Genomic DNA, 223,171 nt, shown 5'->3' with positions numbered 1-223,171 from the left:
CGAGGTGTTGATCATGGCGCACTCGCCCGACACGAAGCTCGCTTCGGGCACGTTGCCGCGGCCCTTGTAGATGAAGAGTCCCTGCTTGGACATGCTCGCGAGGTTCTCGATATGGCGCAGGTGCAGCGGCGAGTTCACCTTCAGGCGGGCATCCGTGCCCGACAGACCGTTGTTCTTCGTCGCGAACTCGACGTTGTGCCAGGCCGAGAAGCTCTCGAGCTGGGTCCAGTTCTGCCACGCCGTCGTGAACGGGCACTTGTGGCCGCTCGCCTTCAGCTTGGCCGCCGCCGCGACCACCTCGGGCCAGGTCGACGGCGCCTTGTTGGGGTCCAGGCCGGCCGCCTTGAACGCATCCTTGTTGTAGTAGAAGACGGTGGTCGAGCTGTTGAACGGGAAGCTCAGCATCTGCCCATTCGGCGCGGTGTAGTAAGCGGCCACGGCGGGGATGTACACGCTCGGGTCGAACTTCTGCCCGGCGTCCTTCATGACCTGGGCCACGGGGACGATGGCCCCCTTGCTCGCCATCATCGTCGCGGTGCCCACTTCGAACACCTGCAGGATGTGCGGCGCGTTGCCGGCGCGGAACGCCGCGATGGCGGCGGTCATCGATTCGTCGTACTGGCCCTTGTAGGTGGGGACGACCTTGTATTCCTTCTGGCTCTCGTTGAACTGCCTGGCCAGATCGTTGACCCACTCGTTGTTGACGGCGGTCATGGAATGCCACCATTGGATCTCGGTCTGCGCCAACGCGGATGTGGAAAGCGTTGCGGCGAGCGCCGAGGCCAAGGCGAGCGTTTTGAATCGCATGAAGACTCCTCTGGGGGAAATGAAAGCGCGGATGCTAGGTCGTGCTTATGACACGACGGCGTCACAATTTTTGACAGGTCCCGGAGTGTGCACCAACCGGGGAAACCCTTTTTGGTGCAACAGCCCTCCCGTCTGCATGCTGCAGCGCACCATGCTAGGATCGCCCTCCCTTTTTCGGCTCTGCCTTTTTGGCTCTTGGGTTCCGGGCGGGCCTTCCCCGACACGCATGAGCAAGACTTCCCTCGAAAAAAGCAAGATCAAGTTCCTCCTGCTCGAAGGCATCCATCCTTCGGCGGTCGAGGTTCTGAAGGCGGCTGGCTACACCAACGTCGAATCCGTGTCGGGCGCCTTGCCGGACACCGAACTCAAGGCCCGCATCGCCGATGTGCACTTCCTCGGCATCCGATCGCGCACGCAGTTGACGGCCGAAGTGTTCGCGGCCGCCCAGAAGCTGGTGGCGGTCGGCGCCTTCTGTATCGGCACGAACCAGATCGACCTCGATGCGGCGCGCGAGCATGGCGTCGTCGTCTTCAACGCGCCGTTTTCGAATACCCGCTCCGTGGCCGAACTGGTCCTGGCCGAAGCCATCCTGCTTCTGCGCGGCGTGCCCGAGAAGAGCGCGGTGGCGCACCGCGGCGGCTGGCTCAAGTCGGCGGACAACGCCTTCGAGATTCGCGGCAAGACGCTGGGCATCGTGGGCTACGGCTCGATCGGCGCGCAGCTTTCGGTGCTGGCGGAGGCGCTGGGCATGCAGGTCGCCTTCTTCGACGTCGTGACCAAGCTGCCGCTGGGCAATGCGCGGCAGGTGCGGGATCTGAATGAACTGCTCGTCCAGAGCGACATCGTGAGCCTGCACGTTCCCGAGACGCAGGCGACGCAGTGGATGATCGGCGCCGCCGAAATCGCCGCGATGAAGCCCGGGGCGATCCTGATCAACGCCTCGCGCGGCACCGTGGTCGAGATCGAACCGCTGGCCGCGGCGCTGAGGGAGAAGAAGCTGCTGGGTGCCGCGATCGACGTCTTCCCGGTCGAGCCGCGGACCAACAAGGATGAGTTCCAGTCGCCGCTGCGTGGGCTGGACAACGTGATCCTCACGCCGCACATCGGCGGCTCCACGATGGAGGCGCAGGCCAACATCGGCCTCGAAGTGGCCGAGAAGCTGGTCAAGTACAGCGACAACGGCACCTCGACCTCGTCGGTCAACTTCCCGGAAGTGGCGCTGCCGGCGCACCCGGGCAAGCACCGGTTGCTGCACATCCATCGCAACGTGCCGGGGGTGCTGTCGGAGATCAACCGGATCTTCTCGGACAACAACATCAACATCGCGTCGCAGTACCTGCAGACCAACGAGAAGGTCGGCTACGTGGTGACCGACATCGATGCGGCCTCGTCGGACCTCGCGCTCGAGAAGCTCGCCAAGGTGCCGGGGACGATCCGGAGCCGAGTCTTGTTTTGATCACCCCCAGCCTTGCCCACTTCGCGTGGCTCTGACACCCCCTTCCAGGGGGCAACCGCGGCGGCCCGGCGGAGCCGGTTCCACGGGGTTCCTGGTCTCCGGCGCGCCGGTAACGGGCAGCAAGGCCCCAGCGAGGCGTGGCGTGGCGACTGGCTTTAAAATTCGCGCCCCTGGTTCGTGGGCGCGCAGTGCCCTACCAAGGCCAACTCCCCGATGAATGCTCCGACCGCGTTGACGGCGTTGTTGTCGCAGGCCGCAGAGCCCGCGCGATTGCGTGAGATCCCCTACAACTACACCAGCTTCTCCGATCGCGAGATCGTGATCCGCCTGCTCGGCGAACGAGGCTGGGAGCTGCTGCAGACCCTTCGATCCGAGCGCCGTACCGGCCGTTCGGCCCGTATGCTTTACGAAGTGCTGGGCGACATCTGGGTCGTGCAGCGCAATCCCTACCTGGTCGACGACCTGCTGGACAACCCGCGCCGGCGCGGCCAGCTGGTGGATGCGCTCGACCACCGCCTTTCGGAAGTGCAGAAGCGCCGCACGCCCGACAGCGACGCGCAGCGCGATGCGCTGGTCGGCGAGCTGGTCGATCTCGTCGCCGGGGCCATCGCCGCGTTCGACACCATGTTCCGCGATGTCGCGGCCCTGCGGCGCAAGGCGACGCGCACGCTGCGCCGGCTGACCGCCAAGGACAACATCAAGTTCGACGCGCTTTCGCGCGTTTCGCACGTGACCGATGCGACCGACTGGCGGGTCGAATATCCGTTCGTCGTGCTGACGCCCGATACCGAGGCCGAGATGGCCGGCCTGGTCAAGGGCTGCATCGAGCTCGGCCTGACGATCATTCCGCGTGGAGGCGGCACCGGCTACACGGGCGGCGCCATTCCGCTCGCGTGGAACAGCGCGGTCATCAACACCGAGAAGCTCGAGGCCATGACCGAGGTCGAGCTGATCTCGCTGCCGGGTCTGGAGGCGCCGGTGCCGACGATCTGGACCGAGGCCGGTGTCGTCACGCAGCGCGTGGCCGACGCGGCCGAGCGCGCGGGCTTCGTGTTTGCCGTCGACCCCACGTCCGCCGAAGCCTCGTGCGTGGGCGGCAATGTGGCCATGAACGCCGGCGGCAAGAAGGCCGTGCTCTGGGGCACGGCGCTCGACAACCTCGCCTCCTGGCGCATGGTGACGCCACAGGCCGAATGGCTCGAAGTCACGCGCGTCGGTCACAACCTCGGCAAGATCCACGACGCCGAAAGCGCGATCTTCGAGCTGCAGTACTTCGCAGCCGACGGCAAGACCGCATTGCGCGCCGAGCGGCTGGAGATCCCTGGCAAGACCTTCCGCAAGGAAGGCCTCGGCAAGGACGTGACGGACAAGTTCCTCTCGGGCCTGCCGGGCATCCAGAAGGAAGGCTGCGACGGCCTGATCACCAGCGCGCGCTGGGTGGTGCATCGCATGCCGGCGCACACCCGCACCGTCTGCCTCGAATTCTTCGGCAACGCGAAGGATGCGGTGCCGAGCATCGTCGAGATCAAGGACTTCATGTTCGCCGAGCAGAAGCGCTCTGGCGTGCTGCTGGCAGGGCTGGAGCACCTGGACGACCGCTATCTCAAGGCCGTCGGCTATGCGACGAAGTCCAAGCGCCATGGTGGCGGCCTGCCGAAGATGGTGCTCTTCGGCGACATCGCCGGCGACGACGCCGACGCGGTGGCGCGAGTGACCTCCGAAGTGGTGCGCATCGCCAACTCGCGCAGCGGCGAGGGCTTCATCGCCATCAGCCCGGAGGCGCGCAAGAAGTTCTGGCTCGACCGCAAGCGCACCGCGGCGATCAGCCGCCACACCAACGCCTTCAAGATCAACGAAGACGTGGTGATCCCGCTGCCGCGCATGGCCGAGTACACCGACGGCATCGAGCGCATCAACATCGAGCTGTCGCTGCGCAACAAGATCGCGCTCGCCGATGAGCTTGAAGCGTTCTTGGCGCGAGGCAACCTGCCGCTGGGCAAGAGCGACGACGCGAACGACATCCCCACGGCCGAGCTCCTGGAGGACCGCGTGGCGCAGGCCATCGCGCTGGTGGCCGAGGTGCGTGCGCTGTGGCAGGGCTGGCTCGACAACGTCGACTCGCTGTTCCCGCAGTTGCAGGACCACTCGTTGCGTGCGAGCTGGAAGACGCAGATTCGCGAGCCGCTGAGGTCGATCTTCACGGGGGCGGAATTCGCACCGATCCTGGCCGAGTGCAATGCCATCCATAAGCGCGTGCTGAAGGGCCGCGTGTGGGTCGCGCTGCACATGCACGCCGGCGACGGCAACGTGCACACGAACATCCCGGTCAACAGCGACAACTACGAGATGCTGCAGACCGCGCATGAGGCCGTCGCCCGCATCATGGTGCTGGCGCGCAGCCTCGACGGCGTGATCTCCGGCGAGCACGGCATCGGCATCACCAAGCTCGAATTCCTGAGTGAAGACGAACTGCAGCCCTTTGCGGACTACAAGCGACGCGTGGACCCGGAAGGCCGCTTCAACAAGGGCAAGCTGCTGCGCGACAACGCAGGCTTCGCGCAAGGCGGACGTGCGCTGCACGCCGACCTGACCAATGCCTACACGCCGAGCTTCGGCCTGATGGGGCACGAGTCGATCATCATGCAGCAGAGCGACATCGGCGCGATCGCCGACAGCGTGAAGGACTGCCTGCGCTGCGGCAAGTGCAAGCCGGTGTGCGCGACGCACGTGCCACGCGCCAACCTGCTCTATTCGCCGCGCAACAAGATCCTGGCGACATCGCTCCTGGTCGAGGCGTTCCTCTATGAAGAGCAGACGCGGCGCGGCGTGAGCATCAAGCACTGGGAAGAGTTCGAGGACGTGGCCGACCACTGCACGGTCTGCCACAAGTGCCTGACGCCCTGCCCGGTGAAGATCGACTTCGGCGACGTGTCGATGAACATGCGCAACCTGCTGCGCAAGATGAGGCAGAAGTCCTTCCGGCCCGGCAACGCGGCGGCGATGTTCTTCCTCAACGCCACGAATCCGCAGACCATCAAGGCGATGCGCACCGGCATGGTCGACATCGGCTTCAAGGCGCAGCGCCTCGCCAACGACGTGCTGCGCGGCCTCGCGAAGAAGCAGACCGCGGCGCCGCCGGCCACGCTCGGCCCGGCGCCGATCAAGGAGCAGGTGATCCACTTCATCAACAAGAAGATGCCTGGTGGATTGCCCAAGAAGACCGCTCGCGCGCTGCTCGACATCGAGGACGCCGACTACGTGCCGATCATCCGCGACCCGAAGGCGACCACGCCCGATACGGAGGCGGTGTTCTACTTCCCGGGCTGCGGCTCGGAGCGCCTGTTCTCGCAGGTCGGCCTCGCGACGCAGGCGATGCTGTGGCATGCCGGCGTGCAGACGGTGCTGCCCCCGGGTTATCTGTGCTGCGGCTATCCGCAGCGCGGCAGCGGACAGTACGACAAGGCCGAGAAGATGATCACCGACAACCGGGTGCTCTTCCACCGCGTCGCGAACACGCTCAACTACCTCGACATCAAGACGGTGGTGGTGAGCTGCGGCACCTGCTACGACCAACTCCAGGGCTACCAGTTCGACAAGATCTTCCCGGGATGCCGCATCGTCGACATCCACGAGTACCTGCTCGAAAAGGGCATCACCCTGGGCGATGCGGGCGGCGCAGGCTACCTCTATCACGACCCCTGCCACACGCCGATGAAGCTTCAGGAGCCGATGAAGACGGTGAAGGCGCTGGTCGGCGACAACGTGCTCAAGAGCGACCGCTGCTGCGGCGAGTCGGGCACGCTCGGCGTGACGCGGCCGGACATCTCGACGCAGATCCGCTTCCGCAAGGAAGAAGAGCTGCAGAAGGGCGAGTCGGCGTTGCGTGCGTCCGGCAAGGTCGCGCCTGAAGGCAACATCAAGATCCTGACCAGCTGCCCGAGCTGCCTGCAGGGCCTGAGCCGCTACGGCAACGACCTGAACAACGGCCTGCTCGAAGCCGACTACATCGTGGTCGAGATGGCGAACCGCATCCTCGGCGACAACTGGATGCCCGACTACGTGGCCGCCGCGAACCAGGGCGGCATCGAGCGCGTGCTGGTGTGATCATGACTCGCGTCCAAGGCTGTCCCCTGTGCGATGAAACCGGCGGTCGGCTGGTTCATGACGCGACGAAGTTCCGCGTGATCCATGCAGTGGAAGCGGGCTTTCCCGCCTTCTATCGCGTGGTGTGGAAGGAGCATGTCGCGGAATGGTCCGAACTCTCTTCCGCGGATCGCAGCCTGTGCATGGACGCCGTCGCGGTCGTCGAACAGAGCCTGCGCGACGCGCTGGCGCCGGCCAAGATCAATCTCGCGGCGCTCGGGAACATGGTTCCGCATCTTCACTGGCATGTGATCGCGCGCTTCGATTGGGACACACGCTTTCCGGCGCCGGTGTGGGCGCCCGCACAGCGCGAACGCGATGCCGCGCGCGAAGCCGCCGTCGAGGCAGCGCTGCCCGCAGTGGAGCGCGACATGGTCCAGCGTCTCTCGAGCAGGAGTTTCTGATGGCAGGTTTGCAAGCCGGCGCGCCGACGCCCCAATCGATCACCGTGCACAGCCGCTCGCGCGTGCTGGAGATCGGCTTCTCCGACGGCGCGGTCTTCAGGATTCCCTTCGAGCTGATGCGCATCTATTCGCCTTCGGCGGAAGTGCAGGGCCACGGTCCGGGACAGGAAATCCTCCAGACCGGCAAACGCGACGTCGACCTGTTGGACCTTCAGCCCGTCGGCAACTATGCAGTTCAGCCCTCCTTCAGCGACGGCCACGACAGCGGCATCTATTCGTGGGACCTGCTGTACGACCTCGGCGCCCGGCAGGACGCGCTGTGGGCCGAGTACGAGAAGCGCCTTGCCGCGGCCGGTGTCGATCGCGATGCGCCGATGCCGGAGAAGGGCGGACACGCCTGCGGCAGTCACTGAGAGAGTGAGAAATGCCCGGTGTCCCCACGGGGTCGTCGGCGCGAAGTGAACGCTTCCGGCCTAACATCGGGAGCATGAGCGCCGCGCCGGGCCGCCCCAAGCAAGCTCGCGCCGCAGTGCGCAGCACGAAGGCTATTGAATGAGTACCACCCATTTCGGATTCGAATCGGTCGACGAGAGCGACAAGGCACGCCGCGTGCGCGGCGTGTTCGACTCTGTTGCCTCGCGCTACGACCTCATGAACGACCTCATGTCCATGGGCCTTCACAGGGCATGGAAGGCCTACACCATCATGGTGGCCAACGTGGGCGAAGGCTCGAAGGTGCTCGACATCGCAGGCGGCACCGGCGACCTCGCCCTGGCCTTTGCCAAGAAGGTCGGCACCACCGGACAGGTGGTCCACACCGACATCAACGAGGCCATGCTGCGCACCGGCCGCGACCGTCTGCTGGATGCCGGCGTCGTGCTGCCCACCGCGGTCTGCGATGCCGAGAAGCTACCTTTCCCCGACAACCACTTCGACGTCGTCACGGTCGCGTTCGGCCTGCGCAACATGACCCACAAGGACGCCGCGCTGAAAGAGATGAACCGCGTGCTGAAGCCGCGCGGCAAGCTCCTCGTGCTCGAGTTCTCGAAGGTCGCCAAGCCGCTGCAGAAGGCCTATGACTGGTATTCGTTCAGCGTGTTGCCGCGCCTGGGCAAGGTCGTCGCGGGCGACGATGCCAGCTATCGCTACCTCGCCGAGTCGATCCGCATGCACCCCGACCAGGACGAACTCAAGACCCTCATGAAGGAGGGCGGTTTCGGGCATGTGGACTATCACAACATGACTGGCGGCGTCGTAGCCCTGCATGTTGGAATCAAGTGTTGAAACTGAGTTTTGTTTGCCGTAGAGGAGACGTCATGAAGAATTTGTGGTCCGTCATGCTGGTGTGTGCGCTGGCCGTTGTGAGCATCGATGCCGACGCCGCACGCATGGGTGGCGGCAAGTCGTTCGGCAAGCAGTCGAGCAACGTGACCCAGCGCCAGGCGACGCCGCCGGCGGCACCGGCACAGCCCGGTGCACCCGCCCAGAGCGCGACCAACACCGCGACCAACCCGGCACCGGCGGCGCCGCAGACCGCGCCCGCCGCGCCGAAGCGGCCGTGGGCCGGAATGCTGGGTGGCCTGGCCGCGGGGTTGGGTCTCGCGTGGCTTGCCCACTCCCTGGGCCTCGGCGCTGCGTTCGGCAACGTTCTGCTGATCATCGTGCTGGTGCTCGCTGCGGTGGCCGTGTGGCGTATCTTTGCCTCGCGTTCGCGAGGTGCGGCGACACCCCGCACCGGCGGCTTCGCATTCCAGGGCGCGGGTAGCCCGGCGGACGCCACGGCGCCCGCGCAATACAGCCCCAAGAACGTCGGCAACGATGCCTCGGCCCGGCCATGGGAGCGCAATCAACTGGCTTTCGATCCTTCGCCTGCGAAGCAGCCCGATCACCCGGTCGGTTCGTCCATGGCGGGCGCGGCGGCTGCCGGCGGCAGCATGATCGGCGCGGCTCTGGTCGGATCGCAGTCCTGGGGCATCCCTTCGGGCTTCGACGCTGACGGATTTCTGGCTGCCGCGAAGCGCAACTTCGTCACGCTGCAGGACGCCTGGGACCGCGCCGACATCGGCACGCTGCGTTCGATGATGACCGACGAGATGGTCGGCGAGATCCGCCAGCAGCTGGCCGAGCGCGAGAGCCACACTGGGGGCCAGCCGAACAAGACCGAGGTCGTGATGCTCGACGCGAAGCTGCTGGGCATCGAGGAGCTCCCGGACGCCTATCTGGCGAGCGTCGAGTTCTCCGGAATGATTCGCGAGGACATCTCCGCCGGCCCGAGCCCGTTCCGCGAAGTCTGGAACATGACCAAGCCCACCAATGGTGGCGGCTGGCTGGTGGCAGGCGTTCAAGCGCTGCAGTAGCCTTTTTCCGTGGGCTGCGAGCCCGATAATGGGGACATGGTTACACCATCGTCCCCTTTTTCTTTTCTTGACGATCTCTTCAATCGCGTCGGTAGCCGCATGCAGCCGCCGGATTGGGCGATTCGCGAAATCCAGCACCGGACGGTGCTCTTCCTGAACCACGTGCTCCAACAGGAGCCCGAGGCCCAGCAGCGGCTGATGCGCCAGCAGGGCAGGGTGGCGCTGTTCCAGTGGCGCTTCGTGACGATGAAGTTCGTCGCGACGCCCGCGGGCCTGCTCGATCTCGCGCCGGAAGGCGCCGAGCCGGAACTCACCTTGAGCGTCACCGAGGAATCGCCTTTCGGACTTGCCCGGGCCGCGTTCAGCGGTGAGAAGCCGGCCGTCCGCATCGAAGGCGACGTTCAATTGGCGGCGGAAGTCAACTGGCTCGTCGATCATGTGCGGTGGGACGTCGAGGACGATCTCGCCCGCGTCATCGGCGACGTGCCGGCGCACACGATCGCGACCGGTGCACGCCGGGTGGTGGACGCGCTGCGCCGCTTCGTCGGTGAGCGTTCCGGCAAGGCCGGCGGCTCCGCGGGCGCCGAATGAGGCGCATCTATCGCGGCGTATTCATCGTCTGGGTCGCGCTTCGCTACGGCCTCGACGAACTCGTCCTCACGAGCTTCCAGAAGCCCTGGCTTCGCGTGGTCGCCCGGATCGTCTCCGTCGGGCGCAATCTCGATGCCCCGCGCGGCCAGCGCCTGAGGGAGGCCCTGGAGCGGCTCGGGCCGATCTTCGTCAAGTTCGGGCAGGTGCTCTCCACCCGGCGCGACCTGCTTCCGCCCGACATTGCCGACGAACTCGCATGGCTGCAGGACCGGGTTCCGCCGTTTCCGTCGAAGGTGGCCATCGCGACCATCGAGCGCGCCTTCAGGCGTCCGGTGGGCGAGATCTTCGAGCAGTTCGACGAGACGCCCGTGGCCAGCGCCTCGATCGCGCAAGTGCATTTCGCGACCCTGCGCCTGCCCGACGGCACCTTGCGCGAAGTCGCGGTCAAAGTGCTTCGCCCGGGCATGCGCGACGTGATCGAAAAGGACCTCGCGCTCATGGCGGCGATGGCCGGGTGGGTCGAGAACCTCTCGGCCGACGGCAAGCGGCTGAAGCCGCGCGAGGTGGTCGGCGAATTCGACAAGTACCTGCACGACGAGCTCGATCTGGTGCGCGAGGCGGCCAATGCGGCCCAGCTTCGCCGCAACATGGACAAGCTCAACCTGGTGCTGATCCCGGAGATGTTCTGGGACTTCTGCCACCCGGAAGTGATCGTGATGGAGCGCATGAAGGGCGTGCCCATCGCGCAGCTCGACCGATTGCGCGCGGCCGGCGTCGACATTCCGAAGCTCGCACGAGACGGCGTCACGATCTTCTTCACGCAGGTCTTCCGCGACGGCTTCTTCCACGCCGACATGCACCCGGGCAACATCCAGGTGAGCCTGGAGCCCGAGACCTTCGGGCGCTATGTGTCGCTGGACTTCGGGATCATCGGCACGCTGACCGAGTCCGACAAGGAATACCTCGCGCAGAACTTCGTCGCCTTCTTCCGCCGCGACTACAAGCGCGTGGCAGAACTGCACCTGGAAAGCGGCTGGGTGCCGGTCGGCACCCGCATCGACGAGCTCGAAGCCGCGATCCGCACCGTCTGCGAGCCGTACTTCGACCGGCCGCTCAAGGAAATCTCCCTCGGCATGGTGCTGATGCGGCTCTTCCAGACCTCGCGCCGCTTCCATGTCGAGATCCAGCCGCAGCTCGTGCTGCTGCAGAAGACGCTGCTCAACATCGAGGGGCTGGGCCGGCAGCTCGACCCCGAACTGGACCTCTGGAACACCGCCAAGCCGTTCCTCGAAAAGTGGATGAGCGAGCAGATCGGCCCGCGCAAGCTGTTGGAGCAGCTGAAGGCCGAGGCACCGCGCTACGCAAAATTGCTGCCCCAGCTGCCGCGCCTGATGCACGATTTCCTGGAGAATCGCCCCGCCGACCACCGGCGCGAACTGCTGGAACTGCTGGCCGCCCAGAAGCGGACCAACCGCCTCCTGCAGGCGATCATCTACGGTGGCATAGGTTTTGTATTGGGATTGCTCGCGATGCAGGTGCTGGTGCGCGTGCGTCTTTTCTGATTTTTGGAGAACTTGCCGTGCTGTTGACCCTGGTCATCGCCTACCTGCTCGTCACCATCGCCATCGGCCTGTACGCGGCCAAGCGCGTGAAGAACACGACGGACTTCGCGATCGCGGGGCGCCACCTGCCGCTCTACATGATCGTGACCACCACCTTCGCGACGTGGTTCGGGTCGGAGACGGTGCTCGGCATTCCGGCCAAGTTCATCGAGGGTGGACTGAACGCGGTGGTCGAGGATCCCTTCGGCGCGGGCACCTGCCTGATCCTGGTCGGCCTCTTCTTCGCTGGCAAGCTGTACCGCATGACGCTGCTCACCATCAGCGACTACTACCGCGAGCGCTACGGCCGGTTCATCGAGATCGCCTGCTCGCTGATCATCATGCTGAGCTACCTGGGCTGGGTGTCCGCGCAGGTCACCGCGCTGGGGCTGGTGTTCAACGTGCTGTCGGGCGGTGCCATCGGGGTGTCGATGGGCATGGTGATCGGCGTGGTGTCGATCCTGGCCTACACCCTCTTCGGTGGCATGTGGTCGGTTGCCGTGACCGACTTCATCCAGATGATCATCTTGGTGCTGGGGCTGGCCGTGATCGCGACGTTCGCGGGCAACATGGCTGGTGGCGCAGACAAGGTGGTCGATTTCGCGCTCAGCAAGGACCTCTTCAAGTTCTGGCCCGAGCCGACGCTCAAGGACATGATCTTCTTCTTCGCGGCCGCGATCACGATGATGCTGGGCTCGATTCCCCAGCAGGACGTGTTCCAGCGCGTCATGTCGGCCAACAGCACCCGGGCGGCAACGCTCGGGCCGGTGATCGGCGGCGTGGCCTACATCCTGTTCGCGTTCGTGCCCATGTTCCTGGTGGCGAGCGCCCTGCTGATCATGCCGACCGAGACCGCTACGCTGCTGAAGGAAGATCCGCAGAAGGTCCTGCCCACGCTGGTGCTCGAGAAGATGCCCTTCGTCATGCAGGTGTTCTTCTTCGGCGCGCTGCTCTCGGCGATCAAGTCGACCGCTTCGGCGACCCTCCTGGCGCCCAGCGTGACCTTCACCGAGAACATCTGGCGCCAGTTCCGGCCGGCCGGCAGCGACCGCTCGAACCTCATGACGATGCGTCTCACGGTGCTGGTGTTCAGTGTCTGCGTGCTCGCCTATGCGATCCGCATGCAGGGGACGCCGATCTACGAACTGGTGTCCGGCGCCTATCAGGTGCCGCTCGTGGGGGCGTTCGTGCCGCTCGTGTGCGGGCTCTACTGGCAGCGTGCGTCCACGCAGGGCGCCGTTGCCGCGGTCGTGCTGGGCATCGGCGTGTGGCTGCTGTTCCTCGCGACGTCGTGGAGCGAGATGTTCCCGGCGCAACTGGCGGGGCTGCTGGCCTCGTTCACGGGCATGGTTGCGGGGTCGCTGGCGCCGCAATGGGTGGCCAATACGCGCACGCCGCACCGGCCTCTGGCGGCCGACCCCGCCTGATCCGCACTGCGCCCAGGCGGGGGTGGCGCCCCTATAATCGAGGGCTTTGCGAGCGGCCGCCGGCCGCCTCTTTCGTCCCCCACCCATGCCTATCTACGCATACAAGTGCAGCGCCTGTGGCTTTGCCAAGGATGTGCTGCAGAAAATGTCCGATGCTCCCCTGACGGAGTGCCCGACTTGCGGCGCTGATGCGTTCAGCAAGCAAGTGACCGCTGCCGGGTTCCAGCTCAAGGGCTCCGGCTGGTACGTCACCGATTTCCGCGACGGCGGCAAGTCCGGCGGCAGCAAGTCCGGCGGCGACAAGACCGCCGTCAGCTCTCCCTCCGACAACGCTTCCGCCAAGCCGGCCGAGGCTCCCGCAAGCGCACCGGCGCCGGCTGCTGCGCCCGCCGCGGCACCCACGTCCAGCGCGGACTGAGGCTGCACCCCGCCATGCTCGCCCTGCGCAAATGGCTGCTGTCCGGCTTGCTGGTCATCGTTCCGCTGGCCATCACGTTGGCCGTGCTGAACTGGATCATCGGCACGCTCGACCAGACGCTGTGGCTGTTGCCGGAGGAGTGGCAGAGGTACCTCAGCGAGCACAAGGTGCGCGGACTCGGCGTGCTGCTGACACTGACCATCCTGCTGAGCGTCGGCGCGGTCGCGAGCAATTTCGTCGGCAAGCGCCTGCTGGGCTGGGGTGACGCGGTGGTTCGCCGCATCCCCGTGGTGCGGTCGATCTATTCCAGCGTCAAGCAGGTTTCCGACACGCTGTTCTCCGAGAACGGCAACGCATTCCGCACCGCCGTGCTGGTCCAGTGGCCGCGCGAGGGTGTCTGGACGATCGCCTTCGTGACCGGCACCCCCGGCCAGGAGGTCGTCGAGCACCTGGGGGGCGGCGAGTATCTCGGCGTCTATGTGCCGACGACGCCCAATCCGACGGGCGGCTATTTCGTGATGCTCAAGCGCAGCGACTGCATCGAACTCAGGATGAGCGTGGACGACGCGCTCAAGTACATCGTCTCGATGGGGGTGGTCGTTCCTGGCGGCCCTGCAACGATCGCGATCAAATAAACGCGCCCAAGGGCGCCGGAATCCATCTATGGCCATGCGTACAAACTATTGCGGTCTCGTGACCGAAGCCCACCTGGGGCAAACCGTCACCATTTGCGGCTGGGTGAATCGCCGCCGCGACCATGGGGGCGTGATCTTCATCGACCTGCGCGACCGCGAGGGCTATGTGCAGGTGGTGTGCGACCCGGATCGGGCCGCCACCTTCGCCACCGCCGAGGGCCTGCGCAACGAGTACTGCCTGCAGATCACCGGCCTCGTTCGCGCGCGCCCCGAGGGCACGACCAACGACAACCTCAAGAGCGGCAAGATCGAAATCCTGTGCCACGACATGAAGGTGCTGAACCCTTCCGTGACGCCGCCGTTCCTGCTCGACGACGACAACCTCTCCGAAACCACCCGCCTCACGCACCGCGTGCTGGACCTGCGCCGCCCCGCGATGCAGCGCAACCTGATGCTGCGCTACAAGGTGACGATGGAGACGCGCAAGTTCCTCGACGCCAACGGCTTCATCGACATCGAGACGCCGATGCTCGGCAAGTCCACGCCCGAAGGCGCGCGCGACTACCTCGTGCCCAGCCGCGTGCATGACGGCAGCTTCTTCGCACTGCCACAGTCGCCGCAGCTCTTCAAGCAGCTGTTGATGGTGTCCGGATTCGACCGCTACTACCAGATCGTCAAGTGCTTCCGCGACGAAGACCTCCGCGCGGACCGCCAGCCCGAATTCACGCAGATCGACATCGAGACCTCGTTCATGGCCGAGGAAGAGATCCGCGAGATGTTCGAAGGCATGATCCGCAAGGTGTTCCGTGCGGCGGCCGAGGTCGAGTTGCCGCCGTTCCCCGTCATGAGCTATGGCGACGCCATGTTCAAGTACGGCTCCGACAAGCCCGACCTGCGGGTCAAGCTCGAATTCACCGAGCTGACCGACGTGATGCGCAATGTCGAATTCAAGGTGTTCGCGCAGGCTGCCAGCATGACCGGCGGCCGCGTCGTGGCACTGCGTGTACCGGGCGGTGGCGCCGAGGGCGGTCTCTCGCGCGGTGACATCGACGCCTACACCGAGTTCGTCAAGATCTACGGCGCCAAGGGTCTCGCCTACATCAAGGTCAACGACGCCGGGAACGGCCGCGAAGGCCTGCAGAGCCCGATCGTCAAGAACCTCGACGACGGCTCGTTGGCCGAAATCATTGCGCGCACCGGTGCGCGCAACGGCGACATCCTGTTCTTCGGCGCCGACAAGGCCAAGGTCGTCAACGACGCGATCGGCGCGCTGCGGGTCAAGATCGGCCACAGCGCCTTCGGCAAGAAGGCTGGTCTGTTCGACGACCGCTGGGCGCCGCTGTGGGTCGTCGACTTCCCGATGTTCGAGTTCGACGAGGAAGGTCAGCGCTGGTCGGCGGTGCACCATCCGTTCACCGCGCCCAAGGACGGCCACGAGGACCTCATGGATTCGGCACCCGAGAAGTGCATCGCCAAGGCCTACGACATGGTGCTCAACGGCATCGAGATGGGCGGCGGCTCGGTCCGTATCCACCGCGAGGAAGTGCAGAGCAAGGTCTTCCGCGCGCTCAAGATCAGCGCGGAGGATGCGCAGAACAAGTTCGGCTTCCTGCTGGACGCGCTGCAGTACGGCGCCCCGCCGCACGGCGGCATCGCCATCGGCCTGGACCGCCTCGTGATGCTCCTGAGTGGCGCCGAATCGATCCGCGACGTGATCGCCTTCCCGAAGACCCAGCGCGCTCAGGATCTGCTCACGCAGGCGCCGAGCCCGGTCGACGAGAAGCAGCTGCGCGAGCTGCACATCAAGCTGCGCAACCCACAACCCGCCAACTGATCGGGGCAGGGGCTGCAAGCATGAGCGAGCGCCCCTGGAAAATTCCGGAGTCGGTGCTGGTCGTGATCCACACGCCGGCGCTCGACGTGCTCCTGATCCGTCGTGCCGACGCCGAGGACTTCTGGCAGTCGGTCACCGGCAGCAGGAACTCCGAAGACGAGCCGCTGGTGCTCACCGCCGCCCGCGAGGTGGCTGAAGAAACGGGCATCGACTGCGGCGAAGGCTCCGAGCTCGCTGCACGGCTGGTCGACTGGGGCCTCGAGAACATCTACGAGATCTACCCGCGCTGGCGCGCCCGCTACGCGCCGGGCGTGACGCACAACACGGAGCACCTCTTCGGCCTGTGCGTCCCCGACCGCGTGACGCCGCGGCTCGACCCGCGCGAGCACACGGACTGGCGCTGGCTGCCCTACCGAGAGGCGGCCGATGCCTGTTTTTCGCCATCGAACGCCGAGGCGATCCTGCTCCTGCCACAATTTGCGCGATGAATCCGCAGGCGAACACCCTCCGCGTGGCCACCTACAACATCCACAAGGGTGTGCAAGGCATCGGGCCGGCGCGGCGCCTCGAAATCCACAATCTCGGCCACGCCATCGAGCAACTCGATGCGGACATCGTGTGCCTGCAGGAAGTTCGCAAGATGAATCGCCAGGCGGCGATGCGGTTCAGGCATTGGCCTGAGCTGCCGCAGGCCGACTTCCTGGCGCCCGAAGGCTATACCGCGGTCTACGAAACCAATGCGATCACCAGGCACGGCGAGCACGGCAACGCGCTGCTGACCCGCTGGCCGGTGTTGCGCAAGACGCACCAGGACATCTCGGACCATCGCTTCGAGCAGCGCGGACTGCTGCATGTCGTGATCGACATCGAGGGGCGGCCGGTGCACGCCATCGTGGTGCATCTGGGGCTGATCAAGGGCAGCCGGATCCGGCAGGTGGCCCAGCTGAGGGAGTTCGTCGACCGCGAGATCCCGCCGGACGAGGCACTGGTAGTGGCAGGCGACTTCAACGACTGGGGCGCGCGCATGCGCTACGCGATGAACGCCATGGGCATGCGGGATTCGAGCGACCTGCGCGGTCCACGCATCCTGACCTACCCGTCGCGGCTGCCTGTGACCCAGCTCGATTTCATCTACGGGCGGCGTCTCACACCGGTCGCCTGCTCGGTGCCTCGCGGTCCGATCTGGGCGCGGATGTCCGACCATCTCCCGCTGGTGACCGATTTTTTGCTATCGAAACAGTAGCAACAACCATAAGCGGGTAGGGCGCTGTAGGGCTAATCGGCCGGCGGCCATTCGCTGTTAGGATGCTTGAATGCTAAGGACCATCGACGCCGCACGGCGCCCCGTGGAAGGGGATGAAGACGAGGGCACACCCGTGTCCGTGAAGATTCGCGAGCGCCTGCTGGCCGCACGACGACGCTTCAACGCCAACGACAACATCGCCGAATTCATCGAGCCGGGCGAACTCGAGCATCTGCTCGACGAGGTCGAGGGCAAGATGAAGCACGTGCTGCAAAGCCTCGTGATCGACATCGAGAACGACCACAACACCGACAACACCGCCCGGCGCGTCGCGAAGATGTACCTCAACGAGGTGTTCAAGGGTCGCTACGTGGCACAGCCTTCGCTCACCGAGTTCCCCAATGCGGAGCATCTCAACGAGCTGATGATCGTCGGGCCGATCACGGTGCGCAGCGCCTGCTCGCACCATTTCTGCCCGATCATCGGCAAGCTGTGGATCGGCGTCATGCCCAACGAAAAGACGAACGTGATCGGCCTCTCGAAGTACGCGCGCCTTGCCGAATGGGTCATGGGCCGTCCGCAGATCCAGGAAGAGGCCGTCGTCCAGCTCGCGGATCTGATCCAGGAAAAGACACAGCCGGACGGACTCGCGCTGGTCGTGGAGGCGGAGCACTTCTGCATGCAGTGGCGCGGCGTCAAGGAGATGGACAGCAAGATGATCAACTCCGTGATGCGCGGCGTGTTCCTGAAGGACCCGAACCTGCGCCGCGAATTCCTTTCCCTCCTTCCGCGCCAGCGCTGAACATCATGCTCGTACGTCTTCTCTACGCCAGCCGCGCCGTGGACACCAGCCAGGAAGCCATTGACGCGATCCTGGCCCAATCGCGCTCGCACAACACGGCGTGCGGCATCACCGGCATCCTCTGCTATGGCGGCGGCGTGTTCCTGCAAGCGATCGAAGGCGGGCGAACGGCGATCAGCGAGCTCTACGGCCACATTCAGAGGGACCCCCGCCACAAGGACGTGGTGCTCCTGCATTACGAAGAGATCTCGGAGCGCCGTTTCGGCGGCTGGACCATGGGGCAGGTCAACCTGTCGAAGCTCAATGCGTCGACGCTGCTCAAGTATTCCGAGCGGCCGGAGCTCGATCCGTACTCCGTCTCGGGCAAGGTCTCGCTGGCGCTGCTCGAAGAACTGATGGCCACCGCCGCCATCGTCGGGCGGCACTGAATCCCGGGTGCACACCGCCGCGCGGGCCGCGGCGGATCCAGGGCGCTGCATGCTCCTGATCGGCTGCGATTTTTCGAGCGCACCCACTTCGCGCAAGCCGATCGTGGTCGCCCTGGGCGCATCGAGCGACGGGCGGGTCGCGCTCCATGGCTTCGAGTGCTTCACGTCGCTGGATGCATGGAGCCGCTGGCTGGCCGAGACGCCGCAGTGGGTCGGGGCGTTCGATTTTCCGTTCGGCCTGCCACGCGAACTGGTCGTCGATCTGGGCTGGCCTTCCGAGTGGAAGTTGCTCATCGAGCACTACGCCGCCCTCGATCGATCGACGATTCGCGACACCTTTGCCGCCTTCTGCGCCGCACGTTTGGTGGGCAGCAAGTTCGCGCATCGCGCGACGGATCGTCCCGCGGGTTCCAGCCCGTCGATGAAGTGGGTCAACCCGCCGGTGGCGTTCATGCTTCATGCCGGGGTGCCGCGCCTGATGGCCGCGGGCGCCTCGCTGCCCGGTCTGCATGTGGGGGTCGAAGGCGGTCACCGGATCGCGCTGGAAGGCTATCCGGGTCTGCTGGCGCGCGAACTGGTCGGCCGCCGCAGCTACAAGAGTGACCAGGCCGCAGCGCAGACGGCGGAACGCCGGCTCGCTCGCAATGACCTTCTCGCAGCCCTGGAGCGGGGATCTGCGCGGTTGGAACTTCGGCTGGTGGCGCACGGCGATTTGCGGGAACGGCTCCTGGCCGATGCCAAGGGTGACCACATCGATGCGGTGATGTGCCTCGTCCAAGCCGCCTGGGGCGCGGCTCGCCGAACGAGTGAAGGGCCGGGCTACGGGCTGCCATCCACCGTCGATCCACTCGAAGGCTGGATCGTCACGGCCTGAGGGCCGGCGTCCTACACCGGTTCGCGCTCATCCCGGCGCTCGGCCGGACTTCTGCTGCGTAGATTGGAGAACGTGGTTCGAATGAACCATCGGTGAACCTCCATCAACTCGCAAAGGAAATCTCATGAACAAGGATCAAGTTTCAGGCCGCGTGGAAGAAGCCAAGGGCAAGCTCAAGGAAGCGGCAGGCAAGGTGATCGGCAGCGACAAGCTGAAGGCGGAAGGCCAGGTGGACCAGGCCGCCGGCAAGGTGCAGAAGACCTACGGCGACACCAAGGAGCAGGTCAAGGACGCGCTACGCAGCGAGGCGGACAAGCCCTGAGCGACGCCCAGAAGAAAGCCCGGCATGCCGGGCTTTCTTGTGAGGTGCGGGAATCGCGGCTTCAGTGACCGAGCCAGTCCTTGAGCTCGTCCGCGTGTTCTTCCTCGTCGCTGAGGATTTCCTCGAGCATGCGGCGTGTGGTCGGGTCCTTGTCGCCAATCAGCGCGATCATCTGGCGGTAGGTTTCCACCGCGATGCGCTCGGCCACGAGGTTGGCGCGCACCATGGCCTGCAGGTCCAGCGATTCGTCGTAGTCCGCATGGCTGCGATCGAGAAGCGTCTTCGGTCCGAAATCCGGCTCGCCGCCGAGTTGCACGATGCGCTCGGCGATCTTGTCCGCATGCGCGGATTCCTCGTTCGCATGAACCAGGAACTCCTCGGCGATCTTCGGCGATGCCTCGCCATTGGCCGTGAAATAGTGGCGTTTGTAGCGCAGCACGCACACGAGCTCGGTGGCGAGGGCATCGTTGAGCAGCTTGACGATGTCGTCGCGCCAGGGCCCGTAGCTGGGCGTCACGGCGCCTTCGTCGAGGTCCTTCGAGGCCGCGGCGTCGATGGCTTTCTGATTCAGGACGAGGCGGTCGGGGCGTTCTTTGACGGCGGTGTTCATGGGGCATCCTTTCGTGGGTTGGCTGTTTTCTTCATCAGCGTGGTCACGAGGTCGGCCACGTCCGATGTCTTGAGCACGGCGGCCAGGATGGCGGTGATCGACAGCAGCCGCCATGGCCTGACCAGAACGACGAGCGCACCCGTGGCAGCGGCTGCGGCGACCAGCTTCGCGGGCTGCTCTCGCGCATAGCGCTCGAGCACCGGCCGGGCAAGCTGGCCCGCTGCGTTGGCAGGGTGGCGGCGCCACCAGCGCCGCACCACATGGTTCGCCACCTGGCTCCACGCAATGCCGTGTTGCCCGTCGACCTGTTGCGGCGACCCGTCGGGCGCCGCATCGAGCCAGTCTCCAGGCCGTTCGTCCTTGTCCCCTTGGAGTTGCGCGATCAACGCACGACGCGAGAGTGAGAGGCGCTGCTGCGGCGTGAGCTGTTCGCGCTCAGTGCTCATGGCCTTCTCCGGCGAGATGAAGCGCATGGATGTCGGCCTCAACCTGCGCCCGCAGTTCCGCGAAGCCATGGAGATCGCGCTGCCGCGCAGCGTAGAGCGCCGAGATCAGCGCGATCAGCATCGCGACCCCGGGGACGGCCACGAGCGTCCAGTGGAACCGGTCATGCATCGCTGCGAGCATGATCGCCACGCCGATGAGACCGAGCGCCAGCATGACGCTCACCACAGCCAGAACGCCCGCGACCATTCGGGCGACCAGGCTGCGACTGGCCTCCTGCGCTTCTTCGCGAAGGAGCGCGCCATAGTTGGCGAGGTGATCGGCGATCAGCTCGGGATGCCCGAGCACCGTGGAGTAGATGGGATGAAGCATGGTGCCGGGCAATTGAGGCTCGTCGCGAGCCGCCGATGAACGTCAGGGACTCAGATCAGTAGTCGTCCCGGCGGCGGCTTGCGAGCACGATGAGCGCGGTGATGGCTGCGCCGGCCGCGGCGGCAATGAGCACCGAGCGCACGGGTTGATCGGCGATGTACTTGCCCGTGACGTCGGCCGCCTGTTCCAGGCGGCGCTGCGCGCGGGCACTGGTGGTCGATGCCGCGTCCAGGCCGCGTTGCACGGCCTGCTGAACGCGGGCCGCGAGCTGTTCCACGGCGGGCTCTGCGTCGCGACGCAGGTCGCGCACCTTTTCCCCCGCCGCGTTCACGGCGTTCTGCGCATAGGCCCGCGTCGTGTCGATTGCATCGGCTGCGGTCTGACGCGCGTCTTCGGCCAGCTGCTGGGGAGTCTTGATGGTCGTGTTCATGAAAAAAATCCTTCCGGGAAATTGGTTGCGAGGACCTGCTCATCGTACCGACGCTACCCGCGTCGTATCAAGCCCGCGATGAAACTGGCCAGCGCGAGGACCAGGAAGATGATGAACAGGATCTTGGCGATGCCCACTGCACTTGCTGCGATGCCGCCGAATCCGAAGATGGCTGCGATCAGGGCAATGACCAGGAACACGACTGCGTAGTGCAACATGCTTGACTCCTTTGATGTGGCCGCGTTGATGTGAAAGCGCGCCTTTGGGAACACGCTTGGATCAACGTTAAGAGTCGCCCCGCGGCGACCCTGTCAGCAGCGGCGGCCGCGAGGCGTAGGAGAGGGCCGAATGCCTTTGGAGCCCCGGGTGAGCGGCAGGCCGCGGGCTCACGCCACGGCGGCAGATGGAACCGGGTTGGCTGGCAGTACCGCGCTCAATCGAGTGCCCTGGCCCGGCTTGGACGTGACGGTGAGCCGGCCCTTGGCGGCCTCCACGCGATGGCGCATGCCGGCCAGGCCGTGGCTCGAGGGCCGATGGTGCTGCGGGTCGAAGCCCTTGCCGTTGTCGGTCACTTCGACGACCACGTGATTGCCGTAGTTCTTCATGACGATGCTGGCCTCGGTCGCCTGCGCGTACTTGACGATGTTCGTCAGCCCCTCCTGCACCATCCGGTAGACCGTGAGCTGGTTGGCCTCGTTCAACATCACCGGCTCGAGCACCATCTCGATCTCGATGTTCGAGCGCTCCGCGAATTCGCGGCCGAGGATCTCCAATGACGCGACCAGCCCGAGGTTGGAAAGCGACGAAGGCCGCAGGTCCTCGATGATGCGGCGCTTGAGCGCAATGCCGCTGTTGAGGAGGTCGTTGAGGTGCTGCAGCCGCTGGATCGCATCCGGCAGTTCGGTCATCCGCGACTTCAGCCGCGCGACATCGAGCTTGGCGGCAGTGAGCAGCGAGCCCAGCTCGTCGTGCAGCTCGCGCGCGAGAAAGCCGCGTTCGGTCTCGCGCACCTGCTGCAGGTGAGTCGCGAGTTCGGCGAGCGTTGCGGTGCGTTCGCGCACTTCGTCCTCCAGCGCGTTGCGCTCGAGTTCGAGGGCCTGCTGCTGCCGTTCTCCGGCCTTGCGCAAGGCGTGGCTCTGCCTCAGGTAGAGGTAGAACGCGACGAGCGCGGCGAGCGCGACGATGGCGATGCCGATGCGCGCGAACCGCAGCGACTTCACGATCTGTAGCTGTCCGCGCGTGAGCTCGTCACTGCTGAGCGCAACCAGGTCCCCGACCTCGTTGCGGATGGCGTCCATCTCTTCGCGGCCCACATCGGTCGTGATGACGAACTTCCAGGCATCCTCGTTGCCGCGTTGGCGCAGCCGCACGCTCATGTCCATCTCGGCGAGCTTCTTCGAGACGTGCTTGGCGAGCTGGTTCAGCTGCGCGAGCTGGGTCGGCCGGTTCGCATAGAGCAGTTGCAGCGCGGCGAGATGGCCGTCGACCTGCTTGACCGCAGCGTCGTAAGGCTCGCGGTAGCGGGGCTCGCCTGTCAGCAGATAGCCGCGCTGGCCCGTTTCAGCATCGAGTATGTTCTGAAGCATGAGGTTCAGCACGACGCGCGCGCGCTGCGCATCGCTCACCTCCTCGAGGGCCTGGCGGGATTGGCGATAGCCGGCTTCGTTGATGCCCACGAGCACGAGGGCCGCGAGAGTCGCCAGCGTGAGGCTCAGCGCCATCTTCGGGAAAGCTAGCCAGCGCATGGGGTCTCCGAGCGATGCCGAGAAATCAAATTCGGGAATAATCGAAACAGGCCAGGGACCGGCATGTTGCGACGCAAAAAGCCGCGATTCAACAGTGAAGGTAACAGATGATCAAGATTGGAATTGTGGACGACCACGCCATCGTTCGCTCCGGTTTGCGGCAGTTCTTTTCCGAGCATGTCGACCTGCGCGTGGTGGGTGAAGCTGCGAGTGGGCGCGAGGCGATCGAACTCGTCCGCACCACTGAACTCGATGTGCTCGTGATGGACCTTTCCATGCCGGGACAAAGCGGCATCGACGCGCTTGCGATGATCCGCGCGAAGGCACCCGATGTCGGGATCCTCATCCTCAGCGGCTATCCCGAAGAGCACTACGCGATGAACCTCATCCGCCAGGGCGCGAGCGGGTATCTCAACAAGGAGTGCGATCCGATCGAGATCGTGAATGCGATTCGCACCATCTCGCTGGGGCGCCGCTACATCACGCCCGCCGTCGCGGAACTGCTCGCGCGCCAGCTCGATCGCAAGGATGACGCCGCGCCGCACGAGCAGCTCTCGGAACGCGAGTTCCAGGTGTTCCTCAAGCTCGCCAAGGGAGAGACCGCCGGGGACATCGCGAAGACCTTGTCCCTGTCGGTGAAGACCGTCAGCACGTATCGCACGCGGTTGATGGAGAAGATGAATCTCTCGTCCAACAGCGACCTCACCTACTACGCGCTGAAGAACAAGCTGATCGATTGAATCGGCTGCTTGCGGCGCGGTCAGTTTCGGCTGGCCGTCTGCCGTAGCGCGGCGGACTGGGCGATGCAGAAATCGATGAGTCCATCGATTTCGTTCGACTTGTCGAAGACTGCATCGACCCCGAATTGCGCACACCGCTTGCGTATGTCCGGCGTCGCGTAGTTGCTCAGCACCACCACTTTCTGGCCAGGGCGCCGCGACATGCAGGCCTGGAGAACGCCCAGGCCGCTCCCCTGTTTGAGGAAGAGGTCGATGATGGCGAGTTCCCATTCGTCTTTGTTTTCGCTCAGCCATTGAGTCGCCTCGGCTTCCGTCTCTGCGAAGCCGATCGTCGAAATGCACGTGAGCTCTTCCAGAGTGCCGACGAGATTCTCTCGGATCGTGACGTTGTCTTCGACGATGTAGGTTTTCAATCTGGGGTCCATGAGAACCGCTTGCCCCCTTGGCGAGCCTGGCTACGAACTGCTTGCCCCCAAGGAAAGCTGTCGTTGCAAATGCTACGGAATATTAGGCCCGATGATGCAGGGAAGCGCGTCCAGCCGCTGTAGGCTTGTTCTTACGAGTGTTGCTCGGAAGCCGCACTCGTAGGTCCGTCCCCACAGCGCATGCGGTGCGATGCCGACGCGGCGGTGGTGGCAGCCCTCGTACGCTCTCCGGACAGGGCACATGAAGCGGCCCGACTGAACCAGAGCTTGCCGAGGAGCCCTGAAATGCAGATTCTTTGGAGTTACGTCGCCTTCGGTGTGCTGACACTGATGGCTGCGCTCACTGTCGCCGGAGGAGCGCCGGCTGCCCTGACATCAGCGAGCGCCGCGGTGGGCATCGACTGAAGGTTCGTTCGGTGACTGCGGTCCTCCCTGTCTCGAACCATGGATCGGCGTGGATCCGGTTGGGCGCGATTCTGCTTGGGCTCGTGGTCGCGCTGGTCCTGGTTGTCATCTTCTTCCCGTGGGATGTGCTGCGCGAACCGGTCAATCGCTTTGTCAGCGAGCGGACTGGACGCAAGTTCGAGATCACGCGAAAGCTCGACGTGAAGCCGGGCCTGCACCTTGCCACCATTGAGCTCGACGGCGTCGAGTTCGCCAATCCCGGGTGGGCCCGCGATCGCTATCTGTTGCGCGCCGAGCGTGCCGAGTTCGAGATTGCCTACTGGCGGCTGTTGGCCGGGAGGCTCGTTCTTCCGCGACTGAAGCTCAGTTCGCCGGAGATCGGCCTCCAGCTCGAAGAGGACGGCCGGCGCACCTGGGCACTGAGCAAGGACAGCGCCGATACGGGCACCGTTCCGACCATCGGTCTGGTGCAGGTGGACGGCGGCAGCGTGGACTTCCTCGCAAGGCATCAGGAACTCGACCTGCGTGTCCAGTTCGACTACGACAGCAGCCGCGGCGACATGCCACTGCAGTACGCGATCAATGGGCTCCTTCATCGCCAGCCCCTGAAGGGCGAAGGCCGAACGGGCGATGTGCTCGAACTCAATTCGGGCGGGCACGCGCCTTTCCCGATCGAGATCGACCTGCGCGCCGGCACGGCCCACCTCAAGGCCAAAGGCACGGTGGCCGAGCTGGCCAGCCTCGACGGCCTGGATGCGCAGGTCGACATGCGAGGCCAGAACCTCGGCAACCTCTATCCGGTGCTCGGCGTGGCGTTGCCGCAGACGCCGCCGTACGCGATCAAGGGCAATCTCCGAAAAAACGGCGATCTGTGGGAGCTGCGGGCCTTGTCGGGCCGGCTGGGCCTCTCCGACATTGTCGGCGACATGCAGTTCGACAAGGCCCGGAAGGTGCCGCATCTGGGCGGCGCGCTCCGCTCGCGCGTGCTCGACATGGATGACCTTGGACCGCTCATCGGCCTGGCGCCGACCGCCCGTTCAGCCCACGCGGTGGAAGGCGTCGCGCCGCCGCCGACAATTTCGCAGACGAAGCAGGGGCGGCCGGATCCGAACCGGAAGGTGCTTCCCGACGCGCCGCTGGACTTCGAGCGACTTCGGGCCATGAACGCCGATGTGAAGTACGTGGCCGATCGCATCGACAATGTGCGCCAGTTGCCGCTGGACAAGGGCAGCGTGCAAGTGACGCTGAAAGATGGTGTGTTGACGCTCGATCCGCTCGACCTGGGCGTGGCAAGCGGCAAGGTCACCGGCAAGATCCGCATCGATGCCACGCAGAACCCGGCCGACGTCCGTGCGGCGCTGGACGTGCGTTCGATGCAGCTCGAGCGCCTCATCCCCAAGGTGGAAAAGCTCAAGAGCAGCTTCGGCAAACTGGACGGTCGCATCAACCTGTCGGGACGCGGCAATTCGGTGGCCGGATGGCTTGGGGGCGCGTCGGGCGACGTCGCCGCGATGACCGGCCGAGGTCAGATGAGCAACCTGCTGCTCGAGGTCTTCGGACTCGACGGCGGCGAGATCATCAAGTTCCTGCTCGAAGGCGACCGCGAGGTGACCCTGCGGTGCGCCGCGGTGGCCTTCGACGTCGGCAGGGGCGTGATGCGCGGCCGCAACCTGCTCCTGGACACGAGCGACACCGTTTTCAACGGAACGGGCGACATCAGCCTTGCCGACGAGAAGATGAACCTCGTCATCGAGCCTCGGCCCAAGGACAAGAGCATTCTCGCGATGCGGACACCGCTTCTGATCCGCGGCACTTTCGCGACGCCGAAAGTCGGTGTCGAAGCCGCGCCGCTGGCGGCCCGCGGTGCCGCTGCGTTGGCCCTGGGTGCCATCAACCCGCTGCTTGCGCTCGCGGCCACGATCGAGACGGGTCCTGGGCAGGATGCGGATTGCACGGAAGTTCTGACGCAGGCACGCAAGCCCGAGTCGGGTGAGGCCGCCGCCGGTGCGGCCAAGGCGAGGAAACAGCCCGCCCTCGCGGGAAGTCGCAGTTAGTTGACCGGTCAGGCGGCCGGGCGATGGCCGCACACGCTGCAACCCGGATCGCGCGCGACGCGCAGGCTGTCGAAAGCCGAACGCCGGCCATCGAACATCAGCAGGCTGCCGGCAAGAGAGGGGCCGATTCCCGCCAGAAGCTTGAGCGCTTCGTTGGCTTGCAAGGTCCCGATCGTGCCGACCACAGGCGCGAAAACGCCGAGCACCGCGCATCGCGTTTCCTCGAAGTCGGCGTCGGGCGGGAAGATGCAGGCATAGCAGGGGGAGGCCGCATCGCGTGTGTCGTAGACGCTGAGTTGCCCATCGAAGCGGATCGCCGCGCCGGCGACCAAGGGCTTGGCATGTGCCACGCATGCCCGATTGACCGCATGCCGGGTCTGGAAGTTGTCGCTGCAATCGACGACCACGTCCGCCTCGGCGACACGCCGGGAAAGAAGCCCGTCGTCGGCCCGCAGCCTGATGGCTTCGATCGATATGTCCGGATTGATGGCGCGCATCGCTTCCGCAGCCGAATCGACCTTGGACATGCCGACGCGCGCGGTGGTGTGCGCGATCTGCCGCTGGAGATTGGTCAGGTCGAGTTCGTCATCGTCGACGAGCGTGATCCGGCCGACACCCGCCGCGGCGAGATAGAGCGCGACCGGCGATCCCAGGCCGCCAGCGCCGATGATGAGCGCGTGCGCCGCACTGACGCGCGCCTGGCCGTCGATGCCGAACTCTTCCAGGAGGATGTGGCGCGAATAGCGCAGGAGGTGTTCGTCTTCCATGCGCCGTGCGAGACGCCCCAGGGTCTTGGCCCGATACCGGGCCGCCCCCCAAGGGTCAGTTTTCCTTCTTCTCTTCCTTGTTGTCGACGATCACCTGCGTCTTGCTCACGAGCACCGGCTGGCCCTTGAGGCGGTTGAACGCCTGGACCAGCGGGAAGTCCTGGTCGGAGCCGAACTCCGGAACCTTGCGGTCCTGAGGCGGCTTCTTGGCCTCTTCCTCGAGGCGTTTGCGGGCTTCGTCGCGTGCCTTCTCGCGCTCGGTGTCCTTGACCTCGGGGCCTTGGCCGCTGGCCAGATGCTTTTCGAGGTCGGCCTCGCGCATGCGCAGGGCGGCGTAGGGGCTGCCCTCGGCGCTTTCATCGACCAGCACATTGGGCACGATGCCCTTGGCCTGGATCGAGGTGCCGCTCGGCGTGTAGTAGCGGGCGGTCGTGATCTTCAGGCCGGTGTCGGGGCCGAGCGGACGGACCGTCTGCACGGAGCCCTTGCCGAAAGTCTGGCTGCCCATGACGGTCGCGCGCTTGTGGTCCTGCAGCGCACCGGCGACGATTTCGCTGGCGGAGGCGGAGCCTTCGTTGACGAGCACCACGAGCGGCACGGTCTTGAGTGCCGCCGGCAGACCACGCAGCGGGTCGCTGCCGGCGCGGCGCTGGTAGAACTCGGGCGCGGCCTTGTAGACGGCCTTGCTTTCCGCCAGCTGGCCATCGGTCGAAACGACGGTCACGTTCTCTGGCAGGAAGGCGGCGGAAATCGCGACGGCGGAATCGAGCAGGCCGCCCGGATCGTTGCGCAGATCGAGCACGAGCCCCTTGAGGTTGGGCTCCTGCTTGTAGATCTCCTCGACCTTCTTGACGAAGTCGTCGACTGTGCGTTCCTGGAACTGCGACAGGCGAATCCACGCATAGCCCGGCTCGAAGACCTTGCCGCGCACCGATTGGGTGCGGATTTCCTCGCGTGTGATCGTCACGGGGAAGGTGCGGTTCTCGTCCTTGCGGTAGATCGTCAGCAGGACCTTGGTGTTGGCCTCGCCGCGCATGCGCTTGACGGCTTCGTTGAGCGTCAGGCCGCGAACGGCGGTGTCGTCGATCTTGGTGATCAGGTCGTTCGGCTTCAGGCCGGCGCGGAAGGCCGGGGATCCTTCGATGGGCGAGACGACCTTGACCAGTCCGTCTTCCTGCGAGATCTCGATGCCGACGCCGACGAAGCGGCCGGTGGTGCCTTCGCGAAATTCCTTGAACGACTTCTTGTCGAAATACTGCGAATGCGGATCGAGCCCCGCGACCATGCCGGAGATGGCGTCGGAGATGAGCTTCTTCTCATCGACCGGCTCGACATAGTCGGTCTTGACCATGCCGAAGACCGCGGCGAGCTGCTGCAGTTCCTCCAGAGGCAGGGGGGCCAGCGAACCGCGCGCGACGGTTTGCAGTGACACCGTGGTCAGCGCGCCAGCAACGGCACCTGCGGCGATCCAGCCGCCAATTTTCAGTTTCTGGCCCATGTGTAAGAGTCCTTGTCGCCTGTCAAATCAATATACACAGCTTGGAAGCTACTTGTCTGTCCGGGTTCCGTGAATGACTCGAACTCTGGAGGATTTTGGTCAACCTTTGCCTTGCGCCGCGATCGCGGCGGCGGCCTTCTCGGCCGCATCCGCATCGCCGAGGTAGTAGTGGCGCAGCGGCTTGAGATCATCGTCCAGTTCGTAGACCAGAGGAATTCCGTTGGGAATGTTCAGGCCGACGATCGCATCGTCGGAAATCCCGTCCAGGTACTTGACCAGCGCGCGGATGGAGTTGCCGTGCGCCGCAACGACCAGCCTGCGGCCGGCGCGGATCGCGGGCGCCATGGATTCGTTCCAGAAGGGCAGCACGCGCGCGACGGTGTCTTTCAGGCACTCGGTCAGCGGAATCTGTTCCGGCGACAGCTTCGCGTAGCGGATGTCGGTCCGCTCGCTGCGCGGGTCGTTCGACTCCAGCGGCGGTGGCGGCGTGCCGTAGCTGCGACGCCAGACCAGGACCTGATCGTCGCCGTATTTCTTGGCGGTTTCCGCCTTGTTGAGGCCCTGGAGCGCGCCGTAGTGGCGTTCGTTGAGGCGCCAGGAATGCACAACCGGCAGCCAGGTGCGATCGAGCTCATCGAGCGTGTGCCACAGGGTACGGGTGGCACGCTTCAAGACGCTCGTGTAGGCCACGTCGAATTCGTAGCCCTCCGCCCTGAGCAGTCGGCCGGCCTGCTTGGCCTGTTCGACGCCGGTGGCCGTGAGATCGACATCGGTCCAGCCGGTGAAGCGGTTTTCGAGATTCCAGGTCGATTCGCCGTGGCGGATCAATACCAGTTTGTGCATGAGGGAAGCCTTTGGGAACGCGGTCGGAAACCCGACATTCTAAAATCCGGGGTTTGCCACTCAAGGAACACCGTGAAATTCATCGTCGACAACTGGATGCTCATCCTGATCGCACTGGCCTCGGGAGGCATGCTCTTCTGGCCGATGTTGCGTGGGGCCAGCAGCGGCTCGCTGACGGCGCAAGGGGCGGTGCAGTTGATCAATCGCGAGCGTGCCGTGGTGGTCGATGTCCGGGAGCCGGAGGAGTTTGCCGCGGGCCATGTGACCGGCGCCAAGAACGTACCGCTCAATGAACTCGAACAGAAGCTCCCCGGTGCGGTGAAGAACAAATCGTTGCCTTTGTTGCTGATTTGTGCCACTGGAGCGCGGGCGCAACGCGCGGTGGCGACCGCCAAGAAGCTGGGCTACGAGCAAGCCCAAGCGGTGTCGGGCGGACTCAAGTCCTGGAAAGAGGCTAACCTGCCGGTTGAAAAGGCCTGAATTTTCCAGACTTACGACTCATGCAATCCGTCAAGATGTACACCACCGCCGTTTGCCCTTACTGCATTCGCGCGAAGCAAATCCTCAAGTCCAAGGGCGTGGAGCAGATCGAAGAGATCCGCATCGACAGCGATCCCCAGGCGCGGGCCACGATGATGGACATCACCCAGCGTCGCACGGTGCCGCAGATCTTCATCGGCGACACGCATGTCGGCGGCTGCGACGACCTGATCGCGCTCGATGGCCGCGGCGGCCTGATGCCGCTGCTCCAAGGCGCCTGAGACGTCGTTTTCACGGGCGATAATCGCCCGCTACATCCAGAAGCCCGCTCTGGGAATATCCCGGGCGGGCGTTGTTTTGACCCTAGAAAGTTCAGCCATGGCCGACCAGCAAGCACAAGATCCCGTCTTTCAGATCCAGCGCGTCTATCTGAAGGATCTCTCGCTCGAGCAACCCAATTCGCCGGCCATCCTGCTCGAACAGCAGCAGCCGACCGTCGACATCCAGCTCGGCGTCGACGCGCAGCCCGTGACCGACGGCATCTTCGAGATCACCGTGTCGGCCACCGTGCAGACCAAGATCGGCGAGAAGACGGTGTTCCTGGTCGAGGCCAAGCAGGCCGGCATCTTCGAAATCCGCAACCTGCCCGAAGAGCAGATGGGCCCGATCCTCGGCATTGCCTGCCCGCAGATCGTCTACCCCTACCTGCGCGGCAATGTCGCCGACGTGATCCAGCGCGGTGGCTTCCCGCCGGTGCACCTCGCCGAAATCAACTTCCAGGCGATGTTCGAGCAGCAGCAGGCGCAGGCAGCCGCCAACCAGGCTTCGCCGATCATCACGCAGTAAGCCGCAACTGCGCTCCCGCCGCCGATGAAAGTCTGCGTGCTCGGCGCCGGTGCCTGGGGTACGGCGCTGGCGGTCAACGCTTCCGGCCGTCACGCGGTCACGCTCTGGGCCCGTGACGCCGCCCAGGTGCAAGCCATGTCGGCAGCGCGCGTGAACGCGCGCTACCTGCCGGGCGTTGCGCTTCCTCCATCCATCACCATCGCGTCCGGCGACGCGCTCGCCGCGGCGAAATCTGCCGAACTCGTCATCATCGCAACGCCGATGGCCGCGTTGCGCGAGCAGCTTGGCATGCTCGATGGGTTGCGCTGTCCTGTTGCCTGGCTCTCCAAGGGGGTCGAGCCCGCGCTCGCCGGGGTCGGTGGCGAAGGGCTGCTGGCCCACGAAATCCAGGCCCAGGTCGCGCCCCGGCTTGCCGCCGGCGTCCTGAGCGGGCCCAGCTTCGCGCAGGAAGTAGCCCAGGGCCGACCCACGGCACTTGTCGCCGCGAGCCCCCATGCCGATGTACGCAAGGCACTGGTGGAGGCTTTTCATGGGCCCGCCCTGCGGGTTTACGCCAACGACGACATCGTCGGCGTCGAGGTCGGCGGTGCGGTCAAGAACGTCCTCGCGATCGCGACCGGGCTGGCCGACGGGCTGTCGCTGGGGCTCAATGCCCGGGCGGCGCTCATCACCCGGGGCCTTGCCGAAATGACGCGCTTCGGCGTGGCGCTCGGCGCACGTCCCGAAACTTTCATGGGGCTTTCCGGTCTCGGCGATCTCGTCCTGACCGCCACCGGCGACCTGTCGCGCAACCGCAAGGTCGGCCTTCTGCTGGCGCAGGGCCAGACACTGTCCCAGGCGGTCGATTCGCTCGGGCATGTGGCTGAGGGCGTCTATTGCGCTCGTACCGTCGTGCAGCGTGCGCGGCACATGGGTGTCGAGATGCCGATTTCGGCCGGCGTGGTGGCGGTGCTCGACGGGCGCGTGCGGCCCGCGGAAGCAGTCGCCGAACTCATGGCGCGCGAGCCCGGCAGCGAATCCGCCTGAGCTTCGCCTCGTTTCGATCCGATGAACGTAGCAAGTCGCTGAACTGGCGCGGTCAATCGACCAGACTCAGCTCGCACTCGTCGCCCAGAGCATCGCGCCAGATGCGCACGCGCGCGGGCGGCGGCTGCATGTCGGCCAGTGCGTTGGCGATGTACAGACAGAGGTTCTCCAGCGTGGGAATGCCCAGGCCTGGCACCTCGTCGAGCAGGTGGTGGTCGAGCTTCGTGCGAAGGGCTTGCAGGCGTGCGCGCAGCACGCCGAGGTCGATGACCATGCCGGTGCGGGCGTCGCGCGGCCCGCGAACCGCGACCTCCGCGTGATAGGTATGGCCGTGGATGCGCCGGCTGCCCTCGGCTTCGATCTCGCGGTGCAGGGTATGCGCGGCGTCGAAGAAGAAGCGCTGGCTCAGGGTGAATTGCTGTGCGGACATGTTCGGTTTCGTGCCGGGCATCAGCGGATGCCGGTGAGTTTGTGCGTCTGCAGGCTGAGGCGCCAGCCGGGATGGCGCATGCAGGTGTCGATGCACAACGCGATGTTCTCGGCCTGCGTGGGGCCGTCCATCGGTTGCAGGAAATAGTGTGCGAAGCGGCCTTCGGCGCGGAGGATGTCCAGATCCAGTCCAGGCTGTGGCCATACGACCTTGAGCTCCTGCCCGCTGCGCTGCACCCACGGCGCGCCGGCCTTCGGACTGACGCAAAGCCAGTCAATGCCTTCGGGCGCGATCAGGGTGCCATTGCTTTCCGCTGCGATCCGAAAGTGGCGAGCATGCAGCTCGGCAATGAGCGGTGCATCCAGTTGCATCAGCGGTTCGCCGCCGGTGATCACGACCAGCCGGTGCGCCTCGTCGCCGGCCGGCCACTGCGCGGCGATGGTGTCGGCGAGCTGCGCCGGGCTGGTGAACTTGCCGCCCAGCGTGCCATCGGTGCCCACGAAGTCGGTATCGCAGAAGCGGCAGACGGCGCTGGCGCGGTCGCTTTCGCGGCCGTTCCACAGGTTGCAGCCGGCAAAGCGGCAGAACACCGCGGGCATGCCGGCCTGGCCGCCTTCGCCTTGCAGTGTGTAGAAGATTTCCTTGACGGTGTAAGTCATTGCGTCCCGGTTCAGGGATATGCGGAGGGTGTTCCGCGATGGGATTGGATCGGGTCGGCGACGGCCCGCCGATCGGGAGAGGTCAGGCCGGCGTATACGCCAGCCGCACGTAGATCGGCGCGAAGGCTTCGGCCTGCGTGATGTCGATCAGCGTTTCCTTGGCCAGTTCGAGCATGGCGATGAAGGTGACGATCAACACGGGCGTGCCGCGTGAGACGTCGAAGAGCTTCTCGAACTCGACGAACTGCCGACCCTGCAACTGCCGCAGCACGATGCTCATGTGCTCGCGAACGCTCAGTTCTTCGCGCGAGATCTTGTGGTGCTGCACCAGCTTCGCGCGCTTGAGGATGTCGGCCCAGGCCTCGCGCAGGTCGACGACGTTGACGTCGGGGAAGCGCGGCTTCAGCGATTGCTCGATGTAGACCTGGCCCTTCCAGAAATCGCGCCCGGCCTGTGGCAAGGCGCTCAGGGACGCGGCCTGGAGCTTGGTTTGCTCGTATTCGAGCAGCCGGCGCACCAGTTCCGCACGCGGATCCTCGGCTTCCTCGCCATCGGCCGTCTTCTTCGGCGGCAGCAGCATCCGCGACTTGATCTCGATCAGCATCGCCGCCATCAGCAGGTATTCGGCGGCCAGCTCGAGGTTGGTCTGGCGGATTTCGTCGACGTAGCTCAGGTATTGCCGCGTCAGCCCCGCCATCGGGATGTCGAGGATGTTGAAGTTCTGCTTGCGGATCAGGTAGAGCAGCAGGTCCAGCGGGCCCTCGAACGCCTCGAGAAAGACCTGCAGTGCCTCGGGTGGGATGTACAGGTCGTTCGGCAGCGCGAAGAGCGGCTCGCCGTACAAGCGGGCGAGTGCAACCTGGTCGACCACTTCGGGCATCGGCGGCACGGCGGCCGTGCCGTCGTCGGCGGTGACCGCGTCCGGCGCCGAAAGGGCGTGCTCGTCCGTTTCGGCGCCGTCGCCCTGGCGGCGGCTCCCGGTACCCGGTACGGCCCGGATGGTCACTTACTTGGCTTGGGTCTGGTAGACGTAGGGCTGCTGCGCTACCCGGCCTTCGCTGAATTCTTCCTGCAGGCTGGCGTCGAGGTGCTTGTCCCACAGCAGGGCACGGCCGGCGCGCTGCTCGGCTTCGAGCGTCGGCTTCTTTTCCTTCATCTCCTCGATGAAGTTGGTGATTTCGGACGTGTAGTGCGGGCGGGCGAAGATGGGCATGGCAATTGGACCTTTGGTGCAGGATTTTACCGGGTGGATTCCGCATTGAAGCCGGCGGTGGCATGCGCTAGCGTGGCGGCTCCCAACAACCAAGGAGCCTGTCGATGAAACGCCGATACACGCTATTCCTTGCTTCGACGATCGCCGCCGCGCTGGTGACTGCCTGCGCGACCGGCGGCTCGTCGGCGCCGCAGAACAAGATGAGCTTCTTCATCACGAGCGCGAACCCGGGCAAGGGTGGGGACTTCGGCGGACTCGCGGGCGCCGACCGCTACTGCCAGAGCCTGGCCGAAAGCGTCGGCGCGGGCGGGCGTAGCTGGCGGGCCTACCTGAGCACGACCGCGACGGCCGGCAGTCCAGCGGTGAACGCCCGTGATCGCATCGGCAAAGGGCCGTGGGTCAACGTGAAAGGCGTGACGATCGCCAACAACATTGACGAACTGCACGGCACCAACAATCTCGACAAGCAGACGGGGCTGACGGAAAAGGGCGAGATCGTCAGCGCGAGCGGCGACCCCGTCAACAACCACGACATCCTGACCGGCTCGATGCCGGACGGGCGCGCCTCCACCGACACCAGCAAGGACACCACCTGCGGCAACTGGACCAAGAGCGGCGAGGGCTCTGCCATCGTCGGCCATCACAACCGCATGGGCACGAACGCGCCTCCGGCGGCGATGTCCTGGAACTCCTCGCATGCGACGCAAGGCTGCAGCCTGGAAGCCTTCAGGAAGACGGGCGGGGCAGGTCTGATGTATTGCTTCGCGGCGAACTGACGGCGACGGCTAGACTGACCGCCCCGTGCAATTTCCTGGGACGGTATGGCGCCATCCACAATCCGCCGCGGCCTCGCGCCGCTTGTGCTGCTGACCACCATGTTCTGGCTTTTTGGCTGCGACCCGAAGCGCATCAGCGAACTGGAGGAGGGCGTCTCCACCGAGGCCGACGTCCGCGCGCGTTTCGGCGAGCCCGAGAACGTCTGGGACACGGCCGCGGGGCGCGTCTTTGAATACAACCGCCAGCCGCAGGGCCAGAAGAACTACATGATCACCATCGGTGCCGACGGCAAGATGAGCGCGCTGAGGCAGGTGCTCACGCCGGAGAACTTCGCCAAGGTGACGCCCGGCATGCCGGTGGAAGAGGTGCGCAGGATGCTCGGCAAGCCGGCGAAGCGCACGCCCTATCCGCTCAAGCAGCAGACCGAGTGGGACTGGCGCTGGGTCCAGCCGCCCAATTCGCCGATGGTGTTCAGCGTGACCGTCGACGAAGCCCAGCGCGTGGTGAGCGCCGGCTCTTCTCCCGACCGCAGCGTCGAGGCGAACTAGGTAGCGTCGACGCCTTCTCCCGCGAGATCCAGGTCGCGCAGCCAGCGCCACAGCGTGGACCGGCTGACCCCGAGCTGCCGTGCCGCGCGCTGGCGGTTGCCGCCCGCGAGCCGCATCGCTTCGAGCACGCGCTCCCGCACCGGCGGCGTGCCCGCGGGATGGCGTTCGAACAACTCGGGGCAGTCATGCCGCAGGTCCTCGTAGCGGATGTCCTCGACGCGGTCGAACTGCAGCAGGAACACCGCGACGCGCTCGCAGATGTTCTCCAGCTCGCGCACGTTGCCGGGCCATTCGCCAGCCAGAAAGTGCGGCAGCAGCGGTGCGAGTGCGCGGGCCGCGTCGAGCCCGGACCCGAGCCGCTGGAGGCAGCGCGTGGCGTGCGCCCGCGCAAGCAGCGCGATGTCCTCCCCGCGTTCGCGCAGCGGCGGCACCGTGAGGCGCAGTGTGTTCACGCGGTAGTACAGGTCCTGGCGAAAGCGCCGGGTAGCGATCATCTCTTCCAGCGGCTGATGGGTCGCCGCAATCACGCGCACGTCGACCGGCACCGGCGCGGTCGCGCCCAGGCGGGTGATCTCGCGCTCCTGCAGCACCCGCAGCAGGCGCGTCTGCAGCGACAGCGGCATGTCGCCGATCTCGTCGAGGAACAGCGTGCCCGTGTGCGCAGCTTCGAAGAGACCCCGTTTGCCGCCGCGCCGTGAGCCGGTGAACGCGCCTTCCTCGTAGCCGAACAGCTCGCTCTCCAGCAGCGTCTCGGGAAAGGACGCGCAGTTGACCGCGACGAAGGGGCGGTCCGCCCGCGTGCTGTCGTTGTGGATGGCCTGCGCGAAGAGCTCCTTGCCGACGCCGCTCTCGCCGGCGATCAGCACGCCGAGATCGGTTCTCGCGTAGCGGCGCGCCGTATCCATCGCGCGCACGAAGGCAGGGCTCTCGCCGATGAGGCTCGCGAACCCGTGCTTCGCGCTGTTCTGCTGGCGGCGCTGCTGCATGCGAAGGCTGGTGTCGGCTTCCTGGATCCGGCGCGCGTCGTACAGCGTGAGCGCGGCGCCCACCAGTTCGCCGTGCTCGCGGATCGGCATGCGGTTGGCGATCCAGTCGCGCCGGGCATAGCGCAGCACCACCGATCGCTCCTCGGCGCCGCTGTCGAGCGTGGCTTGCAGCGACAGCTCGGGCTCCACCCGTTCGAGGCGCTGGTCCAGCAGGCGCTGCGGCTTGTCGAGCACCCGCTGCATCGCCGGGTTGACCGCGATGATGCGGTGGTCGCGGTTCACGGCCAGCACGGCTTCCTGCAGGTTGTGCAGCACGCCGTTGAGCTGCTCGTACCGGCCGGCTTCCAGCCGTGCCACGCGCGCGAGTTCGATCGCGTCCTCGAAGCCCTTGCGGATGCTGTCGAGCGAGTAGGCCAGGAGCGCGTGCAGCCCGGCTTCCTCGGCCAGTTCGACCACGAGGCTGGAGCCGACGATCACCTCGAAGCCGTCGCGCCGCAGTTGCTCGAATTGCTGCCGCGCATCGTCCGGCGTCTGGTAGGCGTACTGCGTGATCTCGATGTTGAGCAGGTCTTTCACCGCATCGAGTTCGGGGATCGTCTGCCCGTACATCACGACGCCCACGCGGCTGGAGATGCGCCGTGCCTTGATGAGCGCCTGCAGCAGATCGAATCCGCCGAGTTGGATGGTCGCCACCGGCGCCTCCAGCCCCGCGCGCAGGATGCTCGCGTTCGACCCGGCGCTGACGAAGGCGTCGACCATGCCGCGCTCCAGCCGGTCGCGCGCGATGGCGAGCGCGCCGCCGAAGGTGCCGTCGACCACCTCGATCTCTGCGCGGCCGGTGTATTCGGCCACCACGGGCATCGCGAACTCGCGAATCTGCCGGTAGCTGAGGAAGCACAGACGCGGCAGGCGGACGCGGGTATTCTGGGAAATGGCCATGTCTCGATGAAACAGATATGTGTTTCATGAGTGTCTCACGAGACGTTTGAATGACCTGGCCGAGACAGAAAAGTCCTTGCAAATCAAGGGCTTGTGAGCGACCAGCCCAGCTGGCACGAGCGCTGCAATGCAGGAGTCGAACCGTTCTATGGAGACTCCGAACTTGGCACTCGAACACATCACCGTGCTGGACCTGACCCACATGCTCTCGGGTCCCTACGGCACCATGCTTCTGGCCGACCTCGGCGCGCGAACCATCAAGGTCGAGCCACCCGGCACTGGCGAGGGCACGCGCAGGTTGCTCGAAAACGACCCGGACTATGCGCGGGACGGCATGGGCGCCTACTACCTCACGCTCAACCGCAACAAGCAAAGCGTCTGCGTCGATCTCAAGAGCGATGCGGGCAAGGCGGTGTTCCTCGACCTCGTGCGCCATGCCGACGTGGTGTTCGACAACTTCAGCGTCGGCGTGACCGAGCGGCTGGGCATCGACCACGCATCGCTCGCACAGGTGAATCCACGCATCGTCACCTGCTCCGTCACCGGCTTCGGCCAGACCGGGCCGGAGACGCAGCGCCCCGCCTTCGACCAGGTGGTGCAGGCGATGGGCGGCGGCATGTCGATCACCGGCACGCCGGAGACCGGCCCTACGCGTAGCGGCATCCCGATCGGCGATCTAGGCGGCGGCATGTTCGGCGCGATGGGCGTGCTCGCGGCGCTCGCCGAGCGCGAGCGCACCGGGCGCGGCCAGCATGTGGACATCTCGATGCTCGACGCGCAGATCTCGCTGCTCAACTACATGGCGACCATGCACCTGATGTCCGGCCATGTGCCGGCGGGCATCGGCAACGGGCACTTCGTGCATGTGCCCTACAACAGCTATCCGACGGCGGACGGGCACATCATCATCGCCTGCATCGGCGATGCCTTCTTCGAGCGATTCGTCGACTTCATCGACCTGCCGGCGCTGCGCAAGCCCGAGTACCGGCAGCAGCCGGTGCGCTTCGCGGCGAAGGCGGAGATCGACGAGATCGTCGGCGCCGAATTGCGCAAGCACTCCACTGCCCATTGGCTCGAGCGCCTGCGGGCGGCGCGCATCCCGTGCGGGCCGGTCAACAATTTCGCGCAGGCGCTCGATGACGTGCAGGTGCGCGCGCGCGACATGGTGGTCGAAGTGCCGCTCCAGTCCGGCGAAAAGCTGCGCATGCCGGGCAACCCGATCAAGCTGTCCGCCGCACAGCCTGCGGCCTTCACCACACCGCCCGCGCTTGGCGAACACACGCGCAGGGTGCTGGCCGAGGTGGCCGGCTATTCGGCCGAACAAATCGACGCGCTCGGCCGCGACCGCGTGATCGCCTGAGGCCGGCCATGGAGCGAATCCACATCACCGACGTCGCACCGCGCGACGGGTTGCAGAACCAGCGGGTGCAGGTGCCGACCGAGGCCAAGCTGGAGCTCATCCGCCTCCTCGCCGAGGCAGGCGTGCAGAGCGTGGAAGCGACGAGCTTCGTGTCGCCCAAGGCCGTCCCCCAGATGGCCGACGCAGCGAAATTGGTGCCCCTCTTGACGGCGGCATTGCCCGATCTGCGTTGCTCGGTGCTCGTGCCCAACCTCAAGGGCCTGGAGCGCGCGCATGCGGCCGGCGCGCAGGAGATCGCGGTGGTGCTTTCGGCCACCGAGACCATGAATCGCAAGAACATCAACATGGGCCTCACGGAAGCCACCGAGGTCAGCGAGCAGACGCTGGCCGCCGCGCATCGCCTCGGCCTGCGCACCCGTGCCTACGTCGCGGTCGCTTTCGACTGCCCCTTCGAAGGCACGACTCCGCTCGCCGAGGTGGTGCGCCTCGCCGCGCGCATGCATCAGGCCGGCGCGGGCGAGATCGTGATTGCCGACACCATCGGTTCGGCGTCGCCGGCCCAGGTGAAGGAACGTCTCGCTGCGCTGCGCGATGCGGTGCCCGTGGCGCAACTCGCGGTGCACCTCCACGACACGCGGGGCATGGCGGTCGCCAACGCCTGGGCGGCGCTGGAAGCCGGCGTGCGTCGCTTCGATGCGAGCGTGGGCGGCATCGGTGGCTGCCCCTTCGCGCCAGGCGCGGCGGGCAACGTCGCCACCGAAGACCTCGTGCTGATGGCCGCGCAGAGCGGCTTCGAGACCGGGATCTCGACCGACCGCCTGATCGACGCGGTGGACTTCGCCGAAGCGCAGCTCCAGCGGCCGCTCGGCGGGCGCGCCATCAACTGGCTGCGACGGCAGCGCGAGAAAGCGCGCCAGCCGCAGGAAGCCTGAACGCGCACCTCATCCCATGAACAGAAAGAGACAAGCCAAGATGTACAGCCCCATGATCCCCGCCCGTCGCGCCATGCTCGCGGCGCTCGCCTCCTTCGTCGCTACCGCCGGATGGGCGCAGGGCGGCGATGCGAAGTTCCCGCACAAACCCGTCACGCTGGTCGTGCCCTATGCCGCGGGCGGCGGCACCGACATCGTCGGCCGGCTCATGGCGCAGAAGCTGACCGAGCTCTGGGGCCAGTCGGTGGTGGTCGAGAACCGCACCGGCGCCAACGGCGTCATCGGGTCGAGCTACGTCGCCAAGGCCGCGCCTGACGGCCATACGCTGCTGCTGGTGGTCGGCTCGCATGCGATCAATCCGGTGTTGATGAAGAGCATGCCCTACGACACCGCGCACGCCTTCACGCCCGTGACCAACATCGCAAGCTCGCCGATGGTGTTGGTTGCAGCGACGAACGGACCGTACAAGACGCTGAACGATGTCGTGAAGGCGGCTCGTTCGGAGGAGCTGGCGGTCGGCTATTCCGAAGGCCAGACGCGCCTGACCGGCGAGCTCATCCGGCAGTCCGGCCATCTGAAGCTGAGCGGCGTTCCGTACAAGGGCGGTGCGCCGATCATGGTGGACATCATCGGCGGCCATCTGCCGCTGGGTGTCACCAGTGTGCTGACCGCGCTGCCGCACGTGCGCTCAGGCGCGCTGCGCGTGGTCGGCGTGGCGGCGGACCAGCGCATGGCGATCTTTCCCGACGCGATGACCTTCAAGGAAGCTGGCCTGAAGGAGGTCGAGTCGCTCAACTGGTACGGCATGTTCGGCCCGGCGAACATGCCGGCGGCCATCGTCACCCGCATCAACGAGGACCTGCGCAAGGTCGCCGCCGACCCGGCCGTGGTCAAGCAGATGGACGCACAGGGCGCGCAACTGGTGCTCACGCCGCCGGCCGAGTTCCGCAAGTTCCTCGCGGGCGAGACCGAGAAATGGTCGCTGGTGGCGCAGCGCGGCGGCATCCAGCCCGAGTAGCGCGCCACCCACACGAATTTCACAACGACAACGGAGACAAGAACCATGGCAACGAACTTCCAACGGACGCCCTTGCGATTCGTCGCGCAGGCGCTCTTCGCGCTCGCGGCGGCCGCGGGCGCCGTCGTGCCCGCATCGGCGGATGACTATCCGACCAGGCCGATCCGTCTGATCGTCCCCTTCGCGCCCGGCGGCGTGACCGACACGGGCGCGCGCGTGGTCGCCGACCGCCTCGGACAGCGGCTGGGGCAGCAGGTGGTGGTCGACAACCGGCCCGGCGCATCCGGCAACATCGGCACGCAAATGGCCGCGGTCGCGCCGCCTGACGGCTACACGCTGGTGCTGGGCTTCGACGGCACCCTGGTCATCAATCCGCATGTCTACGGCAAGGTGCCCTTCGATCCGGTGAAGGACTTCGCGCCGGTCAGCAAGATCGGCGATGCGGCGCTCATCATCGTCACGCATCCCTCGGTGCCCGCGAAGACCTTCGAGGAGCTGGTGGCCTATTCGAAGTCGAACCCCGCCGGCGTGTCGTATGGCAGCGCCGGCACCGGCAGCACGCCGCATCTCGCAGGCGAACTCCTCAAGGTGCGCACCGGCGCCAACTTCGTTCACGTGCCTTACAAAGGCGGCGGCCAGGCGATGGCGGATGTGGTGGGCGGGTCGCTGCCGATGCTCTATACCGCAGTGGCCGGCGCCTATCCCTTCGTGCAGAAGGGGCAGGTCAATGCCATCGCGGTGTCGAGCACGCAGCGGCTCGCGTCGCTGCCCAAGGTGCCGACTGTCGCGGAGTCTGGCGTTCCCGGTTTTGAATCCAGCTCATGGATCGGCATCCTCGCGCCGGCGAAGACGCCCCAGCCGATCGTCGACAGGCTGCAGCGCGAGATCCACGCGGTCGTCCACACGCCTGAGGTCAAGGAACGGCTGGCGGCGCTCGGCATCACCGCCTCGGGCAACACCTCCGCCGAGTTCGGGCAGCAGATCCAGTCCGACCTGAAGCGCTACGCCGAGATCGTGAAGACGGCGAACATCAAGGTGGACTGAACACGTTCAGGTGCCGTGCTCGTCGCCCTGCGGCATGCCTGACGCGAGTTCGTCCGCGAAGCCGGAGCGGACGATCACCTCCAGCGGCTGCGGCTGCAGCGATTCGATGCTCATCGCGCCGCCGCGCGCGAGCACCGTCTTGTGCAGCTGCCGCAGCGCGTCGAGCCCGGTGGCGTCGAGCGAGATCAGGTGCATCGCGTCGAGCACCACCGTCATGCCGCGCGGTGCGCGCTCGACCGCCTGGATCGTCTCGTCCAGCTTCGCCGCCGCGCCGAAGAACAGCGCACCGAAGAGCCTGAAGGTGAGGACCGGCGGCTCCAGCGAGACCATCTCGACGTTGAACAGCCCGCTCATGCGCCGGATGAAGAGTGCACAGGCCAGCACGATTCCCGCTTGCACTGCGACGGAGAGATCGAACACCACCGTGAGGAAGAAGGTGCCGAGCATCAGCAGCCGGTAGTGGCGGCTGAAGCGCCGCAGCATGTAGGGCGAGAACTCGCGCCATTCGCCCATGTTCCAGCCCACGGAGACCAGGATGCCGGCCAGCACCGCGAGCGGCACATGCTGCGCGAGCGGTGCCGCAACGAGCACGACGACCATCAAGGTGATCGCATGCACGATGCCCGCGATCGGCGACGTGGCGCCCGCCCGCACATTGGTCACGGTGCGCGCGATGGTGCCTGTCGCCGGCATGCCGCCGAAGAAGGGCGCGATGGTGTTCGCGATGCCCTGGGCCATCAGTTCCTGGTTCGGATCGTGGCGCGGCAACCCGCTCACCTGGTCCGAGACGCGCGCGCACAGGAGCGACTCGATCGCGCCCAGCGCCGCGATGGTGAGCGTCGGCGTCACGAGCTGCTTGACCGTCTCCCACGAGAAATCGGGCAGCTCGAACGCCGGAAGGCCCTGCGGGATGCCGCCGAACCGGGTGCCGATGGTCTCGACATGCAGGCCGAATCCCCACGACACCAGCGTCAGCGTGATGAGCGCGACGATCGGCCCCGGCACGCGCGAACTCACCTGCGCCGTGCGCGTGTTGGCGAAGCGGCCCAGCACGATGCGCACCGTCTGGCCGACGCGCATCTTCTCGGCCAGCAGATGCGGCCATGCGAACAGGCCCGCGAGGCAGGCCAGCCCGAGCCCGAAGGCGTAGGGGTTGAAGGTGTCGAGGTTCGTCGCCAGCGTGTGAAGCTGCGAGAACATGTCCGCAGGCATCTTCTCGATCGATAGGCCGAGCCAGTCCTTGATCTGCGAGATGAGGATCAGCGCCGCGATGCCGTTGGTGAAGCCGATCACGATCGACACCGGCACGTAGCGCACCAGCGTGCCGAGCCGGAACAGGCCCAGCAGGAACAGCAGCACGCCGGCGCAGGCGGTGGCGATCAGCAGGTTCGCCACGCCGTAGCGCTCGACGATGCCGTAGACGATCACGATGAAGGCGCCTGCCGGTCCGCCGATCTGCACCGAGGATCCGCCGAACGCGGAGATGAGGAAGCCCGCGATGATCGCGGTCCAGATGCCGGCCTCGGGCTTCAGCCCGGAGGCGATCGCGAAGGCCATCGCCAGTGGCAGGGCCACGATGCCCACCGTCGCGCCCGCGCCGACGTCCTTGAAAAAGCGCTCCCGGTTGTAGCCCGCGAGCGCGTCGAGGAGCCGGGGGCGAAACGGAGCGAGCTTCGGGCGCGGGGTCATGGGCGCTATTGTGGACGCGCCCCTGTGACGAGAACGCTAATTCGAGTCGCCGGGCAGTACCGCATCGGCGGCGGCGCCCACCGCCTTGCCGGCGATGCGCGCGGTGCCGATCGCGGCATCGGCCGCGAGGCCGACCGCGCCGGCACCTACGCTTACCGCGGTGCTCGTGACGGTGACCGCCGCGCTCGCGACGGCACATCCGCCCAGCAGGACGGAACACGCGAGCGCAACAAGCAGGCCGATTCGCCGCTTCATCACCTGACTCGCATGCCGGGGATCGCGCCGGGCCAGGGCTCGAGCACGTAGATGCCCGGGGTCGCCTTCTCGTCCGCGTGGCTCGCGGCGAGCACCATGCCTTCGGAGATGCCGAACTTCATCTTGCGCGGCGCGAGATTGGCGACCAGCACGGTGAGCTTGCCGACCAACTGCTCGGGCTGGTAGACCGAGGCGATGCCCGAGAAGACGTTGCGCGTCTTTCCTTCGCCCGCGTCAAGCGTCAGGTGCAGCAGCTTGGTCGATCCTTCGACCTTCTGGCAGGCGACGATCTTCGCGATGCGCAGGTCGATCTTGGCGAAGTCGTCGATCGTGATGGTCGGCGCGATGCCTTCGCCGCCGGGCAGCTCTGTCGCTGCGGGGGCTTCTGCAGACGGTTCGGGCGGCTCGAAGAGCTGGTCGAGTTGCTTGGCATCGACACGCTGCATCAGGTGCTTGTAGTCGTTGATCGCATGGCCCGCGCCGAGCAGCCGGCCGGCGTCGGCGGACAGCAGGGGCGCGCTTCCGAGGAAGGCCTCGACCTGTGCGGCGAGCGCCGGCAGCACCGGCTTGAGGTAGATCGTCAGCAGGCGGAACGCCTCGATGCAGGCCGTGCACACGTCGTGCAGGCGGGCTTCCTGGCCTTCCTTCTTGGCGAGTTCCCAGGGCTTGTTCTGGTCGACGTATTCGTTGACCTTGTCGGCCAGCCCCATGATCTCGCGCAGTGCACGTGCGTAGTCGCGCGTGTCGTAGAGCGTCTGCATCTGCGCCGAGGCGGCCTGCAGCGCCGACAGCAACGCCGCGCCGTCGTCCGACACCGCACCCAGCTTGCCGCCGAAGCGCTTGGCGATGAAGCCCGCCGCGCGGCTCGCGATGTTGATGTACTTGCCGATCAGGTCCGCGTTCACGCGCGCGATGAAGTCGTCGGGGTTGAAGTCGACGTCCTCTACCTTGGCGTTGAGCTTGGCCGCGATGTAGTAGCGCAGCCATTCGGGATTCATGCCAATCGAGAGGTACTTGAGCGGATCGATGCCGGTGCCTCGGCTCTTGCTCATCTTCTCGCCCGACACCGTGATGAAGCCATGCACATTGACCTGGTTCGGCGTCTTGCGGCCGCTGAACTGCAGCATCGCGGGCCAGAACAGGGTGTGGAAGTAGACGATGTCCTTGCCGATGAAGTGCACCTGCTCCACCGACGGGTCGGCCACGAAGTCGTCGAAGCTCTGCGCGGTGCGCGACGGCTCGTGCCAGTGGTTCGCCGCCTGGCCCTTGTCGAAGTGGTTCTTCAGGCTCGCGAGGTAGCCCACCGGCGCATCGAGCCACACATAGAAGTACTTGCCCGGCGCATCGGGGATCTCGATGCCGAAATAGGGCGCCTCGCGCGAGATGTCCCAATCGGCCATGCCGGCCTCGAACCACTCGCTGGCCTTGCGCGCCATCTCGGGCTGCAGCTTGCCGTCCTGCGTCCAGGTCTTGAGGAAGTCCACGACCTTCGGATCGGACAGCTTGAAGAAGAAGTGCTCGGAACTGCGCAGTTCGGGCGTCGCGCCGGTCAGCGTCGAATAGGGGCTGATGAGCTCCGTCGGCGAATAGACGCTGCTGCACACCTCGCAGGCATCGCCGTACTGGTCCTTGGCGTGGCACACCGGGCATTCGCCCTTGATGTAGCGGTCGGGCAGGAACATGCCCTTGACCGGGTCGTAGAACTGCTCGATGGTGCGCGTGGCGATCATCCCGCCGGCCTTGAGCTTCTTGTAGATGCCTTGCGCGAGTTCGGTGTTCTCGGCGCTGTCGGTCGAGTGCCAGTTGTCGAAGCGGATGTGGAAGCCGTCGAGGTATTCTTTGCGGCCCGCGGCGATCTCGCCGACGAATTCCTGCGGCGTCTTGCCGGCCTTTTCGGCCGCGATCATGATCGGCGCGCCGTGCGCGTCGTCGGCACCCACGAAGTGCACCATGTGCCCCTGCATGCGCTGGAAGCGCACCCAGATGTCGGCCTGGATGTATTCCATGATGTGGCCGACGTGGAACTTGCCGTTGGCGTAGGGCAGGGCGGTGGTGACGAAGATTTTGCGCTGGGACATATCGCGAGGGCGCTTTCGGGGGAGATCAGAAACAGGCTGGCCTGGCGTGCGGCGGCGGCCGCCGGGCCGGCGGAAGGACACGCATTTTAGGTTGCGGGGCTATAGTCGTCCCGCCAACCCCAGTTCCACCGTGATCACCGCCTACGAAATCACCCTTGCCCAGACGGCAGACGCCCGGGGGATCGCGGAGCTGTCGCGGGACGCGATCGAGCGGGGACTTTCATGGCGCTGGACCGAGCGCCGCGTCCTGCGCGCGATCCGCAGCGAGGAAACCAACGTGGTGGTCGCCCACCGCGATGGTGTGCTGCTCGGCTTCGGGATCATGCAGTACGGGGACGACGAGGCGCATATCGCGCTCTTCGCGGTGCGTACCGAGCGGCGCCGTTCGGGCGTGGGGTCCGCGCTACTGGCGTGGCTCGAAGCCACCGCGGCGGTCGCAGGCATGCGTGCGATACGGCTCGAGGCGCGGGCAGGCAATGCGGCGGCCAAGGCGTTCTACCGGCGGCACGGCTTCGCGGAATATGCGTCGAGCCCAGGCTACTACGAGGACGTGGAAGACGCGGTGCGGATGGTCAAGCGTCTGGGTGACGCGCCTTGAACTGTGCCGGTGCGCGGGAGGCATCGCTGCGCTTCCAGCCGAAGAACTGCCGTATCGCGTCGCGCTGTGCCATGGTGTCCGACCGACCGAGTGCGATCAGCTCGCGCGTGAAGGCTTTCTCGAACAGCAGGTAGCTGGCCAGCGCCGCGCCCTTGAGCTCTTCCGCCGCGCGCGGCATCGACGGTTCGCCGAGCAGGCTGCGCACCGCTGGAGGCAGCGCGTGGGCATGCCGCGCTGCGATGACGTCCACGCGCTGCGAAGGCGCGATCAGCAGCAGCTCGACATGCCGCAGCGCGGTGTGGTGGCGTTCTTCGAGCGGAATCAGCGACAGCGTGGCATTGATGCGGCGCAGGCGTTCGACGTCGGCGGTCAGCGAATCCAGGAAGATGCTCGACAGCGTGTGTCCCGCGATTTGCGCGAGAGACGGATAGCCGCTGAGCGCATTCGGAGCGAGTAGATCCTGCGGCTCCTGAATGCGGCCGGAGCCGATCGCGAGGATGCGTCGCGCGCCCAGGTGGATTGCCGCCGACAGTGGCGCCGACTGCCGCATCGAGCCATCGCCGAAGTACTCGACATGGCCGCCCATGTCGAGCGCCGTGGCGGGAAACACAAACGGAATCGCCGACGACGCGAGCAGATGGTCGTAGGTGATGCGCACCGGCACCGCCATCCGCTTCGAGCGCACCCAAGGCTGCTGCTGCGGGCCGGCCTGGTAGAAGGTCACGTGCTCGCCCGACCCGTAGCTCGACGCGGTCACCGCCAAGGCGTCGAGGTGCCGCTTGGCCATCAGCTCATCCAGCCGCTCCAGCGGCACCATCTGTTCGAGCCGTTGGCGCAGCGGGGCGTTGTCGAGCAGCGAGCGCAGTCCGCTGCGCCGCCACTTGGCGATGAGCCAGCCGGCAGAGAGCAATCGCGCCCAGGGCGCATCGCTGCGCACCACGCTCAGCGCATCGGCGCGGTAGACCTGCCCGGGGCCGAGCCCGGACCACGCCCGCCCGATCATGCGCACCGTGGACTCGAAGTCGTCGGCCCCGCACGCGAGCGCGGCCGCGTTGATCGCGCCCGCCGATGTGCCGGTGATGATCTGGAAAGGGTTGAAGCGCGAGCGCTCGCCCGCGCTGCGCCGCAGCCGGCCGATCGCCTGCAGCACGCCGACCTGGTAGGCGGCACGCGCACCGCCACCGGTCAGGACCAGACCGGTCGGCGAGGATTCGGAGCTTGGCGGATCGTTCGGGACGGAGGGCATGCGCTGGGCGCAAGCGTACCTCGTCCCGGCGGATCAGGACTCGATCTCCTCCGCGGGATCGTCCGCCAGCGCCTTTTCGACCACCTCGCGCGGCAGCGTTGGCGCAAAGGATTCGATGAAGGCATGCACATAGCCGCGCAGGTAGCTTCCGCGCCGCACCGCGAGCTTGGTCAGGTGGATGCCGAAGAGCTCGCCCGCATCGAGCGCCCGAAGCTGCGTGTCGCGCTCGGCCTCGTAGGCGATGCCGGCGACGATGCCCACGCCCATGCCCAGTTGCGCGTAGGTCTTGATGACATCGGCATCCATCGCGGTCAGCACGATGTTGGGCGCGAGACCACGCTCCTCGAACGCCTTGTCGATGCGCGTGCGGCCGGTGAAGCCGGTGTCGTAGGTGATCAGCGGATGCTTCGCGAGCGCCTCCAGCGTCAGCGGCGCGTTCAGCAGCGGATGCTCCGGCGGCACCACCACCGAGTGCGTCCAGCGATAGCAGGGCAGCGCGACGAGCTGCGGATAGTCGCCGAGTGCCTCGGTCGCGATGCCGACGTCGACCTCGCCGTCGAGCAGCATCTGTGCGATCTGCTTGGGCGAACCCTGGTGCAGGTGCAGTTTCACGTCGGGGAACTGCGCGCGGAATTCCTGCACCGCCACCGGCAGCGCGTAGCGCGCCTGCGAGTGCGTGGCGGCGACCGAGAGCAGCCCGGTCTGCCGCGCGACGAACTCCTGGCCCGCGAGCCGCAGGTTCGAGCTCTCCATCAGCATGCGCTCGATGATCGGCAGCACATGGCCGCCGGGCTCCGTGAGCCCGGTCAGGCGCTTGCCGGCGCGCACGAAGAGCTCGATGCCGAGTTCTTCCTCGAGTTCGCGGATCTGCCGGCTGACGCCGGGCTGGGAGGTGTGAAGCTGATGGGCGACTTCGGTCAGGTTGAAGCCGCAGCGCACGGCCTCGCGCACCGAGCGCAGTTGTTGGAAGTTCATAGCGGGCTTCATTGTCCGGAGAGGCGCGCCGATCGCGAACGAACGATTCGTTGGTTCCAAATGGGGAAATGATCTTTGGCCGCGATGGGCAATCGCCGTGCCGCCGCGCCGTCTGCCGCCGCCGCACTAGACTAGCTGCCATTCAGGAGTTACCCAGATGGCAGTTACACAAGAGGCGCTCGCAAGCGCACTCCAGGCGGTCCAGGACCCCAATACCGGCAAGGATTTCGTCAGCACCAAGGCGTTGAAGAACGTCCAGATCCAAGGCGGCGACGTCGCGTTCGACATCGAGCTGGGCTATCCGGCCAAGAGCCAGGTGCCCGAGATCCGCAAGGCGCTCGTGGCGGCTGCGAAAGCGGTGGCGGGCGTCGAGAACGTCTCCGTCAACGTGACGACCAAGGTCGTCAGCCACGCGGTGCAGCGCGGCGTGCAGCTGATGCCCAACGTGAAGAACATCATCGCGGTCGCATCGGGCAAGGGCGGCGTCGGCAAGAGCACCACCGCGGCCAACCTCGCGCTGGCGCTCGCGGCCGAGGGCGCCAAGGTGGGGTTGCTCGACGCCGACATCTACGGCCCGAGCCAGCCGATGATGCTGGGCATCGACCGCCGTCCCGAGAGCGAGGACGGCAAGACGATGGAGCCGCTGGAGAACCACGGCGTGCAGGTCATGTCGATCGGCTTCCTCGTCGACCAGGACGAAGCCATGATCTGGCGCGGCCCGATGGCAACGCAGGCGCTGGAGCAGCTCCTGCGACAGACCAACTGGAAGGACCTCGACTACCTCATCGTCGACATGCCGCCGGGCACCGGCGACATCCAGCTCACGCTGTCGCAGCGCGTGCCGATGACCGGCGCGGTGATCGTCACCACGCCGCAGGACATCGCGCTGCTCGACGCGAAGAAGGGCATCAAGATGTTCGAGAAGGTCGGCGTGCCGATCCTCGGCATCGTCGAGAACATGGCGGTGCACGTGTGCTCGAACTGCGGCCATGTCGAACACATCTTCGGCGCCGAGGGTGGCAAGAAGATGGCCGAGCAGTACAAGATGGACTACCTCGGTGCGCTGCCGCTGGACATCAACATCCGCCTGCAGGCCGACAGCGGCAAGCCGACGGTGGTGGCCGACCCGGATGGCGAAGTGGCGGGCATCTACAAGGCGGTGGCGCGCCGCGTCGCGGTGGGAATCGCCGAGAAGGCGAAGGATTTCTCCTCGAAGTTTCCGACCATCACCGTCAGCAAGAACACCTGACATGGCATCCGCTTCACCAAGGCGAACCAAATCCGGGAAATACCGCGGAACCGGCTTCGCCGGGCCGCCGGTGTTGCCCCCGGTAGGGGGTTGGCGAAGCGACACGAAGTGCGCGCAGCCTGGGGGCGAGCTCTGAACCTCCTTGCCTCGATGCGCTACCTCGTCGCGCTGGACGAGCATCGGCACTTCGGGCGCGCCGCGGAGGCCTGCCACATCACCCAGCCGGCGCTGTCGAATGCGCTGCGCGCGCTGGAGGCCGAATACGGCGTGGTGATCGTGCGGCGGGGGCGCACCTACGTGGGCCTCACGCACGAAGGCGAGCGCGTGCTGGCGACCGCGCAGCGCATGCTGCGCGAAAGCGAGGTGCTGCAGCAGGAGCTGCGCAGCGAGGAGGGCAAGCCGTGCGGGCACCTGCGCATGGCGGCGGTGCCCACGGCCATTCCGATGCTGGCGCGCTTCGCGGCGATGCTGCAGCAGCGGCATCCGGGCATCGTTCCCTCGGTGCTGACGATGAGTTCGCAGCAGCTGGAGACGGGCCTCGAGACGCTGTCGCTGGATCTGGCGCTGGGCTACACCGAGCGGATGCATCTTCGGGATGTGAAGCTCGATGCCTGGCCGCAGAGCATCGAGCATTACTTCCTGCTGCGCCGCGCCGAGCGGCCGTCGGCGGACATGCTGCGTATCGGCAAGCCGATCACCTGGGCCGAGGCGGCCGAGCTGCCGCTGTGCCTGCTCACGCCGGACATGCACAACCGCTCGATCATCGACCAGGCGTTCCGTGCCAGCGGAAAGACGGTCCCCCCCGCGATCGAGACCAACTCGGTGCTGACGCTGGTGCTCGGCGTGGTCGCGGGCAGTGTCTGCAGCGTGCTGCCGGGCGCGATGGTCGCGGCGGTGCGCAGTCACCGCGACTTGGAAGCCTTGCCTCTGATCGAGCCCGACGTGAAAACGCCCATCGGCTTCATGACGCAACAGGGCGTGCGGCCTTCGCGGGCGCTGGAAGCCGCGCTGGCGATGCTGCAGACGCCGCAATGGCGCGAGCAGGTCGAGCAGCACAGCGGGGCGCTCGGCGCCTGATTCCCCCCTGATCCCTGCGGGGCCGGCCGTGCCAGGCCGGTCTTGTAACGTTCATTTATTTTTTGAATCGTTATATGTGACGAATCTATTTGACGATTTGTAACATTGCCATCAACACTGCGCGGGCCCCGCAGAGGGCGCTCAAGACCACAACAGGAGACAGATCGATGACAGGTTCAATTGCAGGCGTCCTCGACGGGGGCAGCATCGGCGTGGCCGGGCCGGCACCCGGTTTTCTCGACAAGGAACGCATCATCGCGGGGGCGGGCTTCAACCGCTGGCTGGTCCCGCCGGCCGCGCTGGCGATCCACCTTTGCATCGGCATGGCCTACGGCTTCTCGGTGTTCTGGCTACCGCTGTCGAAGTCGCTGTCCACGGCCGGTACCGGCGCCCAGGCCTGCCCGAACGACATGAGTTTCTTCGCCGAGCTCTTCGCCACCGGCTGCGATTGGCGCATTGCCACGCTGGGCTGGATGTACACGCTGTTCTTCGTCTTCCTCGGCTGCGCTGCGGCCCTCTGGGGCGGCTGGCTCGAACGCGCGGGTCCGCGCAAGGCGGGCGTGGTCTCGGCCGTCTGCTGGTGCGGCGGCATGCTGATCTCCGCGCTGGGCATTCACCTGCACCAGTTCTGGCTGATGATCGTCGGCTCCGGCGTGATCGGCGGCATCGGGCTGGGCCTCGGCTACATCTCGCCGGTGAGCACGCTCATCAAGTGGTTCCCCGACCGTCGCGGCATGGCGACCGGCATGGCGATCATGGGCTTCGGCGGCGGGGCGATGATCGGCTCGCCGCTCGCGGTCGACCTGATGAAGTCCTTCTCCAGCCCGACCGATGTCGGCGTGATGCAGACCTTCGTCGTGATGGCGCTGGTCTATTTCGTCTTCATGGTCGGCGGCGCGTTCGGCTACCGCGTGCCGGCGACCGGCTGGAAGCCCGAGGGCTGGACCCCGCCGCCCGCGCAGACGAACAACGCGATGATCACCCAGCGCCATGTGCACGTGAAGAAGGTGTGGGGCATCCCGCAGTTCTGGCTCGTGTGGATGGTGCTCACCATGAACGTGAGCGCCGGCATCGGCGTGATCGGCATGGCCAGCCCGATGCTGCAGGAGGTCTTCGGCGGCAACCTGATCGGCGTCGCCAAGAACTTCGGCGAGCTCGACAAGACGCAGCTGGCGTCCATCGCGGCGGTGGCGGGCGGCTTCGCGGCGCTCCTGTCGCTGTTCAACATCGGCGGCCGCTTCTTCTGGGCGAGCCTGTCGGACAAGCTGGGCCGCAAGCTCACCTACACCGTGTTCTTCGTGCTCGGCGGGCTGCTGTACTGGAGCATCCCTTCGTCCGCGGGCGCGGGCAGCAAGCTGCTGTTTGTCGGCGCGTTCTGCATCATCCTCTCGATGTACGGCGGCGGCTTCGCGACGGTGCCGGCGTATCTGGCCGACCTGTTCGGCACGCAGATGGTGGGCGCTATCCACGGCCGCCTGCTGACCGCCTGGGCGACCGCGGGCATCCTCGGCCCGGTGGTGGTGAACTACATGCGCGAATACCAGCTCGGGCTTGGCATTCCGCGTGAGCAGGTCTACAACCAGACCATGTACATCCTGGTTGGCATGCTCGTGATCGGGCTCGTCTGCAACCTGCTGGTGCGCCCGGTGGCGGACAAGCACTTCATGAGCGATCAAGAGCTCGCCCACGAGAAGAAGCTCGCGCACGAAAAGGCCCTCGCGGCCGAAGTGGGCGCGGCTTCGTCCGGCGGCAGCGATGCGGTGAGCCCTGTCGTGCTGGCACTGGCCTGGCTGGCGGTCGGCATTCCGCTGGCGTGGGGCGTCTATCGCACACTGGTGGCTGCCGCAAAATTCTTCAATTGACGTGAGAGACAGGCGCCCGGCCGAACGCCGGGCGCTCCGCCGAGGCAAATGAACTACCCAGGCACCGAAGACAAGATCAGGGAGGTCGCCGTCGCAACGCCCGACCAGTTGCGCGAGCGCATCCGCCAAAAGAGCAAGCTCAAGGGCCGCCAGCCGGAAGAGGCCTCGCTCGCGCAGGTGCGCGAGCTGATCGGCCTGCCCTCCGGCGATGGCTATCCGCGCGACCTGCTGATCGAGTACCTGCACAAGATCAACGACGCGCACGGTTGCCTGCATGACCATCATCTGGTCGCGCTTGCACGGCTCATGAACATCCCGATGGCGGAGGTGTTCGAGGTCGCGAGCTTCTATCACCACTTCGAAGTCGTGCGCGGCAACGACGAGGCGCCGGGCCTGACGGTGCGCGTGTGCGAAAGCCTTTCATGCGAGATGGCTGGCGCGAAGCACCTCCTGGCGCGGCTGCCCGAGATTCTGGGGCAGGCGGGGCGTGGCGACGTGCGCGTGATTCCCGCGCCTTGCATCGGCCGCTGCGAGCAGGCGCCCGCGGTCGCGGTGCACCAGCGCCTTGTGCCTTGCGCGACGGCGGAGAAGGTGCTCGCCACGGTGCTTTCCGGCGAATCGTTGCAGGCCCCATCGCCCGCCAGACGATCCGTTGCGCGCTTCGAGCCCTCCGAGCTGGCGCAGCAAAGCGTCTCGCCGCCGCCGGATGCGGTCAAGGTCCTGCCCGCGTACACCGATTACGCGACCTATCGGGCGCACGGCGGCTACCAGCTGGCCGCCGCCCTGGTCGGCAACGAGAAGGAAGCCGAGACCGTGATCCGCGCCATGGAAAACTCGGGCCTGCGCGGTTTGGGCGGCGCGGGCTTCCCGACCGGACGCAAGTGGCGCATCGTGCGCGACCAGCCGGCACCCAAGCTCATGGCGGTCAACATCGACGAGGGCGAACCCGGCACCTTCAAGGATCGCACCTACCTCGAACGCGATCCGCACCGATTTCTCGAAGGCGTTCTGATCGCCGCGCGCATCGTCGGCATCGATGCGTGCTACCTCTACCTCCGGGATGAATACCACGACTGCCGCGAGCTCCTGCAAGCCGAACTCGCCGCGCTGCAGGCCGATCCGCCGTGCCCGCTGCCGCGTATCGAGCTGCGGCGCGGCGCGGGCGCCTACATCTGCGGCGAAGAGTCCGCGATGATCGAAAGCATCGAGGGCAAGCGCGGCGAGCCGCGCATGCGGCCGCCCTACATCGCGCAGGTGGGCCTGTTCGGCAGGCCGACGCTGGAGCACAACTTCGAGACGCTCTACTGGGTGCGCGACATCGTGCAGAAGGGGCCGCAGTGGTTTAGCGCCTTCGGCCGCCACGGGCGCAAGGGGCTGCGCAGCTTCAGCGTGAGCGGCCGCGTGAAGTCGCCGGGCGTGAAGCTCGCGCCGGCGGGCATCACGGTGCAGGAGCTGATCGACGAGTACTGCGGCGGCATGCAGGACGGCCACACGCTGTATGCGTACCTTCCGGGCGGCGCATCGGGTGGCATCCTGCCGGCGCGCATGAATGACATCCCGCTCGACTTCGACACGCTGCAGCCGCACGGCTGCTTCATCGGCTCCGCCGCGGTGATGGTGCTGAGCCAGCATGACCGTGCACGCGACGCCGCACTCAATGTGATGCGCTTCTTCGAGCACGAAAGCTGCGGCCAGTGCACGCCATGCCGCGTCGGCACCGCGAAGGCGGCGGCGCTGATGGAAGCGCCCGTATGGGACAACGCCACGCTCGAGGATCTCGCGCAGGTCATGGGCGATGCATCCATCTGCGGATTGGGGCAGGCTGCGCCCAACCCCATTCGCTGCATCCAGAAGTATTTCCCGCAGGAGATCGCATGAACGCCCCTGCCAAGATGACCGAGCTGATGCCGCAGGCCATCGAGTTCCAGCTCGACGGCAAGACCGTCGAAGGCTTCGAGGGCGAGACCATCCTGACGGCCGCGAAGCGTCATGGCGTCGACATTCCGCACCTGTGCTTCAAGGAAGGCCTGCGGCCCGACGGCAACTGCCGCGCCTGCGTGGTCGAGGTCAAGGGTGAACGCACCCTCGCGCCGAGCTGCTGCCGCACCGTCGCGGCCGGCATGGAAGTGCAGGCCACCAGCGAGCGCGCGGTCAAGAGCCAGAAGATGGTCGTCGAGATGCTGCTCTCGGACATGCCGGACGCCGGCTACAAGTGGATCGGAGGCGACGCCACGCGGCAGCACGGCGAGCTCAGCGAATGGGCGGCGAAGCTCGACATCGCGGTGCGGCCGGAACTCAAGGCCTTGCGCCGCGAGCAGCCGGCGGCCGATGTGTCGCATCCGGCGATGGCGGTCAACCTCGACGCCTGCATCCAGTGCAACCGCTGCGTGCGCGCCTGCCGCGAGGAGCAGGTCAACGACGTGATCGGCTACGCGCTGCGCGGGCAGGACTCGAAGATCGTCTTCGACCTCGACGACCCGATGGGCGAGAGCACCTGTGTGGCCTGCGGCGAATGCGTGCAGGCCTGCCCGACCGGCGCGCTGATGCCCAAGAGCCACATCGGTTCGCAGCAGGTGGACCGCAAGGTCGATTCGGTGTGCCCGTTCTGCGGCGTGGGCTGCCTGATCACCTACAACGTGAAGGACGAGAAGATCGTCAGCGTCGATGGCCGCGACGGTCCGGCCAACCACAGCCGGCTGTGCGTCAAGGGCCGCTTCGGCTTCGACTACGCGCACCATCCGCAGCGCCTCACGAAACCGCTGATCCGCAAGCCCGGCGTGCCCAAGATCTCCGACGATGTACCGCGCCCCGGCGACTGGAGCGAGGCTTTCCGGGAGGCGAGCTGGGACGAAGCGCTGGCGCTCGCCGCCGGCAAGCTCAAGGATCTGCGCGACACGCACGGCCGCAAGGCGCTGGCGGGCTTCGGTTCGGCCAAGGGCAGCAACGAAGAGGCCTACCTGTTTCAGAAACTGGTGCGCACGGGGTTCGGCAGCAACAACGTCGACCACTGCACGCGGCTGTGTCATGCATCGAGCGTGGCGGCCTTGCTCGAAGGCGTGGGCTCCGGCGCGGTGAGCAACCAGGTCAACGATGTGGAGCACGCGGACCTGATCTTCGTGATCGGCTCCAACCCGACCGCGAACCATCCGGTGGCGGCCACGTGGATGAAGAACGCGGCCCGGCGCGGCACGAAGATCGTGCTCGCGGACCCGCGCCGCACCGACATCAGCAAGCATGCCTGGCGCACGCTGCAGTTCAAGGCCGACACCGACGTCGCGATGCTCAACGCGCTCATTCATGCGGTGATCGACCAGGGGCTGGTCGACGAGGCTTTCATCCGCGACCGCGCCAGCAACTTCGAGGCGCTGCGCGAGAACGTGAAGGGCTACAGCCCCGAGGCGATGGCGCCGATCTGCGGCATCCCGGCCGAAACGCTGCGCGAGGTCGCGCGCGCCTTCGCGACCGCCAAGGGGGCGATGATCCTCTGGGGCATGGGCGTGAGCCAGCATGTGCACGGCACCGACAACGCGCGCTGCCTGATCGCGCTGGCCACGGTCACCGGCCAGATCGGCAAGCCCGGTTCGGGCCTGCATCCGCTGCGCGGCCAGAACAACGTGCAGGGCGCGAGCGATGCGGGGCTGATCCCGATGATGTTTCCCAACTACCAGCGCGTCGACAACGCGGGCGCGCATGCGTGGTTCGAGAACTTCTGGGGCATGCCGCTGGACGACAAGCCGGGCTACACCGTGGTCGAGATCATGCACAAGGCGCTGGCGGCCGACGACGACCCGCACAAGGTGCGCGGCATGTACATCATGGGCGAGAACCCGGCCATGAGCGATCCGGACCTGAACCACGCGCGTCATGCGCTGGCGAGCCTGGAGCACCTGGTGGTGCAGGACATCTTCATGACCGAGACCGCGTGGCTCGCCGACGTGGTGCTGCCCGCGAGCGCGTGGCCCGAGAAGACCGGCACCGTGAGCAATACCGACCGGATGGTGCAGCTCGGCAAGCGGGCGCTGGATCCGCCCGGCGATGCGAAGCCCGATCTCTGGATCATCCAGCAAATCGCTGCGCGGATGGGCCTGGCGTGGAACTACGCTGGCCCCGAATCCGGCGTCGCGGCGGTCTACGAGGAAATGCGGCAGGCCATGCATGCGGCGATCAGCGGCATCAGCTGGGAGCGCCTGCAGCGCGAATCGAGCGTGACCTATCCGTGCCTGAGCGAGGACGATCCGGGCCAGCCGATCGTCTTCGTCGAGACGTTCCCCACCGCCGACGGCCGTGTGAGGCTGGTGCCGGCCGACATCATCCCGGCCGCCGAGCGGCCCGATGCCGACTACCCGTACGTGCTCATCACCGGCCGGCAGCTCGAGCATTGGCACACCGGCAGCATGACGCGCCGCGCCACGGTGCTCGATGCGCTGGAGCCGATGGCGACCGCGTCGATGAACCAGGCCGACCTCGAGGCGATGGGCCTCGCGCCGGGCGACGTGATCACCCTGCGCTCGCGGCGCGGCGAAGTCGCTATCCATGTCCGCCGCGACGACGGCACGCCGCACGGTGCGGTGTTCGTGCCCTTCGCCTACTACGAGGCGGCGGCGAATCTCATGACCAACGCGGCGCTCGACCCCTTCGGCAAGATCCCGGAGTTCAAGTACTGCGCGGTGAAGATCGAGCGCGGCGGGGTGCCGATGGCGGCGGCGGGTTACGGAACTGGCGCGACCGGGGACAATCCACCCCAGCCATGGACAGCCTCGACCTGATCAGAACCTTTCGCGAAGTTGCCTCCCACGGCAGTTTTTCCCGCGCCGCCAGCAAGCTCGACGTCTCCAAGGCGACCGTCAGCAAGTACATCGCCGAGCTCGAATCGCGGCTCGGCGTGCGCCTGCTCAACCGCTCCACGCGCGCGGTCAGCCTCACCGATGCCGGCTCGCTGCTGCTCGAGCGCAGCAAGCCGATGATGGAGATGTTCGAGGACACCCAGGCCGAAGTGCAGGAGCACGCCAGCCGGCCGACCGGCCGCCTGCGCATCTCGGCGCCGCTCGGTGCGGGGCAGGGCGACCTGCCGAAGATGATCGGCGAGTTCATGGGCCACTACCCCGACGTCAGCATCACCCTGCATCTGAGCAATCGCAGCATCGACATGGCGGAGGAGGGCATCGACCTGGCCTTCCACTTCGGCCCGATCGAGGACGAGAACCTCATCGTGCGCAAGCTGGCCCGGCGGAGCCTGGTGGTGTGCGCTTCGCCGGTGTACTGGAGAAAGCACGGCAAGCCGACGCATCCGAGCGAGCTGGCCAACCACGACGCGCTCACGCATTCGCGCCTGGGCCTGCATCCGCAATGGCGCTTCGAGGTCGACGGCAAGCCCTTCGACGTCCAGATGAGAACGCGCATGGACTCGAACGAATCCGCGCCGCTGATCCAGATCGCGATGCAGGGTTTCGGCGTGATCTACATGCCCGAGATGCTGGTGCAGCCGCATGTCGACCATGGTGAGCTGGTGCCGGTGCTGGAGCCCTACACGCGCAACGACATGTGGCTGTCGGCCGCCTATCTGCAACGGCGCCACAACAGCGCGGCGCTGCGCGCGCTGCTCGACTTTCTCGAAATGAGCTTCAAGCGGCAGGGCAAGGTCGCTCGCTGACCGGCAACGAGGCTGGACGCCTCGGGGCACCATGCGCGGGCGACGGGCGTATTGATCCGCCGGTTCGTGAAGGAATGCCTTTGACTGACCCGCGTGGCCCGAAATGCGCGGGATTAAGCCTTCTGTTTCTGTCTTTCGGTTTGGACTTGCCGGCCTAAGCTCCGATGCAAGTCAAACGAACTACAGGAACTGGCATGGCAAGACTGATCATCCTGGCCCGGCACGGCAGCGTGCGGCAGGTCAACCTCGCGGGTCCGATCACCACCATCGGGCGCTCGCATTCCAACAACGTGTGCATCGACAGCGACCGCGTAAGCCGCCACCACGCGGCCATCCAGTGGACCGGCGAGCACTACATCCTCACCGACATGGGCAGCCGCAACGGCACCTATGTGAATCGCGAGCGGGTCCGCGCGCACGAACTGGTCAACGGCGACGTGATCCTTGTCGGCGATTGCCAGCTTCGCTTCCTGTGCAACAGGCGTGTCGAGGTACCGGTCGATGCACTGCGGCTGATGCCCGCGCCGGACGAGTTCCTCCAACTCGTCCCTTCGCGCTGATCAGGCGGCATACCCTTCGGCGCGGTGCGGCGCCGGCGCTGCAGTGTTCTGCGCGACCGGCGCGGCGGTCCGCGGACGGCGCTCGCTGATCAGCCGTGCCGCCAGTTGCGCGGCCATTTCCAGCTTCTTGAGATCGCGCGCCTCCAAGGCCGGATCGGGGCTGAAGCTGAACGAATACAGCGTGCCGTAGATCCCGCCGTTCACCACCACAGGCGCGCTGAGATAGCAGCCGGCCGGCACGCGGGCATTGAGGACCTGGCGGCAGAAGGCCATTTCCAGCGGCTCCGCCTGCTCGTCGATGAACTGGGCGCGCAGCGTCATCTGCGAACGGTGCGTCACGCGCTGGCCGTCCACCACTTCGCAGGCAAATGCGGCGTCCATGCCCTGCTGCTCGCGCAGCAGCCTCAGCACCTGATGGACGCCCGTATCGATCAGCGGATCGCAGAAGTCCGGCGTGGCGATGAGCAGGTCCGACACCTTGACCTCGAGGGCACCGGGGGCGAAATCGCAGTCGTAGTAGCTCATGTGCAGGACCCTTTTGTTACTTTGTGTGAATGGCTCTATTGAAACGCACAACAGGGCGGTTTCAAAAAAATGAGAACTTAGGTTTCCGATTTAGTGACGACTTTGTCACAAAAGTACTACATGCGGTACTACTTGTTACCTTCGATCCGAACGATTTCCCGCGCTGGCCTGTCGCTCCGACGCATCGGCTATCGTCCGCCGCATGGCGCAATCTGAAATCCAAACCCCTGCGGGCCGTGCCTCTCCGCTCGACGTCGCGGTCGTGATGCGGCGCGAGCGCCTGCACGGGCCGTCGAGCCACTGGCAGCCGTGGCGCTGGACGCTCGGCGAAGTCGTGCCCGACGAACCCGGCTTTGGCCGCGAGCCGCGCCTCCTGCACGAAGACGACGAGGAGCAGCGCTGGCTGCACCCGGGATTCAAGGTCGAACTGTTCCGTGACGAGGCCGAGGGCTATCACCTGAACGTCTCGTCCCCGGCCCCTTGCTGGTTCGTGCTCTGGCGCATGGAGGAGGAAGCCACCGTCGCCGCCGAGCCGATCCCGAGGCCGGTGATCGTGACGCTCAGCTACTACGAGGCCGGGCGCTGGCTCGACGCGCAGGAAACCGTCGAACAGGTGCCGGCGCCGGCGGAGGTCGTGACGTGGCTGCGCGAGTTCGTCGACCAGCACTACGTGGTCGAACCCAAGCGCCGCAAGCGGCCCGAGAGCTTCCGACCGCTGACCGATCGCTTTGGCAATGCCGCCAGCGTTTCCACCGAAAAGCCGCGCGGCCGGGGAGCCGGCGATGTCTGAAGGCTTCTTCGACCGTTGGTCGCGCCGCAAGCAGCAGGTGCGAGCCGGGGAGCTCCTGGACGAACCCGCAAAGCCGCAGGACGCGCTGCCGGACCGGCCGGCAGCACCGCCGACGATCGAGCCGGAAATCCTCGCCGGGCAACCGTCCGCCGACGAGGTCGAAACGCAGCCGCTCACGCTGGACGATGTGAAGGCGCTGCAGATCGATTCGGATTTCCGGCCCTTCGTCGCGCAGAGCGTGGCGCCGGAGGTGCGCAATGCCGCCTTCAGGAAGCTCTTTTCCGATCCTCACTTCAACGTGATGGATGGCCTGGACACCTACATCGACGACTATTCCAAGCCTTCGCCGCTGCCCGAGGGCGCACTCCGCCAGATGGCCAGCGCGAAGTTCCTGAAGCTCTTCGACGAAGACCCCACGCACCCCGAAGAAACTCCCAAGGGTGGTGGATTGGACGCCGTGGCACAGTCCGAGCATTCCGGGGATCTTCCCAGCCCGCCGGTTGCCGATGCGCAGCCAGCCAGCCATAAGACTGATGACCACGACGCTGATCTGCGACTGCAACCAGACGATGCCCCTCGAGCCGAAGACGCTCGGGGTAGCGCTGACTGAATCACTGCCCCTGCACTCGGCGCTCTGCCGCCGCGAAGCGCCTTCCTTCCAACGAGCGATCCAGTCCGGCGACGACGTCGTGGTGGCGTGCACGCAGGAGAAAAGGCTCTTCGGAGAACTCGCGCAGCAGACGCCTGGGGCGACGTCCCCGATCCGCTTCGTCAACATCCGCGAGACCGGGGGCTGGAGCCGCGACGCGAAAAGCGCCATGCCGAAAATCGCCGCGCTGCTCGCTGCCGCTGGGCTGCCCGAGCCCGATCCGGTGTCGACCGTGGGCTACGCCAGCCAGGGCCGGTTGCTGATCGTCGGGCCGCTCGATGTAGCCGAGCAGGCCGCCGCACTGGTCGCCGACGCACTCGACGTCACCATTTTTTCGCGCGGGCCTGGCGCCGTCGGCGGTGCGCAGGAGCGACGCTGGCCGGTGATCGCCGGGCGCATCGATGCGCTGGCCGGATGGCTCGGCGCCTTCACGCTCCATTGGACGCGCGACAACCCGATCGACCTCGACCTGTGCACGCGCTGCAATGCGTGCGTGAGCGCTTGCCCCGAGCAGGCCATCGGCCTCGACTACCAGATCGACGCCGCGAAATGCACCTCGCACCGCGATTGCGAACGCGCCTGCACCGCGGCCGGGGCGATCCGCTTCGACCGGACGCCGGAGCAACTCGACAGTGCGTTCGATCTCGTCCTCGATCTCGGCGACGCGGCGCTCATCGACTGGCATGCGCCGCCGCAGGGCTACTTCCACCTGCCGGGCGGCCTGTCGAATCCCAAGGGGGCGCAGACCCTGCTGCGCCTGCGCGACATGGTCGGCGAGTTCGAAAAACCGAAGTTCTTCGACTACAAGCAGAAGCTCTGCGCGCACAGCCGCAACGAAGTGGTCGGCTGCAACGCCTGCATCGAGGTGTGCTCGGCCCACGCGGTGAGCAGCGACAAGGAGCGCCAACGCATCGTCGTGAATCCGAACCTCTGCGTCGGCTGCGGCGCCTGCACCACCGTGTGCCCGACCGGCGCACTCGGCTACACCTATCCGCGCACGCCGGACCAGGGTCGCAAGCTGCGCACGCTGCTGTCGACCTACGCGGATGCCGGCGGACGCGATGCGGCGCTTCTGCTGCACAGCGAGGAGGGCGGTCGCGCCCTCGTCGAACAACTCGGCCGGGAAGCGCAGCTTGGCAAGGCGCTGGGCGTTCCGGCAAATGTGATCCCGGTCGCGCTCTTCCATGCGGCGAGCACCGGCATCGACCTCTGGCTGAGCGCGGTGGCGTTCGGTGCGCAGCAGGTATGCGTGCTGCTGACCGGCGAGGAAGCGCCGCAGTACGTCGATGCGCTGAAGAAGCAGGCGGATATCGCGCAGGCGCTTCTGCACGGCCTCGGCTACACGGGCACGCATTTCAGGCTCATCGAGGTGGGCTCCTCGGCGGCGCTCGACAAGGCCCTCACGGGCTTGCGCGAGACGCGGCAAGTCGTGCCGTCCAAGGCCGCGCGCTTCGCGGTCGGTGCGGAAAAGCGCAGCACGCTCGAGCTGGCGCTCGATCACCTGATGGATGAGTCGCCTGCCTTGAAGACGCCGGCCGACGCGCCGTTGGCGATCCCGCTGCCGGCCGGCGCACCCTTCGGCGCCATCGCGGTGGACAAGGACAAGTGCACCCTGTGCCTGGCCTGCGTCAGCGCCTGCCCGGCCAGCGCGCTGCAGGACAACCGGGATTCGCCGCAGCTGAGGTTCATCGAGAAGAACTGCGTCCAGTGCGGCCTCTGCGAAACCACCTGCCCCGAAGACGCGATCGATCTCGTGCCGCGCCTCTTGGCCTCGCCCGAGCGCAGGCAGCCGGCGGTGCTCAACGAAGCCAAACCGTGGGCGTGCATCCGCTGTGCGAAACCCTTCGGCACGCAGAAGGCCATCGAGGCGATGCTCCTCAAGCTCGCCGGCCACGCGATGTTCCAGGGCGAGGCGCTGGAACGCCTCAAGATGTGCAGCGACTGCCGGGTCATCGATCTCTACAGCGCGCAGGACGAAACGAAGATCACACAGCAATGAGCCAGACCTTTTCAGCGACCGCGGCCCTCGACGAAGAAATCGCGCGCGCGGAACTCTACGGCTTGCTCGCGCGGCTCTGGTATGCCGCACCGGATGCGGCGTTGCACGAAGCCTTCCAGGTCGCGCCGACCGAAGCGCCCGCCGCAGGCGCCTTTCTGGAGGAGCCATGGCGGCACCTCGTCGGCGTCGGGCGTGAAATGGACGCTGCCGCGCTCGGCGACGAATACGACGCGCTCTTCGGCGGCATCGGCAGGCCGGAGGTCTTTCTCTTCGGCTCGCACTATCTCAGCGGGTTCCTCAACGACAAGCCGCTCGCCAAACTGCGGGGCGAGCTCGACCAGCTCGGTCTTGCGCGCGAAGAGGCCGTCCCCGAAACCGAGGATCACGTCGCGTTCCTCTTCGAGGTGATGCGCTACCTGATCGCGGGCGAGGACGTCGAGGTGGCCAACCTGACCCGTCAGCGGGCGTTCTTCGGGGCCCACATCCAGCCATGGCTGCCGGCCCTGTGCGATGCCGTGTCGCGGCATCCGAAGGCCCGTTTCTACGCCGCGCTGGCCGAGCTCACGCGCGCTTTCGGCGAGGTCGAGGCACAGGGTTTCGACATGCTCGGCTGAGAGCGGGGGAAGTCTCCGGGGGATTTTCAGACGACCGGCATTAGGGTCTCGACTACTATCCGAACTTATGTAACTGGTTTCATATCTGACTGGTGCGTCAGCCACTCCTGGAGTTCGTCATGCAGGACAGCCAAGCCTCCGGCGCAAAGCCGGCTTCCCGTCGGGGATTCTTTTTCGGCGCCGCCACGGTCGGCGCAGCCGCAGCGGCCGTCACGGCGCTGCCCAAGGTCGTTCAGGCACCCGATGCCTCTGCCGCCGCACCCGAGCCCAAGCCCGCTCCCGAAAAGGGCGGCGGCTATTCGCTGAGCGAGCACGTCAAGCGCTATTACAAGACCGCGTCCGCCTGAAGACGGAGGTGAACCCCATGCTGTTGACCAAGAAAGCAAGCGGCGCCTCGCGTGACGGCGCTGCATCTCCCTCGAATTCCGCGCTGCCGTTCGTGCACAGCCTCCGGCGCGGTCTTGCCAACGCCCTGCCGACCATGGACCGGCGCGCCTTCCTGCGGCGCTCCGGGCTGGGCGTCGGCGTCGGCCTCGCGGCGGGCCAGCTCACGCTGATCCGCAAGGCCAAGGCGGCCGATGGCCGGCCCACCGCGATCGGTGCAGGCAAGGTCGAAGTCCGACGCACGGTGTGTTCGCACTGCTCGGTCGGCTGCGCCTCCGATGCCGTGGTCGAAAACGGCGTGTGGGTGCGCCAGGAGCCCGTGTTCGATTCGCCGATCAACCTCGGTGCGCATTGCGCCAAGGGCGCGGCGCTTCGCGAGCACGGCCATGGCGAATACCGCCTGCGCTACCCGATGAAGCTGGTGAACGGCAAGTACCAGCGCATCAGCTGGGACACGGCGCTCGACGAGATCACCGCCAAGCTCAAGGAGCTCAGCAAGGCCAGCGGCCCGGACTCGATCTACTGGATCGGCTCCAGCAAGCACAGCAACGAGCAGTCGTACCTGCTGCGCAAGTTCGTGAGCTTCTTCGGCAGCAACAACTGCGACCACCAGGCGCGCATCTGCCACTCCACCACCGTTGCCGGTGTCGCGAACACATGGGGCTATGGCGCCATGACCAATTCGTACAACGACATGCGCAATGCCAAGGTCGCGATGTACATCGGCTCCAACGCGGCCGAGGCGCATCCGGTCAGCATGCTGCACATGCTCCATGCCAAGGAGCGCGGCTGCAAGATGATCGTGGTCGACCCGCGCTTCACCCGCACCGCAGCCAAGGCCGACGAGTACGTGCGCATCCGCTCCGGCTCCGACATTCCGTTCCTCTTCGGCATCCTGCATCACATCTTCAAGAACGGCTGGGAAGACAAGAAATACATCAACGACCGCGTCTTCGGCATGGACGAGGTCCGTGCCGAAGTGCTCGCCAAGTGGACGCCCGACAAGGTCGAGGAGGCCTGCGGCGTGAAGGAGGCGCAGGTCCTCAAGGTCGCGACCTGGCTCCATGAAAACCGACCCGGCACCGTCGTCTGGTGCATGGGCCAGACGCAGCACTCGATCGGCAATGCCATCGTGCGCGCCTCGTGCATCCTGCAGCTCGCGCTCGGCAACGTGGGCACCTCGGGCGGCGGCACCAACATCTTCCGCGGCCACGACAACGTCCAAGGCGCCACCGACGTGGGGCCGAATCCGGATTCGCTGCCCGGCTACTACGGCCTCACCGAAGGCTCGTGGAAGCACTTCGCGACGAGCTGGGGCGTGGACTACGAGTGGATCAAGAGCCGCTACGCCTCGCCCGCGATGATGAGCAAGCCCGGGATCACGGTCTCGCGCTGGATCGACGGCGTGCTCGAGAAGAACGAGCTGATCGACCAGGACTCGAACCTGCGCGGCGTCGTCTACTGGGGTCACGCGCCGAACTCGCAGACGCGGGGTCTCGAAATGAAGCGGGCCATGGACAAGCTCGACCTGCTGGTCGTGATCGATCCGTATCCGTCCGCCACCGCCGCCATGGCGGCCATGCCCGGCAAGCCCGAAGACCTCAACCCCAACCGCGCGGTCTACCTGCTGCCGGCCTGCACCCAGTTCGAGACGAGTGGCTCGTGCACGGCGTCGAACCGCTCTCTCCAGTGGCGCGAGAAGGTCATCGAGCCCCTGTGGGAAAGCCGCAGCGACCACATGATCATGCAGCAGTTCGCCGACCGCCTCGGCTTCGGCAAGGAACTGAGCAAGAACTACAAGATGCAGAAGGTCAAGGGCTTGGACGAGCCGGTGCCCGACGACATCCTGCGCGAGATCAACACGAACTGCTGGGCCATCGGCTACACCGGCCAGAGCCCCGAGCGCTTGCAGGCGCACATGCGCAACATGGCGGCCTTCGACGTGGCCACGCTCAGGGCCAAGGCCTCGGTCAAGGACAAGGTCAACGGCTACGACATCGCGGGCGACTACTTCGGCCTGCCGTGGCCCTGCTACGGCACGCCGGCGCTCAAGCACCCTGGCTCGCCGAACCTGTACGACACCTCCAGGCACGTGATGGACGGCGGCGGCAACTTCCGCGCTAACTTTGGCGTGGAGCGCAACGGCAAGAACCTGCTGGCCGAAGACGGTTCGCATTCGCTCGGTGCGGCCATCACCACCGGCTACCCCGAACTCGACCATCTGCTGCTGAAGCGGCTCGGATGGTGGGACGAACTCACCGAGGCCGAGAAGGCCAAGGCCGAAGGCAAGAACTGGAAGACGGACAACTCCGGCGGCATGATCCGCGTGTTCATGAAGAACCACGGCTGCCATCCCTTCGGCAACGCCAAGGCGCGTGCGACGGTGTGGAACTTCCCGGACTCGATTCCGCAGCATCGCGAGCCGCTCTACGGCACCCGGCCCGATCTGGCTGCCAAGTACCCGACGCACGACGACAAGATGGCCTTCTGGCGCATGCCGACGCTCTACAAGACCGTGCAGCAGCGCAACATCGCCGACAAGATCTCGGAGAAGTTCCCCTACATCATGACCTCCGGCCGCCTGGTCGAGTACGAGGGCGGCGGCGAGGAAACACGCTCCAACCCGTGGCTGGCCGAGTTGCAGCAGCAGATGTTCATCGAGATCAACCCGAAGGTCGCGGCCGAGAAGGGCATTCGCAACGGCGAGCGCGCCTGGGTGATGACGCCGACCGGCGCGCGCCTGAACGTGCAGGCCCTGGTGACGGAGCGCGTCGGGCCCGACACGGTGTTCCTGCCCTTCCACTTCTCGGGGCACTGGCAGGGGGCCGACATGCTGGCCTACTACCCGGACGGCGCGCACCCGATCGTGCGCGGCGAGGCGATCAACACCTCGACCACCTATGGCTACGACAGCGTGACCATGATGCAAGAGACGAAAACGACGATCTGCAACGTCGAGAGAGCCTGAGGAGAAAAACATGAACCCCCACGCTCATCATTTCATGTATTCGCTGCCCCCCGAGGGGGCGCATGCCTCCTTTGAGGCGGCTCGGCAGGAGGCATGACATGGCAAGAATGAAATTCATCTGCGACTCCGAGCGCTGCATCGAATGCAACGGCTGCGTCACCGCGTGCAAGAACGAGAACGAAGTGCCGTGGGGCGTGAACCGCCGCCGCGTCGTCACGCTGAATGACGGCGTGCCGGGCGAGCGCTCGATTTCCGTCGCCTGCATGCATTGCTCCGACGCGCCGTGCATGGCGGTGTGCCCGGTGCAGTGCTTCTATCGCACCGAGGAAGGCGTGGTGCTGCACGACAAGGATGTGTGCATCGGCTGCGGCTACTGCTCCTACGCCTGCCCGTTCGGCGCGCCACAGTTCCCGTCGCAAGGCACTTTCGGCGCACGCGGCAAGATGGACAAGTGCACCTTCTGCGCAGGCGGCCCCGAGGCCAATGGCTCGCAGGCCGAGTTCGAGAAGTACGGGCGCAACCGCCTCGCGGAAGGCAAGCTTCCCGCCTGCGCCGAAATGTGCTCGACCAAGGCACTGCTCGCGGGCGACGGCGACGTGGTCGCGGATATCTTCCGCACTCGTGTGGTCCAGCGCGGCAAGGGCGCCGAGGTCTGGGGCTGGGGCACGGCCTACGGCTCGCGCCAGGCGGGCACGCCGACGAATGGAGGCAGCAAGTGAAGCGCGCACTCTCCACCGCTCTTGTCATCGCCGCCGCGCTGCTGCTCGGCGCTTGCGGCGAGAAGCCTCAGACCAATGAGCACGGCGTGCGGCTGGACGCACCGCCTTGGACCGGCACCGGCGCGCAGCCCAATACTGGCACCGCCTTCACCGCCAGCGGCTGGCAGCCCGGCGACCGGAACTCCTGGGAACAGCATCTCAAGGCGCGCATGCAGTTCAGCCAGAACGAATACACGCGGATCAACTGAAGCGGAGGCCGTATGAGACACGTGCTAAACGCGCTGGTCGTCGCCGCGGCTCTGGGTTGTGGCCTGGCCGGCGCGCAGACGCAGGCGCCGGCCACGACAGCTGCGCCTGCAGCGGCGCCCGTCGCGCCGGCCCAGGCCGACAGCGGCATTCGCAGCCAGAACATCTTTGAGGTCAAGCCCGATGCGAGCCAGGACCCCGGCTACCTGGAGCAGACCAACGGCGAGCGCCAGCGTGTCCAGCCGGGCAACAACGCGCCGATGTGGCGGCAGGTGAGCGGGGGCGTCACCGGATTCAGCAGCCTGCCGGTCGAGCAGGCGCCGGAAGCCGGCAACCTGATCCAGCGCTTCGTGAAGTACCCCGGCTCGCACTACACCAACGCTGGCGAGGCCTGGCGGCAGACACGCAACAACCTGATCATTCCCTACGGCGCCGCGCTGCTCTTCGTGACGCTGCTGGCCTTGACGATCTACTACTTCACGCGCGGAACGATCGATCTGCACGAGAGGGAAACCGGCCGCAAGATCGAGCGCTTCACCCCGTTCGAGCGCGCGACCCACTGGTCGAACGCGATCGCGTTCATCGTGCTCGCGATCTCCGGCCTGGTGATGGCTTTCGGCAAGTTCTTCCTGCTGCCGGTCATCGGCGGCGCGCTGTTCGGCTGGCTGACCTACGCGCTCAAGACGATCCACAACTTCGTCGGTCCGCTGTTCGTCCTGACCACGCTCTTCATGATCGTCACCTTCTTCCGCGACAACCTGCCGCAAAAGGGCGACCTGAAATGGGTACGCAGCGGGGGTGGCCTCTTCGGTGGCGGGGAACCTCCCTCGCATCGCTTCAACGCAGGCGAGAAGGTCGTGTTCTGGGGCGGTGTGCTGCTGCTCGGCAGCTTCGTGATCGCATCCGGGCTCTTCCTCGACAAACTCCTGCCAGGCTTCGTCTACACGCGCGGCGAAATGCAGATCGCCCACATGATCCATGCGACGGCCACGCTGCTCATGATCGCGCTGATCATGGGCCACATCTACCTCGGCACGCTCGGCATGCGCGGCGCCTACTCGGCGATGCGCGAAGGCTACGTCGACGAAACCTGGGCCAAGGAACATCACGCGCTCTGGTACGACGACATCGCCGATGGCAAGATCCCGGCACAGCGCAGCGCCGAGGCCCGGGCTGCGGCCCACGCGCCGGTCGGCGGCGCCCGCGTCGAAGGAAGTCCCTCATGAAGAAGTCGTTGATCCTCTGCGGCCTGCTCGCCGGCGTGGTGGCCGCGCCGGCCGCCTTCGCCAAATTGCCCGCGCCGCCATCGACGCCCGAAGCCAAGCTCAAGGCAGCCGAGACAGCGCAAAAGGCGGCCTGGTCGGCCAAGATCGACACCTTCCAGCTTTGCCAGGCGCAGGAGCGGGTCGCGGCCCATGTGCGCGACGGCCTCGTCGCCGCAGGCAAACCGGTGCCCACGGCGACGCCGACGCCGCCATGCTCCGACCCCGGGCCGTTCGCCTTCGCGCCGCCCGAGGAGCCCAAGCCGATCGAGGCATCCGGCGCGCATTCGCCGGCCGCGACCGCTGTGAGTCCGCCGAGCTCGAACCAGACTTCGGCCGAGCAGAATCCCGCACCCAAGAAGTGACACTCCCGCGCCTGACGAAGGCCCGGGCGCCGCTCACGCGCGAGGTCGAAATCGTCGATGAGCACGGCGAACGCGGCATCGTTTCCATCCCCGCCGAACGGGACCTCACGGTCTATGTCGATCGGCGCGAGCTCGTCACGCTGATGACGCTCGGCGCCGAGCCCGAACTGCTCGTGCTGGGCTACCTGCTGAACCAGCGTCTCATCGAATCGGCGGCGGACGTCGAATCGATCACCGTCGACTGGGAGGTCGGCGGCGCTGCGGTGCGGACGCACACCGGCATCGACCGCATCGAGGAGCGCACCGCCAAGAAGGTCGTCACCACCGGCTGCGGACAGGGCAGCGTCTTCGGCGAACTGATGGCCGGTATCGAGCGGCTGCGCCTGCCGGACACGCGCATCACGCAGGCGCAACTCTATGCGCTGGTCAACACCTTCCGCGTCCAGGAGAGCACCTACAAGTCGGCAGGATCGGTGCATGGCTGCGCACTCTTCACGCTGGGCGATGACGGCGAGGCGGTGCGCATGCGCTGCTTCGTCGAGGATGTCGGCCGCCACAACGCGATCGACACCATCGCTGGCTGGATCGCCATGCAGCCAGCGCACGAACTCGGCGGCGCGCGCGTGTTCTACACCACCGGCCGGCTGACCAGCGAGATGATCATCAAGTCGGCGCAGATGGGTGTCGCGATCGTGGTTTCGCGCAGCGGCATCACACAGATGGGCCACGAGGTGGCGAACCGCGTCGGCCTGTGCGCCATTGGCCGCGCGACCAACCGGCGCTTCCTTTGCTTCGCAGGCGCCGGGCGGTTGCTGCTCCAGCCCGAACTGGCGGGCACGCGTCAGCCGGCGGCCGCCTGAGCGCCTAAGTCCTTCAGTTTGGCGGGCGTTGGCCGCTCGGCTATCGTCACACTCCATGAATGCTTCCCTCCGTCTCGGCTGGCGCACGCTATGGCGCGATCTTCGCGCGGGCGAACTCCGGCTGCTCATCGTGGCCGTGCTGCTCGCCGTTGCGGCGCTGACCGCCGTCGGGTTCTTCGCCGACCGTCTCAAGGGGGGCCTCCAGCGCGATGCGCGCCAGTTGCTTGGGGGCGACGCGGTGCTCGCCAGCGACAACCCGACCCCCGCCGCCTTCATCGATCGCGCGCGTGCGCTGGGGCTGCAGACCACCACGAACTACGGCTTCCCGACCATGGCGCGTGCGAGCGATGCCCAGGGCGGTGCGACCAAGCTGGTGGCCCTCAAGGCGGTCACCGCTGGCTATCCCCTGCGCGGCAGCCTGCTCGTCAGCGGCGACACCACGTCGCCGGGGCAGTCGACGCGGGACATACCGGCGCCGGGCGACACCTGGGTCGATGGATCGCTCCTCGAAGCGCTCGGCCTGCAGGTCGGCGACACGCTGCTGCTCGGCGATGCCGGCCTGCGTATCGCGCAGGTGATCACCCTGGAGCCCGACCGCGGCGCCGGCTTCATGAGCTTCGCGCCGCGCGTGATGATCAACCAGGCCGATGTGCCTCGCACCGCTCTCGTGCAGCCGGCGAGTCGCGTGAGCTACCGGTTCGCGGTGGCGGGCGAACCGGCCGCGGTCAAGCGCTTCAACGACTGGGCGGCCGAGATCCTCAAGCGTGGCGAGGTACGCGGCGCGCGGCTCGAGTCCTTCGAGAGTGGCCGGCCCGAGATGCGCCAGACGCTGGACCGCGCCGAGAAGTTCCTGAACCTCGTCGCGCTGCTGGCCGCGCTGCTGTCGGCGGTGGCGGTGGCCCTGGCGGCGCGGGGCTTCGCGGCGCGGCATCTCGACGACTGCGCGATGCTGCGCGTGCTCGGGCAGAGCCAGCGCACGATCGCTGGCGCCTATGCCTTCGAGTTCGCCGTCGTCGGTGTGATCGCCAGCGTGCTTGGCGTCGCAATCGGCTTCGGCGTGCACTACGCCTTCGTGATGCTGCTGGCGGGGCTGGTCGAGAACTCGCTGCCCGCGCCCACCCTGTGGCCGGTGGCCTTCGGTCTCGGCGTCGGGCTCACGCTGCTTTTCGCCTTCGGCTTGCCGCCTGTGCTTCAGCTGTCGCGCGTGCCGCCGCTGCGGGTCATCCGCCGCGACGTCGGCAACCTGAAGCCGGCGTCGGTCGCGGTGCTCGCGGTGGGCGTGGCCGGGTTTGCGGCCTTGCTGGTCGCAGCGAGCAGCGACCTCAAGCTGGGGTTGATCGCGGTGGGCGGGTTTGCGGGGGCGGTGGCGGTCTTCGCGCTGCTGAGCTGGCTCGCGGTGCTGGTGCTTCGCCGCAGCGTCAACGAGACGACCGCGCCGCGCTGGCTGGTGCTTGCCACGCGGCAGATTTCGGCGCGGCCCGCGTATGCGGTGGTGCAGGTCAGCGCGCTGGCGGTTGGATTGCTGGCGCTGATCCTCCTCGTCCTGCTGCGCACCGATCTCGTGTCGAGCTGGCGCAAGGCCACGCCGCCTGACGCGCCAAACCGCTTCGTTATCAACGTGATGCCGGACCAGAGCGACGTGTTCCAGAAGACCCTGCGCGACGCGGGCGTCAAGAAGTTCGACTGGTATCCGATGATTCGCGGCCGGCTGGTCTCGGTCAACGGCAAGCCGGTCTCGCCGGACGACTACGCCGACGACCGCGCGAAGCGGCTGGTGGACCGCGAGTTCAACCTCAGCAACAGTGCCGAGGCGCCGCCGCACAACATGATCACCGCCGGCACATGGACGCCGGGTGCGGCTGGCGAAGTCAGCGTGGAGGAGGGTCTGGCCGAAACGCTCGGCCTGAAGCTCGGCGACACGCTGCGCTTCGACATCGGCGGGCTTCAGAACGATGCACGCATCACCTCGCTGCGCAAGGTGGACTGGGGTTCGATGCACGCGAACTTCTTCGTGATGTACACCGTGCCCGCGCTGGCCGACGTGCCGGTGACCTACATGGGCGCGTTCCGCGCGCCCGACGTGAAGGGCTTCGACAACGCGCTCGTGCGGACCTACCCCAACATCACCAACGTCGACATGAGCGCGACCATCGGGCAGGTGCAGCGCGTGCTGGACCAGGTGATCCGCGCGGTGGAGTTTCTCTTCGGCTTCACGCTGGCGGCGGGGCTGGTCGTTCTGTTCGCATCGGTCACCGCCACGCGCGAGGAACGTGCGCGCGAGTTCGCGGTGATGCGCGCGGTCGGTGCGCGCGGGAGCCTGCTGCGGCAGGTGCAGCGCGCGGAGCTTGCGGGCGTCGGGCTGATGGCGGGCTTTCTCGCGAGCATCGTGGCCTCGGTCATCGGCTGGGCGCTCGCGCGCTATGTGTTCGACTTCAGCTGGACCGCATCGCCGTTGGTGCCGATTGCTGGCGCGCTGTCGGGCGCGGTCCTCGCGCTGGCCGCTGGCTGGTGGGGGCTGCGCGAAGTGCTGCGCCGGCCGGTGGTTGCCACCTTGCGGCAGGCGGCGGAATAGCGGGCCGGGCTTCGATGGTCGCGTGCATCGAATTCGAGACCGAGCGCCTGCGCGCCCGGCGGTGGCGCGACGGCGACCGCGAGCCCTTCGCGGCGCTGAACGCCGATCCGCGCGTGATGGCGTTCTTCCCGGCGCCGCTCTCGCGCGCCGAAAGCGATGCCTTGGTCGATCGCATCGAGGCCGGCTTCGATGAACGCGGATGGGACCTCTGGGCGATGGAGGAGCGCGCGAGCGGCGCCTTCATCGGCTTCGTCGGGCTGAGTGTTCCAAGGCCCGACCTGCCGTGCTCGCCGTGCGTCGAGGTCGGATGGCGGCTGGCGCGCGCGTTCTGGGGGCGCGGCTATGCGACCGAGGCCGCGCGCGGGGCCTTGAGAGTGGGCTTCGAGCGTCTTGCTCTCCCGGAGATCGTGTCGTTCACGGCTGCGCGGAACCTGCCCTCGGAGGCGGTCATGAAGCGCCTCGGGATGGCTGCGGACGGGACCTTTGAACACCCGCGCATTGCTGTGGGGCATCCGCTTCGCTTGCATACGCTCTATCGGCTGACGCGAGAGGCGTGGCTTGATGAGGCGTAGGGGCGGCGTCTCCGGCACCGGATGGCTTCGCTTGCGAATGCGGACTCGTCTGGTTGTTCCCTTTTCGGGATGAGTCCATAAAGTCTGCACTCCGGCTGGCGATTCGCGAGAGTCTTATCGGGTCTGAACCGGACATCACATGGGTGCTTCGGGCCGGACGAGAAGGCGCCCCTGAGTTCTTCGCCAAGCGGGGTTTCAGCGCGTCGACGACTGCAATGGAGCGCCCGAGGCGTTGAGGATCGGAGGGACGTTTGAGCCCGTTGGCGATGACCACCAAGACACCGCTACGGTGTACGTTTTTCACGATCGCTCGATCGGCGAGTGTCGGTTGGCGACGTTGCGTTACGATGAATCCGGACTTTGTTGTGAGAAAACGGACATGAAGCCCTCTGAAGCATTGGCCTCGAACCGGGCCGCAATTCGGCACGTGGTCGAGTCTCACCGCGCCAGCAACGCTCGGGTGTTTGGCTCTGTGCTGCGCGGCGAGGATATGGAGGGCAGCGACCTCGACATCCTTATCGACCCGACGCCGGAGACGACGCTGATGGACGTTGCCGCGATACAGGTGGAACTTCAACGCCTTCTCGGCGTGTCGGTTGATGTGCTAACGCCCAAGGCATTGCCTGACGCTTTTCGCAGTCGAGTTCTCTCTGAGGCGGTGCGGGTATGACCAAGGCTTTGCGCGTCCCGGATTATCTTGACCACATCCTGAGGGCCCTCGAGCGCATTAACCGCTACACGGCGAACATGGACGAGGCGGCCTTTCTGAACAGCGAATTGGTTCAGGACGCCGTGATCCGCAACATCGAAATCATCGGCGAGGCATCGAACAACATTCTCCGAGTGGCCCCGGCGTTCGCCGCGCAGCACCACGACGTTCCTTGGCAGGTCATGTACACCATGCGAAATCGGGTCTCGCACGGCTATGACAAAGTGGATCTGGAGATCGTGTGGAAGACCACTCAGCGCGACCTGCCAGAACTTCACGCGCAGGTCACGGGGGTGCGCGCAACCTTCAAGGTGAATTAGTGCGTACCGCCCACGGGCGATGCGTGTCCGACCGCTCGTGGCGAGAGAAGCGGCTCGAAATGCCGGCGCCGGCCGATTCCTGCATACAGAAGGCGCCGCCGAAAGCGCAGTCGGGTCTCGGTTGAGCGAAAAAGCTCGCGGCGGCACGCGCAATCACGGCGCGCCGCGCGCCGCCATCGCTCACTTGCCGAACAACTTGGCCACGTGCTGCCACGTGCGCAGCATCAGGCCCGAGCGTTCCACATCGGCCTGCGCGATCAGCGGCGTTTCTCCGACCGGCTTGCCGTTCGAGGTCGCGATCACCTTGCCGATCACCGCACCCTTGGCCACCGGCGCCTGCAGGTCGGGCTTGACTTCCACTGAGGTCTGCACTTGCTGGCCGCGCGGCACGGTCAACGTCCATGGCGAGCCCAGGCCCGCGGCGACGGTGTCGGCCTTGCCGAAGCTCACCTTGGCCGTCGTGACGACCGTGTTCGGCTGGATGGGGGTGGCCTTCTCGAAGTTGCTGTAGCCCCATCCGAGGAGCTGGCGCGTCTGGTCGGCACGCGCCTGCGCGCTGTTGGTGTTGAGGATCACCGTGATCAGGCGCATGCCGTTGCGCTTGGAAGAAGTGACGAGGCAGTAGCCCGCGTCCTGTGTGTGGCCGGTCTTCAGGCCGTCGACCGTCGGATCGGTGTAGAGCAGCGCATTGCGATTGCCCTGCTTGATGTTGTTGTACTTGAACTCGCGCTCTGCGTAGATCGGGTAGTAGTCGGAACTGTCGCGGATGATCGCGCGCGCCAGGATCGCGAGGTCCCGTGCAGACGCCTTGTGGGCCGGGTCGGGCAGGCCCGTCGCGTTCACGAAATTCGTGTTGGTCATCCCGAGGCGCTTGGCTTCGGCATTCATGAGCTTGGCGAAGCCCTCTTCGGAGCCGGCCATGTGCTCGGCGATCGCCTTGGACGCGTCGTTGCCCGACTGGATGATGATGCCGCGCAGGATGTCGATCACCGTGGCCTGGCTGTTCAGCGGCAGGTACATGCACGACTCGGTGCTCGAGCCGCGGCACCAGGCGTTCTGGCTGACCGTGACCAGGTCGTCCTTCTTGAGCTTGCCCGAGCGAAGTGCCTGTTCGACCAGGAAGCTGGTCATCATCTTGGTCAGCGACGCCGGCGGCAGCGGTTCGTCGGGGTTGGATGACGCGAGCACTTCGCCGGAGTCGAAGTCCATCAGCAGCCATGCCTTGGCGGCGAGCGCCGGCGCACCGCCTGCCACGGCGGTTTGCCCAGGGGCCGCCGCCGGGGCAGGCGCTTCGGCCGCCGCGGGCTTCTTGGGAGCTGCATGCTTGGCAGTGTGAGGGGGGGCCGCGAAGGATGCCGAACTGGGAACCAGGGCGCCGGCGGCGATGGCGAAGGCGAGGGGGAGGATGGAGAAAGTCTTGGATTGCATGGGAATTCAGGAGGCAGGACGCAGGAGGCAGAACGCGATTGTCGCGGATCGAATGCGAACGCCGACTTCGATCGCGCATGAAGGATCGAAGATTGGAGCGGGAGTTCAGTTCGACAGCACCTCGTCCCGAAGCTGCGGAAACACTTTCGAGACTTTTGCCAGCAGGTAGTCGCCGTACTTGCCGCTGAAGGCGTGCACGTTCGCGCGGTCCCAGCGCAGGGCGCTGTCGTCCAGCGCCTGCGCGCCGGCCAGGCCTTCGATGCGCTGCACGCGGGCCTCGAAGTTGGGGTCGAAGAACAGCGGGAACGAAAGCCGATCGCGCCCCGACGTGTTGCGCGTCACGCGGTGCGGCGTCGACTTGTAGAGCCCGCCGGTCATGCGGTCGAGCATGTCGCCGATGTTGCAGACGAAAGAGTTTGCGACAGGCGGCGCCTCGATCCAGCCTTCGGGCGTGCGCACCTGCAGGCCGCCGACGTCGTCCTGATGCAGGATCGTGAGCAGGCCGTAGTCGGTGTGCTCGCCGACGCCCCAGTGCACGTCCATGCCCTCCGGCACGGGCTGCGTCGGGTAGTTGAAGATGCGGAAGAGGATCAGCGGGTCCGCGGTATAGCGCCGGGCGAAGTAATCGGTGGGCAAACCCAGGCTCTGCGCGATGCCTTCCATGAGCCGGTGTCCGAGTTGCGTGACCGCGTCCATGTAGGCGAGGATGGTTTCGCGCATGCCCGCGATCTCGGGAAACAGGTTCGGCCCGTGCACCGGCGTGCGTGCGCGCACCAGCGGGTGGTCCTCGGGCAGTTCGGTGCCGAGGTACAGCCCTTCCTTCCAGTCCGGCCGGCCCGAGGTCAGTTCGCCCGCGAGGGGGAAGTAGCCGCGCCACGCCCGGCCGCCGAGCGCCATGCGCCAGCGCATCTTGGTCGCTTCGTCCTCGGCGAAGAAGCGGCGGCTCAGGTCTTCGAGGCGCCTCACCAGCGCTGCGTCCACGCCATGGCCGACGACGTAGAAGAAGCCATGGGCGCGGCACGCGGCGCCGATCCGTGCCGCCACGTCGTCGCGGGCCGCGCCACCGGTGGCGAGCCCGGACACGTCGATGACCGGCAGGGGGCTGCCGCCAGGGGAAAGGGTCAAATCACGCATCCCGCGATGGTGCCGCAAGTCCTTGGGACAATGTCGCCCATGCAAATTCAGGAAAAACCGCCCTTCGACACGCCCTTCGAATGGATCGGCGGCGAGGAAAAAGTCCACGCGCTGGTGGAGCGCTTCTACGATCTGATGGACCTGGAGCCTGCCTACGCCCGCCTGCGCGCGGTGCACGGCACCTCGCTGGACAACGCGCGCCAGCGGCTCTTCTGGTTCCTTTGCGGATGGCTCGGCGGCCCGCAGCACTACACCGATCGCTTCGGCCACCCGATGCTCCGGGCGCGGCATCTGCCACAGAGCATCGGCGGCCACACCATCGGCATCAAGGAGCGCGACGAGTGGCTCGCCTGCATGGACCAGGCGATGGGCGAGACCGGTGTGCCGGAGGCTTTGCGCGAGCGCCTGCGCGGGTCGTTCTTCCAGACCGCGGACTGGATGCGCAACCGCAACGGATAAGGGCTACGGCGCTAGGTATTCCGCCGCGACGGCGCCAGCAGCACCACCAGCGCGCCCGCGCCGCCTTCGGCCGGCTTGGCCTGCACGAAGGCCAGCGTCTCGTTCTTCTGGATCAGCCAGCGCTGCACCTTGGCCTTGAGCACCGGCTGGCGGCCCGGGGAGCCCAGGCCCTTGCCGTGCACCACGCGCACGCAGCGCAGACCCTGCTTGTAGGCATCGCGGATGAAGGCGCCGAGCGCCTCGCGCGCCTCGTCGCTGCGCATGCCGTGCAGGTCGATCTGGCGCTGGATGGTCCACTCGCCCGCGCGCAGCTTGCGCGTCACGTCGGTGTTGATGCCGGGGCGGCGGAAGCTCATCGCGTCGTCGGCGTCGAGCAGCGTGGTGACATCGAACTCGTCGGAAAGCGATTCGCGCAGCACGCGCTGTTCGTCGAGTTGCTGCTGCACCGGGATCGGCGCGGGTGGTTCGGGCGCGAGGTGCACCGCGGCCTTGCGCCGCAAAGGCTGGGTGGCGCCGACGGCGCGTGCGAAGAGGTCCTGCTCGGCGGCGCGCTTCTTCTCGGCTGCGGCGCGGGCGATCGCCTCGGCGGCTTCGCGTTCGCGCTGCTGGGCAAGCGAGCGCTGCACGTCCTTGAGGTCGGCGAGGCTCTTCAGGTTCCTGGGTTTGGCGGGCATGCGTGCGGGGCGGGAGAAATCACTCAGACGGCCATGCTGACATCGATCGGGCAGCGCAGCGTCACCGCGGTGCCCGTGGTGCCGGAATGGATCTCCAGCGTGCCGCCGAGCCGCGACGCACGCGCCTGCATGTTGCCGAGGCCCATGCCGGCGAGGGTGCCGGCGGGCGCAGCCGATTCGTACACAAAGCCTCGGCCATTGTCGCGGATCGACAAAACCAGTTCCCCCTGACGGGCTTCGATGTGCACGCTGACCTGCGTCGCGTTGCTGTGCTTGATGACGTTCGCGAGCCCCTCCTGCACCACGCGCAGGAAGTCGAGCCCGCGCTTGCCGCCCAGCCTGCAGCCCTGCAGTCCTTCGAGGATCCAGCGGCATTCGATGTCCGCCGCTTCCAGCAGTCGTGTGCAGCGGTGGCGCAGCGGCGCCAGGCGCTCCGCGAGGTCGTCGGTGTCGTCGAAGGTGGAGCTTTCGATGATCAGGCGCAGGTCGTCGTTGACCTCGCGCAGCGCCCAGAGCGCGATGCCGTCCCGCGCATCTCCTCGATTGCCGAGCGTATTGATGTGGCTGCTCAGGGTCATGCCCAGGCCGTCGTGCAGATCGCGCACCAGGCTCAGGCGCTCGGCGAGGCGTGTCTGCTCCAGCTCCGTCTCGTGCTGCCGACGCATGACGTCGCCGAGCTCGTGCTTGGCCTGCGCGACGCGCTGCTGGAGTTCGACGTTGAAGTGCTCGACCAGCCGCATGCCCTTGACCATGCGCCATGTCAGCGTGAAGGCGATGCCCAGCATCGTTGCGCTCGCCGACATCGGGGCGTAGTAGATGCCGGTGGGCAGCCATTCGAAGAACACCAGTGTGTCGTGCACGCCGGCGGCCACCGGGACCAGCAGGCACAGCGAGAGGACCGCCGCCTCCATGCGCCGCGACTCGATGGCGTTGCGCATGATCAGTGCGATGCCGACGAAGTAGGTGGCCAGCGTCACCAGCACCGTGGCATCGCGCAGCGGTTCCTGCACCGACGACGGCGAAAGCACGAGCGTCGCAAGCCCGGCGGTCATGAAGACGAACACCGCGCGATGCGCCTTCCTGTTCGCGATCTCGCTGTAGGTCAGCGCGAACATGAGGAAGCATCCCGCGCTCGCGAACATCGCCAGATGATTGAGCCGCTGGAAGGCTTCGGTGCTGTCGAACGGCCACGGGCCGAGCGCGACGTTGTTGTACGAATAGAGCACCCACAGCAGCGAGAACAGGCTGAACCAGCCATAGGGCACTTCCTTGCGCCGGAAGAGCCAGAACATGCCGTAGAGCACGCCCATGCCGAGCGTGAGGCCGATGCCGAGCATCTGCATCGTGCGGCGCGTGAAGTTGGCCTCGCGGTACAGCGCGCGCACCGCATGCGGCTCGCCGATCGTCACGGCGCCGAGCGACGGCTGGTAGGGCGCGAGGCCCGAGACGCGCACCAGCAGTTCGTTGGCGCCGGGGCGCAGCAGCGGGGCGTCAAGCGTCCAGTAGCGCGGCAGGTTCCACGAGCGCGAGAGCGGTTCGACGAGGCTGCTGTCGCTTCCGATGAGGCTGCCGTTGAGGTACACCGCGCCGGCCATGTTGATGTATTCGATCATCAGGCCGACCGGGTTCGGCGGAACCCCGATCGCGGATTCGTTCCATCGCAGGCGATACCAGACGACGCCGTCGAAGCCGGGCCAGCGGGTGGTCCAGCTGTCGGGCAGCGTGACCGGCGTCCAACCTTCGGCGGGCGGCGATCCGGCGTCCCATGCGGAGCGCGCGGCCTCGACCTGCAGCCGTGGCGCCTGCGCGGCGGCAGGCGAGGGCAGGAGGAAGAAAGTCAGGAGCGCGAGCCACGCGAAGAGCGCGCCCGCCCGGAAGATCAGGGCAGCAGGCCTTGCGCCCGTGCGCTGTACACCGCGCCGGAACGGGACCGCACGGCGAGCTTGCGGTAGATGTTCTTGGCGTGGCATTCGACGGTGTTGATCGACAGAGTCAGGCTTTGGGCGATCTCGCGATTGCTGTGGCCCTGTGCGACCAGTCGCAGCACATCCATCTCGCGCTCGCTCAGTTCAGCGGTTGCCGCCGGAACCGGCGCGTGGGCGATGGTAGCAAGTGCCGTTGATGTCGGCTTCGGCGCGGCCATGAGCTTGAGGATGCGGCGGGCGATCACCGGATCGATCGGTGCACCGCCGCGCTGCATGCTGCCGAGGGAGAGTTCGAGCTCGGTGTCGCTGCCGTTCTTCAGCAGGTAGCCCACCGCGCCGCCGCGGATCGCCTGCAGCACGGTGGCGTCGTCGCCCAGGCTGGAGACCACCACCGCATCGACCTCGGGGGTGTGGGCCTGCATCCACGGCAGCAGGTCGAGCCCGCTGCCGTCGGGCAGGCCGACGTCGAGGAGGGCGAGGTCGTACTTCGTGCTGGCGAGCCGCTCGCGCGCTTCGGCGAGCGACCCGGCCATCGCGCAACGCGCGCGGGGCGCGGCCGCGGCGGCCACGCGCTCCAGGCGCTCGCGGACGGCGTGGTCGTCGTCGACGATCAGGATGTCTTCCACAATCAGTCCCGGCTTGTCATGGTGAATCAGGCATTCTGTCGCAACCGCGCGGACCGTGTTCACCGCCTACTTCGAGCAGGCCGTGCCCTGCTCGACTTCGACGCCCCGACGCCGAGCAATGCAGAGCGGCAGGCTCGGGATCAGGTCGGGCGAACTTTTGCAGATTTCTGCGAGTTGCCATCCCGGAATCCTGTGAGCTTCGCGAAGAAGTTCTCGATCGACGGCTGGTCAGATCAGCCCGCGCTCGGCCATCGAGAGCGTGTGGCCGCGGCCGACGACCATGTGGTCGAGCACCCGCACGTCGACGATCGCGAGGGCGCTCCTGAGCGTCTGGGTCAACAACTCGTCGGCGCGCGAGGGTTCGGTGCAACCGCTCGGGTGGTTGTGGGCCAGCACCACCGCGGCGGCGCCATGGTGCAGCGATCGGACCACCACCTCGCGCGGGTAGACGCTGGTCTGCGTCAGCGTGCCGCGGAAAAGCTCCTCCATCGCAATCAGGCGATGCCGCGCGTCCAGGAAGAGCGCCGCCAAGACCTCGTGCGGCTTGGCCGAGAGATGAAGCTGCAGGTATTGCTTCACGGCTTCCGGGGTATCGAACACCGGGCTCTCCTTCAGGCCCTCGGCCATGGCGCGTCGAGCCAGTTCGAGAACGGCGGCGAGCTCCGCGCGCTTGGCCGTGCCGCCGAGGCCCTTGATTCGCTTGAGATCGTCGAGCCCCGCATGCAGCAGCCCGGAGATGCCGCCGAACGCTTCGAGGAGCTCCTGCGCCAGCTGCAGCACGTTCTTGCCCCGGATGCCGGTGCGCAGCAGCAGGGCCACCAGCTCCGCGTCGGCGAGCGCGCCGGCACCGAATTCCATGAGCTTCTCGCGCGGCCGCGATTCCTCGATCAGGTCCTTGAATGACATGGCTTGCACGGGGTCGTGGCCCCTCTCCCTAAAATACGCCCTTCAGTCTATAGCGGCCTCCCACCTTGTCTTCGAACACCCAGCCCGCCGTCGTCACGGCCGGTTCCTTCCTCACCCTGCACTACCGCCTTGCCGGTCCTGCGGGCGACATCATCAACACCTTCAACGACAAGCCCGCCACGCTGTCACTGGGCACCGGGGAGCTTTCGCCCGCGGTCGAGCAGCGGCTGATCGGCCTGGAGGAGGGCACGCACGCCACCTTCGAATTGCCGGCCGGTGCGGCCTTCGGCGAACGCAATCCCGACATGCAGCAGTGGGTCGCGCGCAAGCTGCTTGCGCAGATGGGCGATCCGGACGAGCAGTACGCGGTCGGCGACGTGGTGCAGTTCCCGACGCCGGACGGCACTGGCAGCTACGCCGGCGCGGTGATCGAGTCGAACGAGACCGCGGTGCGCTTCGATTTCAACCATCCGCTCGCAGGTCAGCCGGTGACCTTCGAGGTCAAGCTGATCGGCGTGCTGTGAGCCGGGTCGAAGAAGTCATCCTGGCAGAGCCGCGCGGCTTCTGCGCGGGCGTGGATCGCGCGATCGAGATCGTCGAACGCGCCATCGCGAAGTTCGGCGCGCCGATCTACGTGCGCCACGAGATCGTTCACAACACCTTCGTGGTCAACGAGCTCAAGGCCAAGGGCGCGGTCTTCATCGAGGACCTCGGCGAAGTGCCGCCGGGTGCGACGCTGGTGTTCAGCGCGCATGGCGTCAGCAAGGCGGTGCAGGCCGAAGCGCGTGCGCGCGGCTTCGAGATCTTCGATGCCACCTGCCCGCTGGTGACCAAGGTCCACGTCGAGGTGGCGAAGCTGGCCAAGGAAGGCTACGAGTTCATCATGATCGGCCACAAGGGACATCCGGAAGTCGAAGGCACGATGGGCCAGCTCTCCAGCGGCATCCATCTGGTGGAGGACGTGGAAGACGTCGCGCGCGTGGCGCCTTCGCAGACGGAGAAGCTGGCAGTTGTCACGCAGACCACGCTGTCGGTCGACGATGCAGCCGAGATTTCCGCCGCGGTGCGCGCGCGCTTCCCCAAGGTGCGCGAGCCCAAGCAGCAGGACATCTGCTATGCGACGCAGAACCGCCAGGACGCGGTGAAGCTGCTCAGTCCGCAAGTGGATCTCGTGATCGTCGTCGGCAGCCCCACCAGTTCCAACAGCAACCGCCTGCGCGAACTGGCGCAGCGTCTGGGGACCGAGAGCTACATGGTCGATTCGGCCTCGGAACTCCGGCCCGAGTGGTTCGAAGGCAAGTCCCGAGTCGGCCTGACGGCGGGCGCTTCGGCGCCGGAGGTGCTGGTGCGCGAGGTGATCGATCGGATCAAGGCGCTCGGTGCGGTGTCGGTGCGCAAGATGAACGGCATCCAGGAGACGCTCAAGTTCCCGCTGCCCAAGGGGCTCAAGCTCGAAGACATTCCTGCGCCGGGGCATATCTCGTGACAGGCGGCGCGGTCGACTGGCGCGGGGACATCGAGGCGGCGGCCAAGCGTGCGCGCGAACGCGCACCGGGATTCCTGCGCGAGACGCCGCTCTGGAAGCTTGAGGGCGCCGCGCTGGGTCTCGCGGCTCGCAATGCCGAGGTCTGGTTGAAGCTGGAGCAGCTTCAGATCAGCGGCAGCTTCAAGGCACGGGGCATGATGAACCGGCTGCTGGCCCATGACATTCCGGCCAGTGGCGTGATCGTCGCTTCGGGCGGCAATGCAGGCATCGCGACGGCGGCTGCGGCGCAGGCGCTCGGGGTGCATTGCGAAGTCTTCCTGCCGAATGTGTCTTCCGAGGCCAAGCGTGCGCGGCTTCGTTCGCTGGGTGCGCAGGTGGTGGTCGGCGGCGATGCGTACGCCGATGCATTGGCCGCGTGCCTCGAGCGACAGCGCGAGACGGGCGCGTTGCTGACGCACGCCTATGACCAGCCCGAAGTCGTTGCAGGTGCCGGCACGTTGGGGCTCGAGATCGAACAGCAGGGCGGCACGCCGGATTCGGTGCTTGTCAGCGTCGGCGGTGGCGGTCTGATCGGCGGCCTGGCCGCGTGGTTCGAGGCACGCGCCCGCGTGGTGGCGCTGGAGCCCGAGCGTGCGCCGACGTTGTTCGAGGCGCGCAGGGCCGGCGAGCCGGTGGATGTCGAAGTCGGCGGCATCGCGGCCGACTCGCTCGGCGCGCGGCGCATCGGGAGCATTGCGTGGGACATCGCCCAGCGCCATATGCCCGAAGCGCTGCTGCTGACGGACGAAGCGATCCGCTCGGCGCAGCTCTGGCTTTGGAAGGAACTGAAGCTCGCCGTCGAACCGGCTGCAGCGCTGCCGCTGGCGGCGCTGCAGAGCGGCACCTATGTTCCGCGCGACGGCGAGAAGCTTTGCCTCATCGTCTGCGGCGCGAACGTGGATCCCGCCACGCTCGCCTGAAGGGCTGGCCGATCAGGCCGGCGGATGATCCACGTTGATCATCCACGGCACGCCGAACTTGTCTTCGAGCATCCCGAAGCCCGGCGACCAGAAGGTCGCCGCATAGGGCATCGTGACCTTGCCGCCGGCGGAGAGCGCGCTGAACAGCTGTTCGCCTTCCTTCACGTCCTTGGCCTGCACCGACAGCGAGAAGCCCTTGTAGCCCTCGAACTTGTAGTCGGGCGGGGCGTCGGATGCCATCAGTTTCTGGCCGCGTGCGGTCAGCGTGGCGTGCATGATCTTGTCCTTGTAGTTGTCGGGCGTCTGCGCGCCCATGGGGCTCTCCGCGAAGGTCATGCTGAATTCGATCTTGCCGCCCAGGCACTTTGCGTAGAACGCCAGCGCCTCGGCCGCGTTGCCGTTGAAGGTCAGATAGGCTTCCATGTCGGCTCCTTGATGTATGTGTCAGGGGATCACGATGCACGCGCACCTAAAATCGCGCAATGCTCGATATCACACTGTTACGCAAGGACCTCGCCTCGGTCGTTGCGCGCCTTGAAACCCGCAAGAAGAACCAGCCCTACCTCGACGTCGCCAGGTTCAGTTCGCTCGAGGCCGAACGCAAGACCCTGCAGACCCGCACCGAGGAATTGCAGGCGCGCCGCAACGCGCTCAACAAGCAGATCGGGCCGCTGAAGGCCAAGGGTGAATCGGTCGACGCGCTGATGGCGGAAGTCAACGCGCTCAAGGCTGAGCAGGAATCGTCGGCCACCCGCCTCGATGCGCTCCAGCCCGAGTTGCACGCGCTGCTGCTGGCGGTGCCCAACCTGCCGCACGCGAGCGTGCCGGTCGGCGAGGACGAAGAGGCCAATGTCGAGATCCGCCGCTGGAGCCCGAAGGGCGGCGCGGGCGGCTCCGCCGAGCCGCTGGCATTCGCCGCCAAGGATCACGTCGATCTCGGCACGCCGCTCGGACTGGATTTCGAGACGGGCGCCAAGCTGTCGGGCTCGCGCTTCAATGTCATGAAGGGGCCGATCGCGCGCCTGCATCGTGCGCTGTCGCAATTCATGATCGACCTGCAGACGCAGCAGCACGGCTACACAGAGTGCTACGTGCCCTACATCGTCAACGCCGAGACGCTGCGCGGCACGGGCCAGTTGCCGAAGTTCGAAGGCGACCTGTTCGCCGCGAAGAAGGGCGGCCAGGAAGGCGAGGCCGTACCCGACCTGCAGGCGCTCTACCTCATCCCGACCAGCGAGGTGCCGCTCACGAATTTCGTGCGCGACGAAGTGGTGCCCGAGGCGCAACTGCCGATCCGGCTGACCGCGCACACGCCGTGCTTCCGTTCGGAAGCGGGCAGCGCCGGCCGAGACACGCGCGGCATGATCCGCCAGCACCAGTTCGACAAGGTCGAGATGGTGCAGATCACGCATCCCGAGAAGAGCTACGAAGCGCTCGAAGCGATGGTCGGCCACGCCGAAGCGGTGCTGCAGGCGCTCGAGCTGCCGTATCGCGTGGTGCTCCTCAGCACCGGCGACATGGGTTTCGGGTCGAGCAAGACCTATGACCTCGAAGTGTGGCTGCCGGCGCAGGATACCTATCGCGAGATCAGCTCGGTGTCGAACTGCGAGGCCTTCCAGGCGCGCCGGCTGCAGGCGCGCTTCAAGAATGCGCAGGGCAAGAACGAACTGGTCCACACGCTCAACGGCTCGGGATTGGCGGTGGGGCGGACGCTGGTCGCGGTCCTCGAGAACCACCAGAACGAAGACGGCTCGATCAAGGTGCCGACCGCCCTTCGGCCGTACCTCGGAGGCCTCGAAGTTTTGCGGGCCTGAGAAAAAACCGGTCGAAGCTCTGCTAGAATCGCGGGCTCGACCAACACCGGAGAGGTGGCAGAGTGGTCTAATGTACCTGACTCGAAATCAGGCGTGGGTTCATAGCCCACCGAGGGTTCGAATCCCTCCCTCTCCTCCAGCAACTTGGCGATCGCTCTGGTCCAGCCAAGATCAAACGGGCCCCAGTGGCCCGTTTTCTTTTGTCCGCGCGATTCCTTGCCGCCTGGCGGCACGTTGTGTGCATGCGACGCATCGGGGAAGAATCGAAGCAAGACATTTCGCACAGCGAATTAAGATCGAACGCTCGGCAGCCCGCTGCAGGTTGGCAGAGGCAGCCGCTTTCATGGCCCCGCGAGGGGCTTTTTTGTGCCTGACTGACAAGGGACCAGTATTGCCATGATGGGAAATTCGTCGTTTGCGGGCCTGGGCAACTCGTCCTTTGCCAGCCTCACGCCGGCTCCGGCGTCCGCCGACGAGGCCGAACCGTGGGTTCGCGGTGAGCTGATCCGAAGCCTGATGCGGGCCTCGCGCGGCTCGTACCTGCTGGCCGCAGCGCTGATGCCCGCGATGGTCGGCTTGAGTTGGGGGCATGTGCCCGTCTGGCAGCTCATGGTCTGGCTTTGCATCGGCATCGCGGCCACCGCCTGCCGTATCTGGGGCGAGCAGATCTATGCGCGCCACTATGCCGACCGTGATTCGGCGGCCCAGCAGTACTTCGTCGACCATTACCGCTTTCTCTGGAGTACCAGCGCGTTCGCCTGGGGCCTGTCGATCCTGATCTTCTTCGAGCGCACGCCGCTGGTGAACCAGTTCATGAGCTGGCTCATCGTTGCGGGGGTCGCGACGTTCCCGCTCAACGGGCTGGCGCTGCATCCGCCGCTGCTCAAGCGCTACGTGAACACGCTGTTCTTCACGATGCTCGCGGCGATCGCGCTGCGGATGATTGAGCTGAATTTCGAGAAGCCGCATTTCCACTACGGCTTCCTGATGCTGCCGGGCCTGCACTGGTGGCTGCTGCTGCGCGCGGGCCGGCGCATCCACGAGACGGCGCGCAACAGCTTCGAGCTGCTGTTCCACAACCACATCCTGATCAATTCGCTCACCCAGCAGCGCCAGGCGGCCGTGTCGGCGGTGGCGATGAAGAACCGCTTCCTCGCGAGCGCCGCGCACGACATGCGCCAGCCGGTGCTCGCCCTGTCGCTCTACGCCGACTGGCTGCGCAATGAGCCCGAGCTGGTGGCCGAGATCGCGCCGAAGATCGTGCGTGCCACGCACGCGGTGAATGCGCTCTTCGACTCGCTGTTCGACCTTGCGCGTATCGATTCGGGCCAGGTTCGGCTGCACATCGAGCGGGTCGATGTGGCCCAGCTGCTGCACGATCTCGAACTGCAATACCGCCCGGTCGCGGAAGCCAAGGGTCTGACCTTCCGCATGCACGTGACGCCGGGGACGGTGCTCACCGATCCGATCCGCGTGCGCCGCATGATCGGCAACCTGCTCGCCAACGCGATCAAGTACACCGCCGAGGGCGGCGTGCTGCTGGCGTCAAGGCAGACGCGCGACGGCTTGCGGGTGGAGGTCTGGGACACCGGCATCGGTATTGCCCGGGAACACCTGCGCGACGTGTTCCTGGAGTTCTACAAGGTGGCCGACCATGCCGGCACGTCGGACGGCTTCGGCCTTGGCCTCGCCATCGTCGCGCGCCTGTCGCACGCACTGGGTCATCCGGTCAGCGTGCGGTCACGCCTGGGCAAAGGCAGCGTGTTCCGCGTCGCGTTGCACGACGCGGATGAGAGCCAGGCCCAAACCCGAATCTCAGGCGCGGTAGGTTAAGAGGCCGAAATGCCAGGGCTCCCGCGGAACCGGCTTGGCCGGGCCGCCGGGAGCGCCCCCTGCAAGGGGGTGGAGAGCGACACGAAGTGCGCGAGCCTGGGGGTGTACCCGGCTAGCCGGACAGGAGGCCGTTCGTGCGGGCGTGGTGAAGGGCCTGCGTGCGGCTCTTCACACCCAGCCGGCGGAACAGGCGCCACAGGTGCACCTTCACGGTGTGCTCGCTGATGTCCAGCTCCGTCGCGATGTCGCGGTTGCTCATGCCCTGGTCGAGCATGGCGATCAGCTGGGTCTGGCGCTTCGACAGCTTGTTGCTGGTCGCCGTGACCGGTTCTTCGGCTTCGGTGTCGGCCATCAGCAGGCCGCGCAGCGCCGCGGTGAGCTCGGCCGAGCTGGCGGACTTCTCGATGTAGGTGTCCGCGCCGGCCTCGATGCAGGCCTCTTCCATGTCGGCCGACGGCGATGCCGAGTAGACCGCGATCGGCACTTCCGGATAGTCGTGCTTCACTGCGACCACGCCGGAAACGCCGGTGATGTCGGGGAGTTTCAGGTCAAGGCAGAAAAGGCCCGGTGCCCCGTATTGCTTGACCGCGGCGGAAAGCTTGTCGAGGCGTTCGAGCTCGACGATGGTCTCGGCCGGACGGAGGCGGCGCAGCACCATCACGATGGCGTCGCGCATCAGGGGGTGGTCGTCGATGACGTAGATACTCATGGGTTTTCTCACGGTGTGCGCGGTCCGGGTCGTGCCCCTCGCCGCGCGTTGCTTTCTCTCAAATCATCCTTCACTCGGCCGCTTCGGCGGCCAGTGCCTCCAGCGCGGCGGATGCCGCGCTCACTCCCTTGTCGTCCATGGGTTCGAGTTGCTCGGCAAGCAGAGCCAGCGCAGCGCCGCGCTCGTGCTTCAGCGTGGCGATGGCGCGGCCGGCCTCCTGCGGCGTTGCGAACCCTCGGCTTTGTACCAGTTGGGCGCCCGTCGCGTCGAGAAACTTGAAGTAGAAGAGACCATCGCTTTCCCTGTATTGCTTGAAGCTCGGACGCGCGACCTTCGCCGTCTTGCGCGCCGCGGGCTTGGCGCTCGAGGCCAGGTTCCGCAGGCCGACCGCGTGACGGAGCTCGGTGAGGAAGGGCTTCGACAGCGCGCGCGCCTTCTCGGCACCGGCATGCAGGATCGCCTCGATCCGGGCCGGGTCATTGATCAATTCGTCGTAATGCTGGCGCATCGGTGCGATCTCGCGGTCGATACGCTCGAAGAGGACCTGCTTGGCCTCGCCCCAGCCGATGCCGTCGGCGAAGGCCCGGCGCAAGGTCTCGGTCTCCTCGTTGTCGGCGAACGCCTGGTAGATCTGGAACAGGGCAGAGCCTTCGGTCTCCTTGGGCTCGCCGGGCGCGCGCGAATCGGTGACGATGCCTGCGATGAGCTTCTGCAGATTGGCACGGGGCGTGAAGAGCGGGATGGTGTTGTCGTAGCTCTTGCTCATCTTGCGGCCGTCCAGGCCCGGCAAGGTCGCCACCGCGTCGTCGATCTCGGCCTCGGGCAGCGTGAAGTGCTCGCCGTAGAGATGGTTGAAGCTCGCGCCCATGTCGCGCGCCATCTCGATGTGCTGGACCTGGTCGCGGCCCACCGGCACCTTGTGGGCGTTGAACATCAGGATGTCCGCCGCCATGAGCACCGGGTACATGAAGAGGCCGGCGCTCACGTCCGCGTCGGCGTCTTCGCCCCGGGCGATGTTCTTGTCCACCTGCGCCTTGTAAGCGTGGGCGCGGTTGAGCAGGCCCTTGCCGGCCACGCAGGTCAGGAACCAGGTGAGTTCGGGAATCTCGGGAATGTCGGACTGCCGGTAGAAGGTCACGCGCTCGGGATCGAGCCCGCAGGCCAGCCAGGTGGCGGCGATCTCCAGGGTCGAGCGCTGGATGCGCGCGGGGTCGTCGACCTTGATCAGCGCGTGGTAGTCCGCGAGGAAGTAGAAGCTCTGCACATCCGGGCGGCGGCTGAAGCGCACGGAGTGCCGCACCGAGCCCACGTAGTTGCCGAGATGCGGCGTCCCGCTGGTGGTGATGCCGGTGAGGAAGCGGACGATGTCGGGATTGGACGAAGCCATGTGAAGAGACTCAGCGGATCAGGGCGATGATGGGGGAGAGCAGCAGGTTGACGATTTCGTAGCCGATGGCCATCAGCGGCTGCAGCCAGTACGTGCTCACGACGCCGGCAAGGACGAGGCCCATCACGATGAAAAAGCCATAAGGCTCGATGCGCGCGAGGAACTCCTGCGCCCGGCCGCGCGGCAGGAGCCCGGCGAGCACCCGGCCGCCGTCGAGGGGCGGCAGCGGAAAGAGGTTGAACGCCCACATCACGAGGTTCACCAGCACGCCGCCCTGCGCCATCTTGAGGAAGAAGGGCTCGCTGACGCCGAAAGCGGCAAGCGCGACGTAGAACAGCGCCCACAGGATCGCCTGGATGAAGTTGGCCGCCGGCCCGGCCAGCGCGACCCAGATCATGTCGCGCTTGGGATGGCGCAGCCGGCCGAAGCTCACCGGGACGGGCTTCGCATAGCCGAAGAGGAAGCTGCCCGAAGTCGCGAAGAACAGCAGCAGCGGCATCAGGATGGTGCCGACAGGGTCGATGTGCTTCATCGGGTTGAGCGTCACGCGCCCGAGCACGTAGGCGGTGTTGTCGCCGAAATAGCGGGCGACGTAGCCGTGCGCGGCCTCGTGCACGGTGATCGCGAAGATCACCGGCAGCGCGTAGATGAGCACGGTCTGGATGGTGTTGGAAATGTCCACTGGCGAATTGTCTCAGACGGGGTGTGTGTCCCTTGGGCGACTCAGAGGCCGAGCAAGGCGAGCGGGCCGCGGCCCTCCCGCACCAGCACCGGCTCGCCGCCGGTGCCCATGGGCACGAGGTCGACCACGGTCGTGGGCTCCGACGGGCAGGCGCCGGAATCGATCACGGCGCCGATCTGTTTCTCGAAGCGTTCGCGGATCTGCGCAGCATCGTTCATCGCCCGGGTCTCGCCGGGGGGGATGAGCGTCGTGGCCAGCAGCGGCTCGCCATGCAGGGTGAGCAGCTCGCAGAGCACCTTGTGGTCGGGCACGCGCAGGCCGATGGTCTTGCGCTGCGGATGGCTCACGCGGCGCGGGACTTCCTTCGTCGCTTCGAGGATGAAGGTGTAGGGCCCCGGTGTCGCGGCCTTCAGCAGCCGGTACTGCTTGTTGTCCACGCGCGCGTAGTTCGCGAGCTCGCTCAGGTCGCGGCAGATCAGCGTGAGGTGGTGCTTCTCGTCGACCTGCCGGATGCGCCGCAACTGGTCGACGGCGTCCTTGTCGTCGAGGTGGCAGACCAGCGCATAGCTGGAGTCGGTCGGCACTGCCACGATCTCGCCGCGGGCGAGGAGGGCCGCAGCCTGCTTCAGAAGGCGTTGCTGGGGGTTGTCGGGATGGACTTCGAAGTACTGGGCCATGAAAACCTGACGGGGACGGGCGACGGGAACCCACCATTCTGCCGAAGTGAGCAAGCAACGGGGGGGTCAAGACTCCGCCGGCTCGATCGGTACGCGACGCTCGCGCACCGTGAGCCATGCGCCCGCCGCGCCGCAGACTGCGATCAAGGCCATGCCGGTCAGCGAGACGACGTCGGGCACCTGCGAGAACATGATCCAGCCGCCCAGCATCGCGAAAGCGATCTGTGCGTAGAGATAGGGCGTGAGCGTGGAGGCAGGTGTGCGCTGGTAGGCCAGGATCAGCAGGAAATGCCCGATCGTCCCCATAAGCCCCATCAGGCACAGGAGCGCCCACCATTGCCACGATGGCAGCGCGGTCCATGCGAAGGGCACCGCGACCGAGGCCAGCAGGGTGCCCACCCAGCCGGTGTAGAAGTGCATCGTGAGCGGGTTCTCGGTGCGCGCCAGCTTGCTCGTCAGCACCTGGAACCAGGCATTGGTCAGCACCAGCCCGATAGGCAGCAGCACGGCCCAGCTGAAGGCGCCGCCGCCCGGCCGCAGGATCACGAGCGTGCCGACGAAGCCGCCCGCCACCAGCGCCCAGCGCAGTGGCGAGACCTGTTCCTTGAGCGTGGTGGCGGCCAGCAGCGTGATCACGAGCGGCGCGATCAGCACGATCGAGGTGAACTCCGCCAGCGGCATGTAGCGCAGGCTCAAGAAGGCCAGCGTGCTCGATGCCAGCAGCAGTGCGCCGCGCAGCAGCTGGTAGCGCGGATGACGCGTGCGCAGCAGGGTGGTGCCGTGCCGCGGCAGCAGCACCAGCGTGGTGGCGACCGCCTGGAAGGCATAGCGCACCCAGACGCCCATGAGGATCGGCACCGCCGCGGTCGAGAGCTTGGTGGCGGTGTCGAGCGTGGCGAAGCAGGCCACGGCCAGCAGCACCAGACCGATCCCGGCGAGGATCCGCTCGGATTCGATGTCCCGGGTGATTCGGCTTGTGGCAGTGGCGCCGCCCGGCAGCGAGCTCACTGGATGCGGTGCTCCAGCAGCTCCCACACCGGCGTGAGGTTCCCGGGCAGCCACGGGAGCTTGCCCAGGTCGCAATGGCTTTCGTCGGGGCTGTGGAAATCGCTGCCGCGCGAGGCGGCAAAGCCGAACTCCAGCGCCTTGTCGGCGTATTCGACGTACTCGGCCGGAGTATGGCTGCCGGTCACCACCTCGATCGCCTTGCCGCCGTGCGCCTTGAATTCGAGGAACAGGGCGTATTCCTCGTTGGCGGTGAACTTGTAGCGGCCAGGGTGCGCGATCACCGCCAGCCCGTTGGCGGCAGTGATCCACGTCACCGCGTCCTTCAGCGTGGCCCAGCGGTGCGGCACATAGCCGGGCTTGCCTTCCGTCAGGTACTTGCGGAAGACTTCCGCGGTGTCGCGGCAATAGCCGCCTTCCACGAGAAACCGGGCGAAATGGGTGCGCGAGATCAGCTCCGGGTTGCCGACGAACCGGAGCGCGCCCTCGTAGGCGCCAAGGATGCCGACCTTGGCCAGTTGCTCGGCCATCTCCTGCGCGCGCTTGCCGCGTCCGCCGCGGGTGTCGTAGAGGCCTTCGCTCATGGCCGCGTCTTCGGGGTCGAAGCCCAGGCCGACGATGTGCACCGTCTCGCCCGCGAAAGTGACCGAAATCTCGGTGCCGGTGAGGTACTTGATGCCGTTCTGTCGGGCCGCCGCGGCCGCACGGTGCTGGCCGCCGATCTCGTCGTGGTCGGTCAACGCCCAGAGCTCGACGCCGTTGGCCGCGGCCCGCGCGGCGAGTTCCTCGGGTGTGAGCGTGCCGTCCGAGACCACGGAATGGCAGTGCAGGTCGGCATTAAGGATCGATGACACGTCACGAATCTTAACTTTCCCGCGCATTCAGCGCTTTTTGCGGAAAGCCAGCCATGCCGCCACCGCGGTGAACGTGACCACGATGCCCACCAGGATCCAGAAGCCGTGCTTGTGCTCGGCCAGCGGGATGCCGCCGACGTTCATGCCGAACAGGCCCGCCGTGATGTTGATCGGCAGCGCCAGCACCGTGACCACGGTCAGCACGAAGAGGCTGCGGTTGTTGTCCTCGTTCACGTTGGCCGCGATCTCTTCCTGCAGCAGCTTGATGCGTTCCTGCAGCGCGCCCATGTCGCGCAGCACCACCGAGAACTCTTCGGTCGCGGCGCGGAGCTGCTGGGCGTCGGATTCGGACATCCACAGCGGCGGGGTCTGCAGCAGGCGGAAGAGCGCGGCCGGCTCCGGTGCCAGCAGCCGCTGCAGGCGCACCAGCACCCGCCGCAGCGTGCCCAGCCGTGCCCGCTTGTGGTCGAGGCGGCCCGCCAGCAGCTCGTCCTCGATCGAGTCGATGCGCGCGGTTCCATCGCGCACGATCTTCACCAGCACGTCCGCCTGCGCCCGCATCAGGTGTTCGAGCAATTCGGTGGAAGACTTCGGCGCGTCGCCGGCTTTCACGGCCGTGCGCAGCGCGTCCACCGACCGCAGCGGCTGGCTGCGCGCGGTCACCACCAGCCGGGGCCCGACGCTGATCCAGAGGGTGGAGATGTCCGACGGCTCGAAGCTGAATTCGAAGTGCACGTCGTTGATGACTGCGATCAGCGAATCGTCCGCGCGCTCGATGCGGGTGGAGTGCAGCCCGTCCTTCAGCGTCTCGTAGAACACGTCGGACAGGCCCGCGTGGCGCATCAGCCAGCGCTCGGCCTGTGCATGGCTGAGGTTGAAGTGCAGCCACATATATGCGCGTTCCGCCCCCGCGCGCTCCTGCACGGGAGTCCGGGCCAGCCACTCTGCGGCCTGCGACGAGTCGACGGCGCGCACGGGCTGCGCCGCCCCGGCCTCGAACAGATAGCCGCAGATCAGTCCCGCCTCATCGCTGCCATAGGCACCGATCGTCCAATCCTGAAGTACCAAAGTCGATCCCAACACCCCGGGGCAGGCCCACGTGGCGCTGCGTCGCGGAATCGTCCTTCGGCCATGTGTCAGCCAGATGACGACGCACATTGGGCTCACTTTTCGTCACAAGACTGTCATCCGGCCGCCGCACGATGCCGAAATTCCCTTTCCCCAGAGACGGACCATGACGCTCCCCGACATCCTGAGTAACCAGGAAGAACTCATGCAGCGCATCGCGCGCGACCTGGTCGACAGTTACGACGAAGAGATCGAGCTCGAGATCGAAGACCGCAGCATCAAGGAACTCGAAACCGGCAAGATCGACGACAAGGCGGCGCGGCAGGCCTATTTCAAGGAGCTGTTCCGCCTCCAGGGCGAACTGGTGAAGCTGCAGGACTGGGTGCAGAACACCAAGCAGAAGGTGGTCATCCTGTTCGAAGGCCGCGATGCGGCGGGCAAGGGTGGCGTGATCAAGCGCATCACGCAGCGCCTCAACCCGCGCGTGGCGCGTGTGGCGGCACTGCCGGCGCCGAACGACCGTGAACGCACCCAGTGGTATTTCCAGCGCTACGTGGCGCATCTGCCCGCGGCCGGCGAGATGGTGCTCTTCGACCGCAGCTGGTACAACCGCGCCGGCGTCGAGCGCGTGATGGGCTTCTGCACCGACGACGAGTACGAGGAGTTCTTCCGCACGGTGCCCGACTTCGAGCGGATGCTGGTGCGCTCGGGCATCAAGCTGATCAAGTACTGGTTCTCCATCACCGACGACGAGCAGCACATGCGCTTCCTGAGCCGGATCCACGACCCGCTCAAGCAGTGGAAGCTCAGCCCCATGGACCTCGAATCGCGCCGCCGCTGGGAGGAATACACCAAGGCCAAGGAGATCATGCTCGACCGCACGCACATCCCCGAGGCGCCGTGGTGGGTGGTTCAGGCGGTCGACAAGAAGAAGGCCCGGCTCAACTGCATCAGCCACCTGCTGGGCCAGCTTCCCTACCAGGAGGTCGAGCATGCACCGGTGGTCCTGCCGGCCCGTGAGCGCCATGCGGACTACCTGCGCCATCCGGTGCCCGACAGCATGTACGTGCCCGAGCTGTACTGATCCGACGGCGCACCGGATGGACTGATCGGCCAATCGTCCGGGTAGCCTGCTTCGTTCGAAGCTGCTACCGTGCACGGACGACCCTTGCCGCATATTGATGGCCCGCCGTGCAATCTCTCCGCTCACCCGCGCATACCAGCGCAACCTGAAGGCGCTCACCAAGGCGACGCTGGGGAGCAGCAAGCGCATCGCCAACCAGGTGCAGCGGGCCGCCGCAAAGCAGCTCAAGCCACCGCCCGGGCGCGGCGACTGGCTGCCCGGCGTCGCGCTGGGACCGGCGGGCGCGCGGCGCTATCACCTTTACCGGCCGCCCGAGCTCCAGCTCAAGCTCGGCGAAAAGCTGCCGCTCGTGGTCATGCTCCATGGCTGCGGGCAGACCGGGCGCGACTTTGCCATCAGCACCCGCATGAACCGCATCGCCGCGCGCGAAGGCTTCATGGTGCTCTACCCCGAACAGGACCGCATCGCCAATGCGCAAGGCTGCTGGAACTGGTACGACCGCCGCTCCGGCAAGGCTGATGCGGAAGCCGCCACGCTCATGGCGGCGATCGACCAGGCGCTGATGCTGTATCCGCTCGACCGTGACCGCGTCGCGCTTGCCGGACTGTCGGCCGGCGCCAGCATGGCGGCGCTGCTGGCGACACGCTATCCGCTGCGCTTCAAGGCGGTGGCGATGCATTCGGGCGTCGCGCCGGGCGCGGCCAGGTCGCCAGCCACCGCGCTGGGTGCGATGCGCGGGCAGCACGTGCCCCCGATGCCCGCCACCGCCGTGGGCAAGGCGATGGGCGCCGCGGCGGTTTTCGCGACGCTGCCGCCGCTACTGGTGCTGCACGGCGATGCCGACACCGTCGTGTCCGCCAGCAACGCCAGCAGCACTGCGGCGGTTTGGGCGGTGGCCACCGGCGCGCGCGCCGGCGCCATGCGCACGGTGCAGCGCGGCAAGCGCCATCCGATGCGCATCACCGACTTCACGCGACGGGGACGTGTCGCGGTCACCCTGTGCGAGATCGCCGGCCTCGGCCATGCCTGGAGCGGCGGTGCCCCCAGCATGTTGTTCACGGATGCGGCCGGGCCCGACGCGAGCAAGCTGGTGTGGGCCTTCGCGGCACGCCAGTTTCGCCTCGGCGCCGGCGAGCGCACGCCTTGAATCGGGAGGGAAGAGTCCACCATGCCCACGATTGCCTACGACGCCAGCCGTGCCGCCCTCTACACGCCGGAACGCCAGGAGACGCTCTTCGAGCACGGCAGCCTTTACACGCCGACGCAGTGGGCTGTCGAGGCTTCGCGCCTCGCGTACTACCGCGCGGAGCAGTCGGAATCCGAGGAGCAGCGCCTGGCCGCGGCCTTCGCGCGGGCGGGCTTCGCCGCGCCCAGGCTCTTCTGCGATGCCGCGACTTTCGCCTTCGGGACGATCCATGGCGGCGACGGCACCGCGCTCATCGCGTTCCGCGGCACGCAGCCGGACGAGATCCGGCACCTCGTCACCAACCTGCAGGCCCAGCAGATCGAATGGCACGAAAGCGGCGGGCGCGTGCACGCCGGCTTTGCCAAGGCGACCCGCGGCGTGCTGCCACAACTGATGGACTGGCTCGCGGGCGAGGGGCAGTCGCGCAGCCGCCTCATCCTCACCGGCCACAGCCTCGGCGCTGCGCTTGCGACGCTGGCCGCGAGCGTCCTCAAGCCCGACATGCTCGTCACGCTCGGCTCGCCGCGCGTCGGCGACGCGGAGTTCGTCGCGACGCTCGCGCACATCAATGCCGTGCGACTGGTGGATGGGTGCGACGTGGTCACCCAGCTGCCACCTGCGCTGTCGTTCTATGCGCACGCGGGTGCGGTGACCTACATCACCTGCATCACCGGCGAATGCGTCGACGATCCGGCCCCGACCATGATCGAGGCCGACCGCGTCGAAGGCCGGGCGCGCTATGCGTCCGAGCATGCGTGGAAGCCGGGGGCGGTGCTCCTGCGCGAATTGGCGGACCACGCCCCCATCAACTACGCGCGAGGGTTTTTTTAGCTCGCCCCCAGCCTTGCCCACTTCGTGTGGCTCGGGCACCCCCGACCGGGGGCACAGCCGGCGGCCCGGCGAAGCCGGTTCCGCGGCTGTTCCCGGTTTCCCGGCCAGCAACACCCTGTACGCCACCCGGCGTATTTCCGCTGTGTGACCGTTTCCGCAGACTTCTCCCATCGTTCAAACCACAGGAGAAGGTCTCATCATGCAACGTCGTTTCACCCTCAAGGCGCTCACCGCCGCCGTCGCGCTGGCGGGTCTTTCGGTCGCCCCCGCGTTCGCGCAGGACACCATCAAGGTCGGCGTGCTGCACTCGCTCTCGGGCACGATGGCGATCTCGGAAACCGTGCTCAAGGACACGGTGCTCATGGCCATCGACGACATCAACGCCAAGGGCGGCGTGATGGGCAAGAAGCTCGAGCCCGTGGTGGTCGATCCGGCCTCCAACTGGCCGCTCTTCGCCGAGAAGACAAAGCAGTTGCTCGGCCAGGACAAGGTCGCCGTCATCTTCGGTTGCTGGACCTCGGTCTCGCGCAAGTCGGTGCTGCCGGTGGTCGAGGAGATGAACGGCCTCCTGTTCTACCCCGTGCAGTACGAGGGTGAAGAGCTCAGCAAGAACGTCTTCTACACTGGCGCCGCGCCGAACCAGCAAGCGATCCCGGCAGTCGACTACCTCATGAGCAAGGAAGGCGGCGGTGCGAAGCGCTGGGTGCTGCTGGGCACCGACTACGTGTACCCGCGCACCACCAACAAGATCCTGCGCGCCTACCTCAAGAGCAAGGGCGTGGCCGACAAGGACATCGACGAGAAGTACACCCCCTTCGGCCACAGCGATTACCAGACCATCGTGGCCGACATCAAGAAGTTCTCGGCCGGCGGCAAGACGGCGGTGGTCTCGACCATCAACGGCGACTCCAACGTGCCCTTCTACAAGGAACTCGGCAATGCCGGCCTGAAGGCCAAAGACGTGCCGGTCGTCGCCTTCTCGGTCGGCGAGGAAGAGCTGCGCGGCGTCGACACCAAGCCGCTCGTGGGCCACCTCGCGGCGTGGAACTACTTCATGAGCATCAAGAACCCGACCAACACGGCGTTCATCAAGCAGTGGAGCGACTACGCCAAGGCCAAGAACATCGCCGGCCACAAGGACAAGCCGCTGACCAACGACCCGATGGAAGCCACCTGGATCGGCATCCACATGTGGAAGCAGGCGGTCGAGAAGGCCAAGAGCACCGACACCGACAAGGTGATCGCCGCGATGGCCGGCCAAACCTTCACCGCACCGTCGGGCATCGTCTCGAAGATGGACGAGAAGAACCACCACCTGCACAAGAGCGTGTTCATCGGCGAGATCAAGGCCGACGGCCAGTTCAACGTGGTGTGGAAGACGCCGGGTCCGGTCAAGGCCAAGCCGTGGAGCCCGTACATCGAGGGCAACGACAAGAAGCCGGACTACCCTGCCGGGAAGTCGCTCTGACCCCCAGCCTCGCCCACTTCGTGTGGCTCTGACACCCCCTTTCAGGGGGCAACACCAGCGGACCGGCCAAGCCGGTTCCGCGGTGTTTCTGGAATAGGGAAGCTTGTGCACTTACTTTCGCGCTCTCATCTACTGGCGGCTGGTCTCGCGCTTCTGGCGGTTCTTCCCGCCCACGCGCTGACCGCCGACGAGGCGAAGGCCATTGCATCGGGTGACACGGAAGCCCGCGTCGAGGCGCTCAACAAGGCGGTTGCCACTGCCGACGAAAAGACCGCCGCCTTCATCCAGGCCATGTCCGACGACGCGGTGAAGTTCACCGAGGACAAGGTCTTCGTCATCAAGGACGACAAGGCCTACGACCCGGTGACCGGCGCAGAACTCAAGCTGCCGGACGACGCCGAGGATGTGGTCAACAACAACATGATGCGGGGCGCTTTCGAAGCCGCGCAGGCCGCGCTCAAGCTCACGAGCAAGGATGACGCAGTGCGGCTCGAAGCCGCGCAGGCTTTGTTCAAGGAGCCCGACGAATCGCGGCTTCCGATGGTCGAGAAGGCACTCGCTGCCGAAACCAATCCCAAGATCAAGGCGCAGCTCGAACTGGTGCGCGCGGCGAGCCTGCTCAGCAGCGCCGACAAGGGCAAGCGGCTCGATGCCGCCAAGGCGCTTGGCGACAGCCGCAGCCCCGACACCAAGCTGCTGCTCAACCAACGCCTCGCCGAAGAGACCGAGGCCGACGTGAAGGCGGCCATCACCGCGTCGATCATCAACATCGACGGCTCGCTCGTCTGGGGCGACCGCATCAATGCCGTGTTCAGCGGCATCAGCCTCGGTTCCGTGCTGCTGCTGGCTGCGCTGGGCCTCGCGATCACCTACGGGCTGATGGGCGTGATCAACATGGCGCACGGCGAGTTGATGATGATCGGCGCCTACGCGACCTACGTAATGCAGGGCCTCTTCCAGCGCTACATGCCGGAGTCGATGTTCGGCTGGTACCTGGTGGCGGCGATTCCGGTCGCCTTCCTCGCATCGGCCTTCGTCGGCGCGGTGCTCGAACGCGGCGTGATCCGATTCCTCTACGGCCGGCCGCTGGAGACGCTGCTCGCCACCTGGGGGATCAGCCTGATGCTGCAGCAGCTGGTGCGCTCGATCTTCGGCGCGCAGAACGTCGGCGTGGAAAACCCCGCCTGGATGAGCGGCGGGCTGAATCTGCTGAGCAACGTCACGCTGCCGTGGAACCGCATCTGCATCATCATCTTCGCGGGCCTCGTGCTGCTTGCGATGGGCTGGCTCATCGGCCGCACGCGGCTGGGCCTCTTCGTGCGCGGCGTGACGCAGAACCGGCCGATCGCCTCGTGCATGGGCGTGAACACCGCGCGCATCGACACCTACGCCTTCGCGCTGGGCTCCGGCATCGCCGGGCTGGCGGGCTGCGCGCTCTCGCAGATCGGCAACGTGGGCCCGGACCTCGGCCAGAGCTACATCGTCGATTCGTTCATGGTCGTCGTGATGGGCGGGGTCGGCCAGCTTGCCGGAACGGTGTACGCGGCGCTGGGCCTGGGCATCCTCAACAAGTTCATCGAAGGCTGGGCCGGCGCGGTGCTCGCGAAGATCGCGGTGCTGGTCTTCATCATCATCTTCAGCCAGAAGCGTCCGCAGGGCATCTTCGCAGTCAAGGGCCGGAGCGCCGAAGCATGAGCAGCAGCAAAGTCGTACTTCCCTCCAAGGGCCCGCTGCTGAGCGGCAAGGGCTGGACCGCCTTCTTCGTCGCGCTCATCGTGGTGTGCGCGCTGGCGCCGGTGCTCAACATGGCGGTCCCGGCCGGCAGCGCGCTGCACATGAGCGACTACGCAGTGGCGCTGGTCGGCAAGATCATGTGCTACGCGATCTGCGCGCTCGCGATGGATCTCATCTGGGGCTACACCGGCATCCTCTCGCTCGGGCACGGGCTCTTCTTCGCGCTCGGCGGCTACATGATGGGCATGTACCTCATGCGCCAGATCGGCCGCGACGGCAACTACAAGAGTGACCTGCCGGACTTCATGGTCTTCCTCGACTGGAAGACGCTGCCGTGGCACTGGGCGGTGAGCGACAGCTTCGTCGCCACGCTGGTCCTGATCGTCGCGGTGCCGGGGCTGATCGCCTTCGTGTTCGGCTTCTTCGCCTTCCGCTCGCGCATCAAGGGCGTGTACTTCTCGATCATCACGCAGGCGATGACCTTCGCTGCGATGCTGCTCTTCTTCCGCAACGAGACCGGCTTCGGCGGCAACAACGGCTTCACCGACTTCAAGCGCATCCTGGGCATTCCGATCCAGACGCAGGAAATGCGCATGACGCTGTTCGCGCTGACTGGCCTCACGCTGCTGGGCTTCTTCCTGTTCTCGAAGTGGCTCATCGGCAGCAAGTTCGGCCGGGTGCTGCAGGCCATCCGCGACGCCGAATCGCGCGTGATGTTCTCGGGCTACAACCCGCTGGGCTACAAGCTCACCATCTGGGTGATCTCGGCCGTGATGTGCGGCGTGGCCGGCGCGCTCTACGTGCCGCAGGTGGGCATCATCAACCCGAGCGAGATGAGCCCGGCCAACTCGATCGAGATCGCGATCTGGGCGGCGGTCGGCGGGCGCGCGACGCTGATCGGGCCGATCCTCGGCGCCTTCATCGTCAACGGCGCCAAGAGCTGGCTCACGGTGGCCTATCCGGAATACTGGCTGTACTTCCTCGGCGCGCTGTTCATCGCGGTCACGCTCTTTCTGCCGGACGGCATCGTGGGGCTGGTGAAGAAGTGGGCATCGCGCGCCAAGGAAAAGGCCACTGCGCCGCTCGAAGCGGAACCCACCGAAGCACGCCGCGAAGCGCAGCGCGCGGTGGCCGCGGAGCAGGGCGTCGAGCCCGCGTCACTCGCGCCGCCGCTCGCCGTCGAACCCAAGGGAGCACGCGCATGACACCCGACCTGATGGACGCCGGCGCCGAGCGCGTCGCCAGGCACATCGCCTTCGAACAGGCCCTGCACACCGAATCCGGCGGACGCACCGCAGGCTACGGCCGGCACATGACGGCGGGCGAAGTCGATGTGACGCACGGCCGCATCCTCTACCTCGAAGACGTGAGCGTGAGCTTCGACGGCTTCAAGGCGATCAACAAGCTCTCGCTGGACATCGCGCCCGGCGAGCTGCGCTGCATCATCGGCCCGAACGGCGCGGGCAAGACCACGATGATGGACATCATCACCGGCAAGACCCGTCCCGACGAAGGCACGGTGTTCTTCGGCAGCACCATCGACCTGCTGCGGCACAAGGAGGCCGAGATCGCGCAGCTCGGCATCGGGCGAAAGTTCCAGAAGCCGACGGTGTTCGAGCATCTCACCGTGTTCGAGAACCTCGAGCTGGCGCTCGCGACCGACAAGGGCGTGAAGTCCTCGATGCTCTTCAGGCTCGACTCGGAACAGTGCGACCGGCTCGCCGAGGTGCTGCACACCATTCATCTCGAAGGCAGCGTGCTGCGCCTCGCGGGCAACCTCAGCCACGGGCAGAAGCAGTGGCTGGAGATCGGCATGCTGCTCATGCAGGACCCGAAGCTGCTGCTGCTCGACGAGCCGGTGGCCGGCATGACGGACGAGGAAACCGCGCGCACCGCCGAACTCTTCCTGTCGCTCAAGGGCAAGCACTCGCTGATGGTGGTGGAGCACGACATGAGCTTCATCCGTACCATCTCCGAGATCGTGACCGTGCTGTGCGACGGCTCGGTGCTCGCGCAGGGCACCTTGGACGAGGTGCAGGCGGACGAGCGCGTCATCGAGGTGTATCTCGGTCGCTAGGAAGGCAAGCATGCTCACGGTCAAGAACATTCATCAGTACTACGGCGGCTCGCACATCCTGCGCGATGTCAGCTTCGAAGCTCGCCTCGGCAAGGTCACGGTGTTGCTCGGCCGCAATGGTGTCGGCAAGACCACGCTGCTCAAGTCGCTGATGGGGCTGGTGCCCATCAAGAGCGGCAGCATCGAGTTCGATGGCGCTCCCATCCACAAGCGAACACCCTACGAGCGAGCGCGCGCGGGCATGGGCTTCGTGCCGCAGGGTCGCGAGATCTTCGCGCGCCTCACGGTCGAGGAAAACCTGCGCATGGGGCTCGCGTACAAGTCCGGCAGCACGCCGGTGCCGCCTGAGCTGTACGAGCTCTTCCCGGTGCTCAAGCAGATGCTCAACCGGCGTGGCGGCGATCTCTCGGGCGGGCAGCAGCAACAGCTCGCGATCGCCCGTGCGCTGGCACCGAAGCCCAAGCTGCTGATTCTCGACGAGCCCACCGAAGGCATCCAGCCGAGCATCATCAAGGACATCGGCCGCGTGATCCGCATGCTGGCCGACCGCGGCGACATGGCGATCGTGCTGTGCGAGCAGTACTACGACTTTGCGCAGGAGCTGGCCGACGACTACCTCGTGATGGAGCGCGGCGAGGTGATTGCTCGTGGCTTGGGCAAGGACATGGAAGCGGAAGGTGTGCGCCAGCTGGTTGCGATCTGATCAGCTTGCGGGCGGCTGAGCGGCTCCCATCCGTTCGCGTACGAGTTTCGCGAAAGCCTGCAGTTCAGCCGCGTTCAAGTCGGAGACGGCCCAGACCTGCATTCCGCCTTCGGTCCAGCGAACCGTGTTGTAGCCGCGTCGGGCCAGCACTTGCGGGGCGGACGCGCCGTCCCGCGGATCCGGCCAGATGAAGAGGTTCACGACGTGCTGCCCCGACCGGTAGACCAGCGCCGCCACCGCGCGCCCTTCGATGTAGTCGAGCCGGGCGCCGATCAACGGATGGCCCTCGGCCGCCAGATCGACCACCGGCGGGGAGAAATCGAGCTTGCCGGCGAACCACGGCTTGACGGTGTGATGGTCTGAAGACACCACATCCGTCAGATGTCCGGCCATCAGGGATCGGATGTGGCTGTCGGTGACCGCATCGCCGAGCACGTTGCTCGCCGTGCCCAGCAGCAGCACGAACGAGAGGCCCCACGCCGTGGCGGCACCCGCGCCGAACAGTGCAAGCGCCTGCGGCCAGCGCGGGCGAACCTTCGGCCGCCGCGGCGGCACTCGCGCCTGTGCGTCATCCGCGCTTCGCAGTCCGGCGCGGATGCGCTCGGCCAGCGCCGGCGGCGGCGCATGGCGCGTCGCCTCCTGCCGGATCAGCCTGCCGAGTTCGTCCGTTTCAGTGGGTCGCATCGCGATGGGCTCCTGGTTTGTCGGGCGGCGCTTCCTCCTGGAGCGCATTGCGCAGCAGCGCGCGGGCGCGCGACAGGCGCGACATCACCGTCCCGACCGGGATGCCGGCGATGCGCGCGATCTCCTCGTATGACATGTCTTCCATCTCGCGAAGCACGATGACTTCGCGGAACGGCGGCGCGAGCGCTTCGATGGCCGCGTCGATGCGCCGGCCCAGGTCGCGCTGCTCCCACGCGGCAGCAGGGTCCCCGCCGTCGCGCGGGGCCGCGCCGATGCCGGCGTCCTCGGTGCCGACATCACGGAACTCGTCGAATTCCACCTGGTCTGCCAGATGGCGGGACTGGCGCATCGCGTCGTAGCAGGCATTGCGCACGATGCCGAGCAGCCACGGCCGCGCATCGCCGCCGCGAAGGTCGTCGAAGAATCGGAACGCGCGCAAAAAGGCCTCCTGCACCGCGTCCTCGGCCAGCCGGTCGTCGCGCAGCAGCCAGCGCGCCAGGTTGTAGGCGGCGTGCAGGTGCGGCAGGGCCGCGGTCTCGAATCGGCGGGTGCGGTCGTTCAACACAGTCTTCCCCTGCATGACGGGGCGCCTCGCGGATTTATTCCCGGACCACGGGAACAGGCGGCGCCCGGCCGCCGTCATGCACAGGGAGATTCTGTTCCTTCCCGACCCAATCCGCCCGCGCCCGGAAGGCGCTACGCTCTGGCCACTCCAACACCCAGAGCCGCCCGCCATGCCGATGCCTTCCGCCGTCCGACCGTTGCCGTTGCCCGCCGGGAGCCCCGCGTGGAGCAACTGAGCCTGCTGCTCGTGGAGCACGCCGTCGCGGTCGTGTTCGTGGCCACCTTCTGCGCGCGGGTTGGGCTCCCGGTGCCGGCATCGCCGCTGCTCGTGGTGGCGGGCGCGCTGGCGGCGATCGCGCAGCCCTTGCTGCTGGTGGCGATGGTGGCCGCCTCGTGGATCGCGAACCTGCTCGGCGATGCCGTCTGGTTCTATGCGGGGCGGCTCTACGGCTACCGGTTCATGCGGCTGCTCTGCAAGATCTCCATGTCGCCGGATTCCTGCGTACGCCGCAGCGAGACGCTGATCGGCCGGTGGGGCGGGATGTCGCTGGTCCTGGCGAAGTTCGTGCCGGGCGTGTCGGTGATCGCGCCGCCGATGGCGGGTGCGCTGGGCATGTCGTCGTGGCGTTTCGTGGCGTTCGACACGGCCGCGGCGCTGCTGTGGACAGGCATCTTTCTCGGGCTCGGCTGGATCTTCCGCGACCAGATCCAGGCGGTGCTCGATGCCATGTCGCAGGCCGGTGGCATCGCGATCGTGGCGCTCGTCGTCGTCCTTGCCGCGATGCTCGCGGTGCGCTACTGGCGGCGCCGCACCTTCATGCGCCTGACCGGCATGCCGCGCGTCACGGTCGGCGAACTGATGACGATGATGGACGGCGAGCCGCCGCCGATCGTCATCGACGTGCGCGGCGAAGCGGGTGTGCAGGTCGATCCGCGGCGCATTCCCGGCGCGCTGCCGATCGCGCTCAAGGACATCCAGCAGCGACGCGTTGAATTGCCGTTCGACGGCGCCGACCGCGAGATCGTGCTCTATTGCAGTTGCCCCAACGAGGTGTCGGCCGCGCTGGGCGCGCAGGCGCTGGCATCGCGCGGCATCAAGCGCGCGCGGCCGCTGGCGGGCGGGCTCGAGGCGTGGGTCGAGGCCGGGCACCCGACCCACACGGCCTGAATCACCGGCGCGGCCCCGATGTATCGCGCGGCGCCGAACCGAGCGGCGGCGCGATCTCCTCGAGCGGCTTGCGCTCTGCGTCCACCGCCCAGCGCCACGCGATCGATCCGGCCACGATGACCAGCACCGCGCCGATCGCATAGCCGATTGCCACCGCGCCTCGGCTGCCGGTCTCGATCAGCGCGCCGAACAGCACGGGCGCCACGAACCCGCCGGCGCCGGTGCCCACCGCATAGAAGATCGAGATCGCAACCGCGCGCATCTCCAGCGGGAAGACCTCGCTCACCGTGAGATAGGCCGAACTCGCCGCCGCCGAGGCCAGGAAGAACACCGCCGACCAGCACAGGGCCTGGCTGCGCGCGTCGAGGAGGCCGAGCATGAAGGCCCATCCCGTCAGCCCGAGCCCGATGCCCGAGCCCACGTAGGTCAGCGCGATCATCCGCCGCCGGCCCACATGGTCGAACAGCGGCCCGAGGATCAGCGGCCCGAGCACATTGCCCAGCGCAAACGGAAAGATGTAGAGCGCGACCCGGCCTTCGGGCACGCCATGGAACCGCGTGAGCACCAGCGCATAGGTGAAGAAGATCGCGTTGTAGAAGAAGGCCTGCGAAATCATCAACGCCAGCGCGACCAGGCTGCGTTGGGGATATCGCCGCAGCAGCACGTGAACCACTTCGCGCCAGCCGGGCTCCGCGCGGCCACCGAAGGCCACATGGCCGACTGCCGGCGGCAGCGGCCCGTGCCGTGCCGCCACGTGTTCCTCGATGCGGCGCACGATGCCTTCGGCTTCCTCCGCGCGGCCGTGCGCGATCAGCCAGCGCGGGCTTTCCGGCACGTCGCGCCGCACCAGCAGGATCGCCAGCGCGAGCACCGCGCCCAATGCGAAGCCGACGCGCCAGCCCGCCACCGGCCCCAGCACGCGCGGATCGAGCAGCCACAGGCTCACCCCTGCGCCGAGCGCCGCGCCCACCCAGAAGCTGCCGTTGATCGCGAGGTTGACCCGCCCGCGCACGCGCGCCGGAATCAGCTCGTCGATCGCGGAGTTGATGGCCGCGTACTCGCCGCCGATGCCCAGCCCGGTCGCGAACCGGCAGCAGGCGAAGAACGCGAAACCGGTCGAAAGCGAGGTCGCGAGCGTCGCGGCTGCATACACCGCGAGCGTCAGCAGGAAGAGCCGCTTGCGGCCCAGCCGGTCCGCCAGCCGGCCGAAGACCAGCGCGCCGACCACCGCCCCGGCGATATAGAGCGAGCCGGACCAGCCGATCTCCGTCGCGGTCAGGGCCAGCGTGTCGGGCCGCTCCAGCACGCCGCCGAGCGAGCCGACCAGCGTGACCTCCAGCCCGTCGAGCACCCAGGCCACGCCGAGCGCGATGACCACTCGCCAATGCCAGCGCGACCAGGGCAGGCGGTCGAGACGGGCCGGAATGTCGCTTCGTTCGATGCGCATGTCGGCTCCGCCCGATGCACGGCTACATCGCCCAGATGCGCGGTGGCTGGCCCGGGAGCTTCCAGAGTTCGCCGCGCCAGGCCATCCAGACCTGACGCAGCAGCTGCATCGCCGGCTCGACCACTGGCGCAAGTGCGCGCAGCACGATGACCTCGGCGTGCGGGCTGGTCACGCCCGCACTTTCCTGCAGCGAATGGCGCTCGATGAGCGAGCGCGCCGCATCGAGCGCGGCCTCGCACCGCTCGCGCGCGATCGGCGAGCCGGCGATGAAGAAGATCGATGCGATGCAGCGATGGCCGGCGAAGCCGAGCGGACTCTGCAGCAGCCGCAGGTCGCTCGCATCGATGCGCCCGCGCTCCAGCCACACGCCCGGCGCCTCGATGTGCTGCTGCAGCGTGCCGTTTTCGAAGGGCTTGCCTGCGTTGGGCAGGCCGAGCGCGGTCACGTCCCAGCCGATGAGCTCGGCACCCGGCGCGACGCGCAGGGTCAGCCGGTTCTCGGCGCGGCAGCCGCTGTAGCAGATGGCTTCGAGCGGCAGCCATTCGAGGCGAGCGCCAGGTTCGAGCGCGAGCTCGGTGCGCTGCCGCGCGAGTTCGCCCTCGGAGCGGTAGAAGCGGCTGGCGCCCGGCGTGGTGATCAGCCCATGGCTTCCCGACGCGGCGCGCACGCGGATGTCCAGCGTGTCGCCGCTCACCAGCCCGCCCGGCGGGTGGACCAGCACGTTGTGGCACACCGCGTCGCCCTCGGGATACAGGCTCTGGAGAATCCGCAGTGGCCCGTCGTGGCGGAATCGCGCAACGCTGCGTTGTTGTTCGAGACGGTAGTCGAGGTCGAGTTGCGCGTGCCAGGGCATGCGTCGAGTGTAGGGATTTCTCCGCGCTCAGCGCTGGCGGCACATGGCCGGAAAAGCGGATTCGCCGAGCGCGGCGTGCAAGGCCTACGCGGTGATCAAAGCGTCCAGCGTGATGGTCGGCACTGAGGCTCAGGCGGAGCTGCCGCGCCTAGCCGCCGTGGAGCAGGCGACGCAGCTTCCGGCGCTCGGGCGTTTCCTCGAGCCGCGCGGGCACGCCGAGCTTCTGCGTCATGAGCGAACGGCTGGTGCCGTCGCGCAGATTGACCTCCTGGGCCACCTGGCCGGCTTCATAGACGAAAGCGACGTCGGCCAGGTCGAGCACGTCGTCGACGTCGTGCGTGATCATCAGCACCGGAATGCCCCATTCGCGCTGCATCGCCGCGAGGTCCTGCCGCACGGCACTGCGCAGCATGGGGTTGAGCGCCGCGAAGGGCTCGTCCAGCAGCAGCACCTGCGGGCGGCACGCGAGGGCGCGGGCGAGCGCCACGCGCTGCTGCTGTCCCCCGGACAAGGTGCGCGGCCGGCTGTCGGCCATGGCGGTGAGATCGAAGCTGCGCAGCAGGGTGTCGACCTGCTCCGCGTCTTCGCGCGAAAGACGACGCTTGCGCCAGGAGGTGAGTCCGAACGCGACGTTCTCGCGCACCGAGAGATGCGGAAACAGCGCGTAGTTCTGGAACAGGTAGCCGATGCGCCGCTCGGCCGCGGGCACGTCGATGCGCTGCGCGGAGTCGAACAGGGTGCGGCCGTCGAGCCGCACATGCCCGCGCGAGGGATGCAGCAGCCCGGCGATGGCCTGGAAGGTCAGCGATTTGCCGGCGCCGGATGGTCCATAGAGTGCGGCAAAGGGAACATTCGTGGCGAAGCGCGCCGCGAGATCGAAGCGGCGCGTGCCGTCGGTGACCGTCAGTTGCAGGTCGACGTCGATCACGGCTTGCCGAAGCCGAAGCGCACCAGCACTGCCTGCGCCTGCTCCGTGGAAAGGAACGCGATGAAATCCTTCGCCAACGTCTTCTCCTTGCTCTCGGCGATCACGGCGATCGGATAGGACACGGGCGTGTGGCCGGTCGCCGTGAGCACCACGCGCACCTTGTCGCCCATGACGGCGGCATCGGTACGGTACACGAACCCGGCTTCCGCTTCACCCCGGCTCACGTAGTCGAGCACCTGGCGCACGCTGTCGGCCTGCACGAAGCGGGGCTCGAGCGGAGTCCAGAGCTTCGCGGCCTCCAGCGCCTCCCGCGTGTAGCGGCCCACCGGCACGGTCGCGGTCTTGCCGACAGCGATCTTCTTCACGCCGGGGCCGGTGAGGTCCTGCAGCGTCTTGATGCCGGCACCGCCCTGGGCGGGCTCGATCAGCACGAGGCTGTTGATCGCGAAGTCCTTGCGCGTCGCGGTGTCGATCAGCTTCTGGTTCGCGGCGCGGTCCATGGTTTCCTGGTCGGCACTGGCGAAGACGTCCACCGGTGCGCCCTGGCTGATCTGCTGCAGCAGCACGCCCGAGGCGGCGAAGTTGAAGCGCACGGTCGCGCCGGGCTTGCTCGCCTCGAACTTGGCGCCGATCTCCCTGAAGGCATCCGTCAGGCTCGCCGCCGCCGACACCGTGAGCTGTTGCGCCATCGCACCGACCGGAAGGGCAAGGGCGAGAACGATGGAGGCAAGGCGGGAAGCGAGGCGGCAAGCGAGACGGGATGTGCGCATGAAGTGGCTCCTTGGCCGTCAGCGGAGTGAGAAGAACCGGTTCGACAGAACCAGCACGGTGATCGAGAGCAGTGACGTGACGACCACCAGCACCAGCGCGAGGTCGTCGTTGCCGGCCTGCGCGGCGTCATAGATGGCCATCGACAGGGTCTGAGTCTGCTTGGGGATCGAGCCCGCGACCATCAGCGACGCGCCGAACTCGCCCATGGCACGCGCGAAGGCCAGGAGCGTGCCCGCGAGGATGCCCGGCCATGCGAGCGGCAGCGTCACACGCAGGAAGACGGACAGCGGCGACTGGCGCAGCGTGCTCGCCGCGGCTTCGAGGGAGCGGTCCACATGCTCGAAGGCGGCGCTGGCCGACTTGAGCACCAGCGGCAGCGCCACCACCGCCGAGGCCACCACCGCGCCGTGCCAGCTGAAGATGATCGTGTAGTCGAAATGCTCGCGCAGCCATCCGCCAAGCGGGCTGCGCCGGCCGGCCGCGACCAGGATCGCATAGCCGATCACCGTCGGGGGCAGCACCAGCGGCAGCATGAACAGCGATTCAAGCACCGGGGAGCCCGGAAACGGCCGGCGCGCGAAGAGCCAGCCCAGCATGACACCGGCCACCAGTGCGAGCAGCGTCGCAAAGGTCGCGACCTTGACCGAGAGCACCAGCGGTGACCAGTCCATCGAGGAAAGGAAGGCGGTCGTCATGCACTTGAGGGAACGACGGTATTGTTACACATGAAAAATATGGTGTGCTGAAGATCCTCCTTTCGCTGGTGAATAGAGGGCGAAGACGGTGATGGCGATCCCGGGAAGATCAATCTTCATATACTCGCCGATACAGCGATGAGGCAGGATGGCGGCACCGCAAAGAACGGAGCACCGCTGGCGGCGAGGCGCAATCGTTCCTGGTCGCGCTGGTGGATGCGCAGGACATCGGTGACGTCCTGAGCAGGAAAACGGGCGCCGCCTGCACCGCGGCGGATCAGGCCATGCGGTCGTCCGATCGCACCTTGGGCAGCATCGAGCCTGGCCGCGAACCAGCCCACCCGATCGGTCTCGCGCACGTCGAAGCGCGGCACCTAGAGCTTGATGTCGAGCACCGGCGTCTGGTCGAGCACGTCGTTGCCGGTGAAATGGAGCGTGCACCCCTCGATCGTCATGGTGCGAGCAGGCGCGTCAGCGCGGTGATGTCCGCTGCCGCCGCGACACGTGCGGTGCTCTCGATGGCGCGGTAGTGGCGCACGATCTGCTCGCCGACCGGCGTCAGCGCACTGCCGCCGCCGTGCGTGCCGCCGGTGGCGGTGCTGACTGCCGGTGCGCTGAGCGCGCGGTTCATCTCGTCGATCAGCATCCACGCGCGGCGGTACGACATGCCGAGCTGACGGCCGGCGGCGGAGATCGAGCCGGTTTCCGCAATGGCTTCGAGCAGCGCGATCTTCCCGGGTCCGATGGCAATGCTCTCGTCGCGGTAGATGCGCAGGCGGAACTGCACTTTGGATTTCATGGCGCGGAGGTTAAACGATCCGGCGACCGGGTCCAATCGCGCGCGATGGCGTCATGTCAGAATGAATACATCGAGGGATCCGGCAGCGCCGGCGCGCTGAGCGCTCAGGTCTTCCAGGCGCCGTCGTGCGCCGCAGCGGCTTCGTCGACCAGCGCGGGGCCGATGCACTCGATCGGATGCGGCGATGCGCGGAACACGTCGCGGCAGGACAGCTCCGCATCGCGCTGGTCGCCGCGTTCGCCCCGAAACACCCGCAGCCGCTCGGCGTCAATGCCGAACACCACGCGGCCGATGTTGGCCCAGAAGATCGCGCCTGCGCACATCACGCAGGGCTCGCCGGACGAATAGATCGTCGCGCCGGCGAGTACCTCGCGCGGGAGCCTGCGTTCGGCGAGCATGCGCACCGCGTTGGTCTCGGCATGGCCGGTGACGTCGCCCGTCTCGGCGGTGTTGCAGTAGGCCTCGGCCAGCACCTCGCCGGCGGCGGACACGATCACCGCACCGAACGGGCGGTTGCCGCGACGCCGGGCGGCATGCGACCACACGATGGCCTTGCGCAGGTAGCGCCCGTCGCGTTCGTCGAGCGCGGATTCGGCTGGAAAGAAGTCGGGCGGAAGGGCGGTCATGCCTTGATGCTACGTTCTGCGCGTGCCGGCAGCATCGAGCTGTTGAAAATGGCATCGGCCGACGGTTTGACTTTCAGGCCGAACACATCGGCCACTTCATCCACCTGCTGCTCGAGCGTGAGCTTGCGGATGTCGCCGAGGCCGTGCGCGCGGGTGTCCTCCGCGCCGACGTACTGGGCCGTGATCGCCCAGCGGTCGAGCTCCACCTTCGCATCGAGGATCGGCTCGCGCTGCCGCATGGCTGCAATGCTGGCCGACGGGTTCGCGAAGGTCAGGGCGATCGCCCGGTTGGTCGCGCGCAGGAAGGCGGCCACCGCCTTCGGGTTCTGCGCGATCAGGTTGCTGCTGGCGAGGATCGCGTTGCCGTACAGGTTCACGCCGGCGTCCGAATACTTGAGGACCGACAGTTCATCGATCTTCATGCGCGCGAACAGCGACACCGCCGAATCGTGGAAGTAGGTCGCGGCATCGACGTCGCCGCGCACCATCACGTTGTCGCGTGCGCTGAAGTCGGTGGTCTGCCACTGGAAGGCGTCGCCCTTCATGCCCTTCTTGCGCGCGACCATCGGCCATGCGCGGCGGGTGGACTCGACCGCGGCCGCGGCGACCTTCTTGCCCTGCAGGCTCTGGAAATCGCCGGTGATGCCGCGGTCCTTGCGGCCGATGATCACGAATGGTGCGCGGTTGTAGTACTGGTAGACCGCCTGCACCACCGGGGTGCCGGGGTTCTGTGCATTGAACTCGACGAGCGAGCTGATGTCGCCGAGGCCCAGTTGATAGACGCCGCTTGCGATGCGCGTGATCGAGGCGACCGAGCCCGCGCCGGTGTCGATGCTCACGTCGAGCCCTTCGTCCTTGTAGTAGCCCTTGCTCTCCGCAAGAAAGAAGGGCGCGGTCTGGCCGTTGACGCGGAAGTCGAGGGTGAACTTGAGCGGGGTGAGCTTCGGGCCCTGGGCGAAGACGCTGGGTGCGCCGAATGTGGCGGCACCGGCCGCGACGGAAACGATGAAGGAACGGCGTTGCATGAGGAGATCTCCGGAAAGTTCGTGGGTCCTGGGCGCCCGCCGCGTACGGGTCGGGGCGCCTCAAGAGCAATTTCCGGGCGGCGCACCACGGGGTGCGTGCGCTGCTGAACGCTTCTACTCTTCACCGGCGTGATGCAGGAGGCATGCCAGCATGCACAGGAACCGGGCGCGCAACTTGCATGACCTTCAACGCAGAGTAGAAGCGTTCAGCCCGGCCCGGTCCGCGGCGGGAAATTGCTCTTTCATGGTCGTCCCCACGCACACCCGAAGGAGTCTTTCTCATGCTCGTCACGCAGCAACCCGTCTTCCGCAAGTTCTGGCATGCCGTCATGCCGCTGGCCGATCTGCAGCAGGGGCCGAAGCCTTTCACCCTGCTCGGCGAAAACATCGTCCTGTTCCTCGATGCCGACGGCCAGCCGGCCGCGTTGCGCGACCGCTGCTGCCATCGCACCGCGAAGCTCTCGAAGGGCTGGTGCGTGGATGCCGAGGGCAAGGCGTGCAGCCAGGGCGCGATCCAATGCGGCTACCACGGCTGGACCTATGACCGCGGCGGGCAGGTGATCCGCATCCCGCAGTACGAGCCGGACCGCAAGATCTCGCCGGAATACAGGACCACGGCCTATCACTGCACCGCGCGCTACGGCTATGCGTGGGTTGCGCTGGAAGATCCGATCGCGGACATCCCGGCCGTTCCGGAATACGACGATCCGGCGTTCCGCACGATTCATCAGTTCTACGAGGAGTGGCAGACCAGCCCGATGCGCGCGCTGGAGAACTCGTTCGACAACTCGCACTTCAGCTTCGTGCACCGCGCGACCTTCGGCGTGGCCGCAAGTCCCAAGCCGAGCAAGTACGAGCTGATCGAGAACGAATCGGGCTTCCACGCCGAGACGGTCATCGACGCGGTGAACCCCGCCAAGTTCCATGCGATCAGCGGCGTGACGGATCCGATCACCACGCGGCACATGCGCAATGCCTACTTCCTGCCGTTTTCGCGCCGGCTCGACATCGAATATCCCTCGGGCATCCGCCACATCATCATCAACTGCTTCACGCCGATCGACGACGGCCGCATCCAGCTGTGCCAATGGCTGTTCCGCAACGACACCGAGGCCGATTGCGCGGCCCGGATGCTGATCGATTTCGACGAGGAGATCACGCGCGAGGACAAGGACATCCTCGAATCGACCGACCCCGATGCGCTGGTCGATACGCGCCGGCGCGGCGTGGAGTACTCGATGGAGTCCGACCGCCCCGGCATGCTGATCCGCAAGCACCTGATGCAGTTGCTCGCGAAGCACGGCGAGGCCGAGGTGCACCGCTGAACGCTACCATCGTGGTCCATTCCTTCAGGAGACCTCGATGACCATCACGGTTCGCCGCGACGACATCAGCGGCACGCGGCACACGGTCCGCATTCGCGCCCACGAGATTCCGGTCGACGCAGCCGTTGCGGCCGGTGGCGACGACGCCGGGCCGCAACCGCATGACCTCTACGACGCTTCGCTCGGCGCATGCAAGGCGCTCACCGTGCTGGTCTACGCCAGGCGCAAGGGCATCCCGGTGGAAGAGATCGAAGTCGTGGTGGACCGCGACGACAGCGAAGAGCGCAAGGGCACCTACCGCCTGGGCACGTCGCTGCGCGTGACCGGCAACCTCAGTGAAGAACAACGGGCGGAGCTCTTGCGCGTGGCGGGCAAGTGCCCGCTGCACCGCCTGATGACCGAGGTGAAGACCGAGATCGAGACCCGTCTCGTCTGAGCCCGCGCGGCACCGAAAGCAGATGAGCGTATCCGCGCTTTCGGTCGCGATCAAGCCGAACGGAAAGGTTTCCGCAGCTCGTTTACAAAATGCAATCATTGCCAGCAAACGTGCCGGCACAAGCGGAAATCGTTCCGAACGCCTCGCCCGTTTTGGGGAGCGGACATGGAACGTTCAGTCTTGTTCAAGGGCTGCATCACGCCGGCCGCGGCGTTGCTTCTGGCGGTGCCCTTCTTTCCTGATGCCATCGGCGGAACCATCAATTTCACCGGGAGGATCGTCGTTTCGACCTATCAGGTGAGCGCGCCCGCCACCTTGCCGGTGGTCGCCGAAGCCTCGCGTGCCGGATGGGCCGACATCGGCGTAACGGATGACACGCGCAATCTGCGGCAAGCGACTGCGCGTGTCGATGCAGTGGGTCGGGCGGATATCGCCGTTCGCTGCACCGACTCACGGACCGGCGCATCGGCAGCGGCGATCGACGGGAGATGCCTGATCGGACCCGATGGTCGGGGCCTGTCGATCGGCATGAAGTCAGCCGTCCCGGCGGACGTCCGCGGCGGCGCGATCGTGACGCTGCTCTACGACTGAGCTAGGGCCTGTTCACAGCCTTAGCCCACCACCACTTCACTGATCTGCATCACCGGCTTGATGTCGGTGTAGTTCGCGACGTCGCCGAGGATTTCCTTGGCGTGCGGCCCGAACGCGGCCTGGAAGGCTTCGACCGAATCGCAGAAGACGTGGCACATGCCGACGTACACCGGCGGCGCGCCGGGTGCGCCGCCGCCAAGGCCCTTGTCGATGGTGTAGGACTTGCACGCATCGCCCATCAGCCGCTTGAGCATGGGCATGTGCGAATCGCGGTAGTAGTCGTGGTCGAAGCGGGACCCGGGCGTGTGCGGGTACATCACGCTGACTTTGATCATGTTGCGTCTCCTGTTGGCAAGCGCCAGAGCATAGGAGAACGCGCGGCCGCGAACAAGGCGCGGCGGACTCAATGGCCGCGCGTTTCCCAGAAGCCGCGATGCGTCGCGATCATGTCTTCCACGACTTCAGCCACCGGGCCGATGACCTCGATGTTCTTCTGCCCACGCGCGAACACCTCGCGGCACGGCAGCGACAGCGTCGGGTTCTCGGGGTGGTCGCCCGTGAGCGCCAGTAGCGCGGCTTCTTCCGCACCGTAGACCACGCGCCCGATGTTGGCCCAGTAGATGGTGCCCGCGCACATCGCGCAGGGCTCGAAGGTGGTCACCAGGGTGCACTGCGCGAGATAGTCGGCCGGGTAGTTCAGCGATGCGGTGCGCGCGAGCGTGGCCTCGGCGTGATGCACCGTGTCGATGTTGCCCTGCTCGGCCAGCACGGTCTCGCCGTCCGGCGCGATCAGCACCGCGCCGAAGGGGTGCCGGCCCATCGCCATCGCACGCCGCGCGACTTCGTTGGCGCGGTGCAGGGCCTTCAGCCTCTGGGCGTCATTCACCTTGCGAACCCCGGTGCGCCCACGCGGTGGTGTGCTTCTCGACCGCGCTGAAGAGTTCGTACATCAGCATCGCCATCGCGCCGACCACCATCAGGCCCGCAAAGGCGAGGCCCATCTGCATCGACGAACCGGCGGAGATCAGCAGGTAGCCGATGCCTTCGTTGGCGGCGGTCATCTCCGACACCGTGGTGCCGACGAAGGCCAGCGTGATCGCGACCTTGAGCGAGCCATAGAAGTACGGCAGGGAACGCGGCAGGCCGATCTTCACCAGCACGTCCCAGCGCTTGGCGCCGAGCACGCGCAGCACGTCTTCCAGCTCGGGCTCGAGCGTCGCCAGGCCGGTTGCGATGTTGACCATGATCGGGAAGAAGCTGATGAGGAAGGCCGTGAGGATCGCCGGCCCTATGCCGATGCCGAACCACACCACGAGGATAGGCACGAAGGCCGCCTTGGGCAATGCGTTGAAGGCGGTCATCAGCGGATACACCGCCGCGTAGGCCACGCGCGAGCTGCCGATCACGAAGCCCAGCAAAACGCCCACCACGATCGCGATGCCGAAGCCCGCCATCGTGACCCAGAAGGTGCGCCAGGCATGGCCGGCGATGACGTCCTTGAATTCCCAGAACTGCGTCCAGATGCGCCACGGGCTCGGAAAGATGAATTCAGACACCTCGAAGGCCGAGCAGATGATCTGCCAGAGCATGATGACGGCGACCAGCAGCAGCCAGGGCGACCAGCGTTCGATGAGCTTCTTGTTCTTCATGGTCTTACTGCGGGATCGCGGTGGCAGTGGAAGCGGCGCCCTGGCTGCGAATGGCGCCGATGTGGCTGCGCAGTTCCAGCACGATGTCGGTGAACTCCTTGGTGTAGGTGATCTCCAGCTCGCGCGGGCGCGGCAGGTCGATCTCGCGCTTGACGACGAAGCGGCCGGGGCTCTTGCTCATGACGTACACCGTGTCGGCGAGGAACACCGACTCGCGCAGGTCGTGCGTGACCAGGATCACGTTGAACTGCTGCTCGGTCCACAGGTCGCGCAGGATGCACCAGAGCTCCTCGCGCGTGAAGGCGTCGAGCGCGCCGAAGGGCTCGTCGAGCAGCAGCATCTTCGGCTCGTGGATGAGCGCGCGACAGATGCTCGCGCGTTGCTGCATGCCACCTGAAAGCTGCCACGGGAACTTGTCCTCGTAGCCGCCGAGGCCGACCTTCTGCAAGAGCCTGCGTGCGCGTTCGACATACTCCTTGCGCTTGGCCTTGAAGGTCGAACGGTAGGGCTCCACGATCTCCAGCGGCAGCAGCACGTTGTCGACGGTGGTGCGCCACGGCAGCAGCGATGGCGCCTGGAAGGCCATCCCCGAGATCTTCAGCGGCCCGGTGACCGGCTCGCCGTCGATGCGGATCTTGCCCATCGACGGCATCCTGAGGCCCGTCGTGAGCTTCATGAAGGTCGACTTGCCGCAGCCCGAGGGCCCGACGATCGCGATGAACTCGCCGCGCTTCACCTGGAGGTCGATCGCCTCGACCGCGAAGTGATTCGCGCGCAGCAGTTCCTCGTTGTAGGCGAGCCAGACGTCCTGGAAATCGACGAAGGGCGTGTTGTCCTGCTCCTGCATTACTTGCGCAGGATGTTCAGCTCGGCGGAGGTCGGCAGCATGGAGCCGTTCCACACCGCGTCAGGATTCACGCGCGTCTTGGTTCCGAAGGCGTCGGACACCTGCGAGGCCATCAGCGCGAGGCGGCCGGCGTTGATCTGGCCGAAGCCCTCGGCGCGTGCGTCGGGCGTGTTCACCACGGTGTCGATCGCGAGCTTCAGGCGGCGGGTTTCGAGTTCGCTGTTCACGATGCCGTCGCGCGCCTTGATCGACTCGATCGCGACGGCCGGATTGGCGATGACTTCCTTCGCGCCCTTGGTGAAGGCCTGCAGGAACGCCTTCACGGCCGCCGGGTTCTCCTTGATGAGCTTTGGCGACGCGATGATCGCGTTGCCGTAGAGCTTCACGCCGTAGTCGGGGTAGGGAAGGATCACCACGTCCGCCGTCTTCGCGCCGCGCGCTTCGAGGTTGAGCAGCGATGTGAAGGTGAAACCGGTGATCGCGTCGATGTCGCCGCGCATCAGCATGGTTTCGCGCAGGGTCGGGTCCATCGCGGTCCAGTTCACGGCGCCGATGTTGTTGGCCTTGGCGAAGATCGGGAACGAGCGGCGGCCGGCGTCGAACACCGGCGCGCCCAGCTTCTTGCCGGTGAGGTCGGCGGGCTTGGTGATGCCGCTCTTCTTGAGCGCCATGACCGAGGCCGGCGTGTTGTTGTAGACCATCATCACCGCCACCGGCTTGTTCGGGCTGTCGGGGTTGTTGGCGTGGAATTCCATCAACGCCGCGAGGTCGGCGAAGCCCATGTCGTAAGCGCCCGACGCCACGCGCGTGACCGCGCCGCCGGAGCCGTTGCCGGCGTCGACCGTCACATCGAGGCCGGCCGCCTTGAAGTAGCCCTTGGCGGCGGGGTGGGTGAAGAAGGCGCCGGGTCCCTCGAAGCGCCAGTCGAGCTGAAACTTGATCGGCGTGGTCTGCGCGTAGGCCGTGCCGAGGCCGAAGCTGAGGGCCGATGCGGCGAGAAAGGACTGGATCAGTTGGCGCTTGTTCATTCGAATTCCGTTCAAAGGTGTAACGAATTCAAGCAAAAACGGTGCCCGCACGCACTTGGTGCGAACCCTTCCGATGTGCCAATGGGGTGCATGACGCCGCGTGCGGGTATCCCCGCGTCGGCAAGGCGAAAAATGAAAAACGCCCCGTCGCGTGCACCGCGGCGGGGCGTTCATTCCGGTGCGCGAAATCAGCGCGGCGAGTTCGCGTTGGCCACCGCGAGCGCGGTCATGTTGACCACGCGCCGCACCGTCGCCGAGGGGGTCAGGATGTGCGCCTGGCCGTTCGCGCCCATCAGGATCGGGCCGACCGTCACGCCGTTGCTGCCGGTCATTTTCAGCACGTTGAAGAGAATGTTGGCCGCGTCGAGGTTCGGGCAGATCAGCAGGTTGGCTTCGCCGGTCAGCGTCGAATCGGGCAGGGCCTTGCGACGGACTTCCTCGGACAGGGCGGCGTCGCCGTGCATTTCGCCGTCGCATTCGATGTCGGGTGCCATCTTGGCGAAGAGCTCGCGGGCCTGGCGCATCTTGCGGGCCGATCCGCGCTCCGACGTTCCGAAGTTCGAGTGCGACAGGAAGGCGACCTTGGGCGGCAGGCCGAAGCGGCGCACTTCCTCGGCGGCCATGACCGCGATCTTCGCGAGCGTTTCGGCGCTCGGGTCTTCATGCACGTTGGTGTCGGCGATGAAGAGGGTGTACTTCTCGAGCGTGAGCGCGTTGAGCGTTGCGAAGCCCGGCGCCTCGGGCTTCTGGCCGAGGATGTTCTGCAGGATGCGCAGGTGGCTGTCGAAGCGGCCGACCAGTCCGCAGAGCATTGCATCCGCGTCGCCCAGGTGGACCATCAGCGACGCGATCGTCGTGTTGGAGCGGCGCACCATGGCCTTCGAAGCCTCGGGCGTGATGCCGCGACGGCCCATGATCTTGTGGTACGCCTCCCAGTAGGTGCGGAAGCGCGGATCGTCCTCGGGGTCCACGCATTCGGCGTCGGTGCCCAGGCGCATGTGCAGGCCGGCTTTCTTGATGCGGGCCTCGATGACCGCCGGACGGCCGACGAGGATCGGCTTGGCGAGCCCTTCATCCACCGCGAGCTGGGCGGCGCGCAGCACGCGGTCGTCTTCGCCTTCGGCATAGGCGACACGCTTGGCGGTGGCGCACTTGGCGGCGGTGAACACCGGGCGCATGAACATGCCGGTCTGGTAGACGAAGCGCGTGAGGTGCTGGCGGTAGGCCTCGAGGTCCTCGATCGGCCGTGTGGCGACGCCCGAGTCCTGCGCCGCCTTGGCGACGGCCGGTGCGATGCGCAGGATGAGCCGCGAGTCGAAGGGCTTGGGAATGATGTAGTCGGGGCCGAAGGCCAGTTCCTGGCCGGCGTAGGCGGTGGCGACTTCCTCGCTGATGTCGGCCTTGGTGAGGTCGGCGATCTCGCGCACGCACGCGAGCTTCATTTCTTCCGTGATCTTGGTCGCGCCGCAGTCGAGCGCGCCGCGGAAGATGTACGGGAAGCACAGGACGTTGTTGACCTGGTTCGGGTAGTCGGAGCGGCCGGTGGCGACGATGCAATCCGGGCGCACGGCCTTGGCCAGCTCGGGGCGGATCTCGGGCTCGGGGTTGGCCAGCGCGAGGATGATCGGCTGGCTGGCCATGCTCTTGACCATGTCCTGCGTCACGACACCGGGCGCGGAGCAGCCGAGGAAGACGTCGGCGTCCTTCATGACGTCGGCGAGGGTGCGGGCGCCGGTGTCCTTCTGCGCGTAGCGGGTCTTCGAGTCGTCGAAGCCACCGGGGCGGCCGATGTAGATCAGGCCCTTGGAGTCGACGGCGTAGATGTTGGACGCCTTGGCGCCGAGGCCGACCATGACGTCGAGGCAGGCGATGGCGGCCGCGCCCGCGCCGGAGACGGCGATCTTGACGTCTTCGATCTTCTTGCCGACGAGTTCGAGGCCGTTGATGAGCGCGGAGGCCGAGATGATGGCGGTGCCGTGCTGGTCGTCATGGAAGACGGGGATGTTCATGCGCTCGCGCAGCTTCTTCTCGATGTAGAAGCACTCGGGCGCCTTGATGTCTTCGAGGTTGATGCCGCCGAGGGTGGGCTCGAGCGAAGCGATGATGTCGACGAGCTTGTCGGGGTCGTTCTCGGCGAGCTCGATGTCGAACACGTCGATGCCGGCGAACTTCTTGAACAGGCAGCCCTTGCCTTCCATCACCGGTTTGCTGGCGAGCGGGCCGATGTTGCCGAGCCCGAGGACAGCGGTGCCGTTGGTGACGACGCCGACGAGGTTGCCGCGCGAGGTGTATTCGGCGGCGAGGGCGGGGTCGGCCTCGATGTCGAGGCAGGGGTAGGCGACGCCCGGCGAGTAGGCGAGCGAGAGGTCGCGCTGGTTCAGGAGGGGCTTGGTGGGCGAGATGGAAATCTTGCCTTTGACCGGCGAGCGGTGGTATTCGCGAGCCGCGTCACGCAGTGCATGTTCGGCGGGGGAAAGTTCTTTGTTGGCCATCGGTGTCTCCTTGCTTACTGGCTCAGGAGAGAGGCTAACGCAAAGTCGGGGTGGGAACGAGGGTGATCGACTTGGATTGCTCTTTGAGTTGATGCGGGATGTTCATGAATGGAACTGTTGGCTTGCATGGGGTGATTTTTGTTTTTTCTGTGGGACGGCCGCACCGCAAACCGGGCTCAGGGGGGATCGGCGGCGGTGCTCGTCTGCGACCCCGCCCCGGGCCGGAAACTACCCTTGCGCGACTGGGTGGCCCGCCATCGCTTCCAGCGCTCGAACCAGCGCAGAGTGGTCTTCCTGCCCGTATCCCAATGCCGCGCACGCATTCATGAGCTGGGCCGCGCTGGCGGTCTGCGGCAACGCGACACCCAGCGACCGGGCACCCTGCAGCGCAAGATTCAGGTCCTTCTGGTGCAGCGCAATCCGGAATCCCGGCGCAAAGGTGCGCTTGATCATCCGTTCGCCATGCACCTCCAGGATGCGCGATGCAGCAAAGCCACCCATCAGCGCCTGCCGGACCTTGGCCGGATCGGCCCCGGCCTTGGAAGCGAACACCAGCGCCTCCCCCACCGCCGCGATGTTGAGTGCCACGATGATCTGGTTCGCCACCTTGCACACCTGCCCGTCGCCCACGTTGCCGACCAGCGTGATGTTCTTTCCCATCTTTTCGAGCAGCGGCCGCACGCGTCCGAAGGTGCCTTCGTCGCCGCCGCACATGATGGTGAGGGTTGCCGCCTTCGCGCCCACTTCGCCACCCGAAACCGGCGCGTCGACATAGCCGCAGCCCAGGTCGAGGATGCGCTTGGCGAATTCCTTCGTCGCGATCGGATCGATCGAGCTGCAGTCGACGACGACCTTGCCCTTTGTCAGCCCGGTTGCGACGCCGCCTTCGCCGAACAGTACTTTCTCCACGTCGGGCGTGTCCGGCACCATCACGAAGATCACGTCGGCCTGCCGGGCCACGTCGGCGGCCGTTGTGCAGACCATCGCCTTCGAAGCAAAAGGCTCCGGCACCGGACCGCGCGTGTTCACGTAGAGCTGATGGCCGGCCTCCAGCAGATGCCCCGCCATCGGCGCACCCATGATGCCGAGGCCGATGAAACCGATCTTCTGTGCGTTCGTGTTCGACATATCGCGAGACTTCCTTTTTTCCTGATGTGTGACTTCGTTATTGCGTGAGTGCGGTACGCCAGCCGAGGCCTTCGACCGTGGTGCCGCGCGGCTTGTATTCGCAGCCGATCCAGCCGTCGTAGCCGAGCGAATCGATGTGCTTGAAAAGCCACGGGTAATTGATCTCGCCCGTGCCCGGCTCGCCGCGGCCGGGGTTGTCCGCGAGCTGGATGTGGCCGATGCGCGTGATGTGCTTCGAGAGCGTGTTGCCGAGCTCGCCTTCCATGCGCTGCGCGTGATAGATGTCGTACTGCACCAGCAGGTTGGGCGAGCCGACCTCGTCGATGATCGACAGCGCCTGGTCGGTCCGGTTCAGGTAGAAGCCGGGGATGTCGAAGGTGTTGATCGGCTCGATCAGCAGCCGGATGCCGGCCTGCTGCAATTCACTGGCCGCATAGCGCAGGTTGTCGATCACCACCTTGCGTGCGTCGGCGGCGGTCACGCCTTCGGGCAGCTTGCCCAGCAGGCAGTTGACCTTGGGGCAGCCGAGCGCCGTCGCGTAGTCGATCGCGCGCGCCACGCCTTCGCGGAACTCGCCCACGCGATCCGGGTGGCAGCCGATGCCGCGTTCGCCGCCGTCCCAGTTGCCGGCGGGCAGGTTGTGCAGCACCTGGGCGAGTCCGTTGTCGCGTAGCGCGGCAGCGAGCTCCCTCTTCTCGTAGGCATACGGGAACAGGTACTCCACCGCCTTGAAGCCCGCCTTGGCGGCGGCTTCGAATCGCTGCATGAACGGCAGCTCGTTGAACAGCATCGTCAGATTGGCTGCGAACTTGGGCATGTTCCTGTCTCCTCGGGATCAGTCGAGCATCGAAACGGCGGTCGCCGTGGGCGCGTCCGCCAGGCTCTCGGCCAAGGGCTCGAACTCGTTGATGGCGTCGATCTCGGTTCCCATCGCGATGTTGGTCACGCGCTCGAGCATCACCTCGATCACCACCGGCACCTGGAACTGGGCCATGAGCTGTTCGGCGTGCTTGATGGCCGGCGTCATTTCTTCCTGCTTGTAGACGCGGATCGCCTTGCAGCCGAGACCTTCCACCACCTTGAGGTGGTCGACACCGTAGCTGCGCTCGACGCCGCTGTCCTCGCTGGCATTGACGTTCTCGAAGCCGAGCTGCACGCAGTAGTCCATCTCGAAGCCGCGCTGCGCCTGGCGGATCAGCCCGAGATAGGAGTTGTTGACCACGATGTGGATGTACGGCAGCTTGAACTGCGCGCCCACCGCGAGCTCCTCGATCATGAACTGGAAGTCGTAGTCGCCCGAAAGCGCGACGATCTTGCGGCCCGGGTCGGCCGCGCGCACGCCGAGCGCCGCGGGAATGGTCCAGCCCAGCGGGCCGGCCTGGCCGCAGTTGATCCAGTGGCGCGGGTTGTAAACGTGCAGGAACTGCGCCGCCGCGATCTGCGAGAGCCCGATGGTGCTCACGTAGCAGGTGTCGTGGCTGAAGTTGTTGTTCATGCACTGGTAGACGCGCTGCGGCTTCATCGGCACGTCCTCGAAGTTCGTCTTGCGCAGCATGGTCTTCTTGCGGTCGCGGCACTGGCCGGCCCACTCGCTGCGATCCGGCAGCTTGCCCTTGGCCTTCATCTCCTCGGCGACTTCCACGAAGAGCTTCAGTGCGGCCTTGGCGTCGGAGACGATGCCGAAGTCGGGGGTGAACACGCGGCCGATCTGCGTGGGCTCGATGTCGACGTGCACGAAGGTGCGGCCCTTGGTGTAGACGTCGACCGAGCCGGTGTGCCGGTTGGCCCAGCGGTTGCCGATGCCGAGCACGAAGTCGCTCGCGAGCATCGTCGCGTTGCCGTAGCGGTGGCTGGTCTGCAGGCCGCACATGCCGGCCATCAGCGGATGGTCGTCGGGAAGCACGCCCCAGCCCATGAGGGTGGGGATCACGGGCACGCCGGTCGCCTCGGCGAAGCGCACCAGCAGGTCGGCTGCATCGGCATTGATGATGCCGCCGCCGGCGACGATCAGCGGCCGCTCGGCCGCATTCAGCATGCCGATGGCCTTCTCGATCTGGGCACGCGTCGCTGCGGGCTTGTAGGGTTCGAGCGGCTGGTAGGTGTCGATGTCGAACTCGATCTGCGCCATCTGCACGTCGAAGGGCAGGTCGATCAGCACCGGGCCCGGCCGGCCCGAGCGCATCAGGTGGAAAGCCTGCTGGAAGACCTGCGGCACCTGTCCCGGCTCGCGCACCGTGACCGACCACTTGGTGACCGGCTTGGAGATCGATTCGATGTCCACCGCCTGGAAGTCTTCCTTGTAGAGCCGCGCGCGCGGCGCCTGGCCGGTGATGCAGAGGATCGGGATCGAATCGGCCCATGCCGAGTAGAGGCCGGTGATCATGTCCGTGCCGGCCGGGCCGGAGGTGCCGATGCACACGCCGATGTTGCCGGCCACCGCGCGGGTGTAGCCCTCGGCCATGTGCGAGGCGCCCTCGACGTGCCGCGCGAGGATGTGGGCGATGCTGCCCTGTTTGCGCAGCGCGGAATACAGTGGGTTGATGGCGGCGCCGGGAACGCCGAAAGCCTGCGTCACGCCTTCTTTTTCCATCACGAGCACGGCGGCCTGGGCCGCGGTCATCTTTGCCATTTTGAGTCTCCTTGGGATGGACTCGACTGTAGGAAGAGGGGGCTCTTCGCAGAAGACGGCCGGGGGCCATAAAGCCTATTCCATGACGGAATAAGTGGGGCTAGGATCAGGCTCATGGACCGACTGCTTGCAATGGAGATGTTCGTGCGCGTGGTGGAGACAGGCAGCTTCTCCAAGGCCGCCGGCGAGTTCAACACCACCCAGCCCACCGTGACCAAGCAGGTCGCGGCGACCGAGGCGCGGCTGAAGGCGCGGCTGCTCAACCGCAACACGCGCGGCGTGAGTCTCACCGAGGCGGGTGCGCTCTACTACGAGAAGTGCAAGTCCATCGTGCGCGACGCCGAGGAGGCCGACAGCATCGTCAAGCTGCAGCAGTCGCAGGCGCAGGGGTTGCTGCGCATCGGCACCTCGACCGCGTTCGGTCGCCGCGTCATCGTGCCGCTGGCGCTGGAATTCATGGCGCGGCACCCGCAGGTCCAGGTCGATCTCAGCTTCGAGGACCGCTACGTAGACCTGGTCGCGCAGGGCATCGACGTGGCGATCCGCATGGGCAAGCTCGCGGATTCGTCGCTCGGCGCGCGCTACCTCGGCATGAATCCGTGGGTGATGGTCGCCGCGCCGGACTATCTCAGGGAGCACGGCACGCCGAAGAAGGCGCAGGACCTGAGCGAGCATGTGGCGCTGATCTACAGCAGCGTGGTGGGCGACGACGTGTGGCACATGCACACGCCCAGGGGCGAGCCGGTGTCGGTGCCGGTATCGGGCCGGCTGCGCTCCAACAACGTCTCGGCGGTGCTGGCCGCTGCGCGCGCGGGGCTCGGCATCGCCCTGATGCCACGCTATGTGGCGAGCGATTCGCTCGCTTCAGCGCAGGTGGTCGAGGTGCTGGCCGACCACGCGTTGGCCGAGCAGGAAATCCATGCGGTGTTCCCATCGCCGAAGCTGGTACCGGGGAAGGTGTTGAGCTTCGTCGCCTTCCTGCAGGGCCGCTTCGGCGAGCAATGGTGGAAGAAATAGGCGCCCCCGGCAGGGGGTGGGCGGCTACACGAAGTGAGCCAACCTGGGGGCGAGCATCATCTAGTGCGCCTGCGACGCCACGGGCAGATCGGGTAGCACGTTCAGGATCCGCAAGGTCTGCTGCACCACCTGGCTGAACACCGGCGCGGCCACGAGACCGCCGAAGTACTTGCCCGCGCTCGGTTCGTCGATCATCACCGCGACGATGACGCGCGGCTTGTCGATCGGCGACATGCCGGTGTACCAGGCGCGGTACTTGTTGCCGGCGTAGCCCTTGCCGACCTGCTTATGGGCGGTGCCGGTCTTTCCGCCCACCGAATAGCCTTCGGTCTGCGCGAGCGGCGCGGTGCCGCCGGGCGCGGCGGCCATGTGCATCATCTTGCGAACTTCGCTCGCTACCGCGGAGGAGAACACCGGAACGCCCACCGGCGGCTCGCTCGATTTCAGCAGGGTGATCGGAATGACCTTGCCGCCGTTGGCGAACGCGGTGTACGCATGGGCAATCTGGAACAGCGAGGCAGACAGGCCGTAGCCGTAGGACATCGTGGCCTGCTCGATCGGGCGCCATGACTTGTACGGCCGCAGCCGCCCGGTCACGGCACCTGGGAACACCGTCTGCGGCTTCTGGCCGAAGCCGAGCGAGGTGAACGAATCCCACATCTCCTTGGCCGTCATGCGCTGCGAGATCCTGGTCGCGCCGACGTTGCTGGATTTCTGGATCACGCCTTCGACCGTCAGCACGCCGAAGTTCTCGTCGTCGTGGATGGTCGCACCGGACACGGTGATCCGGCCGGGGTTGGTGTCGATGATCGTCTGCGGCGTGACCCGGCCGAGCTCGAGCGCGGTGGCGACGGTGATGGGCTTCATCGTCGAGCCCGGCTCGAAGACATCGGTCATGGCGCGATTGCGCAGTTGCTCGCCGGTGAGGTTGTGCCGGTCGTTGGGGTCGAAGCTCGGGTAGTTGGCCATCGCGAGCAGCTCGCCGGTGTGGGCGTCGACCACGACCGCGCTGCCGGCCCGGGCCTTGTTCGCGACCACGGCGTCGCGCAGCTTCTCGTAGGTCACGGCCTGGATGCGGTCGTCCAGGCTGAGCTGGATGTCGTGGCCCTCGATCGGCGGGACCTGTTCGCCCACGTCCTCGACCACCGCGCCCAGGCGGTTCTTGATCACGCGGCGCGAACCCGTCTTGCCCGCGAGCTCCTTGTCGAACGCGAGCTCGATGCCTTCCTGGCCGACGTCCTCGACGTTGGTGAAGCCGGCCACATGCGCGGCGGCTTCGCCCTCGGGGTATTGGCGCTTGTATTCCCGTCGCTGGTAGATGCCCTTGATGTCGAGCGCGGCGATCTGCCTGGCGACCGCTTCGTCGACCTGCCGCTTGAGCCAGACGAAGCTCTTGTCGTCGGCGTCCAGCTTGCGCGTGAGCTCGGCCTGCGGGATCCCGAGCAATTCGGCCAGCTTCTTCAGCTTCGGCTGGATTGCCGGATCGGCGGGGTCCACGTCTTCCGGAATCGCCCAGATGCTGGGCGCTGGAATATCGGAGGCGAGGATGTCGCCATTGCGGTCGAGGATGCGCCCGCGGTTGGCGGGCAGCTCGAGCGTCCGGGCGAAGCGCACTTCACCCTGGTGCTGGAAGAACTGGTTGTCGAACACCTCGACATAGAAGGCGCGCACCGCCAGCACGAGAAAGCCGGCCGCGATCCCGGCGACGATGAGTTTGCTGCGCCAGACGGGTGTCTTGCTCGTGAGCAGGGGGCTGGTTGCGTATTGGACGCTGCGTCCGCTTCGATTCATTGGATCTGGATTCCGGAGGATTGCGCCGTGGCGCCGATGTCTTCAGGGCTGCGGAGGCGGGGCGACAGGGTCGTTTTCCGCGCTCGACGAAGCGAACAGATCCCAGGCCGCCATGAAAAGTGCCGCGATCACCGGCCCGATCACGAAGCCGTTGATGCCGAAGAGCGCGATGCCGCCGATGGTGGACATCAGCACGATGTAGTCGGGCATCTGCGTGTCCTTGCCGACGAGGATCGGGCGCAGGATGTTGTCGACCAGCCCGATCACGAAGACGCCGACGAAGATCAGCACCAGCCCCTTCACGACGGCGCCGGTGGCCAGGAAATAGATCGCCACCGGGATCCAGATCAGCGCCGCGCCGACGGCCGGCAGCAGCGAGAGGAAGGCCATCAGCGAGCCCCACAGCAGCGCGCCCTGCACCCCGAGGAACGAGAAGGTCACGCCGCCGATGAACCCTTGCACCACGGCCACCGCGACATTGCCCTTGATGGTGGCGCGGATCACCGTGGTGAACTTGCCGAACAGGTGGTTGGTGTGCGCCCTGGCGAGCGGCAGCGCCGCGCGGACCGTCTTCGACAGATCGCGGCCATCGCGCAGCAGGAAGTACAGCATGTACAGCATCAGGCCGAAGGCGATGATGAACTCGAAGGCGTTCTGGCCGATGGAAACCGCGCGCGTCGCAATGAGCTGGCTGCCCCGCAGGGCCGAGGCCGAGAAGCGGCTGATGAATCCCTCGATGTTGGTCAGGCCGAAGCGGTTGAGCTGCTCGGTCGCCCAGTTGGGCAGGGCGTTCACGATCTGCTGGAAGTAGGCGGCAAAGCTGATGTCGCCGGAGCGCACCTTCTGCGCGACGAAGGCCATCTCGTCGATCAGCGCCAGGGTGATCGCCACGAGCGGAATGATGACGAGGATCATCGCCAGCAGCAGCGTGGCCAGCGCCGCGACGTTGCGGCGGCCCTTCACCTTGATGACCATCCAGCGGTAGAACGGCGTGAAGAGGATCGCCAGCGCGACCGCCCACATGACGGCGCCGAAGAAGGGGAGGAGGATCCAGCCGAAGGCGAGCGTGACGGCCGCCAGCAGGAAGAGGAAGACGGCGCGCTGGAGGGCTGGGGAATTCATGAAGGACTGGATTCTCCCCTGAGACGGGGCTCTCCCCCAGCCTCGCCCACTTCGTGTGGCTCTGCACCCCCTCTCCGGGGGCAACCCCGACGGCCCGGCGGAGCCGGTTCCGTGGGGTTTCTGGCAGTGCCGGCGCTAACGCGCGGCGCGCGGGAGAGCTACGGGCGCCAGCGTCGCGCGCAATTTCTCGTTTTCGGTGGGGTCGATGGCGGCTTCGACTTCCAGGGCTTCCTCGACGTTGCCGATGTGGTCGAGCATGAGCTGGCGCGCGCGGGCGGTGTCGCCGTCCTCGAGCGCGGCGACGATGGCCGCGTGTTCGGCGCACGATTGGGCAGCCTCGTGCTTCGACTGGAAGAGCGTGGCCGCGAGGGTGGTCCGCGCGGTGAGGTCGCGCAGCACGTCGCAGAGCAGCCGGTGGCCCATCTGGTCGGCCAGGCACACATGGAAATCGGCAAGCAGGAAAGCTCGCGTGGCGGCATCGGCGCCGGCGATGGCGCGCTTCTCGTCGGCGATGTGCTCGCGCAGCTTGCGGATGACTTTCGACAGCGGCCGGCCGGCCTCGGCGAGGATGCCGGCCTCGACGATGCGCCGCGCGGCGAAGGCGTCGCGCGCATCCTCGGCCGAAGGCTCCACCACGAACCAGCCGCGCCGCGACTGCACTTCGACGAAGCCGCGCGCCTGGAGCTGCATCAGCGCCTCGCGCACCATGGTGCGGCTCACGCCGAAGTTCTCCGCCAGCGCCTGCTCGCCGAGCCGCTCGCCGGGCGCGAGCTTCTGCGCGAGGATGGCTTCGACCACGCGCTCGGCGATGGTGGTGGGCGTGACGTCGGTCATGGTGGTGTTCAGTTCGCGGGTTGGACGGCGGCTGGGGATTCTGCCGTTTCGCCGCCATGCGTTCCCGTTTCGCGCAGAGGCTCGTCCTCGGGCGAGTGCGTGCCATTGAGCACCGCGTGCGCGCGCTCGCGGTCGATGTCGCCTTCCCATGCCGCGATCGCGACGGTCGCCACGCAATTGCCGATCAGGTTGCCGAGCGCGCGGGCAATGCCCATGAACCAGTCGACCGAGAGCACCAGCACCAGGCCGATCGCGGGAATCGCCGGAATGGCATGCAGCGTCGCGGCGAGCACCACGATCGCCGAGCCCGGCACGCCGTGCGCGCCCTTGGAGGTGACCAGCGCGATCGCGAGGATGGTCAGCAGGTCGGTCATCGAGACCGGCGTGTTGGTCGCCTGCGCGATGAAGACCGCGGCCAGCGTGATGTAGATCGAGAACGCATCGAGGTTGAACGAATAGCCGGTCGGGATCACGAGGCCGACCGTCGAATCGCGGATGCCCATGTGGCGCAGCTTGCCCATGATCTGCGGCAGCACGCTGTCCGACGACGTGGTCGCGAAGACGATGGTGAGCTCCTCGCGCAGGTAGCGCAGCAGCTTGAGCAGGCTGAAGCCCGACAGCCGCATCACGATGCCGAGGACGACGAACACGAAGATGGCGACCGAGAGGTAGAACAGTCCGACCAGCGCGCCGAGCTGCTTGAGCGAGCCGATGCCGTACTGGCCCACGGTGAACGCGATCGCGCCCAGCACGCCGAGTGGCGCGAGCTTGATGATGATGCCCATGATCTTGAACATCACGAGCGCCGTGGCATCCACCACCGCCGCGACGGGCTTGCCGCGATCGCCGAGCAGCGTCAGCGCGCAGCCGAAGAGCACCGCGAAGAGCAGCACCTGCAGCACGTCGCCGGTCGCGAAGGCGTTGATCACCGTGGTCGGGATCAATTTCATGATGAACTCGACCGTGCCGCCGCCGGTGAGCTTGTCGGCGGTCGATGCATAGGCGCTCATGGCGTTGGCGTCGAGCTTCGACGGATCGACGTTCATGCCCACGCCGGGCTCGAACACGAAGGCGAGCAACAGGCCCAGCCCGAGCGCGACGGTGGTGAGCACCTCGAAGTAGATCAGTGCCTTGACGCCGACCCGGCCCACGCGCCGCAGGTCACCGGCGCCGGCGATGCCATGCACGACCACGCAGAACACGAGCACCGGGATGATCATCTTGATCAGCTTGATGAACCCGTCGCCCAGCGGCTTGAGCTTGACGGCGAACTCGGGGAAGAAGAGGCCGGCGATCACACCGAGCACCAGTGCGATGACGACCTGACCGAAAAGGGATTTGGCGAATCGGGGCATGGAGGCTCTCCGTGTTGGGGGTTTGCATGCAAGACACTCGCTTTCTTGCATACAAGCAATGTAGGCAAGATTTGGGGTTTTACTGTGCGGGTATTCCCGAGGACTGGTGAGTGCCTGGACGAACGGCGTGTCGCATTGGCGTTACGCGAGCCGGGTTTGCCGCGTGTTCCCGGTCACCCCGGCTGTAATATGGCGCCCGATCGAAAACGCCCGCCGCGCGGGCCTGAGGTGGAAATCCCTGATGAGTAAAACCGACCGTCATGCAGATGCGGATTCAACCGCGCTCGGGCGGCGGTATGTGGCACTGCTCTTCGCCGATCTTTCCCAATCGACCGAGCTGGCGGCGGCACTGGAAGCCGAGCACTATGCCCAGCTCCTCGCCGCGCTGCGGCGCGCCTACCAGGACATCATTCCCACGCACGGCGGCCTCGTGGTGCGCGTGCAGGGCGATGGCGTGCTCGCCATGTTCGGCTACCCCGCCACGCGCGAGGACGACGGCCGGCGCGCGGTGGAGGCGGCCCTTCAACTTCACGAGCGCGTGCGCGGCATGCACCTGGAACTCACCGGCGTCCCGCCGCTGAGCCTGCACACCGGCATCCATTCAGGGCTGGTGCTCCTCGGCGTCGGGGACATCGAGCGAGGTCGCTTCGAGTTGCTCGGGCCAGTGCCCAACGTGGCGGCACGCCTGTCGACGGCGGCCAGCGCCAACGAGATCCTCGTGAGCGAGGAGAGCCTCGGGCCGGCTCATCGCTTCTTCAGCACCGGTCCGGCGAGGTCGTTGGAAATCAAGGGCCAGGCGGTGCCCATGACGGTCTATGCCGTTGACGGCCGGGCCGGACTCGCGCAGCGCCTGGACAACCTGGAACGCTACCGGTACGCGCCGTTCGTCGGGCGCCGGGCGGAAAGCGATCTGCTCGAGGCGCGTCTGGCCGAAGCCATCGCCGGACGGGGCCATTGCCTGGCCGTGGCCGCGCCCGCCGGAATGGGCAAGACGCGGCTCATCGAACGGGTGCTGGCCAGCGCCGCGGCGCAGGGCTGCAGCGTGTTGCGCGGCTACTGTGAAAGCGATCTGGGCGCCGAACCCCTGCAGCCCTTCGTCCAGATCGTCGAATCGCTTTCGAAGGAGATGCCCGCCAGGGCCGCCGACGGGCTGTGCGAGCTGTTCAGGGACCTGGCGCAGCAGGCCCCGCTGGTGGTCTTCATCGACGACTGGCAATGGGCCGACGAGCTGTCGAAGCAGGTGCTCGCGGCGCTGCGCAGGCTCGGCGACTGCCGCCTGCTGATCGTGCTCGCGACACGCGATGCGAAGGCGGATGGCGTTTTCCCGGTCGCGAACGAAACCATCGCCCTGGCGCCGCTCGGCGACGCGGAGGCCGCGCAGGCGATCTCGGCACGTCTGCCCGCCGTCGACCCCTTCGTCGCCGCGGAGATCGCACGCCGTGCGGGCGGCAATCCGCTGTACGTCGAGGAACTGTGCCATTCGATGGCGCGCGGCGACGTCGGCGCCGCCGGGCGCCCGCGCGGCAGCGCCGGATGGTTGAGCCACCTGGTGGAGTCGCGCGTGCAGCACCTGCCGCCGGCGCAGACCGAACTGGTGCGGGTGGCCGCGGTCATCGGCAACGTCATCCCGGTGTGGCTGTTCGAAACGATCACCGGCGCGGCCGCGGACAGCGCCCTGGTGCGTGGCCTCGCGGAGCAGGATTTCATCTTCCCGGGCGAGCTCGCCGGCACCTTGCGCTTCAAGCATGGCGTGGCGCGCGACATCATCTACGAGTCGGTCGGGCTGCACGAGAGGCAGCAGCTGCACCTTCGCATCGCGCAGGCCATCCAGCGGCACAGCGCCGCGATGGACCAGGACGAAGCGCTGGAGGCGCTGGCCTATCACTTCGGCGCGGGCGGCGATGGCACGGGTGCCGCCCACTACGCGGAACTGGCAGGGGACAAGGCCCTCAAGGCCTCGGCCCTCGACCGTGCCCGCGCCCAGTACCGGGCCGCACTGGCCGCCCTCGACAAGCTGCCCGACTCATCGGAAGCCGCGCAGCGCTGGGTGTCGATCGTGCAGCGCCTGGGCATGGTGTGCGTGTTCGACCCCTCGCGCAGCGAACTGGCCCTCTCCACCCGCGCCGTCCACCTGGCCGAGCAGTTCGCCGACGCGGCCTCGGTCGCGCGGGCCCGCTACTGGCACAGCTACATCAGCTATTCGCTCGGCGATGCACGCTCGGCGATCGTGCATGGCGAACGCGCGCTCGCGGAAGCCGAAGCCATCGGCGACGAGCCGCTGGCCATCCAGATCGTGGCGACCCTGGGCGAGTCGCATGTGCTCGCGGCGCATTACGACGCCGGTCTTCAGCTTCTCGATCGCGCCATCGAGGTCAAGCGCCGGCACCGCAGCGGCCGGCGAACCAACGTCGGCCTGGTCTATTCGCTGGTGTGCAGGGCCTACGTGCTGGGTGATCGCGGGCTTTTCGAGCGGGCGTATGAATGCTTCGATGACGCGCTGGCCTGCATCGTCGACGAGACGCACGAGATCGCCGCGACGCTCCACGGCTGGCGCAGTGCCGTGCTGTTGTGGCAAGGCTGCTGGCGCGAGGCGCGTGAGACGGCCATCCGCTCCGGCCGCATTGCCGAGGCAACGCGAAGTCTGTCGCAGCTCTCCATCGCGCAGGCCATCGCGGGCTATGCGCAGTGGAAGCTCGAGCAGGCGCCGCAGGCCATCCAGGCCATCGTCGAGGCGACGGACTGGATCGCGCCGCGCGAGAGCGGGCTGTTCCGCTCCTTCAACCACGGCTGGCTGGCCGAGGGCTTCATGGGCCTGGGGCGCCGCGAGGAGGCCCGGCGCCACGCCGCATTGGCGCTCAGGCGTGCGCGCGAGCGCGACCTGATCGGCGTGGCGATGGCCTTGCGGGCCCTCGCGCGCGATGCCGCCGTGCACCGGCCCGAAGCCGCCGGGCGCTACATCGAGCAGGCGCTGCGCGTGGCACGCGAACGCGACTCGGCCCACGAGGTCGCCGTGACCCAGCTGTGCGCCGCCGAGATCGCCATCGACCAAGGGCACACCGGGCAGGCGATGGCGCTCATCGACGAAGCCACCGCCGCCTTCGACACGATGCGCATGGCGTGGCACCTGGACGAGGCTACCCGGCTGCGGGCGCTTGTGACGGGCGTTGCTGCGTAAGCATCAGCAGCACGGGCGAACCGGTCGGTCGTAGCGTGCCGGCTTCGAAGAGCCCCGCGATCAGCCCGAGCATCACGCCGACGCCCATGCCGTAGCCGGGGCAGGCGTGCTCGGTCGCCACGCTGCTCGACGGATCGCGGCTGCCGCCGAACATCATCTCGTCGGGGGCGGCCGCATCGGTCAATGCCGAGGCAATGCCGAGCACGACGCGCTGGTCTTCCCCGGGCTCGCCGTCCCTGGCACCCACCACCTGGCCGTTCACGACAGGGCAGCGCCAGAGCTGCTCCGGCACGGGGCGCTTGCGCATGGTGCTCATCACGCCGCCGCGCAGCGCCCGGCGCGCGCGTTCGTACGGATCCGACACCGTCGTCTTCAGGTCCGCCAGGCGCTGCTGGTATTCCCACAGCGACTTCTCCCGGGTCCATGTCTCCATGGTGCGCAGGTAGTTGCCATAGACCGTCGGAGGGAAGCCGAGCAGCACGCCCGAGATGCTCCTGGCGATCACCTTCTGCCGTTCCTCTGGCTTGATCGCTTCGACTTTCTGCAAGCCGTCCACGATGGACCGGGCCAACTTGCCGAGCGGCTTCTTCCGATCGAGCAGCTGCTTGACTGCGTCCAGCACCGCCTTGCCCTGCACCTTTCCGGTTTCCACCGTCTCGGGTCGCGGATGCGGATTGAAGATGAAGTGCGACGCGGAGAAGAAATTGCCGGGGCAGCGCGGCGGCTGCGGATTCCCCGGCTCGCGCCCGCCCACCTCCATGAGATTCCCGGGCTGCCCTGGGACTGCCGAGGGTTCGGGCAGCCCGATCCATTTCGTGCAAAGCGCGGCGAGCACCTTTTCGGCCAATGTGACGAGGTCGACTGGCGCACGCTTCGATCCGTCGGGATTGGGGACTGCGAATTCCATGATCCCCTTCAAGACCTTGTCGACGATGGCGAAGGTCAGGTCGAAGGCCTCCCTTTCCGTGATCGCCTCGATGGCCTTGTTGATCACCGGCCCCTGCACCGCATGGCCCGTGTCCGCGTCCATGCCGAGGTGGTTGTGGCCCAGCGAGGCCGCCATGCGATGGCCGTAGCCCTGCACGGAGTACTTCTCGCCCTTGTCCTGCAGGATGCGCAGCACATCCGCCTGCAGCCCTACCAGCAGGCCGTAGGGGCGGGCGTCCTTGTAGCCGCCTTCCTGACGCACCTGCATCCAGGTGTTCGCCGACACGGACCTTTCGGGGTCCGGGTCTTCCAGGCGCTGGCGCCAGTGATCGAGGGCAGTGGCGGGCGGCCAGATCGGCGGCAAGACCGTCGCGGCACTCGTCGCCGGCTGCCGGCGCAGCGCGGCCAGATGGCGCAGCGCGTCCATCGAGGGCACGAACAGGTACAGGCCCCATTGAAGCGTGGCGAAAGGCTTGTCACCCAGGTCGACACGCAGGATGTCGTTTGGCGAGCCGCTTTCCAGGCAACGGAAGGTGCGGCGGTCGCCGGGCTTGGGAACGGCCAGGAACGGGTCGGCCTGCGCCGAGGACACGCCCGAGCTGTTGCCGCCGGCAATCCAGCGCTGGATCACCTCGAACTGCTCGGAGATGCTCGCGCAATAGGCCATGAACACGATGCCGCGGTCGGCGTTCGGCGCGGCGCCTGGATTGGCCTTCGGATCCGCGTTTGCGTCGAGGCGTTCGCCGTAGGACATCCCCGCGCGCACGATGCGCGGCATCGGCTCGCGCCCGTCGCGCGGATTGGCGCGCCGCACATGGGCGTGGAAGGGGCATTGCCGGCCGTCGGCATCTTTGTCGTAGTCGAAGTCGTTGCCCGAGGCCGGGGCGACGAGCGGCGTGCCGTCCTGACGCCGGCCCATCATCTTTTCGAGAATGGCCTGCTTCCTTTTCGCTTTGGCGTCCTCGTCGCCCAGGCCCTTGTCCTTCAGGTGCGAGTCCAGCGCGGCGTGCAGGTGGTCGAGGTGCTGGCGCAGCTTTCTCACGACGAGGAAGGTGCCGTCCTGCAGGAGCGCGGGCGGAGCGGATTTCGGGTCGGGCCTGTCGCCGAGGCTGTTGTCGCGGCCCAGGAAGAGATCTCCAGGGGGAACCGTGTCGCGTGGCAGCGGGGGGGGCTCGACTTTCTTGAGGCCCGGTTGGCTGAAGCCGTCGAGGAAGCCGAAGTGCTCGCGACCGTTCGCGTTCGATCCTTCGCGCCAGCTGCGCGTGGGCTGCACGGCCACCACCTGCATGCCCACCGACGCCGGGGTCAGTCGCGAGATCGCACCCGCCAGTTGCGGATGCAGCGCTGCGGAGGCGGATTCCGGCTTGTCGTCGGTGAGCCGCATCATGAATGCGACATGCACGGTCGAGAGATCGACCCGGCTGTTCGGATCGGTCTTCAGGTTTTCGTCGCAGCGCTCCGGCCGCGGCCAGAAGTCGGGGTGGTTGGCCCGCACGTCGCCGAGGAGCCCGGCGCGCGACTCCATGCCGTCCATGAATTCCCGCGGCAGCGGATCGAGCTGCTCGGCGGAGAACCCGAGGGCGCGCAGTCCCGCATAGGTGAAGGCGACGTTGCGGCGGATGCCGTCGGCGTCCTGAGCGCCGTGGCCGCTGATCGGTGCCTCTTGCAGCCAGGCCACGGCCTTGTTCGGGTCCTGCACGCGCAGGAGGACCAGGCAGCCGTGGGTGGCGCTGCCGCGGTCTCCCACGATGCCGGCCTGCACGGCATCGGTCGGCGTGAACGAATCGTCCGGGGGCGCGGCGTTGCCGGCGTCCTTCTCGCCCCCGAGGAACCATGCGAGTTCCTCCTTCGCCGCGTCGGCAATGACGTGAAAGAGCGGATGGTCATGGAGCCTCGGGAGGATCTCATTGAAGTCCTTGAGGACCTCACGCGTGAAGCGCAGCAGGATCCGCCGTTCGGTCGTGCTCGTGAAAAGCGGCGAGAGCCGATACAGGCCCTTCAGCGCCCGAAGCGAAGTGAATGCAGCGGCCTCCGGATGCGCCACCGCCTCTGCCTGGCCTTCCCGGATCTGCAGCACCGTGGGCTTCACGCCATAGCCGGCGATGAGGCGATCGGCCTGCGCTGGCTCGGCGGTCTCGCGCTGGATGCGTTCGATGTGCTCCAGGTAGGACTGGTCGCTCGATGTCACCGACGAGTCGGCGAAGAAGAGCCCCGCCATCTGCTCGTTCGCGCGCACCCAGCGGCAGTAGGTGTCGTAGTTCGATGTCTTCGAGCCCGGGTAGCCGTCGCAGTGGCAGAAGAGCGCATCCAGCAGGAAGCCGATGTCCCGGTAGATGACCCGCATGTACGGCTCCCAGCCGCCGTCGAAGGTGACGTTGAGCGAGAGCCGGTAGCGTCCCGGCGTGCCGTCGGCGGCGATGGGGCTGTCCGGCGGGACCACCGCGTACCGGAAATTGCGCAGGATGCCGAAGCGGCCGAGCGCATCCGGGAACTGCGGGTCGACCAGCGTGGCCTCTTTCAGGTTCTGGCGCGCCTCGTTCAGCGCGTCGAGCAGCCGATGCAGCCGGTCGACGTACGTCATCGTCTCCAGGCCCTCGATGAAGCCGGTCTTCACCGGCGCAAGCACGGCAAGATTGGTGAGCCCTCCGAGCTCGCCGCCCGTGACTTTGGTTCGCATGGGGTTCTCCTCGTTCTTGTGAGGCCACCGGCCGTGGCCCATCGGACAGACTAGAGCATGTGCCAGCCGGCCGCATCCTTCATGTTGGGGACAACACGCCCCGGCCTGCGTTCGAGGCCGGCCCGGGCGCGATCGCGCCTTCGCCGCTAGACTCCACGCCGTGTGCGCCGCCGGCGCGCATCAAACCGCTGTTCGCAGAAGGCAGATCCCCATGGCCCCGTCCCGGTCTCGCCCCCTGTTGAAAGACGCGCCGCGCGCCGGCAGCGCCACGCGCGAGCCGTTCGACGGCAAGCTGCTGGTCATGCTGCTCAATGGCATCCAGAAGGGCATGGCGGCGCGGATGGAGTTCCAGGCGATCGTCGACATGGTGGGCGACAAGCTGCGGGAGCTGTTCGATTCCGGCGACCTCAACATCGTCTGGTGGGACGACAAGACGAACCTCGTGCAGGTGCTCTACCGCTACGAGCACAACAAGCCGCTTCCCCTCCCGCCGGCCCGGCCGCTAAAGCCGGACGGGTTCCTGACGGGCATCCTGCACCGGCGCGAGACGGCGGTCGCCAACACCCGCGAGGACCAGACGCGGGTCGGCGTCGGCCCCGCGCCGGGCACCGACTGGGCGCATTCGATCGTGGCCGTACCGATCATTGGGAGCGATCGCGCGCTCGGCATCATCGCGCTGCAGAACCACGAGCGCGAATACGCTTTCGGCGCCGACGAGATCCGGTTGCTGGAGACCGTGGCCGGCAGCCTGGGACTCGCGCTGGAGAATGCGCGCCTGCTCGACGAGACCCGCCGGCAGAGCCGCGAGATGCAGGAGGCGCTGGCGCACCAGACGGCGGCGGCCGAGGTGCTGCGGGTCATCGGGAGCTCCGTGGCCGACCCCGGTCCGGTGTTCGACAAGATCCTCGAGTGCTGCGAGCGGCTGTTTGAAGGCAGCTCCTTCGCATTGATGATGCTCGACGCCGATGGCCAGCTCGCCTTGACCCGCTGGCGGGTGACCGCCGCCGGCCGTGCGGCGATCGGCGAGCAGCGCACGGCCGACCTCGTCGCGGCAATGCAGGCCAACTATCCGATGCCGGTCGCCGGCACCTCGGCCGAGATCTGCTTCCGTACGGGCGAGGTCGTGGAGTTCGCCGACGTCGCGAACGATCCCTGCGCGCCGCTGGTGCTGCGCCGCAATGCCGAGCTGGCGGGCACCAGTTTCGCGAATCTCGCGGCGCCGCTGCTGTGGGAGGGCCGGGGCGTCGGCATCCTGAGCATGCAACGCACCGAGACCGGCCCGTTCCGGCCGAGCGAGCGCGCGCTGCTCAAGACCTTCGCCGACCAGGCGGTCATCGCGATCCAGAACGCGCGCCTGTTCAACGAGACGCAGGCGGCGCTGTACAAGGTCGAGGAGCGCACCGCCGAGCTGACCGAATCGCTCGAATACCAGACCGCGGTGAGCGACGTGCTGCGCGCGATCAGCGAATCGCCCACCGATGCGATGCCGGTGTTCGACGCCATCCTCGACTGCACCATGTGGCTCTTCGAGGGGCCGGCTTCCGCGATCTTCACTTTCGACGGACGCCTGGTGCACCTCGCCGCCACGCGCAACTGGTCGCCGAAGGCGCTGGAGGTGGCCGCCACCGTGTGGCCCGCGCCGCCCGATCCGCGCCAGATGAACGGCCGGGTGATCCTGGAGCGCCGCTCGCTGAGCAATGACGACGCCTGGGCGGACCCGGACTACGACCCGGCGCTCGCCGACGTCGAGGTGCGGCGGCGGATCATCGCCGCGCCGCTGCTCAAGGACGGCGTGCCGGTCGGCGCGATCACCACCGCCTGGCCTCAGCCCGGCAAGTCGCCGCAGCGGCAGATCGACCTGCTCGATCTCTTCGCCGAGCAGGCGGTGATCGCGATCGAGAACGCCCGGCTCGCCAACGAGACCCGCGAGACGCTGGAGCGCCAGACCGCCACGGCCGAGGTGCTGCAGGTCATCAGCGAGTCGATGGAGAACGCGCAGCCGGTGTTCGACAAGATCCTCGAAAGCTGCCAGCGCCTCTTCGCGGGCACCCAGCTCGGCATCTCGCTGGCCGGCGGCGACGGCATGATGCACCTGGCCGCGCACAGTGGACCGGCACGGGACGAACTGGAGCGCTACTACCCCCGCCCCATCGACCACTCGCCGATGGGCGAGGCCATGGCCGGACCCGAGGTGCTTCATCTGCCGGATGCGCTTGCAGAGCCGCAGCTTCCGCCCTTCATGCGCGAGCTGGCCGAGCACATCGGCAACTACGCGGTCATGCTGGCGCCGCTGATCTGGGAAGGCCAGTACATCGGCTCGATCCACGTCGCGCGGCAGCCGCCGGGGCCGTTCGAGGACAAGGAAATCAAGCTCCTGGAGACCTTCGCCGACCAGGCGGTGATCGCGATCCAGAACGCGCGCCTCTTCAACGAGGCCAAGGAGGCGCGCGCGGCGGCCGAAGCCACCAACGAGGCGAAGAGCGCCTTCCTCGCGACCATGAGCCACGAGATCCGCACGCCGATGAACGCGGTGATCGGCATGAGCGGTCTGCTGCTCGACACGCCGCTCGATGCCGAGCAGCAGGACTATGTCTCGACGATCCGCGAATCCGGCGATGCGCTGCTGACAATCATCAACGACATCCTCGACTACTCGAAGATCGAGGCCGGGCGGATGGATGTCGAATCGCATCCCTTCGACCTGCGCGATTGCGTGGAATCGGCGCTCGACCTCGTGAGCGCGCGCGCGACGGAGAAGAAGCTCGACATCGCCTACGTCTTCGAGGGCGAGGTGCCGGTGGGTGTGTCCGGCGATCTCACGCGGCTGCGGCAGGTGCTGCTCAACCTGCTGAGCAATTCCGTGAAGTTCACCGAGCGGGGCGAGGTGGTGCTCACCGTCACTTCGGAACCCCTGGCCGACGGCGAGGTGCGGCTGACCTTCGCGGTGCGCGACACCGGCATCGGGTTGTCGGAACAAGGCAAGAGCCGGCTCTTCCAGTCCTTCTCGCAGGCCGATTCGAGCACCACCCGCAAGTACGGCGGCACGGGGCTGGGCCTGGCGATCAGCAAGCGGCTGGCCGAGCTGATGGGCGGGACCATGTGGGTCGAGAGCGCCGGGCCGGGCACCGGCTCGACCTTCTTCTTCACCATCGAGGCGCCGGTGGCCGAGGCGCCGCCGAGCAAGCGGTCCGTCTCGGCCGGCATACAGCACGAGTTGCAGGACAAGCGCGTGCTGATCGTGGACGACAACGCGACGAACCGTCGCGTGCTCTCGCTCCAGACCGGCCGGTGGGGCATGCGCCCGCGCGACACCGAATCGCCAGCCGAGGCGCTGCGCTGGCTCGATGCCGGCGAACGCTACGACCTCGCGATCCTGGACATGCACATGCCCGAGATGGATGGCGTCGATCTCGCGCGCTGCATCCGCACCCACCATACGGCACTGCCGCTGGTCCTGTTCAGCTCGCTGGGCCGGCGCGAGGCAGGCGACACCGGGGCGCTCTTCAACGCCTATCTCTCGAAGCCGATCCATCAGTCGCAGCTCTTCGACACGCTGGTCAGCCTGCTCGCGCATGAGGCGCCGGCGCGGCCGGTCGCAAGCGCGGCGCCCAGGCCGCAGATCGATTCGTCGATGGGCGAGCGCCATCCGCTGCGCATCCTGCTGGCCGAAGACAACGTGGTGAACCAGAAGCTCGCGCTGCGCCTGCTCCAGCAGATGGGGTATCGCGCCGACCTGGCCTCCAATGGCATCGAGGCGGTGGAGTCGGTGCAGCGCCAGGTCTACGACGTGGTGCTCATGGACGTGCAGATGCCCGAGCTCGACGGCCTCGACGCCACCCGGCGCATCTGCGCGCTGCTCGGCCCCGGCCAGCGGCCGCACATCATCGCGATGACCGCCAACGCGATGCAGGGCGACCAGGAGGCCTGCCTCGCCGCCGGCATGGACGATTACGTCACCAAGCCGATCCGGGTCGAGCGGCTGGTCGAGGCCCTGGGCAACGTGCCCGCGCGCAACGACCGCTGATCCCACTGTCCGTGAGTTCCCCCCCTAAAAAGGGGTGATCGACGCGCCGGAAATTTCAGCGTAAGCTAGAAGAAGGTTCTACCTCCCGATACGCAAGAAGCGCTTGTTTTCGTATCAGAACAAGACGAACTTGCGAAGCAGTTCATCCCTGCGGTGGCAGACCGGTTCAGCACCATCGATATCGACCGCGGAGCGTGTATGGATCTGAGGAGCGAACAACTGGCCGAGGGCATCGAGAAGATCAGCCTCGTCGGCCGAATGGACAGCGTCGGCGGCCACGACATCAACACGCGACTCGCCGCGCTGGTGGCGAGCCGCAAGATGCTCGCCGTGGTGGACATGTCCGAAGTCTCGTTCCTGGCCTCCATCGGCATCCGCACCCTTGTCGTCAACGCGAGGGCGCAGTCGCTGCGCGGCGGCGCGATGGCGCTGGCAAATCCACAACCCGTGGTGGCGGAGGTGCTCAAGATGGCAGGCATCGATTCGATCATCCCGGTGTACCCCGACGTCGATTCCGCCTTCAGCGCGCTGATGGCGTCATCTGCCGAAAGCCGCTGATGGACGCCGCCGCCGGGGAGCCGGGTGCTTCCCTCATCGTCGACAACGCCCTGCGCGAGCTCCCGCGCATCAGCGCCTGGGTGCACGACTGGGCCGAGGGCCAGCACCTGCCGGAGCGGCTGGCGCACAACCTCGATCTCTGCTCGACCGAGGTGGTCACGAACATCGTGACGCACGCGGCCGGCGAGGGCGCGCAGAGCATCCTGCTGCGCCTTGGGTGGCAGGGCGACGAGGTGGCCCTCGAAGTGGTGGACGAAGGGCGCGAGTTCGACCTGCGGCAGGTCCCCGAGCCCGCTCGAGCCACCAGCCTGCGCGACGCGAAGGTCGGCGGCTGGGGCATTCCGATGGTCCGGCATTTTTCCGACGGCGTGCGCTACCGCCACGAGGACGGGTGCAATCGCCTGACGCTGTTTTTCCGTGCCCCGGCGCCGCCCTGACCGCCGCCGGGACCGCAGCCCGATGTCCGTCACTGTTCGATCCGTTTTCGATCCGTTCAATACGCAACCGAGGAGATACGTCGATGGGAACTACAGCCAAGCCCGTACCAAGCATTGATCCGCAAGCCGCGCTGGCAGCTCAGGCCGCCATGGCGACCCGTGGCAACGGCTCTGCCGATGCCTCCGGTGTCGACAAGATGCGCGAATTGCTGTTCGGCAACCAGATGCAGGACTACGACAAGCGCTTCTCCGTCATGGAGGAACGCTTCCAGCTGCGATTGCGCGATCTCGAATCGGAGTCGACGCGAAGCCTCGGCGGCCTCGAAACGACGATCAAGAAGCAGCTCGAATCGGTCGCCGGCCAGTTCCGCGAGGAAAAGGACCTGCGTGCCGATGCCGACAAGGAACTCGAGCGCAGCCTGCGCGAGCACACGCAGGCGCTGGAGAAGCGCCTCGCGCAGGTCTCCGACCAGCTTGCCCGGCAGGAGCGCGATTTCACCGAACGCCTGAACCACGAGGTGCAGGCCCTGCGCGACGAGATGCGGCGGCGCCAGGACGACATGCGCGCGACCACCGAGCGCATGTTCGCCGAGCTCGGCAACGTCAAGACCGATCGCAACCTGCTCGCCGGCCTGTTTGTGGAGATTGCCAAATGCCTCAATCAGGACGTCGCGCCGAAGGGCGTCAACGGCAGCCAGACGGGCTGAAAGGGCGGGCGAGCCGCTCCGTGCGACCGGACGCCATCACGGCCGGCGAGAGGCGAGGGTGAACGCCCGCCTGTCGCCGGCCGCGACGCGTGCGCCCGGTGACGCCGCCAACGAGGAAGATCCCAGCAAACGGCTCGCCGGGCTGCTGCTGGAGTTGGCCCGCTGCGTCGATCCGACGGTGACGGCCGACATGCCGAGCCGCCTGCAGGCCGACCCGCGCCTGGATGCGATGCGCGACATGCTGTTCGAGCGCGAACAGGCCGTGCTCGCGCACCTGCAGCGCAAGGTCGACGATCCCCGGGAATTCGCCGACGCGATCGGCGCGGTGCTGCCCGAAGCCTTTTCGGTGGCGGTGCGCGACGAGCGGCTGGGCCACTCCATCGCGCCGGCCATGGAGCGCGCCACGCAGGCGTCGATCCAGAAGAACCCGCGCACGATGGTTGACATCCTGTACCCGGTCATGGGGCCGGCCATCCGCAAGGCCATCGCCGAGACGCTCGAAGGCACCTTCCAGTCGCTCAATCTCGCGTTCAAGCACAGCCTGTCGTGGCGCGGGTTCAAGTGGCGCATCGAGGCGTGGCGCACCGGCAGCACCTTCGCGGACGTGGTGCTCAAGCACACGGCCGAGTTCAGCGTCGAGCACCTGTTCCTGATCCATCGCGCGACGGGCCTCTTGATCGCGCATGTGGCGCGCGACGACGCGACCACGCGCGATCCGCAACTCGTCTCGGCGATGCTGTCCGCGATCCAGGACTTCGTGCGCGACTCGTTCGACGAGTCCGGCGCTGGCGGCACGGGCGGCCGCAGCGTCGACAGCCTGCGGCTCGGCGACCTGCTGCTGTGGTGCGAGGAAGGACCGTCGGCGTTCCTTGCCGCCGTGATCCATGGCAGCCCGCCGCCGATGGTGCGCGCGAGGCTCAACGAAACGCTCGGGCAGATTCACGACCATTGGCATGCGCCGCTGGAAGCGTTCAGCGGCGACACCGCGCCCTTCGAGGAAGTGGAGTCGCGCCTGCGGCCTTGCCTGCTCTCGCAGACCGCCGACGCGCACCGGAAGGTCTCGCCGTTCATGTGGCTCATTCCGCTGGCGCTGCTGGCCGTGCTGGGGTGGTGGGTCGGCGAACGCCTCGTCGAGCGCAGCCGCGTGAACACCTACGTTGCCGCGTTGCAGGACCAGCCGGGCATCGTCGTCACCGGCTTCGAGCGCCGCGACGGCAAGTGGCTGGTCTCGGGGCTGCGCGATCCGCTCGCGGTGCTGCCCGAAACCCTGCTGCCGGACAAGCTGGATCCGTCGCATGTCACCGGCCGCTGGGAGCCCTACCAGGCCTTGCATCCGGCGATGGTGCTCAAGCGCCTGCAGGCGACGCTCGAGCCGCCGGAGACCATCGGCATGGTGCAGGACGCGGGCAGCATCCGCGTCACCGGCAGCGCCTCGCAGCGCTGGCTGGACAAGGCCCGGGCCTACCTGCTGAGCATGCCCGCCGGTGCGCCCAAGGTGGACATCAGCGCGGTCAAGGATGTGCAGGACCCCGACTATGTGCGCCTGCGCGATGCCATCCAGGCCCAGCTCATCCACTTCGACTTCAGCGTGCCGCGGCCCGCTGCGGGGCAGGAAGCCAAGATCGAAGAGCTCGCCGCCCAGATGCGCGACCTGGTGCAGGTGGCGCGCGACCATGGCTTCCCGGTGAAGGTGACGATCGTCGGCCACGCCGATGCGACCGGCAAGGACATGTCGAACCTCGCGCTCAGCGTCGGCCGCGCGGAGGTCGTGCGCTCGATGATGCGCGCCCGCGGCGTGGACCCGAGCGTGCTCTTCGTGCGCGGCGCCGGCCCGCTGGAGCCGCTGAGTCCCGGCGCGAGCGAGGACGAGCTCTCGATGAACCGGCGCGTGTCGTTCGGCGTGAGCACCGGGGACTAGGAGAACAAGGCGCCCATGCTGCAAAAGAAGATCTGCCTCCTCGGCGCGTTCGGCGTCGGCAAGACCAGCCTGGTGCGGCGATTCGTCGACACCATCTTCTCGGACACCTACCTCACCACCGTCGGCGTGAAGATCGACAAGAAGATGGTGACCGTCGGTGCCGAGGAGATGGCGCTGATCCTCTGGGACATCGCCGGCGAGGACGAGGTCGCCGCGGTGCGCGTGACCTACCTGCGCGGCGCGGCCGGCTATCTGCTGGTGGTCGACGGCACACGGCCCGAGACGCTGGACACCGCCGAGTCGATCCAGCGGCGCATCGTCGCGGAGCTGGGCCAGGTGCCGTTCTTCGTGTTGCTCAACAAGTCGGACCTGGTGGAAGACTGGGCCTTGCCGCCGGCGCGCATCGAAGCGCTGGAGGCCGAAGGCTGGACCTTCCACCGCACCAGCGCGAAGACCGGCACCGGCGTCGAGGAAGCCTTTCGGGACCTCGCGGCGCGCCTTGCGCGATAGCCATGTTCGACCTGCCGACGCGCGTCGCGGATTCGCTGCTGCAACTGCTCGAAGGTCAGCGCGTGCTCGCGCACCTGGTCATCGACGAGGCGCAGAACCTGGTGCAGTCCGGCGGCCATCTGGCGCACTACGGGCTGGATGGCCTGCAGGCCGGCGGTCCGGCTTCCGACCAGTTGCCATTCATCGAGGGGCTGCTGCCGCTGGTGGAGACGCCGTTCCTGATCCGCTCGCTCGCGATGCCCAGCGGCCGCGTCGCGGACGTGCACTTCTTCGCGGACGACGACCGGGTCTGGGTGCTGCTCCTCGACGTGACGGCGGAGTGGGAGGAAGCCCGCCTCGTGCAGCAGAAGGCCTACGACATGACGCTGCTCAGCCAGCGCGAGGCGCGGCTCATCGCGCAGCTCGAAGCGGCCAATGGCGAGCTGACGCGCACGCATCGCGACCTCGCCGCGTCGCGCGAGGCGTTGCAGGCCACGCACGACCGGCTCCAGCACGAGCTGCGCGACGCCGAGCGCTACGTCCGCGCCACGCTGCCGGAACCCTTGTCCGTGCCGCTGGATGTGGACTGGCGCTTCGTGCCCTCGACCGAGCTTGGTGGCGATTCCTTCGGCTACCACTGGGTGGACGACGAGCATTTCGCGATCTACCTGGTCGATGTGTGCGGGCATGGGGTGGGTTCGTCGCTGCTGTCGGTGGCGGTGGCGAACACGCTGCGTTCCGAGGCGCTCTCGCGCACCGATTTCCACCGTCCCGGCGAGGTACTGGCGGCGCTCAACCAGGCCTACCAGATGGAGCGCCACGGGGAGTTGTTCTCCACGGTCTGGTACGGCGTCTATCACCGCGCGAGCGGACAGCTTCGGTACGCATCCGCCGGCCATCCGCCCGCGTTGCTGGTGAACGGGCCGCAGGGCGGCGCGTGCGAAAGCCACGCCCTGCCGGCCGGCGGCCCCTGCATCGGCATCATGCCGGCGGCCCGCTATCAGGAGGAAGCGTGCACGCTGCAATCGCCGGCGCGGCTCTTCGTCTTCAGCGACGGCACCTACGAGATCACCCGGCCCGACGGTTCGATGCAGCCGTTCTCCGCGATGAGCGAACTCCTCGCGCGGCCGGTCGCCGAGGGACATTCGGAGCTCGACGACCTGCTGGTGCTGGCGCGCGACGCGCACGGGCCCGGCCCGCTGGACGACGACTTCACCATCATCCGCATGGCGTTGTAGGCCGGGTATCGATGTCAGTTTTCCATGGCGCTGCGCGCCACCCGCGACCCATGAAACCGGCGCGTCCAAGTCCAGGGCCCCCGCGGAACCGGCTTCGCCGGGCCGCCGGGTGCGCCCCCCTCCCGCCGAAGGCGAGAGAGGGGGGAGCCGCGAAGCGGCTCGGGGGGTGTTTTCATCCTAGTACGGCAGGATGCCCGGCAGCAGCGGCCGGTCGAGCCGGTTGCGCCACCATTTGAGCGCCTCGCCCATGTGCTCGGTGCGCCAGCCGAGCCAGAAGGTCTCGGGCGGGCGCGGTTCCTCGACCTGGAGTTCGACCAGGATGCCGGTCTCCAGCTCCACGCGCACGCAGGCCCGGGGCACGAAGCCATGGCCGAGGCCCGCGGCCTGACAGGCGATCTTGGCCTGCATCGAGGGCACCGTGATGCGGCGCTGGCCCGATTGCAGGCCGACGGTGCGGTCGGTCAGCGAACGCGCGCCGTCGCCGACCACGATGGCCGTGTGTTCCAGCAGGTCGCCGCGCGTGAGCGGGCGTTGCAGGAGCGCCAGGGGATGCGTGGCCGTCACGCAGAAGACGAAATCGAGCGTGCCCACCGGCACCGCCTTGTAGCCGCCGCCCGCGGGCCCTTCGCCTGCCGCGATCACGATGTCGGCGCGACCGTCGCGCAGCGCCTCCCAGGTGGCGGTGAGCGCCTCGCAGCCGATGCGCAGCCGCGTGCCGCAATTCAGGTCCTCGAAGGCGCGGACGTCCTCGTTCAACGCGGAAGTGGGGATCAGCGAGTCATGCACCAGCCGCAGCTCGGTCTCGAAGCCGGTGGCGATCTGCCGCATGCGCGATTCGAGCTGCCGCGCCGCCGCGAGCAGCCAGCGGCCCTCCTTGATCAGTTCCTCGCCGGCAGGCGTGAGCGTGACGCGCGGCCCGTTGCGGATGAACAGCGCGAGCCCGAGTTGTTCCTCGAGCTTGGCGACGGCATAAGAGATGGTGGAGGGCACCTTGTGCAGCCGCTCCGACGCGCCGGCGAAGGAGCCGTGGCGGGCGATCGCGTCCACCAGTTCGATGGCTTCGAGGGTGAGTTTCAGCATCGTCGAAATTATCGATGATGGATGTCGAAACCTTTCAACATGAACCCATTCGCGGGCTTCGATACTTCCGCCATCGCAGCGCTTAAGTGATTGAGGACAAAGAGATTTCCCCTTCTCGTTCACCAGCGTGAATTCCATCGAATCCATCAAGGAGAAGCAACATGATCGAAATCCGCAGAGCCAACCATCGGGGCCACGCCAACCACGGCTGGTTGAACTCCCGCCACACCTTCTCGTTCGGCCACTACCGCGATCCGCGGCAGGTCGGTTTCTCGGACCTGCTGGTCATCAATGACGACCGGGTCGCGCCGTCGCAAGGCTTCGGCACCCACGGCCATCGCGACATGGAGATCTTTTCGTACGTGCTCGAAGGCGCCCTGGCGCACAAGGACTCGATGGGCACCGGCTCGGTCATCCGTCCGGGCGACGTGCAGATGATGAGCGCCGGCACCGGCGTGCAGCACAGCGAGTTCAACCATTCCGACGACGAGCCGGTGCACTTCCTGCAGATCTGGATCGTGCCGAACGAACGCGGCGCCCAGCCGCGCTACCAGCAGAAGCAATACGGCCAGGACGAGAAGCGCGGCCGTCTGCGCCTGATCATCTCGCCCGACGGCGCCGACGGTTCGCTCTCGGTGCGTCAGGATGCGCGCGTGCATGCGGGCCTGTTCGACGGCAACGAATCCGCCGAACTCGATGTCGGCCCCGACCGCCACGTCTATGTGCATGTGGCGCGCGGCAGTCTCGAAGTGAACGGCGAACGCCTCTCCGAAGGCGACGGCGCCCGCATCCGCAACGCCGGCGCGCTGCGCTTCGACAAGGGCGATCAGGCCGAGGTGCTGGTCTTCGACCTGCGGCCGCGCGAGCTGCCGACGCTTTGAAGCGTCACGTCCCTTCGGTATCTTTTTTGCTCGACCCCTTCTTCATCTTTTTTCAACGAGGAGCTTCATCATGACCAACGCCACCACCGCCAAGCCCGTCGCCAAAGCCGTTCCCGGCGCCACGCTGCTCGATCCGAAGGACCACACGCTGGTGATGATCGACTTCCAGTCGCAGATGGCCTTTGCGACGCACTCGATCGATGCGGTTACCTTGCGCAACAACGCGAGCCTCGTGGCGAGTGCGGCGGCGGGCTTCGGTGTCTCGACCGTGCTCACCACGGTGGCCGAGAAGAGCTTCAGCGGCCCGATGTTCGAGGAAGTCACCGCGCCTTTTCCCGGCCAGGCGCTGCTCGACCGCACCTCGATGAACACGTGGGAAGACGAAGCCGTGATCCGGCGCATCAACGAGATCGGCAAGCCGCGCATCGTGCTCGCGGGCCTCTGGACCAGCGTGTGCATCGTCGGTCCGGCACTGTCGGCGCTCGATCAAGGCTTCGAGGTCTACGTGATCGCCGATGCCTGCGGTGACGTCTCGGCCGAAGCGCACAACCGCGCGATGGAGCGCATGGTGCAGGCCGGTGCGCGCCCGATGACTTCGCTGCAATACTTGCTCGAGCTACAGCGCGACTGGGCCCGCGCCGAGACCTATGACCTGACGACCGGCATCGCGAAGAAGGTGGGCGGCGCCTACGGCATCGGCATCAACTACGCCAAGACCATGTTCGGCGCGCACGAAGGCTGATCAACCGAACCGAGAGAGAAAACGAATGACACAGCCCGGCACCCCGGACCTGATTCTTCACAACGGCCGCTTCACCACGCTGGACCGCGCCAACCCCACGGCCAGCGCGGTGGCCATCGCCGAAGGGCGATTCATCCAGGTGGGCGGCGACCGCGAGGTCCTGGCGCTCGCCGGGCCGCAGACGCGGCGCATCGACCTCGGCGGTCGCAGCGTGCTGCCGGGCTTGATCGACAACCACCTGCACATCATCCGCGGCGGTCTCAACTTCAACCTGGAGTTGCGCTGGGATGGCGTGCGCAGCCTCGCGGATGCGATGGCGATGCTCAAGGCACAGGTGGCCATCACGCCCGCGCCGCAATGGGTGCGCGTCGTGGGCGGCTTCACCGAGCACCAGTTCGTCGAGAAGCGGCTGCCCACCATCGAGGAACTCAATGCAGTCGCCCCGGATACGCCGGTGTTCATCCTGCATCTTTACGACCGCGCGCTGCTCAACGCGGCTGCACTTCGCGCCGTGGGCTACACGAAGGACACGCCCGCGCCGCCCGGCGGAGAGATCGTCCGCGACGCCTCGGGCCAGCCGACCGGGCTGCTGCTGGCCAAGCCCAACGCGGCGATCCTCTACGCGACGCTCGCGAAGGGGCCGAAGCTGCCGCACGAGTACCAGGTCAATTCGACGCGCCACTTCATGCGCGAACTCAACCGCCTCGGCGTGACCGGCGCGATCGATGCCGGCGGCGGCTTCCAGAACTACCCGGAAGACTACGCGGTGATCCAGGAGCTGGCCGACGCGAACCAGCTCACGATCCGCCTGGCCTACAACCTCTTCACGCAGAAGCCGAAGCAGGAGAAGGACGACTTCCTGAAGTGGACCGCGAGCTCGCAGTACAAGCAAGGCAGCGACTACTTCCGCCACAACGGCGCGGGCGAGATGCTCGTCTTCTCCGCCGCCGACTTCGAGGACTTCCGCCAGCCGCGGCCCGAGATGGGGCCGGAGATGGAGGGCGATCTGGAAGAGGTGGTGCGCATCCTCGCGCAGAATCGCTGGCCCTGGCGCATGCATGCGACCTATGACGAGACGATCACGCGCGCGCTCGATGTCTTCGAGAAGGTGAACAAGGACACGCCCTTGGCGGGGCTGAACTGGTTCTTCGACCACGCGGAGACGATCTCCGAAAAATCCATCGAGCGCGTCGCGGCGCTGGGCGGCGGGGTGGCGGTGCAGCATCGCATGGCCTACCAGGGCGAGTACTTCGCCCTACGCTATGGCCCCGGCGCGGCCGAAGCGACACCGCCGGTCAAGCGCATGCTGGAGATGGGCGTGAAGGTCTCGGCGGGCACCGACGCCACGCGAGTGGCTTCGTACAACCCGTGGGTGTCGCTGTCGTGGCTGATCACCGGCAAGACTGTCGGCGGCATGCAGATCACGCCGCAGCGCAACCTGATCGATCGCGAGACGGCGCTGCGCATGTGGACCGAGAAGGTCACCTGGTTCTCCAACGAGGAAGGCAGGAAGGGCAGCATCCAGGCGGGCCAGATGGCGGACCTGATCGTGCCCGACCGCGACTTCTTCGCGTGCGCCGAGTCGGAGATCGCTGACACGACCTCGCTGCTCACCCTCGTCGGTGGTCGCGTGGTCTACGGTGCAGGCTCCTTCGCCGCGTTCGACGATGCGGCGCCGCCACCCGCGATGCCCGATTGGTCGCCGGTGCGGCGCTACGGCGGCTACGGTGCGTGGGGCGAGCGCGAAGGCGCACCGCTGCAGTCGGTGATGCGCCAGGCGGCGGCCGCCTGCGGCTGCGCAAGCAGCTGCAACGTGCATGGCCACCAGCACGCAACCGCATGGACGAGCAAGCTGCCGGTGTCCGACCTCAAGGGCTTCTGGGGCGCGCTCGGATGCGCCTGCTGGGCGGTTTGAGGAGGCGCAGATGCTGCATGCCGCTTTCACATCGCCGTGGCTGCATTGGCTGGCGCTGCTGTGCCTGTGCGCGGCCTACCTGCAGGGCGGCTTCGACAAGGTGCGCGATTTCGCCGGCGCCGTGGCCGAGGTGAGGCAACTCGGCCTCGCGCCCGCCGCGCCGATCGCCGCCGCGACCATCGTGTTGCAGCTTGGCGCGTCGGCGCTGGTGCTGACGGGCTGGTATCGCTGGCTCGGTGCGCTGGCGCTGGCGGGCTTCACGGTGCTCGCCGGTTTTCTGGCCGACCGCTTCTGGCGCGGGCCGCATTCGCAGCGGCAGCACAAGGCCAATGCGTTTTTCGAACACTGGGGACTGGTCGGCGGGCTGCTGCTGATCGCCTGGATCGACCTGGGAGGTTTTCATGGCGGATGAATCGTCACGCGCCGCGGCTGCGCCCGCAGCGCCTTCGAACGGCGGCGGCAGCTTCGCGCCGCTTCGGTTGCCGGTGTTCGCGGTGCTGTGGGCCGCGACCGTCGTCGGCAACATCGGCAGCTTCATGCGCGACGTCGCGAGCGCGTGGATGGTGACGGAGCTGTCCACCAGCCCCGCCGCGGTCGCGATGGTGCAGACGGCCGCGACCTTGCCGATCTTCCTGCTCGCGATTCCCGCCGGCGTGCTGTCGGACATCCTCGACCGGCGGCGCTTCCTGATCGGCGTGCAGATCCTGCTGGGCGCGGTCAGCATCGCGCTGCTGGTGATGGCGCGCACGCACACGCTGACGGTGGAAGCGCTCATCGGGCTCACCTTCGTCGGCGGCATCGGCGCGGCGCTGATGGGACCGACCTGGCAGTCCATCGTGCCGGAGCTGGTGCCGCGCGGCGACCTCAAGAACGCGGTGGCGCTCAATTCGCTGGGCATCAACATCGCGCGCGCCATCGGTCCCGCGACCGGCGGCCTGCTGCTCGCGGCGTTCGGTGCGGCGCTGGTCTACGGCGTGGACGTGCTGAGCTACGTGATCGTCATCGGGGCGCTGCTGTGGTGGCGCCGTCCGCCGGCCGAATCGAAGGGCCTCGACGAGCAGTTCTTCGGCGCCTTCCGTGCGGGCCTGCGCTATGCGCGTTCCAGCCGGGAACTGCATCGGGTGCTTCTGCGCGCGGCGGTGTTCTTCCTGTTCGCGAGCTCGGTGTGGGCGCTGCTGCCGCTGGTTGCGCGCGGCATGCTTGGGGGCAGCGCGGGCTTCTATGGCGTGCTGCTGGGCGCGGTGGGGGGCGGCGCGATCCTTGGTGCGGTGCTGCTGCCGAAGCTGCGCCAGTGGCTCGACGCCGATGGCCTGGTGCTCACCGCGTCGCTGCTCACCGCAGGCGTGATGGCAGCGCTGGCCATCGCGCCGCCGCGATGGGCCGCAGTGGTGCTGATGGTGGTGCTGGGCGTGGGATGGATCATCGCGCTCACCACCCTCAACGGCGTGGCGCAGGCGGTGCTGCCCAACTGGGTGCGCGGGCGCGGACTGGCGATCTACCTGACGGTGTTCAACGGCGCGATGGCGGCCGGCAGCCTCGGTTGGGGCCTGGTGGCGCAGCCCGTGGGTATCCCCGGGGCACTGCTGGTCGGCGCGGGAGGGCTCGCGGTGGTGGCGCTGGTCTTCCATCGCGTGAAGCTGCCAGCGGGCGAGGCCGACCTGCAACCCTCCAACCACTGGCCGGAACCGATGCTGGTCGAGCCGGTCGCCAATGACCGCGGGCCGGTGATGGTGCAGGTCGAATACCGCGTGCGCAAGGGCGATCAGCCGGCCTTCCTCGCCGCGATGCAGCGCCTTTCCCTGGAGCGCCGGCGCGACGGTGCCTATGCCTGGGGCGTCGCCGGGCACACCGGCGAGCCGGAGCGCGTCATCGAGTGGTTCCTGGTCGAGTCATGGGCCGAGCACATGCGCCAGCACCGGCGCGTCTCCAAGGCCGATGCCGACCTGCAGGCCGAGGTGCTGCGCTTCCACATCGGGCCCGAGCGGCCTGTGGCGCATCACTTCCTTGCGCTGGACCAGAAAGCCGGCGAGGCGGCTGCCGTGCAGGCTTCCTAGCGCGATCCGGTGCGAAGTCCGTCAGCCCACTGGGCGACGCCGTCGAGCACGTCCTTCAGCACGGCCTCGTCGTCGCGCCCGGAGCGCTTGGGCACGTGGAAGGAGTGATCGGCGTGCTCGATGGTCATCAGCGTGGCGCGTGCGCCGAGCCCGGCGACCACGGGATGCAGCTTGTCGAGATCGGCGAGCTTGTCCTGCGTGCCTTGCACGAAGAGCATCGGGATCTGCACCTTCGAAAGATGGTCCGCGCGCGAGGTCGAGGGCGTTCCGGCCGGATGCAGAGGAAAGCCGAGGAACACCAGGCCCGCGACCTGCGGCAGCGGCTCGATCGCCTGCGCCTGGGAGGTCATGCGCGCGCCGAACGACTTGCCGCCGGCGAGCAGCCGCAGCGAGCCGAACTCGCGCGCCGCGAGTGCGACCGCCGCACGGACCGCGGCATGGGCCACCGGTGGCGTGTCCGGCCGCTTGCTGCCGCGCTCCATGTACGGGAACTGATAGCGCAGCGTGGCGATGCGGCGCTCGGCAAGCCCGTCGGCCACAGCCGTCATGAAGGCGTGCTCCATGCCTGCGCCCGCGCCGTGCGCGAAAACGTAGCAGGCCACGGGATCGTGCGGGGCCTGGAGGATGCCTGAGACGGTGATGTCGTCGCCGACCTGAATCGAGAGCTTCTGCATGTCGCCGGGCACTCTACATCCGATCGCCCGCCAGCGACGGAACATGGATTTCGAGGGCGATTGCCTTCATGATGCGGGCTCGAAGAATTCGCGTGGAGGAGCGTCCTGCCATGTTCTTGTCCCGCCGCTTCTTGTCGTGGCTTGGGGAGAGCGCGTGCGTCGCGCTTCTGTGCCTTTGGGTCGCGCCGCTTCATGCGCAGGCGCAGCCGGAAGCGCCGCACTCCAACCCCGCGCCGCTGGTGGTAATGAACCGGACCATCGTGACTTTCCGCGTGCCCTTCCTGGGCTTCGAGCCCGCGGACCGGGCGCGGGAGGCTCGTGAACGCATCGAGGAACTGCTCGCCCGCCAGGGGCCGGCGGACGTCAGCATGCAGGCGATCCCACAGGGCATCCTGGTGAAGATCGACGACGCGCTGGCTTTCGGCGTGACGTCCGGGGACGTCAACACGCTGCACAACGACACGCTGGAGACCACGGCATCGCGGGCCGCCGACGCGCTGCGCGGCGCCATCAACGAGACGCGGGAACTGCGCGACACCCGCAGCCTCCTGAAGTCCGGTGCGATCGCCGTCGCGCTCACGCTCGGCTATCTGGCGCTGCTGTGGCTGCTCGCCCTGGCGCGGCGGCGGATCGGCTATCGATTGGGCCGCATCGCGAAGGCGAAGACCGAGCAACTGCACCTGCACGGCGTGCAGCTCATCGAGAGCGACTGGGCACTCGATCTCGTTCGCCGCCTGACCGCGTTCCTGTTCTGGGCGCTTGCGTTGCTGTTGACCTACGAGTGGACCGGTCGGGTGCTGGAGCTCTTCCCGTACACGCGGCCATGGGGCGAGCGGCTCAACGGCTTTCTCGTCGACACGGCCGCGAAGCTTGTCGGCGGGATCGCCGGAGCGATACCGGAGCTGCTGATCGCGGCGGTCATCTTCGTGCTCGCGCGCTTCGTCGTCGGCCTGCTGCATCGCTTCTTCGACCGCGTGGCGAGCGGGCGCGTCGACTTCGGATGGGTCGACCCGGAGACTGCGCGGCCGACGCGCAGGCTGCTGACGATCGTGGTCTGGCTGCTCGCGCTGGTGATGGCGTATCCGTACCTGCCGGGCGCGAGCACCGATGCGTTCAAGGGCTTGTCGGTGCTCGTCGGCCTGATGGTGTCCATCGGCGGCGCGAGCGTGGTCGGGCAGATGCTGAGCGGCACCATCCTGACCTACACGCGCACCTTTCGCGTCGGCGAGTACGTGCGCATCGGCGAGCACGAAGGCGTGGTCGTCGAGCTCGGGATGTACCGCACCCGCCTTCGGACCGGCATCGGCGAAGAGCTCACGCTGCCCAATTCGATGGTGCTGGAGACGCCCACGCGCAACTTCTCGCGCAACACCGCGGACCGGAGCATCGTGGTGCTCGACACCAGCGCCACCATCGGGTACGACACGCCGTGGCGGCAGGTCCATGAGATGCTGAAGGAGGCGGCGCGGCGCACGACGGACGTGCTCGCCGAGCCGGCGCCTGAGGTCTACCAGACCGCGCTGTCGGACTTCTACGTCGAGTACCGGCTGGTGGCGCACGGCCTGCTGAGCCAGGATTTCCCGCGCATCGACATCCTTGGCCGGCTGCACCAGAACGTCCAGGATGTCTTCAACGAGCACGGCGTACAGATCATGTCGCCGCACTACCTCGGCGATCCGGACGAGGCGAAGATCGTGCCTCAGTCACGCTGGTTCGAGGCGCCGGCAAGACACGACTAGGAGCCTGCATTGCAAAGTCTGCAAATCCCCGGTGGCGGAGCGATGCCCGCGCTCGGCCTTGGCACCTGGCACATGGGCGAATCGTCCGGCCGTCGCGCCGCCGAAGTGGCAGCGGTGCGTCTCGCGATCGAGATGGGCTACCGGCTCATCGACACCGCCGAGATGTACGGCGAGGGTGGTGCGGAGCAGGTCGTCGGGCAGGCGGTGGCCGAAGCGCTGCGCGCCGGTGATGTGAAGCGCGAAGAGCTCTTCATCGTCAGCAAGGTCTATCCGCACAACGCGAGCTTGCGTGGCACGCCGGCGGCTTGCGCACGCAGCCTTTCACGGCTGGGGCTCGACCACGTCGACCTGTATCTGCTGCATTGGCGCGGCGACCATCCGCTGGCCGAGACCTGCGACGCGATGCGCGCATTGGTGGCCGATGGTCGCATCCGGCACTGGGGCGTGAGCAACTTCGATGTCGACGACATGGAAGAGCTGGAGGCAATGGACGGCGGCTGCGCGGCCAACCAGGTCTACTTCTCGGTCCGCGAACGTGGCGCGGAGTTCAGCCTTCTTCCGTGGCAACGCGAACGTGGAATGCCGCTGATGGCCTACAGCCCGATCGACCAGGGCGCGCTGGCTGCCGATCCGGCGCTGGGCAAGCTCGCGCAGAAGCTCGGCGTCACGACTGCGCAACTGGCACTGGCCTGGGTCATCTCGCGGACTGGCGTGGTCGCAATTCCGAAGGCCGTGCGCGAAAACCATCTGCGCGAAAACCTCGCGGCGGCCGACCTCGAACTGAGCGCCGAAACGCTGGCCGAAATCGACCGCCTGCATCCGCCGCCCAGCCGCAAGGAGCCGCTGGCGATGATCTGATCAGTGGGCTTCCGCTTGCTTCGCGGCGGCGACGATGGCTGCTTCGTCGTGCTTCGCACCGTTGAGGAAGAGGTTGAGCGCCACCGCGGCCACTGATGCGAGCAGGATGCCCGACTCCACCAGCGAGTGGATCGCATGCGGCATCCACTGCTTGAAGTTGGGTGCGATGAGCGGAATCATGCCGATGCCGATCGACACCGCGACGATCATCGCGTTGTGCCGGTTGGTCTTGAAGTCCACGCCCGAGAGGATCCGGATGCCCGTCGCGGCGACCATGCCGAACATCACGAGGCCCGCGCCGCCGAGCACCACGGTCGGCAGCGACTCGACGAGCGCCGCCATCTTGGGTAGCAGGCCCAGCACGATCAGGATCACGCCACCGGCCACGCACACGAAGCGGCTCTTGATGCCGGTGACCGCCACGAGGCCCACGTTCTGCGAGAAGCTGGTGTAGGGGAAGGTGTTGAACACGCCGCCGATCAGCGTGCCGAGGCCGTCGGTGCGCAGGCCCCGTGCAAGGTCTTCCTGCGAGATCTTTCGGTCGGTCATCTCGCCGAGCGCGAGGAACATGCCGGTCGATTCGATCATCACCACGATCATGATCAGCGACATCGTCAGGATCAGGATCGGGTCGAACTTCGGCATGCCGAAGTGGAAGGGCAGCACGACGTCCACCCAGGCCGCGTTGCCGACCTTCTCGAAGGTCATGAAGCCGAAGAGCGTGGCGACGACGGCGCCGATGACGATGCCGAGCAGCACCGAGATATTGGCGACGAAGCCCTTGGCGTACTTCACGATGAGAAGGATCGACACCAGCACCAGCGCCGCGATGGCGAGGCCGCCGAGGTCGGCGTACTTGGGGTTGGGCACCGAGGGCACGATCGACAGGCCCTTGGGCATCGGCGGCACCGCGGAGCCGGGCGAAGTCACGTCGGCGAGCCACTTGGCGTAGACCGGGTCGACGATCGCCGGCGCGGTCGGGCCGACCGGGTTGCCGAAGATCCAGTTGATGCCCACGCGCATCAGGCTGATGCCGATCACCGCGATGATGGTTCCGGTCACCACCGGCGGGAAGAAGCGCAGCATGCGCGAGACCATCGGCGCGATGATGATCGAGATGACCCCCGCGCCGATGATCGAACCGAACAGCAGTTGCGCGCCCGACTGGCCGGGATTGGCGTTGGCGATCGCCACCATCGGCGCGACGGAGGCGAAGGTCACGCCCATCATCACCGGCAGCTTGATGCCGAACCACTGCGTCGCGCCGAGCGACTGGATCAGCGTGGCGATCCCGCAGCAGAAGAGGTCGGCGGAAATGAGAAGTGCGACCTCCTGCGGGCTGAGCTTGAGCGCGCGGCCGACGATGAGCGGCACGGCCACTGCGCCGGCATACATCACCAGCACGTGCTGCAGTCCGAGGGCGGTGACTTTGCCCAGCGGCAGTCGCTGGTCGACAGGGTGAACGGAGGCGGCAGCCGTCATTTCGGGTTCTCCTGGGGCGGCGGAAGAGTGAGGGAAAGGCTTGCAGGACTCGTGCCCGCCGAGAGCGTTCACGAGTCTGTACGCCAAACTGTATACAGTTGAGCCGGCGCGCTGTATGGCGGAAAACCCGGGTCCCCACGCCGCTTTTCAACGATATGGGTGGGGACTTCATGGGGCCGACCGGCGAGGCGCATACTGGCCCGACTTGCCGCCGCATCCCCGGCATGTGGCCGTGTGTTTGCAGGAGTCCGCTATGCTCGAATCTCTGCGTACCGATCCCACCTTCCACCCCTCGCCGAAGCTCGCCATGGAGGCCGAGCCCGAGCACATCGCCTACACGGCACTCCTTTCGCCGGATGCCTCGCGGCCCGATGCGATCGCGGTGGTGGATGTCGATCCAGCTTCTGCCAGCTACGGCAGCGTGCTGTACCGGCTCGACATGCCGAACAAGGGCGACGAGTTCCATCATTTCGGCTGGAATGCCTGCAGCTCCGCGCTGTCGCCGATGTCGGGGCATGCATTCCTCAAGCGGCGCTACCTGATCATTCCGGGCATCCGCTCGTCTCGCATTTATGTGGTCGACACGCAGCCGGACCCGAAGAAGCCGACGATCAGCCGCGTGATCGAGCCCGAGGAAGTGATTCGAAAGACGGGGTATTCGCGCCCGCACACGGTGCACTGCGGCCCCGAGGGCCTCTATATCAGCACGCTCGGCGGCGCGGGCGACGGCACGCAGGGGCCGCCGGGTGTGTTCCTCATGGACTGCGAGAGCTTCGAAGTCCTCGGCCAATGGGAGATCGAACGCGGGCCGCAGAAGCTGCACTACGACTTCTGGTGGAACCTGCCGCGCGACTACATGGTGTCGAGCGAATGGGGGCTGCCGCCGCAGTTCGAGAACGGCATCGTGGCCGAGGACCTGCTGGCCAATCGCTACGGGCACCAGCTGCACTTCTGGGACCTGCGCGCGCGCCGGCATGTGCAGACCATCGACCTGGGCGCGAATCACCAGATGGCGCTTGAAGTGCGCCCCGCGCACGATCCGACCCGCGAGTACGGCTTCGTCGGCGTGGTGGTGGACACCACCAACCTCGAAGGCTCGATCTGGACCTGGTGGCGCGAAGGCGGCCAGTTCCATGCAAAGAAGACGGTGGTGATTCCGCCCGAGCCCGCGGATGCATCGGTGCTTCCGCCGCTGTTGAAGGGCTTCGGCGCGGTGCCGCCGCTGATCAGCGATATCGATCTCTCGATGGACGACCGCTTCCTGTACGTGGCCTGCTGGGGCACGGGCGAGTTGCGCCAGTACGACGTGACGGATCCGATGAACCCGAAGCTCGCCGGCAGCGTGCGCATCGGCGGCATCGCGAAGCACGCGCCGCACCCCAACGGAACGAGCTTCGGCGGCGGTCCGCAGATGACCGAGATCAGCCGCGACGGCAAGCGCGTGTACTTCACCAACTCGCTCTACAGCCGCTGGGATGCGCAGTTCTATCCGGATGGCATTCCCGGGCGGATGGCGATGTGCAATGTGGGCGCGGATGGCGGGATCGCGCTGGACAGCAAGTTCCTCGTGGACTTCGGCGCCGACTACGGATCGCACCAGGTTCGGCTGGAGGGCGGCGACTGCTCGACCGATTCGTTCTGCTATCCATCGGCCTGACGACGTGGACGCAGCCACCGTTTCGCTTTGGGCCGGGGTGGTGGCGGTCGGGGTCTTTCACGGGCTGAATCCGGCGATGGGCTGGCCGCTGGCCGTGGCGAACGGTCTCGGCGAAAAGCGCGACACCGCGGTCTTCGCGACCTGGCTGCCGCTCGGGGCGGGCCATCTGCTCGCGATGGCACTGGTGCTCGTGCCTTTCGCCGCCCTGGCGTGGATGCTGCGCTGGAACCAGGAGCTGCGTATCGGCGCGGGCCTGCTGGTGCTGTCGTTCGGCGTATGGCGGCTGGCACGGCGGCATCGCCATCGCTGGCTGAACCGGGTGCGGCCGACGCAACTGGCACTGTGGTCGTTCCTGATGGCGACTGCGCATGGGGCGGCGCTCATGCTGCTGCCCATCCTCCTGGGCCTGTGCGATTCGTCGCCGTCCGCGCCTTCGGTGGCATCGCCCGGGGTCCGGGATCACGCGGCGGTGATGGAACTGATGCGCTCCAGCGTCGGGATTGCCGTCACCGTCTCGCTGGTGCACACGGCCGCCATGATCGGCGCGGGGCTGGGCGCCGCGTGGATCGTCTATCGCTACCTTGGCCTGCGCGCGCTGCGCGGCGCGTGGCTCGACCTCGACCTCGTGTGGGCGCTCGGGCTCATCGCTGCGGGCCTCGCGGGCATCGCGACCGCGGTGATCCGCTAGGCGCCAGAAACAGAAAAGCCCCCGAAGGGGCTTTTCATGTTTTTGTTCATCTCAGGCTGCGTGTGCCTTCGTGGACTTCTTGTGTGCCGTCTTGTGCGACGTCTTGTGCTTGGACTTGGTCTTGGCAGCCGGCGCAGCGGTGGGTTCGGCAGGCGCCTGGGCGAAGGACGAACCGGCGGCGAGTGCGAAGCCTGCAGCGATGAGAGCGATGAGAGTGCGTTTCATGAAAGATCGGTGTTGTGACGGTTTTGAGATTGGCCAACCCGAAATTCCGAGCTGGTCAAAGGGTTCAACGCACGACTTCGAAGTCGGATGACACGTTGCAGAATCTCTTGCATGAAATCCAAAAGTTTCGTCGCGGTTGTTTTGGTCCTCCTCCTGGGCGTCGCGGCGTACTGGTATTGGTCGCCATTTCTGGCCTTGCGGCAGCTCCAGACGGCGGCGCGCAACGGTGAGGCGGAGGAATTCAACCGGCACGTGGATTACCCGAAGCTGCGCGAAAGCCTGAAGGACCAGTTTTCGGCACTGGTCGCACAGAAGCTCGGCACGCCGAAGGATCCGGGCAATCCGCTGGCGGCGCTCGGCAGCATGATCGGGCTGGGCTTGGTCAACCAGCTCGTGGACGTGATGGTGCGGCCGGAAACGGTCATGGCCGCGATGAGCCACGGGAGGCTGGCCCAGCCTGCGCCTGCCCCGACACCGGCACCGGGCCAGGCTGCACCGGAGAGTTCGCCGCCGCGAGCCGAAGGTGAGCAGACGGACAACAAGCCTCGATGGATCATCGACCGCCAAGGCGCGAGTCGCATCACGGCCTTCGCGATCGACCCGGCAAAGCCCGACGAGCCCAATTCGGAGCGGCTCGGACTGGTGTTCGAGCGCAGCGGCTTTGTTGACTGGAAGCTGACCGAAATCAGGATGCCGGCTTCGGCACTCAGGAAATAGCGAGCCCGCAACGTCATGGCCGGCACCACCAGCATCACGGTCCCGAAGCGCAGCCGGCGTGGCTGGCGCATCGCCGGCATCGTGCTGGTGGTCGTCGTGGTTCTGCTGGTGGTTGCGGCCGTCGGGTTGCGCATGGCCTTTCCGCCGGCGCGCATCTCTGCGCTGCTGGCCGAGCAGATCACGGCCGCCACGGGTCGTGCGTTCCGCATCGACGGTGACCTGTCGATCCGCCTGCTGCCGTCGATCGCGGTGCGCGCGGACGATGTCGCACTGGCCAATGCAGAGTGGGGTTCGCGGCCGGACATGCTCCGCTTCCGGCGCGCGGCGTTCAATGTGTCGCTCAGGGATCTGCTCGATCGCAGGATCCGCATCCTCAGCATCGAGGTGGATGGTGCCGACGTGCTGCTCGAAACGGATGGCGCCGGCCGCTACAACTGGCAGATGGCGCCGCGTGCGCCATCCACCGGCAAGGCGTCGGCGCCGCTGGCGCTGGCGCTGGATCGGCTCGTGCTTTCGCAGGTGCACTTCGCCTATCGCAACGCGGGCAAGGGGACGTCGCGCGAGATCGATATCGAGTCGCTCGACCTCGCGGGGCAGGGTGATCGGAACCGCTTGAGCGCTGGCTTCAAGCTCGGGCCGCAGCAGTGGACGGTGGAAGGCGACGTCGGCCGTCTGTCGACCCTGCTGTCGGGCACGGACGATTGGCCGTTCAACCTGCGCTTCGCGACCGGCGGTGCGCTGATGACCGCCAGCGGCGGGATGGGCGTCGGCCCGCGCACCGGAACACTGTCGGCCAAGCTGACGGTGCGCGCCGACAGCGCCCAGCCGCTGTCGCAGTTGTCGCAGCTGTCGAAAGTGGCGGCCGGGCTGCCGATGCCGGTCGAGGCCAGTGCCGACCTGCGGCGCAACCGGGACGAATGGCGCTTCGATGCGCTGACGCTGTCGCTCGCAGGGCAACTCCTGAAGGGCCGGGTCACATGGATGGCCACGCGGCCGGCGCCCAGCGTGGATGTGGCGCTTTCGGGCGCGGAGATCGACCTCGGCAAATGGGGTGTCGGACGATCCACGGGCAAGCCGGCTTCGGCCGAGACGGGATCGCGCAAGCCTGTCTTCGGCGATGTGCCGCTGTTCACGTTCGAATCGTTGCCGGCGTTTGCGCTGCGGGTTGCGCTCGACATCGATCGGCTGACGGTGCCGGGCCTGCCGGCGCTGTCGGGCGTGAAGGCCCGTGCGGTGTCCGACGCGGGACGCTTGACGATCGAGCCGGTTTCCTTTGGCGCGGCCGGCGGCGAGGTCAAGGGCAGTCTGGCGATCGCGTTGAGCAAAGGGACCGCGCCACGGACCGAAGTACAACTGGCGGCGCGCTCGCTGTCGCTCGATGCACTCGATGAATTGTGGAGCGGGGGCAAGCAGTTCAAGGGCGGCCGCGCGAGCCTCGCGGCCAGGTTGTCGATGACCGGCCGCACGCCGCGCAGCCTGGCCGCATCATCGAACGGCGAGGTGCAGTTCTCGGTCCGCGATGTGGCGCTGGCGGGGCGGGCTGCGGCGCTCGATCGTGACATCGTCGCGCGCCTGGTCGACGTGCTGCTGCCCAGGCAGGCTTCGCGCGAAGACCTCATCGTGCAGTGCGCGGTGGCGCGCCTGCCGCTGCGCAACGGCGTCGCGCCGATCGACCGGTCGATCGCGATGGAGACACGGCAGATCGCGGTCGCGGCGATCGGCCGGATCGATCTGGCGAAGCAGACGGTCGAGCTGGAGTTCCGGCCGCGTGTGAAGAAGGGGCTGGATCTGAACCCGGGCAGCCTCGTGCAACTCATGCTGCTGAAGGGCCCGCTGGAGAGTCCCGAGCTGAGCATCGATCCCAGGGGCACCGTGCGGCAGGCAGCGACCTATGGCGTGGCCGCGGCGACGGGCGGCCTGTCGCTGCTCGCGCCCGCGCTGCTCGGCGAAGCGGGCGTCGCCACGGATTGCGGACTGGAAGCCGGCGCTGCGAAAGGCGGCAAGGCGTCGCAGCCGGAAGGGCGCAAGTTCAGGCTGCTGCGGCCCTTCGAGTCGATGCGCTGATCAGGCCAGCAGCGCCTTGATCAGGTCGAGCTGCCGGTCCGGCGCGCCGTTGTCCAACTGAAGATTCGCTTCGATCCGCGTCAGGTGCTCGGTCATGCTCGCGACCGCCGCGTCGACATTGCCGCTGCGGCACAGGCGCAGGAAGTCCGAGTGTTCGTCGGACGAGCAGTGCGGGTCGTTCGACGAGTGATAGAGCATCGCGATCAGTGAACTGCGGGCGACCAGTTCGCGGACCAGCTCGGCCAGCGTGTGGTTGCCGGTGGCTTCGGCCAGCGCCACGTGGAAGTCGCCCAGGAGCCTTTCGCGCACCGTCCCGGTGGTCGCTGTGGACCGCAGCGTGGATCGCTCGAACTGGATTTGCTGCTCCAGCGCCTGGTAGTCGGTCGCCGTGGCACGCGCGACGAACAGACGGACCACTTCGCTTTCGAGGATGCGCCGCACGCCGAACACTTCGCGCGCCTCCTGCACGCTGGGCTTGCTCACGAAGGCGCCCTTGTCGGGAATGATCTCGATCAGCTTGTCCTTGGACAGCGTGAGGAGCGCGGCGCGGATCTTGGTTCGGCTGACCGCGTAGACCCGGCCCAGCGCTTCCTCGCGCAGCCAGGTGCCGGGCGGCAGGCGCTTCTCGACGATGGCGGTCGCGATGTCCTGCGCAATGCCTTCGATGGTCGCGCCCTTGTCGGGCATGTTGGTGTCGTCGGTCGTTGCGGTGGACGGCGTGGGGGTCTTCGGTGCGCGGGGCATGCCACGATTGTGGACGACCCGCGCCGCTGACGCCTCAGGCTGCGCGCTTGAGTGACGGCGGTTGCGGTGCAAGGGCGAAGTCCTGAAGCAGCCCGGTCATCGGCTTGGGAAGCGGACGCGCGAGTTCCCCGCGCTTGCTGGTGGCCAGGCGCAGGCTGACCAGCGATTCGATCAGCTGCGTGCCGGCAGCGACGCCGTCGACTACCGGCACGCCGAGCACCTGCCCGATGTGCTCGCAGAAGTCGGCCATGCCGGCGCAACCGAGCACGATGACGTCGGAGCCGTCTTCGTCCAGCGCGCGGCGGCATTCGTCGATGATGCGGTCACGTGCACGCGAGCCGGGCGCTTCGAGTTCGAGCACCGGGATCTCGCACGCGCGCACATTGGCGCAGAAGCGCTTCATGCCGTAGGCCTCGGCAAGATGCCATGCCTGCCCCACGGTGCGGCCCAGGGTGGTCACCACGCTGAAGCTGCTGCCCACGAGGCTAGCCAGGTGCATGGCCGCTTCGGCGATGCCGACCACCGGCCCGCGCGCGAGTTCGCGCGCCGCCTTGAGGCCGGGGTCGCCGAAGCAGGCGATCACGTAGCCGTCGAAGCCGTCACGCTCGCCGGCGGCAATCTCCTGCAGCAGTCCCGGCACCGCGAGCGCCTCGTCGTAGTGGCTCTCGATCGAGGCCGGCCCCATGGAGGGGCTCACGGCGACGATCTCCGTGCCGGATCGCGCGACCGAACGGGCGCAGGCGCCGATCTTCTCGGTCATGCTCCAGGTCGTGTTGGGATTGATGATCTTGATGCGCATGGGAAAGGCGGAACGGGGTCCGTGGAGTCAGTCGAAAGGGGAATTGCAGTTCAGCGCTTGCGTGCGTTGAGCGCGAGGTAGAAGACGAAGGCGAGCCCGGTGCCGATGAACCACGCGTAGTTCGCCGCGGCGTGCAGGTTGGGCAGGAGCACGCACATCACCGGGATCAGCGCAGCCGGGACCATGGCGAAGATGGCGCGGCGGTTGTAGCCGTTGGTGTACCAGTAGTCGCCCTTGGGGCTGAGCGTGTAGAGCGCATCGACGTTCACGCGCTGCCGGCTCACCACGTAGAAGTCGGCGATGAGGATGCCGAACAGCGGGCCAATGAACGAGCCCAGGATGTCGAGCGTGTAGTGAATCACCTCGGGGTTGTTGTAGAGGTTCCACGGCGTGATGAAGACGGAGCCGACCGCGGCGATCATCCCGCCGGTGCGCCAGCTGATCTTCTGCGGTGCGACGTTCGAGAAGTCGAATGCCGGCGAGACGAAGTTCGCGACGATGTTGATGCCGACGGTGGCGATCATGAAGGTCAGCGCGCCGATCACGACGGCGGTGCTGCTGTCGATGCGCGCGACGGTATGGACAGGGTCGGTGATGAGCTCGCCGAAGACGGGCAGCGTCGCGGCTGAGGTGACCACCGACAGCAGCGAGAAGAACAGGAAGTTGACCGGCAGGCCCCAGAAGTTGCCCTTCTTCACTGCGTCGAAGCTCTTGCCGTAGCGCGAGAAGTCGCCGAAGTTGAGCATCGGGCCGCTGAAGTAGCTGACCACCAGCGCGATCGCGCTGAGCATCACTGGCAGTGCGTCCCAGCCGCTGAACTTGAGGCCGCCCAGGCGCATGTCGATGTTGTTCCATCCGGCTTTCCAGACCAGCCAGCCGCACAGCACCATCATCACGACGTAGACCGCGGGTCCGGCCCAGTCGATGAAGCGGCGGATCGCTTCCATGCCGTGCCAGAACACGAAGGCCTGCAGCACCCACATCGTCATGAAGGCGACCCAGCCCAGCGCCGAGAGGCCCACGAAGCCGTGCTGCTGCACATCCGCGTAGGGGGCGAGGTTGGGGAAGAAGTGCAGCGCCAGCAGCATGAACGCGCCGGAGGCGAGGTAGGTCTGGATGCCGTACCACGCGACCGCGATCAGCCCGCGGATCACCGCCGGGATGTTGGCGCCGAGCACGCCGAACGAGGCGCGGCAGATCACCGGGTAAGGCGTGCTCGTCTGCTGGCTCGGCTTGGCGACCAGGTTGCAGAAGAACTGCACGATGCAGATGCCGACCAGCAGCGACACCAGCACCTGCCAACTCGACAGACCGAGCGCAAACAGGCTGCCTGCGGTGATGTAGCCGCCGACGCTGTGCACGTCCGACATCCAGAAGGCAAAGATGTTGTATTGGCTCCACGTCTGCTTCTTCAGCGGGGCGAGGTCTTCGTTGGTGAGGCGCGGGTCGTAGCCCGGCTTGATCAGTGCGTGGGACTCCGGCTGCGGCGTGGCGGCCGGTGCCGGCATCTCGATGCCGACAGGGTGGATGGCTGTGTTCACGGGTTGTCTCCTCGTGGCGGATGGCGGATCTCCGAACACCGGGTTCGGCTCGTAGGTTGCACCCTATATTTGTATACAAAAAATGAGTGCAAACAAGCGCCACATGTCGCTCGAAGGTCGGTATTTACCCTTGCTGCCAATCGCGGGGCGGGCTGGCAGGCTTGCGCTGTGGAGGGGAGGCGCGCCCCGGATGGCGAGGGCGTTTGTGACGGGCCGATGACCGGATTCCGTGAATTAGTTCCGGGCGGCAAAAACGTAAGAAGAAAGTTGAATGCGATCGCTTGTAACTTTATGTTTACATAGGCACAATGTATTACATGGACGCACGAAACATCTCCAAACCGCAGTGGACGAGCACCGGGCTTCTGGGACTCCTTCGCGCAAGCCTGCCGCCTTCTGATCGCGCGCGGGCCGTGGCCACCCATGTGAACGCCAATCCGCCGCCCGAGCGTCTGGACAGCGATCAGCTCGCCGAAGTGGCCAGTGCCTGGCGTGATCGCAGCTCGTTTGGAGATCTCGGTGCCGAGTCCGTCGCTCAGGCGCTCGAGATGGTCGCGCGCCGCCGCGCCGAGAAGCAGAGCCGCATCCAGGCGATGGGCAAGCGTCTTTCCGATCTGATGAGGCTGCCTTGAGTCGCCTGCATGTCCGTCGCGTTGCGCGCCGCCTGGAGCGGATCCGAAGGATGCGATGCCGGACCCTTCCGTTCCAGTTTGTTCAACCCACTCCCAACGCCATGAAAACCCAGAACGAAGCGATCAGCGAAGGCTACAACGTCGATCTTTCAGGCCCCGGTCGGCCGATGGGAGCGCGGGGCAAGTACCCGAATTTCGAAGTCATCCCGCTCCTGACCGACATGGAAGCGGAGCTGCTCAACACCCTGGGCCTGATCCGCAAGCTGCTGACCGAAGGCCCGCCGAGCCAGGACGCCCAGGAAGGTGTCGTGCTCGCGATCGACGGCCTCCTGTCCGTCGCCCGCGCCTGAAGTCGACTTGCGAATCGCCCGAGGAACCGAAGATGAACACCTACCAGACCGCGAACCAGGCCGTCGGCGTTGCCCGCACCCTGAGCAAGAGTTCCGCCTGCACGATCGTCGTCTACCAGGCCGGCGCGGGCAGGTATGTCACGGCCCGCCCCACCGACGCCGTCAGCGGGCTCGTCATCGGTGTCTATCGCAACGGCTACCTGCTGCCCAGCGGTCATCGCGCCTGAGCCGGAAGACGCAGGCCCTCGGCCCTCAATCTTTGCCCGGCCGCGACGCCCGTCGCGGCCCGCGCGTCACGGGGCACGATCAACACGTCGCTCGTCGCCCAGCGGAGCACCCGCTCCGCCACATTCCCCAGAAAGAAATCCGCCACCGGTGACCGTCGGCGCCGGCCGACCACCAGGAGGTCCGCGCGCAGGTATTCCTGCTGCACGACCGCCTGGCGCGCCGGATCGCCGTGGCCGATCGTGGACATCACGCGATTGCGCCTCGCATCGAACGAATCGGTGAGCCACAGGATGCGGTTGCGGGCGTATCGAAGGCACTCCTGCCTGTACGCGCGGATCTGGTGGGCCGAGGCTTCGGCGGAGCGCAGCTTCGCCTCGTCGCGCGAGCTGATGGCGTGGAAGAGCTGGATGTCCGCGTGGCGGTCGAGGTCGCACGCCAGGCGCACCAGATGCTTCGACTCGGCGCTGAAGTCGACCGCGACGAGGATCCAGTCGTACGACCTGTGTGCCGCCCGCCGAACCACGAGGACCGGGCAGCGCACGAGGCGCGCCAGCCGCTCGGCGGCGTGGCCGCGCACGAACGTCGCGAGCGGGCTCTCGCGGAAGGCCGCCAGCACGACGAGGTCTGCGCACTGACCCTCGTCGGCAACGTGCGCCAGGGTGTTGGCCGCCTGGTCGACGGTTCTCACCGCGAGCGGGAAGCGCGCGCTCAACGCGCGGGCGGACTGTGCCAGCAGGCTTGCCGCATCGGGTCTCGGCGGTGCGCCTCCCATCGAGGCGACCATGAGCTTGAGCGTTGCGCCGTGCTCCACCGCGAGTCGGGCCGCGCGATCCACTGCGCAATCCGCCTGTGCGGAGAAATCGGTCACCGCGAGGATCGAGCGGATTTCCGCCGGCCTGCCGTGAAGGGTGTGATGAGGAACGGCGAACACGGGTTCGCCGGAATTCGTTGCATGCATGGACGCACTCCAGTCGAATGCGATGGCCCGGATGCGGGGCGACCGCTGCCGCGCGGGAGGGATGCCCGGCGGTCGATGGTTTGCGCAAGAAGGGGAGGGAAACGGACCGCCGGGCTCAGGAATCTGCTGCGAAGCGCAGGGAGCGAAGATGGACGGTCACGGTGTGCATGCGGGCGAGTGTAGGCCGGGGCGATGCGGTCTCGTTCAATGACCGCACGCCGCGTGCCGGATTCAATCGATGCCGATCAGGACAACAGATCGCTGAGCGTCCGCGCGATCACCTTCGTTGCGCGGCGCAGGTCCTCGAGCACCACGCGCTCGTCGTTGCGCTTGGCGTGCGATTCGAGCACCGTGCGCGGCCCTGCGCCGTAGATCACGCCGGGGATGCCGGCCTCGCCGTACAACCGCACGTCGGTGTAGAGCGGCGTGCCCATGGCCTTGATCGGCTCGCCGAAGATCGCCTGGCCGTGCTTCTGGATCGCATCGACCAGCGGCTTGTTGCCGGGCAGCGGCTTCATCGAATTGGCCAGCAGCATGCGCCGGATCTCGACCGTGATCCCTTGCATCTGCGCGGCGCTGTCTGCGATCACCTTGCGGATGTTGGCTTCGACTTCCACCGGGTTCTCTTCGGGAATCATCCGCCGGTCGAGCTTGAACACCACCTTGCCGGGGACCACGTTGGTGTTGGTGCCGCCTTCGATCAGGCCCACGTTGAGGTAGGGGTGCGTGATGCCCTCGACCTTGGATGTGACGTCCTGGTAGATCTTGTTCTGCGCATAGAGCGCATTGAGGATGTTCACCGCGCCCTGCAGTGCATCGACGCCGGTGGTCGGAATGGCCGCGTGTGCCATCTTGCCGTGCACAGTGACTTCCATCTGCAGGCAGCCGTTGTGCGCGGTGACCACCTCATAGCTGAAGCCCGCGGCGATCATCAGGTCGGGCTTTGTCAGGCCGTTCTTGAGCAGCCACCCCGGGCCGAGGATGCCGCCGAATTCCTCGTCGTACGTGAAGTGCAGCTCGACGCTGCCTTGCGTGGGTTTGGCGACCGCCTCGAGCGCGCGCAGCGCGAAGGTGAAGCTCGCGAAGTCGCTCTTGCTGACAGCGGCAGCGCGTCCGTAGAGGCTGCCGTCTTCGATCTCGCCGCCGTACGGGTCGTGTGTCCAGCCCTCGCCGGGCGGCACGACGTCGCCGTGTGCGTTGAGTGCCACGACCAAGCCTTTGCTTGGTCGTTCTCCATCTTTGCGGCCGCCATCTTCGCCGTACTTGCGGCGCACGATCAGGTTGGTGATGGACTCGAGGCCGTAGTCCTTCACTTCCTGCTCGGGCACCGCATGCTTCTCGGCCTCGAAGCCGAAAGCCTTGATCAGTTCCGCGGTGCGTTCGGCATGCGGGGCGTTGTTGCCGGGCGGCGTGTCGGTGGGTACGCGCACCATTTCCTGCAGGAAGCGCACTTCCTCGTCGAAGTGGGCGTCGATCCAGGCGTCGAGCTTGCTGTAGTCGGTCATGGTCTTAATGGGCTTGTTCGGTGGCGAGGTCATCGAGCAGCAACTGGAAGGCTTGCACCGCCAGCTGCATGTCGTCGTTGGTGCTCGATTCGAGCGGGTTGTGACTGATGCCGGAGTTGATCCCGCGCACGAAGAGCATGGCTTGAGGCATGACTTCGTGCAGCTTCATCGCGTCGTGGCCGGCGCCGCTTGGCATGCGGAAGAGTGGCACGCCGAGTGTGTCGACGGCCTTCTCCCAGCGCTTCTGCCATTCGGGCGCGCTGGGGGCTGCAGCGGCGCGCATGGTCTCTTCGAGCGTGTAGCGAACGCCGCGCCGCTCGCAGATTTCCTTGAGCGCATCGAGCACGTCTTTCGCAAGCGAATCGCGTTGCGCGTTGTTCGGCGCGCGCAGGTCCAGGCTGAACTTGCAGCGCCCCGGCACGACGTTGATCGAGCCGCTCGGCACTTCGAGCATGCCGACGGTGGCGACCGAATCGCCGTCCTTCGCCGCGCGCTTTTCGGCAAAGAGGATCAGTTCGGCGACGGCGGCAGCCGCATCGCGGCGGCGGTCCATGGGCGTGGTGCCGGCGTGGCTGGCCATGCCGATGACTTCGCCGACATAGCGCACGCTGCCGTTGATCGACGTGACGATGCCCAGCGGCACATCCAGCTCGGTGAGCACCGGGCCCTGCTCGATGTGCACTTCGACGAAGCCGAGGTATTTGGACGGATCGCGCTGCAGCTTCGGAATGTCCTCGTCCTTCAGGCCGGCGTTGCGGCGCGCTTCGCGCATCGTGATGCCGTCGGCATCCTTCTGGTCCAGCCACGTCGGATCGAAATGGCCGATCAGCGCGCCCGAGCCAAGGAAGGTCGCCTTGTAGCGTTGGCCTTCTTCCTCCGCGAAACCGACCACTTCGAAGCCGAAGGGCAGGCGACGGTTCTGGCGCTTGAGCTCGCGCACGCAGGCGATCGGCACAAAGATGCCGAGGCGGCCGTCGTACTTGCCGCCGTTGCGCACCGTGTCGTAGTGCGAGCCGGTCAGAAGCGTCTTCGCACCCGGCGTCGCTCCTTCGTAGCGGCCGACCACGTTGCCGACCGCATCGATCTCGACATGGTCGAAACCGGCTTCGCGCATGTCCTGCGCGATTTGCTGGGCGCACGCGCGATGCGCATCGGTCAGGTAGGTGACGGTGAGCTGGCCCTTTTCAGCGTAGCCCGGGTCGGTGTGCACCGAGAGCTTTTCCTGCCAGTCCCACACCTCGTTGCCGAGCGCGGGATCCACGCCGAACTTGTCGTTCAGGCGGATCTCGGCGATGCGATGGATGTTGCGCAGCGCTTCGCCGAGCTCGAAGTCCGGATGGTTGTGCAGCCGGCGTTCGAAGGTCTCGATGATTTCCTGCTTGGCGAGCCCCGTGCCGCGCGGGCCGCGCACCGCCAGGATGAACGGAAAGCCGAACTTCGCGTTGTAGTCCGCGTTGAGCTGCTGAATCTTCGCGAACTCCTCGGGCGTGCAGTTGGTGAGCCCGGCCTTGTTCTGTTCGTTGGTCGATTCCGCTGTGAGGTTCTTGGCGACCATCGCCTTGCCGGCGAGCTCGGGGTGGGCGCGGATCAGACCGAGCTGCTCGTCGCGCGATGCGCTGGTCACGGCCTGCACCAGCGCGTGCTTGAGGTGCGGCAGCGAGCGGAAGGGGCGCGTCTTGGCCGCGCGCTCCGCGATCCACGGTGAATGCTCGTAGACGCCGTCGAGCAGCGCGACGAGTTCGGCGCCCGAGGCGGTGTTCAGTTGGTCGATGGTGAGGGCCATGTCTGTTGCTCCTGTGTTTGTTGCCGAGCCGGCGTCACTCGCTGCCGCCAGGCCAGAGATCCCGCGGAACCGGCTTTGCCGGGCCGCCGGGATCGCCCCCCGGAGAGGGGGTGTCCGAGCCACACGAAGTGGGCGAGGCTGGGGGTGAGCTTCATGCGTATGGGTGCGTCGCCTTCCAATGTCGCGCGATATCGACACGGCGGCAGACCCAGACGCGGTCATGCGCGGCGATGTGATCCAGGAAGCGCTGCAGCGCGGTGATGCGCCCTGGCCGTCCGAGCAGGCGGCAGTGCATGCCGATGCTCATCATCTTCGGTGCCTCGTCACCTTCGGCGTATAGCGCGTCGAAGGTGTCCTTCATGTACTGGAAGAAGGGGTCGGCATGCGAATAGCCCTGCGGCAATGCGAAGCGCATGTCGTTGCAGTCCAGCGTGTAGGGCACGATGAGCTGTGGCACGACTTCGCCATCGGTCTTCTGCACCTTCATCCAGAACGGCAAGTCGTCGCCGTAGTAGTCGCTGTCGTATTCGAAGCCGCCGTAGTCGGCGACCAGCCGGCGGGTGCGCGGGCTGTCGCGGCCGGTGTACCAGCCGAGTGCGCGTTCGCCGGTGAGCTTCTCGATCGCTTCCATGCCCAGGCGCATGTGCTCGCGCTCGGTGGCTTCGTCGATGCCCTGGTAGTGGATCCAGCGCCAGCCATGGCATGCGATCTCATGGCCGAGCTCCTTGAAGGCAATCGCGAGTTCGGGATAGCGCTGCAGCGCCATGCCGACGCCGAAGACCGTGAGCGGCAGATTGCGCTTTTCGAACTCCCGCAGGATGCGCCACACGCCGGCGCGCGAGCCGTACTCGTAGATGCCTTCCATGCTGATGTGGCGATCGGGGAAGCTCGCCGGATTGAACATCTCCGAGAGGAATTGCTCGGAGCCCGCGTCGCCGTGCAGCACGCAGTTCTCGCCGCCTTCCTCGTAGTTCAGGACGAACTGCACCGCGATTCGCGCGCGGCCGGGCCATTGCGCATGCGGCGGATTGCGACCGTAGCCAACGAGGTCGCGCGGGTAGGGCAAGGTGGAGTCGTAGGTGCTCATGATGATGAGGGAGGGTTCAGGCCAGCGCGAGCGAGATGTCGTGCGTCGGGACCTTGCGGTCGAAGGTGAGGTTGGCCTCGACGTGTTCGAGGTGTTCCGTCATGAGGCGAACCGCGCGCTCCTCGTCCTTGGCGGCGAGCGCCTTGACGATGTCGGCGTGCTCGTCGTTGGAGTGCTCGGCGGCGCTGGCGCTCTGGTACATGAGGGTGATGAGCGCGCAGCGCGAGATCAGCTCGCCGAGGAGCTGCGCCAGCACCTGGTTGCCCATGAGCTCGGCCATGCGCACATGGAAGTCGCCGAGCAGCTCGGTGCGGCCCGAGATGTCTTCGCCGGAGACGGCGGCCTTCTCGAGGGCCACGTGCTCCTTGAGCGCCTTGATCTTGGCCGGCGTCACGCTGCGCACGAAGGCGCGCGTCATTTCGGCTTCGAGCATGCGGCGCACCGCGAAGACCTGCTTGGCCTCGTCGACCGCCGGCGCCGCCACGAAGGCGCCGCGTGCAGGTTCGAGCCGGATCAGCTTGTTCTGCGAAAGCTGGAACAGGGCCTGCCGCACCAGCGTGCGCGAGACGCCGAAATGGTCCGCGAGCTTCTGCTCCGCCAGCTTGCTGCCCGGCTGGAGCCGGTGCTCCACAATGGCCTTGGTGAGTGCGTCGACGATGGCACGGGTGGTGGTCGATTCCATGTTTTTCATGATAGACCGAAAGCCAGGAACTGTATACACTTTTGTCGACCGGAATTTCCCGAATGCACTGAAGGAGCGAATCCATGGGCCTGAGCACCCACGTACTGGACACGATGCACGGCACGCCCGCCGCCGGCATGGAGGTTGCGCTGTACACCACCGACGGCACGGGCGAAGACGCGCGCGCCACGCTGGTGCGGCGTTTCACGTTGAATGCGGATGGGCGCAGCGACGGCCCGCTCTACGACAACACCACGCTCAAGACGGGGACTTACCGCCTCGTGTTCGATGTGGCTGGTTATTTCAAGGCCCGCGGCGTGACGCTGCCGGAGCCGAACTTCCTCAATCGCGTGTCGCTGGACTTCGGCGTCGCGCGCGCCGACCAGCACTACCACGTGCCGCTCTTGGTGAGCCCCTGGAGCTATTCGACCTACAGAGGCTCCTGAAGCGGCTAGAGCTGCCCCTCACTCAGGGTATCGAGCTGGAAATGGCCTTCCTCATCCCACAGCCACGTGTCCGTCCACGTCACCTTGCCGAGCCGTGTCGGTGCTGGGAAGGGCGACGCTTCGAGCACGGCTTTCTCGATTTCCGCGATCACCTCGGGCGCGTGTTTCGGCGCGCGCATCCAATGCATCGAAAGCACCTTGCCGTTGGCGTCGAGTTCGACCTGGAGCGTTCCGACCGCGTAGAGCATCGGCGGCAGCTTGCCTTCGTAGATGCGCCGCTTGTTGAGCTGGTAGACGTAGCGCGCGGCGTCCTTGCGATAGTCGCGTGCGGTCGTTGCGTTCGACGGCGTGGGACGGGGGCGGTTGGTGTCGCCGCGCTCGGGCGTCGCGTTGCTGAGTTGGCCGGGGACGGCGCCTGGAGCGGTCGGACTGGTGCCGCAACCGGCAAGCCAAAGGCTGGAGAGAAGGGCGCCCGCCAATGCAAGGCGGCGCGGCGTGAGCTTGAAATTCATTGGCGCGGTTATACCGTGGCGGGCAATGGGCGCCGAAACCGGAGGTATCGCCGATGACAGGCGCGGTTGACGAACTCCTCGCGCGGCTGAAGCGCGAGCACGGCATTCTGGTGCGGGTCGAATCGACGCAGGGCTCGGCGCCGCGCGAGGCCGGAACATGGATGGCCGTCTGGGCCGACAGCCTGACTGCAACCATCGGCGGCGGGCAGCTCGAATTCCAGGCGACCGAGGAAGCGCGAGCCTGGCTCGCGGGCGGGCCGGCCATCGAAGGCATCCGTCGCTATCCACTCGGGCCGAGCCTCGGACAGTGCTGCGGCGGCGTGGTGTTTCTGTCGTACCGGCGCATCGAGGCTTCCGATGCGCAGGCGCTGCAGAAGGAACTGCTTGCGCACCTTGAACCGGTCGCGCTGTTCGGTGGTGGCCACGTCGGCGCGGCGCTGGCGCGGTTGCTGTCGACGCTGCCGTTCTCGGTGCGCTGGATCGACAGCCGGGACGGCGTCTTTCCAGATGCGCTGCCAGCGCAGATCGAGACCGAATATTCCGACCCCGTGCAGCAGGCTGTCGCCGACCTGGCACCCGGCTCTCGCGTGCTGATCATGAGCTTCAGCCACGCCGAGGATCTGGACATCGTGATCGCCTGCCTGAAGCGCCTGCGCGAGCGCAGCGATCTGCCCTACGTCGGCCTGATCGGCAGCAAGACCAAGTGGGCCACCTTCCGTCATCGTCTCGAAGCGCGCGGCTTCACCGCCGGCGAGATGGATCGTGTGACTTGCCCCATCGGCGTCCCGGGCGTCACGGGCAAGGAGCCGGAGGTCATCGCCGTCGCGGTGGCGGCACAGTTGTTGCAATCCCTCTATTCCGCTTGAGGGTGATCAGGGTTTTCCTGCACGCATCCCAGTGCCAGAACCCGATGATTTTCCTTGAAAAGTGTATACACTTCAGTTCACAAGCCGCAGCGGAGCGAGGAGCCATCAGGTGCCTTTCGTTCGCGGCAATAACTCTGCTTACAGCGCCCGCAGTGGTGAGCAGGCCGGAACACCACGGCGTTCCCACACGCCGTAAGGGTTGAAGCCAAATGGAAAGCTATTACCTCGACTGGGCCAATCTCCTGCTGCGCTGGGTCCACGTCATCACCGCGATCGCGTGGATCGGCGCGTCGTTCTACTTCGTGATGCTGGACAACAGCCTCGAGAAGCCGCAGGACCAGGAATCACTGGACAAGGGCGTCGGCGGCGAGCAGTGGGCCGTGCACGGCGGCGGCTTCTACAACATGCAGAAGTACGCGCTGGCGCCGAAGAAACTGCCCGATCACCTGCACTGGTCGTACTGGGAGAGCTATTCGACCTGGCTCACCGGCTTCGCGCTCTTCACGGTGTCATACCTGTGGAACGCCAGCACCTACCTCATCGACAAATCGAAGATGGACTGGCAGCCCGGCGCCGCGATCGCGGTGGCGCTGGCCTTCTTCGTCGTCTTCTGGATGGTGTACGACGGCATCTGCCAGATCTTCGGCCAGCGCAAGAACGGCGACACCATCGTCGGGGTGCTGGTGGCGATCTTCATCGCCTTCGCGGCGTGGCTCGCCTGCCACTGGTTCGCGGGCCGCGCGGCCTTCCTGCTGGTGGGCGCGATGATGGCCACGACCATGAGCGGCAACGTCTTCTTCTGGATCATTCCGGGCCAGCGCAAGAACGTCGCGGCGCTGCGCGAGGGCAAGCCGGTCGATCCGATCCACGGCGCTCGCGGCAAGCAGCGCAGCGTGCACAACACCTACTTCACGCTGCCGGTGCTGTTCGCGATGCTGAGCAACCACTACAGCTTCACCTACACGAACCAGTACAACTGGATCGTGCTGCTGCTGATCATGCTCGGCGGCGCGGCCATCCGGCAATTCTTCGTGGTGCGCCATCGCTTCAAGCTGGGCAATGCGCGCAATCCGCTTCCGTATGCGCTTTTCGGCATCGCGGTGCTGGGCCTGACCATCGTCTGGATGAAGCCCGAGCCGGCCGCTGCGCCGGCGCCGGGCGCCGCCGCGCAGAAGGTCTCGTTCGGTGATGTGCAGAAGGTGCTCGAGCAGCGCTGCTACATGTGCCACGGTGCGCAGGTGCAGATGAAGAACGTGCGGCTCGACGCGCCTGACCAGGTGGCTGCGCACGCGCAGGCGGTGTACCAGCAGGTGGTGGTCACCAAGATCATGCCGATGAACAACGCCACCGGGATCACGGACGCCGAACGCGCACTGATCGCCAAGTGGTTCGAAGGCGGCGCTGCGACAAAGTAACCCCCCAGGCTGCGCGCACTTCGTGTCGCTTCGCCCACCCCCCTGCTGGGGGCGGGCCGGCCGCTTCGGGCGGCCGGGCGCGGCGGCCCCCTGGGTTTGCGCGCTGGGAGGGATACTGGTCTTTTACGGAGACAAGGTGAAATCATGAACCCGCTGAACACATCACCCGCCCCGGATCCGCAACGTGCGCCGCGCGAATTCCTGGAACATCTCTATCGCGTAGCGGTCGAGCGCGCCCTGCCGCTTGCCAGCATGGGGCCATGCCTGCCCAAGCCGCCGAAGGGCCGCACGCTGGTGCTCGGTGCCGGCAAGGCGGGCGCGTCGATGGCGCAGGCACTGGAGGCGCTGTGGCCGGCCGATGCATCCCTGTCGGGCCTGGTGGTCACGCGCTACGGGCACATTCCTCCGCGACCCGAAGGGTTGCCGCAGCGCATCGACATCGTGGAAGCCGCGCATCCGGTGCCCGACGAGGCCGGCATGAAGGCGGCTGAGCGCATCCTCGCGCTCACGGAAGGGCTCACGGCGGATGACCTCGTGCTGTGCCTGATCTCCGGCGGCGGGTCGGCGCTGCTGACGCTGCCGGCCGAAGGCCTGACGCTGGCCGACAAGCAGCGCATCAACACGCAGCTGCTCGAATCCGGCGCCCACATCGGCGAAATGAACTGCGTGCGAAAGCACCTGTCGCGCATCAAGGGCGGCCGTCTCGCGGCGGCCTGCGGGCCGGCCCAGGTGGTCACGCTCACCATCAGCGATGTGCCGGGCGACGATCCGGCGGTGATCGCCAGCGGACCGACCGTGCCCGACGCCTCGACCTGCGCGCAGGCCCTGGCGATTCTCGACCGCTATCGCATCGAGGTGCCCGCCGCGGTGCGGGCCGGGCTCGAAAGCGGCGCGCTCGAAACCCCCAAGCCGAACGACCCGGTCTTCAGGCATCACGCCACGCATCTGATCGCCACGCCGCAGCAGTCGCTCGAAGCCGCTGCCGCCGCGGCGCGCGCCGCCGGCATCGCGGCGCACATCCTGAGCGACGAGATGGAAGGCGAATCGCGCGAGGTCGGCAAAGTCCACGGCGCCCTGGCGCGTGCGGTGTCGATGCACGGCCAGCCGTTCGCCAGTCCCTGCGTGATCATCTCGGGCGGCGAAACCACGGTGACGATACGTCCGCGTCAACCCGGCCAGCCGAAGGGCCGCGGCGGCCGCGCCGGCGAGTTCTGCATGGGCCTCGCGGGCGCGCTCGCCGGTCGAGAGAACGTGTGGGCACTGGCCGCCGACACGGACGGGATCGACGGTGTCGAGGACAATGCCGGTGCCTTTGTGACGCCCGACACGCTCAGCCGCGCGGAAGCCGCCGGCCGCAAGCTTGCGGATCACCTCGATCGCAACGACGCCTATGGCTACTTCGATGCGATCGGGGACCTGCTGGTCACCGGACCGACGCACACCAACGTGAACGACTTTCGTGCGCTGTTGATCCTGTAGTTCTGCGTGCTCGTTCGGACGGTGCAACGGGCATGCTTTGTGCCTGACCGAACGAACACGCCGACCTGCATGAACCCATCCCGACCGGGGCTCGCGCCCCATCCGTCCCCGCGCTGGGTTTCCGACCTCGGGTTGCGGTTGCGCCGCTACCTGCCGCTGAAGGTGGTCGGCACCACGGCATGGACCTGGATTTTCTTCATCGGCTACTTCCACTTGCTGCGCGAGCCGGCCGGTCCGGTGACGGTGATGCCGCTCACTGCGCTGGACAGCTGGATTCCGTTCCAGCCACCGGCATTGATCGCGTATTTCTCGCTCTGGGTCTATGTCGGCGTCGCGCCGGGGCTGCAGCTCACGTTCAGGGAACTGCTGTCCTACGGCATATGGGTCGGCGCGTTGTGCCTGACCGGTCTCGGCTTCTTCTATCTCTGGCCCACCCAGATCCCGACGATTCCCAAGGACCCGACCGAATTTCCCGGCTTCGAGATCCTTCTCGGCGTCGATGCCGCGGGCAATGCATGTCCCTCGATGCACGTGGCCGTGGCGATCTTCACGGCCATCTGGATCGACCATGTCTTCAGGGCGATCCGCGTGCCGACCTGGCTGCGGAGCATCAACGGGGCGTGGTTTCTCGCGATCGTCTATTCGACGCTCGCGACCCGCCAGCATGTGGTGCTCGACGCGGTCGCGGGCGCCGTTCTTGGCATTGCTTTCGCGATCCCGTCGCTGTATTGGCGGCCGCGTCCGACGCCAAGTCCGCGTGCTGAAGCGGATATCATGGAAATGCATGGCCAGCGGGTCGATCGCGGCCTTCCCAGGAGGGGTTGAGCCACGTAGCAACCACCAACATTGCCATCGACAGGACCGGTCGATGGACAGAACATGACGACTGACACCGCACAAATGAGTTCGCTCAAAGAACTGCAGGACCTCATCCAAGAGAAATACGGCATCGAGCCGGCGGAGCTCGACCCGAACGCTTCCATGCGCGAGAAGGGCTTCGATTCACTGGCGCTGGTCGAATTCGTCTTCGCGATCGAAGACCACTTCGGCATCAGCATGCCCGACGACGATCCCACGATCGACACGCTGGCCCAACTCGCGGCCCTGGTCGACAAGGTGAAAGCCGCGCAATCCGCATCAGCGTGAGCGAAGTCGCCGTCACCGGAATCGGCATCGTCTCGCCGCATGGGGACGAGCCCCAGGCCATGTTCGATGCGCTGATGCGCGGTGAATCCGCGCTGCACCCCGTCTTCCCTGAACTCCCCAAGCCCGCGGCCGCGGCCACCGCAGCATTCGACGAGTTGCGCTGGTTCACCAAGCTGCAACTCGCCGGCGTCGACCGGGTCAGCCAGTTGGCCGTTGCCGCCGCCGACCTGGCGATGCGCGACGCGGGGTATGCCGGCGAGGCCACCGACGTGGACCCCGAGCGCATCGGCGTGTTCGCCGGCTGCGGCATGGGCGGTGCGACTGCGCTGGAGACCGCTTATCGAGGCAACGGACGCGTGCCGCCGCTGACCATCCCGGCCTTCATGCCCAGCGCGCCGGCCTCGCATGTGGCGATGCGCCAGGGCGTGTACGGGCCGGTGCTGACCTATTCGGTCGCATGCGCCTCGTCGAGCCTCGCAATCGCCGAGGCCGCGAAAGCAGTCCAGCGCGGCGAAGTCGACTTGGCGATCGCCGGCGGAAGCGAAGCGCTGATCGTGCCCGGCGTCGTTCTCGCATGGCAGGCGATGCAGACGCTCGCGTCTTTCGCGCCCGGCGATGAAGCGGCGGCGGTTCGACCGTTCGCGAGCGACCGCAGCGGTTTCGCGCTCGCCGAGGGTGCGGCATTCCTGGTGATCGAGTCCGCCGAGCGTGCCCGCCGGCGCGGCGCCAATCTGCGTGCACTGCTGACTGGCTGGGGCCAGAGCTGCGATGCCACCCACCTCACCAAGCCCGACGCGGCGGGCCAGTCGCGCGCGCTCCGCCAGGCCTTGCGACAGGCCGGCCTGCAGCCGCGGGACATCGGCTACTGCAATGCCCACGGTACGGCCACCCGCATCGGCGACGTGGTCGAGCGTGACGCGCTGGCGCAGGTGTGGGGCGACGATCTCGACCAACTGCGCGTCAGTTCGACCAAGGCGCTGCACGGGCACCTGCTCGGCGCGGCCGGCGCGCTCGAGGCCGTCGTCACCGTGATGGCGCTGCAGCGGCGCGAGTTGCCGCCCAATGCGAACTGCGCCGAAATGGATCCAGCCTGCAGCCTCAACCTCGTTCCGCAGGCCGGTGCCGCGGCGCCGCAGCTCGAGGCGGCGATCAGCAATTCATTCGCCTTCGGCGGCACCAACTCGGTCCTTGTCTTCGCGCGCGCCTGAACGCGCGGGTTCGAGTTGCGGGGACGCCGGGCTAAACTGCCCAAGCCTTCGCAACCAGCTATTGGAGTGAACATGATCGGACGCTTCGTTGCACTGGTCTTCGCAGTGCTTCTATCGGCCTGCGCAGCCACCCCCACGGTCAAGACGGATTTCGATCCCGGTGTGAACTTCTCGCGGTTCAAGACCTACAACTGGGTGACGAAGCCCGATGGCGGATCGCCGCTGATGCAGCAGCGCATCGTCGACGGCATCGACGCGCGCCTGCAGGCCCGGGGATGGAAGCTCGCGCCCAACGGCGATGTCCACGTGGCCGCGCATGTGACCAGCCAGGAACGCCAGGTCTTCAACACGACGAGCGTGGGCTACCTCGGCTGGGGCGGCTTCGGGCCGGCCGCGCCGAACTCGACGACGACAGTCGACACCTTCGAGGTGGGCACGCTCGTCGTCGACCTGTTCGACGGCACCACCAAGCGCGGACTGTGGCGCGGCACCGCGAGCGGCACGTTGCAGGACGACCCGGCGCGCATGAACGCGATGCTGCAGACCGCGCTCGACAAGATGTTCGCCGGCTTCCCGCCGGGCAGCGCGCCCGCCAAGTGAGCGCGCGGCGCGCCCCGGGGCGCGTTGTTCTCAGCTTCGCTTCGTCTGCAGTACCTGGGCGATCTGCTGCGCTGACCCGAAGGCCAGCGTGAAGCCCAATGCACCATGGCCGGTGTTGAACAGCATGTTCGACGGTGCCCCCGCGACCTTGCCGATGATCGGCAACCCCGTCGGTGTCGCGGGGCGCATGCCGGTCCACGGGTGGAGCGATTCCATCCGGCTCGCCTTAGGGAACACGGCGCGCGTCGCTTCCGCGAGCGTCTCGATGCGCGTCGCGGGGATGCTCACATCGTGGCCGACGAGCTCCGCCATCCCGGCCACCCGCAGTCGCGAACCGATTCGGGCGAAGACCACCTTGCGTGCGCTGTCGGTCACGTTCACGCACGGCGCGGCGCCCGGCGCCGGGTCCACATCCAGCGTGATGCTGTAGCCCTTGAGCGGGTAGACCGGCAGGTAGGTGCCGAGCTGCGCGCCGAGCTTGTGCGATGCGGTGCCCAGCGCCATCACGAAGAAATCTGCGGGTACATCCCCGCCTGAAGTCCGGACTGCAGCGACACGGCCGCTGCGCAGGTCGAACCCGTTCACCTCGGCGCCAAGAACGAAGCGCACACCCCGCGCGCGCAGCGCCTGCTCGAGCGCCGTGCACACCTTGAGGCAGTCGGCCGCGCATTCGCTCGGCGTGTGGATCGCGCCGGCGATCTGGTCGCGATAGTCCGCGAGCGCCGGCTCGATGGCGACACATTCGTCCGGCGTCACCAGCCGCTGCTCGCTGCCCAGGGCGCGCTGCAGCTCGAGCTGCCGGCGTGCGCCTTCGAGCGATGCCTCGCTCGCGTACAGCACCAGCTTGCCGGTGGCCGAGAAGTCGCAATCGGGCTGGAGCTCGGCGCGCATCTCTTCGAAGGCGACCCGGCTGCGCGCCGCCAATGCCAGGAGCTGCGCGGTGGTCTCTCGCGAAGTCGTCGCGTTGCAGGCGGCGAGGAAAGCCAGGCCCCACCGCCACTGGAGCGGGTCGAGCTGAGGACGCAGCTTCAACGGCGAGGAGGGCGACAGGAGCAGTTTGGGCAGCTGCTTCCAGATGGAAGGATCGGCCAGCGGCTGCACGTACGAGTAGCTGAGCTGCGCGCCGTTGCCGCCGCTGGCCCCGGCGCCGGGCGCTGCACGGTCGATCACGGTCACCTCGAAACCCTGGCGGTTCAGCTGCCAGGCGGTGGCCAGGCCGACGATGCCGGCTCCCAGCACGCACACGTGCATGACGCTTTCCTCTCTCTTGTCTTGGATGCGCCGACTCTAGGCCGCACCGCCTGCGCCGTGAAATGCCAAAAGCGCCGCGGCCCATAGCCAAACCTCATGGGATACCCTGCCCATAACTTTTGGTCATGGCCGTCCCTGTAAAAGGAATTGTGAGCAGCAGGTCAATGCTTCCTACACTCCGTTTCACATTCAATCCACCGAAAGGGCTCGCATGAAGCTATCCGCATTGATGACCGCCGTCCTGCTCGCCGCCGCCGCGACGGGCGCGCAGGCGGCCGACACCCTGGCCAAGATCGCCGAGTCCGGCAAGATCACGCTGGCCTATCGCGAGTCGTCGGTGCCGTTCAGCTACCTGGATGGCGGCAAGCCGATCGGCTTCTCGGTCGAGCTGTCGAATGCGGTGGTCGATGCGGTCAAGAAGAAGCTCAACAAGCCCAATCTCGAAGTCGCCTTGATGCCGGTGACCTCGGCCAACCGCATCCCCTTGATCCAGAACGGCACCGTCGATCTCGAATGCGGCTCGACCACCAACAACACGGCGCGCGGCAAGGATGTCGCGTTCGCGATCAATCACTTTTACACCGGCACGCGGCTTCTGGTGAAGAAGTCCTCCCACATCAAGAACTACGCGGACCTGGCGAAGAAGCAGGTGGCCAGCACCACCGGCACCACCAATGCGCTCGTCATGCGCAAGTACAACACCGAGAAGAACCTCGACATGGACATCGTCCTTGCGAAGGACCATGCCGACGCGTTCCTGCTGGTCGAGACCGATCGCACCGTCGCGTTCGCGATGGACGACATCCTGCTGTTCGGCCAGATCGCCAACGCCAAGAACCCTGGCGACTTCGAGGTCGTCGGCGATTCGTTGCAGGTCGAGCCTTACGGCTGCATGCTGCCGAAGGACGACCCGGCCTTCAAGAAGGTGGTGGACGACACCATCATCGATCTCATGAAGTCCGGCCGTTTCGAGAAGATGTACGACAAGTGGTTCATGCAGCCGATCCCGCCCAGGGGCACTGCGCTGGGCCTGCCGATGAGCCCGCAGCTGCGCGACAACATCAAGACGCCCAGCGACAAGCCGGCGACCTGAGCACAATTTGCTGTGACGCATGTGGTTGGCATTCTTGGAGGCATGGGGCCGGCGGCCGGCGCGGATTTCGTGCGGCTCTTCGTCGAGGCCTGCGCCGGCCTGATGCGGGCGCGTGGCGAGCCAGTGCGGGACCAGGCTTTCCCGGAGCACTGGCTGGCGCAGGTGCCGGTTCCCGATCGCACCGGCGCGATCGACTCCAGCGCGCAGGGCGCGCACCAGCCGCTCGAGCCGATGCTGCAGGCGCTGGGGCGGCTGGCTGCGCTCGGCAGCCGCGCGGTCGCGATCGCTTGCAACACCGCGCATGCCTGGCATGACACGCTGCAGGCACGCTTCCCAAACATCGAGCTGCTGCACGTGGCGCGCGAGGTGTCGGCGCATCTCGCGGCGCAGGGCGTGCGTGACGTGGCGCTGATGGCGACCGAGGGCACCTACCGGATCGGTCTCTACGAACACGCCATGGCCGGCGCGGGCCTGCGCTGTCACCTGCCGCTGGCCGCCGAGCGGCGCCAGCTCATGCGCGGGATCTACGACGGCGTGAAGGCCGGCGACATGGCGCTGGCGCAGGCGTGCTTCAGCGAGGTGGCGCTGCAACTGGGGCGTCGGCACGGTGACGTGGCCATCGTGATGGGATGCACCGAGATCCCCCTCGGCCTGAAAGACTCGGAGGCCGTGAGTGGATTGCGGCTCGTCGACCCGGCACGGGTGCTCGCTTCCGCATTGGCAAACCGCGCCTACGACGGGGCTTCCATCCTTCCCGCACATCCCGCTTGACACGGTTGATAAGATGAAAAGCGAACTGGCAGCCGGCTGACCGGCTGCCAAGAGCCAAAGGTGTGGGCAAGCCGCATCCTCCAGCCGCTTTCCACCGAAAGCCGTCCGATGGACGGCTTTTGTTTTGCCAAACAGCGTCAACCCGTCATGAATTTGCTAGCCATCATCGCCGCGACCCTCGTCGCCGGTATCGGAAGTGTGTGGATCGCCGCATTGCTGCTGCGCGTCGGGGTTCGCACCGGCGAAGGTGGCGTCAACCCGCAGCATCTGCTGAGCCTCGCGGCCGGGGCGCTGCTCGCCACCGCTTTCATGCACCTGCTGCCGGAAGCCTTCGAAAGCCACATTGCGCCGGGCGTGCTCTTTGCCGTGCTGCTGTTCGGGCTGGTCTTCTTCTTCCTGCTGGACAAGGCCGAGCTGTGGCATCACGGGCACGAGCATCACCATGAAGGCGCCCACGATCATGATCACGACCATCACCACGCGCACGGTCATTCCCACGCCCCGACCGCCAAGGGCGGCGGCTGGGCAGTGCTCACCGGCGACAGCGTGCACTGCTTCGGCGACGGCATCCTGATCGCATCGGCCTTCATCGCCGACCTGCGGCTCGGGCTGGTCGCTGCGGTCGCGGTGTTGGCGCATGAGGTGCCGCACCATATCGGCGACCTGGTGGTGCTGCGCCAGAGCTCTGCCAATCAGCGCGCGGCGCTGGTCAAGGTATCGCTGGCCGGCACCATGACCGCGCTCGGTGGCGTGGTCGGCTGGTGGCTGGTGGACCGGTTGCACGAATGGCTGCCGTATTTCCTGGTGCTGGCGTCCAGCAGCTTCGTCTACGTGGCGCTTGCCGACCTGATCCCGCAGCTTCAAAAACGCCTGCCCGCGCGCCAGACGGCCATGCAGATCGTATGGCTGGCGATCGGTATCCTGCTGGTCACGCTCGTCAGCCGCCTTGCCCACGGCGAGCATGCCCATGCGCATGGCGACGCCGACCACGCGCATGAGGCGCACGAGGGCCATGACCACGCCGATTGAGCGACCGCCCGGGTCATGCACGTTCTGAAACGCTTGTTGCGTCTTTTCTGACAGGACGGCTTCGACGGTTGGGCCCACACTCGGGATGTGCATCGTTGCGATGCGCCAGTCAGTCAGCCAGGAGTCCGATCATGAAGAGCGCCGACCCCCCTCTGCGTACCGGAGAAGCCGCAGACGAACCCGAGATCGACGAGACCGATGACAACGTGTCCGAAGACGCGGAGGAGGAATTCGAGGATGACGAGCTCGAGGCCGAGGCGACGGACGAGCTCTCGGAGGAGACGGGCATCGATCTGACCGATGCGAGCGAACTCGACGCGGACAATGTGCTGGCGGACGAGGAGTTCGATCGGGTGATTCAAGCGCCTGATTAAGACCACCCCCAAGCTCGCGCACTTCGTGTCGCTCTCCACCCCCTGCGAGGGGGCGCCTCCGGCGGACCGGCGGAGCCGGATCCGCGGCGGCTCACGAACGGGCGGGCGCTTTGCGCCGCCCAGATCGCGCTTTCCTTTCAGTCCTCCAGGGTGAAGCCTACTTTCAGGGTGACTTGCCAGTGGGCGACTTTGCCGTCTGTGACGTGGCCGCGGGTTTCGGTGACTTCGAACCACTGGATGTTGCGGACCGACTCGCTGGCCTTGGTGATGGCTCGGCGGACAGCGTCGTCGCTGCTGTTGGGGGAGGAGCCGGTGAGTTCGATGAGCTTGTAGACGTGGCTGGTCATGGCGTTCTCCTTGCTGTCGTTTGGGATTCGATGCGATGGCGCCGCCATGGTGGCACGTCGAGCGGTTGAAGGGTGCCTAGTTGAAACCCGTGCATGGGGCCAAGCGCGCATGTCCCGGATGTGCTTGTGCCGGGCGAGGTGTGAAATATGCTTCTCCACGCTTTTCAACCTCCCCTTCCTCATGATGAATCGACGTCTTCCCGGTGCACTCTCGGCCCTTGCGGTGGCCTGCAGTTTTGTTCTTGCAAGCTCGGTGGCGCAGGCCGCACCCGACGCCAGGCTGCTCGCGGCGGCCGAAAAGGCGCAGCCCGCGGTCATCGACAACCTCAAGGACATGGTGCTCATCGAGTCGGGCAGCCTCAATGTCGATGGACTGACGAAGATGGCGGATGTGGTCGAGGGCCAGCTCAAGAGCACGGGCTTCAAGACCGAGCGGCGCAAGGCGACGGCCGGTGCGGGTGCCGACATCGTGGTCGGCACGCTCAAGGGCACCGGCAAGCGGAAGATCATGCTGCAGGCGCACATGGATACCGTCTACCCGGCCGGCATCCTGGGCACGCAGCCGTACAAGGTCGATGGCGGCCGGATCTACGGCCCCGGCATTGCCGACGACAAGGGCGGCATCGCGGTGATGCTCGCCGCGCTCAGGATCCTCGGGGATGCCGGCTGGCGCGACTACGACACGCTCACCGTGCTGTTCAATCCCGACGAGGAGGTCGGCTCCGTCGGTTCGGGCGAGCTGATCTCCACGCTGGCCGACCAGCACGACGTCGTGCTGTCCTTCGAGCCCACGGCGGCGAAATCGGTGGCCAAGGGCGAGGCGCTGTTGCTCGGTGCCGCGGGCATCGCGACCGCCACGCTGGAGGTGAAAGGGCGCGCAGCGCATGCCGGGGCCGCGCCTGAGCTTGGCCGCAATGCGCTCTACGAACTGGCCTACCAGATGCTGCAGACCAAGGACGTGCCGAAGGAAACGCCCGGTGCCACGCTCAACTGGACCGTGGCGAGCGCCAACGGCCCGCTCAACCAGATCACCGCCAAGGCGCAGGCGCTGGGCGATATCCGCATCACCCAGCCCGGTGCGGAAAAGAAGCTCGAAGCCGCGCTGCGCAGCAAGATCGACAGCAGCAAGCTGATCCCCGATACCGAAACCACCCTGAAGGTCGAGGTGGGCCGCCCGGCCTTCCTGGCCGGCGAGAAGGGTGCGGCGCTCGCCGCGAAGGCGCAGGCGATCTACAAGGAGATCGACCGCGACCTCGCCCTGGCGCCGATGACGGGCGGTGGCACCGACGCGGGCTTCGCGGGCCGGTCGGGCAAGGCCACGGTGGTCGAGAGCTTCGGCCTCGCCGGCTTCGGCTATCACGCGAAGGACGAATACATCGAGGTCGACTCGATCGTGCCGCGCCTGTATCTCGTCACGCGGCTCCTGACCGAAATCGGCAAGCAGTGACCATGGAGATCCGGCAGGACGACCTCTCCGGCCCCGAGATCCGTGCGCTGCTCGAAGAGCATCTGCGCAACATGCACGCGGTGTCGCCTCCCGAGAGCGTGCACGCACTCGACCTCGACAAGCTGCGTCAGCCGGACATCTCGTTCTGGACGGTGTGGGAAGGCGGTGACCTGCTCGGTTGCGGCGCGCTCCGCGCGCTGTCTTCGACGCATGGCGAGATCAAGTCGATGCGCACCGCCGAAGCCCATCGCGGTCGAGGCGTGGCGCGCGCCGTTCTGGATCACATCGTCGCGGAAGCAAAGGCGCGCGACTATCAGCGGCTGAGCCTGGAAACGGGGAGCATGCAGGCCTTCGCGCCTGCGCACCGGCTCTACGAGTCGTTCGGGTTCACGCGCTGCGGGCCCTTCGGCGACTACGCCCCGGACCCGAACAGCCTCTTCATGACGAAGGAGCTCTAGGACCGCCGGCGGCTATTTCGCGCCGCCGGTGTACTTGGTGACGCTGTCGGCAGTGATGTGATAGCCGCTCACGCCCATCATCGAATCGTTGCGCAGGGTCTGCAGCTTGCCGGTGACCCAGACCGTGTCCATCGCACGGAACTTCGCGCCCTGTTTCGGGCGCACGTGCAGGATCTGGTTGGCCGGCGGTGGCGGCGTGTGGATGCAGGCGCCGAAGTAGGGCACCAGCAGGAACTCGGTGACCTCGCCCTTGTTCTCCTCGAGCGGCACGATGAAGCCCGGGATCTTGACCTCGACCCCGTTCATCGCCGTATTGGTGGGCGCGTTGTTCGACACATCCTGCAGCTTCATCAGCAGCTCGTTCGCGCGCGGGTCGCTGTCGTCGAGCTTGCTCAGGTCCATGCCCTTGAGTTCCTTCATCGGATCCCAGTCCTTGGGCACCAGCTCTTCCCACGAAATGACGCGCGGTTGACCGGGGGCGACCTTCTCGCTGCCCGCCTTGCCGCCGAGCGGATTGGTCGGCGAGGTGGCCGAGGGGGAGGGCTCGGCCGCAAGCGCACTGCCCGCAATGACCACGGCGAGAAGAAACGAAAGAGGAAGGCGCAGAGTCATCTTCAGATCCTTGGAGAAAGGCCATCGGCCAACGACAGCCGGTAGGCGCGAATGCCGGGCAGCAGGCTCGCGAGCCAGCCCGCTGCGATCAGGCTTGCCAGCAGCAGCCATTCGTTCAGTGTAGGTTCGGACAGGCGCAGGGCCAATCCGAATTGGGACTGCAGCCAGGGCGACAGCACGGCGATGCCCAGCGCCGCGAGCGCCACGCCGATCACCACGCCGAGCAGCGTGACCAGCCCGCCTTCGAGCGCGAGCAGCGTGAGCACATGCCGGAGATTCGCGCCGACCGCGCGCAGCACCGCGAGTTCGCGGCGGCGCTCGTTCAGCCCCGCCATCACCACCGACACCAGCCCGGCGAGGCTCACCAGCGCAACGAGCGCGGACATGAGCAGCAGCGCGTTCTCGCCGACGCCGATCACGCTCCAGAGCTCATCCAGCGCCACGCCCGGCAGGATGGCCATCAGCGGCTCGCCGGCATAGGTCGACACCCAGCGCTGCACCGCGAACACCGCCGCCCGGTTCTTGAGGCCGACCAGCGCGGCGGTCACGTTCTTCGGCGTGAGGTCGAACTTGCGCACCTGGTCGGCCGGGATCTTGAGGCCGGGCATCGGCGCGCCGCCTGCCCATTCGAGGTGGATGGCTTCCATCGCTCCGAGGCCGATGTGCACCGTGCGGTCGACCGGCGTGCCGGTGCGCGCGAGCACGCCGACCACCGTGAAGGGCTTGTCGGCATGTTCCGCGACCAGCTCGCCGCTGCCGTGCGCGAGCGTGATCTTCTGGCCGACGCGATAGCCGAGGCGGTCCGCGACTTCGGCGCCGATCACCGCATCGAAGAGCTCGCCGAACGGCTTGCCCTCGCGGATGCGCAGCGGCTGGCGGTCGCCGTAGCGGAAGTGCTCGAAATACTCCGGCGTGGTCGCGAGCACCGCAAAGCCGCGGTGCGAATCGCCGAGCGACAGCGGCACCACCCAGCTCACGCCGGGATGCGCGGCAAGCGCCTGCACGCTCTTCCACTGGATGTTGTTGGTCGCGGAACCGATGCGGAACACCGAATACAGCAGCAGCTGCGTGGAGCCGGTGCGCGCGCCGACGATCAGGTCGGTGCCCGACACCGACGACGCGAAGTTCTCGCGCATCTCGGTGCGGATGCGCTCGACGCCGAGCAACAGGAAGGTCGACAGTGCGATCGACAACACGGTCAGTGCGAGCGTGAAGCGGCGGTTCCACGCGCTTCGCCAGGCGATGCCGAAGAGTGCCCTCATGCAACCTCTCCCACGGCTGCGCGATTGATCTCGGGAAGCAGGATGTGGCGCGCGAAGCGCTCGGCGATCCGCTGGTCGTGGCTCACGAAGACAAGCGCGCTGCGGTTCGCCTCGCAGGCCGAGAGCAGCACGTCGAGAAAGGCTTCGCGGCGGTCTTCATCGAGCGCCGAGGTGGGTTCGTCGGCGATCACGACTTCGGGGTGGCCGATCAGCGCACGCGCAGCGGCCACGCGCTGCTGCTGTCCGACGGACAACTGCAGGGCCTGCCGCCGCCAGAGGCTCGAATCCAGGCCCATCTGTGCGAGCAGGTGCTCGGCTTGCGCCTGCGCCGTGCCTTCGCGCGCGGCCTGCGCCATTCGCCGCGCCGAGAAGCGGCAGGGGAGCAGCACGTTGTCCAGCACGCTCAGATAGGGCAGCAGGTTGAACTGCTGGAAGATGTAGCCGACATGGGCGACCCGCAGACGGTCGCGGCTCGCGCCCGAAAGCGCGGCCCAGTCGTGCCCGAGCAGCGTGGTGCGCCCATGCTGGGCCACCAGCACGCCTGCCAGGAGCGAGAGCAGCGTGCTCTTGCCGCATCCGCTCGGGCCGTGCAGGAACACGGCTTCGCCGGCGGCGATGTCGAGCCGCTCGATGTCGATGCATGGCGCCTTGGCGCCTGGCCATTGGAATCGGAGCGATTCAGCCGAAAGAACGGAACTCACGGGCGGGTCACTTGCTCCATACGAGCCGTTCGGTGGGCCGCTTCAGCGCCCGCTTGAACTGGCCTTGGGGCGATGCGATCTGTGCATCGATCTGGCGCGGGCCCTTGAACGCGCTGAACAGCCCGATGTCGATGAACTTCGCCGCCGCCGCGTTGGTGCAATTGAAGGCGAAGGTGCCGTCGAGATCCGCATGGCCTTCGGTCGATTCACCCTCGGCCTTGCCGAGGCCCAGTGCGGGCGAACGCAGGGTGACGGGGCCGAGCTTGCAATTGGCGACCGGGTCGATGCGGAAGATCTGGTCCGCCGCGCGCAACTGTGCGATGACGGATTCCGCGGTCTTCTTCTCGGCATCGGTGCGCGGCGCGCGCTCGAAGCCGGTGAAGTTGTCGAGCGGCGATTCCATCTCGATCACCACGGTGGGGCCTTCGACGACGACGTCGAGCTTGATCTGTCCATGCACATGCGCGTGCTGGGCCTGCGCGAGCGCGCCGAGCGGGATGGCGACGACTGCGGTCAGTGCGAGCGAAATGAGCGGCCGGCTCATCAGTTTCATGGTTCTGCGCCTTGCCGGGTCGGCAGCCCCGGCGTGTTGCTCCACTCGCTCCAGCTGCCGGCATAGAGCGCGGTCGGTCCGAGTCCTGCGACCTGCATCGCGAGGAGGTTGGGCACCGCGCTCACGCCGCTGCCGCATTGGTGGACCACCGTGGACGGCTCCCGGCCCGCCAGCAACGATTCGAATTCGGCACGCAGTTGCGCGGCCGGCTTGAACTTCCCGTCAGGTCCGAGGTTCTCGGAAAAGGGCCGGTTCAGGGCCCCGGGGATGTGACCGGCAACCGGGTCCAGTGGTTCCACTTCGCCGCGATAGCGCTGCGGTGCGCGTGCGTCGATCAGCGTCTGGTCAGCCTGTGCGAGTCGTGCGGCCACCGTCCTCGTGTCGACGAGTCGCATCAGCGGCTCGCCGGTGACGAAGTTCGACTGGAAGTGAGAGGGCTCCTCGCGGTCCGTGACGGCGCCGCCTGCGGCCTGCCAGGCCTGCAGGCCGCCGTCGAGCACGGCCACCGCCTCATGGCCCATCCACTTGAGCATCCACCAGAGGCGGCCGCAGTAGTTGGCGCCGTTGCGGTCGTAGACCACCGCCTGCATGTCGTTGGCGAAGCCGACGCTGGAGAGCCATGCGGCGAACTTCTCGCGGCTGGGCAGGGGATGGCGGCCGCCGGATGCGGGCGGGCCTTCTTCCTTCGCGACGACGACGCCATGCGCGCCGGCCACGCCGTGCTTCGCGCTGAGCGCGGTATCGAGGTTGGCATACACCGCGCCCGGGATGTGTGCGGTGCGGTACAGCTGCGCGCCGGCATCGGGCTTCATCAGGTCGAAGGTGCAGTCGAACACCATCAACCGCGCCTCGCTGGCCTTCAGGGCCTGGAGTTGCTCGACGGAAATCAGGGTGGTGTACATGTGAAGTCCTTCAATGTTCCTCGGCGGGCGCCTTCGGCAACGAGCGTTGCCGCAGCACCGTTGCCGCAATTCCGCTCGCCACGATCAGCGCCATTCCGAGCCAGCCGGTCGCGTCGATGGGGTCACCGAACAGCAGCACGCTGTACATCGCGGCGAACACGATCCCCGAGTACTGGAGATTCGCGACCAAGAGCGTACCGCTTTCGGTCTTGGCGGTGGCGTACGCGCGCGTCATGCAAAGCTGGCCGAGCGCGGCCAGCACGCCGACCGGCAGCAGCCACGCGGCGTGGCCCCAGGTCCATTCACTGAAGGGCGTCGAGGGGCCGACCAGCGTGCCGAGTCCTCCAGCGACAGCCGAGCCCACGGCGAAGTAGAAGACCGTGCGCGATTCCGGCTCGCCGATGCGCGACAGCGCGACCACCTGCATGTAGGCGAAGGCGGCCGTCAGTCCCGACAGCAGGCCCAGCATGCCGGCGAAGCCCTGGCTGCCTTCGACGGATGGCTTGAGCATCAGCACCACCCCGCCGAAGCCCACCAGCACGGTGAGCACGAGCGGACCTTGCAACGGCGGACGCGGCGCGCGCCCATCGCGGCCCGGCACCGGCACCCACGCCAGCAGCGCTCCGCCGACGAGGAAAGCCGCGATCCACACGCTGCTCATGTAGTTGAGCGTCATCGCGGTCGCGAGCGGCATGTGCGCGATCGCGTAGAACCACGCACCCAGCGACACCACGCCGATCAGGCTGCGCCATGCGTGCATGCCGGGATAGCGCGTGGCCAGCGTGACACCGCGCTGGCGCGCGAGGATCCACAGGAAGACGATGCCGATCAGGCCGCGATAGAAGACCAGTTCAGCAGAGGAAAACCAGGCGGACGCGAACTTCACGCACACGCCCATGGTGGCGAAGATCAGTGCCCCCAGCACCATCCACAGTGCTTGCATCAGTGGCTCACCCCCAGCCTCGCCCACTTCGTGTGGCTCTGCACCCCCTTCCAGGGGGCAACACCAGCGGCCCGGCGGAGCTGGTTCCGCGGTGTTTCACGAAGGGGCCTGGCTGCGCCGGCCGAGATGCAGGGCGGCGCGAAGCGCCCGCCTGTGCGGGGGCAGCCGCGGAACCGGCTTGGCCGGGCCGCGGGCTGCGCCCCCGGTAGGGGGTGGAGAGCGACACGAAGTGCGCGAGCCTGGGGGCGAGTCACATCTGCCGGCGGTACCACTCGTGGAACTGCTGCATGCCGTCTTCCATGGGGCTCTGGTAGGGGCCGCTTTCGTCGTCGCCGCGCAGCATCAGCGCGCGGCGGCCGGCGTCCATGCGTTCGGCGATCTCGTCGTCCTCGACGCAGGTTTCCATGTAGGCGGCCTGTTGCGCCTCGACGAACTCGCGCTCGAAGGCGACGATTTCCTCGGGGTAGAAGAACTCGACCATGTTGAGCGTCTTCTGCGGCCCGATCGGATGCAGGGTGGACACCGTGAGCACGTGCGGATACCACTCCACCATGACGTTCGGGTAGTAGGTGAGCCAGATCGCGCCGTACTTCGGCGGCTTGCCTTCGCGGTACTTCAGCAGCTGTTCCTGCCAGCGCTGGTACACCGGGCTGCCGGCGCGGCCGAGCCGGTTGGCCACGCCGACCGTCTGAACCGAATGGTGCTTGCCGAATTCCCAGCGCAGGTCGTCGCAGGTCACGAAGCTGCCGAGGCCGGGATGGAAGGGGCCGACGTGGTAGTCCTCGAGGTAGACCTCGATGAAGGTCTTCCAGTTGTAGTTGCACTCGTGCAGTTCGACGCGATCGAGTGCGTAGCCCTCGAAATCGAGGTCGGCGCGCGCGCCGAGGTTCGCGAGGTCGGTGGCCACGTCACGGCTGCCGGCGTGGGCGCTCCTTTCGAAGAGCAGCCCGTTCCATTCGGTCAGCGGGTAGTTGTGCAGATTGAGGCAGGGGTCCTGCTCGAAGTGGGGCGCGCCGATCAGCGTGCCGGTCGTGCGCGGATCCGCGGCTGCATAGGTCCAGCGGTGCAAGGGGCAGATGATGTTGCCGCCGCTGGTCGGGTCGAGTTCGCCGCGGCCCTGGAGGATCAGCGCCTGCCGGTGGCGGCACACGTTGGAAATCAGCTCCACGCCCTTGGGCGTGTGGACCAGTGCACGACCCTGGTGCTCCTGCGGCAGCGTATGGAAGCTGCCCGGCTCGGGGACCGCCAGCCGATGGCCGACATAGCGCGGGCCGGCGGCAAAGAGTGTTTGCATCTCGCGGGCATAGAGCGCCTCGTCGAAATATGCGGAAACCGGAAGTTGGCTCGAAGCCTGCTGCAGTTGAAGACTTAAATCAGACATGGGTGACCTGACCAAGCTCCCCACAGGGAGAAAGAAGAACGGATGGCCGCCTTGAAAGCGTGCGACGTCGCGCGGCGGCCCCAAAAGAAAATGGGTCAGCATCTGCCGGCCCGGAGAACCGCGGATTGTACCCTTCGGGATGCAATCGGGTCCCCCGCCCTAAAATGTAGGGTTTCACCCACGATCGCCGCATGCCCAAGGTGCCTTCTTCCCCCCAGCCGGCCGAGTCCACCGTGCCCGACACCGGCACGCTGCCGGCCACCTATGAAGCCGGCTTGCAGGAGCTCGAACAACTCGTGAACGAACTCGAATCAGGGCAGTTGCCGCTCGATCAGCTTCTGGGCAGCTACCAGCGCGGCGCGGCGCTTCTGGCGTTCTGCCGCGACAAGCTGCAGGCGGTCGAAGACCAGATCAAGCTGCTCGACGCGGGCAGCCTCAAGGTCTGGACGGCCGAATGACGACGGCCTGCGAAACCTCGCGGTGGGATGCCGCCCGACTGTCCGCGTGGAGCGAGCCTCTGCTGGCGCGCGTCGAATCCGCATTGTCCGAATGGGTCGGCGTGGATGCGCCGGTGCTCCTGGGCGACGCGATGCGCTATGCCGTGCTCGATGGCGGCAAGCGTTTGCGACCGCTGCTCGTCCTGGCCGCCAGCGAGGCGGTCGGCGGCCATGCCGAAGCGGCGTTGCGCGCCGCGTGCGCGGTCGAACTGATTCACGCCTATTCGCTGGTGCACGACGACCTGCCGTGCATGGACAACGACGTGCTTCGCCGCGGCAAGCCCACGGTGCACGTCAAGTTCGGTGAAGCCGATGCGCTGCTGGCCGGCGATGCCTTGCAAGCGCTTGCGTTCGAGCTGCTCACGCCGGATGGCAGCAGCATTTCGCCGGCGGTGCAGGCGACCCTGTGCCGCCTGCTGGCGCGCGCCGCGGGCAGCCAGGGCATGGCGGGCGGCCAGGCGATCGACCTGGCCAGCGTCGGTGTTGCGCTGACCGAAGCCGAACTGCGCAACATGCATCGCCTCAAGACCGGCGCGCTGCTGCAGGGCAGCGTCGAGATGGGCGCGGCCTGCGGCCATGCGCTCGCGCCGCAAACGCTCTCCGCGCTGCGCGACTACGGCGCCGCAGTCGGGCTCGCCTTCCAGGTGGTCGACGACATCCTCGATGTCATTGCCGATTCCGAAACGCTCGGCAAGACCGCGGGCAAGGACGCTGCAAGCGACAAACCCACCTACGTTTCACTGCTCGGCCTCGACGGCGCGCGTGCACAGGCGCGCCAGTTGCTGGCCCAGGCTCTCGAAGCGCTGGATCGCAGCGCGCTGGCCGACACGGGCGCGCTGCGCGCGCTCGCCTACATGGTCGTCGATCGCGATCGATAACGACAAGAACTGCACATGGCTCCGCTGCTCCCCACCATCCACGACCCCTCCCAGCTGCGGCAAATGGACCGCGCCCAACTCAAGCAACTCGCCGACGAGGTGCGCACCTGCGTGCTCGACAACGTCTCGCGCACCGGCGGCCATCTCAGCTCGAACCTGGGCACGGTGGAACTCACGGTCGCGCTGCACCACGTCTTCAACACGCCGCACGATCGCCTGGTGTGGGACGTGGGCCACCAGACCTATCCGCACAAGATCCTCACCGGTCGCCGCGACCGCATGCCGACGTTGCGCCAGCTCGGCGGCATCTCCGGCTTTCCGCAGCGCACCGAAAGCGAGTACGACACCTTCGGCACCGCGCACTCGTCGACCAGCATCTCGGCTGCGCTCGGCATGGCGCTTGCCGCGCGCCAGAAGGGCGAGGACCGCCATTCGGTCGCGATCATCGGCGACGGTGCGCTCACGGCCGGCATGGCCTTCGAGGCGTTGAACAACGCGGGCGTGTGCGACGACTGCAAGCTGCTGGTGATCCTGAACGACAACGACATGTCGATCAGCCCGCCGGTGGGGGCGCTCAACCGCTACCTCGCGCAACTCATGAGCGGCAACTTCTACGCTGCTGCGAAGAACGTCGGCAAGAGCGTGCTGCGCGCCGCGCCGCCGCTCTTCGAGCTGGCGAAGCGTCTGGAGCAGCACGCCAAGGGCATGGTGGTGCCGGCCACGCTGTTCGAGCAGTTCGGCTTCAACTACGTCGGTCCGATCGACGGGCACGACATCGACTCGCTCGTGCCCACGCTCGAGAACCTCAAGCATCTTCGCGGCCCGCAGTTCCTGCACGTGGTCACGAAGAAGGGCCAGGGCTACAAGCTCGCGGAAGCCGATCCGGTCGCCTATCACGGGCCTTCGAAGTTCGATCCGGCGGTTGGCCTCGTCAAGCCCGCGACCGCGCCCAAGCAGACCTTCACGCAAGTCTTCGGCACCTGGCTGTGCGACATGGCCGCGAAGGACGGCCGACTCGTCGGCATCACGCCGGCGATGCGCGAAGGCTCGGGCCTCGTCGAATTCGAGAAGCGCTTCCCTGAGCGCTACTACGACGTCGGCATCGCCGAGCAGCATTCGGTGACCTTCGCGGCGGGCCTTGCCTGCGAAGGCCTCAAGCCGGTGGTCGCGATCTATTCGACCTTCCTGCAGCGCGGGTACGACCAGCTCATTCATGACGTCGCGATCCAGAACCTGCCGGTCGTGTTCGCGCTCGATCGCGCGGGGCTGGTGGGTGCCGACGGAGCGACGCATGCGGGCGCCTACGACATCTCGTTCCTGCGCTGCATTCCCAACATGAGCGTGGCCTGTCCGGCCGATGAAGCCGAGTGCCGCCAGTTGCTCACCACCGCCTACGAGCAGAGCCATCCGGTGGCGGTGCGCTATCCGCGCGGCTCGGGCGCGGGCGTCACGCCGCCGCAGTCGCTCGACGGCCTGCCCTTCGGCAAGGGGGAGATCCGCCGCGAAGGCCGCAAGATCGCGATCCTCGCCTTCGGCACCTTGCTCTACCCGGCCTTGAAGGCAGCGGAGTCGCTCGACGCCACCGTGGTCAACATGCGCTGGGCGAAGCCGCTCGACGTCGAACTGCTGCTCAAGGTCGCCGGCTCGCACGAGGCGCTCGTGACGGTGGAAGAGGGCGCGATCATGGGCGGCGCCGGCAGTGCGGTCCTCGAAGCCCTGCAGGCAGCAGGCCTGCAGAAGCCGGTGCTGCAACTCGGACTGCCCGACCGCTTCATCGAACACGGCGACCCCGCGAAGCTGCTCTCGGGCATCGGCCTCGATGCGGAAGGGATCGAGCGCTCCATCGCGCAGCGCTTCGACAGCGTGGTTTCCGCAGGGAAAACCCGCCCTGGCGTTGTGTAAGCATTTTTTACAATGGTGTCTGACCAGACTGGTCAGCGACGCGGCCACAAGCCGCGTTCTCGTTTTTCAAGCCCCGGAGACAAATCAATGGATCGTCGTTCCCTCATCAAAAACGCAGGCATCGCCGGCGTTCTCGCCGCGGGCATCGCGCCTGCGGTTCATGCGCAAGCTGCCGTGCGCTGGCGTCTCGCGTCGAGCTTCCCTAAGTCGCTCGACACCATCTATGGCACGGCCGAGACCTTCTCGAAGAGCGTGAGCGACATGACGGGCGGCAAGTTCCAGATCTCGGTGCATGCCGGTGGCGAACTGATGCCGGCCTTCGGCGTGGTCGACGGCGTGCAGAACGCATCGGTCGAAATGGCGCACACCGCGCCGTATTACTTCTACGGCAAGGACCCGACCTTCTGTCTCGGCTGCGCAGTGCCCTTCGGCCTGAACACCCGCCAGATGAACGCATGGATGTACGAAGGCAACGGCCTGAAGCTCATGCGCGACTTCTACGCCAAGTACAACATCTACAACCTGCCGGGCGGCAACACCGGCGCGCAGATGGGCGGCTGGTTCCGCAAGGAGATCAAATCGGTCGCCGACCTGAAGGGCCTGAAGTTCCGCACCAACCCGTTCGCCGGCCGCGTGCTCGAACCCTTCGGCGTGATTCCGCAGTCGATCCCCGGCGCGGACCTGTACCCCGCCCTCGAAAAGGGCACGCTCGATGCGCTGGAGTGGGTCGGCCCGTATGACGACCAGAAGCTCGGCTTCAACAAGGTCGCGCAGTACTACTACTACCCCGGCTGGTGGGAAGGTGGTCCGCAACTGGACTTCTACATCAACACCAAGGCGTGGGAAGGCCTGTCGGCCGAATACAAGGCGATCGTGTCGGCCGCCGCCGCGCAAGCCAACGTCGGCATGACCGCGAAGTACGACGCGCGCAACCCCGTCGCGCTGAAGCAGCTCGTGGGCTCCGGCACCAAGCTGCGCCCCTTCTCGAAGGACGTGATGGACGCGGCCTTCAAGTCGGCCCAGCAGATCTACAACGACCTGAACAACACCAACCCCGAGTGGAAGAAGGTGTACGGCGACTACGCCAAGTTCCTGGCCGACCAGAATGCCTGGTTCCGCTTCACGGAAGGCACCTTCGACCGCTTCATGCAAGCGCAGAAGCTGTAACCGGTCCGGCCGAAAACTGCACCAGATCAAAAAGGCCCTGCCGGCAACGGCAGGGCCTTTTTCGTTGAGGTTCCTGAGCGATCAGTCCCTGAAGTTGCGCGCAGCAACGCGTTGCGCGAACTCCGTCAACAGGCGCGCATCCGCCGAATGGAACCACCCCACTGCGCCATTGCGCCGGCGCACGAGAAGGCGCGGCGCGATCACGCTCTGGAGCCATGGCCAGTGCACGAGCTTGAGCTGTGCGACTTCGGAGGCGCGTACGCGCTTGGTCCAGAGCCAGGTCTGCGTGAGCTCGTCACCTTCGAGGCGGGTGCGGCTGTTCACGATCCAGTAGCCCATCCAGGCAATGCACAACGCGGCGAGGACGAACAGTGCGATGCTGCCGGCGGTCCACGATTCGTCGCTGAGCGAAGGGATGCTCCAGAGCCCGAAGGCGATCAGGTCGACCACGAAGACGACCGCGAGGATCCGCACGAAGCGCGGATAGGCCGGGCTCTCGAGCGAGACCGGCGTGTCGTCCGGGGCAGGAGGGGCCTCGGCCCCGTTGTCGTTCACTGCTTGGTGTCGCTGCCCGGTGCCGGGGCGTCCGGCGTTGCAGGCGCTTCGGGATCGGACTTCTGGTTGAACGGGTCCTCCATGTTCACGCCGGTGTCGGGTTCGTTCTGCTCTGCAGGCATCTCCAGCTGGACCTTGTCCACGTCGACCACCACCTGCTTGTCGAGGAACACGGTGACGGTCTGCGGGAAGAAGATCACGATGCCGACCAGCAGCAGCTGCAGCCCCACCCACGGCACCGCGCCGAGGTAGATGTCGCGCGACTCGATCTTGCGCGGCAGCGCGCCGTTCTTGAAGAGCGTGTCGGCGATGCCGCGCAGGTAGAACAGCGCAAAGCCGAAGGGCGGGTGCATGAACGAGGTCTGCATGTTCACGCACAGCAGCACGCCGAACCAGACCATGTCGATGCCCAGCTTGGCCGCGACCGGGCCGAGCATCGGCAGGATGATGAAGGCGATCTCGAAGAAGTCGAGGAAGAACGCCAGGAAGAACACGAAGATGTTGACCGCGATCAGGAAGCCGATCTGGCCGCCCGGCAGGCCCGAGAGCATGTGCTCGATCCACTTCGCGCCGTCGACGCCCTGGAACACCAGCGAGAACATGCGCGAGCCGATCAGGATGAAGACCACCATGGCCGTGAGGCGCATGGTGCCGTCCATGGCTTCCTTGAGCATCTGCCAGTTCAGGCGGCGATGGATCGCGGCGAGGATCAGCGAACCGACCGCGCCCATCGCGCCGGCCTCGGTCGGCGTGGCGATCGCGTGGTCCATGAAGGGCAGGCCGCCCATCGACCCGAGCACCGCGAAGATCAGGATGGCCGAGGGGATGATGCCGCGCAGGCACTTGCCCCACAGCGCCCAGCCCGACAGCGTGCGCGCCGATGCGGGCACGCCCGGCACATAGTCGGGACGGATGCGGCCCACGAGGAAGGTGTAGATCGCGAAGATCAGCACCTGCAGGATCGACGGACCCCACGCGCCCTTGTACATCTGGCCGACGTCGGTGCCGAGCTGGTCGGCCATCACGATCAGCACCAGCGACGGCGGCACGAGCTGCGTGATGGTGCCCGAGGCCGCCAGCACGCCGGTCGAATAGCGCATGTTGTAGCCGTAGCGCATCATGATCGGCAGCGAGATCATCGCCATCGCGATCACCTGGCCGGCCACGGTGCCGGTGATCGCGCCGAGGATGAAGCCCACGATGATCACCGAGTACCCGAGGCCACCGCGCACCGGGCCGAAGAGCTGGCCCATCGAGTCGAGCATGTCCTCGGCGAGCCCGCATTTCTCGAGCACCGCGCCCATCAGCGTGAAGAACGGGATGGCGAGCAGCGTTTCGTTCGACAGGATGCCGAAGACGTTCAGCGGCAGGTTGGCCATGAAGCCGGCCGGGAACCAGCCCATCTCGATGGCGTAGAAGCCGCTGAAGAGACCGAGTGCGGCCAGCGAGAACGCGACCGGGAACCCGATCAGCATGATGACGACCAGCCCCGCGAACATGATCGGGGCAAAGTTTTCCATTTGCATTTTTCTTATCCTGCGATGCGCGAGAGGCGGGCGAGGCGCTGGTGGCTCTGGTGTCTGGTGCTCATTGCACCGGCTTCTCGTAGTGCGTGTCCATTTCGAGCAGGCCGCGCAGATACGCAATGCGCTTGATGATTTCCGCCACGCCCTGCAGGAACACCGCGCCGAACCCCAGCGGCATCATCAGCGCGGCGGGCCAGCGGATCAGGCCACCGATGTTTCCGGACATCTCGCCGGTGCGCAGCATGTTGAGGAAGAAGGGGAAGGTCAGCCAGAACAGGAGCCCCATCACCGGCAGCAGGAAGAAAAGCAGCCCGAAGAGATCGACGTAGACCGGGCCGTTGCGCTTGAGCCGGCCGTAGAGGATGTCGACGCGCACGTGCTCGTTGAGCTTCAAGACGATCGGCGCGCCGAGCATCACGGTCGCGGCGAAGAGGTACCACTGGATCTCGAGCCAGGCGTTGTTGCTGACATCGAGGCCGTAGCGAATGGTCGCGTTGCCGGCCGAGATGACCGAAGCGGCGAGCACGGCCCAGGCGGCCACCTTGCCGAGCTGGGCGCTGACCCAGTCCACGGCGAGTGTGAATTTGAGGAAGGCTGACAACTTTGTCTCCGGACGCGGGTCTCTCTGGCGTCGCGCCGGCGCGGGCGCGAAAGCCATCGATGGTAACGCTCTGTTGCGAAATTTCCGGGGGGTGCCCACGCCCTCGCCTTGAGGACTTCCCCCTATACAGCTGCGTCCGAAGCGGCGTGGCGCGCCTCAGCCGCCGAGGTACGCGTCCTGCACCTTCGGGTTTCCGAGCAGTTCGTGTCCGCTGCCGGACAACACGATCTTTCCTGTCTCGATCACATACGCGCTGTCGGCGATCTTGAGCGCCTGCCGCACGTTCTGCTCGACCAGGAAGATCGTGAGGCCCGCCTTGTTGATCTCGCGCAGCGTGCGGAAGATGTCCTGCACGATGATCGGCGCGAGGCCCATCGACGGTTCGTCCAGCAGCAGCACGCGCGGCCTTGCCATCAGCGCACGGCCGATCGCCAGCATCTGCTGCTCGCCGCCCGAGAGATTGCCGGCGAGCCCGTCGGCCCGCTCCTTCAGCCGCGGGAACAGCGCATAGATGCGCTCGAGGTCATCCGCGCGCTGGGCGCGTCCGTCGCGGCGCGTGTAGGCGCCGAGTTCGAGGTTCTCGCGCACCGTCAGCGTCGTCAGCGTGGCACGGCCTTCGGCGACCTGCACCATGCCCGAGGCGACGATGCGGTGCGGCGACAGCGCGGTGAGATCCTGCCCGTCGAGCACCACCCGTCCCGCCGCCTTGGCCACGAGGCCCGACAGCGCAAGCAGCGTGGTCGACTTGCCCGCGCCGTTGGCGCCCACCAGCGTGGTGATGCGGCCTTCGTGCAGTTCGAAATCGATGCCCTTGACCGCCTCGATGTGGCCGTAGGCGACCCGCAGCCCTTCGACTTTCAGCAGAGGCGCGGCGCTCATGGCGTCACCCCCTCGATCGTCGCTTCGTCTTCCTCGCGGCCGAGGTAGGCCTCGATCACCTGGGGATCGTTTCGGATCTGGTCGGGATTGCCGCGCGCGATGATGCGGCCAAAGTTCAGCACCGCGATGTGCTCGCACAAGCCCATCACGAAGCGCATGTCGTGTTCGATCATGAAGATGGTGTAGCCGCGGCCCGCGATGTTGCGGATCTCGTGCATCAGTTCGGTCTTTTCGGTGCTGTTCATGCCCGCCACCGGTTCGTCGAGCAGCAGCAGCTTCGGGTCGGTGGCGAGGGCGCGCGCGAGTTCGAGCTTGCGCTGGTCGCCGTACGAGAGGTTGTCGGCCGCGTCGTCGCCCTTGTGATCGAGCCGGACCCACGAGAGCAGCTCGCGTGCGCGATCGCGCGCCCGCTTCTCCTCGGCGCGGAAGAGCCCCGTGCCCGCCAGGAGTCCGAATGCGCCATAGCGCAGCTTGGCGTGCATGCCGACCATCACGTTCTCGAGCAGCGACATCTCCTTGAAGATGCGGATGTTCTGGAACGTGCGCGCGATGCCTGCGCGCGTGATCTGGTGGGGCTTGAGGCCCGCGAGGTCGCGGCCCTCGAAGCGGATCGAGCCGCCGGTGGTCGGCAGCAGGCCCGTCGTCAGGTTGAAGACCGTGGTCTTGCCTGCGCCGTTGGGGCCGATGAGGCCGAAGACGCCGCCCTGCGGCACTTCGAGGTTGACCTCCTGCAGCACCTTGAGGCCGCCGAAGTGGCGCGAGACGCCGTCGAGCTGAAGAAGCGGTGTGGCGCTCATGCCGTCGCTCCCTTGCGTCCGAACCATTGGCGGAAACGTGACGGGTCCCAGATGCCCTTCGGCAGGAACAGCACGATCAGCACCAGGATCACGCCATTGACCACCAGCCGGAAATCGCCGAACGCGCGCAGCGCCTCGGGCAGCACCGTGAGGATCACGCCGCCGAGCACCGGTCCGGTCAGCCCGTTGATGCCGCCGAGGACGGTCATCGTGAGGATGTCCACGCCGCGGTCGAAGCCGTATTCGTTCGGCCCGATGAAGAAGGTCAGATGCGCATTGAGCACGCCCGCCAGCCCCGCGATCGCGGCGCCGAGCACGAAGGCCAGCATCTTGTGGCCGCCGACGTCGATGCCCATCAGGCCGGCGGCGGTTTCGTCTTCCTTGATCGCCTCGAAGGCGCGGCCGACCTTGGAGCGGCGCATCCGCCACAGCGCGAGCAGCACCAGCACCACGGCGAGCAGCACGTGCCACCACTGCGTGGCCTGCGGAATGCCGTTGAGCCCCAGCGCGCCGCCCGTGAGCGACTCGGCATTGAGCACCACGATGCGCACCACCTCGCCGAAAGCGAGCGTCGCCATCGCGAGGTACACGCCCGACAGCCGCAGCGTCGGCTTGCCGATCACGAAAGCCGTCAGGGCCGGCGCCGCCATGCCCGCCGCGATCGCGACCGGGAAGGGGGCGCCGTAATTCATCGACAGGATCGCCGAGGTGTACGCGCCGATGCCCATGAAGGCGGCATTCGCCATGGCGAGCATGCCGCACGACAGCGTGAGCCAGATCGACAGCGCCAGCAGCGCATTGGTGCCCAGCGTGAGCACCAGGTTGCTGTAGACCGACCAGAAATTCTCGAGCACGGCGGTCATACCTTTCGCTCCTGCACCGTGCCGAAGAGTCCCTTGGGCCGCACCAGCAGCACGAGGAACAGCAGGCCGAACGCCACCGCGTCGCGCATGGTCGAGCCGATGTAGGCCACCGACAGCACTTCCGCGAAGCCGAGGAACAGGCCGCCCAGCATCGCGCCACGGATGTCGCCCATGCCGCCGAGGATGATCACCGCGATGCCCTTGTGCAGCATCGGCTGGCCCATGAGCGGAAACACCGCGTTGGAATAGAGCCCGATCAGCACGCCCGCGAGCCCGCCCAGCGCGGCGGCGGCGAACGAGGTCAGGTAGAAGAGGCCCTCGACATTGATGCCGAGCAGGTAGGCCGCCTTCGGCGATTCAGCAATGGCGCGCAGCGCACGGCCGAGTTGCGTGCGCTTGAGCGCCAGCATGAGCACCGCCATCAGCACGAACGACAGCAGGATGATGCCCAGCTCCAGCGCCGTGAGATGAATGCCCGCGAGATTCAGCGAATCGCTCGACACCGAGCCCGCCGGGAAGCGCACGTTCTGCGCGCCGAACAGGCCCTGCACGCCGTTGTTCAGGATGATGGCCACGCCAATGGTCGCGATCATCGGAATCAGGTGTGGTGCATTGCGCGCGCGCAGCGGCTTGAGCACCAGGAAATCGATCAGCAGCCCCAGCAGGCCGCAGAAGGCAAACGCGAACAGCAGTCCGATCCACAGCGGCAGATCGAAACGCGCCATGACCTGCACGGCCGCATAAGCGCCCACCATGAAGACCGCGCCGTGCGAAAGATTGATGACGCCGAGCACACCGAAGATCAATGTGAAGCCCAGCGCGAAGAGGGCATAGACGCACCCGAGGGAGAGCGCGTTGACCAGTTGCTGTTCAAGCATGCTGATTCCATTCAAAAAACACAAAGCGGGACCGGCAAGGCCGGCTCCCGCTGTTCGTGAAACACCGCGGAACCGGCTTTGCCGGTCCGCTGGTGTTGCCCCCGGTAGGGGGTTGGCGCAGCGACACGAAGTGCGCGCAGCCTGGGGGCGAGCTTTACTTCGTGATGACGAACTCGGAGCCCTTCGTCACGCTGACGATGGGCAATTGCTGGGCGTCGTAGCCGGCGGGCTTGCCGCTCTTGTCGTTGGCGCGGCGGAACTGGAACGCGCCGGTGGCGCCGGTGTGCTTCACCGACGGCAGCGCCTCGCGCACCGCGGCGCGGTCGGCCGCGAGGTCCCCGCTCACCTTGACGTTCTTGAGCGCCTGGGCCGCGATGTACATCGCGTCATAGGCCTGCGCCGCGAACTGGTCGGGCGCCATCTTGAACTTCTCGGTGTAGGCCTTGATGAACTTGGTGTTCTCGGGCGTCGCGTTGCTGGACGACCACGGGCTGCCCACGTAGAGGTTGTCCGACTGGCCCTTGGCGAGTTCGAAGATCTTGACCGAGTTCATGCCGTTGCCGCCGATGATCGGCACGTTCAGGCCGAGCTGGCGGGCCTGCACCATGATCGGCGCGCCTTCGGCGAGCAGCGCCGACAGCACGATCGCATCCGCGCCGCTGGCCTTGATCTTGGTGAGCTGGGCCTTGAAGTCCACGTCGCCCTTGGCGAAGGTCTCGGTGGTCGTCACCGGGATCTTCAGGTCGTCGAGCGCCTTCTTGAAGTTGTCGTAGCCGCTCTTGGTGAAGACGTCGTCGTTGCCGTAGAGCACCGCCACCTTCTTGATGCCGGCGTTCTTGACCGCGGTCTTGATCGTCTCGGGCAGCACGTCGGCTTCGGTCACCGAGTTGCGGAAGATGTGGTCGCCGATCGAGGTGATGCCGTCGGCGGTGTTCGACGTGCCGAAGGCCACCGTCTTGGCGGCCTGCGCGATCGGGTCGGCGGCCTGCGCGGAGTTGGACAGCGTCGGGCCGAAGACCATCAGCACCTTGTCCTGGAAGATCAGCTTCTTGAAGACGTTGATCGCCTCTTCCTTCTTGCCCTGCTCGTCGGCAATGACCAGTTCGATCTTGTTGCCGTTGATGCCCCCTGCGGCATTGATCTCGGCAACGGCCAGTTCGAAGCCATTGCGGATGGCGGTGCCGTACTGGGCGGCGCCGCCCGACAGGGCCTCGGCCACGCCGATCTTCAGGTCGGCCGCCTGTGCGGCGGGACCGAATGCGGTGAACGCCGCGAACGCCGCGACGGCGAGCAGCGAGTTCTTGAGAGGGAAGCGTCTCATGATGGAGAGTTCTTTCTGGTCAGGGAGAGGAGAGGGCGCGTATTTTATAAGTGGGGTGACGAAGCTGCCCGTGTGCTCTCCCCTGGCAATGCCGAGGTTGACGCCGACGGTGCGCGGATCGTCATAATTCCAGATGCCCTCAAGCCCGCCGTCCTCGACGCCTTTCAGCACATCCGGCGCGCCGCAGGCGATCGATTCGCCGGACATGCGCCGCGCGGGCCGCGACTTGTTGTCCCTGGCGCTGATCGATGCGCGCAACCACACGCTGCATCTGCTGTCGCTGTACGAGCAGGCGCTCGGCTCCGCGACGCTCGCGATGCCGCGCGCCGAAGGTGTCGATCCGCCCGTCTGGCTCGCCGGGCAGATCGGCTGGTTCGCCGAATGGTGGATCGCGCGCAATACCCAGCGCGCATTCGGCGCCGAGTGCCCGGTGCGCCCCACGCGGCTCGCGGCCATCGAGCCGAACGCGGATGCGTGGTGGAACCCCTCGCAGGTTCCGCTGGCCGACCGGTGGTCGCCGGACATGCCCGATCTCGCGCAGACCAAGGCCTACCTTCTCGAAACGCTGGAAATCACGCTGGAACTGCTCGAGCACGCCGCGGAGACGGATTCGGGGCTCTATTTCTACCGTTTGGCGCTGTTTCACGAAGACATGTGCGGCGAGCAGCTCGTCGTGATGGCGCAGACGCTCGGCCTGCGGGTGGGCATCGAACTGCCGCCGGCAGCGGTCAGCCGCCAGCCGCTGCTGATGCCGGCGACGGCGTGGGAGCTTGGCATGGCCGGGCCGGGTTTTGCATTCGCGCAGGAATGCGGCGCGGAGCACGTCGACGTGCCCGAGTTCGAAATCGATTCGCAGCCGGTCACCTGGAGCCAGTTCGTCGAGTTCGTCGACGACGGCGGCTACGACCGACCCGAGCTGTGGCGCCCTGAAGGGCAGGCGTGGCTCGCCGCCCAGATCGAAGGACGGCGCGGTCCGCGCCACGTCGAGCAGATCGGATCGACGCGCGAAGGCGGCGGCTCGGTGCTCCAGCAGCGCTTCGGCCGGACGGTGCGCGCCGCGGACAACCAGAGCGTGGTGCATGTGAGCTGGTGGGAGGCCGATGCCTGGGCACGCTGGGCCGGCCGCCGGCTGGCGACGGAGGTCGAATGGGAGATCGCGGCGCACACCGCGATGAACCGCGGCTTCCGTTGGGCGGATGTGCACGAATGGACGGCGGGCACGCTGCGGCCGTGGACGGGCTTCCGCGTCGATCCGTGGAGCGACGGAACTGCCTTCGATCCGCAACCGGCCTTCGGGCGTGCGCGTGTGCTGCGCGGCGCGTCGTTCGCGACCCGTGCGCGGTTGCGTTCACCCAAGCGCCGGGGCTTTGCGATGCCCGATCGCGACGACGGTTTCTTCGGCTTCAGGACCTGCACGCTTTGAGCGCTGCCGGCTCCGGTCTCAGCCCGACTTCTTCGGCTTGAAGTTCCACCACGGCAGGAGCCGGCTCAGCGACTGCACGTTGCCGCTGTCCGCGTTCTCGTAGCCCGGCAGGGTGCCCAGCTGATGCTGCCAGGCCTTGCCGCGCAGCAGCGTCAGCAGGGCCTGGATCGCCGGCTGATCCAGCGCGGTCTTGAGGCAGGCGAGGTGATAGCGCTCGTGCACCAGCGGGACGAAGCCCAGGCCCATCGCACGCGCGGCCGAGTCGATGCCGAGGCCCGCATCGACCTGGCCTGACGCGATCGCGTGCGCGACCGCGGTGTGCGAAGGCTCGTTGTGCGCGTAGCCCGTGATGGCGCCGGCATCGAGCCTTTCGCGTTCGAGCAGTTCATCGAACAGAACGCGCGTGCCGGTGCCCAGCGGGCGGTTGACGTATCGCACGCCGCGTCCGGCCACGTCCTGCAGGTTCCGAAGTCCCAGTGGATTGCCGGCCGCGACGATCAGCCCCTGTGTGCGCCGCGCAAAGCCGACCAGCTTGTGCAGGCCTGGCTTGAGCAGCGGCTTGTAGGTGCGCTGCGCGAGCGATCCGTTCGGCGAATGTTCCAGCGTGTGGAAGCCCGCCATCACGCAGCGACCCTGGTTCAGCGCGCTGATCGCGTCGACGCTGCCGGTGAAGCGGATGTCGAGCTGCAGGCGCGCCGTGGCCGCCGCGTGGCCGCGAAGAAGGACCAATGCATCGTCGTGGCTTGCGTGCAGGCTCAGCACGTGCGTGCTGTCGTCGAAGGCGAGCGCGAAGGCGCGTTCGAGATCGGCGTGCAGCGCTTCGATCTGCGGCGCAAGCCGCGCCTGGGCCTGTCGCTCGGCCCACAGGAGCTTGTCGCCGAACTCCGAGAGCTGCGCCGAGCGACCCTGCTCGCCGGTGACCAGCGCATGACCGAGCAGGTCTTCCCAGCGCCGCAGCTCGCCCCACACATGGCGGTATGAAAAGCCCAGTGATCGCGCCGCCGCCGAGATGGAGCCGTGCTCCCGCACCGCGTGCAGCAGTTCCATGAGCGGGTTGCGGATCAGCGCGCGACCGCTTCGGCGGGGCGCGATGGCATAGGAGAGTTCGATCTGGTGCACGGAAGGCGGCGGGAGGGGGAAGGCGGCATCTCGGAGCCCGGAGGATTATGCAAATGCAATCCCTGACTTATGAAATTGATTGCATAAGTCGCGGTCGCAAATTGCTACACACTGCCCCGCGTTTTGCTTTCACCCACGAATGAACACTTTCACAGACAGCATCGTCGCCGCAGGCGAACTCCTCGTTTCGGGCGATCCGGTATTGCTGGCGATCGTCGGCCGGTCACTCGCGGTCAGCGCGTCGGCGTGCGTGCTCGCCTGCGGCCTTGGCCTCGTGCTGGGCGCATGGATCGCGGTCACGCGATTCGCGGGACGCGCGCTGCTGCTCACCGTGCTCAACACGCTGCTCGCACTGCCTTCAGTGGTGGTCGGGCTGGTGATCTACCTCCTGCTTTCGCGCTCGGGGCCCCTGGGGTTCCTGGGCTGGCTGTTCAGCTTCAAGGCGATGGTGCTGGCGCAGACCATCCTCGTGCTGCCCGTCGTCACCGCGCTGACGCGGCAGACCATCGAGGATGCCGATCGCGCACACGGCGAGCAGTTGCGTTCGCTCGGCGCCGGCCCGTTCGCGCGTGCGCTGCTGCTCGTCGCGGACGAGCGCTATGCGTTGGTCACGGTCGTGATCGCCGCCTTCGGCCGCGCGGTGTCGGAAGTCGGCGCGGTGATGATCGTTGGCGGCAACATCGACGGCTTCACGCGCGTGATGACCACCGCCATCGCGCTCGAAACCAGCAAGGGGGACCTGCCGCTGGCGCTCGCGCTCGGCTTCGTGCTCCTGGGCGTGGTGCTGGTGCTCAACCTCGTCATCGCGGCGCTTCGGAGCTGGCGCGAGCGCGTCGACGGCGGGGCGGCCGATCCTGCGGTCACCCGCCATCTGGAGGTGACGTCGTGAGCCGGTTCGCGAGCTCCGAGCCGCTTTTCAGCCTGCACGACATCGACGTGCATTTCGGTCGGGTGCAGGCGCTGTCTGGCACGACGCTGTCGATCGATGCGGGCGAGCGTGTCGCGCTCATCGGCGCGAACGGCAGCGGCAAGAGCACCTTGCTGCGCGTGCTGCACGGGCTGGTGCCGCATTCGCGGGGCGCATTCGTCAGCCGTGTCTCGCGCCGCCGGCAGGCGATGCTGTTCCAGCGGCCGCACATGCTGCGCGCCAGCGTGCGCAACAACGTCGCGCTCGCGTTGTGGCTGCGTGGCGCGCCGTGGGCCAACGCGCAGCGCGAGGCGACGGTGGCGCTCGCGCGCGTGGGCCTCGCCGACCTGGCAGACCGCAATGCCCGCACGCTCTCGGGTGGCCAGCAGCAGCGGATGGCGCTGGCGCGTGCATGGGTGCTGCAGCCGGACGTGCTGCTGCTCGACGAACCGACAGCCAGCCTCGACCCGACCGCCAAGCGCGACGTCGAGGCGCTCATCGCCGATGCGGCGCAAGGACGCACGCTGGTGTTCGCCAGCCACAACCTGGGGCAGGTCAAGCGGCTCGCCAGCCGCGTGATCTATCTCGAGCACGGCCGGCTGCTCGCCGACCTGCCGGTCCACGATTTCTTCAACGGGCCCTTGCCCCGCGAAGCGCGTCTGTTCGTCAAAGGAGAATTGGTATGACGCTCACCCCCATGCGCCTTCGGCGCTCCCCCTCTCCGGGGGCAATCCCGGCGGCCCGGCCAAGCCGGTTCTGCGGGATTCCCCGGCTTGGCCGCGTCGGTCTGCATGCGTTGATCGGCTCGGGCGCGATCGTTCTGTCGGTGGCTGCGCATGCCGAGACCATCACCATGGCCTCGACCACCTCGACCGAGCAGTCCGGCCTCTTCGGCCATCTGCTGCCGGCGTTCAAGCAGGCCACCAGCATCGACGTGAAAGTGGTCGCGGTCGGCACCGGGCAGGCCATCGACATGGCCAGGCGCGGCGACGCCGACGTGCTCTTCGTCCACGACACGGCGGCCGAGGAGAAGTTCGTCGCCGAAGGCTTCGCGGCCAGGCGCTTCCCGGTCATGTACAACGACTTCATCCTGATCGGCCCCAAGAACGATCCGGCCGGAACGAAGGGCAGCGACATCGTCGCAGCGCTCAGGAAGATCGCCGCCGCCAACGCGCCCTTCGTCTCGCGCGGCGACAAGAGCGGCACCGACGCCGCCGAGCGCCGCCTGTGGACGCAGACCGATCTCGCCGAAGCCGGCCAGCCGGTGCCGGGCGAGAGGAAGGGCACGGGCTACAAGGAATGCGGCTGCGGCATGGGGCCGGCGCTCAACATCGCGGCGTCGACCGGCGCCTATGTGCTGGCCGACCGCGGCACCTGGTTGAGCTTCAAGAACCGCGCTGACCTCACGGTGCTGGTGGAAGGCGACAAGCGCCTGTTCAACCAGTACGGGGTGATGGTGGTGGGCCCGGCGAGGTTTCCGCAGCTCAACAGCGCGGGCGCGCAGAAGTTCGTCGATTGGGTGATTTCGCCGGCGGGGCAGTCGACCATCGCTTCGTACAAGATCGGCGGGGAGCAGCTGTTTTTTCCAAACTTCAAATGACCCCCAGCCTCGCCCACTTCGTGTGGCTCTGACACCCCCTTGCAGGGGGCAACACCGGCGGCCCGGCTGAGCCGGTTCCGCGGTGTTTCTGGCATTGATTGGAAGCTATCGGTCCACGGGGAGGTAAAGGCTTTCTTTCACCTCTTCCATCACCACGTAGCTGCGCGACTCGGCCGTGACGGGCAGCTTCTTGAGCAGGTCGCCGAGGAGGTTGCGGTAGTCGCTCATCGCGCGCAGACGGGCCTTGATGAGGTAGTCGAAGCCGCCTGAAACGAGGTGGCATTCCATGACCTCGGGCACGTGCATCAGCTCCTTGCGCACCTTGTCGAACACATCGCCCGACTTGGACGAGAGCGTGACCTCGACGAACACCAGCAGCGTCTTGCCGAGGGCCTGCGGATCGACGCGCGCGTAGTAGCCGGTGATGACGCCTTCGCGCTCCATGCGGCGCACGCGCTCGGAGCAGGGAGAGGTCGACAGGCCGATCTGCTCGGCCAGATCGGTCATCGAAATGCGCCCCTGGCGCTGGAGGATGTCGAGGATTTTCCGGTCTGTCCGGTCGAGGTCGGTCATTTCACTCCTTGAGGCCTGAAAGCGGCAAAAAATCAGCAAAAACAACTGTCGATCGTTCTGATTTCAGCGAAGTTTACGGCGATCTTGAGAATACGCTTGACGCATTTCCTGCACTGAATGGGTTTTGCGATGAAAGTGATTGTTCTGGGTGGCGGCGTCATCGGTGTCACGACCGCGTACTACCTCGCCAAGGCCGGTGCCGAGGTGACCGTGCTCGACCGCCAGAGCGGGCCCGCGCAGGAAACCAGCTTCGCCAATGCCGGGCAGGTGTCGCCCGGCTATTCCACGCCATGGGCCGCGCCGGGCATTCCATTGAAGGCGCTCAAGTGGATGTTCCAGAAGCACGCGCCGTTGTCGATCCGTCCTGACGGCACGCTGTTCCAGCTGCGCTGGATGGCGGCGATGCTCAAGAACTGCTCGCCCGATCGCTACGCGGTCAACAAGGAACGGATGATGCGCGTGGCCGAATACAGCCGCGACTGCCTGCGTGCACTGCGTGCCGAAACCGGCGTGCGCTACGAGCACCGCACCCAGGGCACGCTGCAGCTCTTTCGCACGCAGGCGCAGCTCGATGCGGTGCAGCGGGATGTGGCGGTGCTCGAAGAGTGCGGCGTGCCTTATGAATTGCTCGGTCGCGAACAGCTTGCTTCGGTCGAACCGGCACTCGCGCGCACCGGTGATCTCCTGGCCGGCGGCCTGCGGTTGCCGAACGACGAGACCGGCGACTGCAATCTCTTCACGAAGGGTCTGGCCGATGTGGCGCGGGGCCTGGGCGTGGACTTCCGCTTCGATCAATCGGTCGATGGGCTCGTCACCCAAGGCGGCCGAATCACCGGCGTGCGTCTTTCGGACGGACAGGTGCTCACCGCCGACCGCTTCGTGCTCGCCTTCGGCAGCTACTCGCGCGAGTTCATCGCGCCGCTGGGGCTCGACATTCCGGTGTATCCGGTCAAGGGCTACTCGCTGACGGTGCCGCTGGTCGATCCTGCGCTGGCGCCGCAATCCACCGTGCTCGACGAAACCTACAAGGTCGCGGTGACGCGCTTCGACGACCGCATCCGCGTCGGTGGCATGGCCGAACTCGGCGGCTTCGACCTGCGGCTCAATCCGCATCGCCGCGAGACGCTGGAGCGGGTCGTGACCGATCTCTTCCCGGGCGGCGACCTGCCGCGCGCCACCTTCTGGACCGGCCTGCGTCCGATGACGCCCGACAGCACGCCGATCATCGGCGCGACGCCGTATGCCAACCTGTTCCTCAACACCGGCCACGGCACGCTGGGCTGGACCATGGCCTGCGGTTCCGGCAAGGTGGTCGCCGACCAGGTGATGGGCCGGCGTCCGGACATCCGCACCGACGGCCTCTCGGTCGATCGCTACCTCGCGCCGGCTTCCGGCGGACGTCGCATCGTGCGCCCGGCAGGCGTGCCCGCATAACCTCCCGCGTCATCGACCGGCGGCGCTCCCGCGGCGACCATTCCTTCACCCCGCGCTGTTGCGGGTGTTGAACACCGAAAGGACTCGCCATGAACACCGCCATCCCCGATGCCAAGCAGGTCGCCGAGCAATACATCGCCGTCTGGAACGAGACCGACGAGGACCGTCGGCTGAAACTGCTCGAAACGCATTGGACCGACGACGCGCGCTACGTCGATCCGATTGCGCAGGCCAGCGGGCGCACGCAGATCAACGCACTCGTCGGCGGCGTGCATCAGCGCTACCCGGGGTTCCGCTTCGCGCTCAAGGGCCGCGTGGACGGACACGGCGACCAGCTGCGCTTCTCATGGACGCTCGGCCCGAGCGGCGCGGAGGATCTCATTGAGGGCACGGACTTCGTGCTGCTCGAAGCGGGCAAGCTGCAAGCCGTCACCGGCTTCCTGGACAAGCTCCCGGCCGGGGCCTAATTAGTGCTTCGCGGCGGCAGCCTGTTCGAGCTCGCGGCGAATGTCCGCCGCACTGCCGGGCCGCACCACACGCCCGACCTCCAGGCCGTCGCGCATGAAGACCAGCGTCGGCCAGAGCTTGATGCCGAAGGATCGTCCGAGCGGTCGTCCGCTGGCGTCCTCGACCTTGAGATGGCGCAGGTGCTGCGCATCGCGCAGCGCCTCGTTGATCGCCGGCTGGGCCGCCTTGCAGATGCCGCACCAGTTGGCGCCGAATTCGACCAGCGTGAGACCGGGCATCGCGTCGACCTCGGCGCGGGAAGGTTGTTCGGTTGCGTAGGAACTCATCGTCTGATTCTGCTTGAGCGCCTCGAAACGCGCTCGTCCGACGCCGGCGGCCCGCCGCGTGGGAGTCAGCTGACCAGCCTGCCGTTGGTGCTGATCACCGCGACGTCGACGAACTGGTTGCCTTCCCGGTTGGTCTTGCCGAAGTTGATCTTCACGCCGCCGAGGTCGTAGGCCTCGATGCGCTCCAGGCCGGCGAGCACCGAGGCGCGCGTCGGCGCCGGGCCGGCGCGACGCAGGCCTTCGGCCAGCACGGCGGCGTCCATGTAGCCTTCCAGGCTCGGCAGCGAAAACTCCTTGGTGCCGTTGGCGATCATGTCGGCCTGGTAGCGCCGCACGATCTCGAACTTGGTCGCATACGGCGAGGGCACGACCATCGCGAAACCGAGGCCGTGCGCGAGGTCGCCCATCGCGCTGAGCGAGCCGGCCGTGATCGAGAGGCCGTAGCAGCTGCTCTTGCCGCCCGCCGCGCGCAACGCCTTGACGAAGGCCGGCGCGGTGCCGGCGAGGCCGATGATGACGATCTGCGGGCTGGCTTCGGCGATCTGCCGCGCTGCCGGCTCGACTTCCATGCTGGTGGTGCCCGGCGTGCTCGCGACCACCGCCGGTTCGAGCTTGGCCCTGGCCAGCGCCGCCTTGTAGCCCGCGAGCAGCGACTGGCCGAGCGGGTCGTTCGAATACACGATGCCGATGCGCGACTGGCCGAGCACCGCGGCGGTGGCGATGAGCTTGTCGATTTCCTGGTCGTAGTTCGCACGCACCCAGAAGGTGTTCGGATTCGCCTTCTTGCGCAGCGACACGGTGCCGGTGTTCGGCCCCACCACCGCCATGCCCGGAACCGCATCGCTGACCTCCGCCGTCTGGCGCGTGCCGAGCGGGTGCAGGATGGCCAGCATCGCGCTGTCCGCCGCGAAGGAGAGGGCGTTGGCCTTGGCGAGGTCGGGCTTGAACTGGTCGTCGGCCATGACCAGCTCGACCTTCGTGCCATTGATGCCGCCCGCGCGATTGAGGGCGTTGAAATAGGCGCTCGAGCCGAGGAACAGGCCGGTTCCGTTGGCCTTCTCGACGCTGCTGTTGTCGAAGGTGGCGCCGATCCGCAAGGTCTTGGCTTGCGCGAAGACCGGCAATCCGAGGCCGGCGACGGCAGCGGCGCCCGCCAGCCGGCCGATGACTTGGCGACGCGTCGGCTTCGGCGACAGGTCGAAGGTGCGGGCCTTGGAATCACTCATGGTCGACGTCCCCAGGGCATGCCGGCAAAGAGGCATGCGGAAGTTTTAACAACTTCTAACAATAGCAACAAAGTGTAAATACGTCCATCCGGGCGAGTTCCGGAGCGGCCTGCCGTTTCGTGGCAAACCGCACGAACGCGGCGGGCGAATTCAGCCGGCGCGGCGGCTGCGGGGAAGCTTGCGATAGACGGTCGCGCGGCTGATGCCGAGCGCACGCGCGGCCTCGGCGACGTTGCCGCGCGCCTCGTCGACCGCCTTGCGGATCAGCGCGGTTTCGACGTCCCTGAGGCGCGACCGGCCGCCGCCTTGCGAAGGTGGTGCCGGCTGGGTGGCGAGTTGCGCGCGCACGTGCACGCGCAGGCCGGACCACAGCGGCACTTCGATCACCGCATCGCCGCGCCGCGCCGCGTCGAAGAGCATCTGCGGCGGCAGCGCGAAGAGATCGTTGCAGTTCAGCGCGAGCCCGGCGCCCAGCGGTTGATGGAGCATGTGCCGCGCCGCTGCGTTGGCGCCGGTCACATAGCCGTCCGCGTCGATGCACAGCAGGCCCTCGGCATCGGCGCCCGGCGCGCAACCCGGCCAGCCGATGCGCAGGCGCAACTCGCAGGGATGCCGCTGGAGCAGCGCGTTCTCGATGCTGCGGGCCGACAGGGCGGCCAGATGCCGCAACTCGGGCCGCTCGACCACCTGCACGCCGGTCAGGTCCAGCATGCCGATGCATTCCCCGAGCGGACCGAAGAGGGGCGCACCCGCGCAGCTGTAGACGCTGGTGTCGTCGAAGAAATGCTCGCCGCGATGCAGCCAGACCGATTCATGCTCGGCCAGCGCCGCGCCGATCGCGGTGGTGCCGACCGCGTGTTCCGACAGGTCGACGCCGATGCGCGCGATGTCGCGCGCATGGCGCGCGGCCGGATCGCTGCCGCCGGGCAGCGCGCCGACATCGACCACGATGCCGTCCGCGTCCGTGAGGATCGCGAAGTAGCGCGTGTCGGCAATCGCGCGCGAGAGCCGCTCGATCACCGGCCGCGCCGCCGCGACCAGCGCGCGGTTGCGCTCCGCGACCCGCAGCGCGGCCTGCGCCGACACCGGGTCGAAGCTCACGCGTTCTCCGGGCTGCCGCCCGGCCGCGAGGCAGCGCTGCCACGAGCGCAGCAGCCATGGCTCGACCCGCGCGCCTGGGGCGGCGACTGGCTCGCCGTCGATCCATTCCCGCCGTGCCTGGGCGATGGAGATGGAACGCTCTGGCAAGGGCGAGGCGAGGGATGCGGTCATCGTGCGGGGTCCGGGCCTGAATGGCACCTGTTGGGGCGGCTGCCTTGCCAACCGGCAAGCTGTTTCATTTTGAGAATTTCAAGTGCCCCACGCAAGCGGCTAGGGTTTTGCCTAGGGTTCCGGTCAGGTGCGGCGTCCAAGATTCAAGTGGCCGAAAACAGCCATCTCTTACTTTTACAACGGAGACAGCCACATGCAGGTTTCTTTCACGGTCAACGGCCGCGATGTCACGGTCGACGCGCCTCCCAACACCTTCCTGGTCCAGGCGCTGCGAGAGCACCTCCATCTCACCGGCACGCACGTGGGCTGCGACACCGCGCAATGCGGCGCCTGCACCGTCCATGTCAACGGGCGCGCGGTGAAGTCCTGCAACGTGCTGGTCGGGCAAGTCGCCGGCGCGAAGATCACGACCATCGAAGGCGTCGCGCAACCCGACGGCACCATGCACCCGATGCAGGCGGCCTTCAAGGAGTGCCACGGCCTGCAATGCGGCTTCTGCACCCCGGGCATGGTGATGAGCGCCATCGACCTGTGCACCTATCACCCCAACGCGAGCGAGACCGAGATCCGCGAGCTGCTCGACGGCAACCTGTGCCGCTGCACCGGGTACCAGAACATCGTCAAGGCGGTCCAGATGGGCGGCAAGGCGATGGCCGAGCCCGCCAAGGCCGTGGCCAACGTCTGAGGAGAAAAGTCATGGGTGCATCCGACTTCTCCAGCCTGCCGCACATCGGCGAGGCGCTGCGCCGCAAGGAGGACTACCGCTTCCTCACCGGCGCCGGCCAGTACACCGACGACGTGACGCTCGCCAACCAGGCGCATGCGGTGTTCCTGCGTTCGCCGCACGCGCACGCGAACATCAAGTCCATCGACACCGCGGCCGCGCTCAAGATGCCCGGCGTGGTCGGCATCTTCACCGGCAAGGACATCGACGGGAAGATGGGCGGCCTGCCCTGCGGCTGGCTCATCAACAACCCGGACGGCACGCCGATGAAGGAGCCGCCGCATCCGATCCTCGCGATCGGCAAGGTCCGCTATGTGGGCGACCATGTCGCCATGGTCGTGGCCGAGACGGTCGAACAGGCGAAGAACGCCGCCGAGGCGATCGTGGTCGACTACGAGGAGCTGCCCGCGCTGGTCAGCGTGGCCGACGCCGCGAAGAAGCAAAGCGGGGTCGTCATCCATGAGCAGGCGCCGGACAACCAGTGCTACAAGTGGGCGATCGGCGACAAGGCCGCGGTCGACGCCGCATTCGCGAATGCGGCGCATGTGACCAAGCTCGATCTCGTCAACAACCGGCTCGTGCCCAATGCGATCGAGCCGCGCGTCGCGATCGGCAGCTACAACCGTGCGAACGACGATTACACGCTCTACGTCTCCAACCAGAACCCGCATGTCGAACGCCTGCTGATGACCGCCTTCGTGCTCGGCCTGCCGGAGCACAAGGTGCGTGTGATCGCCCCCGACGTGGGCGGCGGCTTTGGCTCGAAGATCTATCTCTATGCGGAAGACGTGGCCCTGACCTGGGGCTCGAAGCAGCTCAACCGCAACATCAAGTGGACAGCGGAGCGCTCGGAGTCCTTCCTCTCCGACGCGCATGGCCGCGACCATGTGAGCCATGCCGAGATGGCGATGGATGCCAATGGCAAGTTCCTTGCGCTGCGCGTGCATACCGATGCGAACCTCGGCGGCTACCTGTCGACCTTCTCGACCGCGATACCGACCATCCTCTACGCGACGCTGCTCGCCGGCCAGTACGCCACGCCGCAGATCTACGTCGAGGTCGATGCGTGGTTCACCAACACCGCGCCGGTTGATGCGTATCGCGGAGCGGGCCGGCCCGAGGCCACCTACCTGCTCGAGCGCCTCGTCTCGCGCTGCGCGTGGGAGATGAACCTCGGCCAGGACGAGATCCGCAAGCGGAACTTCATCACCAGCTTCCCGTACCAGACGCCGGTGGCGCTGCAGTACGACACGGGTGACTTCCACGCCTGCATGGACAAGGCCAGGACGCTGGCCGACGTGGCCGGCTTCGCGCAGCGCAAGTCCGCGAGCGAGTCCAAGGGCAAGCTGCGCGGCATCGGCTACTCGAGCTACATCGAGGCCTGCGGCATTGCGCCGTCGAACATCGCGGGGGCGCTCGGCGCGCGCGCGGGCCTGTTCGAATGCGGCGAGATCCGGGTGCATCCGACCGGCAGCGTGACGGTGTTCACCGGCTCGCACAGCCACGGCCAGGGCCACGAGACCACCTTCGCGCAGGTGGTGGCTGCGCGCCTGGGCATTCCCGTCGAGAACGTGGACGTGGTGCACGGCGACACGGGTCGCGTGCCCTTCGGCATGGGCACCTACGGCTCGCGCTCGATCTCGGTCGGCGGCGCGGCGATCATGAAGGCGCTCGACAAGATCGAGACAAAGGCCAAGAAGATCGCGGCGCACCTGATGGAAGCGAGCGACGCCGACATCGAGTTCGCCAACGGCGAATTCACCGTCAAGGGCACCGACAAGAAGATCCCCTTCGGGCAGGTCGCGCTCACCGCCTACGTGCCGCACAACTACCCGCTCGACAAGCTGGAGCCGGGGCTGAACGAAACAGCCTTCTACGACCCGACGAACTTCACCTTCCCGGGCGGCACCTACATCTGCGAGGTCGAGGTCGACAAGCAGACCGGCGAAGTCAAGGTCGACCGCTTCACCGCGGTGGACGACTTCGGCACCATCATCAATCCGATGATCGTGGAAGGGCAGGTGCTCGGCGGGCTCGTGCAGGGCATCGGCCAAGCGCTGATGGAAAACTGCGTCTACGACAAGGAGACCGGCCAGCTCCTCACCGGCAGCTTCATGGACTACGCCATGCCGCGCGCCGACGACTTCCCGATGTTCAAGCTCGATACCGTGTGCACGCCCTGCACCCACAACCCGCTGGGCACCAAGGGCTGCGGCGAGGCGGGCGCCATCGGTTCGCCGCCGGCGGTGATCAACGCCGTGCTCGATGCGCTCGCGCCGCTCGGCGTCAAGGACTTCGACATGCCGGCATCGCCCTACCGCGTGTGGGAAGCGATGCAGAAGCAACCCTGAACACGGAAAGGTCAGAAAACCATGTACGCCTTCACCCTCGAACGTCCCACCACCCTGGCCGATGCGGTCAAGCTCGCCGCGGCCGGCGCCAAGCCGCTTGCCGGCGGCCAGACGCTGCTGGCCTCGATGAAGCTGCGGCTTTCCGCCCCCGAGCAACTGGCCGACCTGAGCGGCGTCAAGGAACTCGCCGGCATCAGCAAGTCGGGCGATGCGCTCGTGATCGGCGCGATGACGCGGCATCTCGATGTCGCGAACAATGCCGACGTCAAGGCCGCCTTCCCGGCGCTCGCGTGGCTCGCCGATCACATCGGCGACCGCCAAGTGCGCGCGATGGGCACCATCGGCGGATCGGTCGCCAACAACGATCCGGCGGCCTGCTACCCGAGCGCGGTCCTCGCGACCGGCGCGACGGTGGTCACCACCCAGCGCGAGATCGCGGCCGACGATTTCTTCCAGGGCCTCTTCACCACCGCGCTGACCGATGGCGAGCTGATCAAGGCAATCCGCTTCCCGATCCCGAAGCGCGCCGCCTACGAGAAGCTGCGCCAGAAGGCGTCGAACTTCCCGCTCGTAGGGGTCTTCGTCGCGCAGTTCGACAGCGGTGTGCGCGTCGCGGTGACCGGTGCGGGCAACGGCGTGTTCCGGCACGCGGGGCTCGAGCAGGCGCTCAGCAAGGCCTTCACGCCGGAATCGGCGGCGTCGGTGAAGATCGATTCGAGCGATCTGAACAGCGATCTGCACGCATCGGCCGCGTACCGCGCAAACCTGATCGGTGTGCTCACGCAGCGAGCAGTCGCCAAGGCGTTGGGGTAAGGCTTCCGGTAGCCGCCTTGCGGCTGCGGGGGACCTTCTCCCCGCAGCCCGCTCGCGCGCGCCGACGCGCAATGCCAAGAGCCCTTAAGCTGCTCAGATGACCGATCAAGACACGCTTCCGGCGGCTTCGCCGTTCTCTTCCATCGACGCCGTCGTGCAGGCGCTGCAAGGCGCCGGCTACTACGCGGACCGGCGGCTCGCCACGGCGGTGTTCCTTGCGCTCAAGCTCCAGCGGCCGCTGCTGCTCGAAGGCGAGCCCGGCGTCGGCAAGACCGAGCTGGCCAAGGCACTGTCGACCGCGCTCAGCCGCGAGCTGCTGCGGCTCCAGTGCTACGACGGCCTCGAACAGCGCGAGGCGCTCTATGAATGGAACTACGCCGCGCAGTTGTTGCATATGCGCGCGGCCGAAGCGCAAGGCATTTCCACCGATGTCGAATCGGAGGTCTACCAGCCGCGCTACCTCATCCGCCGCCCGCTGCTGCAGGCCCTGCAGGCGCCGGCGCCCGGCGCGGTGCTGCTGATCGACGAAGTCGATCGCGCAGACGAGCCCTTCGAGGCCTTCCTGCTGGAGTACCTCGGCGAATACCAGGTCAGCATTCCCGAGCTCGGCACCATTCGCGCGCTGGTGCCGCCGGTCACCATCCTCACCAGCAATCGCACGCGCGAACTCAACGATGCGGTCAAGCGCCGCTGCCTCTATCACTGGCTCGACTATCCCGAGCGGGAGCGCGAACTCGCGATCGTGCGCGCACAAGTGCCGCAGGCGAGCGCCACGCTCTCCGAGCAGATCGCGAACTTCGTCGGGCGGCTGCGCAGCACGCCGTTCGCCAGCGCGTTCCAGCGCGGCCCCGGTATCGCCGAAAGCGTCGAATGGGCGAAGGCGCTGGTCGCGCTCGACACTATCGAGCTCGACCCCGAGATCGTGGTCGACACCGCCGGCATCCTCTTCAAGCAGCGCGACGACGTGGCCGCGCTGACGCACGCGATGGCGACGGATCTCCTCAAGCCCGCGGAAGAGGCTGCTCCTTGAACGATGCCGTCCACCAGCTTGGCGACGCACGCCGCGGCAAGCTGGCGGGCAACATGCTGGGCTTCGGCCGCGCATTGCGCCGCGCGGGCGTGCGGACCGATTCGATGCGCATCGCGCTTGCCGCCGAGGCCGCGACGCTGGTGGGTGTCGAGAACCGGCTCGATCTCGCGGCGGCGATGGAAGCCGTGATGATCAGCCGCGAGGAAGACCGGCTGGTGTTCCGCGAACTCTTCGATGCCTGGTTTCGCGACCCCGAGCTGGCCAACAAGCTGCTCGCGCAGATGCTGCCGAGCGCCGAAGGCAAGGCCGAACCCTCCAAGCGGCGCCCGCGCGTGCGCGAAGCGCTGGCACCGCCGCGCGAAGGGGCGCGCGTGGCGCAGAACGAACGCGAAGTCGACTTCGACGCCGCGATGACCGCGAGTGACCGCGCACGCATCCACCATGCCGATTTCAACGCGCTTGGCGCGGCCGAGTACCGGCTCGTCGAACGCCTCGCGCGCGATATCTCGTTGCCGATCCCGACACTGCCCGCGCGGCGGCTGCGTGCCACCGGTGACGCGGGCGCGCATTCGCGCATGCATTGGCCCGGCGTGCTGCATGAGGCCGCGCGCACCGGTGGCGAGATCCTGCGCCTGCCGCGATGGGCGCGGCGCAAGCAACCGCTGCCCCTGCTGGTGCTGGTCGACGTGTCGGGCTCGATGGAACGCTACGCGCGGCTGCTGCTCGCGTTCCTGCACGCCTCGACGCGGCACTCCGGCCGGCGCGACGTCT

219 protein-coding genes and 1 tRNA gene (2 of these 220 cut by a window edge) are annotated in these 223,171 nt (G+C 66.9%); 124 read left to right on the top strand and 96 right to left on the bottom strand.

The genetic code is table 11. The features are described 5' to 3' along the window. Positions 1 to 807 carry the 5' portion of a sn-glycerol-3-phosphate ABC transporter substrate-binding protein UgpB gene (gene ugpB, locus BLW05_RS15180; protein ID WP_093163743.1) on the bottom strand. The gene continues 504 nt to the left of window position 1, outside the view, so 807 of the gene's 1,311 nt are visible here — the first part of the coding sequence; the start codon lies at positions 805 to 807; its stop codon lies beyond the left edge, outside the window. A gap of 226 nt (positions 808 to 1,033) precedes the next feature. Here ugpB and serA point away from each other — a divergent pair, with 226 nt between their 5' ends. The 18 genes from serA to BLW05_RS15090 all read left to right on the top strand — a co-directional run bounded on the left by serA (position 1,034) and on the right by BLW05_RS15090 (position 19,342). Continuing rightward, a complete protein-coding gene (gene serA, locus BLW05_RS15175) occupies positions 1,034 to 2,263 on the top strand; it encodes a phosphoglycerate dehydrogenase (protein WP_093163742.1) in 1,230 nt (409 codons plus the stop codon). Between the two features lie 213 nt (positions 2,264 to 2,476). Next, positions 2,477 to 6,367: a DUF3683 domain-containing protein gene (locus BLW05_RS15170; RefSeq protein WP_093163740.1), complete on the top strand. Its 3,891-nt coding sequence runs from the start codon at positions 2,477 to 2,479 to the stop codon at positions 6,365 to 6,367. A gap of 2 nt (positions 6,368 to 6,369) precedes the next feature. Next, entirely contained in the window at positions 6,370 to 6,810 is a 441-nt protein-coding gene (locus BLW05_RS15165; protein ID WP_093163739.1) for an HIT family protein, read from the top strand. Beyond that, positions 6,810 to 7,223 (top strand): gamma-butyrobetaine hydroxylase family protein, encoded by a 414-nt coding sequence (locus BLW05_RS15160; RefSeq protein WP_093163737.1) that lies wholly within the window; start codon positions 6,810 to 6,812, stop codon positions 7,221 to 7,223. Before BLW05_RS15165 ends, BLW05_RS15160 begins: the two co-directional genes overlap by 1 nt. Positions 7,224 to 7,362: 139 nt before the next feature. Next, the gene (gene ubiE / locus BLW05_RS15155) at positions 7,363 to 8,094 is read left to right on the top strand and encodes a bifunctional demethylmenaquinone methyltransferase/2-methoxy-6-polyprenyl-1,4-benzoquinol methylase UbiE (RefSeq protein ID WP_093163736.1); all 732 of its coding nucleotides are present in this window, start codon (positions 7,363 to 7,365) and stop codon (positions 8,092 to 8,094) included. A 32-nt stretch (positions 8,095 to 8,126) separates the two neighbouring features. After that, positions 8,127 to 9,167 (top strand): Tim44 domain-containing protein, encoded by a 1,041-nt coding sequence (locus BLW05_RS15150; protein WP_093163734.1) that lies wholly within the window; start codon positions 8,127 to 8,129, stop codon positions 9,165 to 9,167. 36 nt (positions 9,168 to 9,203) lie between these two features. Next, complete coding sequence (locus tag BLW05_RS15145; protein WP_093163733.1) at positions 9,204 to 9,758, top strand: ubiquinone biosynthesis accessory factor UbiJ; 555 nt, start codon at positions 9,204 to 9,206, stop codon at positions 9,756 to 9,758. After that, complete coding sequence (ubiB, locus tag BLW05_RS15140; RefSeq protein ID WP_093163732.1) at positions 9,755 to 11,320, top strand: ubiquinone biosynthesis regulatory protein kinase UbiB; 1,566 nt, start codon at positions 9,755 to 9,757, stop codon at positions 11,318 to 11,320. Before BLW05_RS15145 ends, ubiB begins: the two co-directional genes overlap by 4 nt. 17 nt (positions 11,321 to 11,337) lie before the next feature. Beyond that, positions 11,338 to 12,786, top strand: a complete 1,449-nt coding sequence (locus tag BLW05_RS15135) for a high affinity choline transporter 1 (RefSeq protein ID WP_093163730.1) — start codon at positions 11,338 to 11,340, stop codon at positions 12,784 to 12,786. 85 nt (positions 12,787 to 12,871) lie between these two features. Continuing rightward, positions 12,872 to 13,204: an FmdB family zinc ribbon protein gene (locus BLW05_RS15130; protein WP_093163729.1), complete on the top strand. Its 333-nt coding sequence runs from the start codon at positions 12,872 to 12,874 to the stop codon at positions 13,202 to 13,204. 14 nt (positions 13,205 to 13,218) lie between these two features. Beyond that, positions 13,219 to 13,839 carry a DUF502 domain-containing protein gene (locus tag BLW05_RS15125; RefSeq protein WP_093163727.1) on the top strand — a complete coding sequence of 207 codons (621 nt, stop codon included), beginning with the start codon at positions 13,219 to 13,221 and terminating at the stop codon, positions 13,837 to 13,839. A gap of 28 nt (positions 13,840 to 13,867) precedes the next feature. Further along, positions 13,868 to 15,673 (top strand): aspartate--tRNA ligase, encoded by a 1,806-nt coding sequence (gene aspS, locus BLW05_RS15120; protein WP_093163726.1) that lies wholly within the window; start codon positions 13,868 to 13,870, stop codon positions 15,671 to 15,673. A gap of 20 nt (positions 15,674 to 15,693) precedes the next feature. Then, a complete protein-coding gene (gene nudB, locus BLW05_RS15115) occupies positions 15,694 to 16,161 on the top strand; it encodes a dihydroneopterin triphosphate diphosphatase (protein WP_093163724.1) in 468 nt (155 codons plus the stop codon). Then, entirely contained in the window at positions 16,158 to 16,916 is a 759-nt protein-coding gene (locus BLW05_RS15110; protein WP_093163723.1) for an endonuclease/exonuclease/phosphatase family protein, read from the top strand. Before nudB ends, BLW05_RS15110 begins: the two co-directional genes overlap by 4 nt. Positions 16,917 to 16,986: 70 nt before the next feature. After that, complete coding sequence (gene folE, locus BLW05_RS15105; protein WP_093163721.1) at positions 16,987 to 17,718, top strand: GTP cyclohydrolase I; 732 nt, start codon at positions 16,987 to 16,989, stop codon at positions 17,716 to 17,718. A gap of 5 nt (positions 17,719 to 17,723) precedes the next feature. Further along, entirely contained in the window at positions 17,724 to 18,146 is a 423-nt protein-coding gene (locus BLW05_RS15100; RefSeq protein WP_093163720.1) for a BLUF domain-containing protein, read from the top strand. Between the two features lie 49 nt (positions 18,147 to 18,195). Beyond that, complete coding sequence (locus tag BLW05_RS15095; RefSeq protein WP_093164078.1) at positions 18,196 to 19,020, top strand: DUF429 domain-containing protein; 825 nt, start codon at positions 18,196 to 18,198, stop codon at positions 19,018 to 19,020. Between the two features lie 124 nt (positions 19,021 to 19,144). Continuing rightward, complete coding sequence (locus tag BLW05_RS15090) at positions 19,145 to 19,342, top strand: CsbD family protein (RefSeq protein WP_093163718.1); 198 nt, start codon at positions 19,145 to 19,147, stop codon at positions 19,340 to 19,342. A 61-nt stretch (positions 19,343 to 19,403) separates the two neighbouring features. Here the strand turns inward: BLW05_RS15090 and BLW05_RS15085 are convergent, their stop codons facing one another. The 6 genes from BLW05_RS15085 to BLW05_RS15060 all read right to left on the bottom strand — a co-directional run bounded on the left by BLW05_RS15085 (position 19,404) and on the right by BLW05_RS15060 (position 22,943). After that, complete coding sequence (locus BLW05_RS15085) at positions 19,404 to 19,952, bottom strand: ferritin-like domain-containing protein (RefSeq protein WP_093163716.1); 549 nt, start codon at positions 19,950 to 19,952, stop codon at positions 19,404 to 19,406. Further along, on the bottom strand, positions 19,949 to 20,398 hold the full coding sequence (locus tag BLW05_RS15080; RefSeq protein ID WP_093164077.1) for a hypothetical protein: 450 nt from the start codon (positions 20,396 to 20,398) through the stop codon (positions 19,949 to 19,951). The genes BLW05_RS15085 and BLW05_RS15080 overlap by 4 nt, the downstream gene beginning before the upstream one ends. Beyond that, positions 20,388 to 20,768 carry a phage holin family protein gene (locus tag BLW05_RS15075; RefSeq protein WP_093164075.1) on the bottom strand — a complete coding sequence of 127 codons (381 nt, stop codon included), beginning with the start codon at positions 20,766 to 20,768 and terminating at the stop codon, positions 20,388 to 20,390. Before BLW05_RS15075 ends, BLW05_RS15080 begins: the two co-directional genes overlap by 11 nt. A 55-nt stretch (positions 20,769 to 20,823) precedes the next feature. Beyond that, the gene (locus tag BLW05_RS15070; protein ID WP_093163714.1) at positions 20,824 to 21,198 is read right to left on the bottom strand and encodes a hypothetical protein; all 375 of its coding nucleotides are present in this window, start codon (positions 21,196 to 21,198) and stop codon (positions 20,824 to 20,826) included. Between the two features lie 53 nt (positions 21,199 to 21,251). Further along, complete coding sequence (locus tag BLW05_RS15065; RefSeq protein WP_093163713.1) at positions 21,252 to 21,416, bottom strand: DUF1328 domain-containing protein; 165 nt, start codon at positions 21,414 to 21,416, stop codon at positions 21,252 to 21,254. 168 nt (positions 21,417 to 21,584) lie between these two features. Further along, complete coding sequence (locus BLW05_RS15060; protein WP_256330322.1) at positions 21,585 to 22,943, bottom strand: CHASE3 domain-containing protein; 1,359 nt, start codon at positions 22,941 to 22,943, stop codon at positions 21,585 to 21,587. 107 nt (positions 22,944 to 23,050) lie between these two features. Between BLW05_RS15060 and BLW05_RS15055 the strand changes: the two genes are divergently transcribed. After that, positions 23,051 to 23,683: a response regulator gene (locus BLW05_RS15055; protein WP_028249172.1), complete on the top strand. Its 633-nt coding sequence runs from the start codon at positions 23,051 to 23,053 to the stop codon at positions 23,681 to 23,683. A 20-nt stretch (positions 23,684 to 23,703) separates the two neighbouring features. On the opposite strand, the gene BLW05_RS15050 is transcribed toward BLW05_RS15055, so the two are convergent. Then, the gene (locus BLW05_RS15050; protein WP_093163711.1) at positions 23,704 to 24,108 is read right to left on the bottom strand and encodes a response regulator transcription factor; all 405 of its coding nucleotides are present in this window, start codon (positions 24,106 to 24,108) and stop codon (positions 23,704 to 23,706) included. 416 nt (positions 24,109 to 24,524) lie between these two features. Between BLW05_RS15050 and BLW05_RS15045 the strand changes: the two genes are divergently transcribed. Then, positions 24,525 to 26,567, top strand: a complete 2,043-nt coding sequence (locus BLW05_RS15045; RefSeq protein ID WP_093163709.1) for an AsmA family protein — start codon at positions 24,525 to 24,527, stop codon at positions 26,565 to 26,567. An 8-nt stretch (positions 26,568 to 26,575) separates the two neighbouring features. On the opposite strand, the gene BLW05_RS15040 is transcribed toward BLW05_RS15045, so the two are convergent. The 3 genes from BLW05_RS15040 to gpmA all read right to left on the bottom strand — a co-directional run bounded on the left by BLW05_RS15040 (position 26,576) and on the right by gpmA (position 29,675). Further along, positions 26,576 to 27,334: a HesA/MoeB/ThiF family protein gene (locus BLW05_RS15040; RefSeq protein ID WP_093163707.1), complete on the bottom strand. Its 759-nt coding sequence runs from the start codon at positions 27,332 to 27,334 to the stop codon at positions 26,576 to 26,578. Positions 27,335 to 27,389: 55 nt separating this feature from the next. Then, the gene (locus tag BLW05_RS15035) at positions 27,390 to 28,832 is read right to left on the bottom strand and encodes a S41 family peptidase (RefSeq protein WP_093163706.1); all 1,443 of its coding nucleotides are present in this window, start codon (positions 28,830 to 28,832) and stop codon (positions 27,390 to 27,392) included. 99 nt (positions 28,833 to 28,931) lie between these two features. After that, positions 28,932 to 29,675: a 2,3-diphosphoglycerate-dependent phosphoglycerate mutase gene (gene gpmA / locus BLW05_RS15030; RefSeq protein ID WP_093163704.1), complete on the bottom strand. Its 744-nt coding sequence runs from the start codon at positions 29,673 to 29,675 to the stop codon at positions 28,932 to 28,934. A gap of 72 nt (positions 29,676 to 29,747) precedes the next feature. Between gpmA and BLW05_RS15025 the strand changes: the two genes are divergently transcribed. The 4 genes from BLW05_RS15025 (at position 29,748) to BLW05_RS15010 (ending at position 32,027) form a co-directional block, all read left to right on the top strand. Beyond that, positions 29,748 to 30,155 carry a rhodanese-like domain-containing protein gene (locus BLW05_RS15025; RefSeq protein ID WP_093163702.1) on the top strand — a complete coding sequence of 136 codons (408 nt, stop codon included), beginning with the start codon at positions 29,748 to 29,750 and terminating at the stop codon, positions 30,153 to 30,155. A gap of 20 nt (positions 30,156 to 30,175) precedes the next feature. Further along, positions 30,176 to 30,436, top strand: coding sequence for a glutaredoxin 3 (grxC, locus tag BLW05_RS15020; protein WP_093163700.1), 261 nt, complete (start codon positions 30,176 to 30,178; stop codon positions 30,434 to 30,436). A 97-nt stretch (positions 30,437 to 30,533) separates the two neighbouring features. After that, positions 30,534 to 31,001, top strand: a complete 468-nt coding sequence (secB, locus tag BLW05_RS15015) for a protein-export chaperone SecB (protein WP_093163698.1) — start codon at positions 30,534 to 30,536, stop codon at positions 30,999 to 31,001. 24 nt (positions 31,002 to 31,025) lie between these two features. Beyond that, on the top strand, positions 31,026 to 32,027 hold the full coding sequence (locus BLW05_RS15010) for an NAD(P)H-dependent glycerol-3-phosphate dehydrogenase (protein ID WP_093163696.1): 1,002 nt from the start codon (positions 31,026 to 31,028) through the stop codon (positions 32,025 to 32,027). A 52-nt stretch (positions 32,028 to 32,079) separates the two neighbouring features. On the opposite strand, the gene BLW05_RS15005 is transcribed toward BLW05_RS15010, so the two are convergent. The 4 genes from BLW05_RS15005 to BLW05_RS14990 form a co-directional block, all read right to left on the bottom strand. Continuing rightward, on the bottom strand, positions 32,080 to 32,457 hold the full coding sequence (locus tag BLW05_RS15005; protein WP_093164072.1) for a 6-pyruvoyl trahydropterin synthase family protein: 378 nt from the start codon (positions 32,455 to 32,457) through the stop codon (positions 32,080 to 32,082). A gap of 20 nt (positions 32,458 to 32,477) precedes the next feature. After that, positions 32,478 to 33,116, bottom strand: a complete 639-nt coding sequence (gene queE / locus BLW05_RS15000; RefSeq protein ID WP_093163694.1) for a 7-carboxy-7-deazaguanine synthase — start codon at positions 33,114 to 33,116, stop codon at positions 32,478 to 32,480. A gap of 82 nt (positions 33,117 to 33,198) precedes the next feature. Further along, positions 33,199 to 33,996, bottom strand: a complete 798-nt coding sequence (locus tag BLW05_RS14995; protein WP_093164071.1) for a segregation and condensation protein A — start codon at positions 33,994 to 33,996, stop codon at positions 33,199 to 33,201. A gap of 126 nt (positions 33,997 to 34,122) precedes the next feature. Then, positions 34,123 to 34,329 (bottom strand): DUF3460 family protein, encoded by a 207-nt coding sequence (locus BLW05_RS14990; protein ID WP_093163692.1) that lies wholly within the window; start codon positions 34,327 to 34,329, stop codon positions 34,123 to 34,125. Between the two features lie 104 nt (positions 34,330 to 34,433). Between BLW05_RS14990 and BLW05_RS14985 the strand changes: the two genes are divergently transcribed. Together BLW05_RS14985 and BLW05_RS14980 are read left to right on the top strand one after the other, a co-directional pair. After that, entirely contained in the window at positions 34,434 to 35,105 is a 672-nt protein-coding gene (locus BLW05_RS14985) for a hypothetical protein (RefSeq protein WP_093163690.1), read from the top strand. 99 nt (positions 35,106 to 35,204) lie between these two features. Then, on the top strand, positions 35,205 to 35,654 hold the full coding sequence (locus BLW05_RS14980; protein WP_093164069.1) for an outer membrane protein assembly factor BamE: 450 nt from the start codon (positions 35,205 to 35,207) through the stop codon (positions 35,652 to 35,654). On the opposite strand, the gene prpR is transcribed toward BLW05_RS14980, so the two are convergent. Then, positions 35,651 to 37,579 (bottom strand): propionate catabolism operon regulatory protein PrpR, encoded by a 1,929-nt coding sequence (gene prpR, locus BLW05_RS14975; RefSeq protein WP_093163688.1) that lies wholly within the window; start codon positions 37,577 to 37,579, stop codon positions 35,651 to 35,653. The genes BLW05_RS14980 and prpR overlap by 4 nt on opposite strands. Before the next feature lie 163 nt (positions 37,580 to 37,742). On the opposite strand from prpR, the gene BLW05_RS14970 reads away from it, so the two are divergent. The 4 genes from BLW05_RS14970 to BLW05_RS14955 are packed head-to-tail and all read left to right on the top strand — an operon-like array spanning position 37,743 to position 41,933. Next, positions 37,743 to 38,939, top strand: coding sequence for a CaiB/BaiF CoA transferase family protein (locus BLW05_RS14970; RefSeq protein WP_093164068.1), 1,197 nt, complete (start codon positions 37,743 to 37,745; stop codon positions 38,937 to 38,939). A gap of 8 nt (positions 38,940 to 38,947) precedes the next feature. Next, positions 38,948 to 39,871, top strand: a complete 924-nt coding sequence (locus BLW05_RS14965; RefSeq protein ID WP_093163687.1) for a hydroxymethylglutaryl-CoA lyase — start codon at positions 38,948 to 38,950, stop codon at positions 39,869 to 39,871. Positions 39,872 to 39,911: 40 nt separating this feature from the next. Beyond that, on the top strand, positions 39,912 to 40,889 hold the full coding sequence (locus BLW05_RS14960) for a tripartite tricarboxylate transporter substrate binding protein (RefSeq protein ID WP_256330319.1): 978 nt from the start codon (positions 39,912 to 39,914) through the stop codon (positions 40,887 to 40,889). A 45-nt stretch (positions 40,890 to 40,934) separates the two neighbouring features. Continuing rightward, positions 40,935 to 41,933: a Bug family tripartite tricarboxylate transporter substrate binding protein gene (locus tag BLW05_RS14955; RefSeq protein ID WP_093163683.1), complete on the top strand. Its 999-nt coding sequence runs from the start codon at positions 40,935 to 40,937 to the stop codon at positions 41,931 to 41,933. A 6-nt stretch (positions 41,934 to 41,939) separates the two neighbouring features. On the opposite strand, the gene BLW05_RS14950 is transcribed toward BLW05_RS14955, so the two are convergent. The 3 genes from BLW05_RS14950 to metG are packed head-to-tail and all read right to left on the bottom strand — an operon-like array spanning position 41,940 to position 45,955. Then, positions 41,940 to 43,622: a SulP family inorganic anion transporter gene (locus BLW05_RS14950; protein WP_093163681.1), complete on the bottom strand. Its 1,683-nt coding sequence runs from the start codon at positions 43,620 to 43,622 to the stop codon at positions 41,940 to 41,942. Positions 43,623 to 43,658: 36 nt separating this feature from the next. Next, a complete protein-coding gene (locus BLW05_RS14945) occupies positions 43,659 to 43,877 on the bottom strand; it encodes a hypothetical protein (RefSeq protein ID WP_093163680.1) in 219 nt (72 codons plus the stop codon). Beyond that, positions 43,877 to 45,955, bottom strand: coding sequence for a methionine--tRNA ligase (gene metG, locus BLW05_RS14940; protein ID WP_093163678.1), 2,079 nt, complete (start codon positions 45,953 to 45,955; stop codon positions 43,877 to 43,879). Before metG ends, BLW05_RS14945 begins: the two co-directional genes overlap by 1 nt. Before the next feature lie 130 nt (positions 45,956 to 46,085). On the opposite strand from metG, the gene BLW05_RS14935 reads away from it, so the two are divergent. Then, a complete protein-coding gene (locus BLW05_RS14935) occupies positions 46,086 to 46,553 on the top strand; it encodes a GNAT family N-acetyltransferase (protein ID WP_177142666.1) in 468 nt (155 codons plus the stop codon). Here BLW05_RS14935 and BLW05_RS14930 read toward each other — a convergent pair. Beyond that, positions 46,528 to 47,799, bottom strand: coding sequence for a patatin-like phospholipase family protein (locus BLW05_RS14930; protein WP_093163675.1), 1,272 nt, complete (start codon positions 47,797 to 47,799; stop codon positions 46,528 to 46,530). The genes BLW05_RS14935 and BLW05_RS14930 overlap by 26 nt on opposite strands. 33 nt (positions 47,800 to 47,832) lie before the next feature. After that, positions 47,833 to 48,774 carry a CysB family HTH-type transcriptional regulator gene (locus tag BLW05_RS14925; RefSeq protein WP_093163673.1) on the bottom strand — a complete coding sequence of 314 codons (942 nt, stop codon included), beginning with the start codon at positions 48,772 to 48,774 and terminating at the stop codon, positions 47,833 to 47,835. A 157-nt stretch (positions 48,775 to 48,931) separates the two neighbouring features. On the opposite strand from BLW05_RS14925, the gene apbC reads away from it, so the two are divergent. From apbC to BLW05_RS14890, 7 genes are all read left to right on the top strand, one after another. Then, a complete protein-coding gene (apbC, locus tag BLW05_RS14920) occupies positions 48,932 to 50,023 on the top strand; it encodes an iron-sulfur cluster carrier protein ApbC (RefSeq protein WP_093163672.1) in 1,092 nt (363 codons plus the stop codon). 132 nt (positions 50,024 to 50,155) lie between these two features. Further along, positions 50,156 to 51,100, top strand: coding sequence for a LysR substrate-binding domain-containing protein (locus BLW05_RS14915; RefSeq protein ID WP_093164066.1), 945 nt, complete (start codon positions 50,156 to 50,158; stop codon positions 51,098 to 51,100). Positions 51,101 to 51,267: 167 nt separating this feature from the next. Next, positions 51,268 to 52,962, top strand: a complete 1,695-nt coding sequence (locus BLW05_RS14910) for an OFA family MFS transporter (protein WP_093163670.1) — start codon at positions 51,268 to 51,270, stop codon at positions 52,960 to 52,962. Between the two features lie 48 nt (positions 52,963 to 53,010). Beyond that, complete coding sequence (locus tag BLW05_RS14905; protein WP_093163668.1) at positions 53,011 to 54,840, top strand: NADH-ubiquinone oxidoreductase-F iron-sulfur binding region domain-containing protein; 1,830 nt, start codon at positions 53,011 to 53,013, stop codon at positions 54,838 to 54,840. Further along, complete coding sequence (gene fdhF / locus BLW05_RS14900) at positions 54,837 to 57,728, top strand: formate dehydrogenase subunit alpha (protein ID WP_093163666.1); 2,892 nt, start codon at positions 54,837 to 54,839, stop codon at positions 57,726 to 57,728. Before BLW05_RS14905 ends, fdhF begins: the two co-directional genes overlap by 4 nt. Next, positions 57,710 to 58,612 (top strand): LysR family transcriptional regulator, encoded by a 903-nt coding sequence (locus BLW05_RS14895; RefSeq protein ID WP_093163664.1) that lies wholly within the window; start codon positions 57,710 to 57,712, stop codon positions 58,610 to 58,612. The genes fdhF and BLW05_RS14895 overlap by 19 nt, the downstream gene beginning before the upstream one ends. A 194-nt stretch (positions 58,613 to 58,806) precedes the next feature. Next, positions 58,807 to 59,172, top strand: a complete 366-nt coding sequence (locus tag BLW05_RS14890) for an FHA domain-containing protein (RefSeq protein WP_177142665.1) — start codon at positions 58,807 to 58,809, stop codon at positions 59,170 to 59,172. Here BLW05_RS14890 and BLW05_RS14885 read toward each other — a convergent pair whose 3' ends face one another. Next, on the bottom strand, positions 59,173 to 59,697 hold the full coding sequence (locus tag BLW05_RS14885; RefSeq protein ID WP_093163660.1) for a hypothetical protein: 525 nt from the start codon (positions 59,695 to 59,697) through the stop codon (positions 59,173 to 59,175). A 202-nt stretch (positions 59,698 to 59,899) separates the two neighbouring features. Here BLW05_RS14885 and BLW05_RS14880 point away from each other — a divergent pair, with 202 nt between their 5' ends. The 15 genes from BLW05_RS14880 (at position 59,900) to BLW05_RS14810 (ending at position 74,726) form a co-directional block, all read left to right on the top strand. After that, positions 59,900 to 60,487, top strand: coding sequence for a DUF3305 domain-containing protein (locus BLW05_RS14880; RefSeq protein ID WP_093163658.1), 588 nt, complete (start codon positions 59,900 to 59,902; stop codon positions 60,485 to 60,487). Next, positions 60,480 to 61,097: a DUF3306 domain-containing protein gene (locus BLW05_RS14875; protein WP_093163656.1), complete on the top strand. Its 618-nt coding sequence runs from the start codon at positions 60,480 to 60,482 to the stop codon at positions 61,095 to 61,097. The genes BLW05_RS14880 and BLW05_RS14875 overlap by 8 nt, the downstream gene beginning before the upstream one ends. Then, positions 61,057 to 63,135 carry a 4Fe-4S binding protein gene (locus BLW05_RS14870; RefSeq protein ID WP_093163654.1) on the top strand — a complete coding sequence of 693 codons (2,079 nt, stop codon included), beginning with the start codon at positions 61,057 to 61,059 and terminating at the stop codon, positions 63,133 to 63,135. Before BLW05_RS14875 ends, BLW05_RS14870 begins: the two co-directional genes overlap by 41 nt. Continuing rightward, positions 63,132 to 63,749 carry a TorD/DmsD family molecular chaperone gene (locus tag BLW05_RS14865; RefSeq protein ID WP_093163653.1) on the top strand — a complete coding sequence of 206 codons (618 nt, stop codon included), beginning with the start codon at positions 63,132 to 63,134 and terminating at the stop codon, positions 63,747 to 63,749. Before BLW05_RS14870 ends, BLW05_RS14865 begins: the two co-directional genes overlap by 4 nt. A gap of 119 nt (positions 63,750 to 63,868) precedes the next feature. After that, the gene (locus BLW05_RS14860) at positions 63,869 to 64,096 is read left to right on the top strand and encodes a formate dehydrogenase (protein ID WP_093163651.1); all 228 of its coding nucleotides are present in this window, start codon (positions 63,869 to 63,871) and stop codon (positions 64,094 to 64,096) included. Between the two features lie 17 nt (positions 64,097 to 64,113). Further along, a complete protein-coding gene (locus tag BLW05_RS14855; protein WP_093163649.1) occupies positions 64,114 to 67,101 on the top strand; it encodes a formate dehydrogenase subunit alpha in 2,988 nt (995 codons plus the stop codon). A 98-nt stretch (positions 67,102 to 67,199) separates the two neighbouring features. After that, on the top strand, positions 67,200 to 67,820 hold the full coding sequence (fdh3B, locus tag BLW05_RS14850; protein ID WP_093163647.1) for a formate dehydrogenase FDH3 subunit beta: 621 nt from the start codon (positions 67,200 to 67,202) through the stop codon (positions 67,818 to 67,820). Further along, a complete protein-coding gene (locus BLW05_RS14845) occupies positions 67,817 to 68,068 on the top strand; it encodes a hypothetical protein (RefSeq protein WP_093163646.1) in 252 nt (83 codons plus the stop codon). The genes fdh3B and BLW05_RS14845 overlap by 4 nt, the downstream gene beginning before the upstream one ends. A gap of 12 nt (positions 68,069 to 68,080) precedes the next feature. Beyond that, positions 68,081 to 69,292, top strand: a complete 1,212-nt coding sequence (locus tag BLW05_RS14840) for a formate dehydrogenase subunit gamma (protein WP_093163644.1) — start codon at positions 68,081 to 68,083, stop codon at positions 69,290 to 69,292. Continuing rightward, positions 69,289 to 69,693 (top strand): hypothetical protein, encoded by a 405-nt coding sequence (locus BLW05_RS36425; protein ID WP_256330316.1) that lies wholly within the window; start codon positions 69,289 to 69,291, stop codon positions 69,691 to 69,693. The genes BLW05_RS14840 and BLW05_RS36425 overlap by 4 nt, the downstream gene beginning before the upstream one ends. Next, positions 69,690 to 70,553, top strand: a complete 864-nt coding sequence (locus BLW05_RS14830; protein WP_256330315.1) for a formate dehydrogenase accessory sulfurtransferase FdhD — start codon at positions 69,690 to 69,692, stop codon at positions 70,551 to 70,553. The genes BLW05_RS36425 and BLW05_RS14830 overlap by 4 nt, the downstream gene beginning before the upstream one ends. A 55-nt stretch (positions 70,554 to 70,608) precedes the next feature. Then, the gene (locus BLW05_RS14825) at positions 70,609 to 73,125 is read left to right on the top strand and encodes an ABC transporter permease (protein ID WP_093163640.1); all 2,517 of its coding nucleotides are present in this window, start codon (positions 70,609 to 70,611) and stop codon (positions 73,123 to 73,125) included. Between the two features lie 14 nt (positions 73,126 to 73,139). Continuing rightward, positions 73,140 to 73,697: a GNAT family N-acetyltransferase gene (locus tag BLW05_RS14820; RefSeq protein ID WP_093163638.1), complete on the top strand. Its 558-nt coding sequence runs from the start codon at positions 73,140 to 73,142 to the stop codon at positions 73,695 to 73,697. A 379-nt stretch (positions 73,698 to 74,076) separates the two neighbouring features. Continuing rightward, a complete protein-coding gene (locus BLW05_RS14815) occupies positions 74,077 to 74,367 on the top strand; it encodes a nucleotidyltransferase family protein (RefSeq protein WP_093164065.1) in 291 nt (96 codons plus the stop codon). Continuing rightward, positions 74,364 to 74,726, top strand: coding sequence for a HepT-like ribonuclease domain-containing protein (locus BLW05_RS14810; RefSeq protein WP_093163637.1), 363 nt, complete (start codon positions 74,364 to 74,366; stop codon positions 74,724 to 74,726). Before BLW05_RS14815 ends, BLW05_RS14810 begins: the two co-directional genes overlap by 4 nt. A 180-nt stretch (positions 74,727 to 74,906) precedes the next feature. On the opposite strand, the gene BLW05_RS14805 is transcribed toward BLW05_RS14810, so the two are convergent. Both BLW05_RS14805 and BLW05_RS14800 read right to left on the bottom strand, forming a co-directional pair. Beyond that, positions 74,907 to 76,154, bottom strand: coding sequence for a D-alanyl-D-alanine carboxypeptidase family protein (locus BLW05_RS14805; RefSeq protein WP_093163635.1), 1,248 nt, complete (start codon positions 76,152 to 76,154; stop codon positions 74,907 to 74,909). 105 nt (positions 76,155 to 76,259) lie between these two features. After that, positions 76,260 to 77,279 carry an isopenicillin N synthase family dioxygenase gene (locus tag BLW05_RS14800; RefSeq protein ID WP_256330314.1) on the bottom strand — a complete coding sequence of 340 codons (1,020 nt, stop codon included), beginning with the start codon at positions 77,277 to 77,279 and terminating at the stop codon, positions 76,260 to 76,262. A 48-nt stretch (positions 77,280 to 77,327) separates the two neighbouring features. On the opposite strand from BLW05_RS14800, the gene BLW05_RS14795 reads away from it, so the two are divergent. Further along, positions 77,328 to 77,747 carry a group II truncated hemoglobin gene (locus tag BLW05_RS14795; RefSeq protein ID WP_093164063.1) on the top strand — a complete coding sequence of 140 codons (420 nt, stop codon included), beginning with the start codon at positions 77,328 to 77,330 and terminating at the stop codon, positions 77,745 to 77,747. 11 nt (positions 77,748 to 77,758) lie between these two features. On the opposite strand, the gene BLW05_RS14790 is transcribed toward BLW05_RS14795, so the two are convergent. The 4 genes from BLW05_RS14790 to radC form a co-directional block, all read right to left on the bottom strand. Next, positions 77,759 to 78,421, bottom strand: coding sequence for a Smr/MutS family protein (locus tag BLW05_RS14790; protein ID WP_093163632.1), 663 nt, complete (start codon positions 78,419 to 78,421; stop codon positions 77,759 to 77,761). Positions 78,422 to 78,444: 23 nt separating this feature from the next. Further along, on the bottom strand, positions 78,445 to 80,391 hold the full coding sequence (locus BLW05_RS14785) for a sensor histidine kinase (protein ID WP_093163630.1): 1,947 nt from the start codon (positions 80,389 to 80,391) through the stop codon (positions 78,445 to 78,447). Next, positions 80,301 to 81,035, bottom strand: a complete 735-nt coding sequence (locus BLW05_RS14780) for a response regulator transcription factor (protein ID WP_256330313.1) — start codon at positions 81,033 to 81,035, stop codon at positions 80,301 to 80,303. The genes BLW05_RS14785 and BLW05_RS14780 overlap by 91 nt, the downstream gene beginning before the upstream one ends. 165 nt (positions 81,036 to 81,200) lie before the next feature. Further along, the gene (radC, locus tag BLW05_RS14775) at positions 81,201 to 81,878 is read right to left on the bottom strand and encodes a RadC family protein (RefSeq protein ID WP_093163629.1); all 678 of its coding nucleotides are present in this window, start codon (positions 81,876 to 81,878) and stop codon (positions 81,201 to 81,203) included. A gap of 65 nt (positions 81,879 to 81,943) precedes the next feature. Between radC and BLW05_RS14770 the strand changes: the two genes are divergently transcribed. From BLW05_RS14770 to BLW05_RS14760, 3 genes are read left to right on the top strand one after another with little or no spacing between them, the layout of a single operon-like run. Continuing rightward, positions 81,944 to 82,402 carry an FKBP-type peptidyl-prolyl cis-trans isomerase gene (locus BLW05_RS14770; protein ID WP_093163628.1) on the top strand — a complete coding sequence of 153 codons (459 nt, stop codon included), beginning with the start codon at positions 81,944 to 81,946 and terminating at the stop codon, positions 82,400 to 82,402. After that, on the top strand, positions 82,399 to 83,364 hold the full coding sequence (ispH, locus tag BLW05_RS14765) for a 4-hydroxy-3-methylbut-2-enyl diphosphate reductase (protein WP_093163626.1): 966 nt from the start codon (positions 82,399 to 82,401) through the stop codon (positions 83,362 to 83,364). Before BLW05_RS14770 ends, ispH begins: the two co-directional genes overlap by 4 nt. A gap of 29 nt (positions 83,365 to 83,393) precedes the next feature. After that, the gene (locus tag BLW05_RS14760) at positions 83,394 to 84,323 is read left to right on the top strand and encodes a threonine/serine dehydratase (RefSeq protein ID WP_256330336.1); all 930 of its coding nucleotides are present in this window, start codon (positions 83,394 to 83,396) and stop codon (positions 84,321 to 84,323) included. Between the two features lie 12 nt (positions 84,324 to 84,335). On the opposite strand, the gene BLW05_RS14755 is transcribed toward BLW05_RS14760, so the two are convergent. Next, positions 84,336 to 84,746 carry a VOC family protein gene (locus BLW05_RS14755; RefSeq protein WP_093163624.1) on the bottom strand — a complete coding sequence of 137 codons (411 nt, stop codon included), beginning with the start codon at positions 84,744 to 84,746 and terminating at the stop codon, positions 84,336 to 84,338. A gap of 59 nt (positions 84,747 to 84,805) precedes the next feature. On the opposite strand from BLW05_RS14755, the gene serS reads away from it, so the two are divergent. The 3 genes from serS (at position 84,806) to BLW05_RS14740 (ending at position 87,970) form a co-directional block, all read left to right on the top strand. After that, positions 84,806 to 86,137: a serine--tRNA ligase gene (serS, locus tag BLW05_RS14750; RefSeq protein ID WP_093163622.1), complete on the top strand. Its 1,332-nt coding sequence runs from the start codon at positions 84,806 to 84,808 to the stop codon at positions 86,135 to 86,137. A gap of 48 nt (positions 86,138 to 86,185) precedes the next feature. Further along, positions 86,186 to 86,276: transfer RNA gene (locus BLW05_RS14745), tRNA-Ser, on the top strand. A gap of 257 nt (positions 86,277 to 86,533) precedes the next feature. After that, the gene (locus BLW05_RS14740; protein WP_256330312.1) at positions 86,534 to 87,970 is read left to right on the top strand and encodes a surface-behavior sensor histidine kinase ShkS; all 1,437 of its coding nucleotides are present in this window, start codon (positions 86,534 to 86,536) and stop codon (positions 87,968 to 87,970) included. Between the two features lie 112 nt (positions 87,971 to 88,082). On the opposite strand, the gene BLW05_RS14735 is transcribed toward BLW05_RS14740, so the two are convergent. The 7 genes from BLW05_RS14735 to BLW05_RS14705 form a co-directional block, all read right to left on the bottom strand. Then, positions 88,083 to 88,679, bottom strand: a complete 597-nt coding sequence (locus BLW05_RS14735) for a response regulator transcription factor (protein ID WP_093163620.1) — start codon at positions 88,677 to 88,679, stop codon at positions 88,083 to 88,085. 70 nt (positions 88,680 to 88,749) lie between these two features. Beyond that, positions 88,750 to 90,066, bottom strand: a complete 1,317-nt coding sequence (locus tag BLW05_RS14730; protein WP_093163618.1) for a tryptophan--tRNA ligase — start codon at positions 90,064 to 90,066, stop codon at positions 88,750 to 88,752. A gap of 10 nt (positions 90,067 to 90,076) precedes the next feature. After that, the gene (locus tag BLW05_RS14725) at positions 90,077 to 90,748 is read right to left on the bottom strand and encodes a site-2 protease family protein (RefSeq protein WP_093163617.1); all 672 of its coding nucleotides are present in this window, start codon (positions 90,746 to 90,748) and stop codon (positions 90,077 to 90,079) included. A 41-nt stretch (positions 90,749 to 90,789) separates the two neighbouring features. Beyond that, entirely contained in the window at positions 90,790 to 91,425 is a 636-nt protein-coding gene (locus BLW05_RS14720) for an L-threonylcarbamoyladenylate synthase (protein ID WP_093163615.1), read from the bottom strand. Between the two features lie 66 nt (positions 91,426 to 91,491). Then, complete coding sequence (locus BLW05_RS14715; RefSeq protein ID WP_256330335.1) at positions 91,492 to 92,424, bottom strand: DMT family transporter; 933 nt, start codon at positions 92,422 to 92,424, stop codon at positions 91,492 to 91,494. A 5-nt stretch (positions 92,425 to 92,429) separates the two neighbouring features. Then, positions 92,430 to 93,284: a 3',5'-nucleoside bisphosphate phosphatase gene (locus BLW05_RS14710; RefSeq protein WP_093163612.1), complete on the bottom strand. Its 855-nt coding sequence runs from the start codon at positions 93,282 to 93,284 to the stop codon at positions 92,430 to 92,432. A gap of 27 nt (positions 93,285 to 93,311) precedes the next feature. Next, the gene (locus BLW05_RS14705; RefSeq protein ID WP_256330310.1) at positions 93,312 to 94,352 is read right to left on the bottom strand and encodes a transporter; all 1,041 of its coding nucleotides are present in this window, start codon (positions 94,350 to 94,352) and stop codon (positions 93,312 to 93,314) included. 166 nt (positions 94,353 to 94,518) lie between these two features. Here BLW05_RS14705 and ppk2 point away from each other — a divergent pair, with 166 nt between their 5' ends. The 8 genes from ppk2 (at position 94,519) to urtE (ending at position 103,435) form a co-directional block, all read left to right on the top strand. Further along, positions 94,519 to 95,436, top strand: a complete 918-nt coding sequence (gene ppk2, locus BLW05_RS14700) for a polyphosphate kinase 2 (RefSeq protein WP_093163609.1) — start codon at positions 94,519 to 94,521, stop codon at positions 95,434 to 95,436. 97 nt (positions 95,437 to 95,533) lie between these two features. Further along, entirely contained in the window at positions 95,534 to 96,583 is a 1,050-nt protein-coding gene (locus tag BLW05_RS14695) for an extracellular catalytic domain type 1 short-chain-length polyhydroxyalkanoate depolymerase (RefSeq protein WP_093163608.1), read from the top strand. 21 nt (positions 96,584 to 96,604) lie between these two features. Then, positions 96,605 to 97,453 carry a lipase family protein gene (locus BLW05_RS14690; RefSeq protein WP_093163606.1) on the top strand — a complete coding sequence of 283 codons (849 nt, stop codon included), beginning with the start codon at positions 96,605 to 96,607 and terminating at the stop codon, positions 97,451 to 97,453. Positions 97,454 to 97,652: 199 nt separating this feature from the next. After that, positions 97,653 to 98,921 carry an urea ABC transporter substrate-binding protein gene (urtA, locus tag BLW05_RS14685; protein ID WP_093163605.1) on the top strand — a complete coding sequence of 423 codons (1,269 nt, stop codon included), beginning with the start codon at positions 97,653 to 97,655 and terminating at the stop codon, positions 98,919 to 98,921. A gap of 132 nt (positions 98,922 to 99,053) precedes the next feature. Continuing rightward, positions 99,054 to 100,616, top strand: a complete 1,563-nt coding sequence (gene urtB, locus BLW05_RS14680; RefSeq protein ID WP_371126944.1) for an urea ABC transporter permease subunit UrtB — start codon at positions 99,054 to 99,056, stop codon at positions 100,614 to 100,616. After that, positions 100,613 to 101,860: an urea ABC transporter permease subunit UrtC gene (gene urtC, locus BLW05_RS14675; protein ID WP_093163603.1), complete on the top strand. Its 1,248-nt coding sequence runs from the start codon at positions 100,613 to 100,615 to the stop codon at positions 101,858 to 101,860. Before urtB ends, urtC begins: the two co-directional genes overlap by 4 nt. Then, entirely contained in the window at positions 101,857 to 102,732 is an 876-nt protein-coding gene (gene urtD, locus BLW05_RS14670) for an urea ABC transporter ATP-binding protein UrtD (RefSeq protein ID WP_093163602.1), read from the top strand. Before urtC ends, urtD begins: the two co-directional genes overlap by 4 nt. 10 nt (positions 102,733 to 102,742) lie before the next feature. After that, positions 102,743 to 103,435, top strand: coding sequence for an urea ABC transporter ATP-binding subunit UrtE (gene urtE, locus BLW05_RS14665; protein WP_093163600.1), 693 nt, complete (start codon positions 102,743 to 102,745; stop codon positions 103,433 to 103,435). Here urtE and BLW05_RS14660 read toward each other — a convergent pair whose 3' ends face one another. Both BLW05_RS14660 and BLW05_RS14655 read right to left on the bottom strand, forming a co-directional pair. After that, positions 103,436 to 104,119: an anti-sigma factor family protein gene (locus tag BLW05_RS14660; protein WP_093163599.1), complete on the bottom strand. Its 684-nt coding sequence runs from the start codon at positions 104,117 to 104,119 to the stop codon at positions 103,436 to 103,438. Further along, the gene (locus tag BLW05_RS14655) at positions 104,106 to 104,699 is read right to left on the bottom strand and encodes a sigma-70 family RNA polymerase sigma factor (RefSeq protein ID WP_256330308.1); all 594 of its coding nucleotides are present in this window, start codon (positions 104,697 to 104,699) and stop codon (positions 104,106 to 104,108) included. The genes BLW05_RS14660 and BLW05_RS14655 overlap by 14 nt, the downstream gene beginning before the upstream one ends. 207 nt (positions 104,700 to 104,906) lie before the next feature. Here BLW05_RS14655 and BLW05_RS14650 point away from each other — a divergent pair, with 207 nt between their 5' ends. Further along, complete coding sequence (locus BLW05_RS14650) at positions 104,907 to 105,851, top strand: VTT domain-containing protein (RefSeq protein WP_093163597.1); 945 nt, start codon at positions 104,907 to 104,909, stop codon at positions 105,849 to 105,851. Between the two features lies 1 nt (position 105,852). Here the strand turns inward: BLW05_RS14650 and BLW05_RS14645 are convergent, their stop codons facing one another. The 9 genes from BLW05_RS14645 to BLW05_RS14605 all read right to left on the bottom strand — a co-directional run bounded on the left by BLW05_RS14645 (position 105,853) and on the right by BLW05_RS14605 (position 112,995). Beyond that, the gene (locus tag BLW05_RS14645) at positions 105,853 to 107,298 is read right to left on the bottom strand and encodes an MFS transporter (protein WP_093163596.1); all 1,446 of its coding nucleotides are present in this window, start codon (positions 107,296 to 107,298) and stop codon (positions 105,853 to 105,855) included. 22 nt (positions 107,299 to 107,320) lie between these two features. Further along, positions 107,321 to 108,151 carry an urease accessory protein UreD gene (locus tag BLW05_RS14640; protein ID WP_093163594.1) on the bottom strand — a complete coding sequence of 277 codons (831 nt, stop codon included), beginning with the start codon at positions 108,149 to 108,151 and terminating at the stop codon, positions 107,321 to 107,323. Between the two features lie 148 nt (positions 108,152 to 108,299). After that, positions 108,300 to 109,079 carry an ABC transporter ATP-binding protein gene (locus tag BLW05_RS14635; RefSeq protein ID WP_093163592.1) on the bottom strand — a complete coding sequence of 260 codons (780 nt, stop codon included), beginning with the start codon at positions 109,077 to 109,079 and terminating at the stop codon, positions 108,300 to 108,302. Continuing rightward, a complete protein-coding gene (modA, locus tag BLW05_RS14630) occupies positions 109,076 to 109,849 on the bottom strand; it encodes a molybdate ABC transporter substrate-binding protein (protein ID WP_093163591.1) in 774 nt (257 codons plus the stop codon). Before modA ends, BLW05_RS14635 begins: the two co-directional genes overlap by 4 nt. Positions 109,850 to 109,867: 18 nt before the next feature. Continuing rightward, complete coding sequence (modB, locus tag BLW05_RS14625) at positions 109,868 to 110,545, bottom strand: molybdate ABC transporter permease subunit (RefSeq protein WP_093163590.1); 678 nt, start codon at positions 110,543 to 110,545, stop codon at positions 109,868 to 109,870. Between the two features lie 116 nt (positions 110,546 to 110,661). Continuing rightward, positions 110,662 to 110,919, bottom strand: a complete 258-nt coding sequence (locus tag BLW05_RS14620) for a hypothetical protein (RefSeq protein ID WP_093163588.1) — start codon at positions 110,917 to 110,919, stop codon at positions 110,662 to 110,664. A gap of 77 nt (positions 110,920 to 110,996) precedes the next feature. Beyond that, on the bottom strand, positions 110,997 to 111,344 hold the full coding sequence (locus BLW05_RS14615; RefSeq protein ID WP_093163587.1) for a winged helix-turn-helix domain-containing protein: 348 nt from the start codon (positions 111,342 to 111,344) through the stop codon (positions 110,997 to 110,999). Positions 111,345 to 111,448: 104 nt separating this feature from the next. Continuing rightward, entirely contained in the window at positions 111,449 to 111,970 is a 522-nt protein-coding gene (locus BLW05_RS14610) for a nucleoside deaminase (RefSeq protein ID WP_093163585.1), read from the bottom strand. Continuing rightward, positions 111,967 to 112,995: an ABC transporter substrate-binding protein gene (locus BLW05_RS14605; protein ID WP_093163583.1), complete on the bottom strand. Its 1,029-nt coding sequence runs from the start codon at positions 112,993 to 112,995 to the stop codon at positions 111,967 to 111,969. Before BLW05_RS14605 ends, BLW05_RS14610 begins: the two co-directional genes overlap by 4 nt. A gap of 281 nt (positions 112,996 to 113,276) precedes the next feature. Here BLW05_RS14605 and BLW05_RS14600 point away from each other — a divergent pair, with 281 nt between their 5' ends. The 3 genes from BLW05_RS14600 (at position 113,277) to BLW05_RS14590 (ending at position 115,347) form a co-directional block, all read left to right on the top strand. Beyond that, on the top strand, positions 113,277 to 114,320 hold the full coding sequence (locus BLW05_RS14600; RefSeq protein WP_093163582.1) for an aromatic ring-hydroxylating dioxygenase subunit alpha: 1,044 nt from the start codon (positions 113,277 to 113,279) through the stop codon (positions 114,318 to 114,320). Positions 114,321 to 114,357: 37 nt separating this feature from the next. Continuing rightward, positions 114,358 to 114,756 carry an OsmC family protein gene (locus tag BLW05_RS14595; RefSeq protein ID WP_093163580.1) on the top strand — a complete coding sequence of 133 codons (399 nt, stop codon included), beginning with the start codon at positions 114,358 to 114,360 and terminating at the stop codon, positions 114,754 to 114,756. Positions 114,757 to 114,921: 165 nt separating this feature from the next. Next, positions 114,922 to 115,347: a hypothetical protein gene (locus BLW05_RS14590; RefSeq protein ID WP_143044833.1), complete on the top strand. Its 426-nt coding sequence runs from the start codon at positions 114,922 to 114,924 to the stop codon at positions 115,345 to 115,347. A gap of 20 nt (positions 115,348 to 115,367) precedes the next feature. On the opposite strand, the gene BLW05_RS14585 is transcribed toward BLW05_RS14590, so the two are convergent. The 9 genes from BLW05_RS14585 to gcl all read right to left on the bottom strand — a co-directional run bounded on the left by BLW05_RS14585 (position 115,368) and on the right by gcl (position 125,120). After that, positions 115,368 to 115,682 (bottom strand): EthD family reductase, encoded by a 315-nt coding sequence (locus BLW05_RS14585; RefSeq protein ID WP_093163577.1) that lies wholly within the window; start codon positions 115,680 to 115,682, stop codon positions 115,368 to 115,370. A gap of 68 nt (positions 115,683 to 115,750) precedes the next feature. After that, on the bottom strand, positions 115,751 to 116,233 hold the full coding sequence (locus BLW05_RS14580; protein ID WP_093163576.1) for a nucleoside deaminase: 483 nt from the start codon (positions 116,231 to 116,233) through the stop codon (positions 115,751 to 115,753). After that, a complete protein-coding gene (locus BLW05_RS14575; RefSeq protein WP_093163574.1) occupies positions 116,226 to 116,996 on the bottom strand; it encodes an ABC transporter permease in 771 nt (256 codons plus the stop codon). Before BLW05_RS14575 ends, BLW05_RS14580 begins: the two co-directional genes overlap by 8 nt. Positions 116,997 to 117,000: 4 nt before the next feature. Continuing rightward, positions 117,001 to 117,843, bottom strand: coding sequence for an ABC transporter ATP-binding protein (locus tag BLW05_RS14570; RefSeq protein WP_093163573.1), 843 nt, complete (start codon positions 117,841 to 117,843; stop codon positions 117,001 to 117,003). Next, positions 117,843 to 118,871 carry an ABC transporter substrate-binding protein gene (locus tag BLW05_RS14565; RefSeq protein ID WP_093163571.1) on the bottom strand — a complete coding sequence of 343 codons (1,029 nt, stop codon included), beginning with the start codon at positions 118,869 to 118,871 and terminating at the stop codon, positions 117,843 to 117,845. Before BLW05_RS14565 ends, BLW05_RS14570 begins: the two co-directional genes overlap by 1 nt. A 188-nt stretch (positions 118,872 to 119,059) precedes the next feature. Further along, positions 119,060 to 121,363: an NADP-dependent malic enzyme gene (locus tag BLW05_RS14560; protein WP_093163570.1), complete on the bottom strand. Its 2,304-nt coding sequence runs from the start codon at positions 121,361 to 121,363 to the stop codon at positions 119,060 to 119,062. A 228-nt stretch (positions 121,364 to 121,591) separates the two neighbouring features. Further along, positions 121,592 to 122,623: a 2-hydroxy-3-oxopropionate reductase gene (locus tag BLW05_RS14555; protein WP_256330334.1), complete on the bottom strand. Its 1,032-nt coding sequence runs from the start codon at positions 122,621 to 122,623 to the stop codon at positions 121,592 to 121,594. Next, the gene (gene hyi, locus BLW05_RS14550; protein ID WP_093163567.1) at positions 122,529 to 123,308 is read right to left on the bottom strand and encodes a hydroxypyruvate isomerase; all 780 of its coding nucleotides are present in this window, start codon (positions 123,306 to 123,308) and stop codon (positions 122,529 to 122,531) included. Before hyi ends, BLW05_RS14555 begins: the two co-directional genes overlap by 95 nt. 18 nt (positions 123,309 to 123,326) lie before the next feature. After that, entirely contained in the window at positions 123,327 to 125,120 is a 1,794-nt protein-coding gene (gene gcl / locus BLW05_RS14545) for a glyoxylate carboligase (RefSeq protein ID WP_093163565.1), read from the bottom strand. Positions 125,121 to 125,234: 114 nt separating this feature from the next. Here gcl and BLW05_RS14540 point away from each other — a divergent pair, with 114 nt between their 5' ends. Next, entirely contained in the window at positions 125,235 to 126,137 is a 903-nt protein-coding gene (locus tag BLW05_RS14540; RefSeq protein WP_093163564.1) for a LysR family transcriptional regulator, read from the top strand. A gap of 60 nt (positions 126,138 to 126,197) precedes the next feature. On the opposite strand, the gene BLW05_RS14535 is transcribed toward BLW05_RS14540, so the two are convergent. The 4 genes from BLW05_RS14535 to BLW05_RS14520 form a co-directional block, all read right to left on the bottom strand. After that, complete coding sequence (locus tag BLW05_RS14535; protein ID WP_093163562.1) at positions 126,198 to 127,928, bottom strand: peptidoglycan D,D-transpeptidase FtsI family protein; 1,731 nt, start codon at positions 127,926 to 127,928, stop codon at positions 126,198 to 126,200. Between the two features lie 42 nt (positions 127,929 to 127,970). Then, positions 127,971 to 129,050, bottom strand: coding sequence for an AI-2E family transporter (locus tag BLW05_RS14530; RefSeq protein WP_093163561.1), 1,080 nt, complete (start codon positions 129,048 to 129,050; stop codon positions 127,971 to 127,973). Positions 129,051 to 129,185: 135 nt separating this feature from the next. Then, positions 129,186 to 129,884 (bottom strand): GntR family transcriptional regulator, encoded by a 699-nt coding sequence (locus BLW05_RS14525; protein ID WP_093163559.1) that lies wholly within the window; start codon positions 129,882 to 129,884, stop codon positions 129,186 to 129,188. An 8-nt stretch (positions 129,885 to 129,892) separates the two neighbouring features. Continuing rightward, positions 129,893 to 131,239 carry a C4-dicarboxylate transporter DctA gene (locus BLW05_RS14520; protein ID WP_093163558.1) on the bottom strand — a complete coding sequence of 449 codons (1,347 nt, stop codon included), beginning with the start codon at positions 131,237 to 131,239 and terminating at the stop codon, positions 129,893 to 129,895. A gap of 241 nt (positions 131,240 to 131,480) precedes the next feature. Between BLW05_RS14520 and BLW05_RS14515 the strand changes: the two genes are divergently transcribed. Then, complete coding sequence (locus BLW05_RS14515; RefSeq protein WP_093163556.1) at positions 131,481 to 134,414, top strand: ATP-binding protein; 2,934 nt, start codon at positions 131,481 to 131,483, stop codon at positions 134,412 to 134,414. On the opposite strand, the gene BLW05_RS14510 is transcribed toward BLW05_RS14515, so the two are convergent. Next, entirely contained in the window at positions 134,374 to 138,018 is a 3,645-nt protein-coding gene (locus tag BLW05_RS14510; protein WP_177142664.1) for a Dyp-type peroxidase, read from the bottom strand. The genes BLW05_RS14515 and BLW05_RS14510 overlap by 41 nt on opposite strands. Positions 138,019 to 138,229: 211 nt before the next feature. Here BLW05_RS14510 and BLW05_RS14505 point away from each other — a divergent pair, with 211 nt between their 5' ends. From BLW05_RS14505 to BLW05_RS14475, 7 genes are all read left to right on the top strand, one after another. Then, positions 138,230 to 142,042, top strand: coding sequence for a GAF domain-containing protein (locus BLW05_RS14505; RefSeq protein ID WP_093163553.1), 3,813 nt, complete (start codon positions 138,230 to 138,232; stop codon positions 142,040 to 142,042). 198 nt (positions 142,043 to 142,240) lie between these two features. Further along, positions 142,241 to 142,600 (top strand): STAS domain-containing protein, encoded by a 360-nt coding sequence (locus BLW05_RS14500; RefSeq protein ID WP_093163551.1) that lies wholly within the window; start codon positions 142,241 to 142,243, stop codon positions 142,598 to 142,600. Continuing rightward, positions 142,600 to 143,037, top strand: a complete 438-nt coding sequence (locus BLW05_RS14495; RefSeq protein WP_093163549.1) for an ATP-binding protein — start codon at positions 142,600 to 142,602, stop codon at positions 143,035 to 143,037. The genes BLW05_RS14500 and BLW05_RS14495 overlap by 1 nt, the downstream gene beginning before the upstream one ends. Positions 143,038 to 143,120: 83 nt before the next feature. Beyond that, positions 143,121 to 143,744: a hypothetical protein gene (locus tag BLW05_RS14490; protein ID WP_218135169.1), complete on the top strand. Its 624-nt coding sequence runs from the start codon at positions 143,121 to 143,123 to the stop codon at positions 143,742 to 143,744. A gap of 58 nt (positions 143,745 to 143,802) precedes the next feature. Further along, positions 143,803 to 145,662 carry an OmpA family protein gene (locus BLW05_RS14485; RefSeq protein ID WP_093163546.1) on the top strand — a complete coding sequence of 620 codons (1,860 nt, stop codon included), beginning with the start codon at positions 143,803 to 143,805 and terminating at the stop codon, positions 145,660 to 145,662. A 15-nt stretch (positions 145,663 to 145,677) separates the two neighbouring features. Then, a complete protein-coding gene (locus tag BLW05_RS14480) occupies positions 145,678 to 146,172 on the top strand; it encodes a Rab family GTPase (RefSeq protein WP_093163545.1) in 495 nt (164 codons plus the stop codon). 2 nt (positions 146,173 to 146,174) lie between these two features. Further along, complete coding sequence (locus BLW05_RS14475; protein WP_093163543.1) at positions 146,175 to 147,389, top strand: PP2C family protein-serine/threonine phosphatase; 1,215 nt, start codon at positions 146,175 to 146,177, stop codon at positions 147,387 to 147,389. A gap of 177 nt (positions 147,390 to 147,566) precedes the next feature. Here the strand turns inward: BLW05_RS14475 and BLW05_RS14470 are convergent, their stop codons facing one another. Next, on the bottom strand, positions 147,567 to 148,469 hold the full coding sequence (locus BLW05_RS14470; protein ID WP_093163542.1) for a LysR substrate-binding domain-containing protein: 903 nt from the start codon (positions 148,467 to 148,469) through the stop codon (positions 147,567 to 147,569). 161 nt (positions 148,470 to 148,630) lie between these two features. On the opposite strand from BLW05_RS14470, the gene BLW05_RS14465 reads away from it, so the two are divergent. The 5 genes from BLW05_RS14465 to BLW05_RS14445 all read left to right on the top strand — a co-directional run bounded on the left by BLW05_RS14465 (position 148,631) and on the right by BLW05_RS14445 (position 154,061). Further along, entirely contained in the window at positions 148,631 to 149,350 is a 720-nt protein-coding gene (locus BLW05_RS14465) for a pirin family protein (RefSeq protein WP_093163540.1), read from the top strand. Positions 149,351 to 149,420: 70 nt separating this feature from the next. Next, positions 149,421 to 150,092 (top strand): hydrolase, encoded by a 672-nt coding sequence (locus BLW05_RS14460; RefSeq protein WP_093163539.1) that lies wholly within the window; start codon positions 149,421 to 149,423, stop codon positions 150,090 to 150,092. A gap of 25 nt (positions 150,093 to 150,117) precedes the next feature. Further along, positions 150,118 to 152,007, top strand: a complete 1,890-nt coding sequence (locus BLW05_RS14455) for an amidohydrolase (protein ID WP_093163537.1) — start codon at positions 150,118 to 150,120, stop codon at positions 152,005 to 152,007. 10 nt (positions 152,008 to 152,017) lie between these two features. Continuing rightward, positions 152,018 to 152,419, top strand: coding sequence for a DoxX family protein (locus BLW05_RS14450; protein ID WP_093163536.1), 402 nt, complete (start codon positions 152,018 to 152,020; stop codon positions 152,417 to 152,419). After that, positions 152,409 to 154,061, top strand: coding sequence for an MFS transporter (locus BLW05_RS14445; RefSeq protein ID WP_093163534.1), 1,653 nt, complete (start codon positions 152,409 to 152,411; stop codon positions 154,059 to 154,061). Before BLW05_RS14450 ends, BLW05_RS14445 begins: the two co-directional genes overlap by 11 nt. On the opposite strand, the gene BLW05_RS14440 is transcribed toward BLW05_RS14445, so the two are convergent. Next, the gene (locus tag BLW05_RS14440; protein WP_093163533.1) at positions 154,058 to 154,735 is read right to left on the bottom strand and encodes an alpha/beta hydrolase family protein; all 678 of its coding nucleotides are present in this window, start codon (positions 154,733 to 154,735) and stop codon (positions 154,058 to 154,060) included. The genes BLW05_RS14445 and BLW05_RS14440 overlap by 4 nt on opposite strands. Before the next feature lie 110 nt (positions 154,736 to 154,845). Between BLW05_RS14440 and BLW05_RS14435 the strand changes: the two genes are divergently transcribed. Next, entirely contained in the window at positions 154,846 to 156,474 is a 1,629-nt protein-coding gene (locus BLW05_RS14435) for a mechanosensitive ion channel family protein (protein ID WP_093163532.1), read from the top strand. 9 nt (positions 156,475 to 156,483) lie between these two features. Next, a complete protein-coding gene (locus BLW05_RS14430) occupies positions 156,484 to 157,332 on the top strand; it encodes an aldo/keto reductase (protein WP_093163530.1) in 849 nt (282 codons plus the stop codon). Here the strand turns inward: BLW05_RS14430 and BLW05_RS14425 are convergent, their stop codons facing one another. Further along, on the bottom strand, positions 157,333 to 158,814 hold the full coding sequence (locus BLW05_RS14425) for a nucleobase:cation symporter-2 family protein (RefSeq protein ID WP_093163529.1): 1,482 nt from the start codon (positions 158,812 to 158,814) through the stop codon (positions 157,333 to 157,335). Between the two features lie 253 nt (positions 158,815 to 159,067). Here BLW05_RS14425 and BLW05_RS14420 point away from each other — a divergent pair, with 253 nt between their 5' ends. Both BLW05_RS14420 and BLW05_RS14415 read left to right on the top strand, forming a co-directional pair. Beyond that, on the top strand, positions 159,068 to 160,471 hold the full coding sequence (locus BLW05_RS14420) for a selenium-binding protein SBP56-related protein (protein WP_093163527.1): 1,404 nt from the start codon (positions 159,068 to 159,070) through the stop codon (positions 160,469 to 160,471). Between the two features lie 4 nt (positions 160,472 to 160,475). Continuing rightward, on the top strand, positions 160,476 to 161,159 hold the full coding sequence (locus tag BLW05_RS14415) for a hypothetical protein (RefSeq protein ID WP_093163526.1): 684 nt from the start codon (positions 160,476 to 160,478) through the stop codon (positions 161,157 to 161,159). A 51-nt stretch (positions 161,160 to 161,210) separates the two neighbouring features. Here BLW05_RS14415 and BLW05_RS35945 read toward each other — a convergent pair whose 3' ends face one another. Then, a complete protein-coding gene (locus BLW05_RS35945; protein ID WP_177142663.1) occupies positions 161,211 to 161,384 on the bottom strand; it encodes a hypothetical protein in 174 nt (57 codons plus the stop codon). Positions 161,385 to 161,495: 111 nt separating this feature from the next. On the opposite strand from BLW05_RS35945, the gene BLW05_RS14410 reads away from it, so the two are divergent. Beyond that, entirely contained in the window at positions 161,496 to 162,101 is a 606-nt protein-coding gene (locus tag BLW05_RS14410) for a DUF2939 domain-containing protein (RefSeq protein WP_093163524.1), read from the top strand. Positions 162,102 to 162,116: 15 nt separating this feature from the next. Continuing rightward, positions 162,117 to 164,165: an AsmA family protein gene (locus BLW05_RS14405; protein ID WP_093163523.1), complete on the top strand. Its 2,049-nt coding sequence runs from the start codon at positions 162,117 to 162,119 to the stop codon at positions 164,163 to 164,165. On the opposite strand, the gene BLW05_RS14400 is transcribed toward BLW05_RS14405, so the two are convergent. The 3 genes from BLW05_RS14400 to BLW05_RS14390 are packed head-to-tail and all read right to left on the bottom strand — an operon-like array spanning position 164,166 to position 167,216. Beyond that, on the bottom strand, positions 164,166 to 164,909 hold the full coding sequence (locus BLW05_RS14400) for a GntR family transcriptional regulator (RefSeq protein ID WP_093163521.1): 744 nt from the start codon (positions 164,907 to 164,909) through the stop codon (positions 164,166 to 164,168). Positions 164,910 to 164,943: 34 nt separating this feature from the next. Continuing rightward, on the bottom strand, positions 164,944 to 165,708 hold the full coding sequence (locus BLW05_RS14395) for an aspartate/glutamate racemase family protein (protein WP_093163520.1): 765 nt from the start codon (positions 165,706 to 165,708) through the stop codon (positions 164,944 to 164,946). Between the two features lie 50 nt (positions 165,709 to 165,758). Then, positions 165,759 to 167,216 carry an NCS1 family nucleobase:cation symporter-1 gene (locus BLW05_RS14390; protein ID WP_093164057.1) on the bottom strand — a complete coding sequence of 486 codons (1,458 nt, stop codon included), beginning with the start codon at positions 167,214 to 167,216 and terminating at the stop codon, positions 165,759 to 165,761. 350 nt (positions 167,217 to 167,566) lie between these two features. On the opposite strand from BLW05_RS14390, the gene BLW05_RS14385 reads away from it, so the two are divergent. The 3 genes from BLW05_RS14385 to BLW05_RS14375 all read left to right on the top strand — a co-directional run bounded on the left by BLW05_RS14385 (position 167,567) and on the right by BLW05_RS14375 (position 168,458). Beyond that, the gene (locus BLW05_RS14385) at positions 167,567 to 167,881 is read left to right on the top strand and encodes a hypothetical protein (protein WP_143044832.1); all 315 of its coding nucleotides are present in this window, start codon (positions 167,567 to 167,569) and stop codon (positions 167,879 to 167,881) included. A gap of 101 nt (positions 167,882 to 167,982) precedes the next feature. Further along, positions 167,983 to 168,231 (top strand): hypothetical protein, encoded by a 249-nt coding sequence (locus BLW05_RS14380; RefSeq protein ID WP_093163516.1) that lies wholly within the window; start codon positions 167,983 to 167,985, stop codon positions 168,229 to 168,231. A 32-nt stretch (positions 168,232 to 168,263) separates the two neighbouring features. Next, positions 168,264 to 168,458, top strand: coding sequence for a hypothetical protein (locus BLW05_RS14375; RefSeq protein WP_093163514.1), 195 nt, complete (start codon positions 168,264 to 168,266; stop codon positions 168,456 to 168,458). On the opposite strand, the gene BLW05_RS14370 is transcribed toward BLW05_RS14375, so the two are convergent. The 5 genes from BLW05_RS14370 to BLW05_RS14350 all read right to left on the bottom strand — a co-directional run bounded on the left by BLW05_RS14370 (position 168,446) and on the right by BLW05_RS14350 (position 174,483). Further along, positions 168,446 to 169,417: a universal stress protein gene (locus BLW05_RS14370; protein WP_093163512.1), complete on the bottom strand. Its 972-nt coding sequence runs from the start codon at positions 169,415 to 169,417 to the stop codon at positions 168,446 to 168,448. The two genes, BLW05_RS14375 and BLW05_RS14370, sit on opposite strands and share 13 nt — an antisense overlap. A gap of 245 nt (positions 169,418 to 169,662) precedes the next feature. After that, positions 169,663 to 170,922 carry a M20 family metallopeptidase gene (locus BLW05_RS14365; protein ID WP_093163510.1) on the bottom strand — a complete coding sequence of 420 codons (1,260 nt, stop codon included), beginning with the start codon at positions 170,920 to 170,922 and terminating at the stop codon, positions 169,663 to 169,665. A gap of 4 nt (positions 170,923 to 170,926) precedes the next feature. After that, complete coding sequence (gene uraD / locus BLW05_RS14360; protein ID WP_093163508.1) at positions 170,927 to 172,705, bottom strand: 2-oxo-4-hydroxy-4-carboxy-5-ureidoimidazoline decarboxylase; 1,779 nt, start codon at positions 172,703 to 172,705, stop codon at positions 170,927 to 170,929. A gap of 151 nt (positions 172,706 to 172,856) precedes the next feature. Next, positions 172,857 to 173,792, bottom strand: a complete 936-nt coding sequence (gene puuE, locus BLW05_RS14355) for an allantoinase PuuE (protein ID WP_093163506.1) — start codon at positions 173,790 to 173,792, stop codon at positions 172,857 to 172,859. Positions 173,793 to 173,808: 16 nt separating this feature from the next. Then, the gene (locus BLW05_RS14350) at positions 173,809 to 174,483 is read right to left on the bottom strand and encodes a GntR family transcriptional regulator (protein WP_093163504.1); all 675 of its coding nucleotides are present in this window, start codon (positions 174,481 to 174,483) and stop codon (positions 173,809 to 173,811) included. 74 nt (positions 174,484 to 174,557) lie between these two features. Between BLW05_RS14350 and uraH the strand changes: the two genes are divergently transcribed. Then, complete coding sequence (gene uraH, locus BLW05_RS14345; RefSeq protein WP_093163502.1) at positions 174,558 to 174,920, top strand: hydroxyisourate hydrolase; 363 nt, start codon at positions 174,558 to 174,560, stop codon at positions 174,918 to 174,920. 5 nt (positions 174,921 to 174,925) lie between these two features. Here the strand turns inward: uraH and BLW05_RS14340 are convergent, their stop codons facing one another. Then, a complete protein-coding gene (locus tag BLW05_RS14340) occupies positions 174,926 to 175,432 on the bottom strand; it encodes a hypothetical protein (protein ID WP_093163501.1) in 507 nt (168 codons plus the stop codon). Positions 175,433 to 175,485: 53 nt separating this feature from the next. Here BLW05_RS14340 and xdhC point away from each other — a divergent pair, with 53 nt between their 5' ends. The 7 genes from xdhC to BLW05_RS14305 all read left to right on the top strand — a co-directional run bounded on the left by xdhC (position 175,486) and on the right by BLW05_RS14305 (position 182,146). Then, a complete protein-coding gene (gene xdhC, locus BLW05_RS14335; protein ID WP_093163499.1) occupies positions 175,486 to 176,298 on the top strand; it encodes a xanthine dehydrogenase accessory protein XdhC in 813 nt (270 codons plus the stop codon). Between the two features lie 209 nt (positions 176,299 to 176,507). Continuing rightward, positions 176,508 to 177,713 carry a urate hydroxylase PuuD gene (locus tag BLW05_RS14330; RefSeq protein ID WP_093163498.1) on the top strand — a complete coding sequence of 402 codons (1,206 nt, stop codon included), beginning with the start codon at positions 176,508 to 176,510 and terminating at the stop codon, positions 177,711 to 177,713. Between the two features lie 144 nt (positions 177,714 to 177,857). Beyond that, a complete protein-coding gene (locus BLW05_RS14325) occupies positions 177,858 to 179,192 on the top strand; it encodes a glycerate kinase type-2 family protein (RefSeq protein WP_093163496.1) in 1,335 nt (444 codons plus the stop codon). A gap of 69 nt (positions 179,193 to 179,261) precedes the next feature. Beyond that, positions 179,262 to 180,017: a phosphatase PAP2 family protein gene (locus BLW05_RS14320; protein ID WP_093163494.1), complete on the top strand. Its 756-nt coding sequence runs from the start codon at positions 179,262 to 179,264 to the stop codon at positions 180,015 to 180,017. A gap of 54 nt (positions 180,018 to 180,071) precedes the next feature. Then, entirely contained in the window at positions 180,072 to 180,338 is a 267-nt protein-coding gene (locus BLW05_RS14315) for an acyl carrier protein (protein ID WP_256330303.1), read from the top strand. Further along, a complete protein-coding gene (locus BLW05_RS14310) occupies positions 180,335 to 181,546 on the top strand; it encodes a beta-ketoacyl-[acyl-carrier-protein] synthase family protein (protein ID WP_256330302.1) in 1,212 nt (403 codons plus the stop codon). The genes BLW05_RS14315 and BLW05_RS14310 overlap by 4 nt, the downstream gene beginning before the upstream one ends. Positions 181,547 to 181,618: 72 nt before the next feature. Continuing rightward, positions 181,619 to 182,146 (top strand): DUF4136 domain-containing protein, encoded by a 528-nt coding sequence (locus BLW05_RS14305; RefSeq protein ID WP_093163488.1) that lies wholly within the window; start codon positions 181,619 to 181,621, stop codon positions 182,144 to 182,146. A gap of 30 nt (positions 182,147 to 182,176) precedes the next feature. Here BLW05_RS14305 and BLW05_RS14300 read toward each other — a convergent pair whose 3' ends face one another. Next, on the bottom strand, positions 182,177 to 183,397 hold the full coding sequence (locus tag BLW05_RS14300; RefSeq protein WP_093163487.1) for a D-amino acid dehydrogenase: 1,221 nt from the start codon (positions 183,395 to 183,397) through the stop codon (positions 182,177 to 182,179). Between the two features lie 211 nt (positions 183,398 to 183,608). Between BLW05_RS14300 and BLW05_RS14295 the strand changes: the two genes are divergently transcribed. From BLW05_RS14295 to BLW05_RS14280, 4 genes are all read left to right on the top strand, one after another. Further along, positions 183,609 to 184,490: a transporter substrate-binding domain-containing protein gene (locus tag BLW05_RS14295; protein WP_093163485.1), complete on the top strand. Its 882-nt coding sequence runs from the start codon at positions 183,609 to 183,611 to the stop codon at positions 184,488 to 184,490. Between the two features lie 12 nt (positions 184,491 to 184,502). Beyond that, positions 184,503 to 185,261, top strand: a complete 759-nt coding sequence (locus BLW05_RS14290; RefSeq protein WP_256330301.1) for an aspartate/glutamate racemase family protein — start codon at positions 184,503 to 184,505, stop codon at positions 185,259 to 185,261. 147 nt (positions 185,262 to 185,408) lie between these two features. Further along, on the top strand, positions 185,409 to 186,290 hold the full coding sequence (locus tag BLW05_RS14285; protein ID WP_093163482.1) for a ZIP family metal transporter: 882 nt from the start codon (positions 185,409 to 185,411) through the stop codon (positions 186,288 to 186,290). A gap of 131 nt (positions 186,291 to 186,421) precedes the next feature. Further along, on the top strand, positions 186,422 to 186,664 hold the full coding sequence (locus BLW05_RS14280) for a hypothetical protein (protein ID WP_093163481.1): 243 nt from the start codon (positions 186,422 to 186,424) through the stop codon (positions 186,662 to 186,664). A gap of 137 nt (positions 186,665 to 186,801) precedes the next feature. Here the strand turns inward: BLW05_RS14280 and BLW05_RS14275 are convergent, their stop codons facing one another. After that, on the bottom strand, positions 186,802 to 187,011 hold the full coding sequence (locus tag BLW05_RS14275) for a dodecin (protein WP_093163480.1): 210 nt from the start codon (positions 187,009 to 187,011) through the stop codon (positions 186,802 to 186,804). 184 nt (positions 187,012 to 187,195) lie between these two features. Here BLW05_RS14275 and BLW05_RS14270 point away from each other — a divergent pair, with 184 nt between their 5' ends. Together BLW05_RS14270 and BLW05_RS14265 are read left to right on the top strand one after the other, a co-directional pair. Continuing rightward, positions 187,196 to 188,458 (top strand): glutamate carboxypeptidase, encoded by a 1,263-nt coding sequence (locus BLW05_RS14270; RefSeq protein WP_093164056.1) that lies wholly within the window; start codon positions 187,196 to 187,198, stop codon positions 188,456 to 188,458. Between the two features lie 2 nt (positions 188,459 to 188,460). After that, positions 188,461 to 188,916 (top strand): GNAT family N-acetyltransferase, encoded by a 456-nt coding sequence (locus BLW05_RS14265; RefSeq protein WP_093163478.1) that lies wholly within the window; start codon positions 188,461 to 188,463, stop codon positions 188,914 to 188,916. A 12-nt stretch (positions 188,917 to 188,928) separates the two neighbouring features. On the opposite strand, the gene BLW05_RS14260 is transcribed toward BLW05_RS14265, so the two are convergent. From BLW05_RS14260 to BLW05_RS14230, 7 genes are all read right to left on the bottom strand, one after another. Then, complete coding sequence (locus BLW05_RS14260; protein ID WP_093163477.1) at positions 188,929 to 189,528, bottom strand: DUF3299 domain-containing protein; 600 nt, start codon at positions 189,526 to 189,528, stop codon at positions 188,929 to 188,931. Between the two features lie 2 nt (positions 189,529 to 189,530). Continuing rightward, a complete protein-coding gene (locus tag BLW05_RS14255; protein WP_093163476.1) occupies positions 189,531 to 190,790 on the bottom strand; it encodes an ABC transporter permease in 1,260 nt (419 codons plus the stop codon). Then, positions 190,787 to 191,491, bottom strand: a complete 705-nt coding sequence (locus BLW05_RS14250; RefSeq protein ID WP_093163475.1) for an ABC transporter ATP-binding protein — start codon at positions 191,489 to 191,491, stop codon at positions 190,787 to 190,789. Before BLW05_RS14250 ends, BLW05_RS14255 begins: the two co-directional genes overlap by 4 nt. A 7-nt stretch (positions 191,492 to 191,498) precedes the next feature. Then, complete coding sequence (locus BLW05_RS14245; protein WP_093163473.1) at positions 191,499 to 192,044, bottom strand: DUF2796 domain-containing protein; 546 nt, start codon at positions 192,042 to 192,044, stop codon at positions 191,499 to 191,501. After that, positions 192,041 to 192,946 (bottom strand): sulfurtransferase, encoded by a 906-nt coding sequence (locus BLW05_RS14240; protein WP_093163472.1) that lies wholly within the window; start codon positions 192,944 to 192,946, stop codon positions 192,041 to 192,043. The genes BLW05_RS14245 and BLW05_RS14240 overlap by 4 nt, the downstream gene beginning before the upstream one ends. Before the next feature lie 10 nt (positions 192,947 to 192,956). After that, on the bottom strand, positions 192,957 to 193,889 hold the full coding sequence (locus BLW05_RS14235) for a DMT family transporter (protein ID WP_177142662.1): 933 nt from the start codon (positions 193,887 to 193,889) through the stop codon (positions 192,957 to 192,959). A 250-nt stretch (positions 193,890 to 194,139) separates the two neighbouring features. Further along, positions 194,140 to 195,270 carry an aromatic ring-hydroxylating oxygenase subunit alpha gene (locus tag BLW05_RS14230; protein ID WP_093163470.1) on the bottom strand — a complete coding sequence of 377 codons (1,131 nt, stop codon included), beginning with the start codon at positions 195,268 to 195,270 and terminating at the stop codon, positions 194,140 to 194,142. 191 nt (positions 195,271 to 195,461) lie between these two features. On the opposite strand from BLW05_RS14230, the gene xseB reads away from it, so the two are divergent. The 4 genes from xseB (at position 195,462) to BLW05_RS14210 (ending at position 199,714) form a co-directional block, all read left to right on the top strand. Next, entirely contained in the window at positions 195,462 to 195,728 is a 267-nt protein-coding gene (gene xseB / locus BLW05_RS14225) for an exodeoxyribonuclease VII small subunit (RefSeq protein ID WP_093163469.1), read from the top strand. Further along, positions 195,725 to 196,645 carry a polyprenyl synthetase family protein gene (locus tag BLW05_RS14220; protein WP_093163468.1) on the top strand — a complete coding sequence of 307 codons (921 nt, stop codon included), beginning with the start codon at positions 195,725 to 195,727 and terminating at the stop codon, positions 196,643 to 196,645. The genes xseB and BLW05_RS14220 overlap by 4 nt, the downstream gene beginning before the upstream one ends. A 15-nt stretch (positions 196,646 to 196,660) precedes the next feature. Continuing rightward, entirely contained in the window at positions 196,661 to 198,547 is a 1,887-nt protein-coding gene (gene dxs, locus BLW05_RS14215) for a 1-deoxy-D-xylulose-5-phosphate synthase (RefSeq protein WP_093163466.1), read from the top strand. A gap of 87 nt (positions 198,548 to 198,634) precedes the next feature. Further along, complete coding sequence (locus tag BLW05_RS14210; RefSeq protein WP_093163464.1) at positions 198,635 to 199,714, top strand: TRAP transporter substrate-binding protein; 1,080 nt, start codon at positions 198,635 to 198,637, stop codon at positions 199,712 to 199,714. A gap of 81 nt (positions 199,715 to 199,795) precedes the next feature. On the opposite strand, the gene BLW05_RS14205 is transcribed toward BLW05_RS14210, so the two are convergent. The 8 genes from BLW05_RS14205 to BLW05_RS14170 form a co-directional block, all read right to left on the bottom strand. Next, positions 199,796 to 200,269 carry a hypothetical protein gene (locus tag BLW05_RS14205; RefSeq protein WP_093163463.1) on the bottom strand — a complete coding sequence of 158 codons (474 nt, stop codon included), beginning with the start codon at positions 200,267 to 200,269 and terminating at the stop codon, positions 199,796 to 199,798. Then, on the bottom strand, positions 200,266 to 201,795 hold the full coding sequence (locus BLW05_RS14200) for a TRAP transporter large permease (protein ID WP_093163461.1): 1,530 nt from the start codon (positions 201,793 to 201,795) through the stop codon (positions 200,266 to 200,268). The genes BLW05_RS14205 and BLW05_RS14200 overlap by 4 nt, the downstream gene beginning before the upstream one ends. Before the next feature lie 61 nt (positions 201,796 to 201,856). Next, entirely contained in the window at positions 201,857 to 202,396 is a 540-nt protein-coding gene (locus BLW05_RS14195) for a TRAP transporter small permease subunit (protein WP_093163460.1), read from the bottom strand. Positions 202,397 to 202,552: 156 nt separating this feature from the next. After that, positions 202,553 to 203,275, bottom strand: a complete 723-nt coding sequence (locus tag BLW05_RS14190; protein ID WP_093163458.1) for an ABC transporter ATP-binding protein — start codon at positions 203,273 to 203,275, stop codon at positions 202,553 to 202,555. After that, complete coding sequence (locus tag BLW05_RS14185; protein WP_093163457.1) at positions 203,272 to 204,072, bottom strand: ABC transporter ATP-binding protein; 801 nt, start codon at positions 204,070 to 204,072, stop codon at positions 203,272 to 203,274. The genes BLW05_RS14190 and BLW05_RS14185 overlap by 4 nt, the downstream gene beginning before the upstream one ends. Beyond that, entirely contained in the window at positions 204,069 to 204,935 is an 867-nt protein-coding gene (locus tag BLW05_RS14180) for a branched-chain amino acid ABC transporter permease (RefSeq protein WP_093163455.1), read from the bottom strand. Before BLW05_RS14180 ends, BLW05_RS14185 begins: the two co-directional genes overlap by 4 nt. Continuing rightward, positions 204,932 to 205,813 (bottom strand): branched-chain amino acid ABC transporter permease, encoded by an 882-nt coding sequence (locus BLW05_RS14175; RefSeq protein WP_093163454.1) that lies wholly within the window; start codon positions 205,811 to 205,813, stop codon positions 204,932 to 204,934. Before BLW05_RS14175 ends, BLW05_RS14180 begins: the two co-directional genes overlap by 4 nt. A gap of 154 nt (positions 205,814 to 205,967) precedes the next feature. Further along, on the bottom strand, positions 205,968 to 207,134 hold the full coding sequence (locus tag BLW05_RS14170) for an ABC transporter substrate-binding protein (RefSeq protein WP_093163453.1): 1,167 nt from the start codon (positions 207,132 to 207,134) through the stop codon (positions 205,968 to 205,970). A 133-nt stretch (positions 207,135 to 207,267) separates the two neighbouring features. Between BLW05_RS14170 and BLW05_RS14165 the strand changes: the two genes are divergently transcribed. Next, the gene (locus BLW05_RS14165; RefSeq protein ID WP_093163451.1) at positions 207,268 to 208,557 is read left to right on the top strand and encodes an SUMF1/EgtB/PvdO family nonheme iron enzyme; all 1,290 of its coding nucleotides are present in this window, start codon (positions 207,268 to 207,270) and stop codon (positions 208,555 to 208,557) included. An 18-nt stretch (positions 208,558 to 208,575) separates the two neighbouring features. Here BLW05_RS14165 and BLW05_RS14160 read toward each other — a convergent pair whose 3' ends face one another. After that, positions 208,576 to 209,676: a substrate-binding domain-containing protein gene (locus BLW05_RS14160; protein WP_093163449.1), complete on the bottom strand. Its 1,101-nt coding sequence runs from the start codon at positions 209,674 to 209,676 to the stop codon at positions 208,576 to 208,578. Between the two features lie 139 nt (positions 209,677 to 209,815). Between BLW05_RS14160 and BLW05_RS14155 the strand changes: the two genes are divergently transcribed. The 3 genes from BLW05_RS14155 to BLW05_RS14145 are packed head-to-tail and all read left to right on the top strand — an operon-like array spanning position 209,816 to position 212,183. Beyond that, on the top strand, positions 209,816 to 210,565 hold the full coding sequence (locus BLW05_RS14155) for an ABC transporter permease (RefSeq protein ID WP_093163448.1): 750 nt from the start codon (positions 209,816 to 209,818) through the stop codon (positions 210,563 to 210,565). Next, entirely contained in the window at positions 210,562 to 211,269 is a 708-nt protein-coding gene (locus BLW05_RS14150; protein WP_143044831.1) for an ABC transporter ATP-binding protein, read from the top strand. Before BLW05_RS14155 ends, BLW05_RS14150 begins: the two co-directional genes overlap by 4 nt. Then, positions 211,266 to 212,183, top strand: a complete 918-nt coding sequence (locus BLW05_RS14145; protein WP_256330295.1) for an ABC transporter substrate-binding protein — start codon at positions 211,266 to 211,268, stop codon at positions 212,181 to 212,183. The genes BLW05_RS14150 and BLW05_RS14145 overlap by 4 nt, the downstream gene beginning before the upstream one ends. A gap of 105 nt (positions 212,184 to 212,288) precedes the next feature. Here BLW05_RS14145 and BLW05_RS14140 read toward each other — a convergent pair whose 3' ends face one another. Continuing rightward, the gene (locus BLW05_RS14140; protein ID WP_093163446.1) at positions 212,289 to 212,756 is read right to left on the bottom strand and encodes a winged helix-turn-helix transcriptional regulator; all 468 of its coding nucleotides are present in this window, start codon (positions 212,754 to 212,756) and stop codon (positions 212,289 to 212,291) included. 129 nt (positions 212,757 to 212,885) lie between these two features. On the opposite strand from BLW05_RS14140, the gene BLW05_RS14135 reads away from it, so the two are divergent. Both BLW05_RS14135 and BLW05_RS14130 read left to right on the top strand, forming a co-directional pair. After that, entirely contained in the window at positions 212,886 to 214,190 is a 1,305-nt protein-coding gene (locus BLW05_RS14135; protein ID WP_093164050.1) for a D-amino acid dehydrogenase, read from the top strand. An 89-nt stretch (positions 214,191 to 214,279) separates the two neighbouring features. After that, positions 214,280 to 214,657: a nuclear transport factor 2 family protein gene (locus tag BLW05_RS14130; RefSeq protein WP_093163445.1), complete on the top strand. Its 378-nt coding sequence runs from the start codon at positions 214,280 to 214,282 to the stop codon at positions 214,655 to 214,657. Here BLW05_RS14130 and BLW05_RS14125 read toward each other — a convergent pair whose 3' ends face one another. The 3 genes from BLW05_RS14125 to BLW05_RS14115 form a co-directional block, all read right to left on the bottom strand. Further along, the gene (locus BLW05_RS14125) at positions 214,658 to 214,984 is read right to left on the bottom strand and encodes a thioredoxin family protein (protein ID WP_093163443.1); all 327 of its coding nucleotides are present in this window, start codon (positions 214,982 to 214,984) and stop codon (positions 214,658 to 214,660) included. Positions 214,985 to 215,049: 65 nt separating this feature from the next. Then, positions 215,050 to 216,210, bottom strand: coding sequence for an ABC transporter substrate-binding protein (locus tag BLW05_RS14120; RefSeq protein ID WP_093163441.1), 1,161 nt, complete (start codon positions 216,208 to 216,210; stop codon positions 215,050 to 215,052). 150 nt (positions 216,211 to 216,360) lie between these two features. After that, positions 216,361 to 217,482 carry a helix-turn-helix domain-containing protein gene (locus tag BLW05_RS14115; RefSeq protein WP_093163440.1) on the bottom strand — a complete coding sequence of 374 codons (1,122 nt, stop codon included), beginning with the start codon at positions 217,480 to 217,482 and terminating at the stop codon, positions 216,361 to 216,363. Between the two features lie 193 nt (positions 217,483 to 217,675). Between BLW05_RS14115 and BLW05_RS14110 the strand changes: the two genes are divergently transcribed. The 5 genes from BLW05_RS14110 to BLW05_RS14090 all read left to right on the top strand — a co-directional run. After that, on the top strand, positions 217,676 to 218,167 hold the full coding sequence (locus tag BLW05_RS14110; protein WP_093163438.1) for a (2Fe-2S)-binding protein: 492 nt from the start codon (positions 217,676 to 217,678) through the stop codon (positions 218,165 to 218,167). A gap of 11 nt (positions 218,168 to 218,178) precedes the next feature. Beyond that, positions 218,179 to 220,557: a xanthine dehydrogenase family protein molybdopterin-binding subunit gene (locus BLW05_RS14105; RefSeq protein ID WP_093163437.1), complete on the top strand. Its 2,379-nt coding sequence runs from the start codon at positions 218,179 to 218,181 to the stop codon at positions 220,555 to 220,557. A 21-nt stretch (positions 220,558 to 220,578) separates the two neighbouring features. Continuing rightward, positions 220,579 to 221,370, top strand: a complete 792-nt coding sequence (locus BLW05_RS14100) for an FAD binding domain-containing protein (protein WP_093163434.1) — start codon at positions 220,579 to 220,581, stop codon at positions 221,368 to 221,370. A 97-nt stretch (positions 221,371 to 221,467) separates the two neighbouring features. Beyond that, on the top strand, positions 221,468 to 222,400 hold the full coding sequence (locus BLW05_RS14095; RefSeq protein ID WP_093163433.1) for an AAA family ATPase: 933 nt from the start codon (positions 221,468 to 221,470) through the stop codon (positions 222,398 to 222,400). Between the two features lie 53 nt (positions 222,401 to 222,453). Then, a protein-coding gene (locus tag BLW05_RS14090; RefSeq protein WP_093164048.1) for a vWA domain-containing protein crosses the window boundary here: on the top strand, positions 222,454 to 223,171 show its 5' portion. Its footprint extends 431 nt past the window's final position; only the first 718 of its 1,149 coding nucleotides appear in the window; the start codon lies at positions 222,454 to 222,456; its stop codon lies off the right edge, out of view.

It is taken from the genome of Variovorax sp. YR216 (assembly GCF_900107745.1).
GTDB lineage: Bacteria > Pseudomonadota > Gammaproteobacteria > Burkholderiales > Burkholderiaceae_C > Variovorax.
This window is presented reverse-complemented; position numbering and strand designations above follow the sequence as displayed.

Excerpts from the sequence above, each read along its gene's own strand:
- BLW05_RS14450 (WP_093163536.1), top strand. The coding sequence starts at position 152,018 with ATGCTGCATGCCGCTTTCACATCGCCGTGGCTGCATTGGCTGGCGCTG.
- apbC (WP_093163672.1), top strand. The coding sequence starts at position 48,932 with ATGGCAGTTACACAAGAGGCGCTCGCAAGCGCACTCCAGGCGGTCCAG.
- radC (WP_093163629.1), bottom strand. The coding sequence starts at position 81,878 with ATGTCATTCAAGGACCTGATCGAGGAATCGCGGCCGCGCGAGAAGCTC.
- BLW05_RS14140 (WP_093163446.1), bottom strand. The coding sequence starts at position 212,756 with ATGACCGACCTCGACCGGACAGACCGGAAAATCCTCGACATCCTCCAG.
- BLW05_RS14350 (WP_093163504.1), bottom strand. The coding sequence starts at position 174,483 with ATGAAAAACATGGAATCGACCACCACCCGTGCCATCGTCGACGCACTC.
- BLW05_RS14945 (WP_093163680.1), bottom strand. The coding sequence starts at position 43,877 with ATGAAGCGGCGAATCGGCCTGCTTGTTGCGCTCGCGTGTTCCGTCCTG.
- BLW05_RS14910 (WP_093163670.1), top strand. The coding sequence starts at position 51,268 with ATGACAGGTTCAATTGCAGGCGTCCTCGACGGGGGCAGCATCGGCGTG.
- serS (WP_093163622.1), top strand. The coding sequence starts at position 84,806 with ATGCTCGATATCACACTGTTACGCAAGGACCTCGCCTCGGTCGTTGCG.
- BLW05_RS14365 (WP_093163510.1), bottom strand. The coding sequence starts at position 170,922 with ATGACCGACTACAGCAAGCTCGACGCCTGGATCGACGCCCACTTCGAC.
- BLW05_RS14305 (WP_093163488.1), top strand. The coding sequence starts at position 181,619 with ATGATCGGACGCTTCGTTGCACTGGTCTTCGCAGTGCTTCTATCGGCC.
- BLW05_RS14595 (WP_093163580.1), top strand. The coding sequence starts at position 114,358 with ATGACCATCACGGTTCGCCGCGACGACATCAGCGGCACGCGGCACACG.
- BLW05_RS14965 (WP_093163687.1), top strand. The coding sequence starts at position 38,948 with ATGGAGCGAATCCACATCACCGACGTCGCACCGCGCGACGGGTTGCAG.
- BLW05_RS14325 (WP_093163496.1), top strand. The coding sequence starts at position 177,858 with ATGAACCCGCTGAACACATCACCCGCCCCGGATCCGCAACGTGCGCCG.
- BLW05_RS14855 (WP_093163649.1), top strand. The coding sequence starts at position 64,114 with ATGCTGTTGACCAAGAAAGCAAGCGGCGCCTCGCGTGACGGCGCTGCA.
- BLW05_RS15085 (WP_093163716.1), bottom strand. The coding sequence starts at position 19,952 with ATGAACACCGCCGTCAAAGAACGCCCCGACCGCCTCGTCCTGAATCAG.
- BLW05_RS14730 (WP_093163618.1), bottom strand. The coding sequence starts at position 90,066 with ATGGCTTCGTCCAATCCCGACATCGTCCGCTTCCTCACCGGCATCACC.
- BLW05_RS14445 (WP_093163534.1), top strand. The coding sequence starts at position 152,409 with ATGGCGGATGAATCGTCACGCGCCGCGGCTGCGCCCGCAGCGCCTTCG.
- BLW05_RS14255 (WP_093163476.1), bottom strand. The coding sequence starts at position 190,790 with ATGAGGGCACTCTTCGGCATCGCCTGGCGAAGCGCGTGGAACCGCCGC.
- BLW05_RS14990 (WP_093163692.1), bottom strand. The coding sequence starts at position 34,329 with ATGCCCATCTTCGCCCGCCCGCACTACACGTCCGAAATCACCAACTTC.
- queE (WP_093163694.1), bottom strand. The coding sequence starts at position 33,116 with ATGACTTACACCGTCAAGGAAATCTTCTACACACTGCAAGGCGAAGGC.
- BLW05_RS14755 (WP_093163624.1), bottom strand. The coding sequence starts at position 84,746 with ATGGAAGCCTATCTGACCTTCAACGGCAACGCGGCCGAGGCGCTGGCG.
- BLW05_RS35945 (WP_177142663.1), bottom strand. The coding sequence starts at position 161,384 with ATGAAACGCACTCTCATCGCTCTCATCGCTGCAGGCTTCGCACTCGCC.
- BLW05_RS14235 (WP_177142662.1), bottom strand. The coding sequence starts at position 193,889 with ATGCAAGCACTGTGGATGGTGCTGGGGGCACTGATCTTCGCCACCATG.
- BLW05_RS14270 (WP_093164056.1), top strand. The coding sequence starts at position 187,196 with ATGAATCGACGTCTTCCCGGTGCACTCTCGGCCCTTGCGGTGGCCTGC.
- BLW05_RS14100 (WP_093163434.1), top strand. The coding sequence starts at position 220,579 with ATGTACGCCTTCACCCTCGAACGTCCCACCACCCTGGCCGATGCGGTC.
- urtE (WP_093163600.1), top strand. The coding sequence starts at position 102,743 with ATGCTCACGGTCAAGAACATTCATCAGTACTACGGCGGCTCGCACATC.
- BLW05_RS15035 (WP_093163706.1), bottom strand. The coding sequence starts at position 28,832 with ATGGGCCAGAAACTGAAAATTGGCGGCTGGATCGCCGCAGGTGCCGTT.
- BLW05_RS15100 (WP_093163720.1), top strand. The coding sequence starts at position 17,724 with ATGCTCGTACGTCTTCTCTACGCCAGCCGCGCCGTGGACACCAGCCAG.
- BLW05_RS14600 (WP_093163582.1), top strand. The coding sequence starts at position 113,277 with ATGCTCGTCACGCAGCAACCCGTCTTCCGCAAGTTCTGGCATGCCGTC.
- modA (WP_093163591.1), bottom strand. The coding sequence starts at position 109,849 with ATGCGCACATCCCGTCTCGCTTGCCGCCTCGCTTCCCGCCTTGCCTCC.
- BLW05_RS14960 (WP_256330319.1), top strand. The coding sequence starts at position 39,912 with ATGTACAGCCCCATGATCCCCGCCCGTCGCGCCATGCTCGCGGCGCTC.
- BLW05_RS14875 (WP_093163656.1), top strand. The coding sequence starts at position 60,480 with ATGTCTGAAGGCTTCTTCGACCGTTGGTCGCGCCGCAAGCAGCAGGTG.
- BLW05_RS14615 (WP_093163587.1), bottom strand. The coding sequence starts at position 111,344 with ATGAAATCCAAAGTGCAGTTCCGCCTGCGCATCTACCGCGACGAGAGC.
- BLW05_RS14460 (WP_093163539.1), top strand. The coding sequence starts at position 149,421 with ATGACCAACGCCACCACCGCCAAGCCCGTCGCCAAAGCCGTTCCCGGC.
- BLW05_RS15165 (WP_093163739.1), top strand. The coding sequence starts at position 6,370 with ATGACTCGCGTCCAAGGCTGTCCCCTGTGCGATGAAACCGGCGGTCGG.
- BLW05_RS14180 (WP_093163455.1), bottom strand. The coding sequence starts at position 204,935 with ATGACCGCCGTGCTCGAGAATTTCTGGTCGGTCTACAGCAACCTGGTG.
- BLW05_RS14275 (WP_093163480.1), bottom strand. The coding sequence starts at position 187,011 with ATGACCAGCCACGTCTACAAGCTCATCGAACTCACCGGCTCCTCCCCC.
- BLW05_RS15065 (WP_093163713.1), bottom strand. The coding sequence starts at position 21,416 with ATGTTGCACTACGCAGTCGTGTTCCTGGTCATTGCCCTGATCGCAGCC.
- BLW05_RS14405 (WP_093163523.1), top strand. The coding sequence starts at position 162,117 with ATGGCCGGCACCACCAGCATCACGGTCCCGAAGCGCAGCCGGCGTGGC.
- hyi (WP_093163567.1), bottom strand. The coding sequence starts at position 123,308 with ATGCCCAAGTTCGCAGCCAATCTGACGATGCTGTTCAACGAGCTGCCG.
- grxC (WP_093163700.1), top strand. The coding sequence starts at position 30,176 with ATGCAATCCGTCAAGATGTACACCACCGCCGTTTGCCCTTACTGCATT.
- BLW05_RS14185 (WP_093163457.1), bottom strand. The coding sequence starts at position 204,072 with ATGAGCGCCACACCGCTTCTTCAGCTCGACGGCGTCTCGCGCCACTTC.
- BLW05_RS14435 (WP_093163532.1), top strand. The coding sequence starts at position 154,846 with ATGTTCTTGTCCCGCCGCTTCTTGTCGTGGCTTGGGGAGAGCGCGTGC.
- BLW05_RS14825 (WP_093163640.1), top strand. The coding sequence starts at position 70,609 with ATGAATGCTTCCCTCCGTCTCGGCTGGCGCACGCTATGGCGCGATCTT.
- BLW05_RS14950 (WP_093163681.1), bottom strand. The coding sequence starts at position 43,622 with ATGACCCCGCGCCCGAAGCTCGCTCCGTTTCGCCCCCGGCTCCTCGAC.
- xseB (WP_093163469.1), top strand. The coding sequence starts at position 195,462 with ATGCCCAAGGTGCCTTCTTCCCCCCAGCCGGCCGAGTCCACCGTGCCC.
- BLW05_RS14210 (WP_093163464.1), top strand. The coding sequence starts at position 198,635 with ATGGATCGTCGTTCCCTCATCAAAAACGCAGGCATCGCCGGCGTTCTC.
- BLW05_RS14720 (WP_093163615.1), bottom strand. The coding sequence starts at position 91,425 with ATGGCCCAGTACTTCGAAGTCCATCCCGACAACCCCCAGCAACGCCTT.
- BLW05_RS14785 (WP_093163630.1), bottom strand. The coding sequence starts at position 80,391 with ATGCCACGCCAAGAACATCTACCGCAAGCTCGCCGTGCGGTCCCGTTC.
- BLW05_RS14530 (WP_093163561.1), bottom strand. The coding sequence starts at position 129,050 with ATGAATTCCCCAGCCCTCCAGCGCGCCGTCTTCCTCTTCCTGCTGGCG.
- BLW05_RS14300 (WP_093163487.1), bottom strand. The coding sequence starts at position 183,397 with ATGCACGTGTGCGTGCTGGGAGCCGGCATCGTCGGCCTGGCCACCGCC.
- BLW05_RS14925 (WP_093163673.1), bottom strand. The coding sequence starts at position 48,774 with ATGAACTTCCAACAACTGCGCTCGGTGCGCGAGGCCGTGCGCTGCGGC.
- BLW05_RS14955 (WP_093163683.1), top strand. The coding sequence starts at position 40,935 with ATGGCAACGAACTTCCAACGGACGCCCTTGCGATTCGTCGCGCAGGCG.
- BLW05_RS14440 (WP_093163533.1), bottom strand. The coding sequence starts at position 154,735 with ATGCAGAAGCTCTCGATTCAGGTCGGCGACGACATCACCGTCTCAGGC.
- BLW05_RS14170 (WP_093163453.1), bottom strand. The coding sequence starts at position 207,134 with ATGAGACGCTTCCCTCTCAAGAACTCGCTGCTCGCCGTCGCGGCGTTC.
- BLW05_RS14885 (WP_093163660.1), bottom strand. The coding sequence starts at position 59,697 with ATGAGCTACTACGACTGCGATTTCGCCCCCGGTGCCCTCGAGGTCAAG.
- metG (WP_093163678.1), bottom strand. The coding sequence starts at position 45,955 with ATGTCCCAGCGCAAAATCTTCGTCACCACCGCCCTGCCCTACGCCAAC.
- BLW05_RS14175 (WP_093163454.1), bottom strand. The coding sequence starts at position 205,813 with ATGCTTGAACAGCAACTGGTCAACGCGCTCTCCCTCGGGTGCGTCTAT.
- BLW05_RS15075 (WP_093164075.1), bottom strand. The coding sequence starts at position 20,768 with ATGCTTCATCCCATCTACTCCACGGTGCTCGGGCATCCCGAGCTGATC.
- BLW05_RS14865 (WP_093163653.1), top strand. The coding sequence starts at position 63,132 with ATGAGCCAGACCTTTTCAGCGACCGCGGCCCTCGACGAAGAAATCGCG.
- BLW05_RS14815 (WP_093164065.1), top strand. The coding sequence starts at position 74,077 with ATGAAGCCCTCTGAAGCATTGGCCTCGAACCGGGCCGCAATTCGGCAC.
- BLW05_RS15125 (WP_093163727.1), top strand. The coding sequence starts at position 13,219 with ATGCTCGCCCTGCGCAAATGGCTGCTGTCCGGCTTGCTGGTCATCGTT.
- BLW05_RS14930 (WP_093163675.1), bottom strand. The coding sequence starts at position 47,799 with ATGCCCTCCGTCCCGAACGATCCGCCAAGCTCCGAATCCTCGCCGACC.
- BLW05_RS15080 (WP_093164077.1), bottom strand. The coding sequence starts at position 20,398 with ATGAGCACTGAGCGCGAACAGCTCACGCCGCAGCAGCGCCTCTCACTC.
- BLW05_RS15170 (WP_093163740.1), top strand. The coding sequence starts at position 2,477 with ATGAATGCTCCGACCGCGTTGACGGCGTTGTTGTCGCAGGCCGCAGAG.
- BLW05_RS15160 (WP_093163737.1), top strand. The coding sequence starts at position 6,810 with ATGGCAGGTTTGCAAGCCGGCGCGCCGACGCCCCAATCGATCACCGTG.
- BLW05_RS14470 (WP_093163542.1), bottom strand. The coding sequence starts at position 148,469 with ATGCTGAAACTCACCCTCGAAGCCATCGAACTGGTGGACGCGATCGCC.
- BLW05_RS14660 (WP_093163599.1), bottom strand. The coding sequence starts at position 104,119 with ATGCGACCCACTGAAACGGACGAACTCGGCAGGCTGATCCGGCAGGAG.
- BLW05_RS14390 (WP_093164057.1), bottom strand. The coding sequence starts at position 167,216 with ATGCCGGCACCGGCCGCCACGCCGCAGCCGGAGTCCCACGCACTGATC.
- BLW05_RS14125 (WP_093163443.1), bottom strand. The coding sequence starts at position 214,984 with ATGAGTTCCTACGCAACCGAACAACCTTCCCGCGCCGAGGTCGACGCG.
- BLW05_RS14145 (WP_256330295.1), top strand. The coding sequence starts at position 211,266 with ATGACGCTCACCCCCATGCGCCTTCGGCGCTCCCCCTCTCCGGGGGCA.
- BLW05_RS14200 (WP_093163461.1), bottom strand. The coding sequence starts at position 201,795 with ATGCAAATGGAAAACTTTGCCCCGATCATGTTCGCGGGGCTGGTCGTC.
- BLW05_RS14110 (WP_093163438.1), top strand. The coding sequence starts at position 217,676 with ATGCAGGTTTCTTTCACGGTCAACGGCCGCGATGTCACGGTCGACGCG.
- BLW05_RS14805 (WP_093163635.1), bottom strand. The coding sequence starts at position 76,154 with ATGCAATCCAAGACTTTCTCCATCCTCCCCCTCGCCTTCGCCATCGCC.
- BLW05_RS14500 (WP_093163551.1), top strand. The coding sequence starts at position 142,241 with ATGGATCTGAGGAGCGAACAACTGGCCGAGGGCATCGAGAAGATCAGC.
- BLW05_RS14465 (WP_093163540.1), top strand. The coding sequence starts at position 148,631 with ATGATCGAAATCCGCAGAGCCAACCATCGGGGCCACGCCAACCACGGC.
- BLW05_RS14880 (WP_093163658.1), top strand. The coding sequence starts at position 59,900 with ATGGCGCAATCTGAAATCCAAACCCCTGCGGGCCGTGCCTCTCCGCTC.
- BLW05_RS14795 (WP_093164063.1), top strand. The coding sequence starts at position 77,328 with ATGCAAATTCAGGAAAAACCGCCCTTCGACACGCCCTTCGAATGGATC.
- BLW05_RS14385 (WP_143044832.1), top strand. The coding sequence starts at position 167,567 with ATGGACGCACGAAACATCTCCAAACCGCAGTGGACGAGCACCGGGCTT.
- BLW05_RS14220 (WP_093163468.1), top strand. The coding sequence starts at position 195,725 with ATGACGACGGCCTGCGAAACCTCGCGGTGGGATGCCGCCCGACTGTCC.
- BLW05_RS14490 (WP_218135169.1), top strand. The coding sequence starts at position 143,121 with ATGGGAACTACAGCCAAGCCCGTACCAAGCATTGATCCGCAAGCCGCG.
- BLW05_RS14165 (WP_093163451.1), top strand. The coding sequence starts at position 207,268 with ATGCCCTCAAGCCCGCCGTCCTCGACGCCTTTCAGCACATCCGGCGCG.
- BLW05_RS15130 (WP_093163729.1), top strand. The coding sequence starts at position 12,872 with ATGCCTATCTACGCATACAAGTGCAGCGCCTGTGGCTTTGCCAAGGAT.
- BLW05_RS15095 (WP_093164078.1), top strand. The coding sequence starts at position 18,196 with ATGCTCCTGATCGGCTGCGATTTTTCGAGCGCACCCACTTCGCGCAAG.
- modB (WP_093163590.1), bottom strand. The coding sequence starts at position 110,545 with ATGACGACCGCCTTCCTTTCCTCGATGGACTGGTCACCGCTGGTGCTC.
- BLW05_RS14375 (WP_093163514.1), top strand. The coding sequence starts at position 168,264 with ATGAACACCTACCAGACCGCGAACCAGGCCGTCGGCGTTGCCCGCACC.
- BLW05_RS14495 (WP_093163549.1), top strand. The coding sequence starts at position 142,600 with ATGGACGCCGCCGCCGGGGAGCCGGGTGCTTCCCTCATCGTCGACAAC.
- BLW05_RS14380 (WP_093163516.1), top strand. The coding sequence starts at position 167,983 with ATGAAAACCCAGAACGAAGCGATCAGCGAAGGCTACAACGTCGATCTT.
- folE (WP_093163721.1), top strand. The coding sequence starts at position 16,987 with ATGCTAAGGACCATCGACGCCGCACGGCGCCCCGTGGAAGGGGATGAA.
- BLW05_RS14105 (WP_093163437.1), top strand. The coding sequence starts at position 218,179 with ATGGGTGCATCCGACTTCTCCAGCCTGCCGCACATCGGCGAGGCGCTG.
- serA (WP_093163742.1), top strand. The coding sequence starts at position 1,034 with ATGAGCAAGACTTCCCTCGAAAAAAGCAAGATCAAGTTCCTCCTGCTC.
- BLW05_RS14535 (WP_093163562.1), bottom strand. The coding sequence starts at position 127,928 with ATGAATCGAAGCGGACGCAGCGTCCAATACGCAACCAGCCCCCTGCTC.
- BLW05_RS14190 (WP_093163458.1), bottom strand. The coding sequence starts at position 203,275 with ATGAGCGCCGCGCCTCTGCTGAAAGTCGAAGGGCTGCGGGTCGCCTAC.
- ubiB (WP_093163732.1), top strand. The coding sequence starts at position 9,755 with ATGAGGCGCATCTATCGCGGCGTATTCATCGTCTGGGTCGCGCTTCGC.
- BLW05_RS14690 (WP_093163606.1), top strand. The coding sequence starts at position 96,605 with ATGCCCACGATTGCCTACGACGCCAGCCGTGCCGCCCTCTACACGCCG.
- BLW05_RS14540 (WP_093163564.1), top strand. The coding sequence starts at position 125,235 with ATGGACCGACTGCTTGCAATGGAGATGTTCGTGCGCGTGGTGGAGACA.
- BLW05_RS15010 (WP_093163696.1), top strand. The coding sequence starts at position 31,026 with ATGAAAGTCTGCGTGCTCGGCGCCGGTGCCTGGGGTACGGCGCTGGCG.
- BLW05_RS14265 (WP_093163478.1), top strand. The coding sequence starts at position 188,461 with ATGGAGATCCGGCAGGACGACCTCTCCGGCCCCGAGATCCGTGCGCTG.
- fdh3B (WP_093163647.1), top strand. The coding sequence starts at position 67,200 with ATGGCAAGAATGAAATTCATCTGCGACTCCGAGCGCTGCATCGAATGC.
- BLW05_RS14980 (WP_093164069.1), top strand. The coding sequence starts at position 35,205 with ATGTTCTGGCTTTTTGGCTGCGACCCGAAGCGCATCAGCGAACTGGAG.
- BLW05_RS14655 (WP_256330308.1), bottom strand. The coding sequence starts at position 104,699 with ATGCAGGGGAAGACTGTGTTGAACGACCGCACCCGCCGATTCGAGACC.
- gpmA (WP_093163704.1), bottom strand. The coding sequence starts at position 29,675 with ATGCACAAACTGGTATTGATCCGCCACGGCGAATCGACCTGGAATCTC.
- BLW05_RS14425 (WP_093163529.1), bottom strand. The coding sequence starts at position 158,814 with ATGACGGCTGCCGCCTCCGTTCACCCTGTCGACCAGCGACTGCCGCTG.
- BLW05_RS14115 (WP_093163440.1), bottom strand. The coding sequence starts at position 217,482 with ATGACCGCATCCCTCGCCTCGCCCTTGCCAGAGCGTTCCATCTCCATC.
- BLW05_RS14245 (WP_093163473.1), bottom strand. The coding sequence starts at position 192,044 with ATGAAACTGATGAGCCGGCCGCTCATTTCGCTCGCACTGACCGCAGTC.
- BLW05_RS14280 (WP_093163481.1), top strand. The coding sequence starts at position 186,422 with ATGAAGAGCGCCGACCCCCCTCTGCGTACCGGAGAAGCCGCAGACGAA.
- BLW05_RS36425 (WP_256330316.1), top strand. The coding sequence starts at position 69,289 with ATGAAGAAGTCGTTGATCCTCTGCGGCCTGCTCGCCGGCGTGGTGGCC.
- BLW05_RS14565 (WP_093163571.1), bottom strand. The coding sequence starts at position 118,871 with ATGAACAAGCGCCAACTGATCCAGTCCTTTCTCGCCGCATCGGCCCTC.
- BLW05_RS14695 (WP_093163608.1), top strand. The coding sequence starts at position 95,534 with ATGGCCCGCCGTGCAATCTCTCCGCTCACCCGCGCATACCAGCGCAAC.
- BLW05_RS14790 (WP_093163632.1), bottom strand. The coding sequence starts at position 78,421 with ATGCCCGCCAAACCCAGGAACCTGAAGAGCCTCGCCGACCTCAAGGAC.
- BLW05_RS14330 (WP_093163498.1), top strand. The coding sequence starts at position 176,508 with ATGGAAAGCTATTACCTCGACTGGGCCAATCTCCTGCTGCGCTGGGTC.
- BLW05_RS14230 (WP_093163470.1), bottom strand. The coding sequence starts at position 195,270 with ATGTCTGATTTAAGTCTTCAACTGCAGCAGGCTTCGAGCCAACTTCCG.
- BLW05_RS15040 (WP_093163707.1), bottom strand. The coding sequence starts at position 27,334 with ATGGAAGACGAACACCTCCTGCGCTATTCGCGCCACATCCTCCTGGAA.
- BLW05_RS15090 (WP_093163718.1), top strand. The coding sequence starts at position 19,145 with ATGAACAAGGATCAAGTTTCAGGCCGCGTGGAAGAAGCCAAGGGCAAG.
- BLW05_RS14985 (WP_093163690.1), top strand. The coding sequence starts at position 34,434 with ATGAAACGCCGATACACGCTATTCCTTGCTTCGACGATCGCCGCCGCG.
- BLW05_RS14870 (WP_093163654.1), top strand. The coding sequence starts at position 61,057 with ATGCCCCTCGAGCCGAAGACGCTCGGGGTAGCGCTGACTGAATCACTG.
- BLW05_RS14840 (WP_093163644.1), top strand. The coding sequence starts at position 68,081 with ATGAGACACGTGCTAAACGCGCTGGTCGTCGCCGCGGCTCTGGGTTGT.
- urtD (WP_093163602.1), top strand. The coding sequence starts at position 101,857 with ATGACACCCGACCTGATGGACGCCGGCGCCGAGCGCGTCGCCAGGCAC.
- BLW05_RS14340 (WP_093163501.1), bottom strand. The coding sequence starts at position 175,432 with ATGAATTTCAAGCTCACGCCGCGCCGCCTTGCATTGGCGGGCGCCCTT.
- xdhC (WP_093163499.1), top strand. The coding sequence starts at position 175,486 with ATGACAGGCGCGGTTGACGAACTCCTCGCGCGGCTGAAGCGCGAGCAC.
- BLW05_RS14260 (WP_093163477.1), bottom strand. The coding sequence starts at position 189,528 with ATGACTCTGCGCCTTCCTCTTTCGTTTCTTCTCGCCGTGGTCATTGCG.
- BLW05_RS14590 (WP_143044833.1), top strand. The coding sequence starts at position 114,922 with ATGGAACGTTCAGTCTTGTTCAAGGGCTGCATCACGCCGGCCGCGGCG.
- BLW05_RS14475 (WP_093163543.1), top strand. The coding sequence starts at position 146,175 with ATGTTCGACCTGCCGACGCGCGTCGCGGATTCGCTGCTGCAACTGCTC.
- ppk2 (WP_093163609.1), top strand. The coding sequence starts at position 94,519 with ATGACGCTCCCCGACATCCTGAGTAACCAGGAAGAACTCATGCAGCGC.
- BLW05_RS14120 (WP_093163441.1), bottom strand. The coding sequence starts at position 216,210 with ATGAGTGATTCCAAGGCCCGCACCTTCGACCTGTCGCCGAAGCCGACG.
- BLW05_RS14285 (WP_093163482.1), top strand. The coding sequence starts at position 185,409 with ATGAATTTGCTAGCCATCATCGCCGCGACCCTCGTCGCCGGTATCGGA.
- BLW05_RS14890 (WP_177142665.1), top strand. The coding sequence starts at position 58,807 with ATGGCAAGACTGATCATCCTGGCCCGGCACGGCAGCGTGCGGCAGGTC.
- BLW05_RS14585 (WP_093163577.1), bottom strand. The coding sequence starts at position 115,682 with ATGATCAAAGTCAGCGTGATGTACCCGCACACGCCCGGGTCCCGCTTC.
- BLW05_RS14295 (WP_093163485.1), top strand. The coding sequence starts at position 183,609 with ATGAAGCTATCCGCATTGATGACCGCCGTCCTGCTCGCCGCCGCCGCG.
- BLW05_RS14605 (WP_093163583.1), bottom strand. The coding sequence starts at position 112,995 with ATGCAACGCCGTTCCTTCATCGTTTCCGTCGCGGCCGGTGCCGCCACA.
- BLW05_RS14575 (WP_093163574.1), bottom strand. The coding sequence starts at position 116,996 with ATGAAGAACAAGAAGCTCATCGAACGCTGGTCGCCCTGGCTGCTGCTG.
- fdhF (WP_093163666.1), top strand. The coding sequence starts at position 54,837 with ATGAACGCCCCTGCCAAGATGACCGAGCTGATGCCGCAGGCCATCGAG.
- BLW05_RS14740 (WP_256330312.1), top strand. The coding sequence starts at position 86,534 with ATGATGGGAAATTCGTCGTTTGCGGGCCTGGGCAACTCGTCCTTTGCC.
- BLW05_RS14810 (WP_093163637.1), top strand. The coding sequence starts at position 74,364 with ATGACCAAGGCTTTGCGCGTCCCGGATTATCTTGACCACATCCTGAGG.
- BLW05_RS14315 (WP_256330303.1), top strand. The coding sequence starts at position 180,072 with ATGACGACTGACACCGCACAAATGAGTTCGCTCAAAGAACTGCAGGAC.
- BLW05_RS14560 (WP_093163570.1), bottom strand. The coding sequence starts at position 121,363 with ATGGCCAACAAAGAACTTTCCCCCGCCGAACATGCACTGCGTGACGCG.
- BLW05_RS14420 (WP_093163527.1), top strand. The coding sequence starts at position 159,068 with ATGCTCGAATCTCTGCGTACCGATCCCACCTTCCACCCCTCGCCGAAG.
- urtA (WP_093163605.1), top strand. The coding sequence starts at position 97,653 with ATGCAACGTCGTTTCACCCTCAAGGCGCTCACCGCCGCCGTCGCGCTG.
- BLW05_RS14400 (WP_093163521.1), bottom strand. The coding sequence starts at position 164,909 with ATGCCCCGCGCACCGAAGACCCCCACGCCGTCCACCGCAACGACCGAC.
- BLW05_RS14480 (WP_093163545.1), top strand. The coding sequence starts at position 145,678 with ATGCTGCAAAAGAAGATCTGCCTCCTCGGCGCGTTCGGCGTCGGCAAG.
- BLW05_RS14640 (WP_093163594.1), bottom strand. The coding sequence starts at position 108,151 with ATGCCCTGGCACGCGCAACTCGACCTCGACTACCGTCTCGAACAACAA.
- aspS (WP_093163726.1), top strand. The coding sequence starts at position 13,868 with ATGGCCATGCGTACAAACTATTGCGGTCTCGTGACCGAAGCCCACCTG.
- BLW05_RS14410 (WP_093163524.1), top strand. The coding sequence starts at position 161,496 with ATGAAATCCAAAAGTTTCGTCGCGGTTGTTTTGGTCCTCCTCCTGGGC.
- BLW05_RS14320 (WP_093163494.1), top strand. The coding sequence starts at position 179,262 with ATGAACCCATCCCGACCGGGGCTCGCGCCCCATCCGTCCCCGCGCTGG.
- BLW05_RS15110 (WP_093163723.1), top strand. The coding sequence starts at position 16,158 with ATGAATCCGCAGGCGAACACCCTCCGCGTGGCCACCTACAACATCCAC.
- BLW05_RS15055 (WP_028249172.1), top strand. The coding sequence starts at position 23,051 with ATGATCAAGATTGGAATTGTGGACGACCACGCCATCGTTCGCTCCGGT.
- BLW05_RS14525 (WP_093163559.1), bottom strand. The coding sequence starts at position 129,884 with ATGACCGACGTCACGCCCACCACCATCGCCGAGCGCGTGGTCGAAGCC.
- secB (WP_093163698.1), top strand. The coding sequence starts at position 30,534 with ATGGCCGACCAGCAAGCACAAGATCCCGTCTTTCAGATCCAGCGCGTC.
- BLW05_RS14645 (WP_093163596.1), bottom strand. The coding sequence starts at position 107,298 with ATGCGCATCGAACGAAGCGACATTCCGGCCCGTCTCGACCGCCTGCCC.
- BLW05_RS14860 (WP_093163651.1), top strand. The coding sequence starts at position 63,869 with ATGCAGGACAGCCAAGCCTCCGGCGCAAAGCCGGCTTCCCGTCGGGGA.
- BLW05_RS14820 (WP_093163638.1), top strand. The coding sequence starts at position 73,140 with ATGGTCGCGTGCATCGAATTCGAGACCGAGCGCCTGCGCGCCCGGCGG.
- BLW05_RS14510 (WP_177142664.1), bottom strand. The coding sequence starts at position 138,018 with ATGCGAACCAAAGTCACGGGCGGCGAGCTCGGAGGGCTCACCAATCTT.
- BLW05_RS14370 (WP_093163512.1), bottom strand. The coding sequence starts at position 169,417 with ATGCATGCAACGAATTCCGGCGAACCCGTGTTCGCCGTTCCTCATCAC.
- BLW05_RS14455 (WP_093163537.1), top strand. The coding sequence starts at position 150,118 with ATGACACAGCCCGGCACCCCGGACCTGATTCTTCACAACGGCCGCTTC.
- BLW05_RS14240 (WP_093163472.1), bottom strand. The coding sequence starts at position 192,946 with ATGTACACCACCCTGATTTCCGTCGAGCAACTCCAGGCCCTGAAGGCC.
- nudB (WP_093163724.1), top strand. The coding sequence starts at position 15,694 with ATGAGCGAGCGCCCCTGGAAAATTCCGGAGTCGGTGCTGGTCGTGATC.
- BLW05_RS14505 (WP_093163553.1), top strand. The coding sequence starts at position 138,230 with ATGGCCCCGTCCCGGTCTCGCCCCCTGTTGAAAGACGCGCCGCGCGCC.
- puuE (WP_093163506.1), bottom strand. The coding sequence starts at position 173,792 with ATGAGCACCTACGACTCCACCTTGCCCTACCCGCGCGACCTCGTTGGC.
- gcl (WP_093163565.1), bottom strand. The coding sequence starts at position 125,120 with ATGGCAAAGATGACCGCGGCCCAGGCCGCCGTGCTCGTGATGGAAAAA.
- BLW05_RS14610 (WP_093163585.1), bottom strand. The coding sequence starts at position 111,970 with ATGACCGCCCTTCCGCCCGACTTCTTTCCAGCCGAATCCGCGCTCGAC.
- ubiE (WP_093163736.1), top strand. The coding sequence starts at position 7,363 with ATGAGTACCACCCATTTCGGATTCGAATCGGTCGACGAGAGCGACAAG.
- dxs (WP_093163466.1), top strand. The coding sequence starts at position 196,661 with ATGGCTCCGCTGCTCCCCACCATCCACGACCCCTCCCAGCTGCGGCAA.
- BLW05_RS15005 (WP_093164072.1), bottom strand. The coding sequence starts at position 32,457 with ATGTCCGCACAGCAATTCACCCTGAGCCAGCGCTTCTTCTTCGACGCC.
- BLW05_RS14515 (WP_093163556.1), top strand. The coding sequence starts at position 131,481 with ATGAGTAAAACCGACCGTCATGCAGATGCGGATTCAACCGCGCTCGGG.
- BLW05_RS15150 (WP_093163734.1), top strand. The coding sequence starts at position 8,127 with ATGAAGAATTTGTGGTCCGTCATGCTGGTGTGTGCGCTGGCCGTTGTG.
- prpR (WP_093163688.1), bottom strand. The coding sequence starts at position 37,579 with ATGGCCATTTCCCAGAATACCCGCGTCCGCCTGCCGCGTCTGTGCTTC.
- BLW05_RS14135 (WP_093164050.1), top strand. The coding sequence starts at position 212,886 with ATGAAAGTGATTGTTCTGGGTGGCGGCGTCATCGGTGTCACGACCGCG.
- BLW05_RS14570 (WP_093163573.1), bottom strand. The coding sequence starts at position 117,843 with ATGCAGGAGCAGGACAACACGCCCTTCGTCGATTTCCAGGACGTCTGG.
- BLW05_RS14905 (WP_093163668.1), top strand. The coding sequence starts at position 53,011 with ATGAACTACCCAGGCACCGAAGACAAGATCAGGGAGGTCGCCGTCGCA.
- uraD (WP_093163508.1), bottom strand. The coding sequence starts at position 172,705 with ATGGCCCTCACCATCGACCAACTGAACACCGCCTCGGGCGCCGAACTC.
- BLW05_RS14895 (WP_093163664.1), top strand. The coding sequence starts at position 57,710 with ATGGACAGCCTCGACCTGATCAGAACCTTTCGCGAAGTTGCCTCCCAC.
- BLW05_RS14735 (WP_093163620.1), bottom strand. The coding sequence starts at position 88,679 with ATGAGTATCTACGTCATCGACGACCACCCCCTGATGCGCGACGCCATC.
- BLW05_RS15050 (WP_093163711.1), bottom strand. The coding sequence starts at position 24,108 with ATGGACCCCAGATTGAAAACCTACATCGTCGAAGACAACGTCACGATC.
- BLW05_RS15145 (WP_093163733.1), top strand. The coding sequence starts at position 9,204 with ATGGTTACACCATCGTCCCCTTTTTCTTTTCTTGACGATCTCTTCAAT.
- uraH (WP_093163502.1), top strand. The coding sequence starts at position 174,558 with ATGGGCCTGAGCACCCACGTACTGGACACGATGCACGGCACGCCCGCC.
- BLW05_RS14155 (WP_093163448.1), top strand. The coding sequence starts at position 209,816 with ATGAACACTTTCACAGACAGCATCGTCGCCGCAGGCGAACTCCTCGTT.
- BLW05_RS14395 (WP_093163520.1), bottom strand. The coding sequence starts at position 165,708 with ATGCGCATCAAGATCATCAATCCCAACACGACCTGGAGCATGACCGAG.
- BLW05_RS15060 (WP_256330322.1), bottom strand. The coding sequence starts at position 22,943 with ATGCGCTGGCTAGCTTTCCCGAAGATGGCGCTGAGCCTCACGCTGGCG.
- urtC (WP_093163603.1), top strand. The coding sequence starts at position 100,613 with ATGAGCAGCAGCAAAGTCGTACTTCCCTCCAAGGGCCCGCTGCTGAGC.
- BLW05_RS14995 (WP_093164071.1), bottom strand. The coding sequence starts at position 33,996 with ATGCCCGAAGTGGTCGACCAGGTTGCACTCGCCCGCTTGTACGGCGAG.
- BLW05_RS14520 (WP_093163558.1), bottom strand. The coding sequence starts at position 131,239 with ATGCCCCGATTCGCCAAATCCCTTTTCGGTCAGGTCGTCATCGCACTG.
- BLW05_RS14130 (WP_093163445.1), top strand. The coding sequence starts at position 214,280 with ATGAACACCGCCATCCCCGATGCCAAGCAGGTCGCCGAGCAATACATC.
- BLW05_RS14095 (WP_093163433.1), top strand. The coding sequence starts at position 221,468 with ATGACCGATCAAGACACGCTTCCGGCGGCTTCGCCGTTCTCTTCCATC.
- BLW05_RS15070 (WP_093163714.1), bottom strand. The coding sequence starts at position 21,198 with ATGAACACGACCATCAAGACTCCCCAGCAGCTGGCCGAAGACGCGCGT.